Here is a 225,621-nt window from a genome sequence, read left to right as displayed (position 1 = left end):
CGCCGCTTCACCAGGGAGACCCTCCCCAGGAACTCCTGGGACATCAAGAACTACCTCTGGGCCCCCAAGCTCGGCATGTACGGTCTCCAGCGCATCCATCTGCTGGGCAACGTCATGGTGTTGGCGGGCGCCGGGGTCGGCGGCGGCTCCCTCAACTACGCCAACACCCTCTACGTACCGCCGAAGCCGTTCTTCGAGGACCCGCAGTGGCGTGACATCACGGACTGGGAGGAGGAGTTGAAGCCGTACTACGACCAGGCGCAGCGCATGCTCGGCGTACGGCTCAACCCGACGATGACCCCGTCCGACGTCCATCTGAAGGCGGCGGCCCAGCGGATGGGCGTCGGCGACACCTTCCACATGGCCCCGGTCGGCGTCTTCTTCGGGGACGGCAAGGACGCCGACGGGTCGGTGAAGGCGAAGGCCGGCGAGCAGGTCGACGACCCCTACTTCGGGGGCGCGGGTCCGGCCCGCAAGGCCTGTACCGAGTGCGGCGAGTGCATGACCGGCTGCCGCCACGGCGCGAAGAACACCCTCAACGAGAACTACCTCCACCTCGCGGAGAAGGCGGGCGCGGTCGTGCACCCCATGACGACGGTCGTCTCCGTCACGGACGACTCGCAGGGCGGCTACGCCATCGCCACCCTCCCGACCGACCGGAAACGCAAGGGTGAGGGCCGGACGTTCAAGGCCCGCCGGGTCGTCATCGCCGCCGGCACCTACGGCACCCAGACGCTGCTGCACCGCATGAAGGCGGGCGGTCAACTGCCGTACATCTCAAGCAAACTGGGCGAACTGACCCGGACCAACTCCGAGGCGCTGGTCGGCGCGCAGACCGACAACCGGCGCTACCGGAAGGCAACGGGCTCGGCCCAGGCCGACTTCACCCAGGGCGTCGCCATCACCTCGTCCATCCACCCGGACGAGAACACCCACATCGAGCCGGTCCGCTACGGCAAGGGCTCCAACTCGATGGGCGGCCTGTCGATCCTCCAAGTGCCGTACGCGGAGGGCTCGTCGAGGGTCGCGGGCTGGCTGGCGAACGCGGCCCGGCATCCCCTGCTCGTCCTGCGGTCCCTCTCCAACCGCCGCTGGTCGGAGCGGACCATCATCGGCCTGGTCATGCAGTCGCTGGACAACTCCCTGACGACGTACCTGAAGCCGGACGGGGTGGGCAAGGGGCTGCTGACGGCCCGGCAGGGCCATGGCGCCCCCAACCCCAAGCAGATCAGGGCCGCTTCGGAGGCCGCGTCCGCGATCGCGGCGGAGATCAACGGCTTCGCCGGTTCGAACGTCGGCGAGCTGATGGGCACGCCGCTCACGGCCCACTTCCTGGGCGGCTGCCCGATCGGGGCGAGCCCGGAGGACGGGGTCATCGACCCGTACCACCGGCTCTACGGCCACCCCGGCATCTCGGTCGTCGACGGCGCCGCGGTCTCCGCCAACCTGGGCGTGAACCCGTCGCTGACGATCACCGCGCAGGCCGAGCGGGCGATGTCGTACTGGCCCAACAACGGCGAGGCCGACCCGCGTCCGGCACAGGGGGCGGCGTACGAGCGTCTGAAGCCGGTCGAGCCGCAGTCACCGGCGGTCCCGGCGGACGCGTTCGGCGCGCTGCGGCTGCCGTTCCTGGGGATGCCGGCGGTGCCGCCGAAGGCCTGACCCAGACAGCGAGAAGGACCTGCATCCCCCTCCGAACGCAGGTCCTTCTCGTTTTCTTGCAACTGGCTTGAGTCAAGCCCGTTCTGGCAACTGGCTTGTGTTACGCCTGCGCGCCGGTCTTACGACGACGCATCGCGAAGACGGCACCCGCACCGGCGACGATCGCGACACCGCCCACGAGACCGATGGTCGGCAGCGCCGAGCTGGAACCGGTCTCGGCGAGGTTGCCGGTCGGCAGCTCGGAGACGTCGCCCTGCGGCTTCTTCACCGAGTCCTTGGAGCCCTTGTCGCTCTCCTCGGCCTCACCCGGGTTCGGGTTCGCGGAGCCGGCCTTGAGGACCGAGAAGTCGTACTGGGCCCAGCCCTCGGCGATGCAGTCCTGACCGTCGACGTTGTCGAGGTAGGCGCCAGAACCGAAGGAGTAGGCGTCACCGGCCGGGGCCTTGGCGTCGATGCTGACGCGCAGGTTGACCGACTGGCTCTTGCCCGCCTTCAGCTCGTCGACGAAGAAGAAGTAGTCGCCGGCCCACTCGTCGTTGCCGATGCGGTCCCAGGAACCCGTCTCGGGGTTCTTGAACTCCAGGTCGACGTACGGGCTCAGGAACTTCGACTCGTCGAGCTCGTAGTTCTCGACCTCGGCGTAGAAGGCCACGCCGTCGACCGTGGTGCCGGACTCGTTGGTGACGACCAGCTTGAAGTTGTGGAAGCCGTCACCGGCGACGATCTTGCCGGGCAGGCCCTTGATGTCCGCGGAGACCTTGGCGTCCGTGAAGTCCTCGTCGAGGTCCTCGCAGTAGGGGACGTCCGGGTCGGACGGCTCCTCGCTCGGCTCGGCCGACTCGCTGGGCTCGGTGGAGTCGGTGGGCGACGCGGTGTCGGTCGGCGACGTGGTGTCGCTCGGCTCGGTGGTGGCGGTCGGCGACGTGGTGTCGCTCGGCGAGGCGGTGTCGCTCGGGACCTCGGTCGGGGCCGTCGGCGAGGCGGTGTCGGTCGGCGTCTCCGACGGCGTCTCGGTCACGGTGGGGGTCGGCGACGTCTCTTCCGCGAACGCGGCAGGCGCGGACAGCAGCGCGAGCGGGGCTATGACAGCCGTCGCGGCCGCTGCGGCCATGGCACGGCGAAGCTTCATGAAAGACCTCAAGAAGTCCGGTGTGCTGCGACGCGCAGCACGCGAGTGGGGTGGTCGGGCCTCGCGTGTGGGGCGCGGGCTGTGGCCCTTGGTACGCATGGTTTGATCCACGAGGGCTGTGAATGGTTGCACTCGCATTCACAGAATTCTTATGTGGCCTGAGTCACAGCCCGATCCCGCCGGATTTTCCTTGTGAAGGCGCTTTCCGAACCCCTAGAACTGACGATCGTGTCTGACAAGCCCGCCGAGGACTCCTCCTCGACCCCCGAAGTCCCGGACGACGTCTGGGAACAGTTCGCCCGCGCCAACGAACAGGCCGCCCCGAAGGAGCCCTCCGCCCGCGCCCGCATGGTGACGGAACGGCTCCGGCAGCAGGAGGCGCGGGGCGAGCTGCCCGAGGGATGGCGCACGGGGCCCGCCCGGCAGGGCAGGAAGCGCGGCCGCGGCGTGTGGACAGCCCTCGGTGTGCTGCTCGCCGTGGCCGTCGCCGTCGTGGCGATCAAGCCCTCGCTGCTGCCCGGCGACCCCTTCGGCTCCGGCTCCGCCGACGAGGCGACCGAGACCCTGCCCGCGGAGACGGCGGCGCCGACCGGCCCGCCCGCGTCCGCGGCCCCGCGGACCCCGACGCTCGACGACCCGTTCGCCGGTTCGCCCGCCAAGCGCTGGGCCGACGGCGAGGCCGGCATCGTCGTACCGGAGGCGAAGGCGGTCGGCGGGCGGAGCAAGGCCGATGTCACGCGCGCCCTGGAGCTGACCCGGAAGCTGCTGATCGACGCGAACCTGGACCCGGCGACCCTGCGCGGGGAGCGTCCGGAGACGGCGCTCGACCTGCTGGAGCCGCAGCAGAACGTGCCGGGCTTCCTGAAGAAGGCCCTGAGCGAGCCGGACAAGGACCACGATCCGCTGGTGATGTTCAGCCGCTTCGACCCGGACGAGGTCCGGCTCGTCGGCGACGTCGTGAAGACCCGCGGCCGTATGACCTTCAAGGCCGGCGAGGGGGCCGCCGTCGCCGTCCACGCCGACTACACCTTCGTCTACCCGGTGGTCCGCACCGACGGCACGACCGACGTGGCCCGCACCATCGTCCGCCGCGTCCTCGACCTCGAACTCTCCGACCCGGCCAAGTACCGGGTCACACCGGGCAAGATCGGCGTCGTGAAGTACGACCAGGACATCGGGAACTCGGCCTGCGACGTCTACGACGGTTTCCTGCACCCGCACTTCCCGTCGGCCGAGCCCACGGGCGCGGCGCCCACGGGCCCGACGACGGACCCGTACGACCGCAGCCGGGACATCAGCGACGACAAGGGCTGCGGGACGGTGTCCCGGACGTGACCGGTATGTGGTGACTCCGGCCGGGCCGACCGGCATGCGAAGGGCCCCGCGGGACGGAACCGCGGGGCCCTTCTTTCGTCAGCACCGGCGTCAGGGCAGCGCCGGTGCCTGGGGAGCGGCGCCGGGGGGTTGCGCCGCTGGTCCTGTGGTGCTGGGCGCCTGGCGAATGCCCGGGGTCGGCGCCCCGGCGTAACCGGGGCGCGCGGATGGTCTGGACCTCTGGCAGTGCCGAAACGCACAGACAATGTGGGTGTGTACAGGGGGACTTGGGCTTTGTAGGCATCGTGCTGGATCGACCTGGCCTCCGCAACCGTTTGACCCAGCCTTCTGTTCCCGCCGGTCGGCCCCGGGCGTCCCCGGAGCCGGCCGTTCTCTTGGGTGACCGGGCTGCTGTCCCCTGCCGTCCGGTCACTTACCTGGAGCGAGGTCCCACGACGTACGGCAAGATCCGAACGTCTCATCGCTCCAGCGAGCCACGCGTGGTTCTGTCGGGCCCGCCCCTGGCTGGCACGGACACCACCACCAACGAAGCGGTCCGCGATGCGGTCACGCGCCGTACGGGTGAGACGGGGCCCGAACTCAGATGCGACCCCTGCACAGTTCGAGCAGCGTCATCGCGAGGGACGTACCCGGCTTGCCGAGCGCCTCGCTGAAGTGGTTGAGGACATCCATCTCGCGCGCGAGGTGCACGCGCCGTCCGCCGGAGGCGATGCGGGTCTGCTGCACGACGGCGGAGACGGCCGCCCGTTCCTGGATGAGGCCGATGATCCGGTCGTCGATGGCGTCGATGCGCTCGCGGGCGTCGGCGATGACCGCTTCGGGAGTGGTGGTGGTCACGGGGGCTCCTCGTGGTGTCTGTGGTGTCTCTTCGAGGGCTGCCCCGGAGCGGCAAGATCCGGAAGGAAACGACAGGCGCCCCGGACCTTGTCGGCCCGGGGCGCCTGGGAAGTCGCTTGTCAGTAGCTCAAGCAGCACGACCATGGCAGCCGGCGGGCCGGTTGCCATAGGTAAAGAGGAAGGTCGGGTGCGTGAGCATGGCAGCAGTATGCACGCGCGCGGGCACCTGTCCAACCGGGGTCCATCCACCGGACGGGGAGGGGCGGAGGCGCCTGTCGGGAGGGGGCGGGGGCGTCTGTCGGGAGGGGGCGGGGGCGCCTGTCGGGAGGGGGCGGGCTCACCGCTCGGGACGGGGCGCGGCCGCACCCCGTTAGAATCGGTCTCACAGCCCTCGCCCAAACCGCCGGAAGGCACCCCGTGTCATCAGCGACCCCCGCCGCCGCCCCCGACACCGTCCTGGTCGTCGACTTCGGCGCGCAGTACGCCCAGCTCATCGCCCGTCGCGTCCGCGAGGCGCGGGTCTACAGCGAGATCGTGCCGAGCACCATGCCGGTCGAGGAGATGCTCGCCAAGAACCCGGCGGCGATCATCCTCTCCGGCGGCCCCTCGTCGGTCTACGAGGAGGGTGCCCCCCGCCTCGACCGCGCGCTCTTCGAGGCCGGCGTCCCCGTCTTCGGCATGTGCTACGGCTTCCAGCTGATGGCCCAGAGCCTGGGCGGCACGGTGGACAACACCGGCGCCCGTGAGTACGGCCGCACCGACCTGCACGTCTCGAAGTCGTCCTCCACCCTCTTCGAGGGCACCCCGGACGAGCAGCATGTGTGGATGTCGCACGGCGACGCCTGCTCCGCCGCCCCCGAGGGCTTCTCCGTCACGGCCTCCACGGACGTCGTCCCGGTCGCCGCCTTCGAGAACGACGAGAAGAAGCTGTACGGCGTCCAGTACCACCCCGAGGTCATGCACTCCACGCACGGCCAGCAGGTCCTGGAGCACTTCCTCTACCGGGGTGCGGGCCTCAAGCCCGACTGGACCACCGGCAACGTGATCGAGGAGCAGGTCACCGCGATCCGCTCGCTCGTCGGCGACAAGCGCGCCATCTGCGGGCTGTCCGGCGGCGTCGACTCCGCGGTGGCCGCGGCCCTCGTCGCCCGCGCCATCGGCGACCAGCTGACCTGCGTGTACGTCGACCACGGCCTGATGCGCAAGGGCGAGACCGAGCAGGTCGAGAAGGACTTCGTGGCCGCGACCGGCGTGAAGCTGGTCGTCGTCGACGCGGAGGAGCGCTTCCTCACCGCGCTCAAGGGTGTCTCGGACCCCGAGGAGAAGCGGAAGATCATCGGCCGCGAGTTCATCCGGGTCTTCGAGCAGGCCCAGGCGGAGATCATCGCGGACGAGGGTCCGGCGGTGGAGTTCCTCGTGCAGGGCACGCTCTACCCGGACGTGGTCGAGTCCGGTGGCGGCACCGGCACGGCCAACATCAAGTCCCACCACAACGTCGGCGGCCTCCCCGAGGACCTCGAGTTCAAGCTCATCGAGCCGCTGCGCAAGCTGTTCAAGGACGAGGTCCGGATGGTCGGCCAGGAGCTGGGCCTGCCGGACGAGATCGTCCAGCGCCAGCCGTTCCCCGGCCCGGGCCTCGGCATCCGGATCGTCGGCGAGGTGACCAAGGAGCGGCTCGACCTGCTCCGTGACGCCGACGCCATCGCCCGCGAGGAGCTCACGGCCGCCGGCCTCGACCGGGACATCTGGCAGTGCCCGGTGGTCCTGCTCGCGGACGTCCGCTCGGTCGGCGTCCAGGGCGACGGCCGCACCTACGGCCACCCGATCGTCCTGCGTCCGGTCTCCTCCGAGGACGCGATGACGGCCGACTGGTCGCGCCTGCCGTACGAGGTGCTCGCGAAGATCTCCACCCGGATCACCAACGAGGTCGCGGACGTCAACCGAGTCGTCCTCGACGTGACCTCGAAGCCGCCGGGCACGATCGAGTGGGAGTAGGTCTCCCGCTAGGTCTTCCTAGGTCCGTTTGAGAGTCCGCACCGGCTCTCCGGGCTTCCAGACCTGGACGACGAGGTACTTGTCGTCCTCGACGTAGGTCCTGACGACCTCCGTCAGCTCGGTGCGGAAGAGGTGGAACGGCTCCGGCGGTTCCACCTCTTCGCCGTATGCGGCCTTGGTCGCCACATCGACGACCTCGACCGCCCGCCCGCTGATCCGCACATCACCGCCGCCCATCGACTGCCCCTCCCCGGGATTCGCCTGGAGCGCGAAGCGCGGGTCGCGGAGCAGGTCGAGGGCCTTGAGCGAGTCCGGCATCATGCCGAGCCACAGCTCGCCGTTGAGGAACCGCACCTCCAGGCCGCTGGTGCGGGGTGAGCCGTCCTTGCGGAGGGTCGCGAGGGTGTGGTGCGTGAAGGCGCCGAAGCGCTCCTCGACGAGTTGGGCGAGATCGGGTTCGGCGGTGGTGAAGGCGGACCAGTTCGCAGTCATACGACGAGTGTGGCGCCGATACCCGACATCCGCTGTCCGGTATTACGGGGTCTGCGTGCCCTGCGCGGCGTACGGCAGCGGGCGCACGTACCGCTCCCGTCCCGCGTCGTCCCGCACCTGCGTGCAGCCGCCGGCCGTCAGCTGCGCGGCCAGTTTGGCGCGGCGGACCGTGTTGATTCGGAGGGCGCCGTACATGAACGCCGGCATGAGCACGGCGAGCGGCAGGAGGACGGCGTACTTGCCGGTCAGCGGGGCCATCAGCAGGAACAGGGCGGCGGCGCCCCAGCCGATCGTCTTGAGCCGGCGCGGGTCGCCCGCCTCGATCAGGGCGTCGTACTTGATCAGCGCGATGATCAGGTCGACGTCGGCCTGGGCCTCCGGGACCGGCGTGAGCGAGTTCAGGTACATGCCGGGGACCGTGCCACCCGCGCCGACCTGCGGGAACGCGGCGAGGTTCGCGGCGGCGCGCTGCTGGGCCGCCGGGTGGGTGTCGCGGACCAGGTGGACGTGGAGGATCTTGTGGCGGCCGACGAGGCGGACACCGGCGTAGCGGAAGCCGAAGCACTCGGCGACGTAGACCAGCGCCCCGAACAACTTGTGCTCGGCGAAGGGGTGGACCAGCTCGACGTGGTCCTGGGTCGCGAGCTGCCGCATGAGGGAGCTGAGGTGACGTTCGACGAGGCTCAAGGAAGGCTCCGGGATGACTCAAAACTGGTGCTGGAGTGTCGGGAACTTGTCGTTCCGCACACCAGACCGCCGAGCCGCCGGAAGGGTTGCGCACGGCATCGTTACCTCATACGCCTGTTCTCCTGCGCTGACCGACGGTAACTTCCGCCCCGTAAAGCCACCCCAGTGCTGGAGGACCGATGCACGGGACGTATGAACCGGGACCGACCCCGCCGGCCCCCCTGCCCACCGACAGCCTCCGGTTCGCGATGCCGCCGATGCACGACTCGGTCGAGGACGAGCGCCGGCACCGCAAGGAACGGCTGGCGGGCGCGCTGCGGATCTTCGGACGGCAGGGCTTCGAGGACGGCGTCTCCGGCCACATCACCGCACGCGACCCGGAGTTCACCGACTGCTTCTGGGTCAACCCGTTCGGCATGCCCTTCAAGCACGTCACCGTCAGCGACCTGGTCCTCGCCAACACCGACGGGCAGGTCGTCGAGGGCCGCTACCACGTCAACCAGGCCGCCTTCACCGTGCACGCCCAGGTCCACGCCGCCCGGCCCGACGTCGTCGCGGTCGCCCACTGCCACTCCGTGCACGGCCGCGCCCTCTCCGCCCTCGGCGAGCTCCTGGACCCGATCACCCAGGAGAGCTGCGCCTTCTACGAGGACCACGCGGTGTACGACGCCTATTCGGGTGTCGCCGTGGACACCGCCGAGGGCCGCAGGATCGCCGCCGCCCTGGGCTCGGGCAAGGGCCTGGTGCTGCGCAACCACGGCCTGCTGACGGTCGGCGACTCGGTGGACGCGGCGGCCTGGTGGTTCCTGTCCATGGAACGCTCCGCCCAGGTCCAGCTGGCGGCCCGAGCGGCGGGCCGCCCGATCCTGATCGACCACAAGGCGGCGGTCGCGACCAGGGAGCAGTTGGGCGGCGACCTGGTCGCGTGGATCAACTACCAGCCGTTGTGGCAGGACATCAGCCGCAGTGAGCCGGATCTGCTGAGCTAGAAGCCTCTGAGGATCACTGCCTTGGTCATCGCGAACTCCTCGTCCGTCAGCACCCCTTCGCGATGCAGCTCGCCCAGCTCCCGCAGCCTGCGCAGCAGTACGTCGTGATGGTCGGCCTGTGACGGCACCGCTGCCGGGAGCTGTGGGAAGCGGCTGGCCTGGTCGTCGGCCGTGCGGGTGGAGGGGTGCGGGAGGCGGGCGGTGACCGCCGTGGCCACCAGGGCCGTCAGCAGGTCGCGGCGGGCGCTGCCCCACAGGTCCAGGGCGTACGGGTCCTTCTCGGGCGGCAGTTTGGAGAACGCCGTCTCGCGGGTCACGAACCGCAGGAAACCGTCCTCGTAACCGGAGTTGGGCAGCCATTCCACGCCCACCAGGTCGGAGATCGCGATGATCCGCGGGCCGGTCGCCCGCTTCACCCGGTCCGAGGTGTCGGCCCAGTCGATACGGACCTGGAGGCCGTCGAAGGAGACGCTGCCGTCGGAGGAGCGCACGGATACCGGGACCGGCGGCCCCGACAGCAGATACGTCTTCGTCGGGTCCTTGGGGATCTGGTCGAGCAGCAGCGCCCGCCGGATCTCCTCCGCCACGTACTCCGCGACCCCGGCCCGGTCCACGTCCACCACCAGCCGGTACGGGTCCGCCGCGTCCGGCAGCCGCCCCCCGGTCGCCTGCAACAGCGGATCGGCGCCCTCGCGCAACCGCATCCGCAGCCGCCCCCGCTTGCGTTCGGGCTCGAAGACGACACCGGAGACGGCCTCCAGGGGCACGGCGATCTCCCCGTACGTCTGCCGGAACAGCGGTACCGAACGGTGGAGGCCCGGCGTGATCCTGACCGTCGTGCCGTCGAAGGCCCAGGTCCCGTCGCGCTGGATGATCTCGGCCATACAGAAATTCTCGCAGCCAGGTCAACACGGCGACCCCGGCTTCACCCGCCCTGACCAGACCTGCCGGACGCGCCCGTCGTGGCGTAAGGCACAATTCGCTGTCATCGCACGGGAGTTGCAGAGCGGCGGCCGAGACCTCGGCAGGGGCCGCGCATCGTGGAGATCGCGGGGAAGGCGGGCGTCGGGCGTGGCGGTGCAGGAGGCGAGACAGAGCGCGGATGCGGGCGCGCACGGAGGCGGCTGCACCTGCGGCGACTGTCCCCACGGAGCGCGGGAGGGGCATCGGCGGGCGGTCGCCGAATTCCTCATGAAACGGGACGAGTTCGCCGCCGGGCAGGGCCTGCCGGCCGCCGTGGCCCACTCGGCCTCGGCGTCCCGTCAGTGGGTGTCGGAGGAGCTGACCCAGTCCGCGGAACTGGTCGCCGAACGCGGCCGCGCCGAGGGCGAGGCGTGGCTGGCCCGCCTGTGGAGCCGCACCGCGTACACGATGTGGGCGGGCGTGGTCGTTCTCCTGCTCGTCCAGGCGCTCACCGCGATCGGCGCGGGCTGGACCGCCGCCCGCACCGCCGGACTGCTGGCCGCCCTGGTGACCGCCGGTGCCCTGACCACGGCCTCCTGGTTCCATCGCACCCGGGGCGGCGCGCTGGCCCCCGTGATCGGCGAGGACAACCGCCTCTCCACCTCCCGCGCGGTCGCCGTCGCCTGGGTGCTGTTCGTGGCCTACGCCGTCCTCGTGCTGGTCGGCCGACTCGCCGCCGCGTCCGACCCGGCCGAGCGCGACACGCTGCTCTCCGGGCTCGAACTCGCCCGCGCCGCCGGTGTGGTGACCGTCCTCGCCGTGGTCTGCGGGATCGCGGTGCTGGTCCGGCGCGTGGTCGGGCTGCGGGTGCTCGGGCAACGGCTCCAGAAGGTACGTGCCGACCGCCCCAGGGCCGCCGACCTGCTCACCGACGACGCCGGGCGCGGCAGCTTCGCCGACATCCAGTACGTCGTGATCGGCGCGGTGGCGCTGCTGTTCGCCGCGGTACGGCTGGCCCGCCGCCCCGACCAACTCCCCGACCTGCCCTGGGGGCTGGCGGTCGTGGTCCTCATCTCGGCGGCGACCTACCTGGCCGGCAAGTACGCCGAGGGCGGCCGTCCCGTCATCCTCTCCGTCGTCCGCGCCCGCGAGGCCGGCGACCTCGACGCCCCGATCCGCACCGGCGACGACATCGAGATCCGCGGCGCCGGGTTCGTACCACCCGGCGCCCAGGGCGCGGAACGGCTGTCCCGCATGACGGTCCGCGTGGGCACCGTCCATGTCCATGTCCCGCTCGTCCCGGTGACCGGGGGCTTCAGCAACCCCACGGACGCCGTCCTCACCGTCCCCGTCCCCGCGGACGTGGAACCAGGCCGAGTTGAGGTCCAGGTGATCACCGCGGCCGGCGTGGAGACGAACCGGTACGCGATCGATGTGACGGACTGAGCGATGGCGCCCGGCGGAGACGCCGGAGCCGTGCCCCCGACCGGAGTCGCCCGAGCCGTCGCGACCACCGCAGACACCCCGACCATGACGACCATCGACGAGGCCTGAACCATGAGCGAAGCCGTTCTCTCCGTCATACCGACCGACCCGCACTGGCAGCCCGAAGAAGCCGGTGCCCTCCGCGCCCAGGCCCTCGTGACCGAGCTGGTCGGCGGCCTCGCCCCCGACACGGACGTCGAGATCGACGTCGACTGGTACGACCTGCCCTCGGTGGTCGACAGCGCGCAGAACCTGGAGCGGATCGGCTGCCCGCGGTGCCGGGGGGCGATCGACCTCGAGTGGTGGGCGGACCTCATCGAGGACCATGAGGACGGCTTCCCGACCCTCGACGCGACCGTTCCCTGCTGTGGGGCCGACGTCTCGCTGGCCCAGCTGGACTTCCACTGGCCCTGCGGGTTCGCCCGGTTCGAGATCGCCGTCTGGAACCCGGAGACCGACACGCTGAGCGAGGCGCAGCTGAACTCCGTGGCTCGGGCCCTGGGCCACCCGGTACGTCAGATCCGGGCGCACATCTGACCGGCGCCACGACCGGCCTCGGGCAAGGCGCATCCAGGGGGCGGAAACCCGTCGTCCCGGCATTGAGCGGTACCTCCCTTTCGTGCGTATCGTCTTTTGAGGGGTCACAGCACGCTGGGTGAGAGGCGGCTAGGAGCGATGACTCACGGTTTTCGTACGGACACGCACACCCCCTACTTCGACGGCGGCGGCCGAAGCTGGCGCGACACCGCCACTCACTACGCGCTGCTCCCGCTCCGCGTCTTCCTGGGCGTCACCTTCATCTACGCCGGACTGGACAAGCTCACCGACAGCGCCTTCATGAAGGACTCGGGGGCGGGCTCGATCGGCGACCAGATGCGCAACGTCAAGCAGTCGTCGGCGATCCCGGCCATGGTCGACATGGCCCTCAACAACCCCGTCGGCTTCGGCTACGCCATCGCCCTCGGCGAAGTGGCCGTGGGCCTCGGCACCCTCTTCGGCCTCCTGGCCCGCCTCGCCGCCCTGGGCGGAGCCCTGATCTCCCTCAGCCTGTGGCTGACGATGAGCTGGGCCGCGGAGCCCTACTACTACGGCAACGACCTCGCCTACCTGATGGCCTGGCTACCACTGATCCTGGCCGGGGCGCCGTATCTGTCCCTGGACGCCCTGATCAGAAACCGCCGCCGAGAACCGAGCGGGGCCGCGGCTTGGTGACGGGGGTTCCAGCCGTCCGGTGACGGGGGCTTCCAGCCGTCCGGCCTGGGCCTACCCCGGTATCTCCGGCGAAGGCTCCTCCGGGGTGCCCGTGCCGATGGTCGTTCTGCGGCGGCGTCGGAGTGATCGGGTCAGTAGTCCTACCGCGCCTGCCAGGCACAGGCCTGCCGTGACCACGGGGATGATGGCGAACCAGGGGGTTTCCCAGGCGCCGCCCGCGTCTCCGGCGTAGATGATGCCTGCCAGGGTCAGGAAGAAGCCGGCGATCAGTTTGCCTGGGCGGAACTCATGACGCAGCACGGCTCACCTCCGCCTGTCCGACGCCGACCTGGAGGTCGATGTCGAGGGTGCCGGACGGCTTGACGCCCTTGGCCGGGGTCAGGGTGGCCTCCTTGTACTTGCCCGGTTCCACGTCCACGTCCTCCTGGTCGTCCCCGGGCAGCTGGATGTCGCCCACGCCCACGTCGATGTGGACCTGCACGGTCGCGTCCTTCGGCACGATCACCTTCACCTTGCCCACGCCCACCTCGACCTCGGTCGTCACCGTCTGCCCCTTGGCCAGGTCCACCGCGCTCAGATCGAGCGTGCCGACGCCGGTGCCCAGGTTGTACTTCTGCTTGACGTCCGCCACCGCGGCGGGCCGCCAGTTCTCCCGGACCCAGTCCGTGCCGATGTCCTTGGGCACGGCGGCCGCCCCGGCGAGCAGCCCCGCCGTGAGCACCGCCAGGAAGATCGAGCCCGCCCCCGTACGCCCGAGGAACGAACTGACCGCGATACCGAGGCCCAGGACGATCAGCGCGCAGGCCAGACCGGTCTGGAGGCTGGTGCCGAGGGGGTGCTCGTCCCACGTCAGCCCCGTGCCGAGACCGGCCGCGAGCAGGGCGAGCAGGAAGATCCAGCCGCCGATCCAGCGCGGGCCGCGCTGCCTGGACTGCTGCGGGCCGGCCGTGCGTATGTCCGCACCGGCGTGGCCGTAGCCACGGGCCAAGCTGAAGTCGATGGCGTCCGCGATGTCGCGGGGGCGGGAGTCGCCAGGGCCCCACAGATAGCCGGTGCCGCCCTCGTGAGTGCCGTCTTTGACGATGGGCTCGCGCCACCAGGAGGGGTAGGTGACGCTGACCGGCGGGGCCTGGGCCTCCGGCGGGGCGTCGGCGGCGGCCTGGGCGGCCAGCGGGTCGGTGTCGGGGGTGCCGCGCTGCCGCGCCCAGTACCCGGCGCCCGCGAGAAGCAGGGAGACGACGACCGCGAAGGTCAGCACCGTCCCGTTGTTCAGCATCGTCAGGAACACGCCGCAGCCGACCAGCGCGAACAGCACGGCCGCCAGGGCCTGGCCGTCGACTCGACCGGTCAGCAGCTTGCGGACCTCGTTCTCCTCGTCGTCCTCGTACGGCACGAAGAGCCACGCGAAGCCGTAGAAGATGAGGCCGATGCCGCCGGTCGCGGAGAGCACGGCGAGGGTGATCCGGAAGATCACCGGGTCCATGTCGCACTGCCGCCCGAGGCCGGCGCACACGCCCGCGAGCATTTTGTGCCGCCGGTCGCGGCGGAACTTCGGCGGCGGCGCGGCCGTTCCCCCCTCGCCGGGAGGACGGAGCCCGTCCTCGCCAGGAGAACGAACCCCGTCGCGGTCGTCTTCCGGTCCAGCCGCGCCCGGCCGCTCCTCTTCCTTCCGCGCACCCGCCCGCTCGTGCGCACGCGGTTCCTCACCGGCGGCGGTCGCGGAGGGCGCGGCGGACGAGGCGCCCTCGTCGGGCGCCGGGTCCGCGGCGTGCTGGTGATCTGTCATGTGTCCATGGTGACGGGCGAGCTGCCGCGACGGGAGTCGGAACGACCCTGGCCGGACCCTGATATCGCCCCTGACCCGGCGCCGGGGAGACGTTCGAGGGCCGTGCCGTTTCTGCGCGTCTCGAAGATCAGGGGAGTCTAGGGGGCCGACCCTGATGCTCGGGCCGTCGCGCCGTGTGAACATCGATGGCATGCCGGAAGCAGCCGCAGCAGCGCCACTCGTCGAACCGCGGCCGCCGCGCAAGCTCTACCGCAGCAGTGACGGACGCTGGCTGGGGGGTGTGGCGCGGGGGCTCGCCGGGCATCTCGGGCTGCCCGTGATCTGGGTGCGGCTCGTCTTCGTCGGCCTGTTCATGGCGGACGGCCTCGGCGCCCTGCTGTACGCCGCGTTCTGGTTCTTCGTGCCGCTCGGCGTCGGAGGTGTGAGCGGCCAGAAGGCCCCGTCCTTCGTCACCACCGAGACCTCACCCGACGGCCGCCGCCGCCTCGTCGCCCGCAGACCGGACAAGGGCCAGATCGTCGCCCTGCTCCTCATGGTCGTGGTGGCCATGGTCTTCGTGGGCAACGTCAACCTGGGCACGGGCGCGAAGGCCTACCTCTGGCCCGCCGTGCTCGTCGGCGCCGGTGTGGCGCTGGTCTGGCGGCAGGCAGACAACGCCCGCCGGGCCCGCTGGGCCGAGGTCGGCCGCCGCAGGCGGACCCTCAGCCTGCTGCGCGCCGCGGGCGGCGTCCTGCTCGTCACGGCCGGTGTGTCCGGCATCTTCGTCATGCAGGGCTCGGCCGCCCACCTCGGCTCGGTCCTCCAGGCGGCCCTCGCGGTCCTGGTCGGCATCACCCTCCTCGCCGGCCCCTACCTCGTACGCATGACCCAGGACCTCTCCGAGGAGCGCCTGATGCGCATCCGCGCCCAGGAGCGCGCCGAGGTCGCCGCCCATGTCCACGACTCGGTGCTGCACACCCTGACCCTGATCCAGCGCAACGCGGAGAACGCGGGAGAGGTGCGCCGCCTCGCCCGCGCCCAGGAGCGCGACCTGCGCACCTGGCTCTACAAACCCGAGGGCACGGGCAAGGACGAGGCCGACGAACCCGACACCCTCGCCGAGGCGGTACGGCGCAACGCGGCCGAGGTCGAGGACAAGCACGGCGTCCCCCTGGAAGTCGTCATCGTCGGCGACTGCCCCCTCGACGAACGGATCGGCGCACAGATGCAGGCCGCGCGCGAGGCGATGGTGAACGCGGCCAAGTACGGTGGCGAGGGCGGCGCGGTGCAGGTCTACGCCGAGGTCGAGGGAAAGACGGTCTTCGTGTCGGTCCGGGACCGCGGCCCCGGCTTCGACCCCGACTCGATACCCGCCGACCGCATGGGTGTCAGAGAATCGATCATCGGCCGCATGGAGCGCCACGGCGGCACGGCCCGCCTGCGCGCGGTGCCGGGCGGCGGCACGGAGGTCGAGCTGGAGATGGAGAGGGCGGAGAAGACGTCATGAGCGACCCGACCGAGGCGAACGACACAGCGACGGGCGAGCGCCGGGTGCGAGTGGTCCTCGTCGACGACCACCGCATGTTCCGTACGGGCGTCCAGGCCGAGATCGGCCAGACCGAGCAGACCGGCGTGGAGGTCGTCGGCGAGGCGGCCGACGTCGACCAGGCCGTCACGGTCATCACCGCGACCCGCCCCGAGGTGGTCCTCCTGGACGTCCACCTCCCCGGCGGCGGCGGAGTCGAAGTCCTGCGCCGCTGCGCCCCGTTGATGGCGGACGCGGAGCAGCCGGTGCGGTTCCTGGCCTTGTCGGTGTCGGACGCGGCGGAGGACGTGATCGGCGTGATCCGAGGCGGGGCGAGGGGCTACGTCACCAAGACCATCACAGGCACGGACCTGGTCAACTCCATCTTCCGCGTCCAGGACGGCGACGCGGTGTTCTCCCCGAGGCTGGCCGGCTTCGTCCTCGACGCGTTCGCCTCGACGGACGCGCCACCGGTGGACGAGGACCTGGACCGCCTGACGCAGCGCGAGCGCGAGGTACTGCGGCTGATCGCGCGCGGCTACGCGTACAAGGAGATCGCCAAGCAGCTGTTCATCTCCGTGAAGACGGTGGAGTCCCATGTGTCGGCGGTACTGCGGAAGTTGCAGCTGTCGAACCGGCATGAGCTGACGCGGTGGGCTACGGCGCGGCGGCTGGTGTAACCGGATCCAGATTCGGATCCAGATTCGGATCCAGGTTCAGGGCGAACCAGATTGCCTTGCCGAGGCCGTTCGGGCGGGGTTCCGTGCCCCACTCGTCGGCGAGCAGGGTGAGGAGGATCAGGCCGCGCCCCGACTCGTCCTCCGGGGACGGGTTCCGGAACGTCGGCATCGTGTCGCTCGCGTCCGTCACCGATACGTGGAGGCGGCGGGCGTCGTCGTCCAGGGCGCAGCGGATACGGATCTCGCGGCCGGGGGAGACGTGGGCGTGGCGGTAGGCGTTGGTCATCAGCTCGCTGAGCAGTAGTACGGCCGTGTCGGTGATCGCGTCCGGGAGTTTCCAGTCGACGGCCTGCGCACGGAGAAGAGCGCGGGAGCGGCTCACGCTGCGGGGGTGGCGGGGCAGTTGCCACTCGACGGCTTCCTCGGACATGCGCGGTTCTCTTCCTTGCGGGTGCTTCTCCGTCATTTGCCGTGATCAGGCTGGTGGTTGACGCGTAACCTCGGGGAGTGGCGGAGTGTGTACAGAGGGTGCGTGTACACGGGGTGTCGGTGGGAGACGGGGGATGCGCGTGGCTACGTCTCAGCAGGCTCAGCAGAGCTGGCGGTACTGCGGTGGGCAGATCAAGTTGTGGCGGGAGGAGGCCGGGGTAGCGCGGCAGCTGCTGGCTGACGAGGCCGGCTATGACTACGAGTACGTCAAGTCGATGGAGTGCGGTCGACGAAGGCCAACACTGCGGCTGCTGCAAGTCGCCGATCAACTATGCGGAGCTCGCGGGAAGTTGGTCGCCGCACACGAGTTCCTGAAGCCTGAGCCGTTTCCGCAGCGTACGCAGCAGTACGTTCTGGTGGAGGCCGAGGCGATCACACTGCAGTGGTACGAGCCGCTGCTTGTGCCCGGCTTGTTGCAGACCCCGGAGTATGCCCGAGCGCTGATCGGCAGCAACTGTCCGCCTTTGGACGAAGAGACGGTGGAGGAGCGAGTCGCTGCGCGGCTGAAGCGGCAGGAGAAGCTGGGGCGTAAGCCGCTGACGTACTTCAGCTTTGTCATCCATGAGGCGGTGCTGCGTTCCGTCGTCGGTGAGCAGGACGTCATGCGGGGGCAGTGCGCCCATCTGCTGGAGGTGGGGAGTCAGCGGCACTTGTCGATCCAGGTGCTCCCGTTCACAACTGCCCCTACGGCGGCGCTCAGTGGCCCGATGGTGCTCGTGGAGACGGCTGATCACGAGCGCTACGCCTTCGTGGACGGGCAGTCCACCGGGGCTCTCCACTCCGATGGGGACAAGCTCAGTACGCTCACGCAGCGCTATGGCATGATCCGGATGCAGGCGCTTAGCGTGGAGGAGTCTGCGCAGTTCATCAGGAAGGTGGCGGAGGAGCTGTGAGCGCCGAACTGGCTTGGTTCAAGTCCAGCTATAGCGACTCAGAGGGCAGCGCCTGCCTCGAAGTCGCCTACGCCTGGCGCAAGTCCAGCCGCAGCGACTCCCAGGGTGGCGCCTGCCTCGAAGTCGCCCTCCACCCCCACACCACCCACGTCCGAGACTCGAAGCTCGGCCCCCAAGGCCCCCGTTTCGACGTGAACGCCGACGCCTGGGCCGCCTTCGTCGCCTACGCCTCCCGCGAGGTCTGAGCTTCGGGCTTCGGGCGTCGAGATCCGATCTCCTCTTTCAAGGAATGGGCGGAAAGAATCCACCCACCCTCCCGCCCTCCCCGCGCCCAACTCGCCTGCGCACCAGCCGAGATGACTTTTCGTGATCGGCTTGCGACGCGCTGTCGCGAACCTCTAGCGTTCGCGACAACAAACAACCCCGGTCGGGTGCTACCAACACCCGCCGGGGTCTCACCCCAAGATCGAAACAGGCGATCCCGTGGCTTACGAAAACCCTAACGCGGCCCTGCCCGCGCCCGCAGCCCATCCCATGGCCAAGCCCGGCTACGGCAAGCGCTCAGCCCCGGAAGAACAGCAGCCGAAAGCCGATGCCTTCCATCACCTCGCACCCCGCGAGGCCTACCTCGCCAGCCTCATCGACCAGCTCTCCGAGAACGCGGCGATGGATGCCAAAACCCTCGCCAAGGCCCAGCCCCTCTACGGCCAGCAGGCCGTGCGCTCGGCGCTCAACGAACTCGGGCGCGCCGGTCATCTGCGGCGCGTACGGCGTCGTATCCCGCCGAGTGAGGGCGAGACCGGCACGCGGTGGGTGTTCCATACCTTCTGGTCACGTACCGCACGTGACGACGAATGGTGGGCCTGGGCGCTCGAAGGTGACGTGACGCCGCCCGAGGTCGAGACAAAGGCAGTCGTGGACGACGTACCGCCACCGTCCGAGGCCTACGACACCCTCGCCCGCCTCGGCCTCCGCGACCCGCGCCTCGCCCTGTCGGCCGCCGACTGCGCCGCGCTCGAAGAGCTGGCCGGTGAATGGCTGGCCCGGGGCACGTCGCCGGACCAGCTCTCTCAGGTGCTGGTCGCCGGGCTCCCGGACCAGGTGCACTCGCCCCGCGCCTTCCTGCGGCGTCGGCTGGTCGACCGGATGCCGCCCGAGCGTCCTGCCGCCGCGCCTGCGCGAGCCCCCCGCGTCATGATCGAGTGCACCGACTGCGGGGTGCCGGGGCGGGCTGAGGCGTTGCCGGGAGGGCTCTGCCGGGCCTGCGCGGGGCGGGGCGGGGGTGCGGAGCCGATGCCGACCGGGAGGCAGATTCGGGATGTCCGGGCCTGGGTCGAGGAGATTCGGGCCGGTCTGGTCAGAGCGTGAGGGAGCGGCGTTCGCGTCCGGACAATCGTGTCAAGGCCCGACCCAAAGCCGCCGCGGCTGCCGTGCCCGCGCCCAATATCAAGGTCAGCACACTGCCCATGGGCTCGGAGTAGCTGAAATAGCCGAGTGCGACCCCGACGGCCAACAAAGCAACATAGGTCAGCCTGCCTGCCAGGCGTCTCCTCCTGGCATCAGCCCGTGAAGCCGCCAAGAAGCGCTTCTCCAGTGCCCCGAGCACCACTCTGCCTGTGATCGAGTCCTCAACGGCTGCCCGACTCCGTTCGCTGAGAAGTCCTTCGGGTGCATATCCGGACAGCAGCCAGTCCGTGGCGGCCTCGGACAGCCTCTGGCGCAGCCGGAGTGCTGAAGCCGCCTCCTGGATCCATGTGTGGAATCTCGGCCAGCTGTCGACGAGAGCCTGGTGGGCGAGCTGTACCTGAGGTCGACCGGCCTCAACGAGGTATCTGGTGACCAGCAACCGCCGTTGCAGCAGCTGTTCGCACAGATCGGTGGCTCCCGTCGCCGCGATGGTGTCGGTGGGTACCGCTCGCCTCAGCGGCTCGCCGTCGGATCCGATGCTGACCAGGTGCAAGAGGAGTTCGCGGGCCCTGTGGGCGTCGTCCTCCGACAGCGAGAAGAACCATTCCTCCGCGGCAATGGCCAGGCTTCCCTGTACGCCGCCCATGTCCAGGTACCCGTCATGGGTGAGGTAGCCCTCGCTCCTGCGCGTCCACATGTTGTGGAGAGCGGACTGGAGGAGTGGCAAGGCCCCGGGTTCGCCGCCCACGTCGGCGAGCAGGCGGTCGGTGAGGCCCGGTTCCAGCTGGAGCCCCACGGATCGCGCCGGCATCTCCACGGCCTGCCGGAGTTCCTCGGGGCTCATGGGAGTGACGTGTACCCCCTGCTTGATGAAGGAGACCGCGTGCGCCCGAGCCTGGACCAGGAAGTCGGTGCGCAGGACGGTCAGCGGGAGGAACGCCGAATCCCGCGCGCGCATGAGCGTCCGCAACAAGTCGAGGGGGTGACTGCGGCCGACCGGCTCACGCGTGAGGAGTTCTTCGAACTGGTCCAGCACGACGACCACCTTGCGGGAGTTCTCGGGAAGGTCGGCCAGCGAACGCAGCACTGCCTCCAACTCCGTCGCACGGCCGTCCTCGTGGACCCGGACGATCGGCCAGAGCTCACTGCCCGGCAGCGCTCCCGCGCGAAGAGCGGGGAGCACACCTGCGTTCACCAGGCTCGTCTTGCCGCTTCCCGACTCACCGATGACCGTGCACGTTCCGTGGCGGGCCAAGGTGTTCAGGACCTCGGCCACCAGTTCGTCCCGTCCGAAGAACACCGGCGCGTCGGACTCCGAGAAGGGCATGAGCCCGGGATACGGCGCCGGATCGGCATCCTCCGTGAAGGTGCTGCTCGCCTTCGACTGTCTGAGGCCCGCCTGCACGGTCTCCAGCAGCCGGTCCGCGTCCAGCCCGTCTCTGAAGTCGAGGCATGCGTACCCCCGCAGTTCCTCCGGCACCCGGGTGATGCCGGGCAGCAGGACGGGCAGTACACGTGCCTCTACGGCGGCCAGGACGTCCAGTTCGTACAGCTGCCGAAGACTCAGTTCCCCCGGCGGGCTGACCAGGACCAGATTGACCTTGGCCGGTCGGATGCCCGTGTTCCACCGCTGGCCGACCACGGGTTCGGCGACCCTGAGGTTTCCTGGCAGGGTGAGCAGCTCACGGATCTGATCTGCTTCTCTTCGGCCCGTGTGGCTGTGCGACACCGAGACATCCGGCGTCGCGAATCGCGTCGTAGGGTCGTATCGGGTCTCGACCGGCTCTCTGCCGACGGCGTCCGGCGTTGGCCGCAACGCCGCCAGCGGGTTCCGGTCAGGGGCCAGCAGGGCGATCGCGTTGCGCAGGTTGTCGTACGCCTGTACCAGCGCCCTGCGGTCATCCGTCCGCCCCGGATCCGTGATGACCTGCTCGTCGAAGGCGTAGGCGGGCACGTAGGGCACCTGGAGTTCCCAGAAGGTGAGGCCTGCCTCGTCCAGCGCAGGGGGCGTGAATCGACCGAACGTCCGCGCGAAGCGCTCGGTGAAGTCTGCCAGGAGGCCAGGGTCCTGTTGGTCCACCCGGGACGGCACCACCAGAACCTCCAGTGGCCGGTCGCCGCGCACCGCCTTCACCTGAGGGGACAGGAAGTGCCGGACCATCCACGCCGTGCCCTCCATGTTCTGGAGGTTGGGTGCGCACAGGGCGACGACGGCATCGGCCAGTTGGTAGGCGCAGACCCCGCCGAGCTCCGTCACTCCCGTACGGCTGTCGACCAGCACGACGTCGTATCGATCGGCACACGTCCTGCGGAACCACTCGAAGAACAGCTCGCCCGACCAGACGTAGTAGAAGTCCTGCCAGTCGAAGCGGCGCAGTTCGCTGCCGTAGCGGGTGATCTGCTCGTCCGTCTGGCGCAGGCCCGCCGCGAGCAGGTCGAGACGGCCGCCGTCCGAGCGGCGGGGATAGACGTTGCAGATGTAGCGGTCCAGGTCGCGGTAGGCGTCCTCCTCGCCCTCGTCGGCGGACGAAGCGGCCACGGACATCGCGTACTTGAACGCCAGGAGCAGGTCCAGCAGGCCTTCCCGGCCGCGTACTCGCTCGTGCTCGATCGGGAAGAAGTGTTCCAGGCCCGGTGCCTCCAGGTCGAAGTCGACCATCAGGACGCGCATCCCGCTTCTCGCCAGCTGGTCGGCGATGTTGGCCAGGGCCATGGAGCGGCCGACGCCCCCCTTGTAGGAGTAGAACGTGACGATCACGTCGCTCAGCCTTCCGTGACGAGTCGGGCCATGGCGCCGGTGGGGCGGGTGCCGAGTTCCGCTTCCAGGCGCCGGGCCTTGTCGGCGCTCGGCCGGGCGTTGCGGTAGGCGTCCAGGGTCTGGGGGAGGCTGGCGCGGAGCCACCGGTCGAGGTGGCGTCTGCTGGCGACGTTCATCTCGCAGAGGGGGTCGAGCGCGTCGTCGAAGCGGTAGTGGGGGTGGTGGAGGCGTTCGGCCAGCACCTGGCGGATCAACTCGTGCGGAGTGCCCGCGGCCGGGTCGCCGGGGGAGAGGGTGATCAACGAGATCTGGGGGCCTTCGTAGAGCGGGGAAGCGCGGAACGCGTCGTTCAAGTCCGGGTGGAGCAAGGAGAGTTCGTCGGCCACCACCAGGCAGCCATTGCGGGCGATGTCCTGGAAGACGAGCGAGTGGGCGAGGTCGTAGGAGAGCAGGTCGTCGAAGAGATACGGCTGGAGTCTGATCTTTCGGCCGCGCAATCGCAGATCGGGTTCGCTGAGGCCGGACACCGCGCTCTCCAGGACCTGGGCGATGAGCAGGCCCTCGGCGCCGAACGGTTTCCAGTCCACCCGTGTCGTGCCGTACCGGGCACGGATCGACTCCGGGGGGAGACCGAACCCTTCGAGGATCTCCCGCACCTGCCCGGACGCCGTACCGAGCAGGCCGTCCGCTTCTGTGTCGGTCATGGCCACCACCACGACCGGCAGGCCTATCTCGTGGTCGGGGCGCTGGAGTCCGACGGTCTGCAGGAGCGCCGCGTGCACGCGGTTCGGCAGCGTCAGGGTCGCGGACTCGGCGAGTGTCTCGGTGATGCCCCACTGGGCGGCTTCGGTTGCGACCGTGTCGGGGTCCGAGCCCGGTGTGACAATGCCGAGCAGGGGATGTCCTGTGCGGGCGCGCGCCAGGTTCAGGACGCGGCGCGTGCGGTCTGGGTTCTCGGCGAGCACGGTCATCAGGGGCGGGGACAGCAGGAGGCCGACCGTGCGGGCCGCGGTCACGGCACGGTCCAGGGTGAGCATCTCCTGGGGGGTGTTGGTGAGAAGGTCCGTGGAGGACGTGGTGACGTTCCACATCGCCCCCACCGCCGTGGCCAACTGTGCTGCCGCCTCACGGTCCTTGAGCGCGTGCATCAGATGGACGTCGTGGACCAGCTTCCGGGGATGCGGTGGCTCCGCCACAGGTCTGGGCGGGGCGAGGGCGCCCGGTGGCAGTTGCAGGTCGGCCGCCACCGCCGACACCACGTCCGCGGCGAGATCACCGGGGTTGGTGAACCAGCCGATGCCGTGGACCTTCTTCAGCTCGTCGCGCAGGCGTTTGATGCCGGTGGCCGATGGTGTGCCGGGGTCGGTCAGCGCGTCGACATGACCCATGGGCCACGAGGCATCGTCCTCGACCAGGAAGATCAGCCGCTTGCGGCCCGCCTCACCGGCCTTGCGGTACTCCAGCTCGGTGATCGACCGCCCGTCCGGGTTCTGCGGACCGGCCTCGGGGACGTACCCGTAGCGAAAGGCGAAGAGGCCGACGTAGACATCGCAACTCGCCACGTCGGCGAGACACTTCTCCAACGGCCGTTCGTCGAAGGCCGCGTAGTCCTCCATGGCGACGACGTCCAGTGGCAGCCTGCGCAGCCTGGCCAGCACAGCTGCCCGGTACTTCTCCAGGTCGGACACCGTGGACGACAGATAGACCTTCACCCTGCGTACCTCGCTCCTCACGCGGTGGGAACAAGGTACAGGCGCCGAAGCCGGAGGGAGATCCCCTTGGTCACACCACCCGAGTCGCCCCCGCGAACGGCATCTCGTCAATAGGTGCGATCCGTACCGGTGCCGTCGGGTTCGGGGCGTGGATCATCTGGCCGTTGCCGATGTAGATGCCTACGTGGGAGATCGCGGAGTAGAAGAACACCAGGTCCCCCGGCTGGAGTTCGGCGCGGGAGACTCGGCGGCCCGCGTCGATCTGGGCGTAGGTCGTGCGGGGGAGCGAGATGCCCGCGGAGCGGTACGCGGCCTGGGTCAGGCCGGAGCAGTCGAAGGCGTCGGGGCCGGTGGCGCCCCAGACGTAGGGGCTGCCCAGTTTGGAGTAGGCGTAGGAGACGGCTGCGGCCGCGCGGGAGTTGGGGGCCGCCACGTCACCCGTGGTGGGGGTCAGGGTGTCGCGGGCGCCGCCCGTGGACGAGGCCCGGGACGCTCGCTGGACGTCGGACGTCCGGTCCTCCGGCGGGAGTTGGGCCAGCAGGTGGCGTGCCGCGTCCAGCTTTCCCGTGATCGTCTTCTTGTGGCGCTTCAGCTCCGCCTGGCGGGACTTGAGCGACGCCAGTTCGATGTGGGCGGCGCCTCGGAGTTGTTCGATCTCGCGCAGTTGTCTGCGGACGCTCGCCACCGACGCCGCCTGGCGCGTGCCGGCGCGGTCCACGAACTCGGCGCTGTCGAGGTAGTGGTCGGGGTCGGAGGACAGCGCCAGTTGGAGGGACGGGTCCAGGCCGCCCTCCCGGTACTGCGCCGCCGCCATCGAACCCAGCGCGTCCCGCGCCGAGTTGAGCTTGTCCGTCTTGCGTGCCGCCTCGTCGCGCAGCGTCTTCAGCCGTTCCTCGGCCGCGTCCGCCTTCTCCTTCGCGCCGTTGTACTTCTCGGTGGCGACCTCCGCCTCCTGGTACAGCTTGTCCACCTTCGCCTTCACCTGAGCCGGTGTCAGGTTCGGCTCGGCGTGCCCGGTCCCGTCGAAACCCGTCGCGGTCGCCGCGCCCGCGAGGGCGATCGTCGCCGCCGTACGGGCCGTGTTGCCGCCTACCGAGCGCTGCCTGGGCTTGCGGTGCGCTGCCACGTGGACTGCACGTCCTTTCGTACCGTACGAGCTACCGCCCGGTCCTACGGACCTGAGGGCCGCCCCGGGTCGTCACCGGCCGTGCCGACGCCAGGGGGAGCGTCGTACGGCCGCCCGGGGCGGTTACGCGTCCGGCGGCGGCCCGCACAGGGGGAGCGGGCCGCCGCCGGACCTTCTCGGCGGTGGTGATCGACTGCCGCCCCTGGCCCGGGCGGCGGTGGGGAGCCGGTCACCTGGTGGAGGACGCTAAACCTGTGTGTGTCGTGGGGGTAACGGGATGCGCGGAACTGGTCTCAGGGGACCGGTGCGTGTCCGCATCTGAGCGTGATCCCTCTGCTACGCCTTCCGCTTCACGCGGGGTGCTGACCGAACTGTGGATTCCGGGACATTCGGAGGTGGCGGGGTGCTATGGGGCGCATATATGCACCCTCCCGCAGGGACGGGGGAGGCGGGGGTGGTGTGCTGTGGTGGCCGTGGCCCTGATTAGGCTCCGGGCCATGGACGTACTCATCCATCTCTTCGTCGGCCTGCACATCATCGGCATCGCCGCGCTGCTCGGCGGCTTCCTCACGCAGATGAAGGCGATGGGGCAGGGCACCGCCCGCTTCGTCCCCGCGATGCTGCACGGCGCGCTGACCATGCTGGTCACCGGCGCGATCCTGGTCGGCCTCAACCAGGCGGACGACCAGCACGTCGACAACGTCAAGATCGGCGTGAAGCTGGCGCTGCTGGTCGTGATCCTCGGGCTCGTCTACGTCAAGCGGGACGACGAGAAGGTGGAGAAGGGGCTGTTCGGGCTGGTCGGCGCGCTGACCGTGGCCAACATCTTCATCGCGGTGCTGTGGACGTGACCGGCGTTTCGCCGGCTCTGACTCCGGCCCGGGCCGAGGCCACGGCTCCGGCCGCCACCGCCAGCCAGGCCGCCACCGCCAGCCACAGCAGCACCTGACCCGGCGTCCTCAGCCAGGACACGTCGAGCGCGGCGGCCACCGACAGGGTCGCCGCCGACGTCATCCCCATCGGGAACACCGTCGCCCAGCGGCGGACGTCGTAGTGCGGACGCGGCCACCCGAACTCGGCGGCCACCAGGACGACGTACCAGGACAGGTCGAGGATCAGCAGAGCGACGGTCACCGCGCGCAGGACGCCGCGGTCGTCGCCGTTCCACAGGTACAGGCTCGCGCTGTCGGCCGCGATCAGCTTCGACCCCGCCAGCGCCGAGATGGCCATCGCCCCGCCGGCCACCCAGTGGTCCCCGGCGCCCGTCGTCACCTGGCGCAGGTCGAAGCGGGCCAGGGCGAGGCCGTAGAAGACCAGGCCCAGCCAGAACAGCACCAGCGCCGCATGCGCGAGCCACGCCGTCGACACCGCCCCGGCGAGCGTCGCGCCCAGCACGGCCAGGCCCTGTGTGGCGACACAGACCAGGAACACCGCGCCCGGCATCCGCCGCTTCCAGTGCCCCATGACCAGCACGATCAGCACCGGCCACAGCACCGCGGCCAGAGCGAGGAGTGCCTCGGCGAGGCGCTGCCAGCCCAGGGCGGAGAAACGGGTGCCCAGCACCGTGGTCGCCGCGATCGCCGTGAGCGCGCCCGGCGTCTCGGCCTCCGCCACCCAGCGCGACCGCTCCAGCAGCAGTCGTACGGCGAAGTCGGCGGCCAGCGCCACCCAGGCCACGCACGCCAGCACCAGGGCGATGCGGGACATCACCTCGTACCCCGTCAGATGCAGGGCGACCGACACGATGCCGGTCGCCATCACCGCGGAACCGGCGGCGGGCGGGCGCTGCGCCCACCAGATACGGAGGGGGGAGGTATGGGGCGTCTCGGGCATGAAGGTGATGCTAAGGAGCGCGCGGGGGGATGAGAGCGGGGGCACGCGCGCGTGCGTGAAGAAAAGAGCGCGGGCGCGCGGAGGGGGCGGGAGCGGGGCACGCGCGCGTGCGGAGGGGACGGGAGCGGGGCACGCGCGCGTGCGTGCGTGAAGAAGAAGGCGCGGGCCTGTGGGGGCGAAAATGGTGCACGCGCGCGTGCGTGAAGAAAAGAGCGCCGGCGCGGAGCGGCAGCGGCCGCGTCTGAGTAGGTGCGCTCATGACAGGCGAGGGCCGCGGCGGCGAGACTGCGCCCATGTCCTCCAGACGATCACCCCTCCTGGCCGTCCTCGCCGCGGTCGCCATGACCGTGACCGCCTGCGGGAGCCAGCGGGCCGGGGAAGAACACACGGGCGCCGCGCCGACGCCGACGCGTTCGTACCCGCCCCCGCCCAAGTGCGCCCAGGCCGCCGAGACCCCCGCGCCCACCTCCGCGTCCCCTTCGCCGGACGCGACCGGACAGCCGGACGAGGAGCCCGGCGACCAGCCCCCCAACTACGCCGACAACCACGCGTACCGCATGCAGGCCTCCCTCAGCCCGGAGCGCGAGGCGAGTGGGCTGGCCTCGGCCGGGCTGATCCGGAAGGAGCTGGAGAAGGTCCGGGAGGAGGGCGGGGCGGGGGAGTACGGGGCCTACCCCGACGCGCGTGTCGAGGCGGCCCTCCAGCGCCTCGGCTGCGGGCCGGAGCATGGGGTCTTCGTCGGGAACGGGTTCTACGCCGTCTACACCGGCATCGCGTGCGTGTCCGGCCGGGTGACGAAGGACGAGCTGACCGCCGAGGTGCACGGCGTCTACGTCGAGCCCCAGCCCGGGGCGGGGCCCTGCGTGGAGAACCGCGGCGGTCACTGACGCCGGCGCGACGCGTCAGGCCGGGCGCACCACGCTGTGGATCGCCGACTCGCCGTCGTAGTAGATCGACTCCTCGCGGACGTACGCCCCCGGCTTCGGCGCGTGGATCATCATGCCGTTGCCGATGTAGATGCCGACGTGGGTGACGTCGTCGTAGAAGAAGACCAGGTCACCGGGCTGGGCGTTGGCGAGGGAGACGGTGGTGCCGGCGTTCACCTGGTCGTAGGTGGTGCGGGGGAGGGAGATGCCGGCGGCGTTCCAGGCGGCCTGGGTGAGGCCGGAGCAGTCGTAGGAGTCGGGGCCGGTGGCGCCCCAGACGTACGGCTTGCCGATCTGCGCGCGGGCGAAGGCGAGGGCCTTGTCGGCCTTGGTGGCGTACGAGGAGTCGGCGGTCTCGGAGGACGAGGATGAACTGCTCGCCTCCTGCTCCGCCGCCGCGGCCTCCTCCGCCGCCTTCTGCTCCGCGGCCTTCTGCTGCTCGGCCAGCTCCGCGGCCTTGCGGGCGGCCTCCTCCTGCTTCTTCTTCTCGATCGCCGCGAGTCGCGCCTTCTCCTCGGCGGTCAGCTGCGACAGCAGCTCGCGCGCGTCGGAGAGCTTGCGCTGGACGGTCGCTTTGGCGGTCTTCAGGTCGCTCTGCGACTCGGTGAGCGTCTCGAGGCTCTTGGTGGCCTCCTGGCGCTTCTTCATCGTCGCGGACTGGGCGCTGATGTAGTCGTCGACCGCGCCCTTCTGACGGTCCGTCATGCGGCCCATCAGCTGCGTCTGGTCGAAGTAGTCCTGCGGGGTGTCCGCGAGCAGGAAGGTCGCGGTGTCGGGCGCGGAGGCGCCGGTGCGGTACTGGGCCGCGGCGAAGGAACCGAGCTCCTCGCGGGCCTCGTTGAGCTTCTGGGTGCGCTGGGCGACGTCGTCGAGGAGGGTGTCGACCTCCTTGCGCTGCTTGGCGGTCTTCTCCTTGGCCGAGTTGTACTTCTCGGTCGCCGACTCCGCCTGCCGGTAGAGGTCGTCGACCTTCTTCTCGACCTCCTCCAGGCTCGGCTTGTCGTCGGTCGAGGGGGCGGCGGTGGCCGTCTGGGAGAGCAGGGCCACGGAGGTGAGGGCGGCCGTTGCGAGCGCGGGGGTGCGTATGCCTGCTACGCGCGTTCCCGCGGGACGCGGCTTTGCGTGCGACGCCAAGGGAGGCGACTCCTTCCATGTTCCGCCTACCGAGTTAGCTGTCGGGTTCGGGCGGGTGGTTCGGAAGGTGTGCCCTACGGCCGTCCCCCGAAAGGGAGTTGGGCCGATTCACCCCAAGGTCGGTGTGGGTCCCCGGCTCCGGCTGCCATGGCGGCGCACCGGACTCGGCGGAGGCCGCGCGGCCCGGCGACGTTCGCCGGTGGGGGTCGTACGGCCTGTCCGGCACGGTAGCCAACTGGTGTGGCCCCTGTGAAGGTTGATGTCCGATAGGCCCGATACATTTTCGTGACCTTAGGTCAGGACGTGGCCGAGCGTGGCCAATACGGAAGGATCTGCGGCGACTTGTACGTATTTTGGCCGGAGTGACGGCGTCCGCCCGCTTCCGGGGGCTAACTTCCAGCCGAGCCACGGTCGCACACCGTGGGTGGGAGGGATACGGCCATGAAGACCCGTACGTCACTCGTCGTCGCCACCGGCGTCGCACTCGCCGCCACCGCGGGCATCGCCCCCGCCACGGCCTCCGGAGGGCACAGCGGAGGCAAACCCGTCGTCCGCGTCATCGCGACCGGTCTCGACAACCCGCGCCAGCTGTCCTACGACGACGGTCACGTGTACGTCGCCGAGGCCGGCCGGGGTGGCAAGAAATGCATCGGCGAGGGCCCCGAGGGCGAGACCTGCGTCGGGCTGTCCTCGGCCGTCACGAAGATCTACTGGGACGGGAGCGCGTGGCAGCACCACCGGGTCGTCCGCTGCCTCCCCTCGGGCGCCGCGCCCGACGGCGGCTTCGCGACCGGCGTGGACGGCGTCTCGGCCCTCCACGGCGAGCTCTGGGGCATCGAGACCTTCGCCCCGCCGGAGGCCGGCGTCCCGACCACGCCGCCCTGGAACAAGCTCGGCAAGCTGCTGCGCGTGGACCAGGGCAAGGCGAGGATCGCCGCCGATGTGTCCGCCGTCGAGTTCAAGTACAACCCGCACAAGGCGAGCCTGGAATCCAACCCGTACGCCGTCCTCGCCCTCCCTGACGGCCGCAAGATCGTCGCCGACGCGGCCGGGAACGACCTGGTCGTCGTCTCCCCGCAGGGCAAGGCGAAGCCGTTCACCGTCTTCCCGGACCACGACAAGCACGAGGCCGTCCCCACCTCCCTCGCCCTCGGCCCCGACGGCAACCTCTACGTCGGCGAGCTCAACGGCCTCACCGAGAAGCCCACCGCGCGCGTGTGGAAGGTCGACCCCTGGACCGGCAAGATCCTCGGCTGGAAGTCCGGCTTCGGCCCGATCGGCGGGATCGCCTTCAACAGCAGCGGTGACCTGTACGTCAGCCAGCTCTTCCAAGGCGTGGTGACCAAGGTCGCGCACGGGAAACGTACGAACGTGAAGGTGCCGTTCCCGGCGGGCCTCGCCGTCGACCCGTACGACGGCAAGGTCTACGTCTCCGCCTGGTCGGTCGCGGACCGTGACGGCACGGTGATGGAGGGCAAGAGGACACCGGGCGGGCAGGTCTGGAAGATCCTGGGCTTCTGAGAGGGCCGTAATCGGCCCGACTTCTCGGGGCGGCGGCGGGGTGTCAGTGCGGCACCCTAGACTCGGAGAGCGATGACAGGCCTCTTTGACGACAGCTTCCTGGCGAACCTCCAGGCCCCCCAGGGGCATGACGAGGAACCCCCGCCGCCGCCCGAGGACGAGCACGGACCGGAACCCGAACACCTTCCGGACGATCTGTTCGGCGGGAAGTTCGACGTGCCGCCGGACCGGGACGCCTACTACCGCGACGGCGCCCCGCGCCCGGCCCTGGACGCCGCCGCGCTCATCGAGGGGCTCAACGAGAACCAGCGGGCCGCCGTCGTGCACTCCGGCACCCCGCTGCTCATCGTGGCCGGCGCCGGCTCCGGCAAGACGCGCGTGCTCACGCACCGCATCGCCTACCTGCTGGCCGAGCGGAACGTGCACCCGGGGCAGATCCTCGCGATCACCTTCACCAACAAGGCCGCGGGCGAGATGAAGGAGCGCGTCGAGCAGCTCGTCGGCCCGCGCGCGAACGCGATGTGGGTGATGACCTTCCACAGCGCGTGCGTGCGGATTCTGCGGCGGGAGAGCAAGAAGCTCGGCTTCACCTCCTCCTTCTCGATCTACGACGCCGCCGACTCCAAGCGCCTCATGGCCCTGGTCTGCCGTGACCTCGACCTCGACCCCAAGCGCTTCCCGCCCAAGTCCTTCAGCGCCAAGATCAGCAACCTCAAGAACGAGCTGATCGACGAGGAGGACTTCGCCGCCCAGGCCACCGACGGCTTCGAGAAGACCCTCGCCCAGGCCTACGCCATGTACCAGTCGCGGCTGCGCGAGGCCAACGCCCTCGACTTCGACGACCTGATCATGACGACGGTCAACCTGCTCCGGGCGTTCCCCGATGTCGCCGAGCACTACCGCCGCCGCTTCCGGCACGTCCTGGTCGACGAGTACCAGGACACCAACCACGCCCAGTACGCGCTGGTCAGGGAACTGGTCGGGACGGGTGCGCATGACGAGGACGTCCCGCCGAACGAGTTCGACGTCCCGCCCGCCGAGCTCTGTGTCGTCGGTGATGCCGACCAGTCGATCTACGCCTTCCGCGGCGCGACGATCCGCAACATCCTCCAGTTCGAGGAGGACTACCCGAACGCGACGACGATCCTGCTGGAGCAGAACTACCGCTCCACCCAGACGATCCTGTCCGCCGCCAACGCGGTCATCGAGCGCAACGAGTCCCGCCGCCCCAAGAACCTGTGGACCAACGCGGGCGCCGGCGCGCGCATCACCGGCTACGTCGCCGACACCGAGCACGACGAGGCGCAGTTCGTCGCCGAGGAGATAGACCGACTGACGGACGCGGGCGACGCGAAGGCCGGCGATGTCGCCGTCTTCTACCGCACCAACGCCCAGTCCCGAGTCTTCGAGGAGATCTTCATCCGCGTCGGCCTGCCCTACAAGGTCGTCGGCGGCGTCCGCTTCTACGAGCGCAAGGAGGTCCGGGACGTCCTGGCCTACCTCCGTGTCCTCGCCAACCCCGAGGACTCGGTGCCGCTGCGGCGGATCTTGAACGTCCCCAAGCGCGGTATCGGCGAGCGCGCCGAGGCGATGATCGACGCCCTCTCGCAGCGCGAGAAGATCAGCTTCCCGCAGGCGCTCAAGCGCGTCGACGAGGCGTACGGCATGGCCGCGCGGTCGACGAACGCCGTGAAGCGGTTCAACGTGCTGATGGAGGAGCTCCGTACGATCGTCGACTCCGGCGCGGGACCGGCGACCGTCCTGGAGGCGGTGCTCGAACGCACCGGCTATCTCGCCGAGTTGCAGGCCTCCACCGACCCGCAGGACGAGACCCGGATCGAGAACCTCCAGGAACTCGCCGCCGTGGCCCTGGAGTTCGAGCAGGAGACGGAGGAGGGCGAGGAGTCCCCCGGGCTCGCCGCCTTCCTGGAGCGGGTCGCGCTCGTCGCCGACTCCGACCAGATCCCCGACGAGGACGAGGACGGCTCCGGGGTCATCACCCTGATGACTCTCCACACCGCCAAGGGACTTGAGTTCCCGGTCGTCTTCCTCACCGGCATGGAGGACGGCGTCTTCCCGCACATGCGCGCCCTCGGCCAGACCAAGGAGCTGGAGGAGGAGCGGCGCCTGGCGTACGTCGGGATCACGCGCGCGCGGGAACGGCTGTACCTGACGCGCTCATCGCTGCGCAGCGCGTGGGGGCAGCCGTCGTACAACCCGCCCTCGCGCTTCCTGTCGGAGATCCCGGAGCAGCATGTGGAGTGGAAGCGCACGGGGGCGACCGCGGCGCCGGCGGGACCGGTGTCGGGTGTCGCGTCCTCGCTGTCGTCCTCGCGCTCGCGGTCCTCGGCGCGGGGTGCGTCGGGCTTCGCCACGAGTCGTTCGTCGGAGAAGCCGGTTGTCTCGCTGGTCGTTGGTGACCGGGTGACGCATGACCAGTTCGGGCTTGGCACGGTCATGGCGGTGAAGGGTACGGGGGCGAACGCTGAGGCGACGATCGACTTTGGTGAGGCCAAGCCGAAGCGGTTGCTGTTGCGGTATGCGCCGGTGGAGAAGTTGTAGCTCGGCTGCGGGCCGGTGGGGGCTGGTCGCGCAGTTCCCCGCGCCCCTTACGGGGCGCGATGCTTACGTGGGATCCAAGCCGTGGCTCCTCAGCCACGGCAAGGGGTCGATCGCCGAGCCGCCCGCCGGGCGGACCTCGAAGTGCAGGTGCGGGCCGGTGGAGTTGCCGGAGTTGCCGCTGTACGCGATCGGGTCGCCGGCCTTGACCGTCGTACCGGAGGCGACGCGGTAGCTGGAGAGGTGGCAGTACCACGTCTCCGTGCCGTCCTTCGCGGTCACGATCATCATGTTGCCGTAGGCGCTGTTCCACTGCGTACGGACGGTGCCGTCGGTCGCGGCCATCACCGTCGTGCCGTACGAGACCGGGAAGTCGATGCCGGTGTGCACGGACATCCAGTTGACGCCGGCCTGGCCGTAGTAGGCGCTGAGGCCGTGCTGGGCGACCGGGAGGGCGAACTTGGGGCGCAGCCGCTCCTTGCGGGCCGCCTCCTCCGCCGCCTTCTTCTTCTCGGCCGCCTGCTGGGCCTTGAGGTCGATGCGCTCCTGCGTCCGGCTGGCCCGGTCGGCGAAGTCGTCGGCGCCCGCGGAGAGGGACTCGAGCTGGGTGTCCAGCTTGCTGTTCGCGGCCGACGGCTTGACGGACTTCGTCGTCGCGTCGGACGCGGTCGTCGAGGTGTCCTTGCCGTCGCTCATGCTGCCGACGGAGGCGGCGGCGATCCCGGTGACGCCCATGACGCACGCGGAGGGCACGGCGATCTTCATCAGCGCGGAGCGCTTGGCGGGCGTACGGCGGCGGGAACGACCCGCGTTGCGGGCGGCCATGCGGGAGCCCGGGGCGGGGGTGGGGTCTTCCTGGTCGTCGAGGAGCGGGGCGGCGGCGTCGTCCTCGGAGAGGGCGAGCAGTTCACCGGTGGTGCTCAACTCGGTGTCGTGCGAGGCGGGTTCGTCGTAGGCGACCTGCTCGAACAGCGCGGTCGACTGATGGTCGACGGGCTCCTCATGGTCCGGCGCGGCACCCTCGGAGTTCCACTGCGTGGCGTCGTAGGCGCCGGTGTCGAAGGTCTGTGTGCCCCACTGCCAGTGCTGCGTCTGGTCGGCCGCGTTCCCGGACTGGTCGGGCTGGAGCCAGGCGTTCGCATCCCACTGTCCGCTGACATCGGCCGCGCCGACCTGCGGCGGGATCGCGGAGAGCTGCTGATGCTGACCCGTCCAGGCCGTCGTGTCGTAGGCGCCGGTGTCGTAGGCGGCGTGGTGCTGGGCCGCGTACGCGTCGTAGTTCAGGGTCTGGTGACTGTCCGTCGACCAGTGCTGGGCGTCGTACGACCCGGTGTTGTCACCAGGGAGACTGCCGAACAGCGGGTCGGTGTCGAAGTGCGCAGTGGTGGTGTGCGCGCCCGTGTCGTAGCCGTAGCTCGCGAAGTCGCCGTACTGGGCCTCCTGCGTGCCGTACGACGCGTAGTGCGCCGACGAGGCATCGGAAGCCGGAGCCGGGGTGGTCATGGTCCCCGACGTGTACGGGTCGTTCACCAACTTCTCTTTCGCCTCGACAACAGGGGCTGCCAGAGCAGTGCGGTGACTGTACCCGGCGGTACGCGGGCGCGACAATCTTCGGCAGGTTTCGCGCCTGAAGGAAACGGGCATTCGGCCGTGTTTCGGGGGACTGTGGGCGCGAGTTTGGCTTTGTGTTCGAAGATTGTTCGATGTCGGACGGCTGTCCTGCGGCTGTCACGCCACTGTCAGACCCCCGGCCTCGGCCGCGGCCGCGGCTCCCGTCCGCGGCGCGTCGAGCGCCTGGCGTATCCCCGTCGCGACGGCCGGGTGCACCGGGAGGGCGAGATGTCCGATCCCGCTCACCTGGACGTTCTGCGCCATCAGGTCGGGGTGGTCGATGCAGGCGGTCTCCAGCGGGTCCATGAGGTGGTCGAGGTCGCTCCAGAAGCTGACGAAATGCGTACGGCAGCCGGGCGCGGGCCGGGCGAGTTCCGTGAGGACGTCCGAGCCGGGGCGCATCTGGCGCACGATCGGGTGGGCGTCGGCCAGCGGGACCACCCGGGTGCCCGAGTGCGGGGTGCCGAGCGTGACCAGGGTGCGGACATGGCGGTCGCCGCCGAGGCGTTGCACGTAATAGCGCGCGATCAGCCCGCCCAGGCTGTGCCCGACGACGTCGACCCGCTCGCTGCCCGTGCGCTCGCAGATCTCCTCTATGTGCCGGCCGAGCAGCTCGGCCGCGGCGCGGATGTCGCAGGTCAGCGGTGAGTAGTTGAGCGACTCCAGCTGCCGGTGGCCGTGCTGGAGGAGGCTGCGGCGCAGCAGGACGAAGACCGAGCGGTTGTCGATGAAGCCGTGCAGCAGGACGACCGGCGGCTTGGCCTCCGTCGGCAGCTGCGCGGGGCCGTCCCGGGAAGGGAGCGGGGCGGCCGGCGCGCGGCGTTCCTGGAAGACGCCCGAGGGATAGAGCAGGAGGTGGCCGGCGAGGATCGCGATCTCCAGGGCGGTGGCCTTCAGCAGCGCCACGGACAGTCCCGCCAGTCTGCCCGGAAGCAGGCGCTGACAGAGCGGAAGAAGGGGCTCGACTGCCCGGGTGACCTTCATGGCCGACCTCCTGTCGGCACACATGAGGACGCCTCTGTCCCCCGTGTGCCCTCGTGGGATGCCGGGCCGGAGGCGGCCGGCGGGGCATGCGGAGGGCGCGTGGGGTGAGCTCGGCGGATGGCGCGTACCGCGCCGATGACGAGGTGAGACTCCCTGCCGGTGTGGCGACGAGGCTCCCCGCTGTCGTGCCTTACCTGCCCTACGTGCCCTTCGTGCCTCCGTCGGCACGCCGCACCGCCACGGCGCGCGGCCCGCGGCGCGGTGGCACGGCGACCTCGTTGCGGCTCCCGTTGCGCTTGCTCCCGCTGCGGTACGGGGGCCGCAGGGGTCTGCGGTCCGTGTGCCGCATAGATTCGGAACGGTGCGCGGCGAACGTGTCCCACCGTGTGATTTCCCCCTCGGTCCGCACCGCGAAACTGCCGGTTGCGGGATGCTGGAGATAACGTTCGTTCACTTCCTCGCACAATGTGGTGTGAGGAAGCCGAAGGCGCTTCATGGAGGCAGTGATGGGTGTGGCAGCCGGTCCGATCCGCGTGGTGGTGGCGAAGCCGGGGCTCGACGGCCACGATCGCGGGGCGAAGGTGATCGCGCGGGCGCTGCGCGACGCCGGTATGGAGGTCATCTACACCGGCCTCCACCAGACGCCCGAGCAGATCGTCGACACCGCGATCCAGGAGGACGCCGACGCGATCGGCCTGTCCATCCTCTCCGGCGCCCACAACACGCTCTTCGCCGCGGTGATCGACCTGCTCAAGGACCGCGAGGCCGAGGACATCCTGGTCTTCGGCGGCGGCATCATCCCGGAGGCGGACATCGCACCGCTGAAGGAGAAGGGCGTCGCGGAGATCTTCACGCCGGGGGCGACGACGCAGGCGATCGTGGAGTGGGTCAGGGAGAACGTGCGGGAGTCGGCGGGGGCGTAGTCCGTCGGGCGACGGGGATCGGCGCGGCTGAACGACGGTTGCGCCGGGTCCAGGTCGTGGAGCGGCGACGGTTACGCCGCATCCACGGATGGTTACGCCGGCCCCAGCTCGTCGAGCATCGCCGCCCGCAACCGCAGCGTCGTGCCCAGTCGCTGGAAGGCCTCCGCCCAGTAGCCCCCGGCGCCCGGCGAGGCGTTCTCCGTCTCGTCCGGCACCGCCAGCAGGCCGTCCAGCCGGCTCGCCTCCGCCGGGTCGAGGCACCGCTCGGCCAGCCCCATCACGCCGCTGAAACTCCATGGGTAACTCCCCGCGTCCCGCGCGATGTTGAGGGCGTCCACCACAGCCCGCCCGAGCGGCCCGGACCACGGCACCGCGCAGCCGCCGAGCAGCTGAAACGCCTCCGACAGGCCATGCGCGGCGATGAACCCGGCTACCCAGTCGGCCCGTTCGCCCGGCGGCAGCGTCCCGAGCAGTTTGGCGCGCTCGGCCAGGGACACCGCTCCCGGACCACCGGCCTCCGGCGCGGCGGGCGCCCCGAGCAGCGCCCGCGCCCAGTCGGCGTCCCGCTGCCGCACCGCCGCCCGGCACCACGCCGCGTGCAGCTCGGACCGCCAGTCGTCCGTCACCGGCAGCGCCACGATCTCCTCGGGCGTCCGCCCGCCGAGCCGCGCCGACCACGTGCCCAGCGGGGCGGCCTCCATCAACTGGCCGAACCACCATGACCGTTCACCCCGTCCCGCCGGAGCCTTCGATACGACACCGTCCCGCTCCATGCTCGAATCGCACTCGTGCGGCGCCTCGACCACGATCGACGGCACCTCGGTCGTACGGTCCACCGCCACGCACGCCGCCGCCCTGACCGCCATCCGCTTGGCGAGCGCCGAGCCCGGCAGCGCCGAGAGCAACTCGGCCGCCGTCGCCCGGACATTGCGACTGCGATCCGACAGTGCCTGCTCCAGGAACGGCTCGTCGGCCGCGCCCAGCCCCGTCCGCAACGAGTCGAGGAACATCAGCCGGTCCTCGGCCCGCTCCGTCGCCCAGGTCGTCGACAGCAACTCCCGCGCGGCGGCGGGCTCGCGGGCCCGTATCGCGCCGAGCAGGGCGACTCGCTCGGCGAACAGGCCCTCCTGCCACAGCCGCCGCACCCGCTCCGCGTCCTCCGGTTGCGGCAGCGCCGCGTCCCCGCCCGGTGCCGCGCGCAGGGCGAACCGCCAGTCCGGATTCAGCCGCGCCAGCCACACCGCGCGGGGTCCGGCGAACGCCAGCGCTGCCGGCCTCAGGTCCGTACGCCCCCGGGCCGCGTCCAGCAGCGCCGGGAGGAGCTCCGCGGGCGCCGCGAATCCCCGGGTGTTGGCGGCGGCCAGCCACTGTGGCAGCAGCTCCATGAGGTCCGGTGCCGTGCCTCTGCGGCCGCCGCCACCCGTGCCGGGGCGGTCGGCCAGCAGCATCGCCAGCCTGCGGGCCGCGGCGGCGGGCAGCGCGGGGCGCGGGTCCGCGGGCGCCGGGTCGGGGCGCGCCGCCGCCGGCGCGGGGCGCAGCCCGGCCCGCCGCCGTACGGTCTCCGCGGCGGCCGCGTCCAGCAGCGCGACCGGCGCCGCGCGCCCCGGAGCTCCGGTTGCGGGGGGGCGCCGGTCGGTCCCCAGGAGCGCGGTGGTGACGAGGTCCTCCCAGATGACTGGGGTCCCCGATGGGGTCTCCGCTGGGGTGGGCGTCCTGTTCATGCGAGCACCTTCTGTCGACGGGCGCGTGCGGTGGCGTGGGCGTCGCTCCGCGCGTACGTGATGTGGACGTTGTCGTCGTCCTGGTGGGCCTGCCTGCCGATGCGTGTGGCGTGGACGTTGTCGTCGTCGTGCGTGGCGCGGACGGTGAACGTGGCGTGGCCGGTGGTGTACGTGTGCGCTCCCAGGTCGGTCGAGTACGTCGGAGGCGTTGGGTCGGTCGGGTTCGGAAGAGAGGCCGGCGGTGGGGTCAGCACAGGCGGACCGGGTCGCCCGCTCCCTCCGGCCAGGCCGTCAGCGGGGTGAAGCCGCGGTGGCCGCACTCGCCGAAGACCTTGATCGGGGCGCCGCCGGACAGCGCGACCAGGCGCCACAGGCCGGGGCGGGAGCGGGCGGTGGGCGTGAGCGGCAGGGCCGCCTCGCCGTCGGCGTCCGCGAGCTGCCAGCTGTCGGCGTCCGGGGTCGGGACGACCTGGTCCAGGGTCACCGGGACCGAGTCGAGCCACGGGTCGTCGCGGAGTGCCTCGCCGTAGCGGGCGGCGGCCTCGGTCGTCGTCATCCCCGGCGGACGTATGGAGGACGGGACCGGTGGCGCGAACTGTTCGCCCAGGGCCGCGCGCAGCTGTCCGGTGCCCGGGTACGAGGAGAGTTCCGCCTCCAGCGCCAGGCCCACCGGCAGGGCGAGTTCGGGGGCGCGGCCCGCGGCGCCATAAGAGAGGAGCAGGGCGCTGCGGCCGGAGCCGGTGCCGTACAGCCAGATGCGACGGGTCGTCAGGCGGGCGTCCGCCGTGTCGTACTGGGCCAGTACGAGCCACTGGTCCCGCACCGGCGGGCCGTCCGCGGAGGCGGGCAGGCCGATGCGGGAACGGACCGTCGCCGCCAGGCCGTCCGGCAGCTGTTCGCGCCGCAGCCAGCCCTGGTCCAGGAGGTGGAGGAGCGCGCACTCCTCCAGCAGCCGCACCGGCCAGCCGGGTCCGGAGGACGGGATCGCCCCCAACTCCCGCACCCGCGCCGCCAGTCCGGAAGCCTGGGCGTCGACCATGCGGGCCGCCGTCTCCTCCCACAGCCCGTACCCGGTCTGCTCCGCGCCGGCCAGCCCGCCGCGCAGCAGGTCCGCGAGGCGCTGCTCCAGCTCCGTCGCCCCCGCGGTGACCCGCTCGGCCCGGCGCTCCGCCCGCCGCCGCGCTGCCTCCGGATCACCGGAGCCGGACGGTGACGCGCCTCCGGCCTTCTTCTCTTCCGCGCGCTGTCTTCTCCCCTCTATCCACTGCTCCGCCCAGTCCGGCGCCTGCCCCGACGGCACCGAACCGTCCTCGCCCGCCCAGAGCAGCAGCAGCCCGAGCGCGTGCTTGCACGGGAACTTCCGGCTCGGACAACTGCACTTGTACGCGGGCCCGGACACGTCCGCGATGTCCACGACCGTCTGATACGGCTTGCTGCCACTGCCCTTGCACAGCCCCCACACCGTCCCCTCGTCGGAACTCCCCGTCTCGGACCACGGCCCCGCCGCCCCGAGTTTGCTTCCCGCTTTGCGTGACGCGGCGTCAGGCGCCAGTGCCAGCACCTGGTCCGCAGTCCAGCGCACCCCCTGCTGAGTCATGTCTTCGACGGTAGATCCCACCACTGACAATCGGTCCGCCGAGCGCTGCTGTGCGTGAATTTCCGCAGGTCAGAGCGATTGTCAGTGGTGTGGTGCAAGGTGGGTGCCAGATCCGAGAACGGCAGAACCGGCCGAGCCTGGAGGGGGACTTCGCCATGTCTGTGACCGTTGAGCCGATGCCCGTGGAAACAGGGGAGACGACACCTGCGCAGGCGTTGCGACCGCATGCCGAGGACGCCTTCGCCGGCGAACTCGCGGCGCTGGCCGCGCAGGACGACCGCCCGCGCCCGGCCCGCTGGAAGCTGTCGCCGTGGGCGGTGGCGACGTACCTGCTCGGCGGCACCCTGCCCGACGGCACCGTGATCTCCCCGAAGTACGTGGGCCCGCGCCGCATCGTCGAGGTCGCCGTCACCACCCTCGCCACCGACCGCGCCCTGCTCCTGCTCGGCGTGCCCGGCACGGCGAAGACCTGGGTCTCCGAGCACCTCGCCGCCGCGGTCAGCGGCGACTCGACCCTGCTGGTGCAGGGCACGGCCGGCACCCCGGAGGAGGCGATCCGGTACGGCTGGAACTACGCGCAGCTGCTGGCGAACGGCCCGAGCCGTGACGCGCTGGTGCCCAGCCCCGTCATGCGGGCCATGGCGGAGGGGATGACGGCGCGGGTGGAGGAGCTGACCCGTATCCCGGCCGACGTCCAGGACACGCTCATCACGATCCTGTCCGAGAAGACGCTGCCGATACCGGAGCTGGGACAGGAGGTGCAGGCCGTCCGCGGCTTCAACCTCATCGCCACGGCCAACGACCGCGACCGCGGGGTCAACGACCTCTCCAGCGCCCTGCGCCGCCGCTTCAACACGGTGGTGCTGCCGCTGCCGGAGAGCGTCGAGGCCGAGGTCGACATCGTCTCGCGGCGCGTCGACCAGATCGGCCGCTCGCTCGACCTGCCCGCCGTACCGGAGGGGATCGACGAGATCCGCCGTGTGGTGACCGTCTTCCGGGAGCTGCGCGACGGGGTCACGGCCGACGGCCGTACGAAGATCAAGTCGCCCAGCGGCACGCTGTCGACGGCGGAGGCCATCTCCGTAGTCACCAACGGCCTCGCCCTGGCCGCCCACTTCGGCGACGGCGTGCTGCGCGCGGGCGACGTGGCGGCGGGCATCCTCGGCGCCGTCGTCCGCGATCCGGCGGCCGACCGGGTCGTCTGGCAGGAGTACCTGGAGGCGGTCGTGCGCGAGCGCGACGGCTGGACGGACTTCTACCGCGCATGCCGCGAGGTGAGCGCGTGAGCGGGGACGACCTGGGGTGGGGGAAGCCTGGCGGAGGCCAGGGAAGCGGTGGGTCGGGCGGCTCCGGTGGCTCGGGTGGGGGCAAGGGATCGGTGGTTCCCGAGGGGAGGGGATGGAGTGACCGGCATTGACGGGGGCGAGGGCGGGGCGATCGGTGGGGAGCCGTTGCTGCTCGGCGTACGGCATCACGGGCCCGGGTCGGCCCGCGCGGTGCGGGCGGCGCTGGACGCGGCCCGGCCGCGGGTCGTCCTGATCGAGGGTCCGCCCGAGGCCGACGCGCTGATCCCGCTGGCCGCCGACGCGGACATGCGGCCGCCGGTCGCCCTCCTGGCCCACGCGGTGGACGAGCCCGGCCGGTCGGCGTTCTGGCCGCTGGCCGAGTTCTCCCCGGAGTGGGTGGCGATGCGATGGGCGCTGGAGCAAGAAATCCCGGCCCGTTTCATCGACTGGCCGGCGACGCACTCGCTGGTGTGGGGGAGGGATGCGGAGGCCGAAGGAGCTGGCAGTTCTGACGGGACCGAGGACGCCGATCCGATCGACGTCCGGGTCGATCCCCTCGCCGTGCTCGCCGAGACGGCCGGTTACGACGATCCCGAGCGGTGGTGGGAGGACGTCGTCGAGCATCGGGGCGGCGGCACAGGGGACGTGTTCGGGCCGTTCCTCGCGCTGGAAGAGGCGATGGGGGCGCTGCGGGAGACGTACGGGCACGGGGGGCATGACAAGGACCTCGTGCGGGAGGCGTACATGCGGCTCCAAGTGCGGGCGGCCCAGCGTGAGTTCGGGGCGGGCGTGGCCGTCGTGTGCGGGGCGTGGCATGTGCCGGCGCTGCGGCAGAAGGCGTCCGTGGCCGCCGACCGGGCCCTGGTGAAGGGGCTGCCGAAGGTCAAGGCGGACATGACGTGGGTGCCGTGGACGCACCGCAGGCTGTCCCGGGTCAGCGGCTACGGGGCGGGCATCGACTCACCGGGGTGGTACGGGCATCTGTTCGCCGCGCCGGACCGGCCGATCGAGCGGTGGATGACCAAGGTGGCCGGGCTGCTGCGGGCGGAGGACCGGCTCGTCTCCTCGGCGCATGTCATCGAGGCGGTGCGGCTGGCGGAGACGCTCGCGGCGATGCGCGGGCGCCCGCTGGCGGGGCTGAGCGAGACCACTGACGCGGTGCGGGCGGTGATGTGCGAGGGATCGGACGTGCCGCTGTCGCTGGTGCACGACCGGCTCGTGGTCGGGGACGTGCTCGGCGAGGTGCCGCAGGGGGCGCCCGCGGTGCCGTTGCAGCGGGACCTCGACCGGGTACAGCGCAGGCTGCGGCTCAAACCGGAGGCGCTGGAGCGGGAGTTGGAGCTCGATCTGCGCAAGGAGATCGACGCCGGCCGCAGCAGACTGCTGCACCGGCTGCGACTGCTGGGCGTGGCGTGGGGCGAGCCGGTGGCGTCGCGGGGGAGCACGGGCACGTTCCGGGAGACGTGGCGGCTGCGCTGGGAGCCGGAGCTGGCGGTGCGGGTCGCCGAGGCGGGGGTGTGGGGGACGACCGTGCCCGCGGCGGCGACGGCCAGGGCGGAGGCGGACGCCGTCGGCGCGCCGAGCCTCGCCGACGTCACCGCGCTCGCCGAGCGCTGTCTGCTGGCCGAACTCCCGGACGCCCTCCCGGTGGTGATGCAGGTCCTCGCCGACCGCGCGGCCCTGGACACGGACGTCGGCCACCTGGCCCAGGCCCTGCCCGCACTGGTCCGCTCCCTGCGGTACGGCGACGTCCGCGGCACCGACACCCACGCCCTCACGGAGGTCGCCGAGGGCCTCGCCGAGCGCATCTTCGTCGGCCTTCCCCCGGCCTGCGCCGCGCTCGACGCGGACGCGGCCGAGGAGATACGGCGCCATGTGGACGCGGTGCACGGGGCGGTGGGGTTGCTGGGGGACGCGGCCGCGGCGGGAGGGGCGAGCGTCCCTGCGACGGACGGGGCGGAGAGGACCCCGGGTGGTTCGCTGCGGGCCCGCTGGCACTCCGTGCTGCGAGTGTTGTGCGGGCGGGAGAGCGTGCCCGGTGTCATCCGGGGGCGGGCCGTGCGGTTGCTGCTCGACGACGGGGAGTTGGGGCAGGACGAGGCCGCGCGGCTCATGGGGCTCGTGCTGTCGCCCGGGACACCGCCGGCGGATGCGGCGGCCTGGATCGAGGGCTTCGTCGGCGGGGGCGCCGGGGGCGGGATGCTGCTGGTGCACGACGAGCGGCTGCTCGGACTGGTCGACACCTGGCTGACCGGGGTACCGGCGGACGCCTTCACGGACGTGCTGCCGCTGCTGCGCAGGACCTTCTCGGCGTACGAGGCGGGGGTGCGGCGAACGCTCGGCGAACTGGTCCGGCGGGGACCGGGGGAGGGGAGCGGCGGCAGGCAGGCCGGCGGCGGTGCCGGCCTCCCCGGCTTCGCGGCCGACCTCGATGCCGCGCGGGCGGACGCGGTGCTGCCGGTGGTGCGGCTGCTGCTGGGGCTGGACGACGTACCTGGTCATCGGGGCGCCGACGACAACGACCTTGCGGGGGTGGGGAGATGACAACCGAGCGGATGAGTGAGCTGCGTGGGCTGAGTGGGTCGGGGGAGCGGATCGAGGGGGCGGGCGCGGTGACGGACGGGCAGGGGGCGGAGTTGGCGGGTGCGGAGTTGGCGGGTGCGGAGCTTCCGGGAGAGGAGTGGGCGGGGGTGGAACTGCCGGGAGCGGAGACGGCGGTGGCGGCCGTGCGGGTGATGCCGCTGTGGGCGCGGCCCTTGGGGGAGCCGGAAGAGCCGGGGTGGTCCATGGTCGCGCGACGACCGGCGACGGCCCGGTCTCTCGAGGGGGTCGGCGTATGAGCGGCGACGTGCTGGATCCGGCGCAGGAGCGGCTGCGCCGGTGGCGGCTGGTGCTGGGTGGGGATGCCGCGGACGGGACCGGGTGTGCGCTCGGCGGGCGGGACGCCGCGATGGACGGGGCGCTGGCCGCGCTGTACGGGAAGGGGGACCGGCAGGGGCAGCAGCCGGGGCGGGACCGTTCCGCGGGCCTCGGGGCCTCCGCGCCGTCCGTGGCGCGCTGGCTCGGTGACATCCGGACGTACTTCCCGTCCTCGGTCGTCCAGGTGATGCAGCGCGACGCCATCGACCGGCTCGGCCTCGCCACGCTGCTGCTGGAGCCAGAGATGCTGGAGGCGGTGGAGGCCGACGTCCACCTCGTCGGCACGCTGCTCTCGCTCAACAAGGCGATGCCGGAGACGACGAAGGAGACGGCACGGGCGGTCGTGCGCAAGGTCGTCGAGGACCTCGAGAAGCGGCTCGCCACCCGGACCAGGGCCACCCTCACCGGCGCCCTCGACCGCAGCGCCCGCGTCAACCGGCCCCGGCACCAGGACATCGACTGGAACCGCACGATCGCGGCCAACCTCAAGCACTACCTGCCGGAGTACCGGACGATCGTGCCCGAGCGGCTCATCGGCTACGGACGGGCCTCGCAGTCGGTGAAGAAGGAGGTCATCCTCTGCATCGACCAGTCGGGGTCGATGGCGGCGTCGGTCGTGTACGCGTCCGTGTTCGGGGCGGTGCTCGCCTCCATGCGGTCGATCAACACCCGGCTCGTCGTCTTCGACACCGCGGTCGTCGACCTCACCGACCAGCTCGACGACCCGGTCGACGTCCTCTTCGGCACCCAGCTCGGCGGCGGTACGGACATCAACCGGGCGCTCGCGTACTGCCAGTCGCAGATCACCCGGCCCGCGGAGACGGTGGTCGTGCTGATCAGCGATCTGTACGAGGGCGGCATACGCAACGAGATGCTCAAGCGGGTCGCGGCGATGAAGGCGTCGGGCGTGCAGTTCGTGACGCTGCTCGCGCTGTCCGACGAGGGGGCGCCGGCCTACGACAGGGAGCACGCGGCCGCGCTCGCCGCGCTGGGCGCACCGGCCTTCGCCTGTACGCCGGACCTGTTCCCGGAGGTGATGGCGGCGGCGATCGAGAAGCGGCCGATTCCGGTGCCGGAGGGGTGATTTGTCGACCCGGTGACAGCGACTTCGGGCAGCAAAAGGGACATGACTACCCATCGGTAACGGAGGGCTTGCGGAACCTCCGTACTCCCGTGCGAGTATCGACGCCTCTTCAGCGTCGCGTCGACGCGTGGCTCGTCACGCATGACGTGTTCCGCCGCACGGGAGGACCCACCCCCTCTTGACCTCGTCAGCCGCCGCTCTGCCCGGTGCCGCTCTGCGCGTGTTGCGCACGGCGGCCGGGCGGCGTGCGCTGCAAGTGGTCGTGCTGGTGGGCGGGTTGTTCGCGCTCGGGTTCCTCTGCGGGGAACGGGCGAGCGCGGCGGAGGGCGTGCCGACGGTGACGTCCCATGGGGTCGCGTCGGTGGCCCCGGTGACGTCCGTGGTGCCGGTGGACGGCGTCCAGTCGTTGACGCGGGACACGGTGGAACGGTTGGTGACACCGCCGACTGAGGCGGACGCCCACCCGACCGCGCCGCCACCCGAGGCGCAACCGGCCGCACCCGCACCCGATGCCCGCGCGGTCGCACCCGCACCCGAAGCCCACGCGACCGCACCGCCGCTGCCCGATCTCACGGACACCACCGTCGAGGACAAGGTGCTCCGCCCGGTGACCGAGCAGGTCGGCGGGGTCGTGGACGGCAAGGTCGTACAGCCGGTCGAGGACCTCGTGGAGACGGTCACCGAGCAGCTGGCCGAGGCGCAGACGCAGTTGCCGAACCTGCCGGCTTTCCCGGCCGTGCCCGAGTTCCCGGTGCTGCCGGAGGCTCCTGGGCTGCCGGTGGTACCGGTGTTGCCGGGGCAGACGTTGCCGGCGCCGGTCACGGCGACGCCGCAGCCGGGTTCCTCGGCGGACGGTTCGACCGGCGGACAGGACTCCGCCGGCTCCAACAGCTCCGACAAGGCGAGGGCGAGGGCGAGCAGGGTCGGCGGTGACTACGGTCCGTCGTCCCTCGACGGTTCCCCCGTCACGGGTACCGCCCCCAAGGCGGACCGGCATCGTGCCGCGACGTCGGGCGGGTACGTCCCCGCGCATCCGGCGCCCACGGGTGACCAGGGCGGGGCGCTGGCCAACCGGTCCGGCGTGGACAACGGTTCGCCGCGGCACGGCGACGCACACGCCGTGTCCCTGAACGACCGCGCCCCGCTGAGGCTCGTGCCCGGCGGCGTGGTGGGCACCGACGCGGACGGCACCCGGGACAGGCACCGGGACATTCCGGTTTCCCCGGCTTAGGGCGGGCGCTCACCCCTGCCGCCGACGTGTGGCGCGGGGTGGAACAGGTCGCTTCGACCACCCGGGAATCCTCCGCATCTCCAGACGAGACGGACCCCGGACATGTCCCCAGCCGTCCGAAACCGTCCGAGCCCCAAGACCGGCACCGGCACCCCTTGCTTGCCTCCTGGGCTTCGGACCCCCAGTTCCCAAGGACCTGACGTACCCATGAACAAGAACATCCGCCGCTCCATCGTCATAGCCGCCGGCGTCACCGGCGCGTGGGCGCTCGGCTCCACGGCAGCCAGCGCCGACGAGCTGCCCGCCTCCTCCCTCTCCGTGTCGGACACGACGACGGACCTCACGGAGGGCGTCACGGCCGACGTCACGAACACGCTGACCGGCGTGACCGACACGGTCGACGGCGTCGTCTCCGCAGTGACCGACACGGCCACGGAGACGGCCCCCGCCGACACGAAGGTCACGACCCCGGAGACCACCCAGGCGGTCAAGGCAACCGAGGCCGCCAAGACCGCGACCACCTCCAAGGCCACCAAGGCCACCAAGATCAAGGGCGCCGCAGCCATCCAGGGCGCGAAGGCCGCCCGCGCCGCCCGTGCCGCGCAGGCGCAGCTCGACGCGACGGCCCAGGAGAAGGCCGGTGAGACGGTCGCCGCCGCGCGGACCACCGTCTCCGACGCGGGCACCCCGCAGGACGACGTCGACTACCTCTTCGGCCCCCTCGCCGTCTTCGCCCCGGAGCTGGAGCGGGCCCTCGCCGGCGCCCAGACCAAGCTCCAGGGCGTCCAGTCGGCGGCGCGCACGCAGGCGCAGGGCATCGACGGCGTCGTACGGACGAAGGCGCAGCAGGTCGTCGCGACGGCAGGCCGCACCACGTCCACCACGACGGACACGGCGCACGCCACCCTCACCGCCACCGAGGCCCACGCGACCAGCGCCGCAGCCACCGCCCGGAACGCGACCGGCACCGTCACCGCTCTCCCCGCCACCCTGACCCCCGTAGTGGACGAGACCGCCGCCGCGGCCGTCCCCCCGCTGGCCACCGCCGCAGTGCACGGCGCTGCCCCGGTCGTCGACCGGGCGGTGGGCGGGGTGGCGCCCGTGGCCCCCGGTGTCGTGCACGGCGCCACGCCCGTCGTCACCGGCGCGGTCGCGGGCGTCGCCCCGCTCGCCACCGACGCCGTCGCCGGGGTGAGTGGGACCGCCGGTCATGCCGTCGACGCGGTCACCGCGCTCGCGTACGGCGTCGTCGCCGACGTCCAGCCCGTCGCGAACGGCGTCGCCGCCGATGCGCAGGGCCTCGCCACCGGCGCGGTCCAGGGCGTCACCCCGGTCGCCGGCGGTGCCGTCGCCGGTGTCCGGCAGGTCGCCGGTGGCGTTGTCGGCGACGTTCCGCCGTACGCCGGCGGGCTCGTCGGGCAGGTCGGTGCCGATGTCACCGGCAGCGTGCTCCCGCCCGTCGTGGGCACCGCCGTGCGCGGGGTCGTCCCCGTCGCGGAGCAGGCCGTGGTCGACGCGGGGGCGCTGGCGTACGGCGTGACGGCGGACGTGCGGCACACCGTCGCTGAGGTGGCGCCGCTCGCGTACGGCGTGGCCGGGCACGCGGGTGGTCTGGCCGAGGGCGTGAGCCAGGACGTGGCGCCCTTCGCGTACGGCGTCAGCGGTGCCGTCCAGCCGGTCGTCGAGCTCGTCCAGCCGGTCGTGGCGGGCGTCGGCGGCAGTGCCGAGACCTTGGCGTACGGCGTCACCCAGGACGTCGCCCCCTTCGCGTACGGCGTGACGGGGGACGTGCGGGGGACCGTCGACGGGGTCGTGCCCGTCGTCGGGCACACCGTCGACGGCGTGACCCCTCTCGCGGGGAACGCCGTCACCGGCGTCCAGGGGGTCGGCCGGTCCGTCACTCCCGGATACGACGTCTGACCCTCCCCACCCCCACCCGACTCCGCGAGGCAGCACGCCCGGACGGCCGAAAGCCGTCGGTCCGTCCGGCGTGACCCCTCGCGGTCGGAGCCGGGCGGTCCCCATTGGGGTGGGGATCATCGGCTCCGCGCCCCTAAGGGGCTGCTCAGGGGGCCTCACCGGGTCAACCCCAGCCCGGTGAGGCCCTTCCTCATGTCCCTCTCGGTCCCTCACACCTGACACGCCGTGCCAGTGAGGGCGGCATCATGTGACAGGTATCACCGCTCAGGTGTGACGCTCGATTTAGGGGCCCCCTGCAAGCAGCGATAACCTGCGAGACGGACATGCCGCGCGCTCGGACACCGTGTGCGCCTCCCTTGTGACACTCGGCGGACGTCACGTTGCCCATCGCGGCACGCCCACGCATCCAACGAACCGCGAGATCACTGATAGGGACGGAAGCGCGTGGACCTGTTCGAGTACCAGGCGAGGGACCTCTTCGCCAAGCACGATGTACCGGTGCTGGCCGGTGAAGTCATCGACACGCCTGAGGCGGCCCGCGCAGCCACCGAGCGTCTCGGTGGCAAGTCCGTCGTCAAGGCCCAGGTGAAGGTCGGCGGCCGTGGCAAGGCCGGTGGCGTCAAGCTCGCCGCCACCGCCGACGAGGCGGTCGAGCACGCGACCAACATCCTCGGCATGGACATCAAGGGCCACACGGTCCACAAGGTGATGATCGCCGAGACGGCCCCCGAGATCGTGGAGGAGTACTACGTCTCCTTCCTCCTCGACCGTGCCAACCGCACCTTCCTCTCCATCGCCTCCGTCGAGGGCGGCATGGAGATCGAGGAGGTGGCGGCCACCCGTCCGGAGGCCGTCGCCAAGACGCCGATCGACGCCAACGTGGGTGTGACCCCCGAGGTCGCGCGCCAGATCGTCGAGGCCGCGAACTTCCCGGCCGAGGTCGCCGACAAGGTCGAGAACGTCCTGGTCACCCTGTGGAAGACCTTCATCGAGGAGGACGCGCTCCTCGTCGAGGTCAACCCGCTGGCCAAGGTCGCCTCCGGTGACGTCATCGCCCTGGACGGCAAGGTCTCCCTGGACGAGAACGCCGAGTTCCGTCAGCCGGAGCACGAGGCCCTCCAGGACAAGGACGCGGCCAACCCGCTCGAGGCCGCCGCCAAGGAGAAGAACCTCAACTACGTCAAGCTCGACGGCGAGGTCGGCATCATCGGTAACGGTGCCGGTCTGGTCATGTCGACGCTGGACGTCGTCGCGTACGCCGGTGAGAACCACGGTGGCGTGAAGCCGGCCAACTTCCTCGACATCGGTGGTGGCGCCTCCGCCGCCGTCATGGCGAACGGCCTGGAGATCATCCTCGGCGACCCCGACGTCAAGTCGGTCTTCGTCAACGTCTTCGGTGGCATCACCGCCTGTGACGAGGTCGCCAACGGCATCGTCCAGGCGCTCCAGCTGCTCGCGGACAAGGGCGAGGAAGTCACCAAGCCCCTCGTCGTCCGCCTGGACGGCAACAACGCCGAGCTGGGTCGCAAGATCCTCTCCGACGCCAACCACCCGCTGGTCCAGCGCGTGGACACCATGGACGGCGCGGCCGACAAGGCCGCCGAGCTCGCGGCTGCGAAGTAAGGGACGAGGGAACACAGCCATGGCTATCTTCCTCAACAAGGACTCCAAGGTCATCGTCCAGGGCATGACCGGTGCCACGGGCATGAAGCACACCAAGCTCATGCTGGCGGACGGCACGAACATCGTCGGCGGCGTGAACCCCCGCAAGGCGGGTCAGTCGGTCGACATCGACGGCACCGAGATCCCGGTCTTCGGCACGGTCGCCGAGGCGATCGAGAAGACGGGCGCCAACGTGTCCGTCCTCTTCGTACCGCCGGCCTTCGCCAAGGCAGCGGTCGTCGAGGCGATCGACGCCGAGATCCCGCTCGCCGTCGTCATCACCGAGGGCATCGCGGTCCACGACTCGGCGGCGTTCTACGCCTACGCCGTGTCGAAGGGCAACAAGACCCGGATCATCGGCCCGAACTGCCCCGGCCTCATCACGCCGGGCCAGTCGAACGCCGGCATCATCCCGGGCGACATCACCAAGCCGGGCCGCATCGGTCTGGTCTCGAAGTCCGGCACGCTGACGTACCAGATGATGTACGAGCTGCGTGACATCGGCTTCTCCTCCGCCGTCGGCATCGGTGGCGACCCGGTCATCGGTACGACCCACATCGACGCGCTCGCCGCGTTCGAGGCCGACCCCGACACCGACCTGATCGTGATGATCGGTGAGATCGGTGGCGACGCCGAGGAGCGCGCGGCCGCGTTCATCAAGGAGAACGTGACCAAGCCGGTCGTCGGCTACGTCGCGGGCTTCACCGCGCCGGAGGGCAAGACCATGGGTCACGCCGGCGCGATCGTGTCCGGCTCGTCCGGCACGGCTGCCGCGAAGAAGGAGGCCCTCGAGGCCGCGGGCGTCAAGGTCGGCAAGACCCCGACCGAGACGGCGAAGCTGGCGCGCGAGATCCTCGCCGGCTGAGTTTGATCTGACGGTTGGTGGGCCCGTTCCCCTGGGTGGGGTCGGGCCCACCGGCGTTTTCGCTTTGAGCGGGTCAGCGGGTCAGCGGGTCAGCGGGTCAGCGGTGCCAGTCTCACCGGGCCGCTCGTCATCTCGCCCCGCAGCTTCTCCCGCAACTCCACCTCCGCGGCCGACAACGGCCCCTGCGCAACCCTCTCCGGCACCCCCTGGATCTCCGCCCCCGGCGCGATCGGCGGTTCGTAATGCGTCGGTGCCGTGCGTAGCGTCAGCGCCGTCGTGCCGATCAGCGCCACCGTGAACGCGATCGCCGCCCTCGTCCAGAAGCGGGCCCTGCGTTCGCTGCCCGTCCGTACCACCGGCGGCTTCGCCGCGCGCAAGCGCTCCGTGGCGGCGAGTTCGGTCAGGCGGCGGTGGAGTTCGGTGGGGTCGGAGAGGTCCGGCAGGTGCGCGGCGATCGCCTCGCGCGCGTTCATCAGCCGCCCGGCCGCGGCCGGCGTGCTCGCCTCCGTCTCCGCCGCCGTCTCCGGCAGGTCGAGGCCGACACCGTCGTACAGTACGAGTGTGCGGCGCTGCGGTGGCGGCAGGCGCAGGAGTGCGGCCAGCAGGGCGCGGTCGGAGGCGTCGGCGGGCGGGGCCTCCGGGTTGCGGTAGCGGGGGCGGAAGCGGTGCCAGGGGGAGAGGGCGTACTCGTACGCCGTGGCCCGCACCCAGCCCGCAGGATCGCGGTCGACCGCCACCTCCGGCCAGCGCTGCCAGGCGAGTTGGAAGGCCCGCTCGACGGACTCGCGGGCGAGTTCGCGGCGCCCGGTGAGGAGATAGGCCTGCCGTACGAGGGCGGGTGCGCAGAACGCGTACAGGGCGTCGAAGGCCTGAGCGGGCGTCAGAGGGGCCGGGGCGGCTTCCGCGGGTTCGAGCTCCGGCGCGGGTTCGGGTTCGGGCGCGGGTTCGGGCTCGGGGTCCCCGGGTGGTTCTTCGTGGAACTGAGGTGCCGTCACCTCGGTGGGTGGCGGCTCCTCTTGGGTCAACGTGCTCAGCAGCTTCGCGTACGCCTCCCGCTTGCGGCCGCGTGGATTCGTACGGCCGGACTCCCATGCGCGGACCGTCTCCCGGGTGACCCCCACCCGTTCGGCGAGCTGAGCCTGCGTCAGGGACCCGGCCTCGCGCAGGCGTCGGCGTTCCTTGGGCGGGGGGAGCGGGGTTGCAGGGCTCTGGGTCACAGGGGGCCCCTTCGTACGAAAAAGTACATAGTCGTATATTGAGCGACACGGCAGGAGTTCGCCTGTTACGACGAGAAAGCGCGTGTCGTTGGGAGCATGACGGTCGTGATCCAGATGACCGTTCGCCGATCGCCCCTGTCGTCCCTGCTCACCCGGTTGCGTGACCGTTCGCCCGGACTGGCCGCGAGCCTTCTGAGTGGGGTGCTCGCGGCGGGGCTGGGGCTCGGTTCGCTCGCCGTGCTGGTGATGGTGCTGTGGATCAGTTCGCCGTATCCGGACAGCGGGCCGGGTGGTGCGCTGCATGTCGCGGCGGCGCTGTGGCTGCTCGCGCACGGGGCGGAACTGGTCCGCACGGACACGCTGTCCGGGGTGCCGGCGCCGGTGGGGGTGACGCCGTTGCTGCTGCTGGTGCTGCCGGTGTGGCTGGTGCACCGGGCGGCGCGGGACGCGGTCGCCGACGAGGAGGACACGGCCGGGGCGGCGGGGTGGACGGCGTTCGCGGGGGTGGTTCTCGGTTATCTCGGCGTCGGGGCGGGGGCCGCGTTGTATGCGGCGGGCGGGGAGTTGCGGCCTTCGTGGGTGTGGACGGCGGTGTGCGTGCCGGTCGTGGTGACGGTCGCGGCGGGCGCGGGCGTCTGGACGGCGTACGGCCGCCCGCGCGGCCCCGTCGACGGCGTGCTGCTTCTGCTGCCGGCGTCGGTCCGCCGTCTCGTCCTCGGCCCGGATGCCGGGCAGCGGCTCGGGGTGGCGGCGCGGGCGGCCGGTGCCGGGGTGGCTCTGCTGGTGGGTGGGGGTGCGCTGCTGCTGGCGGCGTCCCTGGTCTGGCACGGCGGCGCGGCGCGGCTCTCCTTCCTCCAGTTGACGGAGGGGTGGTCGGGACGGTTCGCCGTACTGCTGCTGTGCGTCGCGCTCGTGCCCAACGCGGCGGTCTGGTCCCTGTCGTACGCCCTCGGCCCCGGCTTCGAACTGGGCGCGGGCCATGTGGTGGGCCCCCTCTCCTCCGCACCGGCGCCACTGCTGCCACCGTTCCCCCTGCTGACGGCGGTGCCGGAGGCGGGCACCGGGACGTGGCTGAACTGGACGGCGGGGGCGGTGCCGGTGGTGGCCGGGGTGACGGTGGGGTGGTTCGTGGCGGGGGCGGCGAGTGGGGGGAGAGGCCGGAGGGGGCGGGCCGACGGGGGTAGGGACAGGGCTGAGGCCTCCGGGGCACGGCAGGTCAGTGGGGTCGGCCGCCTGTCGGGGACGGATGCCGGAACGGCCGGTGCAGTGCACGGCAGGGGTGGTGGTGTGCGGGTGGGGCAGGAGCCTGCGGTCTGGTCGCGGGGTCGGACGGCCGGTACCGCCGGGCTCGCGGCCGCTCTCTGCGCGGCCTCGGTCGCGGTCCTCGCCGCACTCGCGGGCGGACCACTCGGGGTGTCCGCGCTGGCCTGGTTCGGGCCGGTCTGGTGGCTGACGGCAGGGGCGGCACTGCTGTGGACCGCGACGATGGCGATCCCTACGGCACTGGGGCTGCGGGCTTGGCGGTGCCGGGAGCGGAAGGTGCGCCGGGTGCGGGCGGCGACGGCCGCTGAGGCGCGGGGAGAGGAGCCGGGGCCGCAGGGTGGGGCGCGGGGTGAGATGCCCGTTTCGCGTGGTGGGTCGCGGGGGGAGGTGTCGGCGGTCGAGGTGGGGGCCAGGGAGTCGACGGGCTTCGAGGGAGCTAGGGGTGCGCCGGAGGTGGCGGCAGCCCACGCGAGGCGTTGGTTCTCACGGCGGAAGAGCGCCGGTCGGGGCGCAGCCTTGAGGTCCTCCGATCCCGAGATGTCCGTTCCCATGACCTCAGGCCCTGGGACACTCACAGCCGAGGCCTCTGCCCACATGGCCCCCGGCCTCGAGATGGCCGCCCCCAAGCGCTCCGCCAACCGCTGGTTCTCCCGCAAGCCGCGCGCGAGCCGAGCAGCCGCAGCGCCCTCCACGCCGTACGAACTCGACGCCGACGATGCAGCCTTCGAGCCCTACGACTTCCTGCCCGCCGACCCCCGCCCGGCCGCGAATCCGATCGCGAGCCCGACGGCCGGCCCGAGCGCGAGTCCGGCCCCGAGCCCGGCCGCGAGCCAGCCCGCGAACCCGACCCCGACCGCCGTCCCTGCCCCGAACTCGACCGCCACCCCGGACCTGAACCCGTCCACCACCCCCACGCCGCCCACCCCCTGGCACGACGACGCCTCCCGTGAAGCGCGCTGGGCGGTGCTCAGGGAGGTGTCCGACACGGAGTGAGGGTCAGCTTGTGCCCAGGATTCCGCGGAGTTCCTTCGGGAGCAGGTCGCTGCAGGACTGCTTCGCCTGGTTGGTGAGCGCGTCGTTCGTGCAGGTGTAGTAGTCGCTGTAGACGAGCTGCGCCGTGAAGCCCGCGCCGACCAGGACGATCGCCAGGGACGCGGTGACCAGGCCGCTGATCGCCGCCGTGGTCTGGGGTCGGGAGCCCGACGTGTCCGGCGCCGGGGTGTCGGGGTCGGCGGGGCGGGGCTTGGCGCGCAGGGCGCTGACACCCCAGTACACGGCGAGCGCCCCGAGCAGCAGCGCGACGTACGGCCAGCTGAACAGCGCGAAGAAGAATGCCCACATACCGCTCAGCAGCGAGTACCGCGCCCGGCGCTGGGTGGGGTCGGTCGGGTCCCAGCGCATCCCGGTGCCGGAGCCGCCGCCGCTGCCCTGGCCGCCCTCGGGGCCGGAGCTGCCGGGACGGTCGCCGAAGCCGCCGGAGGACCGGCCGGGCTGGCGGTCGCTCCACTGGCTGCCCCACGGGGAGCCGGAGTCGCCGTCGGAGTCACCGCTCGGGCGGCGCGGCTGCCACGGCCGGTCGGGCGTGCCCTCCGGCGGCGGGGCGAAGGGGTTGTCGTCCCCGGAGGAACCTCCCCGCCCGGCGTCCGGCCCCTCGCCGCCCGGCTTGCTGTCGGGCTTGTCGTCCGAGGGTGCGTCGGGCGGGGACGCGGGGCGCTCCCGCAGCAGCACGCCGCGGCGCTCCCCTCCCTGCATCGACTGCGGGGGGAGCGTGAGGAGTCGCAGGCTGCGGTCCGGCATCAAGTGAGCGTCTTCCCCTAGGTGATACGGCTGTCTGGCGTGAGCTGATGTGAGCCTTCACTTCGGAAACGCACCGCACGACGACCACGTTCCCGAGTCGGGCCCTCCCAGACGCTACCTTCCGGCCACGCCCCCGTCCCGTGGGGGCCGCCCGGAGTGCCGGTATCGTTGCTGACGTTCGGCCGCTTCGTAGACTTCCCCGTATCCCGGGGCGCGATGCATTCGTACGAACGTACATACCGAACGTACATACCGCATGTCCCCCGAGAAAGGGCCCCTCGTGGCTAAGCGCCTTGTCGTGCTGGTCTCCGGTTCCGGCACCAACCTCCAGGCGCTCCTCGACGCCATCACGGAGACCGGCGCCGAGGCCTACGGCGCCGAGATCGTGGCCGTCGGAGCCGACCGCGCCGGCATCGAAGGGCTCGCCCGGGCCGAGCGCGCCGGGCTGCCGACCTTCGTCACGCGCGTCAAGGACTTCGAGAGCCGCGAGGAGTGGGACGCCGCGCTCGCCGAGGCCGTCGCCGCGTACGAGCCCGACCTGGTCGTCTCCGCCGGGTTCATGAAGATCGTCGGCAAGGAGTTCCTCGCGCGGTTCGGCGGGCGGTTCGTCAACACCCACCCCGCCCTTCTCCCCAGTTTTCCCGGCGCCCACGGCGTCCGTGACGCGCTCGCGTACGGGGCCAGGGTCACCGGCTGCACCGTCCACTTCGTCGACGACGGCGTCGACACCGGACCGATCATCGCCCAGGGCGTGGTCGAGGTCCGGGACGAGGACGACGAAGACGCTCTGCACGAGCGCATCAAGGAAGTCGAGCGAAGGCTGCTCGTCGAGGTCGTGGGGCGGCTCGCCCGCAACGGCTATCGCATTGAGGGACGAAAGGTAGTTATCCAGTGACCGCCGAGAGCATCGAGAGCGGCAAGCGGGCCATCCGTCGCGCGCTCGTCAGCGTCTACGACAAGACCGGGCTCGAGGAGCTTGCCCGCGGGCTGCACGAGGCCGGCGTCGAACTCGTCTCCACCGGATCCACCGCGGGCCGGATCGCCGCCGCCGGCGTCCCCGTCACCAAGGTCGAGGAGCTCACCGGCTTCCCCGAGTGCCTGGACGGCCGGGTCAAGACCCTGCACCCGCGCGTGCACGCCGGCATCCTCGCCGACCTGCGCCTGGAGGACCACCAGCGGCAGCTGGCCGAGCTGGGCGTCGAGCCGTTCGACCTGGTCGTCGTGAACCTCTACCCGTTCCGCGAGACGGTCGCCTCCGGCGCCTCGCCCGACGAGTGCGTCGAGCAGATCGACATCGGCGGCCCCTCGATGGTCCGCGCGGCGGCGAAGAACCACCCCTCGGTCGCGGTCGTCACCAGCCCCGCGCGGTACGCCGACGTCCTGAGCGCCGTCCAGAACGGCGGGTTCGACCTCACCACCCGCAAGCGGCTCGCCGCCGAGGCCTTCCAGCACACGGCGTCGTACGACGTGGCCGTCGCCTCCTGGTTCGCCTCCTCCTACGCGCCGGTCGACGAGTCACAGTTCCCCGACTTCCTCGGCGCCACCTGGGAGCGCGAGAACACCCTCCGCTACGGCGAGAACCCGCACCAGCCGGCCGCCCTGTACGTGGACGCCTCCGGTGCCGGTCTTGCCAAGGCCGAGCAGCTGCACGGCAAGGAGATGTCGTACAACAACTACACGGACACGGACGCTGCCCGCCGTGCCGCGTACGACCACGACGAGCCGGCCGTCGCGATCATCAAGCACGCCAACCCGTGCGGTATCGCGGTCGGCGCGGACGTCGCCGAGGCGCACCGCAAGGCGCACGCGTGTGACCCGCTGTCGGCGTTCGGCGGCGTGATCGCCGTGAACCGGCCGGTCAGCAAGGAGATGGCCGAGCAGGTCGCGGAGATCTTCACCGAGGTCATCGTGGCGCCGGACTACGAGGAGGGGGCCCTGGAGGCCCTCGCCAAGAAGAAGAACATCCGGGTGCTGAAAGCCGCGGGCGCGCCCGCCAACCCGGTCGAGGTCAAGCCGGTCGACGGCGGTGTGCTCCTCCAGGTCGCCGACCGCCTCCAGGCGGACGGCGACGACCCGGCGAACTGGACGCTGGCCACGGGCGAGGCGCTGTCCCCGGCCGAGCTCGCCGAGCTGGCCTTCGCCTGGAAGGCCTGCCGCGCGGTCAAGTCCAACGCGATCCTCCTCGCCAAGGACGGCGCCTCGGTCGGCGTCGGCATGGGCCAGGTCAACCGCGTCGACTCCGCGAAGCTGGCCGTCGAGCGGGCGGGCGCCGAGCGCGCGCAGGGGTCGTACGCGGCCTCCGACGCGTTCTTCCCCTTCCCGGACGGCCTGGAGATCCTCGTCGAGGCCGGCGTCAAGGCCGTTGTCCAGCCGGGTGGTTCGGTCCGCGACGAGCTGGTGGTCGAGGCGGCGAAGAAGGCCGGCGTGACGATGTACTTCACGGGGACGCGGCACTTCTTCCACTGAGCCGCAACGCGTGTGACGGGGCCCGCCGGTGATCCACCGGCGGGCCCTTGCGTGTCCCCTGTGTGGGGGCCGTAGATGCCGTCCCATTCGCCGGAGTCGTTCGGGAACGCCTTCTTCTGGGCCGCGATGAGCGCTTCGCGTGTCCGGTCGCCGAAGATGCCGTCCGTGTCGAGCCCGGCCGAGTAGCACAGGTTCAGCGCGATCTGGAGCCGGGTGACGCCGCTGCCCGTGTTCCCCTTGGCCAACTGGCAGTTGTAGATGGACCCGCTCCGGACAGCAGTACGGCTGCGGCGGCGATGCCCGCCCTGGCCCGGGGCACACGGAACTTCACGGTGTTTCCTCTCCGTCGGTGGCGATGCGACGTCATGGCACCACGCACCGAAGCCGGCGCCATCCTGAAAAGTTCGAGGTTCCACCGCCCGGCCACGGCGCTGACGATCGGCGTGCGCAAGCCGCGCAGTCCGTTCCGAGGGCATCCGAGCGAGCCCGAGGAAATCCCGGGGAATCCAAGGGGGAAGAACCCGATGAACTTCCGTATGACGCGGGCACGTCTGGCCGCCGCGGGCATGGGCGCCGCCGTCGTCGCCACGCTGACCGTCAGCGCCTCACCGGCCTCCGCCTCGGCGTCCTGGGGGTATGTCCGAGGCGTCGGAGCCGAGTTCAGGAACGACTGGGCCGCCGAGGGCACCGTCTCGGCGTCGTCCTACGCCAGGAGCAACGTCGCCTGCTTCTGGCAGTACATCCTCTGGGCCGAGGGCGCCGACGAGTTGGGTGCCGGATCCGACACCGGTGTCTACGACAAGTCCGACATCGACGGCATCTTCGGGGCCAACACCACCCACGCGACCAAGAACCTCCAGGCGCGCTGGGGGCTGGACGACGACGGCCTGGTCGGCCCGAACACCTTCAGCAAGGCCGACGACAACCTGGTGCTCTACTCGGGCAACACCTCGAACGTGAACAGCGAGGTGATCTTCCACTACGAGGGGGACGCGCACAGCTTCTACGTGAGGCGGGCGCCCACTAGCGGGAACTACGGCTGGTACGAGGGCCAGACGCTGTACCACGCCTCGTACAACACCCGCACCTGCAGCTGAGTGCCGGGCGCGGGAGGCTGACGAGGGCCCGCCGGTCGCGCCGGCGGGCCCTCTGCTGTGCGGCGCGGGTCAGCCGCAAGTGCTGTTGTTCTTGTAGCTCGCGTACTGCCACTGGCCGTTGTGGTAGATGCGGTACTTGCCGTCCGACGTCCGGTAGACGTCGAAGACGAAACGGGAGCCGTGGTAGCGGAGCTTGGACTTGGTCGCCGAGGTCGAGCCGGCGCCACGGAACTCCAGCTCGCCGAGCTTGGTCGACGCGTTCCACTTGTCGTCGGCCGCGCCGAACGTGTTCTTGCCGACGACGCCGTCCTGCGTCAGCCCCCAGGCCTTCTGCAACTGCTTGGTGGCGTACTTGGTGTTGGCGCCGAACCTGCCGTCGATGTCGGCCTGGTCGAACTGCGTGCCGTTGCTCTCCTTGACACCCTCGGCGTAGAGGATGATCTGCCAGAAGCAGGTGGCGTTGGAGTCCGAGTGCGACGACGTCGACAGGGTGCCCTCGTCGCCGAAGTCGTCGTAGAACGACCCGCCGCCGCTCACATAGCCGTTGCCCGCGCTCGCCGAGGCGGGCGAGGCGCTGACGGCCAGCGCTCCGGCGACCGCGCCGGTCACCGCGACGGTGGCCAGCCGGGCTCGTGTCGTACGGAAGTTCATGGTGTGGTTCCTTCCCCGTTGACTGCGGTGCCGAGTGCTCGGCACCGAGTTCTCCGTGCTGTGCTGCGTGGCACGGCGGCGGGGCGGGGGTGGTCCGCCGGTGCCGCCGTGCCACAACGAGCATGTGCCGGACCGCGGGCGAAGCTCCAGCGCGGTCGGCGAAGTGGGGTGATCATGGGATGGGGATGGCCGTGACCTGCGGTGATGCCGGGCCGGCTGAGGTGTGGGCGGGACGCCGGGACGGGCTCTGACATCCTTTGCCTGGGCTTTACGCGAGTGAAGTCCACGTACACACACGGGGGTTGGTCATGTCACGGTGGAGGGACCTGCCGGAGTCGCTCGATCCACGGCTGCGGCACCTGGTCGCGGAACTGCGCGCGCACAAGGACCGCAGCGGTCTGAGCATCGCGGCGCTCGCGCACCGGACCGGGTTCGGGAAGTCGTCCTGGGACCGGTATCTGAACGGCAGGGCGCTGCCGCCGGAAGAGGCCGTCGAGGCGCTCGCCCAGGTCTGCGAGGTGGCGGCGGCGCCGCTGCTGGAGCTGCGGGAGCTGGCGACGACCGGCGCGGCGGAGGCGGAAGCGGAGGCGGGCGTCGAGACCGTACGGCCGATCGGCGCCGCGCCGCGAACCCCCGTGCCCTGGACGGCCATTCTGCTCTCCAGCGTCACCACCTCCCTGGTGATGCTGGCCGGCCTGGTGCTGCTCGCCCCCTGGGAGGACTCCACGCCGTCCGCGCCGGCCGCCACCGCCACGGAGAGGCCGGCCGCCGGTGACGTCCATCCCGAGCTCGGCGTCTACAAGTACAGCTCGGGTACGACGTACGAGTGCGACGTCCGGCGCGACGACGACGGCCTGCTGTACGCGGGATACAGCCGCACCCGCACCGCCCTCCTCGACAAGAACGCCTACCGCTGGGCCGTCGTGGAGGCGCAGTGCCTGCTGGAGCAGCACGGCGCCTCGCCGGGCGTCGTGGACGGCGCCTTCGGCACCAACACCGACCGTGCGGTACGGCAGGTGCAGACCGAGGCGAAGATCGCGGTGGACGGGGTCATCGGACCGGACACCTGGAAGGTGCTGCGCAAGTGAGCGCTGGGGAGCGGCCGTTGCCTCCCGAGTGCGCGAGGCTCGCCGCGACACTCCGCGAACTGCGGTCCGCCACGGGGCTGAGCCTGGCCGCCCTCGCGGCGCGCACGCCGTACAGCAAGTCCTCCTGGGAGCGTTACCTCAACGGCCGGACCCTGTCGCCCCGGCAGGCGGTGGAGCAGCTGTGCGCGCTGGCCGGGGCGCAGCCGGAACGCCCGCTCGCGCTCTGGGAGTTGGCGGAGGCGGCCTGGCGTGGCCGGTCGGAGGTGCGGGACGCTCCCCGGGCCGAGGGGGACAGGTCGGCGGGGGAGGCCGCTGATGAGCAGGGGGTCGCCGAACCGAACGCTCGCTCGCGCGTCGTCCCCTGGCTCCTCGCCGGTCTGGCCGTGTTCGCCGCCGGAACCCTGTTCCTCCAGTCACGCCCCGACGACGACACGGCCCCGGCGGTCGTGCCGCCGGCCTCGACCGCCTCCGAAGCCGGCCCCGGCTGCCACGGCGCCTCCTGCACCGGCAAGGGCGCGGAGAGCCTGGACTGTTCCACGGCCACCCGTGCCCCGGTCGAACTCGGCGAACACCGCTACGGCGACACGCTCGTCAAGGCCCGCTGGTCCCCGTACTGCGACACCGTGTGGGCCAGTCTGGACCGCGGCGTCCTCGGCGACCGGGTGGAGATCGTGGTCCCCGGCGTCCGAGTGCAGCACCGCCGGGTCGAGACCCGCCTGGAGGAGACCTACCGCGTCTCCACGACGATGGCGGCGGCCCGGGAGGACGTACTGGGCCGCGTGCAGGCGTGTCTGGTACGGCGGGACGAGCGGCGGTGCTTCACGCTCACGCCGCCGTAGCCGCCGTACGCCACGCACCGCCGAAACCGGCTCCCCGGCCGCCGCTCGTGCGCCGCTCTGCGGGTGGTGCCCCGGCCGTGCTGAGCGGCGGGGCGAAGAGCGGAACCGTGCGGTGGCGGGGTGCCGTTCCCGCGTGCCGGCCGGGCCTGTGCTCGGCCGCTCGGGGCCGCGCCACACCTGGCTGGTCCAACTCTCATGCAACAGGCCCCACTTGAGCCATGCTGTTGAGGCTGAGCGCAAAAGCCGAGTTCACCGGGGGGAACGAGATGCTCCGCGTCCACTTCGGCGAGGCCGACCTGGCCAGGACCCGGTTGTGCGCCACGTCCGACCCGCTGTGGGACGTCGCCATCAGCCTGCATCGGCTGCAGACCCGGCAAGGCCGCTGGGCCTACGCGGACTGGCACCGGACGACCCGGCGGCGGCTGCGCGAGAAGGGGCTGGAACGGGCCGTACGGAACGTGCTGTTGCCGCTGTACCCGAGGGGCCCCTACTTTCCCGACTTCCTCACACCGTTCCAGGCCTCCGAGGGGCTGGACGCCGGGCTCGAGGCCGTCCTCGCCACGGCGCCGCACCGGGTGCGGGCGGAGATCGGCGTACTGGACCGGGTGGAGGGCGCGCCCCCGTGGGCCGGCCGGCTGGCCGAGCGGGGGGTGCGGGAGGAGTTCGTACGGCTGCTGCGCGCCTATCACGAGGTCGCGGTCGCGCCGTACGAGGACGAGGTGCAGGCCCGTGTCGAGGCCGAGCGGGCGGTGCGGGCGCGGGCGCTCCTGGACGGCGGCGTGGAGGGCATGCTGGCGGGGCTCGGGCCGTGGGCGCGGTGGGAGCGGCCGGTGCTGCACGTCGACTACCATCCCGCGGTCGACCGGGACCTGCGGCTGGAGGGGCGCGGGATGCTGCTCGTCCCGTCGTACTTCAACCTCCAGCGGCCGATCACCTTCGCCGACCCGGGCCTGCCTCCCGTACTGGTCTGTCCACTGATCCACGAACCGCCGGCCGCCGACCTGCCGGACCCGCCTGCGGCCACGTCGGCGGACCCGCCCGCCGCATCGCTGGCCGTCCTCCTCGGCCGGGCCCGTGCCGTCGCCCTGCACGCCGTCGCCCAGGGCGCCACGACCGGCGAGATCGCGCGCGCCGCGGGCGTCTCCGCGTCCTCGGCCAGCCGCCATGCGACGGCCCTGCGGGACGCGGGCCTGATCACCAGCACACGGCACGGCGGTTCCGTGCTGCACACCCTCACGCCCGTGGGGGCGTCCGTGCTGCGGGCGGCGGCCCGGCGGACCGGGGCCGCCTGACGGGGCGGGTCGCGGACGCTCCGAAGCCCGCCCGGGTTGTACGCGTATCGACTGATTGCCCACGCCTTGTAGGTGCGCTTTCATCCCTGCAGAGCCCCGGCACCGGACCGGGGCACCTGCCTTCTGGGGGAACAGATGGCCAGAACCGAGCGCGGTACGGGACGGCGCAGAGCGTTACGCGCGGCGGGCGGCGGCGCCCTTGTCGCGCTGCTGACCGCCGCGACCCTGCCCACGGCCGACGCGGCACCGGCCCCCGCGTCCTCGACGCTGCGGATCAGCGTCGCCGCCGACGGCACCGAGGCCAACGGCCCCTCCAGCCAGCCGGCCATCAGCGCCGACGGCCGCGTCGTCGCGTTCGTCTCGCACGCCACCAACCTCGTACCCGGCGACCCCGACGACGGCGCCGACCTGTTCGTCCGCGACCTGCGCACCGGAACGCTCCAGCGCGTGGCTGCCGACGGCGACATCTACTTCCCGGCGCTCAGCGCCAACGGCCGCTACGTCGCCTACGCGACCCAGAACGGCGCCGAATCCACCGTGTACGTACGGGACTTGAGGACCGGCCGGACGGAACGCGCCGACGTGGGCCTCGACCCCGGGCACACCGGCGGACAGACCCCCGCGCTCTCCGCGGACGGCCGCACCGTGGCGTTCGCCGCGTACGGGACCGATCCCGAGGGCGTCTCCCGGGCCGTCTACGTCCGCGACCTGCGCGCCCACCGCACCGAGCGGATCAGCCCCGACGCCGGTCCCGGCCACAGCTTCCGCGCCCCGTCCCTGAGCGCAGACGGCCGCAAGGTCGCCTACCAGGACATCACCGGCACCCCGCCGCGCGGCGACTACTCGGACCTGTACGTCCACGACCGCCGCACCGGCGGCACGGTCCAGGCCGACACCACCCACGACGGCAGCTCCGCCGACAAGGCCGCCACCGCGCCCCTGCTCAGCGCCGACGGTTTCACCCTCGCCTTCACCTCCGGCGCGTCCAACCTGGTCCCGGGCGCCGACCCGAACAGCAGCTTCAACCCCTTCGTCCGCGACCTGCGCACCGGCACCCTCACGCGCGTCGACGCGACCGTCCCCGGCCCCGAGGGCGTGCTGTCCGCGGACGCCATCTCCGCCGACGGCACCAAGCTGCTGCTCGACGTCTGGGCCGTCCTCACCACCGAGGACGCCGCCCACATCCGCGACCTGCGCACCGGAACCGACGTCCTGGTCACCCCGAACCAGGACGGCGACCCCGGTCACGCCGTGGACGCCCGGATGGACGCCCGCGCGCGGACCGTCGCCTTCTCGGGCTTCGACGACGAGCGGTTCGTACCGGGAGACACGAACGGCGTCCAGGACGTGTTCGTCAGGAAGGTGGGCCCGGTCGCGTCACCACAGTGACGACAACACCCCCCACAGGGACGGCTGGTAGGAGCAACTGCTCACCAGCTTGTGGGAGAGCGGGGCGTAGGTGCCCGCCAGGTTTCCCATCTGGTTCACCCCGGTGCAACCGGTGCGCTGTGCCGTCCGGTTGCGGTCGGCGCCGGCCGGGACGAAGTGGGTGCCGCGGTAGTACGCCACACCGCCGAGCCCCCGGTCGCCCGAGATGTTGTTGAGGACCGAGCGCACGGGAGCGGTCGCCGCCCAGGGACAGGTGTGCGTGCCGGACTGCCAGTCCGGGTCGTCGTCCGTCCACATGCACATCAGGCCGTTGCCGTTGTACTCGCTGAAGAAACACAGGGTGTCCACGGGGCAGCGGTGGTACCGGAAGACCGCCTCGCCGTCGACGCCCACCGGTGCCGACCCGGTGGGCAGGGCCGCGTACACCGGTGTCCCGTCGGGCGAGGTGGCGGACCGGTGCGCCGCCACCGTCGCCGCGCTCAGCCCCGCCGTCGCCAGCGTCACGGTCGCCAGCACGGCGGCGACCAGGGGATGCCGGCGCCAGGCGCGCGGCCCGCGTGAGCGGGGCACCCCGGCGGCCGCCGCCACCCGGCGCAGCAGCGTCTCCGTGCCGATCCGGCCGGCGTGCGTACGGCTCAGACAGGCCTCGACGATCTCCCGCCAGGCGTCCGGCAGTTCGGGCGACAGCCGCAGCTCCGCCACGCCCCGCGCATACCGCGTCGCCGCGTCGCTGCGGGCCTCGGTCGTGCCGCCGGGCAGCGGGTGGGAGCCCGTCAGGACCACATGGGCGAGCACCCCGAACGCCCAGACGTCGGCGGACGGACGGACCCGCGTCCCGCGCTCGTCCACCTCCGGCCAGAGCAGTTCCGGCGGCGTGTAGTCCGGGGTGGCGAAGGCGGGGGCGTAGGCGTGCGTGCCCTCCATCTCCGCGGCCATGCCGAAGTCGGCCAGCCGCACCGAACCGTCCTTCATCAGCAGCACGTTGGCCGGTTTGAGATCCCCGTGCACCCAGCCGGCCCGATGGAGCTGGGCCAGCCCCTCACAGATCTGCGCGAGCAGCGGACCGGGTTCGTCCGGAGCCGGTACGGCGTCCAGGGACCCCTCGGCCCTCTCCAGTACGAGGACGGTGGCGCCGTCGAGTTCGGGGTGCTCGGGGTCGTCGACGACGAGCGTGTCGTACATCCGGATCAGCCGGGGCGACCGCAGGCGTCCCAGGAACTCGACCTCCCGCTCGGCCAGTTCACGCAGGTGACGGAGCTGACGGGGGGTACGGGTGCCGGTGGGCAGGAACTTCAGGGCGGCGCGCCGCGGCAGGTCCGGCTCCGCGGCGCCGACGAGCTTGGCGGCGTACACCGTGGCGAACGCCCCCGACGCGATCGGCTCGCGGACCTCCCAACGGCCCACCCGGTAACCCCACGGGACGGCGACGGCGTGCGGAGCCCCGCTCACCGGCACAGCTCGCTTCCGGCCGGGGCGAGCACGACCAGGTCGTCCTCATGGACCAGGTCGAAACGCAGGGCGAGCGAGACGAGGGTCTCCTTCTTGCCGTTGACGCGCCGGCCCGGTTCGGCCGTCTCCGGGCCCGGCCGCAGCCGCAGCTTGAGGGCGAGGTAGTCGATGTTCCAGTAGACGGCCGACCGGCTGACCGTCGGCCACGCCGGACGCAGCCGCTCCACCAGCTGCTCGACGGCGGGCAGCGGGGCGTGCGGTTCGCCGCGCAGCCGGGGCTCGCACAGGGCGGCCAGGACCGCGAAGTACCGCTTGGTGCGGTCGAGGGTGAACGCCGGTGCGGTCAGAGTTCCCGGCAGCCCCCGGCGGGCGACGCTGCGGACGACGTGGCGCGGGGCCCAGACGTCGAACGTGAGCAGGTCGCCCGCGGCGGGCAGGACGACCCGGGAGAACTCGAAAGGCACCGGTGCGTCGACCCTGCCGGGGGCGACCTTGATGTGCTCGCCGGCGCCTTCCGGGTTCTCGACGACGTACGTCTGGTTCTCGCTGTGGTTGCTCAGCAGCCAGAAGGTGCCCTGCGCGGCGATCTCCCCGGCGACCCGGGGCACGCCCTCGTGTGTGATGGTGAGGCTGTCGGGCGCTTCCTGCCTCCCGAACGTCAGCCGCTCCCCCGAGCCGATCCTGATCTGCCCGTCCGGAAGAGCGCATGCCGGAGGCACGATGATGACGCTGTACATGGACCTGTCCCCTCGCTCAAATCCATGAGGGCCACCCTCCCCCAGTCCAACGTGGGGGAGGGTAAGCGATTTCAGCGGGGGGATGCGAAGGGTGTCCTGAATACGGCGTGCCGTGGCGGGTTCAGCGTGACTTGGTGCGTGCGAGGGCGCCCTGGCGGGCCGTTCGGAAGTCCTTCACCACCGACGCTCCGGTTTCGGGGAGAGCCTTCTCCACCGTCGGCTGGGCGAGGGCGATCCGCGCCGCGAGATCCACCTCGGCCTGGCACTCGGCGTCCACCGCGGCGATCCTCAGCTCTTCCCGACCGGCGGCCCGTACGGCCGCCGTTGCGGACTCGGCGGCATCGAGCTGCTTCTTCACCGCCTTGAGGGGGTCCTCGCGTTCCTGGTACGGGAACCCTTCCTCGCGCATGCATACCGCCCACTTCTTCTCCGCAGCTCTCACGAGGGGGTGGTCGAGCGTGTCCCGCACGATCGAACTGCTCAGGTTCTGGACGGCGTAGAGGCTCCGATCCCAGCCGGCGCCGTACAGGGCCCGGCGCCCGACGGTGGCACAGGCATCGGTCGGGACCGACACCGTCGGCCCGTCCCGCAGCGCGATCTCCTCGCGCGGACCGTCAGGTGATCCCTTGAGAGCCTCCTCCCACGCGCGGCGGTCGGCCTCGGACAGCGCGGAGAGCCGCTGGGCGTTCGGGTCGGTGGATGTTTTGCTCAGTCGGGTCACGGTCAGTCCGTAGCCGTCCTGGGCGGCGCGACTCGGGGTGAGCAGGCCGTACGGGCTTTCCGCGGCCTCGCGTCGTATGTCGCCGACGGGTACTACGGTGTAGCCGAAGCCCCGGTCCGCCATGCACGCCCGTACTTCCGCCTCCTCCGCGCGGTGCAGCGCGGCGGACTCGGCCGCCGTGAAGTGGAGTACGCCGTCCAGAGGCCGGGGAGTGGTCTGTTCGTCCGCCGTGGCCTCCTGGCCGGACGCCGTGGAGCATCCGGCCAGGAGGAGCGCTGCGGCGGTGAGCCACAGCTGTGCGCGCATGGCGTCAGCTGCAGTTGATCCACTTGTTGGACGCGAGGTCGTCGGCGAAGTCGCCGTTCTCGTAGGCGTCCAGGTTGTTGATGACGTAGCCGCGGTGGAGGACGAAGCTGTCGCCCGTGTAGCCCGTCTGGTCGTAGATGCGGACGTCGCAGGAGTTGCCGTTGTTGTAGACCGACTCCGCGTTGTTGAACTTGTTGTACTGCAACAGGTTGCTGTTGTCCCCGAACACCTCACCGGGGTCCCCCACCCCGTTGTCGGAGAGGTAGGCGCACAACGCGCCGGAGCTGCAGTCGCTGTACGCGGCGCTCGCCGGCGTGGCCGTGGCGGCGACACCCAGACCCGCGAGAGCGGCGGCACCGATGGCGGCGGCGATCCTGGTCCTGATCATGTGAGGTCCTCCCGTTGCGTGCGACCGCCTTCACCGGCGGCTCACGCATCACCCTGGTGGTGAAGGTGGGGGAGGGGTACCTGAAAAGTTTCAGGTACCCAGGGTGGTTCCGCGTGGGCACGGTGTGTGGATCAGCCCGATGGAGGGAGCCACCCATGCTCACGCGAGTTCGCGCCAGGACAGCCACCCTGTTCGCCGGCGCGCTGCTGGCCTGTGCCGCAGCCGGTGGGGCACCGGCCCATGCGGCCTGGAACGAGGACTGCTCAGCCGGCGCGCTGTGCGTCTACCCTCAGCGAGGTTTCGCCGGGGAGCCCGTCGAGATCTTTACGTCCCTGCCGCCGGGCTATGTGATCGACGACGTCGGGTCGATCATCAACAACAGCACGTGTGCCGTCCGGATCTACGAGGGCAGTTACAGCGGCGACTATGCGGTGATCCCCGCGAGGTACCGCATCCCCGTCGTCCCGAGCAGCTACCCGGACAAGATCGCCGCCGTCCAGTGGATCGACTGCTCCTGACGCACCGTCCCGGCGGCCACCCGGCCCACACCAGGGCGACGCACCAGGGCCGTGTCCCCCCTCGTACGGGTGGACACGGCCCTTGGGCAGGATGGTGTGCGAGCTGTTCAGTAACGCGGGCGCGCGAACCACGCCGTGCCGCTCGGGACCACCGGTGCCGCCGTGATGATCGCGCCGAACACCACCCACAGCAGCGGGAAGATGACCGCGGAGGCCATGCCCGAGTCGAGGCCGATGAAGAGCAGGAGCAGGCCGACGATGGTGCCGAGCGCGCCGTAGATGACCGTGGTGATGCGGACGCCCTGGCCGCCGCGGCCGAACTTGACGCCGAGCGTGATGGACAGCGCCGCCAGCGCGAGCACGAAGATCGCGATGCCGGCGATGAGGCCGGCCGCCGCGTCGCCGAAGTCGCTGATGTCGCTGAACGGGTCGTCGGAGGACGAGCTCAGGGAGTCCGCGGAGTCCGAGACGTCGTTCACGAACGCGGCGACGTACAGGTAGATCAGACCGAGGACGATCTGCACCGCGGAGATGATGTAGAGGAAGACGCGGGCCGTCACCAGCAGGCCCGGCATCGACTGCGGGACCATGTTGGCGCCCGGGTAGCCGGGGTACGCGGGCTGCTGCGGGTAGCCGTAGGGCTGCTGGGGAGCGGCGTAGCCCTGCTGCGGCGGGATGCCGGGCTGCTGCGGGGCCTGCTGGGGGTAGCCGTAACCGGGAGCGGCCGGCGGCTGCTGGGGCGGGGGCCCGTAGGGGTTGTTCGGATCGCCGAAACTCATGGCGGTGTTTCCTCCGTTTGCCGAATGTGCGGGGACGACGAGCGGCACGCTCGGAGGAAGGTTCAACAGATGCGGTTCGTCCCCCCGGTACAGCCCGCGGCACTGTGCCGACAATCGTTCTTCAGTGGCTGGTTCGTTGTCCAGCCGCATTCCACATGTGTTGTGCAAGTGCAACAGAACCGATCATGGTCGGATAGGGCGGACATCCCCCGGGGACCCGGATTGGAACCGGGAGCCGGTCATCCGCGAGGATGGGGGCATGACCGCCCAGATTCTCGATGGCAAGGCCACCGCAGCCGCGATCAAGTCCGATCTGACCGCCCGCGTGGCGGCGCTGAAGGAGAAGGGCGTCACGCCCGGCCTCGGCACGATCCTCGTCGGGACCGACCCCGGCAGCCAGAAGTACGTCGCCGGCAAGCACCGCGACTGCGCGCAGGTCGGCATCGCCTCCATCCAGCGCGAACTGCCGGAGACGGCCACGCAGGAGGAGATCGAGGCGGTGGTGCGGGAGCTGAACGAGGACCCCGCCTGCACCGGGTACATCGTCCAGCTGCCCCTTCCCAAGGGCATCGACGAGAACCGCATCCTGGAGCTGATGGACCCGGCCAAGGACGCCGACGGTCTGCACCCGATGAACCTCGGCCGCCTGGTCCTGAACGAGCCGGCCCCGCTGCCCTGCACCCCCAACGGCGTCCTCACCCTGCTCCGCCGGTACGGCGTGGAGATCAAGGGCGCCGAGGTCGTGGTCGTCGGCCGCGGTGTCACCATCGGCCGCCCCATGCCGCTGCTGCTCACCCGCCGCAGCGAGAACGCCACCGTGACCCAGTGCCACACCGGCACCCGTGACCTGTCCTCGCACCTCAAGCGCGCGGACATCATCGTCGCCGCGGCCGGTTCCGCCCACCTGATCCGCCCGGAGGACGTGAAGCCGGGCGCCGCCGTCCTCGACGTCGGTGTCTCGCGCAGCGCCGACGGCAAGATCGTGGGCGACGTCCACCCCGGTGTCGCCGAGGTGGCCGGCTGGATCTCCCCGAACCCCGGCGGCGTCGGCCCGATGACCCGGGCCCAGCTGCTGGTCAACGTGGTCGAGGCGGCGGAGCGCAGTGTCGACTGACCGCGAGGAGAACGACATCGAGGTCCGGGACCCGATCAGCGCGCCCGACGCCGAGGGCAGGCCGCGCCGTACGACCCGCCGCTTCCCGCTGTTCACCAAGGACACCGCCCGCCCCGAGGGCGGCGGCCGGGCCGCGCCGGGTGACGCCCCGGCGCCCGCCCGGCAGTGGCCGATCCTCGCCGTGCTGGCCACGGTCGCGGTCGGCCTGCTGGTGATCGCGTCCGACCAGTTCCGTATCGGTTCGCTGCTCGTCGGCGCCGGGCTGCTGGCCGGTGGCGTGCTGCGCTGGCTGCTGCCGGACGTCGGCATGCTCGCGGTCCGCTCCCGGTTCACCGACATCGTCACGTACGGCGTGCTGGGCGCCGCGATCGCCCTGCTGGCGATGATGGCCCAGCCGAACCCGTGGCTGGTCATCCCGTTCCTGAAGGACACACTGCACTTCACGGTCAGCAGCTGATCCGACCGGCGTCACGACGGCGGCCCGTCCTCTCCCCCGAGGAAGGACGGGCCGCCGTCTGCGTCAACCCTGGTGCACGGCGAAGGTCCTGTTCAACGGCTGTCAGCGCGCTGTGCCGCGGAAGTGACCGTTCCGCTACGGTGTCCGGGCCCTGTCACGGCGGGGACGGTGAGCGGAACCGATCACCGGCCGGGTGTCGTCCGACACCGTGGAGGTGAGCGATGGGCGCCTGGCAGTCGCTGCCGGAGGATCTGCCGCCGGAGGTGCGGCACTTCGTGGAGCAGCTGCGGCGGCTGAAGGACGCGACCGGCCTCAGCCTGGCCGCGCTCGGCGCGCGCACCGCGTACAGCAAGTCCTCCTGGCACCGCTATCTCAACGCCGTCCAGCCGCCGCCCCGGCAGGCCGTCACCGCCCTGTGCGGGATCGCCGGGCTCGGCGGCCCGGAGGCCGAGCGCGTCGGCGTCCGCTGGGAACTCGCCGTCCAGGCCTGGCCGCGCCAGGCGACGGCCCCCGAACAGCCCGCGGGCGCCGAGGAGTACGAGGACGATCCCACGCTGCCCTGGTGGGAGGAGCCGCCGCCCGCGCCGTCGAAGGGGCCGCGCGGCGCGAACCGGATGCTGCTGGCCGCCGTACTCCTGCTGCTCGTCCTGGTGCTCGTCGCGGGCGTCGGTGTCGTGGTGCTTGGGTGAGCTTCGTACCGGAGTGGCGCGCGTTACGGGCGATGTGCACCCCATGTGTCGATGTATTGACAAGTTCGCGGATGTGCAACGAAGCCGTTCAATGAGGGGGTTAGCGTGACCGATCGGGACGGTCCGGGACGTCCCGTGGCTGAAGGACTGGACCCCGGCCGGGTCGGCGTGCAACGGTGCATGCCCCCGGCCCCGATGCACCCGTGCGCCCCCACCCCGGGAACTGAGATCCTTGTCGGGCGCATCCCTGTGGGTAGCCAGACGGGGACTCGGCAGAGGGCACCACGCACGGGGAAACGCAGCAAGAGCCAGCACGACCGGGGGGAAAGAGGGGGGAAGCAATGCCTCGTTGGAGGGCCTTGCCGGATGAACTGGATCCGCAGGTCAGGGAGTTCGCCAGCCAGTTGCGGCGGCTCGTGGACCGCAGCGGACTGAGCATCGCGGCGGTGGCCGACCGCACGGGCTACAGCAAGACGTCCTGGGAGCGTTATCTCAACGGCAGACTGCTCGCGCCCAAGGGCGCGATCGTGGCGCTCGCCGAGGTCACCGGCACCAATCCCATCCATCTGACCACGATGTGGGAGCTCGCCGAGCGCGCCTGGAGCCGCTCGGAGATGCGCCACGACATGACCATGGAGGCCATCCGGATCTCCCAGGCGCGCGCCGCGCTCGGGGAGTTCGGGGCGCCGCCCGCGGGTGCCAAGGGCGGCAAGACGGCCCGCAGGAGCGGCAGTGCCACGGCGACGCCGGGGGTGGCCGGGCCCGCGGGCGTGGCACCGACGGTGCCGCCGCAGCCGGCCTCGCCGGAGGTGCGGGACTCCCCGGGAGCGCAGGGCTCGCGCGGTGAGTCGGCGCAGGGGAGCCGGGAGAGCGGCGTCAACTCGTGGGGAGTCGCCGGATACTCCGGGCCCTCGTCGGCGGGCGGACGCGCTCCCGACGGTCCGGCCTGGTCGCCGACCGCGCAGACGCCGTACGGCGAACCCGCGCAGAGCCCGCGTCCGGCCGGCGCGTCCGGCTCCGGCACGCCCGGTCCCGGCCGGCCCGCTCCGGGCGCGCCCCAGGGCAAGCGGCGGCTGACGATGTTCCTCGCGGGTGTCGTCGGCGTGCTCGTCGTCATCGCCGCTGCGTACTTCCTCACCGACGGCGGCGGCGACAAGAAGAACGAGGGCGGCAAGGCCACGCCGAGCCCGACCGCGTCCACGCCCGCGAACCTCCCCGCCGGGGTCAAGTGCAGCGGTGACTCCTGCACGGGCAAGGACGCGGAGAGCATGGGGTGCAGCGGCGACCTGGTGACCACCGCCAAGACCGCCACCGTCGGCACCACCGTCGTGGAGGTGCGCTACAGCAAGACGTGCGGTACCGCGTGGGGCCGTATCACCGGGGCCGCGCAGGGTGACAAGGTCGCCGTGACCGCGGGCAAGGGCAAGCAGCAGACCGGCTCGATCACCACGGCCGGGGACACGATCGCGTACACCCCGATGGTGGCGGTGAAGGACGCGGGCGAGGCGAAGGCCTGCGCGACGCTGGCGGCCGGGACGAAGGGGTGCACCCCCTAGGCGCGCCGCTCGGAATGAATTTCGGGGCCGCAGGCATGGCCGGGCGAATCGTGGGCACGCGAAACGTACCCCCACGGGAGTCCGGCCAAGTCGGTACCCCCATACGGCGGCCGCCTCGTTCCACCTCTCCCGGACGGGCGGCCGTCGCTCCTTTTGCGCGGGGTGTGTTCAGGGTGGTTTTCGAGCCGGCCGCACGGCTTTGTGGGCTGGGCCACAGGGACCCGGACGTCCGGCATCCCGGATGCGCGATAGCCTGACCGGTGGATCTCTCGATGCCAAGAGATCGATCATTTGTACGTCCCGCACCCCGGGGGCAGGGACGCCCCACCGACAGCTGTCATACGGAGAACGCCATGACCCGCACTCCCGTGAACGTCACCGTCACCGGCGCGGCCGGCCAGATCGGTTACGCCCTGCTCTTCCGCATCGCCTCCGGCCAGCTGCTCGGCGCGGACGTGCCGGTCAAGCTCCGCCTCCTGGAGATCACCCCGGCGCTCAAGGCCGCCGAGGGCACCGCCATGGAGCTGGACGACTGCGCCTTCCCGCTCCTTCAGGGCATCGACATCACGGACGACCCGAACGTCGCCTTCGACGGCACCAACGTCGCCCTCCTCGTCGGCGCCCGCCCGCGCACCAAGGGCATGGAGCGCGGTGACCTCCTGGAGGCCAACGGCGGCATCTTCAAGCCGCAGGGCAAGGCCATCAACGACAACGCCGCGGACGACATCAAGGTCCTCGTCGTCGGCAACCCGGCCAACACCAACGCCCTGATCGCCCAGGCCGCCGCCCCGGACGTACCGGCCGAGCGCTTCACCGCGATGACCCGCCTCGACCACAACCGCGCGCTGACCCAGCTCGCGAAGAAGACGGGCTCCACGGTCGCCGACATCAAGCGCCTGACCATCTGGGGCAACCACTCCGCCACCCAGTACCCCGACATCTTCCACGCCACGGTCGGCGGCAAGAACGCCGCCGAGGTCGTGAACGACGAGAAGTGGCTGGCCGAGGACTTCATCCCGACCGTCGCCAAGCGCGGCGCCGCGATCATCGAGGCGCGTGGCGCGTCCTCCGCGGCCTCCGCCGCCAACGCCGCCATCGACCACGTGTACACGTGGGTCAACGGCACGGCCGAGGGTGACTGGACCTCCATGGGTATCCCGTCGGACGGCTCCTACGGCGTCCCGGAGGGCCTGATCTCCTCCTTCCCGGTCACCGCCAAGGACGGGCAGTACGAGATCGTCCAGGGCCTGGACATCAACGAGTTCTCCCGCGCCCGCATCGACGCCTCCGTCGCCGAGCTGGCGGAGGAGCGCGAGGCGGTTCGCGCGCTCGGCCTCATCTGAGCCGGTCTTTCTGGAAGCGGCTTCTGTCACGAGCCTGCACGGGCCCTGTTCCGGTTTCTTCCGGGGCGGGGCCCGCGCCCGTTTTCACCGCTACCGTCAAGAACGTTACCCGCCAAGGTGATTCGGGGGGTTCGCGATGAGCGGCTGGAACGGCAACGGCAACGGCGGTGGCTACAGCTCGGGTTCCGACGAGCACGAGCCCAGCGAGGAGAGAGGCCAGGCGGCCTGGGGCGCGCAGGGGCACAGCGGTGCCCTGCCGCCGTGGGCGTCGGCGGAGACGCAGACGTCGTACACACCGCCGTCGTACACACCGCCGTGGGGCGCGCCCCCGCCGCCGCCACCGATCCAGCCACAGCCGTACGTCCAGCCGCCACCGCCTCCGCCATCGCCCCCTGGGCCGCGCCGGCTGCTGGTGATCCTGACCGCGATGGTCGTGCTGGGCTCGGGCATCGGTGCTGGTGTCTGGTTCCTGACCCGTGACGGTGGGGTGGGCGCCGATGCCACGCCGGGGCCGAACGTGGTCGTCACGACGTCCGCCCCGACGCAGGCGACCCCGTCGGTCAGCACCCTGGAATCGCCTCCCGCGTCCTCCTCCGCATCGCTTCCCGCGTCACCGACCCCCGCCCCCGGCTACCGCCTCGCCGACGACCCCGTCGGCTACTCGATCGTCGTCCCCGAGGGCTGGACCCGCAGACAGAAGCAGGGCGAGAAGGCCCCGGTGGTCTTCTACGACGCCCCGGACGACGGCCGCCAGCTCCAGATCTTCCGGCTGGCCGAGGACAGCCCGGCCGAGTCCCTCCACCAGGCCGAGAACGACCCCGGCTTCGGCTTCGCCCGCCAGCCCGGCTACCAGGCGCTCGAACGCGACGAGGACACCACCTGGTCGGAGCTGACCTACCGCTACGACGACGAGGACAAGGGCGCGCGGCAGGTGATCGACCATCGCTTCGAGGCGGCGGACGGTACGTATTACGCGATCCGCGCGAGTGGGCCGGAGGACGTGGCTGGGGCGTTGGTGCGGGAACCGCTGACCATGGCGCTGGGGTCCTTCTGTCCGGCTGACGTGGACTGTGGCTAGGCGCTTCGGCTGTCGGTCGGCTGCGGCTTGGTTGTGGCTGGTCGCGCCCGCGCCGCGGTAGCGGCAAATTCAATGCAGCCCCGCGCCCCTTTGGGGCGCTTCACCGACCCGCGATATCCAGTGACGACCATCGCCGTCGCCGCGAGTACCAAGACCGCCACCGTGCGCAGTGCCGGGCCCATGCCGTCGGCGAGGTCGGGGTGGTTGGCCAGGATCGTCCCCGTGACCGCCACGCCCAGGGCCGCGCCGAGTTCGCGGGCCGAGGTGCCCAGGCCTGAGGCCAGTCCTGACTGGTGGGGTGGGAGGGATGTGGCCGTGGTGAGGGTGAGGGCCGGCATCGACAGGCCTGTGCCGGCCGAGATCACCAGGAGCCAGCAGGCGTAGACGGGGTAGGGCGTGCCCGCGTTCGCCGTGGACGCGCCCAGCAGGCCGAGGCCGATGAGGGCGAGGCCGCCGCCGATGACCGGGCGGGGGTACGACGCCCAGCGCGCCGCCAGCTTCGGCACCAGCGCCATGCCGACGATCAGCGGCACGATCGCGACGCCGGTGACGGCGGGACCGTACCCCTTCACGCCTTGCAGGTACTGCGAGTTGACGAAGAAGAGGGCGAAGAGGCCGAAGAAGCCGGTCGCCAGGCCCAGGGTGCCCGCGCGCAGCCGGGGGGACGTGACGAAGACGCGCGGGTCGATCAGGGGGCGGCGGGCGCGCCTGGCGTACGCCGTGAAGCCGGCCACCAGCAGGGCGCCCGCGGCGAAGACGCCGAGGATGCGCGGCGAGGCCCAGCCGTAGGTGGGGCCCTCGATGATGCCGAACAGGACCGCCAGCAGGCCCGCGGTGAGGAGCAGGGTGCCCGTCGGGTCGAGGGTGCTGTGCGGGGAGCGGGGCGTGCGCGGGGTGGTGACGGCGACGGCCGTTGCGAGGAGCGCGGCCAGCGGGACCATCGCCGCGAACAGCGCCCGCCAGCTGAGGAACTGGCCGACCAGCCCGCCGCCGAGGTTGCCCAGCATGCCGCCGACGCCGATCGCCAGCGTCCAGGAGGCCATCGCACGGGCCCGCCCCTCGGGGCCCGCGAGATGCAGCAGGATCGACATCGTCGCCGGGGTGATCAGTGCGGCGCCCGTCCCGCACACCGCCCGGCCCGCGATCAGCAGTGCGGGTCCGGGGGCGAGGGCGCTGGTGGCGGCGCCCGCCGCGAACAGGGCGAGACCGGCGAGCAGCGCGCCCTTGCGGCCGTACCGGTCGCCGAGCGCGCCCGCCGGGATGAGCAGGCCCGCGAAGGCGATGACGTAGGCGTCGACGGTCCACAGGATCTCGGTGTGCGAGGGATGCAGGGCGGACGAACTCAGTTGCGGGATGAGGAGGTTGACGGCCGCGACCATGCTCTGGGCGACCAGGACACAGGCGCAGACGGCGAGCAGGGTGGACCGTTTCAGGGCGGGCGAGGGCATGGCGGACATGGCTCCTCCAGGGAGCTCAGTGGTCTTGGTCTGGGATGCCTTCTCACCGTAGGGTCGGGGGTGTCCTGCACTCCAGTGCAAGCTCTGCAAGGGATCGATGCGTGTGACGCAATCCGGGAATCTGGATCTGAATCTGCTGGTCGCGCTCGATGTGCTCCTTGAGGAGCAGAGCGTGGGCGGTGCCGCCCGGCGGCTGCATCTGTCCGAGCCCGCCATGTCCCGCACCCTCGGCCGGATCCGCAAGGCGCTCGGTGATCCCGTGCTGGTGCGGGCCGGGCGGCAGATGGTGCCGACGCCGCGCGCGCTCGCCGTACGGGCCGAGGTGAGCGCGGTGGTGGAGCGGGCGCGGGCGTTGTTCGCGCCGGGGCAGGACACCGATCTGCGCACGGTGGAGCGGACGTTCACCATCCTCGGGCACGACGCGATCGCCGCCTCCCACGGCCCGGCCCTGTTCGCCCGCGCCGCCGCCGAGGCGCCCGGCATCCGCATCCGGTACCTCGGCGAGAGCCATGTCGACGCGCCGTTCCTGCGCGAGGGGACCGCCGACCTGGAGGTCGGGGTGGTGGACCAGACGCAGCCCGAGGTGCATGCGGAGACGCTGCTGGAGGACCGTATGGTCGGCGTCGTACGGGCCGGACATCCGCTGTTGGAAGGGGAGTTGACGGCGGAGCGGTTCGCGACGGAGGTCGACCATCTGATCGTCTCCCGGCGGGGCAAGCTGCACGGTCCGATCGACGTCGCGCTCGCCGAACTCGGCCTGAAACGGCGGGTGGTGGGGTCCGTCGGGGCCTATCCGTCGTCGCTGTTCGTCGTCCGGGACACCGACCTGGTCGGACTGACCACCACCTGGGCGCTGCCCCTCTCGGAGAGCCTGGGCCTGGTCACCTTCGACATCCCGCTGCAACTGCCGCCGCTGCGGCTGGGGTTGGCGTGGCATCCACGGCACGACGCCGATCCGGCGCATGCGTGGCTGCGCGGGACGGTGCGGGAGTTGATGGCCGACTGGGCGGTGAAGCGGACGGAGGCGGGGCTATAGCCGTTTCTCGAACCAGTGGTCGGCGTAGACGTGATCGACGTACGCCGGGATCTCCGTGTACCCGCACGCCCGGTACATCGCCTGCGCCTCGGTGAGCGTGGCGTGCGTGTCGAGGCGCAGGAGCGTGAGGCCGCGGGCGGTGGCCTCGGCCTCCAGCGCTGCGAGCAGCCGGCGGGCCAGGCCCAGGCGGCGGGCGTCCTGGTGCACCCACACATGCCGGAGCTCGCCGACGCCCGGCTCCAGCCGGCGCAGCGCCCCGCAGCCGACCGGGCGGCCCTTCTCGTACGCCACGAAGAACGCGCCCGCCGCACCGGACACCTCCTCCGGGCCGACGAGGTCGGACTTGTCGAAGCCCTCGGGGAAGCGGGCGTCGATGTCGGCGGCGTAGGCGTCCAGGCAGGCGCGGGCGTCCGGGGCGGCGCCGTCGACGAGCGCGACGGTGATGGCCGCGAGGCGCAGCAGACGCTGGGCGGTGGCCATGGCTCCGGTCAGCTCGGCGCGCTGGTCGGCGGTGAGGCCTTCGAGGAGGCCGGAGGCGAGGGCGTTCGCCCGCCGGTTCTGCTCCTTCAGCTCGACCCGCCCGGCGGGCGTCGGTTCGACCATCCGCAGCCGGTTGTCGTCGGGGTGCGCGCTCAGCCGGACCAGGCCCTGCGCCTCCAGGGCCTTCGCCATCCGGCTCAGATAGCCGGCGTCCAGGCCGAGGCGGGTGCGCAGCTCGCGCAGGGAGGCCCCGTCCCCGATCTCGAACAGCAGCCGGGCCTCGCCGAGGGGGCGGTCCTGGCCGAGGTAGTGGTCGTCGAGGGCGCCGATGCGGCGGGTGAAGTAGCGGTTGAACCGGCGGAGGGTGGTGACGTGGTCCGCTGACACTGGGTCCATAGTTCTTTGACTTTAGTCAAAGGTTTTCGGTTTGGGAAGGGTGCCCGGCCGCCGCCAGGAGGCTGCGCCCCAGTGCCTGCGCCGCCTCCCGCAGCTCCCGTGGAGCCACGATCCGGAACGCGACCGGGAGCTCCGTGAGCTGCCGGACGTACCACTCCGGCTCGTCCGTCGTCGCCAGCAGGCGGGTGGTGCGCGCGTCGAGCGGCTCGGCGCTGCCGAGGCTGCGCGGCAGCCACTGGGCGACGAGGTCGGCGGGGGCCTCGACGACGACCTCCACCTCGTACGACCAGCCCTCGGCGAGGTGCGCTTCGAGGGCGTCGAGCGGGTCGAGGTCCTCGGGCGGCGTGAACGTCCCTTCGAGGACGGTCACTTCGGTGACGCGGTCGACGCGCAGGACGCGGCGGGCGTCGGCGGTGCGCGACCAGCACAGCAGGTACCAGCGGCCGTGCCGGACGGCGACGGCCCACGGATCGACCTCCATGGGGCGTACGCCCTTCGCGCCCAGGTCGTAGCCGACGCGGAGCCGGTGCCGGTCGGTGGCGGCCTGGACGAGGACGGCCGTGGTGGCGGGGTCGGGGGCGGTGGCTTCCGGGCCCTTGGTACGCACCCTGCGGACCGCCTCCGCCGGGTGCGCGACCGGCTCCGGCAGCACCCGCACGATCTTGCCGAGCGCCCCGCCCACCGGGCCGGTCGGGTCGGCCGCGTCGTGATGGCCCTCCAGTACCGCCATGACCAGGGCCAGCGCCTCCTCCGACGTGAACATCAGGGGCGGTACGCGCAGGCCGCGGCCGACGCGGTAGCCGCCGTAGGGGCCCCGCGTGGACTCCACCGGGATGCCGGCCTCGCGCAGGATGCCCACGTAGCGGCGGGCGGCACGCTCGGAGACGCCGAGGTGGGCGGCGAGGCGGGTGGCGGTGATGCCGGGGCTGTTCTGGAGGAGTTCGAGGGTGCGGAGGGCGCGGGCGGTGGGGCTGTCGTCGTGAGCCATGGAGGAGGCTGGCCGTTTCGGTCGGGAGTTCAGGGGGCCGGAGCGGGTTCCGGTCGTGGATCGTCCGGAACGGACCGTAGCGTGCTCTGCATGAGCGAGGAGATTCTTCTGGAGCCGCCCGTCGCGGGCAGCGAGGCCGACACCCTGATCGGGTCCCTGGAGCGGCAGCGCAGGACGTTCGCCTGGAAGTGCGAAGGGCTGGACGCGGCCGCGCTGAACACGCGCCTCGCCCCTTCGGCGATCACGCTGGGCGGGCTGCTCAAGCATCTGGCGCTGGTGGAGGCCGACTACTTCACCCTGCGGCTGCTGGGGGAGGACCCGGGCGCGCCCTGGAACACCGTGGACTGGGAGGCGGAGCCCGGCTGGGAGTGGCGCTCGGCCGCGGAGGACACGCCCGAGCAGCTGTACGCGTTGTGGGGGGCCGCGGTGGCCCGGTCCCGGGCCAACGTCCGGAAGGTTCTCGCGGCGGGCGGGCTCGATCAGCTCGCCCATTTCACGAGCCGGAACGGGGACTCGCCGAGCCTGCGCCGCATCCTCGCGGACCTGATCGAGGAGTACGCCCGCCATGTGGGGCAGGCCGATCTGATCCGGGAGTCGATCGACGGGCGGGTGGGGGAGGATCCGCCGGCCGGGTTCAGTTACTGAGGGTCTCGGGGGTTGGTCACACGTTCTGCAGCTCCTCCTGGAGCTTCCCCACGTCCACCGACTCGTCCGCGGAGGGCGTGGCCGTCGGTACCGGCTTGTCGTAGTCGGCGAAGGCCAGCGTCAGGTCGGTGCCGCCGCCGCGCTGCGTGGCCTTCACCAGCCGGTGCGGGGAGTCCGAAGTGACGTACAGGACCGCCTTCTTGCCGTCCTCCGTGCCCTTGAGCGGGATCACCTTCGTCCCGTCGACGGTCGTCTCGTCGCCCTTCGTCAGGGTCGTCGCGTCGTCCTCGTCGCCCGCGACCTCCTTCTGGAAGGAGGTCAGATCGCAGGTGTCGGCCATGCCCTTGAGCATGGCGTCGCTGGTCGAGCCGTGGATGTAGCGGTTCTTGAAGAGCTCGGCCACCGCGTCGCCCTCGCCGCCCGGCACCTGGGCCTTCCAGAAGTCGGCGTCCGGCTTCATCCACACCTCGTCGCCCTGTTTGACGATCTCCACGCTGCCGCCGCGCGCCCCCATCTCCATCGAGCCCACGCAGTTGCCGTCCTGGTCGAGGGCGAGATCCATCGAGGTCGGCTGGGTGGTGCTCGACCGTGTGTCCGTGCTGCGGTCGGTCAGTTTCAGGTGGACGGACTTCGCGTCGAGGAGGTTGTCCTTCGCCTGGTCGGCGAGTTGCCGCGCGGTCAGGTCGTCGCCGTCGTCCGCGGCGACGAGGACTGGCGAGAGGAACAGAACCGCCGCCGCGCATATCAGCGCCTTGCCTGCCATGCGCCACCTCCGTGATGGGCGCCACACTGCGGAGCATCTCCCAGCGTACGATTTGCCCTATTTACCCGCATGTTCAGTGATGCGGAGCACTTTCCGGGCTCGATTGCGCATGCAATTCGGGGTCGAGGGCAGGCGGTGACGGTCCCGCTGAGTGACACCTGTGTGACTCAGGGGATCCGAACAGGAACGGAAGGCAACACCGATCATGGCCGGACAGCAGGCCCAGCAGACGATCCATGCGGGTGGCGAGTGGCGCGCAGCCCTCTCCGGCGCGACCCGCGACATCATCGACCCCGCGGACGCGCAGCCCTTCGCCGTCGTCGCCGAGGGGGACGAGAAGGACACCGACCTGGCCGTCGCCGCCGCCCGGCAGGCCTTCGACCACGGCGACTGGCCGCGCACCCCGGTCGCCGAGCGCGCCGCCCTGCTCTACCGCGTCGCCGACCTCCTCATGCGCGACCGCGAACGGCTCGGCCTGCTGGAGAGCCGCGACGCGGGCAAGACGCTCGAAGAGGGCCGCGTCGACATCGACTGTGTCGCCGACGCCTTCCGCTACTTCGCCGGTCTCGTCGCCGCCGAGTCCGGCGGCCGGGTCGTCGACGCGGGCTCGCCCGACATCCACAGTGTCGTGGTGCACGAGCCGGTGGGGGTCTGCGCCCTCATCACGCCGTGGAACTACCCGCTCCTCCAGGCCAGTTGGAAGATCGCCCCGGCGCTCGCCGCGGGGAACACCTTCGTCGTGAAGCCCAGCGAGATCACCCCGCTGACGACCGTCGCGCTGATCGAGCTGCTGGCCGAGGCCGGTCTCCCGGCCGGGGTCGCCAACATCGTCACCGGGCCCGGCGCCTCGGTCGGCGCCCGGCTCGCCGAGCACCCCGACGTCGACCTTGTCTCCTTCACCGGCGGCCTGGTCAGCGGCACCAAGGTCGCGCAGGCCGCGGCCCCTTCGGTCAAGAAGGTCGCCCTGGAACTCGGTGGCAAGAACCCCAACGTCGTCTTCGCCGACGCCTGCGCCACCGAGGAGGGCTTCGACACCGCCGTCGACCAGGCCCTCAACGCCGCCTTCATCCACAGCGGCCAGGTCTGCTCGGCGGGCGCCCGCCTCATCGTCGAGGAGTCGGTGCGCGAGCGCTTCGTCGCCGAACTCGCCGACCGGGCAAGCCGGATCAGGCTGGGCCGCGGCACCGACGACGGCGTCGAGTGCGGCCCGCTCGTCTCCGAGCAGCAGCGCTCCAAGGTCGAGGCGTACGTCGCCTCGGCGTTGGCGGAGGGCGCGGTGCTGCGGACGGGTGGAAAGCGGCCTTCAGACCTGGGCGAGGGCTACTTCTACGAGCCGACCGTCCTCGACGCCTGCCACCGCGAGATGAAGGTCGTCCGCGAAGAGGTCTTCGGCCCGGTCCTCACCGTCGAGACCTTCCGTACGGAGGACGAGGCGGTGTTCCTCGCCAACGACACCGAGTACGGCCTCGCCGGCGCCGTCTGGACCGCCGACGCGGGACGCGCCCGCCGCGTGGCCGGCCGGCTGCGGCACGGCACCGTCTGGATCAACGACTTCCACCCCTATCTCCCGCAGGCGGAGTGGGGCGGCTTCGGCAAGAGCGGCGTCGGCCGTGAGCTGGGCCCGGCCGGGCTCGCCGAGTACCGCGAGAGCAAGCACGTCTATCAGAACCTCGCGCCGAAGCCCGTTCGCTGGTTCGCCGGTTGACCCCGCCCGCTGGTTCGGCGGCTGAACCCCGCCTGCTGGTGCGGCGGCTGAACACCGCCCGCTGGTTCGCAGGCTGACCCTCGTCCGCTGAGCCCCACCTCCCAGGAGTACCCCCATGCACCACGAACATGAGTACGACTATGTCGTCATAGGCGGCGGCACCGCCGGTTCCGTCATCGCCTCCCGCCTCACCGAGAACCCCGACGTCACCGTCGCCGTCATCGAGGGCGGACCCAGCGACGTCGACCGCGAGGACGTCCTCACCCTGCGCCGCTGGATGGGCCTCCTCGGCGGCGACCTCGACTACGACTACCCGACGGTCGAGCAGCCCCGCGGCAACTCCCACATCCGGCACAGCCGCGCCCGCGTCCTGGGCGGCTGCTCCTCGCACAACACCCTGATCTCCTTCAAGCCGCTGCCGTCCGACTGGGACGAGTGGGAGGCGAACGGCGCCAAGGGGTGGGGCGCGGTGCCGATGGAGGCGTACTACGCGCGGCTCCTCAACAACATCGTCCCCGTCGACGAGAAGGACCGGAACGCCATCGCCCGCGACTTCGTCGACGCGGCACAGAAGGCGACCGGCGTCCCGCGCGTCGAGGGCTTCAACCGGCGGCCCTTCAACGACGGCGTCGGCTTCTTCGACCTCGCCTACCACCCCGAGAACAACAAGCGGTCCTCGGCGTCCGTGGCGTATCTGCACCCAGTGATGGACGAGCGGGAGAACCTCACGATCCTGCTGGAGACCTGGGCCCACCGGCTCGACCTCGACGGCACGCGCGCACGCGGCGTCCATGTCCGCGCCAAGGACGGCGAGGAGTTCGTCGTACGCGCCCGGAACGAGGTGCTGCTGTGCGCGGGCGCCGTCGACTCGCCCCGGCTGCTCCTGCACTCCGGCATCGGCCCCGCCCGGGACCTGGAGGCCCTCGGCATACCCGTCGTGCACGACCTCCCGGGCGTCGGCGAGAACCTCCTCGACCACCCCGAGTCGGTCATCGTCTGGGAGACGAACGGCCCCATCCCGGAGAACTCCGCGATGGACTCCGACGCCGGCCTGTTCGTCCGCCGCGACCCCGAACACCCGGGCCCGGACCTGATGTTCCACTTCTACCAGGTCCCCTTCACCGACAACCCCGAGCGACTGGGCTACGAACGCCCCTCGTACGGCGTCTCGATGACCCCCAACATCCCCAAGCCGAAGAGCCGCGGCCGCCTCTACCTGACCAGCGCCGACCCGTCGGTCAAACCGGCCCTGGACTTCCGCTACTTCACCGACGAGGACGACTACGACGGCCGCACCCTGGTCGACGGCATCCGCATCGCCCGTGAGATCGCGAGGACCGAGCCGCTGGCGGGCTGGCTGAAGCGCGAGGTGTGCCCCGGCCCGGAGGTCACCGGCGACGAGGAGCTGAGCGAGTACGCCCGCAAGGTCGCCCACACCGTGTACCACCCGGCGGGCACCTGCCGTATGGGCGCCGTGGACGACGAACTCGCCGTGGTGGACCCGGAGTTGCGCATCCGCGGCCTGGACGGCATCCGCATCGCCGACGCCTCGGTCTTTCCGACGATGACGGCCGTGAACCCGATGATCGGGGTGCTCATGGTCGGTGAGAAAGCCGTGGACCTGATCGGAGGCGGTGCGTGATGAGTGATGCTGTTGTCTCCGAGACCCCTGTCTTCTCCGTGAACGGGCTCTGGAAGGTGTTCGGTCCCAAGGCCGACCGGATCCCCGCCGATCCCGAACTCACCGCCCTCGACCCCGCCGGCCTCCGTGCCCGCACCGGCTGCACCGCCGCCGTCCGGGACGTCTCCTTCGACGTCCGCAAGGGCGAGGTCTTCGTGGTGATGGGTCTGTCCGGGTCCGGCAAGTCCACGCTGGTGCGCTGTCTGACCCGGCTCATCGAGCCGACGGCCGGCACCATCGCCATCGACGGGGAGGACGTCCGCGCCATGGACAAGTCCCGGCTGCGCGAACTGCGCCGCCACCGCGCCGCGATGGTCTTCCAGCACTTCGGCCTCCTCCCGCACCGCACGGTCCTCGACAACGTCGCCTACGGCCTGGAGATCCAGGGCGTGGGGAAGGCGGAACGCCGGGCGCGCGCGGCGGAGGTCGTGGCCAAGGTCGGCCTGGAGGGCATGGAACAGCGCAGGCCGAGCCAGCTGTCCGGCGGTCAACGCCAACGCGTTGGCCTGGCACGGGCGTTGGCGGTGGACCCGGAGGTCCTCCTCTTCGACGAGCCCTTCAGCGCGCTCGACCCGCTGATCCGCCGGGACATGCAGGAGGAGGTCGTCCGCCTGCACCGGGAGGAGGGCCGCACGATGGTCTTCATCACGCACGACCTGAGCGAGGCCCTGAAGCTGGGCGACCGCATCGCCCTGATGCGCGACGGCAAGGTGGTCCAACTGGGCACCCCGGAGGAGATCGTGGGCTCCCCGGCCGACGACTACGTCCGCGAGTTCGTCCGCGACGTACCGCGCGAGCAGGTCCTGACGGTACGGACGGCGATGCGGACTCCTTCCGACGGGGACGCGGTCACCGGCCCGGCGGTCGCGCCGGACGCCACGGTCTCGGAGGCGATCGAGGCGGTGGCCCGCGCGGGCGAGCCGGCACGGGTCGTGGACGAGGGACGGTGCGTCGGGGTGGTGGACGCGGACGGGCTGCTCGGGGTGGTGGCCGGGACGGCCAAGGAGGCGGTCTGATGGCTGCGATCACTGCCTTCTCCCCGCGTACCGTGCCCGCTGTCCTCAGACACCGTGCCGTGCACAAGCTCGCGTTGCTCGTCCTGGCCGCCGCCGTCCTCGTACCGCTGGCGACCGCCCGCTGGACCGGCGGCGCATGGCCGGAGGCCCTGACCGTCGACCTCACCAGCCCCCTCACCAAGGCCAGCACCTGGATCGTCGACAACCGCGACACCCACCCCCTCTTCCTCTACTTCTTCGGCCACGTCAGCAACGCGATCGTGCTCTCCGTAAGGGCCGTCTACCTGGTGCTGCTCGCGGCCGGCTGGGCCGGCGTGACAGCCCTGAGCGCCCTGGTGGCCTGGCGGGTCGCCGGTCTCCGTCTCGCTCTCGGCACGGTCGCCGCGTTCCTCACCTGCGGCCTCCTCGGCATGTGGGTGCCGACCATGCAGACCCTCGCCCTGATGGTCGTGGCCGTCGCCGCGTCCGTCGTCGTGGGTGCGCTGCTCGGGCTGGCCGGCGGACTCTCCGACCGCCTGAACAAGGCCCTGCGCCCGGTCCTCGACACCATGCAGGTCCTCCCGGCGTACGCCTACCTCCTGCCCGTCGTCCTGGTCTTCGGCATGGGCGTCCCCGCCGCCGTCCTCGCCACGGTCGTCTACGCCGCCCCGCCCATGGCCCGCCTCACCGCGCTCGGCCTGCGCGGCGCCGACCACGAGGTGCTGGAGGCGGTGCGGTCCCTCGGCGCGACCGCCCGCCAGCGCCTGCTCACCGCCCGCATCCCGCTGGCCCGCAAGGAACTCCTCCTCGGCCTCAACCAGACGATCATGATGGCCCTGTCGATGGCGGTCATCGCGTCGGTCATCGGCGCCGGCGGCCTCGGCGACCGCGTCTACCAGGCGCTCGCCTCGGTCGACGTCGGCGCGGCCCTCGCGGCCGGCATCCCGATCGTGCTGCTGGCCGTCGTACTGGACCGGGTGACGGGAGCGGCGGGCAGCGGCTCGACGTCGTCCTCGGAGACGCGCCGCAGCGGATGGCCGTACGCCCTCGTCGCCGCCCTCGCGATCGCCGTCGCCGCGCGTCTCATGGGCCGCCTCGACTGGCCGGACGCCTGGACCGTGGGGATCGCCGAGCCCGTCAACCGCGCCGTCGACTGGATGACCGACCACCTCTACTCCGGCGTCCCCGTCATCGGCGGCACCGCCGACTGGGCCGCCCACTTCACCACCTGGGTCCTCAACCCGCTTCGGGACGGACTGACCTGGCTGCCCTGGTGGTCCGTGCTGCTCGTGGTCGCCGCCCTGGCCTGGCTGATCGGCACCTGGCAGACCGCGCTCACCGCGGTCCTCTCCATGGCCGCGATCGGCGTCCTCGGCGTGTGGACGCCGGCGCTCGACACCCTCTCCCAGGTGCTGGCCGCCGTCGCCGTCACCCTCGTCATCGGCTTCGCGACCGGCATCGCCGCGGCTCGCAGCGACCGCCTCGAACGGGCCCTGCGTCCCGTCCTGGACGTCTTCCAGACGATGCCGCAGTTCGTCTATCTCATCCCGGTCGTCGCCCTGTTCGGCGTCGGCCGCGCCCCCGCCGTCGCCGCGGCCGTCGTCTACGCGCTGCCCGCCGTCGTCCGCATCACCACCCAGGGCCTGCGCCAGGTCGACCCGGCGGCGATGGAGTCCTCCAGCTCTCTCGGCGCCACCAGCTGGCAGCAGCTGCGCCAGGTCCAACTCCCGCTCGCCCGCCCCGCGTTGCTGCTCGCCGTCAACCAGGGCGTGGTCCTGGTCCTCGCCGTCGTCATCATCGGCGGCCTGGTCGGCGGTGGCGCCCTCGGCTACGACGTCGTCTTCGGCCTCGCCCAGGGCGACCTCGCGACCGGTCTGGTGGCCGGTGCCGCGATCGTCTGCCTCGGCCTGATGCTCGACCGGGTGACCCAGCCGACGGAACGCCGTACGAAGAAGGGAGCGTGACATGCGCGTACGTACGACCGCTGCCGTGGCCTCACTGGTGCTCCTGACCGGCTGCGGCGCCGCCGACATGACCAAGCAGGCCTCGCCGTTCGCCAACGCCCAGGGCGCGAAGACCGTGACCCTCTCCGTCCAGTCCTGGGTCGGCGCCCAGGCCAACGTGGCCGTCGCCCAGTACCTCCTGGAGCACGAGCTCGGCTACCGCGTCGACACCGTGCAGGTCGACGAGGTCCCCGCCTGGGACGCGCTCAGCCAGGGGCGGGTCGACGCGATCCTGGAGGACTGGGGCCACCCCGAGCAGGAACAGCGCTACGTCGACGACAAGAAGACCATCACGCGCGGCGGCGAACTCGGCGTGACCGGCCACATCGGCTGGTACGTCCCCACGTACTTCGCCGAACAGCACCCGGACGTCACCAGCTGGAAGAACCTCGACAAGTACGCCGACCTCATGCGCACCGCGGAGAGCGGCGGCAAGGGCCAGCTCATGGACGGCTCCCCGTCGTACGTCACCAACGACAAGGCGCTGGTGACGAACCTGGACCTGGACTACCAGGTCGTCTTCGCCGGCTCCGAGGCCGCGCAGATCACCCAGATCAAGCAGTTCGCCAAGGAGAAGAAGCCCTTCCTCACCTACTGGTACGCGCCGCAGTGGCTCTTCAAGAAGGTCCCCATGACCGAGGTGAAGCTCCCCGCCTACAGGGAGGGCTGCGACGCCGACCCCGCGAAGGTCGCCTGTGCCTATCCGCACACCCCGCTGGAGAAGTACCTCAACTCCGACTTCGCCCGCTCCGGCGGGAAGGCCGCGGCCTTCCTGAAGAAGTTCCGGTGGACGACCGAGGACCAGAACGAGGTCTCCCTGATGATCGCCGACCAGAAACTGACGCCGGAGCAGGCGGCGAAGAAGTGGGTCGAGGGTCATGAGTCGACGTGGCGGACGTGGCTCTCCTGACGCTGGGGCATCCCAGGTCCTCGGTCAGCCCATCTCCTGGATCAGCTCATGGAGGATCGCGGCCGCCCGCCGCTGCAACCACGGCCCGAACGTCACGCGCGTGGCCCCGAGTTCGCCGAGTTCGGCGGGCGAGGGGCCCGTGCCGACCTGCGCGATCATGTTCACCGGCCCGTGGATACCGGACCGCAGCAGCGGCAGCACGTCCGCCGGGGCGGTGATCGGGTACACGCAGTCGGCGCCCGCGGCCGTGTACAACGCGGCCCGCTCGATGGCCTGTTCGGGATCGCCGTCCCCGTGCAGGAAGGTGTCGATACGGGCGTTGACGAAGAGGTCGCCCCCGGCCGCGTACCGCACCTCGGCGAGCCACTCGGCATGCTGGTGCGGGTCCTTGAGGACACCCCCGTTGGAGTCCTCAAGGTTGCAGCCCACGGCACCCGCCTCCAGCAGCCGCTCCACCAGCTCCTTGGGAGCCAGCCCGTACCCGCCCTCGACGTCCGCCGACACCGGTACGTCCACGGCCCGGGTGATCCGCGCGACCGCCGCGAACATCTCGTCGGCCGGGGTCTGCCCGTCCTCGTGGCCCAGCGAGGCGGCGACCCCCGCGCTGGGCGTCGCGAGCGCCGGGTAGCCGGCCTCGGCGAACACCCGGGCGCTGGCGGCGTCCCAGGGCCCCGGCAGGACGAGCGGATCGTCCGCGGCCTGGCGCCGATGGAGCCGATGGAAGATCTCGACCTTGCTCATGACGGGTAACCCTCCGACGCTCATGGTGTGTAACCCCCCGGCGGGATGCGGCGGCTCACCATCACCCGGTTCCAGTTGTTGATGGCGACGACCAGCCCGATCAGATGGGCGAGTTCCGTGTCGTCGAAGTGCTTGGCGGCCGTCTCGTACACCTCGTCCGGCACGAACCCTCCCCCAGAGCCGACAGCCTGGGAGGTGCCCCCAGTCAGCACGGTCATCGCCTCCGTCAGCGCCAGCGCCGCCCGCTCCCGCTCGTCGTAGACCCCCTCGGCCTCCTCCCAGGCGGCCAGCAGATCCAGCTGCCGCTCCGGCACCCCGTGTTCGCGGGCGATCCGCAGATGCATGTCGAGGCAGAACGCGCAGTGATTGAGCTGGGAGGCCCGGATCACGACGAGCTCGGCGAGCGCGGGGTCCCCGAGGCCTCTCTTCGCGGCGGCGCTGAGCGTGGACATGGCCTGCGCGACCGACTTGTCCAACAGCCGCGTACGCGCCGTCACTTGTGCCCCGGCTGGTAGTGCCCGGGCACGAGCCGGCAGGTCACCCCGAACCGGTTCCACGCGTTGATCACCGTGATCGCCGCGATCAGCTGCGCCAGCTCGGCGTCCTCGAAGTGCGCCGCCGCCCGCTCATACACCGCGTCCGGCACGAACCCGTCGGTCAGCACGGTCACCGCCTCCGTCAGCGCCAGCGCCGCCAGCTCCCGCTCGGTGTAGAAGTGCTCCGACTCCTCCCAGGCGCTGAGCTGCACGATCCGCTCCACGCTCTCGCCCGCCGCCAGCGCGTCCTTGCTGTGCATGTCGACGCAGAGCGCGCAGTGGTTGATCTGCGAGGCGCGGACCTTCACCAGCTCCAGCAGCTTCGGGTCGAGGCCCTTCCGGGCGGCGGCGTCGAGCCGGATCATCGCCTTGAAGACCTCGGGCGCCTGCTCCGCCCAGGCGAGGCGCGGGGTGTGCTCGGGGGCGTAACCCACGGTGGCGTGGCCGGTGTGGTCGGTGGGTGTCCTGTCGTCGGTGTGCGTCGTCATGTCCTCGACCCTAGATTCGAGGCAGCCCACCGGTATGGTCCATTCCCATGGCGAAATCCTGGGCCACTTTGGGCGTCGACCTTCATCTGGAACCCTCCGGTCCCCATCTGCGCCGGGGCCTGACCGACGCCCTGCGCGAGGCGGTCCGCACCGGCCGCCTGGCGCCGGGCACCCGGCTGCCCTCCTCCCGCAGCCTCGCCACCGACCTGGGCATCGCCCGCAACACGGTCGCGGACGCCTACGCCGACCTCGTCGCCGAAGGCTGGCTCACCGCCCGGCAGGGCTCCGGCACGAGAGTCGCGGAGGGCACGGTGACGGCCCCGCCCTCGCCCACGGGCAGCCCGGGCCCCCGCGCACCGCACCGGCCCACCCACGACTTCCGCCCCGGCACCCCTGATCTGGCCGCCTTCCCCCGCGCCGAGTGGCTCAAGGCCGCCCGCCGCGCCCTCCTCGCCGCCCCGCACCACGCCCTCGGCTACGGCGACCCCCGCGGCCGCGCCGAACTGCGCACCGCCCTCGCCGGCTACCTCGCCCGCGCCCGCGGCGTCCGCGCCGACCCCGACCGCATCCTGGTGTGCTCGGGCATCGCCCACGGCCTGCGCCTGCTCGGCACGGTCCTGCGGGCCCGCGGCGTCCACACCGTCGCCGTGGAGTCGTACGGCCTGGACGCGCACTGGAACCAGCTCACGCAAGCCGGCCTGCGCACCCCGCCCCTGCCCTACGACGACCGGGGCACCGACCCGGCGGACCTCGGCGACGCGGGCGCGGTGCTGCTCACCTCCGCCCACCAGTTCCCGATGGGCCTCCCGCTCCACCGGGACCGCCGCACCGCGGTGGTCGACTGGGCACGCCGCACCGGCGGCCTGATCCTGGAGGACGACTACGACGGCGAGTTCCGCTACGACCGCCAGCCCGTCGGCGCCCTCCAGGGCCTGGACCCCGACCGCGTCGTCTACCTCGGCACCGCGAGCAAGGCCCTGGCCCCCGGCCTCCGTCTGGCCTGGATGGTGCTGCCCCCGTCCCTGGCGGCGGAGACCGCGGCGGCCAAGGGCAAGGTGGACACCTCCAGCGCCCTGGACCAGCTGACCCTGGCGGAGTTCCTCACCTCCGGCGCCTACGACCGCCACGTCCGCGCCTCCCGCCTCCGCTACCGCCGCCGCCGGGACGCCCTGCTCGCCGCCCTCACCGCCCAGGCCCCCGACGTCCACATCACCGGCATCGCCGCCGGCCTGCACGCCGTCCTCCGCCTCCCGCCCGGCACCGAACAATCCGTCGTCCAGTCCGCCGCCTGGCAGGGCGTCGCCCTCCACGGCCTCACCTACTTCCGCCACCCCGACGCCCTCCCCGACGGCCTGGACGCGGTGGTCGTCGGCTACGGCACCCCGTCGGACAGCGGGTGGACGGGGGCGCTGGAGGCGTTGTGCAGGGCCATGCCGTAGGCCCCTGCCCGCCTGTCGACCTGGAGGCGCAGTCCCCGGGCCGGTCACCCAGACGCCGCACTCACCGCGGCCTCACCTGATGTGGAGGCGCAGTCCCCAGGCCAGTCACCCAGACGCCGCCGCACCCACCGCGGCCTCATCGCCGGAGGCAGGCGCCTCCCCGAACCGGGCCAACCCCAGCGCGCCGACCACCGCCACCAGGAACCCCAGCACCGCGAGCCACCCCAGCCCCTCCCTCGTACGGTCCCCGAGCCACACCACCCCGACCAGCGCGGGCCCGACCGTCTCCCCGATCACCATCGCCGCGGTCGCCGTCGTCACCGATCCCCGTTGCAGCGCCGACGTCAGACAGAGGAACGCGGCGCCCCCGCCGATGAGCAGCGCATACGTCGCCGGATGCGTGAGCAGCGATGACGGGGCGAGCGAGTCGATCAACCGCACCGCCACCTCGACCACCCCGAACCCGAACCCCGCCCCCAGCCCGAGCACCGGCCCACGCCAACGCCCGGACAGCCGCCCACCCGCGAGCCCGAGCAGCAGCACCCCCACGGCCACCCCGAGCATCACCCACTTCAAGGCCGCCGGCCCGCCCAGATCCCCCTCCGTCCCGGACGCCACCCCCAGCATCGCCAGCCCGGCACACACCACCCGCACCGCCGCCCACTCCACCCCGCTCAACCGCACCCGCAGCAACCGCGCCGCGACCACGGCCGTCACCGCGAGGCTCGACGCGAGCGCCGCTCCGACCGCGTAGATCGGAACCGACCGCAGCGCCACGATCTGCAGCACGAACCCCAGCCCGTCCAGCGCCAGTCCCGCCACATACCGCCACTGCCGCACCGCCCGCAGCAGCAGCGCCGCCTCCCCACCCCCACCGGCGCCGGCCGCCCGTGCGGCGACCGCCTGCAACACCGTCGCCGTACCGAAACAGACCGCCGCACCGAGCGCACACACCATCCCAAAGAGCACAAAGCGACTGTAGGGGAGGGGTGAAGACGGACGGGGTGGCTGCACGGGCACTCTCACCGATCTCTAGGCTGACCGCCGGACAACGGCCCGACGAACCACGGGGAGACAGGGAACATGGCGGAAACTCGGCGACGGCTGCGCTCCAGCACCGTCGTGCTCGGCGGCATGGGAGTCGTCGCGGCGGCACTCACCTCCTGCGGCTCCGCCCCCGACCGCCGCTGCGTCGACCGCGACAGCTACACCTACGAGGGCTACAAGGTCGTCGCCGACAAGAACTGCAACACCGGCAGCTCCGGCTCCTCCTCGGCCAAGGGCGGCAAGAAGAAGTCCGGCACCGGCAAGAGCGCCGACGCCGCCTGGTACTACGACGCCGACGTCAGCAACGGCCGCGCCGACTACGGCACCTTCAGCAAGAGCGAGGCCGTCGACCGCGGCGGCTTCGGCTGCTCCGGCGGCAGCGGCGGCGGCTGAGCGCGGACGCACGGACAGGCCACGGAGAGACGCCATGGAACGCCGCATCATCGAGCCCCGCCCCGGCTGGCAGCAGACCGTCGAGGAACAGGGTCTGATCTACCCGCTCACCCGCTACCCCGACGACTCCCTGCGCCCCTACTGGGACGAGAGCGCCTATTACGCCTTCTCCCTGGAGGAGGTCGAGGCCCTCGAGGACGTGGTCGAGGAGCTCCACCGCATGTGCCTGGCGGCGGCGGAGCACATCGTCACCGCGAACCGCTTCGCCGACCTCGGCATCACCGACCCGCGTGTCACCGACGCGGTCGCCGAGGCCTGGCGCCGCCGCGCCGAACTCCCCTCCGTCTACGGCCGCTTCGACCTCCGCTACGACGGCACCGGCCCGGCCAAGCTGCTGGAGTACAACGCCGACACCCCCACCTCCCTCGTCGAGGCCGCCTCCCCGCAGTGGTTCTGGATGGAGGAGCGCTTCCCCGGCGCCGACCAGTGGAACTCCCTGCACGAACGCCTCGTCGCCGCCTGGAAGAAGCAGGCCGCGCTGCTCCCGCCGGGCAGCCCGCTGTACTTCGCGTACTCCTCCGACGACGAGCTCGGCGAGGACCTGATGACGGTCGCCTACCTCCAGGAGACCGCCGAACAGGCCGGCCTCGACACCGCCTGGATCTCCATGGAGGAGATCGGCTGGGACCGCCTCTCCGGCCGCTTCGTCGACCAGCAACTCCGCTTCATCCGCAGCTGCTTCAAGCTCTACCCATGGGAGTGGCTGACCACCGACCGCTTCGCCGACCACGTCCTCGACACCCTCGACAACGGCGGCGGCACCGGCACCACCCTGTGGATCGAGCCCGCCTGGAAGATGCTCCTGAGCAACAAGGCACTTCTGGCCATTCTCTGGGAGCTCTACCCCGGCCATCCGAACCTCCTCCCCGCCTACCTCGACGGGCCGAGGGAGCTGGCGACAACGACCGGCTACGTGGCCAAACCACTGCTCGGCCGCGAGGGCGCCGGCGTCACCGTCCACGCCCCGGACACCACGAGCACCGCCCCTGTCCTGCGCGAAGAGGCCTGCTGCTACCAGGAGTTGGCGCCCCTGCCCGACTTCGACGGCAACCGCGTCGTCCTGGGCGCCTGGGTCGTCGAGGACGAGTCGGCGGGCCTCGGCATCCGCGAGTCGGCCGGACTGGTGACCGACGAATACGCGCGCTTTCTGCCGCACGTGATCCTCTGACGCGACACAATGATCGGCCCACGACCAACGAAGAGGGGCGATCGGTGGGCGACACGGCCACGATGGAGAGCGGATACGTCTTCAACCCGTCCTGGGAGCGGGAGCACGGGCGGCTGCTCGCACTGGAGGAGATCTACGACAGCCAGAGCCGCCACCGCCTGACCGAGCTGGGAGTCGCCGACGGCTGGCACTGCCTCGAAGTGGGCTGCGGTGCCGGCAGCATCGCGCGCTGGCTGGCCAAGCAGGTCGGCGCCGCCGGGCGCGTGCTCGCCACCGACCTCGACACCCGCTTCGCCAACGCCCACGGCCTGTCCAACCTGGAGATCCGCACCCACGACCTCCGCACGGACGACCTCCCCGACGCCTCCTTCGACCTCGTCCACGCGCGCGCCGTGATCGAGCACCTCCCCGACCGCGACGAGGCGCTGCGCCGGCTGGCCGCGGCCACCCGTCCCGGCGGCTGGGTGGTCGTCGAGGACTTCGACATCGACGGCCCGATGTACCCGGCCGCCGCCCGCTACTACCCGCCCGGCTACACCGCGCTGGCCGAACGCCTCGGCCGCGCCCTCCGCGCCGCCTTCGGCGCCGCCGGCGTCGACACCGGCATGGGCCGCCGGCTGCCCCAGGCGCTGACGGACGCCGGTTTGACCGAGGTCGGCGCCCAGGTCCACGCCCCGGTCCTCACCGGAGGCGACGCGGCCTTCCTCCCCCTCACCCTCCGCTCACTGCGCCCCCGCCTCCTGGCCACCGGCGAGATGACCGACATGGACATCGAGGACGTCATCACTCTGACGAAGAGTCACGGCACCACCTACATCCCCAACTTCATGGTGATCGCCTGGGGCCGAAAGCCGGTCTGACCGCCTAGCGGACCACCGCGTCCAGCTGGGCCAACCCCCAGTCCAGATCGTCCTCACTGATCACCAGCGGCGGGGCGATGCGGATCGTCGGCCCGTGCGTGTCCTTGACGAGCACGCCCCGGTGCATCAGCTTCTCGGAGATCTCCCGGCCCGTTCCGTGGGCGGGGGCGATGTCCACGCCCGCCCACAGGCCGTGGCCGCGTACCGCTGTCGCACGGCCGGAGGCGGTCAACTTCCGTAGTTCGCGGTGGAGACGGGCGCCCAGCTCGGTGGCGCGTGCCTGGTACTCGCCCGTGCGCAGCATGGCGATCACCTCCAGGGCGACCGCACAGGCCAAGGGGTTGCCGCCGAACGTCGAACCGTGTTCACCGGGCCGGAAGACCCCCAGGATCTCCGCGCTCGACACCACCGCCGACACCGGTACGACCCCGCCGCCCAGTGCCTTGCCGAGGACGTACACGTCCGGGACCACGTTCTCGTGCTCGCAGGCGAACGTCCGCCCGGTCCGGCCCAGGCCCGACTGGATCTCGTCCGCGACGAACAGCACGTTCCGCTCGCGCGTCAGCTCCCGGACCGCCGGGAGGTAGCCGGCCGGTGGGACCAGGACCCCCGCCTCGCCCTGGATCGGCTCCAGCAGCACGGCCACCGTGTTCTCCGTGACCGCCGCACGCATCGCCGTCAGATCACCGAACGGCACGATCTCGAAGCCGGGAGTGTACGGACCGTAGTCCGCCCGCGCCTCGGGGTCGGTGGAGAAGCTGATCAGCGTGGTGGTGCGGCCGTGGAAGTTGTTCCCCGCCACCACGATCTTCGCCATCTCCGCAGGCACGCCCTTGACCCGGTACCCCCACTTCCGCGCGGTCTTCACCGCCGTCTCCACCGCCTCCGCGCCGGTGTTCATCGGCAGCACCATCTCCATCCCGCACAGCTCGGCGAGCTCGGAGCAGAACGCGGCGAACCGGTCGTGATGGAAGGCCCGGCTCGTCAGTGTCACCCGCTCCAGCTGCGCTTTCGCCGCATCGACGAGCCGGCGGTTGCGATGGCCGAAGTTGAGCGCCGAATAACCGGCCAGCAGATCCAGATACCGCCTCCCCTCCACATCCGTCAGCCACGCCCCGTCCGCCGTGGCCACGACCACGGGCAGCGGGTGATAGGTGTGCGCGGTGTGGGCTTCGGCCGACGCGATGAGCTTCTCCGTGGCGTTCACGGGCACTCCCAGGGGTGAGGGCGGCCCCCCTTCCTATCGTCGCTCGCATGGTGGACGCGGCACCTCCGTCGTACGACGCGCCCGGTAGGCTGACCGGCAGGCCGTGACTGGCGCGCTGGGATGGGACGGACCATCGGGGAGCGGCCTGTGAATGACCGAGTGCCGTGCGCCTGGGCCGAACCGTGAATCGTGACCGCAACCCGCCACGCCATCCGGAGGCCGACGACATGTCAGAGCAGCAGCCCCTGTCCAGCGAGTCCACCGCCTTTCGCGCCGCCCTCGACGTGATCCGCGCCGTCGAGCCGCGCGTCGCCGACGCCATCGGCCAGGAGGTTCACGACCAGCGCGAGATGCTCAAGCTGATCGCCTCCGAGAACTACGCCTCCCCGGCCACCCTCCTGGCCATGGGCAACTGGTTCAGCGACAAGTACGCCGAGGGCACCATCGGCCGCCGCTTCTACGCCGGCTGTCGCAACGTCGACACCGTCGAGTCCCTCGCCGCCGAGCACGCCAAGGAACTCTTCGGCGCCCGCCACGCCTACGTCCAGCCGCACTCCGGCATCGACGCCAACCTCGTCGCCTTCTGGTCCGTCCTCGCCGACCGCGTCGAGGCCCCGTTCCTGGAGAAGACCGGCGCCCGCCAGGTCAACGACCTCACCGACGCCGACTGGGCCGAACTCCGCCAGGCCTTCGGCAACCAGCGCATGCTCGGCATGTCCCTGGACGCCGGCGGCCACCTCACCCACGGCTTCCGCCCCAACATCTCCGGCAAGATGTTCGACCAGCGCTCCTACGGCACCGACCCGGCGACCGGCCTGATCGACTACGAGGCGCTGCGCGCGTCTGCCCGTGACTTCAAGCCGCTCATCATCGTCGCCGGCTACTCCGCCTACCCGCGGCTGGTGAACTTCCGCATCATGCGCGAGATCGCCGACGAGGTCGGGGCGACCCTGATGGTGGACATGGCGCACTTCGCCGGTCTCGTCGCGGGCAAGGTGCTGACCGGCGACTTCGACCCGGTCCCGCACGCCCAGATCGTCACCACCACCACCCACAAGTCGCTGCGTGGCCCGCGCGGCGGCATGGTCCTGTGCGACGACTCCCTCAAGGACCAGGTCGACCGCGGCTGCCCGATGGTCCTCGGCGGCCCGCTCCCGCACGTCATGGCCGCGAAGGCGGTGGCGCTGGCGGAGGCCCGGCAGCCCGCCTTCCAGGACTACGCCCAGCGCATCGTCGACAACTCCCGGGCCCTCGCGGAAGGCCTGATGCGCCGCGGCGCGACCCTGGTGACCGGCGGCACCGACAACCACCTCAACCTGATCGACGTCGCCACCTCCTACGGCCTCACCGGCCGCCAGGCCGAGGCCGCGCTCCTCGACTCCGGCATCGTCACCAACCGCAACGCGATCCCCGCCGACCCCAACGGCGCCTGGTACACCTCCGGCATCCGCATCGGCACCCCCGCCCTGACCACCCGCGGCCTGGGCACCGCCGAGATGGACGAGGTCGCCGGCCTCATCGACCGCGTCCTCACCACCACCGAGCCGGGCACCACCAAGTCGGGCGCGCCGTCCAAGGCCGCGCACGTCCTGGACGCCAAGGTCGCCGACGAGATCTCGCACCGCGCGACCGACCTGGTGGCGGGCTTCCCGCTGTACCCGGAGATCGACCTGGGCTGACAAACGCCCTGTTGAGTTGTCAAGGAACGGCGACTCACGAAGATCGTCGATCGACTGGCGGTCGATCAGAGGTCGATCACAGATCGATGAGCTCCTGACGTGGTTCCTCCCGCGGCGGTCCGGCCTTCTGCCGGGCCGCCGCGCGGCGTATCAGCAGCGTCCCGCCGACCCCGGCCGCGACGCCTGGCAGCGCCCACCACCAGTCGGTGGGGTCAGCCGGCCCCGACGGTCGCGCAGAGGCCGCGGCGAGCGTCGGCTCCGGGCTCTGCGTCGCTCCCGCGTCCGTGCCGTACGTGTCCCAGGGCGGCGGGTACTCCACGGCGGAGTCCCCGTCGGAAGCCTTGCCCATCACGCCGAGGTCCTTGAGCAGGTCGCGGAGCACCTCGGGCTGCTGGGCGCGGTGCCAGGTGCCGTTCGTCGACGCGTCCAGGTTCGCCGCCGTATGGATCCAGACCGCCTCCGAGTCCGTCGCCGGGTAGACCCGGTCGACGCGCCACGGTGACACGTCGTGCACCATCCAGGTCACGTTGATCTGCGGGCCGGCGATCAGGTCGGCCTCGGGCGGCTTGCCCGCCGAGCCCGCGCCCGGTTCTCCCAGCAGCCGCTCCAGCGTGCCGTACTCCCGGTCGGAGTAGTACAGCGATGCCGTCTCCGCGCTCTCCGGCGAGACGATCAGCACGCTGGTCGGCCCGCCGGCCGCCGCCGATCCCGCGCTCCCGAGCGTGAGCCCGAGAGCCGCCGCCGACACCCCTGCCACCGCCGTCAGCCGACGACAGCCACCCCTCCCACCGCTTGCCTGCCTGTGCATCCCGAGCCCCCAACCTGCCGATGCGAACGGCCCGCCCCGGTCCCCGCGAGCCGTGTGTCACTTCTGGTACACCGCTCGGCCCGCCGGGGTTCCCACCCCGCCCGCACTAATCCGAGGAAGCCCCCGAGGACTCCGCGACCGGGCTCGTCGCCGACTTCGCGATCTCCACCGCCCGGGCCTGCGACGCCACACCCTCCAGCCGCAGCGTCACCTCGGCCGACCTCACCGGACGGCTCCACAGCAAGGTCGGCCCGGCGGTGCGCGCCTGACGGGTGTAGCGCTTCCCGTCCGCGTCCAGCAGCCAGAAACTCAGCAGGTGGGGACGGGGAAACCACAGCGCGGTGTCCTGCGAACCGGCGACCGGGGAACCGCCCAGCGAGATCCACTCCGGCTGCTCACGCACCGTCTTCGCGAAGGTCAGGTCCAGCCCCGCCGCGAACTCGTCCACCCGGACCGTCTTCCCGCGCTCGCGCCAGCAGAGACTGATCACGAACCGTCCCTGCGGCCCACCCGCCACCGCCATCGCGTCCGGGGCACCGAGCGCGTCCGGCACCAGCGGCTCGAACCCGGCCCGCCGCACGGCCTGCGCCCACGACACGGACCGACCGCAGCCGGGCACCTCGGCCCCCGGCGAGGGCGCCGCCGACGGGTCGTAGCGCACCTCGACCCCGCCGAAGTCGAACCAGTCGTAGACCGCGGCCCGCACGGGCGGGGTGAGCGCGAGCACCGTCAGCAGACCGCACAGCGTCGCGGTCAGCGAACGCCACCGCACTCGCGTCCAGCGCCGCACGGCCCGCAGCCGCTCCCGCGGGCGCCGGGGCTCGGGCACCGGGGGCGGCAACCGCTCGGCCAGTATCTGGCCCAGCACCCGCTCGACCATCGTCTCGGAGCCCAGGGAACCCTCCGCCCCGTCGGCGGCGTCCAGCGACCGCCCGAGCGCCCGCAGCTCCTCCGGCAGCCGGGAGGCATCGACCGCATGGCCGTCGTCCCGCCGACGCCCCCGCGATCCCGGGCCCCGCTCCCCGCCACGGCCGCGCGGCCCCCGGCCACCGGCGCCCCCGGGGCCACGGCCGCCCTCACCGTCGTAGCCCTTCCGTCCCTCACTCACGCTCATCACCCCCTTCCCCGAGGTCGGCGTCCGGCAGCAGTCGGCCCAGTTTCCGCAGCGCGCGGTTGAGCCGGGATTTCACCGTCCCCCGGGGCCAGCCCAGGGCCTGGGCCGTCTCCGATTCGTCCATGTCCAGCAGATAGCGGTACGTGACGACCAGACGGTGCTCCTCGCTCAGCTTCTCCAGGGCGGACTGGAGCGCGGCGCGGCGCTCTGTCTCCAGGGCCGCGACCGCCGGGTCCGCCGATTCCGGTATCAGCGGCTCCGCCTCCACGAACGCCGCCTCCCGGCCCGCGAGCGTGCGCTGCCGGGCCGCCGTCCGCACTGTGTTCCTCGTCTCATTGGCGACGATCGACAGCAGCCACGGCCGGAACGACGCGCCGTCCTTGAACCTGCCCAGCGCGCAGTACGCCTTGACGAAGGCCTGCTGCACCACGTCCTCCGCGTCCGCACCCGCCCCGAGTGCCGCGGCCGCCCGGAGCGCGATGCCCGTATGGGCGCGCACCAGCTCCGCATACGCCTCCGGCTCCCCGGCGCGTACGCGTGCGATCACCGCGGCCTCATCGACGATGCGGCCCCCCTCCCGCGTTCTCACGTCTTTGTTACACCGCAGGAGACGGATCGGTTCCCATCTGTTTCCGACCAGTTCCGGATCGGACCCCGACACCTGAGAGAATGGTGAGCATGGCCTCTGATCGCCCGCCCGTCGCCCACCACCACCCTCAGGGGAATGGCTCCGCCATGCAGAGTTGTCCGCGAGTGCTCTCCGGAATCCAGCCCACCGCAGGCTCGTTCCACCTCGGCAACTACCTCGGCGCCGTCCGCCAGTGGGTGGCCCTGCAGGAGTCCCACGACGCGTTCTACATGGTCGTCGACCTGCACGCGATCACGCTCCCGCAGGACCCGGCGGACCTGCGCGCCAACACCCGCCTGGCCGCCGCCCAGCTCCTCGCGGCCGGCCTCGACCCGGAGCGCTGCACGCTCTTCGTCCAGAGCCATGTCCCCGAGCACGCGCAGCTCGCCTGGGTCTTCAACTGCCTCACCGGCTTCGGCGAGGCCTCCCGCATGACCCAGTTCAAGGACAAGTCCGCCAAGCAGGGCGCCGACCGCGCCAGCGTCGGCCTCTTCACGTACCCGATCCTCCAGGTCGCGGACATCCTGCTGTACCAGGCCAACGAGGTCCCCGTCGGCGAGGACCAGCGCCAGCACATCGAGCTCACCCGTGACCTCGCCACGCGCTTCAACGGCCGCTTCGGCGACACCTTCACGCTTCCGAAGCCGTACATCCTCAAGGAGACGGCGAAGATCTACGACCTTCAGGACCCGTCGATCAAGATGAGCAAGTCGGCGTCCACGCCGAAGGGCCTCATCAACCTCCTCGACGACCCGAAGACCACCGCCAAGAAGGTCAAGAGCGCCGTCACCGACACCGACACCGTCATCCGCTACGACGCCGAGAACAAGCCGGGCGTCAGCAACCTGCTCACGATCTACTCGACCCTCACGGGCACGGGAATCGCGGAACTGGAGCAGAAGTACGACGGCAAGGGCTACGGTGCGCTCAAGACGGACCTCGCCGAGGTCATGGTCGAGTTCGTGACGCCGTTCCGGGAGCGCACCCAGCAGTATCTGGACGACCCGGAGACGCTGGACTCGATCCTGGCCAAGGGTGCGGAGAAGGCGCGTGCCGTCGCGGCGGAGACGCTGGCCCAGGCCTACGACCGGGTCGGCTTCCTGCCCGCCAAGCACTGAGCCGAGCACGCACGCGTACCACCGCACAGGCACCGCACAGACGTACCACTGGACAGAGCGCTGCACATCACTACGGTTGCGCCTGCCCACAACACAGGCGTGGCCGTACAGTCGATAGCCGGACGGCCGGGACGAACCCGACAAGGGGGAGACCCCAGACACCCGAGAGGGAAGACAGGAGACGACGTGGGGACCGTAACGATCGGCGTGTCGATCGCGGTCCCGGAGCCTCACGGCAGCCAGCTCCAGCAGCTGCGCGCGGGCTTCGGCGACGCCGCGGCTCACGGCATCCCCACGCATGTCACCCTGCTGCCCCCGACGGAGGTCGAGGACGGCGCGCTGCCCGCCATCGAGGCGCACCTCACCGAGGTCGCCGCCTCCGGCCGCGCGTTCCCGATGCGCCTGTCCGGCACCGGCACGTTCCGGCCGCTGTCACCGGTGGTGTTCGTCCAGGTCGCCGAGGGCGCCGAGGCCTGCACCTGGCTCCAGAAGCAGGTCCGCGACGCCTCCGGCCCGGTGGCCCGCGAACTCCAGTTCCCGTACCACCCGCACGTCACGGTCGCCCATGGCATCGACGAAGCGGCCATGGACCGCGCGTACGAGGAACTCGCCGACTACGAGGCCCGCTGGCCGTGCACCGGCTTCGCCCTCTACGAGCAGGGCGCCGACGGCGTGTGGCGCAAGCTGCGCGAGTACGCCTTCGGCGGCGCTGCCGTGGTGCCGCCCCAGGGCTCTTCCGCCGCCGTGGAACAGGGCTCGACCGCCCACTGACCGGGCCACGAGGGCACGACGGGGGAGGGCGGCGACAGTGGGTCCGGCACGGCTCAGAGCCGAAGATCCCGTCTCCATAGGCGACTTCAAGATCCTCGGACGGCTGGGCGCGGGCGGTTTCGGCACCGTCTACCTGGGGCTCACCCCGGGCGGCCGGAAGGTCGCCGTCAAGACCGTGCACCGGCACGTCGCCGACAGCGAGGGGTTCCGGGCCCGCTTCCGCCGCGAGGTCGAGGCGCTGCGCCGAGCCGGCGGCTTCTTCACCGCCCCGCTCGTCGACGCCGACCCGACCGCGGAACTGCCCTGGCTGGCCACGGAGTACGTCCCCGGCCCCGACCTCGCCACGGTCGTCACGCGCGGCGGCCCGCTGGCCCCCGAGGCGCTGTGGCGGCTCGGCGCGGGGCTCTGCGAGGCGCTCGCCACGCTGCACGGCGCCGGGCTGGTGCACCGCGACCTCAAGCCGTCCAACGTCCTCCTCGTCCCGGACGGCCCGCGCGTCATCGACTTCGGCATCGCCTCCCTCGCCGACGCCACCCGCCTCACGGTCACCCACGAGGCCGCCGGCACACCCGGCTACGTCGCCCCCGAGCAGCTGCGCGGCATGCGCGGCGTCGGCCCCGCGGCGGACGTCTTCGCCCTGACCTGCCTGCTGCTGTACGCGGGCACAGGGCGGACCCCGTTCCGCAGCCGTACGTTCGTCGAGTACATCGCCCACGTCCTGCACGAGCCGCCGGACCTCACCGGCGTCCACGGACCGCTGGCCGAGCTGGCTCACGGAGGGCTCGCCCTCGACCCCGGCGAACGGCTCGACCTGCCCGCCCTCGCCGCCCTGTGCGCCCGCCACGCGCGCGTGGACGACGTCCACGGCTTCGCCGACCTCCTGGTGCCCGCCGCGCGGGACCTGCTGACGCACGCGAGCGCGGAGGCGGCGACCGAGCGGGCGTACGGCGTCCCCGCCACGAAGCCGCAGACGGACGGCGCGGAACTCCCCGAACGGCCGCACACGCGCGCGGCGGACGCCCGCCCCTGGGTCTGGACGGCCCCCGGCCTCGGCGAGGGCGAGTACGTCGCCTTCCAGGGGCCCGCACTCGACCGGGACGCCGGCATCGTCTGCCTCGCGGGCGGCGGGACCATCCACGGCTTCGACGCGGCCACAGGGGCGCAGCGCTGGTCCGTCCAGGCGGGCTTCGAACTCCGGGCGGGACCGGTGCCGGCCCACGGCGTGTTCGTGTTCGCCGACGACCAGGGGCGCGCGTACGGCCACCGCGCGCGGGACGGTGTGCGCCTGTGGGAGCGCGACCCCGACGGCGAGGCGGGCCGGCCGGTCACGGACATCAGGCTCCTGGTCACCGACACGCCGGAGCAGCTGGTCGTGCTGCGGGTCGGCAGGCGCGCCGGGGAACCGGAGAGCGACTACACCTGGGACGACATCGCCCTCCTGCGCCCCGACACCGGTATGGCCGTCACGACGAAGCCGCGGCACGGAGATTCCTCCCCGCGCCGCGACGACGCCAACTGGGTCGTCGGGGACCGGCTGTTCATCGCGGGCTACGAGCGGCTCGCCTCCGTCGGCTTCGGCGCGGACGAAGGCTCGTCATGGACCGAGAAGGCCCACGCGGCCGTCTCCATAGGCGAACGGACGTACACCTGGCGCTCGTTCGGCGGCCTGGTCTGCCGCGACGGCGCGACGGGCACCGCCCTGTGGCGCAGCAGAAAGCCGCGCGGGCCGAGCCTGAGCGCGCTCGTAGGCACCCCGGACGGCGAGACGGTGCTCGTCGTCACCGGCCGCGGCATCTGGGCCCACGCCGCACGCACGGGCCGACTGCGTTGGACCACGCCCGTCGCGGACGTCGGCCGCCGGCCCCGGGTGGACCGGGCCGGCGTCACCGCCGGGGTCGTCTGGTCGGCCTTCGGCAGCGTGCTGCTCGGCCACGACCTGGCCGACGGCCGCCCGTTGTGGCGGCTGACGTCGGAGGAGCCGTATCTGACCATGGCGGTCGAACCGCACGGCGGCCTGCTCCACGTGCACGACGGCCGGCGGCTGCGCGGCATCCGGCCCGCCGACGGCGGCGACGCCTGGTCCGTGGCGTCCCACGAGCACTCGGCCCTGGGCGACTTCCTGCCCCACTGGACGGCCGGCGACCTGCTCTACGTCCGCGAGGAGAGCGGCGTACGCGCCTACGACGTCCTGCGCGACGCCTAGAGCGGCAACCGCCGGAACGCCTCGCGCGGTACGTGCCGCAGGGCCGACATCACCCACCGGAGCACCCCGGGCACCCACACCGTCTCCGAACGCCGCCTGAGCCCCAGTTCCACGGCCGTCGCGACCTCCTCGGGCGTCGTCGCGAGCGGCGCCTCCGGCAGGCCGGCGGTCATCTTCGTACGGACGAACCCGGGGCGTACGACCATGACGTGGACGCCGGTGCCGTGCAGGGCGTCGCCCAGGCCCTGGGCGAAGGCGTCGAGGCCCGCCTTGCTGGAGCCGTAGATGAAGTTGGAGCGGCGCGCGCGTTCACCGGCGACCGAGGAGAGGACCACCAGGGAGCCGTGGCCCTGCGCCTGCAACGCGCGCGCGGAGACCAGCCCGGCCGACACCGCGCCGGTGTAGTTGGTCTGCGCGACCCGCACCGCGTCGAGCGGTTCGCGCTCGTCGTGGGCCTGGTCGCCGAGGACCCCGAAGGCGAGCAGCACCATGTCGATGTCGCCCTCGGCGAAGACCTTGCCGAGCACGGTTTCGTGGGACTCGGGAGCGAGCGCGTCGAAGGCGACGGTGCGCACGTCGGCCCCCTGGGCGCGCAGGTCGGCCGCGGACTGCTCCAGCGCGGACGAGGGGCGTCCCGCCAGCCATACCGTGCGGGTGCGGCGGGCGACGAGTCGGCGGGCGGTGGCCAGCGCGATCTCTGACGTCCCGCCGAGGACGAGCAGGGACTGGGGGAGACCGAAGGCGTCCTTCACGGCAAGCAGCTCCTATGGGTCGAGCCAGAGGCTCCGGGGATCGGGGCTCTAGAGGTCGAGGCGGCGGGACAGGTCGGAGACGAAGGCCCCGCGCGGGTCCAACTCGGCGCGCAGGGCACGGAAGTCGTCGAGGCGCGGGTACATCGCGGCGAGCAGTTCGGGGCGCAGCCGGGAGTCCTTGGCGAGGTAGACGCGCCCACCCGCCTCGACGATTTCCTCGTCCAGTTCGTCGAGGAGGGCGCCGAGGCCGGTCAGCCCCGCCGGGATGTCCAGGGCCAGGGTCCAGCCGGGCTGCGGGAAGGAGAGCCAGCCCGGGTCGGCGTCGCCGAACCGCTTGAGGACGGCGAGGAAGGACGGGCAGCGGCGCTCCGAGAGGCGGCGCACGATCCGGCGCAGGGTGTCCTCCCGGCCGTACGGGACGACGAACTGGTACTGCACGAAGCCGCCGCGGCCGTAGACGCGGTTCCAGTGCGGGACCCCGTCCAGGGGGTGGAAGAACGTCGAGAGCTTCTGCAGTTGGCCGGTACGCGCGCGGGGGGCCTTGCGGTACCAGAGTTCGTTGAACCAGCCCACGGTACGGCGGTTCAGCAGCCCCTCCGGGAGGACGGCGGGCGGGGCCGGGAGCTGGGCGGGCCGGAACGCCAGCGGGTCCCTCCGCGCGCGCGTGCCCAGCGCGTCGAGGGGCGCGTGCTCGCCGCGCGTGAGCACCGCGCGGCCGGTCGCGGCGCCGCGGGCCAGCAGGTCGATCCACGCGACCGAGTAGCGGTAGTGGTCGTCGGTGGCGGTCAGCCGGGCCATCAGGTCGTCGAGGTCACGCGCGCGTTCGGTGTCGACGGACATCAGCGAGGTCTGCACCGGCTGCAGCTGGACCGTCGCGGTCAGGATCACGCCGGTCAGGCCCAGGCCGCCGGTGGTCGCGTCGAACAGGGGCGTGCCGCGGCTCACCGTGCGGATCTCGCCGTCGGCGGTGAGGAGTTCGAAGGACAGCAGGTGCCGGGAGAAGGAGCCGGAGACGTGGTGGTTCTTGCCGTGGATGTCGGCGCCGATCGCGCCGCCGACCGTGACGTGACGCGTGCCGGGGGTGACCGGGACGAACCAGCCGAGCGGCAGCAGGACCCGCATCAGCCGGTGCAGGGAGACGCCCGCGTCGCACAGCACGATGCCGCTGCCGGCGTCGATGACATGGACGCGGTCCAGGGCCGTCATGTCGAGGACCGCCCCGCCCGCGTTCTGCGCCGCGTCGCCGTACGCCCGTCCCAGGCCCCTGGGGATGCCGCCGCGGGCCCCGCAGCCCCGGACGGCCGCCACGGCCTCCTCGTACGTCCGTGGGCGGATCAGACGGGCCGCGGTGGGCGCCGTACGGCCCCATCCCGTGACGGAAACGGTCTCGGCAGACATGTCGGCGACCGTATCGCCCTTAAGGAGGCGATTTGTTTTCAAACATCCCTGGACATTCACCCTCTCCCCGAAATGGGTGATTAATGGGATGTCGCTCAATATTGCCGGAGCTCGGGCCGTGTCGGCGTGAACAGTGAGTCCACATGGACCCATTCGACGATCCGGGCGGCCTCGACGACACCAGTGTCCTCGCCGTGCGCCAGGGCATGGACCGCCGAATCCTTTCGGCGTTCCGGGCGTACGGCGCGGACCCTCGCGTCGGCGCCGCCGCGCGCGCCCTGTCCTGGACCGGCGAGCACGGGGCGCTGTGGCTCGCGGCGGGCCTCGCGGGAGCCGCCGTGGACGGCGCGCGGCGCGGCGCCTGGTTGCGCGGGACGGCGCTCACCGCGGGAGCGCACGCCGTCAGCATGGGCGTGAAAAGGGTGGTGCGACGTCCGCGCCCGGCGCACGTCGAACCCCTCGTGCCCACCGTAGGCCGCTACTCCTTCCCGAGCTCGCACGCGACCTCCGCCGCGGCGGCCGCGGTCGCGTTCGGGGCGCTGGGGGCGTGCGGGGTGGGTGGGTGGCGCGCTTCGGCTATCGCGCGCCCCGACGACCTCGCGCGCGCCACGGACCTCGCGCGCGCCACCGCCCTCACGCCGGTCACCCACGCGGCGCGCGCTCCCCGCCTCACGCCCGCCACCCACGCCGCCGCGCGCGCCACCCGCCTTCTCCCACCCCTCGCCGTCGCCATGTGCCTCTCGCGCCTCGTCGTCGGCGTCCACTACCCCTCGGACGTCGCGGCGGGCGCGGCCCTGGGGGCGCTCACGGCGCGTTTCGGAGCGCGCTGGATGCGAGGGGGCGCGCATGACTGAGATCGCGCCGCACCCCAACAACGGGCGCCCCGGCGGCGCATGTCCCGACGACGGCGCACACCCCAACGATGGCGCGCACCCTGACGTCGGCGTACACCCCAACGACGGCGCACGATCCGACAGCGCGCACCCCACCGCGGCCGCGCACCCCCACACCCCCACGCACCCCCACACCTCCGCGCACCCCCACACCCCCGCCCTCCTCGGCCAACGCACGCCCCCACGACACCCCGCATCACCCCACACCCACCCCCACCCCCGCCCCCACTCCGTCCTCCACGGCCTCCTCAAGACCGCCCGCCCCAAGCAGTGGGTCAAGAACCTCCTCGTCGTCGCAGCCCCCGCGGCCGCAGGTCAGCTCTTCACCCGGCACGCGCTCACCCAACTCGCCCTGGTCTTCGCGCTGTTCACGGCGTGCGCCGCCGCCGTCTACCTGATCAACGACGCCCGCGACGCCGACGCAGACCGAGCCCACCCCACCAAGCGCCACCGCCCGGTCGCCGCCGGACAGGTCCCCGTGTCCGTGGCATACGGCGTCGGAGGCGTCTTGGCCGTCCTGGCGCTCGCCCTCGCCGGCTGGCTCACCCCGCCGCTCGTCCCGGCCCTGCTCACCGCCTACGTCGGCATGCAACTGGCCTACTGCGTCAGCCTCAAGCACGTCCTGGTCGTCGACCTCATCGTCGTCGCGACCGGGTTCCTGATGCGGGCGATGGTCGGCGGGCTGGCCCTCGGGATTCCGCTGTCACGCTGGTTCCTGATCACGACCGGCTTCGGGGCGCTGTTCATGGTGGCGGCCAAGCGCTACTCCGAGGCCGTGCAGATGGAGGGCGCGGCGGGCGCCACGCGCGCGTTGCTCACCGAGTACACGACCGGTTATCTGCGCTTCGTCTGGCAGCTCGCGGCCGGGGTCGCCGTCCTCGGGTACTGCCTGTGGGCCTTGGAGGGCGGCGGCACGCATGCCGCGCCCACGGCCACCGGCACAGCCACCGGTCTGCTGCCCTGGCGCCAGCTGTCCGTGGTGGCGTTCATCCTCGCGGTCCTGCGGTACGCCGTCTTCGCCGACCGCGGCATCGCGGGGGAGCCCGAGGAGGTCGTCCTCGGCGACCGCGCCCTCGCCCTCATCGGCCTGGTGTGGCTGGGGATGTACGGGCTGGCGGTGGCCCATTGGTAGACCACCCGGCTCGCCGGGACCGGCATGGCGTTCGCCACTGTCCTGCGCTTTGGGGGTACTCGTACATGGGTCTTCAGGACCCGGGGCATACCTGGGTCACCGAGCACAGAGGCGGACATGGACTGGCTGAAGAAGCTCCCCGTAGTCGGGCCAGCGTTCGTCCGGCTGATGGCCACGCACGCGTGGCGGTCGTACGAGCGGCTGGACCGGGTGAAGTGGACGCGGCTGGCCGCGGCGATGACGTTCATCAGCTTCATCGCGCTGTTCCCGCTGCTGACCGTGGCCGCCGCGATCGCCGCCGCGACCCTCAGCAAGTCGCAGCAGGACGAGCTGCAGAACAAGATCGCCGACCAGGTGCCCGGTATCTCCGACCAGCTGAACATCGACGGCCTGGTCGAGAACGCCGGCACCATCGGTCTCATCGCCGGCGCCGTGCTGCTGTTCACGGGCATCGGCTGGGTCGGCTCGATGCGTGAGTGCCTGCGCGCGGTGTGGGAGCTGCCCGACGAGGAGGTGAACCCGTTCTTGAGCAAGGCCAAGGACACCGGCATCCTCGTCGGCCTCGGCGGCGCGCTCCTGGTGACGATCGCCGCGTCCGCCGTCGGCTCCGCCATGGTCGGCTGGATCAGCGACCAGATCGGCATCGACCGCGCGGGCTGGGGCGCTGTCCTGCTGCGGATCGCCGCGTTCCTGATCGCCGTGCTCGCCGACTTCCTGCTTCTGCTGTACGTCCTCACCCTGTTGCCCGGCGTCGAACCGACGCGCCGCCGGCTGCTGGTGGCGGCGCTGATCGGCGCGGTCGGGTTCGAGCTGCTGAAGCTGCTGCTGAGCGGCTACATGCAGGGCGTGGCCGCGAAGAGCATGTACGGCGCCTTCGGCGTCCCCGTCGCCCTGCTGCTGTGGATCAACTTCACCTCGAAACTCGTCCTGTTCTGCGCCGCCTGGACGGCGACGCAGAGCAAGGAGGACGAACTGCCCGAGGTCAGCGACGACGACGTACGAGATCCGGCAGCGGCCACCGGCGGTTGACCAGGTACGCGCCCGCCGCCAGCAGCACCAGCACTCCGCCGGTGATGGCGAGGGCGATGCCCATGCCGCCGGAGCCGGAGGCCGCCGTGGCGCTCGCCACCGGCTTGGCGGAGGACCCGCCGCCACCGACCGCGCCGCCCGCCTCGCCGGAGGCCGTGGCACCCGGCTGGGCGCTCGGCTGCGCGGCGCTCTTCGGCGGGACCAACTCGCCCACCGGCTCCACCTTGCCCGCGGCCTTGAAGCCCCAGTCGAAGAGTTTCGCGGTCTCCTTGTAGACCTCGTTGTGCTCGTTCTTCTCGGGGTTCATGACGGTGACGAGCAGCACCTTTCCGCCCCGCTCGGCGACGCCGGTGAAGGTGGCGCCCGCGTTGGTGGTGTTGCCGTTCTTGACGCCGGCGATGCCCTGGTAGACGTCTATGTCGGAGTCGCCGGACAGCAGCCGGTTGGTGTTCTGGATCTCGAAGGACCCGCGGACCTTCTTGCCCTTCTTGTTCTTCTTCGTCTCGCCCGGGAACTTCGCGGTGACCGTCGAGCAGTACTCGCGGAAGTCCTTCTTCTGCAGCCCGGAGCGGGCGAACAGCGTCAGGTCGTACGCGCTTGACACCTGGCCCTCGGCGTCGTAGCCGTCCGGGCTGACCACGTGGGTGTCGAGGGCCTGGAGCTCCTCGGCGTGCTCGTTCATCTGAGCGACCGTGTTCTTCACGCCGTCGTTCATCGCGGACAGCACGTGCACGGCGTCGTTGCCGGAGCGCAGGAAGACACCGAGCCACAGGTCGTGGACGGTGTACGTCTCGCCCTCCTTTATGCCGACCATGCTGGAGCCGGCGCCCACGCCGGCGAGGTCGGAGGGGACGACCTTGTGCTCGGTGGTGCTGGGGAACTTCGGCAGGACGGTGTCGGCGAACAGCATCTTGAGGGTGCTCGCCGGGGCCAGCCGCCAGTGCGCGTTGTGCGCGGCGAGCACCTCGCCGGACTCGGCGTCGGAGACGATCCACGACCGCGCGGTGAGGTCCTTTGGCAGCACCGGCACCCCGCTCGCCAGGTTGACCTGGGTGCCGGCCTGACCGAGCCGGGCGCCGCCGACCGTCGACATGTTCGCGGGCGGGGTGGCCGAGGGAGACGTCGAGGGGCTGGGGGCGGCGAGCACGGGGCCTGCGGTCAGCGCGAGGGACGTCAGGGTGGCGGAAGCGACCAGCAGCGATCGCCTGATGGTCTTCTTGGGTGCGGACACGGTCGGAAACGTACATGCCACCGCCCGTGAAGTCCCACCGCCCTCCCCACCCCGGGCGAGGAACCAGACACCCGGCGGAGATACTGGACGTATGAAGCTCAGCCGCCCCGTCTCCTGGTTCCTGCTCGCCTTCGGGGTGTGGAGCTGGGTCATCTGGATCACTTTCGTCAAGAATCTCGTCAAGGACGGCAGCGGGCTCGCGTTCGACGACGCGGGCGACCCGACCGCGTACTTCTGGGTGCACCTGCTGCTCGCCGTCGTTTCCTTCGTATTGGGGACGGTCGTCGGGCTCATCGGGTTGCGCGGGGTGCGCGCATTGCGCCAGACGTCATAGCGGGCCGGTCGCCCGCACACGACAACAAAGGGATACGACTTCGTGGTCATCGTCTTCGCCGTGCTCGCCCTGGCCGTCCTGGTGACCGCCAACTGGTACCTGTGGCGCCGCCTGTTCCGCGACACGACGAGCGGCCCGGGGTGGGGCCGGCGGGCCGGCGTGGTGGTCGTCGCCGGTGGCTGGCTGCTGGCGATCGGCGCCCTCGTGGGCGAGCGCACCGGAGCGCCCTTCTGGCTCCAGCAGACGCTCGCGTGGCCGGGTTTCCTGTGGCTCGCGCTGTCGATCTACCTGCTGCTGGGCGTGGTGGCGGGTGAGGCCGTACGACCGCTGCTGCGCCGCTTCCTGGAGCGACGGGACCGGCGCAGGGCACCCGTCGCGGCAGTCGTCGTACCCCAGCCGGAACCCGTACCCGCGGGAGCGGGCCCCGAAGAACCGGCCGAGCCGGCCTCTCCGCGTCTCCTCGCCGCTCCCTCCCGACGCCTGTTCGTCTCCCGCGTGGTCGGCGGAGCGGCCGCCGCGGCGGCGGTCGGGACCGTCGGCTACGGCACGTACGGCGTGCTGCGCGGGCCGCGGGTGAAGCGGGTCACCGTGCCGCTGGCCAAACTGCCGCGCGCGGCGCACGGGTTCAGGATCGCGGTGGTCAGCGACATCCACCTCGGCCCCGTGTTGGGCCGCGGTTTCGCGCAGAAGGTCGTCGACACCGTCAACTCCACGCAGCCCGACCTGATCGCGGTCGTCGGCGACCTGGTGGACGGCAGCGTGCAGGACCTCGGCCCGGCCGCCGCCCCGCTGTCGCGGCTGAAGGCGCCGGCCTACTTCGTCACCGGCAACCACGAGTACTTCTCCGGCGCCGAGCAGTGGGTCGAGGAGGTGCGCCGGCTCGGACTGCTCCCCTTGGAGAACGCCCGTACGGAGCTGCGTCATTTCGATCTCGCGGGCGTGAACGACATCGCCGGGGAGAGCGAGGGCCAGGGCCCCGACTTCGGCAAGGCGCTCGGCGACCGTGACACCACGCGCGCGTGCGTGCTCCTCGCCCACCAGCCCGTGCAGATCCACGACGCCGTCGAGCACGGTGTCGACCTCCAGCTCTCCGGCCACACCCACGGCGGCCAGCTCTGGCCCGGCAACCTCGTCGCCGAAGCCGCCAACCCGACCGTCGCGGGCCTGGAACGCTACGGCGACACCCAGCTCTACGTCAGCCGCGGCGCGGGCGCCTGGGGGCCGCCCACGCGCGTGGGCGCGCCCTCGGACATCACGGTGGTGGAGCTGGCGTCACGACAGGCGTAGAGCCGTTTCCACGGCCGGTCTGAAACCTTTCGCGGCAGACTCTGTGCGAGCCCTGTGAAACTCTTCGGTAACGCCTTGCGGCAATGACTTTCTCAACTCTCAAGATCCCTCTTCCCCCGGGGAAACCCGTGTGATTAGGTGAGCCGCGCCGCTAGGGGAGTGGCATATGCGCTTGGGGGCCGTCAGGGGCCCGGGGAAGGAAACCGATGCGATCGGTTCGCATACGGATTCTCGCGACGCTGCTCGTTCTGGCGGCCGTGGGAGTGGGCGGCTGGCAGCTGATGCCGTCGCAGGAGGACACGGACAAGACCATCAAGGTCGGTACGACGGACGTCGTCACGTCCCTCGACCCGGCCGGCGCCTATGACGCCGGGTCCTGGGCCCTGTTCAGCAACGTCTTCCAGTCACTGCTGACCTTCGAGTCGGGCGGCGCCAAACCCGTGCCCGACGCGGCGAAGAGCTGTGACTTCGTGGGCGGCGACCTCAAGACGTACCGCTGCGAGCTGCGCGACGGCCTCGAGTTCCCGAGCGGGCGCGCGATGACCGCCGAGGACGTGAAGTACTCGTTCGACCGGGTCAAGAAGATCAAGTCGGACGTCGGCCCGGTCTCCCTGCTCGACACCCTCAAGTCGGTGACGGCCGAGGGTCTGACGGTCACCTTCCACCTCGCCTCCCCGGACGCCACCTTCCCGTTCAAGGTCGCCACCGGAGCCGGTTCGATCGTCGACCGCACCAAGTACCCCGCGGACGGCCTGCGCACCGACAACGGCGTGGACGGCACCGGCCCGTACGAGCTCAAGTCGTACACGAAGGACAAGAAGGTCGCCCTCGCGCCCAGCAGCCGCTACAAGGGCGCGGTGAAGGACTCCGGGCGCCCGGTCGAACTGCTCTACTACAAGGACGCCGACGCGCTGAACGTGGCGTGGAAGGCCCGGCAGATCGACGTCGCCACCCGCCAGCTGCCGCCCAAGGTGCTCGCCGCGCTGAATCCCAGCGACCCCACGATGCGCGTCTCCGAGGCCGACAGCTCCGAGGTCCGCAACCTCTACCTCAACACCCGCTCCTCCTCGCCGCTGCACGACACCAAGGTCCGGCGGGCGATGGCCTGGATGATCGACCGCGAGCGGCTGGCCGCCACGATCTACGAGGGGACCGTCGACCCCCTCTACTCGCTGATCCCGGCGGGCATCACCGGCCACACCACCGCGTTCTTCGACGCCTACGCCAAGCAGAGCACCGCCAAGGCCAAGGCCCTGCTCACCGAGGCCGGGGTCTCGACGCCGGTGAAGTTCACCTACGGGTACGCCACCGGCCGCGGCGCTGCCGACAAGGAGGCCGCGGAGCTCAAGAGGCAGCTGGAGGCGGGCGGGCTGTTCAAGGTGACGCTCAAGCCGTACGAGTGGACCGCCTTCCAGAAGGCGTGGGCCACCGGCAAGCTCGACGCGTACGCGGTCGGCTGGGTCGCCGACTTCCCCGACCCGGACACCTACGGCGGACCGCTCGTCGGCACCGACGGCACCATGAACACCGGCTACAGCAGCGCCGAGGTCGACCGGCTGATTCAGGCCAGCCAGCAATACGCCGACCGCGCCGACGCCGCGGAGGACTTCCGGTCGATGCAGGACGCCATCGCGCGCGATGTGCCGGTCATCCCGCTCTGGCAGGCCAAGGAATACGTCGTGAGCAGCGAGGACGTCGGCGGTGGCCAGTACCTTTCGGACGGCACCGGTGTCTTCCGGCTCTGGCGTCTCAACTGGATCTGACGCGAACCGGCGGCATTGACATTCGCCCGAGTGACGCGGGGCGGGCGCCCGACGCAGCACCATGTGACGGAGGTGTGCGTGGGGTGAGGAGCAAACGTGTTGAGACGCAACTCCTTCCGGCTGCCCCGGCATCCGGCTTCCGTCGGTCTGGCGCGGCGCCGGGTACGGGACCACCTGGCCGACTGGGGGCACGGCCATGACGACCCGGCCCTGGCGGACGCGGTACTGCTGGTGTCCGAGCTGGCCACCAACGTCGTACGCCACGGGCCGCTCCTGGAGCGCGAGTTCGAGGTCGCGGTGACGGCCCTCGCCGACGGCTCCTGCCTCATAGAGGTCTCCGACGAGGGCCAACTGGAGCCGCGGCTGCGGCTGGTGGGGGAGTGGGAGGAGTCCGGGCGCGGGCTGCACCTGGTGGAGAACGTCGCCGCCGCGTGGGGGGTGTGGAGCCGGGGACGGCACGGCAAGACGGTGTGGGCGCTGGTGCTGGCCAACGCGTAGGCGTACGACGGGACTTGCGCCCTTCTGGCAGGGCGCTCACGTCCGCGCCGGCCCGCGCGTGAAGAGCACGCGGGGCGCCTACGTCCGTGACGGCAGCATCACCGTCACCGCCAGCCCCTCGCCGGGCGCCGTCTGCACCGACACCCGGCCCCCGTGCGCCTGCACGACCCCCTGCACGATCGCCAGGCCGAGCCCGCTGCCCGCGCCCCCGCCCGCCCGGAAGAACCGGTCGAAGACACGCGCGGCGTCCTCCTCGGCGAGGCCCGGGCCGTCGTCCGCGACACACAGCCGTACGGCCCCGTAGGCCCGCTCCACCCCGAGCCGCACCGGCACATCGGCGGGCGTGTGGGTGCGGACGTTGCCCACCAGGTTGCCCAGGACCTGTCTGAGCCCCGCCTCGTCGGCGTGCACCAGCAGCGCCCCGTCGGCGTCGACGCTGATCGGCCGCCCCGGCTGCTGCACCCGCAGATCCTCCGCCGCGTCCCGCACCAGCCGCGTCAGGTCGACGTTGCGGAAGCGCAGCTCGGGCTGCTGGTCGAGGCGGGCCAGCGTGAGCAGTTCGTCCACCAGGCGGCCCATCCGGTCGGCCTCGGCCATCACCCGCCCCCAGGCGCGTTTGCGCTCGTCGGGGTCCTGGAGCATCCCTTTGTCGTACAGCTGGAGATAGCCCCGTATCGCGGACAGCGGCGTGCGCAGTTCGTGCGAGGCGTCGGCGACGAAGCGGCGCAGCTGGCCGGCGCTCCGCTCGCGCGTGCGGTACGCCGACTCCACCTGGTGGAGCATGGAGTTGAGGGCGGTGCGCAGCTGCTCGACCTCCAGGGTGGCCTCCCGGCTGGAGGGGACGCGCCGGGTCAGGTCGCCCTCGGCGATCGCCGACGACGTCTCCACCATGTCCTCCAGCGGCCGCATCCGGCGCCGCACGCTGAACATGGTCAGACAGGCCAGCAGCGCCAGCAGCAGGCTGCCGATGGCGAGGTCGAGCCGGACGGCCTTGCCGACGCCCTTGTGGACGGCCTCGGTGGAGGTGGCGAGCAGGATGTACGTGCCGTCGGTGAGCCGGGTCGCGGTCGCGCGATAGGCGTCGCCGCGCACCTCGATGTCGTGCGGCTCGGGGTCGGCGGCCAGCGCGCGCGGGTCGTCCACCGCGTCCGCGAGGTCCTTCTGGAGGTCGCTCGGGGTGAGGTCGCCCATCGAGATCGTGTCACCGCGCGTGTCGACGACGCTCAGGATCTGGTCCGGCCGCGCCTCCCCGTCGTCCTGGAGCAGGAACCGCTCCCGGACGATCGCCAGCGCGCTCAGGTCGTCGATCATCTGCATCGTCAGCCGCGAACTGCTCAGCGTCTCTCGGGACTTGGCGAGCTCGGAGTCGATCTGGTCCAGCAGGTAGTACCGCATGCCCATCACGCTCACCGCGGTCGCCGCGACGATGCCGAGGGCGAGCAGCGCCACGTTCGCCAGCGTCAGCTGGGCGCGCAGCGAGTGGATGCCGCGTTTGCAGCCCAGCTTGCGGAGCCTCATGCCAGCCCGTACCCGACGCCGCGCCGCGTGGTGATCACCGGCGGTCCCAGGGCGTCCAGCTTGCGCCGCAGATAGCTGATGTAGGTCTCCACGACGGTCGACTCGGGCGGGGTGTGCTCGTACTGCCAGACATGGCGCAGGAGTTGCTCCTTGGGGACGATCCGGCCGCCGTTGCGCACCAGGAAGCGCAGCAGCGCGTACTCGGTGGGGGTGAGCTCGACCGAGCGGCCCGCGCGGTGCACCGAGTACGTCGTCTCGTCCAGCTCCAGGTCGCCGTAGCGCAGCAGGGGGCGCTGCGGCAGCACGTCGGCGGGGCGGGTGCGGCGCAGGACGGCGGTGATCCGGGCGACGACCTCGTCGATGTTGAACGGCTTGGTGATGTAGTCGTCGCCGAAGCCGAGGGCGCCGACGACCTCGGCGGGTGAGTCCCGGGCGGTGAGGAAGACCAGCGCCAGGTCCGGCCGCTCGGCGCGCAGTTGCTTGCCGAGGGCGCGGCCGTCGCCGTCGGGCAGCATCACGTCGAGCAGCGCCGCGTCGGGCCGGGTGCGCTCGGCGAGCGCGAGGGCCTCGCGGACGCTGCCCGCGACCATCACCTCGAACCGGTGGTAGCGCAGCGCGATGGCGAGGACGTCCGCGATGCTCTCCTCGTCCTCCACGACCAGCACGGTGCCTGGAGCCGTCGTCATGCCCCCAGTATCGGCGGCCCCACTGACAGCCGGGTGGGTTCGGTGCTTTGGAGTTCCTTGAGAGTCGGTGGGCTGCGGTGTCTCCCCGCGTGCGGCGCCGCCAGTCTTGTTGCCCAGGACCTGGGGGACCGACCGACAACCGACTGGGGAGTGTTGAGCGTGGCGGCATTGGCACGGTGGTGCTATCGGCACCGGCTGGTGGTCCTGTTCTTGTGGGTGGGGGCGTTGTTCGGGCTCGGGGCGGCCGGTTCGGCCGCGGGAACCGACTACGCGAACGTCTTCTCCCTGCCGGACACGGACTCCAAGACCGCGTACGACCTGATGACGAAGGCCTTCCCGCAGAGCGCGGGCGACACCGACACCGTGGTGTGGAAGGTCGAGGAGGGGTCGGTGCGGGACGAGTCCGTACGGTCCCGGATCGAGCCCGCGCTGAAGGACATCGCGGCGATGAAGGGCGTCGGTGAGGTCAGCGACCCCTACGCGGCACAGGGCGCCGCGCAGATCAGCGAGGACGGGCGGATCGCGTACGCCCAGGTCACCTTCGCCGAGCAGGCGAACGCGGTGCCCAAGGAGCTGATCGAGGACGTCGTCGACACCGCGCAGGCCGCCGAACGGGACGGCCTTCAGGTGGAGTTGGGCGGTCAGGCGATCGCCCGCACCCAGGAGCCCCCGCAGGGCACCGCCGAGCTCGTCGGCATCGTCGCCGCCGCGATCGTGCTGTTCCTGGCCTTCGGCTCGCTCTTCGCGATGCTGCTGCCCCTCGTCGTGGCCATCGCCGCCCTCGGCACCGGCCTGATGGCGACCTCGCTGCTCAGCCATGTCACCGACGTGCCCGAAGTCGCCCCGCTGCTCGGCTCGTTGATCGGCCTCGGCGTCGGCATCGACTACGCCCTGTTCATCGTCACCCGGCACCGCCGCGGCATCCTGCGCGGCATGAAGCCGGAGGACGCGGCCGTCACCGCCCTCAACACCTCGGGCCGTGCGGTGCTGTTCGCGGGCGGCACCGTCTGCATCGCGCTCGCGGGCATGCTGGTGATGAACATGCGCTTCCTGGACGGCGTGGTCATCGCGACCTCCCTGACCGTCGTCCTGAGCGTCCTGGCCGCGACCACCCTGCTGCCCGCCCTGCTCGGCATGCTCGGCATGCGGGTCCTCAGCCGCAGGCAGCGGCGCCGCCTCGCCGCGAACGGCCCCGAGTCGGCGGAGGCGAGCGGGCTCGCGGCGCGCTGGTCGTCGTACGTCGAGAAGCGCCCGCGCACGATCGCGGCGGGGGCCCTCGTGGTCATGCTGATCCTCGCGCTGCCCGTGCTGTCGATCCGGCTCGGCGCCACCGACCAGGGCAACCACCAGGAGTCGCAGACCACCCGGCAGGCGTACGACCTGCTCGCCGAGGGCTTCGGGCCCGGCTTCAACGGCCCGCTCCAGGTGGTCGTCGAGAAGGGCGACGCCCAAGCGCTCGCGACGACCATCGAGTCCACCGAGGGCGTGGCCCAGGTCGCCGCCGCCCCGCCCACCAACGGCATCTCCGTCATCCAGGTCGTCCCGACGACGTCCCCGCAGTCGGAGAAGACCGACCAGCTCATCGACCGGCTGCGCGACGACGTGATCCCCGCCTCCGGCGCCGAGGCCCATGTGGGCGGCGTGACCGCGGTGTTCAAGGACTTCGCGGCCGTCACCGGCGACCGGCTGCCCTACTTCGTCGCCACCATCATCGGCCTCGGCTTCCTGCTCCTGCTGGTCGCCTTCCGCTCACTGGTGGTGCCGCTCACGGCGGCCCTGATGAACCTCGTCGCGGCGGCCGCGTCCTTCGGTGTCCTGGTGGCGATCTTCCAGTGGGGCTGGGGCACGGAACTCATCGGCATCGGCAAGGAGGGCCCGATCACGGCGTTCCTGCCGGTCATCATGCTGTCCCTGCTGTTCGGCCTCTCCATGGACTACCAGGTGTTCCTGGTGAGCCGGATGCACGAGGAGTGGGTCCACACGCGCGACAACGCGCGCGCGGTGCGCGTCGGACTCGCCGAGACCAGCAGGGTCATCAACTGCGCCGCCCTGATCATGATCTGCGTGTTCTCCGCGTTCGTCCTCAGCGGCGACATGGAGGGTGCCATGGCGGGCATCGGCCTCGCCGCCGCCGTCGCCCTGGACGCGTTCATCCTGCGCACGGCACTCGTGCCGGCCGCGATGCACCTGCTCGGCAAGTCCAACTGGTGGCTGCCGGAGGGGCTGGAGAAGCGGCTGCCGCACCTGGCGGTGGAGCCCAAGGAGGACGAGCCCGCCCCGGTCGCCGCGGAGGCGGACGGCCCGGCCTCCGCCGTCCACGGCTTCGTCCGCGACGAGGACGGCGAGCCCGTCGAGGGCGCGTCGGTCACGCTCCTCTCGCGCGGCGGACGCCAGCTGGACCGCGTGGTGTCGCTGGCCGACGGCTCCTACATCGTGTCGGTCCCGGCGCCGGGCACGTATCTCCTGGCGGCGACGGCGGCTTCGTACGGCTCACGCGCGGGGCACGTCGTCGTCGGCGAGGGGCCGCTGGTGTACGACGTGGAGCTGGCCGAGGGCGAGGTCGACGCCGTCAACTGAGCCGGCCTACTCGGGCCTCCTGCCGGGGGCGGGCATCATCTTCGTCATCCCCGGCAGGAAGTCCGTGAACAGCTCGTGCACCTCCCGCACGAGCGGCCGCAGCACCCGGAACCGGGCCAGCGCCACCCCGCGCGCGGTGAGCCGCGCCCCGCGCTCGGCGAGCCGGTAGCTCCGCTCCCGCCCCGGCGTCCGGTCGAAGATCCAGTACAGCACCAGCCCCATCTGGGACAGCCACATCAGCTCGGGCAGCACGTCCCGCAGCTCCTCCGGCACCTTCGTCTTTGTCCCGGCCAGCACCTGGCGGTGGACGGAGATCGCCTCCACGCGCGCGTGCTCCGACTCCTCGGAGAACGGGCTGAGCGGGCTGTCGGGGTCGGCGGCGTTCTTGAAGAACTGCACCGCGAACTCGTGGTACGGCGTGGCGATGTCCAGCCACGCCCGCAGCACGCCCGCGAGCCGCGCCTCCAGATCGGTCTCCCGCGCCAGGACCTCCCGGACCGCCACCTGGTGCTCGGCGGCGATCCGGTCGTAGAAGCCCTGGATCAGGTGCTCCTTGCCCTCGAAGTAGTAGTACGCGTTGCCGACGGAGACCCCGGCCTCCTTGGCGATGGCCCGCATGGTCGTCTTGTCGTAGCCGCGCTCCTGGAACAGCCGCATGGCGGTCTCCAGGATGAGGGCACGGGTCTGCTCGGACTTGCTGGACGGCGAGCCGCCGTCGTCTTCTACGTTCTTCGCGGGCACGGTACGAGAGCCTAAAGGCACCCGTGTCACGACCTGCGACCGAGCTCCGGACGCTTGGTGTAGTCCGTGAACCCCAGGACATTGCCCCAGGGGTCGGCGACCTCGACGGTCCAGCCGGTGGCCACGGAGAACGGCTCGTCCAGCAGCGCGATGCCGGCGCCGCGCAGCGTGCGCGCGGCCACGCGCGCGTCCGGCACCTCCAGCCACACCCGCGGCGACGGCCACGGCGGCGGACGGTGCCCCACCGCCTCCTCCTGCCGGAGCAGAATCCCGGGCGTCTCACCGCCGACCTTGAGCAGCGCGATCCCGGCCTCGTCGAGCCGGAACCCCACCGTGAACCCCGCGCGTTCATAGAACCCGACGGCCTCGCCGAGATCGCCGACGGGCAGCAGCACGTTGTCGAAACCGAGCAGTTCGTACGACTCGTCATCTGACATGCGATCAGATTAGGTGCGGGGATGACGGTTGCCGGGCGGACCGCCCACGAGGTCACTCATTGGGCCGAGAAAGCACGCGCCGCGTCGGTACGCTGAGCCCTCGCCAGAGCCGTACGACGGAGGGGACGGGGATGGTTCCGGGAGCAGAGGCCTTCTTCGGCGAGGTGCGGACGGCGTTCGCGGGGGCCGCGCGAAGACTGGCGCTGGAGGGTCCGTCGGAGCAGACCGCGGACCGGCATCTCGCGGTGGTGACGTACACCGGCGCCGACGTGCGCTACAAGGCCGTCCTCGGGCTGTGGGCGGGCGACGTCGAGATCCACGTCTGCCGGGACGCCGAGGCCACCGAGTGCAAGGTCGGCGTCGAGAAGCTGGCGCGGGCCGCGGGGGTCGGGGGCGCGGCCTCGTTCGGCGCCCGCAGCATGCGCCAGCTGCGGAAGTCCCTGAGCAGCCAGGTCCGTTACGTCGAACTCGTCCATCCGCTGGTCACCGTCGAGCTGATGCGGGCGGCCGGGGCGCGGGAGTGGAGCCGGCCGCTGGTGCGGTGAGCCATCGGCGGGGACGGCGTTGTCAGTGGTGGGCCGTACTGTCGGCGGCATGGGATTCGTGACGTTCGTCGACGAGACGACAAGCGGGGGCCGCAGTGACGGCTGGGGGCTGGAGATCACCGAGGAGCGGCTCAGCGTGCGGGAGTTGATCCGCCGCCGGGTCTTCCAGGAGGTCGCCGAGTACAACGCGCGCACCCCCGAGGTCTTCCAGGGCCTGGTGCAGCCCGAGGACACCGAGCGCGTGCTCAACGGCTACGCGCTGCGCACGCCCCGCCGCATAGACCCGGAGAAGCAGTCGGCCCTGGCGCTGAAGGCGTTCGCGGGCAACGGCTTCCTGGTGCTCGTCGGCGACCGTCAGGTGACCGAGCTCGACGAGGAGATCGAGCTGGGCCTGTCGACCGAGGTCACGTTCCTCAAGCTCGTGGCCCTGGTGGGTGGCTGATGGCCGGGTCGACCGAGGGACGCGCCGAGCTCATCCAGGACGTCCTCGCACTCCTCGCGGCCGAGGACGCCGAGCGTCTCGTGCCGAGGCTGCTGGAGCTCGCCGAACTCGTCGGAGGCCCGTGGGGCGGGCCCGAACAGGCGGTCCTCAAGGCGCTGCGCATCGTCGAGCCCCCGTTCCGGCCCGCGCTGGTGCACCGCCTGGCCCAGCGCTACTTCGAGCCGGCCCAGGGCGCGGACGGCCGCCGGCACATCATGCACATGATGGCCAACCTGCGGGACCGGACGACGGACGACGACCATCCGCGCGACCTGCGGCCCGCCCTGATCGCGGTGCTGTCCGAACAGGAGGCGCATCACGACACGACCCAACTCCTCCGGCTCACCGAGCTGGAGCGCGCCGACGGCCATGAACTCCCGGGCGACTTCATCGCGTTGCTCCGCCGCACGCGACTGACGACGTGGCACGGGAAGGACAGACTGGGCCCCTTGGTGGCCACGCTCACCCACCCCGTGGTGAACCCGGGAGAGGCCTGGTCCGACCAGGCCCTCGCCGACCTGGCGGAACGCGACGAGAGCTGGGCGCGCCTCGTCGCCCACGCGACCACGGCCACCGCCGCCCGCCCCTCCGCCCCGTGGGAGAAGACCGGGCGGGCGCTCGTCGAGGCCGTCGGCGCGGAGCCTGTGCGGGAGCGCCTGACGGACTGGCTGCGCCTCGTGGGCCGCCCCCGCACCCGCCCCCTCCTCGCGCCGTCGTACGGCACGGACCCCAACGTCACCTTCGACCCCTACAACGCCGACGCGCTGCGCGGACTGACCTGGCTCCTCTCCTTCCTGCCGCCGCACCCCGAGACCGCCCGCACCCTGGGCGCCCTCGTCGAGACCTCGCTCAAGAAGGTCTCCGGTCTGGGCCCGGTCAACCCCAAGGTCGCCAACGCCGGTGTCACCGCCCTCGCCCGCATCGACAGCGAGCCGGCCCTCGCCGAACTGGCCCGCCTGGCCACCCGGGTCACCTACAAGGGCACGCTCAAGCTGCTCAACACCTCACTCGACGCGCGCGCCGAGGCCATGGGGCTCAGCCGCGAGGAGATCGAGGAACTGGCCGTCCCCGCCTACGGGTTGACGGAGGTGGGCGGCGCCGAGCACCACCTCGGAGAGAGCACGGCGCGCATCGAGGTCAGCGGCACCAAGACGACGCTGAGCTGGCGCAACGCCACCGGAAAGGCCGTGAAGAGCGTCCCCGCCGACGTCCGCCGCGACCACCCCGACGAGCTCAAGGAGCTCAAGGCGGCCGTCAAGGACATCGACAAGATGCTCTCGGCCCAGAGCGACCGCCTGGACCGCCAGTTCGTGGCCCGCCGCACCTGGACGTACGCCGCCTGGCGCGAGCGCTACCTCGACCACCCGTTGGTCGGCACGCTGGCCCGCCGCCTCCTGTGGACCATCGACGGCACCACGGCCGGCTACGCCGACGGCGCCCTGCGCACCCTCACCGACACCCCGGTGAACGGCGGCACCGAGGTCACGCTCTGGCACCCCGTCGACCACGAACCCGCCGAGATCGTCGCCTGGCGCGACTGGCTGGAGCGGCACGGCATCACCCAGCCGTTCAAGCAGGCCCACAGAGAGGTGTACCTGCTGACGGACGCGGAACGCACGACGGGCACCTACTCCAACCGCTTCGCCGCGCACTACCTCCGCCAGCACCAGTTCCACGCCCTCGCGGCGGTCCGGGGCTGGCGCAACAAGCTGCGCCTGAGCGTGGACGACGAGGCGCCGCCCGCCACCCGTGAACTGCCCGCGTGGGGCCTGCGCGCCGAGTACTGGATCCAGGGCGACGGCGGCGAGAACCACGACGACCTCACGGACTCCGGCAGCTTTCTGCGCCTGCGCACCGACCAGGTCCGCTTCTACCCGATCGACGCGGCGGAGAACTCCGCGCACTGCTGCGGCGGCGAGTACCGCATGCGGCCGCAGGGTGGGGTGGCCCTGGCCGACCCGCTGCCACTGACCGACATCCCGCCCCTGGTCCTCTCCGAAGTCCTGCGCGACGTGGACCTGTTCGTCGGCGTCGCGAGCGTCGGCAACGACCCGACCTGGCAGGACGGCGGTCCCGGCGGCCGCTTCCAGGAGTACTGGACGTCGTACGGCTTCGGCGAACTGGGCGCGAGCGCCGAGACCCGGCGGGCCCTGCTGGAGCGCCTGATCCCCCGCCTGGCGATAGCCGACCGCTGCACGCTGGACGGCCGCTTCCTCCAGGTCAAGGGCGACCGCCACACCTACAAGATCCACCTGGGCTCGGGCAACATCCTCCGCACCCCTAACGACCAATACCTGTGCATCGTCCCGAAGTCCAACCCCGCCGCCCCGCAGGCCGGTTACCTCCCCTACGAGGGCGACCGGATGCTCGCGGTGATCCTCAGCAAGGCGATGATGCTGGCGGCGGACACGAAGATCACGGACCGGACGATCCTGAGCCAGCTGTAGTCAGTACGGGTCGACGCCCTCCCTGACGAGCTCCAGCGCCACGGCGGCACGCGGTTGCGCGAGTTCGGCGGCGAGGCGGGCGGTCCGCTCGCTGTCGGCGTGTACCGCGGCCGGCAGGGGCGGGAGGCGCAGCAACAGGGCGCGGCGCAGATGGGTGGGCGGGTGCGTGGCGTCGACGCTGTGGCCGCGGCGGGCGCTGACGCGGCGGCGGCGTTCGTGCTCGGACTCCGGGACCGAACGCAGATGGGCGGCCAGCGCCTCCCACAGCCCCTCCGCGTCCTCCGCGGTGAGCCGCCGCGAGCCGCGCAGCCGGCGTGCGTTGACCTCCCGGTACAGGGTCGTGTCGATCGACTCCAGCACCAGGAGCCGGTCCATCGTCCCGACCGCGGCCTCGGTGGAGGCGACCTGGGCCGCCGCCGTGTCGGCGAGGTACTCGCTGCGCTGGGAGGCGCGCGTGGTCAGGAGGTCGAGGAGCAGCACCACACCCGTGATCAGCCAACGGGGCAGGAGGTAGAACAGGTTGACGAAGTACTCGGGGACGGTCGGGTTGGTGATCGGGGACAGGTAGTAGCGCCAGGTGGTCAGCGAGCTGTAGGCAGTGCCCACGACCATGCCGTGCCGGGTGTCCCTGTGGGTGAAGTGGCCGAGCTCGTGGCCCAGAAGGGCGATCCGCTCCTGCGGGGACAGGACCTCCCACAGGGGCAGCCCCAGGGTGAGAACCCGGCGGCGGACCCCGAGGTGCGTGACGCTCGCGTTGGACTGCGCGTCGAGGACGATGACGTCCACGCTCCGGGTGCCCAGGGCCGCCGCGACCTCGTCGACCAGGGCGTAGAGCTCGGGCGCGGCGCTCCTGGAGACGACGTGGGCGCCTGAGGGCAGCCGGTTCAACCGCGGGCGGAGCGTCACCGCCAGCCCCAGCAGGAACAGCCCGGGCACCATGCCGAAGCCGCCCCAGCCGTCGATCAGCAACCACAGCCCGCCCACCAGCAGGGCCAGGGTCACCCCGTGCACCAGAAGGGCTATGGCGTACGCCAGCACACCGGCGGCCGACTGCCGTGGCCGCTCGCGCTCCGGGCGTTCGGCCTCGACGGCGAGGTCCTCCAGCAGCCGTTCACCGTACTGCCGGGCCATGGTGCGCCGCCGCCGCTCCAGCCGCCCCTGCTTCTCCTCGACCGGCCCCTGCGGATCGACGTTCCAGTCGCAGGCCGCGCACCACACGGTGAACCGGCGATCCCCACGGATCTCCACCCCGCACTGCGGGCATGGCTGGACGACCTGCTCCTCGACGGCACGCATCGGCGCACCCTCCCCCTCCTGGCAGCCCCTCCCCAGAAGCTGCTGTGTACATGGCGGAGGCAGTTGATCACAGCCGGGCGGGCGCGGCCAACCCGTACGCCGAGGACACCGTCCTCAGCCTCCGCAGCCACCCACCCGACGCGTGCTCACGGCGATGTCGTCGAGCCGGAGGTCGTACGAGGACGGGCTGGGATCGGCCTGGTACAGCTGCCAGCCCAGCTTGAGCTTGTCGAAGGTCGGAAAGGTGAACGGGTCGGCGCTGCCGCCGTGTTGACCGGTCGACACGGTCAGGTCGGGCTGCTCGACGCCGTCGAAGTAGACGGTGACGCGGTTGTCGGTGGCATCCAGGTGGAACTCCACGCACTGCCAGGTGCCGGCCGTGGCCGGGGCGGAGGTCTTCCAGGAGGTCCAGTCGCCGGTGGGGCCGAGGTCGGAGCCGACGCCCCAGAAGTTGCCGTGGTCGGTGGGGGCGTACTGGCCGCCGAGGGGGCGGACGAGGGTGGGGGAGTCGGACCCGGCCGCTTCGGCGATCGTCCAGTGCGCCCAGTCGGGGGCGCTGGGAAAGGCGTCCACCCTCAGCCGCAGCCGGGCCCAGTAGCTGTTGCCGGGGGCGGTCAGATCCGGGAAGACGAGGAAGGCGCGCCCGTTGCCCTCGGTATGGATACGGAGCTCACGACCCCGGCCGGCGGAACTGGGGACGACGGTGAGGCTGCCGTCGGCGGTGTCGGCGCTCCAGCCGTGGCCCTTCGTCACCGGCCCGAGGGGGAGACGGTCGAAGGTCTCGCGGGCGAGGGGGCCGTGCGCGGCGGGGGCCGCCGAGGAAGAGGCGGGGATCGCGAGCAGTACGGCCGCTGTCGCGGAGAGGGCGGCGGCGGCCTTCTTCAGGAGTGCCATGGTGGCAGTTTGCTACTTGAGGCTCACAACTCACAGCAGTACCACGGGAGTTGTCCGGCGTGAGCCCCTTGCTGTCCTGATCGGGTTCCGGCCCGCCCTCGGCTCCACTTGACACCGCGCTCCATACTGAACAGCGCTCAAGGGGAGTTCGGGGAGGAGCGGGCTGCGTGCGACGGGTGCTGGCGGTGCACTTCGTGCCGTGCGCGCTGTTCGTCGCAGGGGTGCTCGCGCTGATGCGGGCGGGGAGCTTCGCCGGGCGGAGCGACTGGGGCGCCGTGTGGCCGGAACGGCCGGAGGACATGGCCGGAGTCACGGCGACGGTCTTGGTGTGTGCGTCTCTCCTCGGCCTGCTGCTGCGTCCGTTCCAGGTGCGGGCGGTTCGTGTGCTGGAGGGCTACTGGGATCGGTGGCTTTTCACAGCGGGCCTGGCCGCGGTGCTGGCCCGGTTGCAGCGGCGGCGGTGGCGGGCCCTGCGGGAGCAGACCGAGCGCACGGTCCGCGGTGAGACCGCACGCCGCGTACAGGCGGACGCCCGCCGCAGACTTGCCGCGCGTCCACCGCTCGAGGTGCAGCTCCCCACGGCACTGGGCAACGCGCTGCGCGCCGGCGAACTGAGCGCCGGCGAACGCTACGGCCTGACCACGCTGACTTCCTGGCCACGCCTGTATCTCCAGGTCTCGGACCGCATGGCGGACATCCTGGGCTCCGCCCGCAACAGCCTCGACACCGCCGTCAACCTCTGCTGGGCCTTCCTGGCGCTCACCGCCGCCGGGGGCGCGGCCCTGTACGACGAACCGTTCCTCTGGTGGTGGTGCGGCACCACCACAGCGCTGGCCGCGGTGGCTTACAAGGGCGCGATAACGGCGGCGCAGGCGTACTCCGGCTTGATGCACGTGGCGTACGACCTGCACCGCTTCGACCTTCTGACGGCACTGCACCACCGACTGCCCCCGGACCCCGACTCGGAGGAGGAGACCTTCTACCGGCTCTCACAACTGTTCGCGGGCGCGGGGGAGGAGGATGTGCTGTACGACCATGGTCAGGGAGCGGCGGAGGGGGACGACGCCGGCTGAGGATCAGGGTGCGGAGTTCCCGGGCGCCGGAGGAGTCCACCAGCGCGCCAGCCGGCCCACCCAGATGTTCACTTCATCCGGGGTCCGGCAGTGCGCGAGGAACCATGAAGGCCAGCCGTCGTAGCGGCAGGGCCGCTCCCCTCCATTTGCCTTCATGGGCCCGTGCCGGAAGCGGTTCTTGCTCGGGTCCAAGTGCTTGAGGAGCAGTTCGGGATGGCCCGCCTGAGCGAGGTCGTAGGCCTTCTGAAGCGTGGGTTTGCGGCACACCAAGGGAATGGCGCCCCCGGTCGCCTGCGGGGGGATCTCCCGGCCGCAGTCCGGACAGAGCATCCCGAGCGGGACTTCGCCGGGCAGTACGAGCTGTACGGCATCGTGCGTCATGCTTCCTCCCTCAGTTCTGCGTCTTCTGGCGAAGCTTCCAGAGCACCCAGACCGTGTCCGCGGCCGTACCGACGAGCACGACGGCCGCGGCCGCCCATCGCCAAGACGCCTGCATGCCGCACTCCGGTGGAGCGAGAGATGCCGCGACGCCCACGCCGAGCAGCGCGGTGCCGACGTTGTAGACCTCGGCGGCGCGCCGCTGTCCCTTCCGCCACTCTCTGTCCGCAGCCCGGAACTCCTGATGCATGCGTGCTTCGGGGACAGCGTCGGGGCGTGTTCCCTCGTAGTGGTCCTTCAGTTCCTCGAAGCTGTAGAGGTGGCCGCGTGCCTCGTAGGCGAGTTGCATGCTGAAGATCAACGTCATGGCCGTGATCACCAGGAGCACGAGTGTCGCCCCCGGCCAGCGGAACTCGTCGTCGGCGCCGGCGACCACCCCGGCCAGCGAGAGGGCCGCGGCCGTCAGCAGCGGAGCGGCCACGAAGTGGGCCTCTTTGGACGCCGCGCCGTAGCCCAGCTTGGGGGCGTAGGTGTCCTCGTCTTCTGGATCCGGTCCTTGTCCCGCCACAAGGTCCCCCGTTGCCCCGTGTTCCGGCCAGCCCGCCCTCCGCCGCAGTGTGCTCCCGGAACCCCCGCTTCAGTAGCAGCGGAAACATGCCAAAAACGCCAGAGGGCCCTGTTTCCGAAGTGACGGAAACAGGGCCCTGAGGTAGGACTTCGAAGATCAGAACCGGCGCGTGATCAGGGCCTTCTTCACCTCGGCGATCGCCTTCGTGACCTCGATGCCGCGCGGGCAGGCGTCCGTGCAGTTGAACGTGGTGCGGCAGCGCCAGACGCCGTCGCGGTCGTTCAGGATCTCCAGGCGCTGTTCGCCCGCCTCGTCACGGCTGTCGAAGATGAAGCGGTGGGCGTTGACGATGGCCGCCGGGCCGAAGTACTGGCCGTCGTTCCAGAAGACCGGGCACGAGGACGTGCAGGCCGCGCAGAGGATGCACTTCGTCGTGTCGTCGAAGCGCTCGCGGTCCTCGGCCGTCTGGAGACGCTCGCGCGTCGGCTCGTTCGTCTCCTTCGTGATGAGGAAGGGCATCACGTCGCGGTACGCCTGGAAGAACGGCTCCATGTCGACGACCAGGTCCTTCAGGACCGTCAGACCCTTGATCGGCTCGACCGTGATCGGCTTCTCGGGGTTGATGTCCTTGATGAGGGTCTTGCAGGCAAGACGGTTCTTGCCGTTGATCCTCATCGCGTCCGAGCCGCAGATGCCGTGGGCGCAGGAGCGGCGGAACGTCAGCGTGCCGTCCAGGTCCCACTTGATCTTGTGGAGGCCGTCGAGGACGCGCTCCTTGGGGTCGATCTCCAGCTGGAAGTCTTCCCAGGTCGCCTCGGCCGAGACCTCCGGGTTGAAGCGGCGGACCCGGAAGGTGACGGTGATGTAGGGAGAGGCCGCGGACTCCGCCTCGACCTTGTCCAGAACAGGGGTAGCCATCAGTACTTACGCTCCATCGGCTGGTAGCGGGTCTGGACGACCGGCTTGTAGTCGAGACGGATGGACTCGGTGCCGTCGTCGCCGACCTCGCGGTACGCCATGGTGTGGCGCATGAAGTTGACGTCGTCGCGGTTGGGGTAGTCCTCGCGGTAGTGACCGCCGCGGGACTCCTTGCGGGCGAGGGCCGACACCGCCATGACCTCGGCGAGGTCCAGCAGGTTGCCCAGCTCGATCGCCTCCAGCAGGTCCGTGTTGAAGCGACGGCCCTTGTCCTGGATCGCGACGTTCTTGTAGCGCTCGCGCAGCTCCGCGATCTTCTCGACCGCCGTCTTGATCGTCTGCTCGGTGCGGAACACCATGACGTTGGCGTCCATGGTCTCCTGCAGCTCGCGCCGGATGACCGACACGCGCTCCGTGCCCGTCGAGTTGCGCAGCCGCTCGACCTGCTCGACCACGAACTCGGCCGGGTTCTCCGGCAGCTCGACGAAGTCGGCCGTGTGGCTGTACTCGGCGGCGGCGATGCCCGCACGGCGGCCGAACACGTTGATGTCCAGGAGCGAGTTGGTGCCGAGACGGTTCGCGCCGTGCACCGACACGCACGCCACCTCGCCGGCCGCGTACAGGCCCGGGACCACCGTGGTGTTGTCCGCCAGGACCTCACCCTCGACGTTGGTCGGGATGCCGCCCATGGCGTAGTGCGCGGTGGGCTGGATCGGGATCGGGTCCGTGTACGGCTCGATGCCCAGGTAGGTGCGCGCGAACTCGGTGATGTCCGGGAGCTTGGCGTCCAGCTGCTCCGGCGGGAGGTGCGTGAGGTCCAGGTAGACGTGGTCGCCCTCGGGGCCGCAACCCCGGCCCTCGCGGATCTCCGTGTAGATGGAGCGGGACACGACGTCACGGGACGCGAGGTCCTTCATGACCGGCGCGTACTTCTCCATGAAGCGCTCGCCGTCCTTGTTGCGGAGGATGCCGCCCTCACCACGGGCGCCCTCCGTCAGCAGGATGCCCATGCGCCAGATGCCGGTCGGGTGGAACTGGAAGAACTCCATGTCCTCCAGCGGCAGTCCACGGCGGTACACCGCGGCCTGGCCGTCACCGGTCAGCGTGTGCGCGTTCGACGTCACCTTGAAGAACTTGCCGGTGCCGCCGGAGGCGTAGATCACGGCCTTCGCCTGGAAGACGTGGATCTCGCCGGTCGCCAGCTCGTACGCCACCACACCGGCCGACTTCTTGACGCCGTCGACCTCGGTGATCAGCTGGTCGAGGACGTAGAACTCGTTGTAGAACTCCACGCCCTCCTTCACGCAGTTCTGGTACAGCGTCTGGAGGATCATGTGGCCGGTGCGGTCGGCCGCGTAGCAGGACCGGCGGACCGGGGCCTCACCGTGGTTGCGGGAGTGACCGCCGAAACGGCGCTGGTCGATCGTCCCGTTGGGCGTCCGGTTGAACGGCAGGCCCATCTTCTCCAGGTCGAGGACGGCGTCGATGGCCTCCTTCGCCAGGATCTCGGCGGCGTCCTGGTCGACCAGGTAGTCACCGCCCTTGACCGTGTCGAAGGTGTGCCACTCCCAGTTGTCCTCCTCCACGTTGGCCAGCGCGGCGGCCATGCCGCCCTGCGCGGCGCCCGTGTGGGAGCGGGTGGGGTACAGCTTGGTCAGCACGGCGGTGCGGCTGCGCTTCGTCGACTCGATGGCGGCGCGCATACCGGCGCCACCGGCGCCGACGATGACGGTGTCGTACTTGTGGATCTTCATGAGTGGTTGCCTCAGCCCCGTGCCTAGCGGATGTTCGGGTCGAAGGTGAAGATCACCAGCGTGCCCAGCAGGATGGTGAACACCGTGGCGGTGTAGAGCAGGCCCTTGAGCCACAGCCGGGTGTTCGCGCGCTCCGCGTAGTCGTTGATGACCGTGCGCAGGCCGTTGGCGCCGTGCAGCATCGCGAGCCACAGCATCAACAGGTCCCAGACCTGCCAGAACGGCGAGGCCCAGCGGCCCGCGACGAACGCGAAGCCGATCTTCGACACGCCGCCGTCCAGCACGAGCTGGATCAGCAGGTGGCCGATGACGAGGACGACGAGGACGACGCCGGACAGGCGCATGAAGAGCCAGGCCGCCATCTCGAAGTTGCCCCGCGTGGACTTCGGGGTCTTCTTGGTGCGCTTGCGCGGCGCCTCGATGAGGGGGGCCGGGTTGTCGACGCTGTAGACGTCGGCGCCCTCGACGGGGCCGATGCCCGAGGCGTCAGCGGTCTTCTCGGTGATGGACATACGCGTCAGCTCCCGAACAGTTCACGAGCGGCGTGGCCGAGGACGGGGTAGATCGCCCCGATCATCAGCACGACCCACAGGCCGACGACGGACCACAGCATCTGCTTCTGGTAGCGGGGGCCCTTCGACCAGAAGTCGACGGCGATGACACGCAGGCCGTTGAGCGCGTGGAAGAGGATGGCGGCGACGAGGCCGTACTCCAGCACGGCGACGATCGGCGTCTTGTACGTGGCTACGACCCTGTCGTAGTCCTCAGGGGAGACACGGACGAGAGCGGTGTCCAGCACGTGAACGAACAGGAAGAAGAAGATGAGGACGCCGGTGACTCGGTGAGCCACCCAGGACCACATTCCTTCCCGGCCGCGGTACAGCGTTCCAGCCGGCACGGAAGTCCCTCCGGGAGCGGGGATTGGGGCCGCGCCGGCTTGTGCTGTCGGTCGGGCCCGGCCGGGTACGGTCCACCGGCCCCCAGCATCGTAGCGACGGTTGCCTGCAGGGCTTACGTCGGGCCTACCGGTGTGATCAAAGTGGCATGCGTATGGGTGAGCTTTGCGGCTAATGGGGTGGGGTGTGCTGTTGTGTGCCGGGTGCGGAGCCGTCGTGGCTGGTCGCGCAGTTCCCCGCGCCCCTGAGTACCTCCACCAAGCGCTCCCTTGCCAGGCGCCGGAGTTCCTCTGCTGCCACCACCCGTTCTTCCTCCGGGTCGTTCGTCAATCGTGACCTGATGGCTGCGAGTACGTGGTCCAGGGCCTCGCCCGTGGACAGGCCCTCCAGGCAGATCACGAACGCATGCCCGAACTTCGCCTCGTATGCCGCGTGTGCGGCGTCAAGTGCCATATGGGCGATGTCGTACGTCTCGTCCGGCAATGCCGTCAACGTCTCGCCCGCCAGCGCCTCCGACAGGTCCGCCGGGGTCAGGTCGTACGCCGCCTCATCCGATGCGGCGAGCAGGGCGGGGGCGTCCGGGTAGGGGCGGTGGGCGGTGACGCGGTCGGCCCAGCGGAGGCTGCGGAGGCAGGTGAGGAGGAGCTTGCGGGCCTCGTCGGCGGGGGCGATGTTGAAGGCGTCCAGGACTGTGGGCAGCGCCGGTATGGCGACTCGGCCGGGAAGATGTGTGGGCGTCACGTGTGTTTCGGCAGGGGATGCTGGGAGAGGTGTGACGTCACGCTATCGAGAGTGGACGTGACGTGTCCGACGGATGCCCGAATTTCACTCGCACGGGAGAGTTTCGGAACGTGTGGTGGACAGTTGCGCCCGCCCGGACGCCCTAGGTTGGGTTCGTGAGTCAGCACAGGCGTCGGGCGTCGGCACAGAAGGCGCGGCAGGTGAGGACACGGGTCGTGATCGTGACGGCGGTGGCCGTGACGGTCGCTGCCGGGGTAGGGCTCGGCCTGTGGGCCTCGGGGGACGGGGATCACAGCGGGCCCACGGGGGCGGCGGCGCGGCAGCCCTCCGAACGAGGGGCGTCGGCTTCCGCCAGTGCCTCGTCGCCGGCGCCCACGCCCAGTCCCACCCGTAGTTATCCCCTCTCCCGGGCCCCGCGCACGATTCCCGCCGTGGCCTCGCACACTCCGGAGCGTGGGCCGGGCTGGCGTCCGCGCAGTGGTGAGCGGGTCGTCGTGAGCGACGGAGAACTCGCCGACGAGGGGCGGCTGGTCGCCAGTGAGCTGGGGCTGACGTACGCGGGGGAGAAGACCGACTCGCGGGACGGGGATCTGCGGCTCGTGCTGAACGACGACGCCGGGGGCGACCCGGAGTCGTACACCATGACCGTGCGCGGCGGGCGGGTCACCATCGGCGGGCCCGCCGACGCCGGGGTGTTCTACGGGACCCGGACGCTCAAGCAGGAGGTGCGCGGCGGGGGTACGGCGCCCGAGGGGGTCGTCAAGGACGCGCCCGCCAAGCCGGTGCGCGGGTTCATGCTGGACATCGCGCGCAAGCACTACACCGCGGGGTGGATCGAGGACCGGGTGCGGGAGCTCGGGGATCTCAAGTTCAACGAGCTGGGGCTGCACTTCTCCGACGACCAGGGCTTCCGGCTCGAGTCGCGGTCGCATCCCGAGGTGGTGTCGGACCAGCATCTGACCCGGGCCGAGACCGAGCGGATCATCGACCTCGCCGCCGAGCGGCACATCACGATCGTCCCCGAGATCGACTCGCCCGGACATCTCGGCGCCGTCATCGCCGCGCACCCCAGCCTGCAACTCCTCAACGCCTCGGGCGTCGCGGCGCGGGGCGCGGTCGACATCTCGCAGGACGAGGCCGCGACGATCGTCGACGAGTTGCTGGACGAGTACGCCGAGCTCTTCCCCGGCGACCGCTGGAACCTCGGCGGCGACGAGTACCGGGCGCTGATGGCCTCGAACCCGGAGGCGTCGTACCCCCAGCTCGCCACCGCCGCGCGCGAGGCCTACGGCACCGGCGGCACCGTCGCCGACCTCACCACCGGCTGGCTCAACGACCGCGCCGACACGGTCCGCAAGCACGGCAAGACGATGCGCGTCTGGAACGACGGGTTCTTCACCGGTACGTCCGTGCAGCCGGCCAAGGATCTCCAGGTGGCCTACTGGACGGGCAAGGAGATCGGGGCGCGGCAGCCGGTCGAGTACCTGAGCGCGGGGCGCGACCTCATCAACTACAACGACCTGTTCCTCTACTACGTCCTCGGGCAGCCCAACCAGTTCTACTACCCGACGGGACAGCGCATCTACGAGCAGTGGACGCCACGGGTGGTGCGGGGCACGCAGGCGGTCGACGCCAAGTACGACGACCAGATCCTGGGCGGTTCCTTCGCGGTGTGGGGCGACTATCCGAACGCCCAGACCCAGGACCAGGTCGCGGCCGGCATCCGGCTGCCGCTGCGGGCGGTCGTACAGAAGCTGTGGGACGCGGACAAGCCGTCGCTGACCTGGGCGGAGTTCAAGTCGCTGGCGGACCGGCTGGGTTGAGGCGACGGAGGTCAGGGGCTGCCACTGAGGGGTGGACTTACGCGGCTTGCGAACGTATGTTCCCCACTCGTGATCGACAATCGCCATGACCACTTCATCGCCCCGGCCGCCTGGCTGCAATCGCCGATCGGGCTCGGACGGGCCGCCGTCGCGGGGCTCGGCGTGGTCATCGCCACCGACCTGTTCGCCCTCGGGGCGGGCTTCTTCCTGTACGACGTGATCGGCGACCTGGCCGGCGGCGCCCGCCTCGACGGGCGGGCCGACCTCGCGGACCGCCTCTACTCCGGGGCCGGCATCGCGCAGACCGTCGCGCTGCTCACGACCGCCGTCCTCTTCCTGTGCTGGTTCCACCGGGTGCGTGTCAACGCCGAGGTCTTCGACCCGTACGGGCACGACAAGAAGCGCGGCTGGGCGGTCTGGGGCTGGATCGTCCCGTTCGTCAACCTCTGGTTCCCGCGCCGGATCACGCTGGACATCTGGAACGCCAGCAGCCCCTGGAGCGCGCCCCGGCCGCACGGGCTGGTCAACACCTGGTGGACGTTCTGGACCATCTCGCTGCTCTCCGGCCGGGCCGCGTCCACGGCGTACCGCAAGGCCGAGAGTGCCGACGAGATCCGTGACGCCGTGGGGCAGTTGATGTTCTCGGACGCCGTCGACGTCGTGGCCGCCGCGCTCGCCGTCGTCGTCGTGCTGCGGCTGAACCGGATGCAGTACGAGAAGGCCCTCGCAGGCCCCGGCGCAGGCACCGGCCCCGGCCCCGGTCCGGCCCCCGCGTCCGCCTGAGTCGCGGCGGATTGCCCCATACGGCTGCGAACTGCCGTACGACTGTGGTGTATTCGGCCCGAGCCGCAGCCGAGAGCCGGGGGGAGCCGGAAATGGGCTACTGGGGGTATTTCGTCGTGGGCCGCAGCGAGCGGCCGCTCAAGGAACTGGACGCGCTGGCCGGGGCCGCCGGCGGGCTGAGCCTCAGGGATGAGGCGGTCGGCGGGTGGCAGGTGTGGGAGTACCCGAGCGGGGACGGGGACGTCGGCAGCATGAACGCGCTGGCCCGGGAGACCGGGGCGCCCGCACTGTTCGGGTACGTGATGGACAGCGACTGCGTGGTCGTCGAGGCGGCCGGGCCGGAGAGCGGGGCCTGGACGACCTGTCTGGCCCGCACGGCCATGGCCGGGTACATCGGCGCCGGTCAGGAGGGCCTCGCGCTGGAGGACTACTTCCTGGAACCGCCCGACGCCGCCGAACGGGCCGTCGCCTGGGCCGAGGAGGCGGGGCGGACCGCGGACCCCGAGGGGCTCCTCGAAGTGCTCACCGCCGAACCCGATCCGCTGGCTGAAAACCTGTTCTTCCGGCTGCTCGACCGGCTGTCCGTCGTGCCCCTGTGACACTCCCGGGCCGTCGCACGCAGTAAGGGGAAGTGCGGGCTCCGTTAGGGAGTTCCGCAGGAGAAGAGGTGTCACCGGGCTCCGGACGGCTCGACGGCACCCCCTCAGGGAGGCGTGGATGAGTCTGGTGGAGCTGATCGCTCAGGCCAACGAGCGCGGACTGGCCGCCAGCGGGTTGGCTTGTTTGGATCGGTGCGTACCGCTGCTGGGCGGCGACGACGAGGTCCTGCGCCCCCTCTGGGCGAGCCTCGCCGACACCGGCGACTGGGAGACGGGACTGAAGGCGGCGCGCGACCGACTCGCCGGGTCCGCCGACGCCGTCGAGGACGAGGCCGCCGCCCTCGCCCGCCGGATGCTCGACGCCGCTCCGGCCGCGCGGGACGCCGACGGGGTGCGGGGGTGGGCTGACGCCTGCTCCGTCGCCTCGTTGCAGATCCACCGGCTGCTCGATCCGGGGTCGGACGACGCGCCGCTCGACGCCTGCCGCGAGGGCCGTACGGAGGGTGTGCCGCCGCTCGTCGCCGCCGAACTGCGGCGCCAGGTCACCGTCCTGGAGGTGCTCGCCGGACACGGCACGGCCGGGCTGCGCCGGGCCCTGGAGGTGTCCGTCGAGGGGCGGCGCGTACTGCGCGCGGTGGTGTCCCGCCGGGCCCGCGGCACGCGCTGACCGGACCGCCCGATCTCTCTCACGTCACCAGCCACTTCACCACCGCGTCGCCGTAGTGCGCCGTCTGTCCGTAGAACGCGGTGAGGTCGCGGTGGGCCGCCGCGAAGACGCCGTGCACCTCCGGTTCGGTGTCCGTGCCGCCGTACGACGGCAGCAGCAGGTCGCGCGCGTCCAGCCACAGGTCGTCGAAGTCCGCCTCGGCGAGATAGGAGGCGACCCGGCCCGTCTGCGCGGCGGTGAGCAGCAGGAACGGCGGGAGGGTGGGGTCGGGGTGCGGGATGGGGCGGCCGCCGAGCACCACGTGGGTGCGCGGGCCCTCCTCGCCGTGCGTGCCGGCGTAAAGGAGTTCGTTGTCGAGGTAGCCCTTGTCCAGCACCTCTTCGCGATGCCGGCCGATCCGCTCGCGTACGGCGTTCCAGTCGTCCTCGAAGAGCTTCTCCAGCCAGGCCGGGCTGTTGCGCAGGGCCGCGGGCGGTACGGCGCGGAAGTGGAAGTACATGCTCATCAGTGACTGGAGCGCACGGGAACCGTGAAGCGTCACTCACGCCCGGAACACACATGTGAGAGGTGTCCGGATCCGGGTGACGAACGACACTCCCGGAACGCTCTTGAGGGTGTGACGACACAGTACGAAACCAGGCCCTCGGCTGCGACGAAGCCCGTGCGGTGGGCAGCGGACGCGGTGGCGACGATGCGCGAGGGCGCGCGGGTGCGGCTCGACTACTCGGCACAGAGTCTGTGGCGGGTCGACCGGATGATCGACGACCTGCGCCGCGAGGACACTCCGTACGCCGCCGTCGACGCGGTGCTGCGCGGATTCGGTGCGTACGCCGGTGAGGTGATCGTGCGTCAGGCCGGTGCCGAGTGGTGGGCGAGCGGCGGCGACCACTGGATACGCACGCCCGACGGGCGGTTGTGGGACCCGATCGACGAGGCGCGGCGGTGTTTCGCGGGGCACGGCTCGCTGCGGCTGCTGTGCCGGGACGCGACGAGGCCGGGCCACCAAGGTCATCAGGGGCGGTAAAAACGCCGTAATAAGAGACGCTCGCGTTCCCAAATGGCCGGGGCGGGAGCACGATGGAGCCATGGCCGACAACCGCCGTTGGTGGGCGCTCGTCGTCATCGCGCTCGCCCAGCTGATGGTCGTGCTGGACATGACCATCGTCAACATCGCCCTGCCGTCCGCCCAGGCCGACCTGAACATGTCGGACGGGAACCGGCAGTGGGTGATCACCGCCTACACCCTCGCCTTCGGTGGACTGCTGCTGCTCGGTGGCCGCGTCGCCGACCTCGTGGGACGCCGTACGACGTTCATGGTGGGGCTGCTCGGGTTCGCGGCCGCGTCCGCGCTCGGCGGGGCCGCGACGGGGTCCGGGATGCTCTTCGGCGCGCGTGCCCTGCAAGGCGTGTTCGCCGCGCTGCTCGCGCCCTCTGCGCTGTCGCTGCTCGCGACGACGTTCACCGACCCCAAGGACCGCGGGAAGGCCTTCGGGGTGTTCGGGGCGATCGTCGGGGCGGGCGCCGCGATCGGGCTGCTCGCGGGCGGGGTGCTCACCGAGTACCTCGACTGGCGCTGGTGCCTCTACGTCAACGTGCCCATCGCGCTGGTCGCGTTCGCGGGCGCGTGGACGCTGCTCGCGCCCGGGGAACGCCATCCCGACGCCCGCCTCGACGTGCCGGGCGCGCTGCTCGGCTCGGCGGGGATGCTGTCGCTGGTGTACGGCTTCTCCGAGGCGGAGTCGCGCGGTTGGGGCGACGGGCTGGTGCTGACGCTGCTGATCGGCGGGGTCGTGCTGCTCGCCGCGTTCGGGGTGTGGCAGACGCGGGCGCGGGTGCCGTTGCTGCCGATGTCCGTCGTCCGCGACCGGCAGCGGGTCGGCGCCTTCCTGACCGTACTGCTCGTCACCATCGGCATGTTCGGCGTCTTCCTGTTCCTGACGTACTACATGCAGGGCGTCCTCGGGTACTCGCCGCTGAAGACCGGCGTCGCGTATCTGCCCATCACCGCCGGGATGATCGTCGGGTCCACGCAGATCGCGGCGCGGCTGCTGAACCGGGTGCCGCCGCGGACGCTGATGGTGCCGGGGCTGCTCGTGGCCGCGGGGGCGCTCGCGCTGATCGCCCAGGTCGGGGTGGAGCCCGCGTACGCCTCCCACATCCTGCCCGGGATGCTGATGCTCGGCCTCGGCATGGGCACGGCGATGATGACGTCGGTGTCGCTGGCGACGGGGAGTGTGGCGCCCCGGGACTCGGGGGCGGCGTCGGCGACCTTCAACACCGCCCAGCAGGTGGGCGGTTCGATCGGTACGGCGCTGCTCAACACGATCGCCGCGAGTGTGACGGCGCGTTATCTGACCGCGCACGCCGGGCCCGGGGTGAACCGGCGGGAGCTGGCGGCGCGGGCGTCGGTGCACGGGTTCAACGTGGCCACGTGGTGGGCGATGGGCGCGTTGCTGCTGGCCGCGGTGGTGGCGGGCGTGGTGGTGAACGCGGACCGCGCGCCGACACCGGAGGGGGCCGCGGGGAAGGCGCCGGAGCCGGTGGATGCGCGGGGGTGAGGGGGGTTCGGCACCGCCGGGGTGCGGCGTTGTGGCTGAGCGCCGTTGCGGCGGATCTAGAGGGGCGACCTGGAAACGTGCGAGCCCTGAAAACGTACGAAGCCTGAAAGCACGCCAACAAGGAAGAACGGCCGGGGTCCCCCGCAGTGGTGGGGGCCCCGGCCGTGGCTGTGGGCCTGGGTGTGCGTGCCCGGGCGTACCAGCCCTTCCGGCTGTTACGGCGTCAGCGTCTGGCCCAGTCTCGCGTCTGTCGGCGTTGCCAGCGTCGTCTTGCTGTAGATCGCCGCCTCCGACCAGCCGAGGCCCGTGCTGTTGCTCGGGAGGTGGAGGAGGATGCCGTCTCCGCCGTCCTCGTTGTCCGCGCCGAAGGTGAGGTCGGCGCGGCCGTAGCCGGAGAGGTCGGACAGCAAGACCGCGGAGCCGAAGCGGTCGTCGGTCTCCGTGGAGCCGGGGATGCCGGACGTGTCCTGGGAGATTCCGATCGAGCCGGTGCCGGTCAGGCCTGCCGAACCGCCCTTCACCAGGATCGCGTTGCCCGCGTTCGTGCGGTTGACGCCGTCGCGGACCAGGTCCTCGCCCGGTGCGCCCGCGAGCGCGTCCGCGTACCCGTCGGCGTTGTAGTCGCCGACCGAGACGGAGCTGCCGAACGCGTCGCCGGACTCGTTGCCGCCGGGGACGCCGGAGGTGTCCTGGTGGATCGTCGTCATGCCGGTCGTCGTGAAGCCCGTGGACGTGCCCGGCACCATCGTGATCTGTCCGCCGGACTTGCCGCCGGACTCGGAGGCCACCGGCTGGCCGATGACGATGTCGTCGTAGCCGTTGCCGTTGACGTCACCGGCCGCGATGGACCGGCCGCCCTTGACCGAGATGACGCCGACCTTGGTCAGTCCCGTCGCCGAGCCCGCGAAGCGGACGACACGGCCGATCCCGCCGGTGTCACGGTAGTTGAGGGCGACGTCCGCGTAGCCGTCCCGGTTGAAGTCGCCGGTCGCGGCGTCCAGGTAGGCCACGGAACCGGTGGCGGTGGTGAGGGTGCCGTACGTCGTCTTGCCGCCGGTGAGACGGACGTTGTAGTTGCCGCCCTTGCCGGAGCCCGCCGCGAACACGTCCGCCTTGCCGTCGCCGTTGAAGTCGCCCACGGTCACGGTCGACCCGAGCTTCGCGCCCGCCGCCGTGACGCCCGAAGTCGTGTACGAGAAGCCGGTGTTGAGCGCCGGGCCGTACATCACCGTGACCTGGCCGCGGTCGGCGTTGCCGCTGGTGTCGTCCTCGCCCGGCGCGCCGATCGCGAGGTCGGCGAACCCGTCGCCGTTCACGTCGCCCCACGCGGTCGACGTACCGAAGGCGTCACCGGACTCGGAGGAGCCGGGGACCCCGGGGCTGGACTGGGTGAGCGTCACCTTCGCCGCCGTCACCGGCCCGTTGACGCTGCCCGGCACGACCTTCACCGCGTTCGCCTTCGGCACGCCCGCGACCAGGTCGGTCACGCCGTCCCGGTTGTAGTCGGAGGTGGCGAGGGCGTGCGAGATGCCCGGCGTCTTCGCGAGCGCCGCGATCCGGGACAGCTTGGAGTAGAGGTTGGCGCCGGGGCAGGCGGTGGCGTTGGTGTCCCGGTGGCCGAAGACGCGCGGCAGGGTGATCGAGCTGCCCTTGGCGACCTTGTTGCCGTCGACGCCCGCGTCACTGCCGGAGACCAGGGTGACCTTGCCGGTCGGGTCGATGCCGTACATCCCGAACTTCCACGCCACGATCCGCGCGATGGAGTCCAGCGCGGCCTTGCTGGGCTTGGCCGACTCGTAGTTGCCGATGTACGAGATGCCGACCGTGTTGGTGTTGAACCCGATGTCGTGCGCGCCGATCACCGGCAGGTCCATGCCGCCGCTGCGGCCCTCGAAGATCTGGCCGCACTTGTCGACGACGAAGTTGTAGCCGATGTCGTAGTAGCCGCGCGCGAAGTGCTCCTGCTGGATGGAGCGCATCCGGGCCCGGGACTCCGCGCAGGACAGGGTGTTGTCGCTGTCCATGCCGGTGTGGTGGATGACGGCGGCCTTGATCTCGGCGCCGTAGCCGGGCGTGCCGTCGTAGTCCGTCGACGCGCCCCACTCCGCCTGCGTGATGATCGGCGGCTTCACGACCGTGGAGGGCCGCGGGGCCGGGACGGTGGAGGTGGGGGAGGGGGAGGGGGACGCGGTGACGGTCTGCGTCGGAGAGGGCGACGCCGCACCGGTCGGTGACGCCGAGGCCGACTCGGAAGCCGAAGCCGAAGCCGACGCCGAAGTCGAAGGTGACACGGACTCGCTCGGCGAGGCCTCCGGTGTCGTCGTCTCGGCCACGAACGCAGCCGGTTCCACCCCGCTGCCCTTCGGATCCGTCCCCGGGTCCAGCAGCTTGACGTCCATCCCGGCCGGCTGCCCGGCCGCCGCCGTGCCGTCCGCGTTCACGACCCGCACCTCGACGCCGTCCGAGTCACCGGTCCACAGCGACTCCGTACCGCCGCGCAGCGCGGCCCGCTCGCCCTCGGCGCCGTCGGCCTGGCTGGGGTCGACGGTCAGCTTCTGCCAGCCGGACCACTTGCCGGTCTCCAGGTCCCGGGTGCGCACCTCGGGCGTGCCCTTGGCCTTGGCTTCGGCGTCGTCCCAGGTCACCAGCAGCGCGCTGAAGCGGTCCGTGTCCCGCTTGGCGAGGCTCTTGCGGCCGGCGCCGCCGCTCTGGAGCTTCAGCGTGTGGATGGCGGCCTTGCGGGCCGCGGCCCTGCCGTCCGACTGCGCGCCCTGGTCCGCCATCGCGTACGTCACGATGCCCGCGCCGCTCAGCACGACGGCCCCGGCCGTCAGCCAGGCCCGTCTCTTGAGACTGAGCGGTCTGTACGCACGGCTCCTGCGAGGACTCAACTACCCCACCCCTGTGAAATGAACTCTGTCGTATCGCCTGCCACTTGGGCGGCCCATACACACAGCGCGCAGCTCTGGCCAAACGTCACCGGCCCGGATGGTTGTACGGCGACGGTGGTTTTCCTGTGTGGGAATCGCCACGTGCGGGACCCGTGATGTTCGCGGGACGGCATCCGCTGGAACAGCGGGAGAGCCGAGCGAATGGGGTGGGGGCTCATGGGGAAGCAGGCCGGGAGCGTGGCGTGTGCGGCCGCGATGAGGGGGCGGGCCGCGGAGTTCGTCACGGGGATCACCGCCCGCAGCCGGCTGCCGCTGGACTACTCGGTGGCCAGCCTGCGGGTCGTCGACTTCCTGATCGACGGACTGCGCAAGGGCGGCGCCGACCAGGACCGGGTCCGTGAACCGCTGACGGGCCTGGGTGCCTACGTCGGTGAGGTGCTGGTGCGCCGGGCGGGCGCGGTGTGGGTCGACCTCGACGACACGCAGCGCGCGTACTTCGGCCAGGAGGTCGGCGTCCGGATGCCCGACGGCCGGGTCTGGAACCCGCTCGGCAAGGTCCTCAACCGCTTCGGGTCGAGCGCCCCGGAGGACTCCCTCCAGACCTTCTATCTGACCCTGCACGGCCGGGCCCGGCGCACCGCGGCCTGACGACGGCAGGGCCGAGGACCAGGCCGTGGGCGCGGTGGACCGGGGAAGCCCGCCGTGCCCGCGGCCCTCCCGGGGCGGGCGGGCAGTGACACTTCCGTGCGGCCCGGCGCTGATGAGCGTGAAGGACTAAGCAGCCCGCTTAGCGCAAGGGCGACCGCACCCGCGGTGCGACATCGCCGCGAACCAGCATGAACGAGGACAGTTCTTGGGTCGAGGAGGCGAACCCCGCCGCGTGCAGACGTACGACGTCGAGCTCGGCGCGGCAGTCGCGCGGGCCCAGGACGGCGACGAGGCCGCCTTCGCGGTCGCGTACCGGATCGTGCAGCCCGGACTGCTCGGCTACCTCCGCGGCATCGTCGGCGACGACGCCGAGGACGTGGCCTCCGACGCCTGGCTGGAGATCGCCCGCGATCTCGGCCGGTTCAAGGGCGACGGCGCGGGCTTCCGCGGCTGGTCGGCGACGATCGCCCGGCACCGGGCCCTGGACCACCTGCGGCGCCAGAAGGTACGGCCCCGGTCGGCCACGCTCGAACAGGACGTCCTGGAGCTGCCCGGCCCGCACAGCACCCACGACCAGGCGCTGGAGTCGCTCTCCACCGAGTACGCCCTGGCGCTGGTGCGCGGGCTGCCGCGGGACCAGGCGGAGGCCGTGCTGCTGCGGGTGGTCGTCGGGCTCGACGGCCCCGCCGCCGCCCGCGTCCTCGGCAAGCGCCCCGGCGCCGTGCGCACCGCCGCGTACCGGGGCCTCAAGCGCCTCGCCCAGCAGCTGGGCGTCGAGAGTGTGACGGATGACGACCCTCGCACGCTGGGGGAGTCGAAGTGAACGACGACGGGCCGGACAGAGACAGGAACGGACATGGGTGAAAGGCAGAACGGCGGGGGCCACGGCCGTCGGCGTGTGCACCCAGGCGCCGGCGTCCCCGGCCATCAGGGCAACGACGGCACCGGCGGAACGGCCGGTACGCGCGGCGCAGACGGCACCAACGGAACGGCCGGTACGCGCGGCACCGGCGGCACCGACGGCCTGGAGCAGCTCCTCGCCGACGCCATGCGAGGCCACCCCGGCGGCGGTGAGGGCGAGCAGCTGGCCGTCGCCGCGTTCCGGGCCGCCCGGGACGGCGGCGCGCACCGCGCCCGCACCCGCCGCCGCGACGACTGGCGGCCCCGGGAGCAGCGGAGGCTCGGCCGCTCGCTGAAGACCACTCTCTCCGTGCTCGTGGCGAGCCTCACCATCGGCGGCGTCGCGTTCGCCGCGATCGGCACCTCCGGCTCCTCCGCCGACGACACCGCCGACCGGGCCCGGGAACGGCAGCCGCACAGCGCCGCCTCCGAGCAGGCGGGCACCACCCCGGGCACGGCCGGCTCCGCACCCGCGGACCGCCCGGTCACCGCCCAGGACACCGAGGCGCACTGCCGCGCCTACGAGAAGGTCCAGGGCCGTGGCAACGCGCTGGACTCGGCGGCCTGGCAGCGGCTGATCGAGGCGGCGGGCGGCGAGGAGAAGGTCGCGGCGTACTGCGTACGGCAGTTGGCGCAGGCCCAGCGGAACAAGCAGGACGCCTCGCAGGACGACCCGCAGGGCAAGGCACCGGACAAGGGCAACGCGGCGACGGCCGCGCCCACCACGGGCGCCCCGGGCAACAGCGAGAAGCAGCCCGAGAAGGCCACGGGCAAGAAGAAGCAGTGATCCCGGCGGAAGCCGATACGCGGAGCCGGCGACGCCGCTCCGCCCCGCGTCATGCGGGGCCGCACGCGGAGACGGCCGGGGCCGCCACCCCCCACAGGAGAGGCCCCGGCCGTCGCGCGGCACGGGCCGCGCGGCGGCCCGTACTTCCTACAGCGCCATGAGTGCGTTTTCTGTCACACCCGGGCCGCCACCGGCTTCCACCCACCCCGTCACGAGGTAGTTGCATCTTGTACGGACATGGACGAGCAGCGGTTTCAGGTCGTAACGTGCCTTTCGCGCCTAGGGCCTGTCCGGCGGATCAGGCCGGCTGCGAGAAGCGGTGCCGTCCGGGCAAGCCGAGCGGGGTCTGGTGCGTGCAGCTGCAAGGCGGAGGAGGGAGTCGACGCGGAGCGTCGGCGAGTGACGACAACGCGGCAGATGTGCGTGCCAGGGCCCGCGACGCCGGGATGATCCGCCGGACAGGCCCTAGCGGGAGGCGAGGAACCACCGCAATCGCAGGCGGCCCCGGGGGGCCGCGACCATCGACCGAGGAACCATGCGTGCTGGGGGATGACGCGGAGCTGACCGCCGCGGTGCTTGCGGCACAGGACGGGGACGAGACCGCGTTCCGGACTGTGTACCGCGCCGTGCACCCGCGGCTGCTCGGATACGTCCGGACGCTGGTCGGCGATCCGGATGCCGAGGACGTCGCCTCCGAGGCGTGGCTCCAGATCGCCCGGGACCTGGAGCGGTTCGAGGGGGACGCCGACCGGTTCCGCGGCTGGGCCGCCCGGATCGCCCGCAACCGCGCCCTGGACCACATACGCATGCGCGGCCGCCGTCCGGCCATCGGCGGCGACGAAACGGAACTGACCGGGAAGGCCGCCGAGTCCGACACCGCGGGCGAGGCCATGGAGGCCCTGGCCACCGACACCACCCTCTCCCTCATCGCCCGGCTGCCCCAGGACCAGGCCGAGGCCGTCGTGCTGCGCGTGGTGGTGGGCCTGGACGCCAAGACCGCGGCGGAGACGCTGGGCAAGCGGCCGGGAGCCGTCCGCACGGCCGCGCACCGCGGGCTGAAGAAGCTCGCCGAACTCCTCGGCGCCGATCCGGAATCGGCCGGCGGGCTCGACGCCCTGCCGCCCCAGCGAGAACCGCGCAACCGTGCGGTGACGTCCGCGAGTGTGACGCATACGCGTCCGCGGACGCAGAAGGACATGTGATGGCCGACAAGCAGTACGAGTGGCTGAACCAAGAGCTGGCGGAGCGGCTGCTGCGCGGTGAGTCACTGGACAACGCTGTCGAGCCCACCGCCCGCGACGAGGCCGAGCGACTCGCCAAGACCCTGGGCGCGCTGTCCGTGGACCCGCCGCCGAGCACCACCGAACTCCCCGGCGAGGAAGCCGCCCTGGCCGCGTTCCGCAAGGCGCACGCCGACCGCGGCACGGGCACGGCGCGCACGGAGCACGGCGCCACCGCCGCCACGCACGCCGACGTCGGCCTCGTCCGCATCGCCGGACGGGGGCACGGACCCGCGGCCCCGCCCGGCCCCCGCCGCGGCCGCCGCCCCGTCCGTCTCGCGCTCGCCGCCGCGCTGGCCTTCGGCATGGCCGGCGGAGTGGCCGCCGCGGCCGGTGCCGGGCTGCTGCCGACCCCGTTCGGCGACGGCGAACCCGGCCCCAACGCCTCCGTCTCGGCCGCCGTGACCTCGGACCGCCCGCTCGTCTCGCCGTCACCCGACGGCACCGGCGAGGCCGAGCCGACGCCCGACGGCTCCAGCGCCGGCGCCGCGGACGAGGGCGCCGGCCGCGACACCGCCCGCGACGGTGCGAGCAGCTCGCCCGGCACGGGCAAGGGCGGCAAGGACGGCAAGCCCGGCTCCTGGTGGAGCGCGGCGCCCTCGGCCTGCCGTGACCTGCGCGACGGCAAGGAACTGTCCGCCGATCGCCGCCGTGCCCTGGAAGGCCTGGCGGGCGGTTCGACGCGGGTGTGGAAGTTCTGCCAGGGCGTCCTGGACAGCTCCTCCGGCACCCGTGCCGACACCCGCTCCGACGCCCAGCCCGGTGAGGACGGGGACGGCGGCAAGGGCAAGGGCGACGACCGGGACGACAACGGCAACGGCGGCGGCCAGGGCAACGGCAAGGGCGACGACGACGGCCACCACAGAGGCTCCGGAGGCGGTGACCACGGCGGCGGCAACCGCCACGACCCCGACGGCGGCGCCTCCACGCCGGAACCGGACACGACCGCCCCGCTGCTGCCGAAGAAGGCGGCGGCCTCCCGGCAGCCGGCGCCGAGTCCGTCGTACTCGACCCTCTGAGACCTTCCGAGGCGGGGCGCGCGGAACTTTTTCCCGGGGGGTGTGACGTTTTCGGGCCCTGCGGCGCAGTACTGAGTGAGCCGACTGGTCATCGGCCGTCGCACAGAGCCGGGGTTCCCCCCGTACCCACGGCTCGTGCAATTGGCGCGGGCGGGACACGTTCCCCCGGTCCCGCCCGCGCCCCACACTTCCTCCCCGCGGGTCACCAGTGCACGACGACCTTGTCGCCGTTCCTGACCTCGTCGAAGAGCTCGGAGATCGCCGCCTCGTCGCGGACGTTGACGCAGCCGTGCGAGGCGCCCGCGTAGCCGCGGGCCGCGAAGTCCGTCGAGTAGTGCACGGCCTGGCCGCCGCTGAAGAACATCGCGTACGGCATCGGCGAGTGGTACAGCGTCGAGTAGTGGTCGCGGGACTTCCAGTAGACGTGGAAGACGCCTTCCCGGGTGGGGGTGTACTCGGACCCGAACCGCACCGGCAGCGTCTTGAGCGTCCTGCCGTCCACCATCCAGCGCAACGTACGGCTGGACTTGCTGATGCACAGCACCCGCCCGGTCATGCAGCGCGCGTCCGGCGCGTCGGCGGGCTGCCCGCCCATCAGATACAGCTCCCACTTGCCCGGCTCGCGCGTCATCTTCAGCAGCCGCTGCCAGGTGACGGAGTCGGTCTCGCCGGTCTTCGGCAGCCCGCGTTTGCCCTGGAAGCCCTTGACGGCGTCCACGGTCGCGTCGTCGTACGTCCCCGTCGGCCCCTCGAAGATCCAGGCGACCTGGCGCAGCCGGGCCTGGAGCTCACGGATGTCCCGTCCGGTGTCGCCACGGGACCAGAGGACCTTGGCGGGCGTGGCGGAGGGGGTGGTGGGGGTGGTGGTGGCGCGCGGCGTCGGCGAGGCGCTGTGGGGCACCTCGATACGCACCGGCGACCGGTTCTTCCCGTCGCCCTCCGACGCCTGCACGGTGCAGCCGCCCACGACGGCCACGACCACCAGTGCGGCGGCCACTCTCCTCATGTCCTCGATACGCATCGCGCCCCCCGTCGTCTCACGCTGCCACTGAAGATGTTTCCCGCGGATGACTCGTCGCGAACGGCGCGGCATTGTGGGGACCAGTACCCCAGTGACGGGAGGCGGCACACCATGGCGCGCGAGTCGGAGTCGGGACTGCCCATCGAACCGGTGTACGGGCCGCGGTCCCTGGAAGGCTGGGACCCGGCGGAGAAGCTGGGCGAACCGGGCGCCTACCCGTACACCCGGGGCGTGTACCCGTCCATGTACACGGGCCGCCCCTGGACCATGCGCCAGTACGCCGGCTTCGGCACGGCCACCGAGTCCAACGCCCGCTACCGGCAGCTCATCGCCCACGGCACCACCGGCCTCTCCGTCGCCTTCGACCTCCCCACCCAGATGGGCCACGACTCCGACGCCCCCCTCGCGCACGGCGAGGTAGGCAAGGTGGGCGTCGCGATCGACTCGGTCGACGACATGCGGGTGCTGTTCGACGGGATCCCCCTGGACCAGGTCTCCACGTCGATGACGATCAACGCTCCGGCTGCGCTGCTCCTGCTCCTCTACCAACTGGTCGCCGAGGAACAGGGCGTACCGGCCGACCGGCTCACGGGCACGATCCAGAACGACGTCCTGAAGGAGTACATCGCGCGCGGAACGTACATCTTCCCGCCGAAGCCCTCCCTCCGGCTGACCGCCGACATCTTCAAGTACTGCCGGGCCGAGATCCCGCGGTGGAACACCATCTCGATCTCCGGCTACCACATGGCCGAGGCGGGCGCGTCCCCCGCGCAGGAGATCGCGTTCACGCTCGCGGACGGCATCGAGTACGTGCGCACGGCGGTCGCGGCAGGGATGGACGTCGACGACTTCGCGCCCCGCCTCTCCTTCTTCTTCGTGGCGCGTACGACGATCCTGGAGGAGGTCGCCAAGTTCCGTGCCGCCAGGCGCATCTGGGCCCGCGTGATGCGCGACGAGTTCGGCGCCCGCGATCCCAAGTCGCAGATGCTGCGCTTCCACACCCAGACGGCCGGCGTCCAACTCACCGCCCAGCAGCCGGAGGTGAACCTGGTCCGGGTCGGAGTCCAGGCCCTGGCCGCGGTGTTGGGCGGCACCCAGTCCCTGCACACCAACTCCTTCGACGAGGCGATCGCCCTCCCCACGGACAAGAGCGCGCGGCTCGCGCTGCGGACCCAGCAGGTGCTCGCCCACGAGACGGACGTGACCGCCACCGTGGACCCCTTCGCCGGCTCGTACGTCGTGGAGAAGATGACGGACGACGTGGAGGCGGCGGCGCTGGATCTGATGCGCCGGGTGGAAGACCTCGGCGGCGCGGTCGCGGCCATCGAGCACGGTTTCCAGAAGGACGAGATCGAGCGCAACGCCTACCGGATCGCCCAGGAGACCGACGCGGGCGAACGGATCGTCGTCGGCGTGAACCGCTTCCAGCTCGACGAGGAGGAGCCGTACGAGCCGCTGCGGGTCGATCCCGCGATCGAGGCCCAGCAGGCGGAACGGCTGGCACGGCTGCGCGCGGAACGGGACGCGGCGGCGGTGACCTCAGCCCTCGACGCCCTCAGGAAGGCGGCCGAGGGGGAGGACAACGTCCTGTACCCGATGAAGGAGGCGCTGCGGGCGCGGGCGACGGTCGGGGAGGTGTGCGGTGCCCTGCGGGAGGTGTGGGGGACCTACGTTCCGTCGCATTCGTTCTAGCGTGCGAGACTCCTTCGCATGCTCGGTGTCATAGACCTCCCCACCTATCTGGCAGGACTCGTCCTGATCGTCCTGCTGCCCGGTCCCAACTCGCTGTACGTCCTGTCCGTCGCCGCCCGGCGCGGGGTGCGCGCCGGGTACACCGCCGCGGCCGGCGTGTGGTGCGGGGACACCGTGCTGATGACGCTGTCGGCGGCGGGGGTGGCGTCTCTGCTCCAGGCCAACGCCGTGCTGTTCGGGATCGTGAAGTACGCGGGCGCCGGGTATCTGACGTGGCTGGCGGTGGGGATGCTGCGGGCCGCGTGGGGGATGTGGCGGTCGAGGAAGGACACGGCGTCCGAGGAGGCGGCCGAGGGCGGTTCCTATGAGCGGCCTTACCGCCGGGCCCTCGTCATCAGCCTCTTCAACCCCAAGGCGATCCTGTTCTTCGTCGCCTTCTTCGTGCAGTTCGTCGATCCCGGGTACGCGTATCCGGCGCTGTCGTTCGTGGTGCTGGGCGCGTTCGCGCAGGCCGCGAGCTTCCTGTACCTCACCGCGCTGATCTTCAGTGGGACGCGGTTGGCGGATGCGTTCCGGAGGCGGAAGCGGTTGTCGGCGGGGGCGACATCGGCTGCGGGGGCGTTGTTTCTCGGGTTTGCGGTGAAGTTGTCGTTGGCGAGCGCTTGAGGCTGCGGGTGCTTCGTGGCTGGTCGCGCAGTTCCCCGCGCCCCTAAAGAAGGCCGACTGCCCGCATGAACGCCTTCAAGGTGCTCGGCGTTGCGCCCGCCCAACCCACGTAGCCGTCCGGCCGCACCAAGAACAGGCCCCTCCCGTACGACGCCTGTGCCGCTCCTCGTACGACCTTGATCGTGCCCGGAACCTCGGGCGTCTCCGCCCCCACCGCCACCAGGGTCCAGTGCGGGCCCCGGAACGTGTCGAACAGTCGTACGCCACCCAGCATGCCGTCAGGTGCGCGGTCGCCCGCCCGCACCGGACCCGGCAGTGTGCCCGTCTCCTCCGTCAGGGACGAGCCCCGATAACCCAGGCCCAGCTGGCGCGTCGCGTCGCCCCGCCGTGTCTCCCCCCGGTGGACGCTCGTCGTCAGGCCCAGCATCTGGGCGGCGATGGGGCGGCGCTCCTCCTCGTAGGTGTCGAGGAGGGAGTCCGTCGCGGTCCCCGCCAGCACCGCGCCCAGCTTCCAGCCCAGGTTGTAGGCGTCCTGGACGCTGGTGTTGAGGCCCTGGCCGCCGGCCGGTGAATGGATGTGGGCCGCGTCCCCGGCGAGGAAGACGCGGCCGGAGCGGAAGTGGTCGGCGAGGGCCTGGCGGGGGCGGAAGTCGGAGGCCCAGCGGAGTTCGGTCACGGCGTCCGGGGTGAGATGGGAGCGGTCGGCGACCACCTTGCGGACGCCTTCGAGGGAGACGTCCACGGCCGTGCCCTCCGGGAACTGGGCCACCACCTGGAAGTCCTCGGTCCCGGCCAGCGGGCAGATCGCCAGGAAGCCGTCGCCGTCCCCGCGCGGCGGGAACACATGCCAGTACTCGCGGTCGAGGCCGGTCAGCCGTACGTCCGCCACCAGCATCGGGTTCGGGTCGACGGTCTCGCCGGTCATGGCGATGCCGAGGGCCCGGCGGACGGCCGAGCGACCGCCGTCGGCGGCGACGACGTACCGGGCGCGGAGGTCAGGGCCGTCCGCGAAGTGCACGGTCACGCCGTCCTCGTCCTGGGTGAGACCGGTGACCTCCCGGCCGAAGGCGACCTCGCCGCCCAGCTCCGCCAGCCGCGCCGCGAGGATCTCCTGCGTCCGCCACTGCGGCACCATCCACGGCTCGTTGTAGGGGGAGTCCTCGGTCGGCTCGGCCGGTTCGAACATCTGGTGCTCGCCGACCTGCTTGCCGTCCTGCCAGATCATCCCGACCGGGTAGGTGCCGCCCGCCGCGTGGATCGCGGCCCGGACGCCGAGGTCGTCGAAGACCTCCATCGTGCGCGGCTGGATGCCCTTGCCGCGCGAGCCGGGGAACAGGGCGTCGGCCTTCTCCACCACCAGCGCTTCCACCCCGCGCCGGGCGAGGTCGATACCGAGGGCGAGGCCGGTCGGACCGGCTCCGACAATCAGAACATCCATCGCTTATCTCCTTAACGCTGTTAAGTGCTGTCGATGACAAGACTGCCCTTAACGCTGTTAAGGTGTCAAGCGTGAGTACGGAACGCCGCGCGCCCCTCGACCGCAAGCGGGTCGCCGAGACCGCCCTGAAGCTCCTGAACGAGCTGGGCCTGGACGGTCTGACCCTGCGTGCCATCGCCAAGGAACTCGACGTCAAGGCGCCCGCCCTGTACTGGCACTTCAAGGACAAGCAGGCGCTGCTGGACGAGATGGCGACGGAGATGTACCGCCGTATGGTCGCCGGGACCGCGCTGGATCCCGGCGACACCTGGCAGGAGCGGTTGCTGAAGTCCAACCGCGGACTACGGACCGCGCTGCTCGGCTACCGCGACGGCGCCAAGGTCTTCAGCGGCTCACGCTTCACGAGCCTCGTGCACGTGGAGGCGATGGAGGACAACCTGCGCCTGTTCACGTCGGCCGGCTTCACCCTCGCCCAGGCGGTCCGCGCGTCCCAGACGACCTACCTCTACACCCTCGGCTTCGTCACCGAGGAACAGGGCGTGGAGCCCTTGCCGGGCGACCGAAGAGAGGGCTTCGACATAGAGGAACGGGCGCGTCTGATGGCCGACTTCCCATTGTCGGCAGCGGCGGGGAAAGAAATCTTCGCGGACTACGAGAGGCACTTCGAAGAGGGCCTGGCTTTGATCATCAACGGGATCGCAAACGCCCTGAAGGGGCGCGGGGAACTGCGCGATCAACCCCCACACACCCGCAGCTAACGACGAACCCTCAAAGCCTTCCGCGCCGCCCGCGTAACAATCGGCGGCAACAGATCCACCACAACCGGCCGCACACGTGACCGCCGCCGCTCCGGAGCCACCTCCACCACCGGCGGCGCCACATAATGCCGCGACCTGGGAAAATCAACCACCCGCATCCCTTTGGCCCGCGCCCGCACCAACCGCTGCCCCGCCGCCTCCTGCACACTCAGCCCACAGTCCGACCGCCCCCGAAGCATCTCCAGCAGCTCCTCCTGCACGACCCCCGGGTCACCCCAGGTCCCGTACAGCTTCTGCGTACTGAGGCAGACGACCCGCAGCCCCCGGCTCAGCACCGCCTCCCACACCGCCACCGACACCCCCGGCGTGTGCTCGGAGCGGAAGTCGTCGAGGACGACGATCCCGTCCGGCAGCAGCAACTCCCGCGCCGCACCGATGTCGTCGCGGACGTGCTCGTACAGGTGCGAGGCGTCGATGTGGACGAAACGGCAGGTCTTCGGGGCGACCTCGGAGGAGATGACGGAGCTGGGCGCCTCGATGACGCGGGGCAGCTCGTCGTGGAAGGAGAGGTAGTTGCGCTCGAAGGACTGCCGGGTGAGGGACGCGTACGACTTCGCGGTCTCGGCCTTGTTCGCCCCGTCCGGCGCCTCCCCGCCGAACAGGTCGCAGACGGTGAACTCCTCGCCCTCACCCAGATGCCGGCCGAGCAGGATCGCGCTCTTGCCCATGTAGGCGCCGAGTTCCAGCAGGTCGCCCTGGACGCCCTGCCGCCGCTGGCGGTCGAGGAACCAGGTGAACAGCATCTGGTCGAGCGGCGGGAACCAGCCGGGTACGTCGCTGAGTTCACCGGGGTACGTGTACGTCTGCTGTGCGTTGGCCATGAGACATTCCTGCTCGCCCAGGATCGGACGAACTGACCCTCAGCGGAACGTCAGATGAACAACCTCACCGAGCCTAGGCCAGAGCCGAACGCAGCTTCGGGGTGAGCGGCTTCTCCACGTACCGGTTCAGCAGCCAGGCCAGCAGCAGCATCGATACGACCGTGAGGGCGAAGGTCTCCGCCGACGGCAGGCCGAGGCTGATGTGCAGGGCGTGGATCACCACCCAGCCGAGGTGCTCGTGGACCAGGTAGAAGGGGTACGTCAGCGCTCCGGCCACCGTCAGCCAGCGCCAGTTCGCCCAGTTGAGCCAGCCCAGCGCGATCGCCGCGACCGCGAGGAAGCCGAGCGCGACCACGAGGACGATCCCGGCGGAGGAGCGGTGCGCGAACGCGTTCGGGTCGCCGGCGTTCCACAGGCCGCGCACCGCGTAGTGCTGGCCGATGAGGAAGCTGACGCCGACGATGCCCCACGCGTACACGTCCCGCCGGTCGCGGTGGACGAGGTAGAGGCCGACTCCGCCGATGAAGAAGGGGGCGTACTCGGGCATCAGCACCACGTCGAGGAGCGGCTGGTGCGCGGCCTGCGCGATCGCCGCCGCCAGCGTCCAGCCCGCGCAGAACAGGATCACCCGGCGGCGTGAGGCGCCCGGCAGGACCACGCACAGGGCGAACAGGGCGTAGAAGCGGACCTCCGCCCACAGCGTCCAGCACACGCCCAGCACCCGGTCGACGCCGAGCGGGTACTGGAGCATCGTCATGTTCACCAGCACATCGCTCGGCGACAGCGCCTTGTAGGCCACCACCGGCAGCGCGAACACCGCCGTCACCAGCAGCACCGCCGCCCAGTACGCCGGCAGCAGCCGGGACGCGCGGGACGCGAAGAACGACTTCAGGGGCCTGCCCCAGCCGCTCATGCAGATCACGAATCCGCTGATCACGAAAAAGACCTGGACACCGAGACAGCCGTACGAGAAATACTGGTGCAGCGTCGGGAACTGGTCTTTCGGGGAACTTCCCCAGGCCGCCGTGACATCGCCGCCCCGGCCGCCGTAGTGGTAGGCCGCCACCATCAGCGCGGCCACCAGGCGCAGTCCGTCCAGGGCCCGCAGCCGGGTCTCGCGGGGTGCCGTCCGGTCCGGCCGCCGGGGTGTCTCGGTCACCTCGCGGACGGTCAACGTGGTCACGGATATCCCCTCGACAGCTGTTCCTACGGGTGTACACAGGGACATTAGTCCGAATCACAGGGATGTCTTGTCCGGCGAGCCAACGATTAGCCGCCCGGTCCCGGTGAGTTCACCTGAATGTCGTTTTGGCTTCCTAAATTCCCTCAGAATCCCCCCACACAAGCGGTAAAGCCCAAGAACTCGTCTGAGCTTTGGTAAGAAGACAAAACAGGAGTGCCATGACGACGGTCCAGAAGAGACGTGCACGTGCGCGTGGAGGGGAGCTGGACGACTGCCTGCGCGCCTGCGCGGTGCACAGCGGAAAGGTCGTCGGCAGCATCGACCGGCGCCGGGTCGAACTCGCCGAGCAGCTGCGCAAACTGCTCGTGGTGTGGGGCACGACCGCCACGTCCGCCGCCGCGCCCGCCCCGGTCGGCGGCGCCACCGCCCTGCTCAAGCGGGCCGTCAAGGGCGCCGCCACCCCCGCGAACGGCATCCCCAACGAACTCCTCGACGCCCTCCTCGCCGTCGCCAACAAGGCCCTGGAGTGCGGCTACGACGACGAGTTGAACCTCGCCCTCGTCATCTCCGACACCGTCCTCGCCCAGCGCAAGAACTCCCGCGCCGGCTGGCGCCTGCGCGCCCGGCTCCTGGAGACGCTCGGCGAGGAGACCGAGGCCGTCGAGGCGTACGACAAGTACCTCGCCCTCACCGACGACGACGGCTTCGGCGTCCGCGCCCGGATCGCGGGGCTGCGGGTCGCCGCCGAGAAGGAGCGCGAGCTGCTCGCGCTGCTGCGGCGGCAGAACCCGCGCGCCGAGGAGTTCACCCGGCGCGCCGCCACCGACGTCTGGGCCGAGGGCCTCGCCGCGCAGGCCGTGGGCGACTGGACCGAGGCCGAGCCGCGCCTCGTGGGAGCGCTCCTCACCCTGGCCGCCGAGGACGCCCCGGTCGCCGACCGGCAGGAACTCCTCAGCCAGTACCTGGACTTGAGGATGACGCAGGAGACGGACCTCCCCGCGCTCACCGAGGCCCTCGCCCTCTACGCCGAGCAGCGCCGCAACCGCATGCGCGGCCCCGTCGCCGACCCCACCATCGGCGGCGTGCAGTGGATCAGCCTCGGCGAGTTCCGCAACCGCATCGCCGGAAAGTCGATCTGCCTGATCGCCAACTCCGGGCGCGTCGGCGCCAGTTCGATGGGCGCAGAGATCGACGCGTACGACCTCGTCGTCCGCTTCAACTCGTACAAGATCGACCCGAGGCACACCGGCAGCCGTACCGACATCCACGCCACCATCCACAAGCACGGCTTCAACTGGGACCAACGGGTCGACACCCGGCTGGTGTTCGGCGGGATCTCCGGCGACTGGAAGTACTCGCTGCGCAACCGGCTCGTGCCCGGCGCCCAGACCTTCCTCGGTGACGAGTCGCTGCGCTGGCCCGTGCGCAACATCGGCAAGCTCTCCGCCGACGTCTGGTCCGGCATCCCGACCACCGGCTTCAACATGCTGTACCTGCTGGACTTCCTGGACGTCAGCCCGACCCTCGACCTGATCGGCTTCGACTTCTACGAGAGCGGCGCCTACCGCGTCCAGGAGGCCATGAAGCTCGCGATCACGTCCGTGCACGAATACACCAGCGAGAAGGCATGGGTCATGCAGCGGGCCCAGAGCGTGACCGACATGAGGATCTCCCTGCGATGACCACGAACACCCTGACCGCGGCGCCCGTCACCGACGCGGCGGCCCTCACCGGCAAGCGCCGCATCGCCTTCGCGTCGTACGTCGACGAGAACTACCTGCCCGGCTTCCTGAACCTCCTCAGGAGCCTCGCGCTGTCCAACCCGAGCGTGTGCGAGGACTTCGTCGTCCTCTACGACGACCTGCGCCCCGGCTCGATAGCCAAGATCCGCGCCCTGCACCCGCGGATCGTCCTCAAGCGCGTCAACGACACCCACTACGACTCGTACAAGAAGGGCGACCAGGACAACTACCTGGTCCGCAAGGCCTACTTCATCCTCGATGTGTTCCGCATCCGGGAGTACGACACCGTCATCACCCTCGACACCGACATGGTGGTGCTGGGCGATCTGCGGGAACTCCTGGAGCTGCGCGAGGGGTTGGCGGCCGTCCCGCAGTTCTTCTACGGGCAGCACAAGCTCAACTCGGGGCTCCTGGTCATCCAGCGCGAGTACCTGAGCGACGAGTTCTGCGCCAAGCTCGACAAGTGCGGGCGCTCCGGCGACTACGAGCTCGACAAGCACGACCAGGGCATCCTCAACGCCGTCCTCGACGGCGACTTCGTCCGCCTCGACCCGCGCTACAACTTCGTCAAGCGGCGGCTCTCGGGTGACCTGCCCGTCCCGGACGACACCGCGATCCTGCACTTCACCGGCCGCCACAAGCCGTGGCAGGGCGGCGAGGCCGGGTACAGCCAGGCGGAGGACCGCTGGCGCGAGTACGAGCTGTCCGACGCCGACTTCCAGGCGGCCTACCTGGACTCCAGCGGCGGCCTCCACCACGACCTGGTCGTCCACTTCGGCACCCCGCACGTCCGGCGCACCGGCGATGTCGAGGTGGCCCGCAAGGTCGCCGCCGCGCACATCGCGGGCGGTGACTACCAGGACGCCGTCGACATCCTGAGCAGTGTCCGCATCCCGCTGGACGAGGCCTGGCCGCACGAGGTCCTCGGGCACGCCCTGATGAGCGTCTCCCGCTACGAGGAGGCCAAGGCCCAGCTGCTGCTGGCCACCGCCGCCCCCAACCGGGCCGCCACCGCCTACGCCCGGCTCGCCCAGATGGCGTGGGTGCACGGCGACAACACGGAGGCGCTGCGGTACGCCACCGCCGGCATCACCGTCGACCCGACGCACCGGTCGAGCCGGCTGTGGGCCCAGCGGGCCGCCGCCGTGCCCTCGCAGGAGCGCGGCAGCGCCGAGGACCAACTCGCCCACGTCGCCTTCTACATGGACCGGCAGGGTAACGCGGGCGACAAGCTGCTCCCGGAGACGGTCCGGCTGGCCTTCGGTCCGGACACGACCTCCCGCCGCTGGCACTCCGTCCACGCCCACCGGCTGTTCGACGAGGCGGCGCTGGAGCGCGTCAACGCCCGCCGCGGCCTGGTCATCGGCGGTGGCGGCCTGTTCATCCCGGACACCATGCCGAACGGCAACAGCGCCTGGCAGTGGAACGTCCCGGACGCGCTGCTCAACCGCATCGACGTCCCGATCGCGGTCTTCGCCGTCGGCTTCAACGCCTTCGACGGCCAGTCGTACCGCGCCAACCGCTTCCGCGAGTCACTGCTCCAACTCGTGGAGCGCGCCGCCTTCTTCGGCCTGCGCAACCACGGCTCGATCGAGAAGGTCCGTGCGATGCTGCCGGCGCACCTGCACGACAAGGTCCGCTTCCAGCCCTGCCCGACCACGGTCATGCGCCAGCTGGTCGCCGGGTGGCAGGACCCGGCTCGCCGCGACGACACGATCCTGATCAACGCCGCCTACGACCGCGCGGGCCTCCGCTTCGGCCACGACTACGCCTATTTCCTCGCCCAAATGGCGCAGGCGGTACGGGACTTGGGGGCGCTCGGCGAGGTGAAGTGCGTGGCGCACTCGCTCGACGACGAGAAGATCGCCTTCGACCTGCGCCGCGAGCACGGCATCTCGATGCCCGTCATCCCGATGTACGACTTCGAGAACGACGAGATCCGCGACCTGTACGCCCGCACCAAGCTGGTCATCGGCATGCGCGGCCACGCCGGCATGATCCCGTTCGGTGTCGGCACGCCGATCATCAGCCTGATCTCGCACCCGAAGATGGCGTACTTCCTGCGGGACATCGAGCGCCCGGAGTGGGGCGTCTCGGTCCACGACCGCCACCTCGCCGCGCGGCTCGTGGAACGCGCGAAGGACCTCCTCGCCGACCACGCCAAGACGGTCGCCGACGTCCACGGCCGCCAGCAGGAACTGTGGAAGGTCACGGAGGCGAACGCGGCGGACCTCCGGGTGATCCTGGGCTCGTGATCCCGGCGAGCTGAGAGACCGCGGGCCCCCACGGCACAGGGGGCCCGCACCTCACTCGTCCGGGAGGTTTCGAGTACGAGGTCGATGGCCTCCCGGGCCGTCTCCACCCGCCCCACCACGTCCTGCCGGGTCGGGCCCATCACGAAGTACGTGCCCCCGTACTCGGACAGCACGAAGCGGGCGTCCCAGGTCCACGGGTACTCGGTCGTGCGGCTGAAGTGCAGCTCGCCCATCCCGATCCACGGGTACCGGCGCCGCAGCCGGGGCTCCGCGTGGGCGAGGTCCAGCAACTCGTCCCGTACCCGCCCGTCGGCCCGCGCCTTCTCCCAGCCCGCCGCCACCGCCGCATCCCTGTCCATGGGCCCATCATCAGCGGCCGACGGTCCTGCGCACCAGCTTGTCCAGGAAGGACGGCTCCTTGGCGTACGCCTTCTTCAGCTGCTCGAAGTGATCCGCCCGGGTGCGGCTCAGATACTCGTCCGACTGGAGCGGCTTGGCGAGGGACCAGGCGCGCCGGTGCTGGCCGTCGTAGTGGGCGACGTACGCCTTCGACAGCTCCAGGACGGACTTGAAGGGGATGCCGTCGGTGTGGTCGCGGTCGATCCTGTCCTGGACGGCGGAGATGAGCGCGAGCTTCTCGTCGACCGTGTAGTCGTCCTCGGTGATCCGCTTGAGGACGTCCGCCGGGATCGGCTTCGTCACCTCGAAGGCGAGCGTGGAGCGGATCGGCGGCCCGGCGATCTCGATGTACGGCAGCAGCGCGCCGGTGCTGTGGTGCAGCCACGGCAGCCGGGGACCGGCGAAGTCCTGGTGCAGGACGACCGTGCCGACCTGCATCCGGCTCAGGAACCGCTCCGAGACGCAGCGGAAGACCCGGGCCGTCTTGGCGATGTCGATGTGCAGGAACTCCACCGGGGTGGTGTCCTCGGGGTCCGAGGTCTGCCAGAGGTCACCGGCGTGGATCTCCAGGAAGGGCAGGAAGGGGCCGAGGCGGCGCTTGAAGTCGTCCAGGAAGGAGTTGTCGTCGGCCGGCTTGTGACCGGAGTCGAAGAACTTCTCCGAGGCGAACGTGCCCTTGCCGACGCGGAAGAAGTCGTACGCGTGCAGCCGGCCCTTCCGCGTGTCGAACACGGGGCTCTCGCTCAGCCCGAGCGCGAGGGCGTACGTCGATCCGCCGCCCCCGGAGCCGAGTTCGACGATCTGCCCCTGGCCGGTGAGGTGATGGCGCCCCACCAGGTACAGGAATTCCAGCTCCCAGGTGCTGCACTGGGTGTAGGGCAGGTTCTCCGGCAGCTCGACGCTGTCGAAGAGGGAGTAGAGCCGGCCGAGCTTCGTCATGAGGGCCTCACGGGATTCGGAGAGCGGTGCCCGTGATCCTAGGGACCTCGAACACCGCTTCACCATTGAATCAACGGAGTAACTCGATGATTGGGCTGTATTTCCACGCCCTTTTCGGGCAGTTCATGTCTGATTCGCTCAGCGCTTCACGGCCTTCTTCAGCGCCCTGGCCTGACGGACGACCCTGCGTGCCGTCGAGTTGTGCGGCAGGAACGCCAGGCGCTCCGGAATGCCGCCGGGGAGGCCCAGGGAGGTGAGGCGCTTTTTCTTGAAGTAGCGCTGGGTGCGGGGGCGCAGATGCTTGGTGAGGTACTTCTCCGCCGTCGCGCGCCGGGTCGGGTAGATGCGGTCCTGCTGGGTGAAGCCGACCGTGGCGATCAGGTCGGTCAACTCCTCGGCGGGCAGCGGTTCTTCGCCCGGCCGCTGCTCCAGGTCCGGCAGCACCGCGTCGGCCAGTACCACCGGGACGCGGTTGCTGTTCTGGTACGGGGTCAGCCGGTCCAGCAGCGTTTCGGTGCCGATGCGGGCGACCGGGAGGTCGTAGAACTCGGCGGCCGTGAACAGGGCCGTGGAGAAGCAGCCGACGACCAGTCCGGGGCGGGCCTTCTCGAACAGCACCTCGGCGAGGACGGGGGTGTCGAGGACGGTGAGGTCGACGCCCAGCTTCTCCGCCTCGGTCTCCAGGGCGCGGCTGAAGCGGGCCGGTGCGGTGGGGTGCGGCTTGAACACGACGGACCGGTGCCCGCGTTCGACCGCGCCGCGCAACATCCGCACGTGCAGGTTCTCCTCCTGGTCCGCGGAGAGGATGTTCAGCGCGGACAGGTACTGGCCGAGCAGCAGCGCCGAGTTGTCGGGCAGCACCGGCAAGTCCTCGACGGTGTCGGCGAGTTCACGGAGCACCTTCAGGAAGGCACCGGACGGCACGACCTGCGCGGGCACGTCGAACTCGGTGAGCAGCAAAGGCGTGAGGCCCGGCACCAGGTCCAGGTGGAGCAGGCGGCGGACGCGTGTGCCGACCAGCGGGTCGAGCTTGTTGCGGGTGGGGCCGTAGCTCATCAGGCCGTCCGCGTAGACGTGCACGGGGGCGCCGGTGAACAGCTGGGCCACGGTCAGCGCCGGGGTGACCTGGATGGATTCCAGGACCAGCTCCACCCGGTCGTCCCCGAGGCCCCACAGCAGCCGCAGATAGCGCTCGAAGAGCGGGATGTCGTCGGCGCGCGGGGTCCAGGCGCCGGGGTGGAAGGGGTGGATGGCCTCGTTCCAGGACAGCACCGCGTCGAAGTGGGCCCGCAGCGGCTCGAAGCCGGGCATCCGGTCGAGCGGGAGCGTGGTCTCCGGGGTCGCCGAGTTGTTGAACACCAGCAGCACCCGGCGCTCGGCCTCGTCGAAGAGGTCGGAGTCGACGGCGGCAGCGAGCGTGGCCGCCCCGTACAGCGTGGAGGCGCAGAAGATCTGGGTCGTGGGCATCTCAGGCAGCCGCCTTCGCTGTGCTGACCCTGCGCCGCAGCCGCCGCAGCTTGGAGGAGCGGCGCAGGTCCATCGTGTCGAGTACGTCGCCGAGCATGTCCTGCGGCATCCGCTTTATCGCCGCCGCACTGCGCGTCCGCAGCTCCTTGGCGACGGCCGGCTCCCACTTGGACTCGTCGGAGAGATGGTGGGCGATGATCGCGCAGTACGTCCGCACGGCCTTCGGCAGCAGCCGGTCGGCGTCCGGGTCCTGGGCGGTCTCCTCGATGACCTGGTCGAAGGCGCGGATGAAGTCCAGCTGACGGGCGTCGCCGATCTGGGTGAGCGAGGAGGCCACCCCGCGCCGGTAGAACACGCCCAGCAGGCTCACCACGGCGAACGACTCGGCCTCGCGGTGCAGCTTCCAGATCCAGGGCCGGTCCTCGGCGGTCCGCAGCCCGTCCGTGAAGTGCAGCAGCCCCTTGTCGAGGAGCCGGCGGTGATAGGCACCCGCCCACGCGAACGCGTAGTCCACGGACGTCGTCCGGTCGGCGGGCAGGATCGCCTCGCGCGGGTTCAGCACCTCCCCGCGCAGCCCGACCGGGGCGCGGTGCACGGACCGGGCGCGGGCGGTCGCCTGCACATGGTCGGTCCGTACGAAGTCGCAGCCCAGCCCCTCGATGGCGGCCACCAGCTCGGCGAAGTAGCCCGGCGCGAGCCAGTCGTCGCCGTCCAGGAAGGTCAGGTACTCGCCGGTCGCCGCGTCGAGGCCGGTGTTGCGGGCGGTGGCGAGACCCCCGTTCGTCTCATGGCGGATATATCTCACCCGCGCGACATCCGAAAGCGACTCGGCCGCCCGTTCGAGAATGGCGGGCGTTTCATCCTTGGATTTGTCGTCGACAAGGATGAACTCGAAGTCGCTCCGGGCGTTGAGCCGCAGACTTCTGAGGGTGTCCGGGGCGTATTGCTGCACGTTGTAGAAAGGCACGATCACGGAGAGCTTTGGCACCCGAGAAACGCTAGAAGCCCGTCCGGCAGGGCAACTTGACGACGGTGGTACGGAGGGTGAACTCGATGTGTCGGAATGGTGCATCCCATGTACTTCCGGGGCTTTGGCGGGCCAGTTCGGTTCTCGGTGGGCTGTTGTTAACTTTTCGTTGATTCGCGGTTGGGCCATACCTAGGAATTGCTTCCTAGCGTCTTCGACGTGCCAGCAAGTACGCCAGCAACTACAACGACGCCGCTGCGAATCGCGGTCCTCGCGGACTCCGACACCCGCTGGAAATGGGGTGCGCTGACCGCCCATCGCATCGCACCCCGTGACGACGCGCAAGAGGCCCTCAGCCTGAGCGGCTTCCTGCTGCGCGGCCGCGCCACACCCACCCCGCGCCAGCTCGCGGAGGTCGGGGTCGAGGCCGAGTCGCTGCGCGAGGTGACGTCGGTGGAGTTCCTGCGGGCGATGGCCGAGGAGCCGTACGACATCGTCGTGCTCGCCCTCGTGGGCGGCGGCGTGCAGGCGATGCTGCACGGGTTGAAGCGGGTGTGGGAGGGGCGTACCGATCGCCCCGTCGTCGTCACCGGCTATGTCGGCGTCGTCTACGAGAAGCTCGCGGACGGACTGCTGCTGCGGCACGGCGCGGACCTGGTCCTCGCCAACTCCCGCCAGGACGCGGAGCGTTTCCGGTCCGTGTACGAGGGGGTCGGCGCCGACGCCTCGGCGGTGACGGAGGTGGCGCTGCCGTTCCTCGGCGGTGCCGCCTACGAAGGTGAACACGACCCGTACACCGTGGTGTTCGCCGTACAGCCGTCCGTGCCGGACAGCCGCAAGGACCGTACGTATCTGCTCAACCGGCTGATCAAGCATGCCCGGTTGCACCCCGAGCGCGAGGTGCTGCTGAAGCTGCGCTCCAAGCCGGGGGAGCACACCACGCACATCGAGGAGCAGCCGTACCAGAAGCTGGTCCAGCGGCTGGCTCCGCCGGCCAACTTCCGTCTGGTGTACGGGAACATGGGCGAGGTTCTGGACCGTACGGATCTGCTGGTGACCATCAGCTCGACGGCGGCGCTGGAGTCCCTGCACCGGCGTATCCCGACGGTGGTGCTGACCGACCTGGGCGTGCGCGAGGTGTTGGGCAACCATCACTTCGTGGGCTCGGGGTGCCTTGCCTCCTGGGACCAGCTGGATGACGGGTACCGGCCGGTGGCCGACGCGGAGTGGGTGGCCCGGCAGGGGGTGGCGGCGGACGGGTCCTACGCCACGGCCTTCGACGCGGCGCGGGAGCGGATCGCCAAGCTGCTGGCCGGTGCGCTGCCGCCGCTGACGCCGTACTACACGCCGGCGACCGCGCCCGGGTATCTGCCCGGGATTCTGGCTCGTCATCACCTTGGCCCCGACGGCAGTCCGCTGCCGGGCGCTCCCGCTGCGGACAAGGAGCCGGGACCGGTTCGGCAGATCGTGCGGCGGGCTGCGCGTGGTGCCTACCGGCACGGGGTGCAGCGGGTGGCTCCTGTCATTCGGCGGATGGGGGAGCTGTGAGCGCCATCGAGAGTGCCGCCGCGGGCCGTCCGGCGGGTGCTGCGCCGTCTCGGCTGGTCGCGCAGTTCCCCGCGCCCCTTGAAGGCGGCTCCGCCGCCTCATTTCAGTCCCCTGCGCTAGGAGTGCAACCCATGTCCGACTCGCCGGTGGTGCGTCGTGTGCTCGCCGTCATCCCTGCCCGCGGGGGCTCCAAAGGGGTGCCCGCGAAGAACCTCGCCCCCGTCGGCGGTGTGCCGCTCGTGGCGCGGGCCGTGCGGGAGTGTCGGGCCACCCGGCTCGTGACGGATGTCGTCGTCTCCACCGATGACCAGGCCATCGCCGCCGCGGCCCGTGAGGCCGGTGCCGAGGTCGTGTTGCGGCCCGCCGCCATCGCCGGGGACACGGCGACCTCCGAGGCGGCCGTGCTGCACGCCATGGACACGCACGAGGCGCTGCACGGCGCGGCCGTCGACGTGGTGATGCTCGTGCAGTGCACCAGCCCCTTCATCGTCCGTGAGGACGTCGAGGCGGTCGCCGCGGCGGTCGTGGAGGAGGGTGCGGACACCGCCGTGACCGTCGCGCCCTTCCACGGGTTCATCTGGCGCGATGAGGTCAACTCCGTGGAGGGCAACGGCGGTTACGGCGTCAATCACGACAAGGCCTACCGCCCCCGCCGCCAGGACCGCCCCCAGGACCTGCTGGAGACCGGCGCCGCCTACGCGATGGACGCGGCCGGCTTCCGTAAGCACCAGCACCGCTTCTTCGGTCGCACCGAGCTCGTACGGACCGACCCCGCACGGGTGTTGGAGATCGACGACCCGCACGACCTCGCGCGGGCACGGGCGTTGGCGCCCCTGTTCGACGCGGACCGCCCCGGCGCCCTGCCGTCCTTCGCGGACGTCGACGCGGTCGTACTGGACTTCGACGGCACCCAGACGGACGACAGGGTGCTGATCGACGCCGATGGAAAGGAGTTCGTCTCCGTGCACCGCGGGGACGGACTGGGCATCGCCGCGCTCCGCAAGAGCGGCCTGAAGATGCTCATCCTCTCCACGGAGCAGAACCCGGTCGTCGCCGCCCGCGCACGGAAGCTGAAGATCCCCGTGCTGCACGGCATCGACCGGAAGGACCTCGCCCTCAAGCAGTGGTGCGAGGAGCAGGGCATCGCGCCCGAGCGCGTGCTCTACGTCGGCAACGACGTCAACGACCTCCCGTGCTTCGCCCTCGTGGGCTGGCCCGTGGCGGTCGCGAGCGCCCACGACGTGGTACGCGGCGCCGCCCGTGCGGTCACCACCCTCCCCGGTGGCGACGGCGCGATCCGAGAGATCGCCAGCTGGATCCTCGGCCCCTCTCTCGACTCCCTCGACAAGTAAGGAACGTCTGTAGCCATGTCTGCCAACTCCCGTCTCCGCACCTTCGGTACCGAGCGCATCGCCGGTCCCGGCCAGCCCGTCTACATCTGCGGCGAGATCGGTATCAACCACAACGGCGAGCTGGAGAACGCCTTCAAGCTCATCGACGTGGCCGCCGAGGCCGGCTGTGACGCCGTGAAGTTCCAGAAGCGCACCCCCGAGATCTGCACCCCGCGCGACCAGTGGGACATCGAGCGCGACACCCCCTGGGGCCGCATGACCTACATCGACTACCGCCACCGCGTGGAGTTCGGCGAGGACGAGTACCGCCAGATCGACGAGTACTGCAAGGAGAAGGGCATCGCCTGGTTCGCCTCCCCGTGGGACACCGAGGCCGTCGCCTTCCTGGAGAAGTTCGACGTCCCGGCCCACAAGGTGGCCTCCGCGTCCCTCACCGACGACGAGCTGCTCCGCGCCCTCCGCGCCACCGGCCGCACGATCATCCTCTCCTCCGGCATGTCGACGCCGAAGCAGATCCGCCACGCCGTCGAGGTCCTGGGCAGCGACAACATCCTTCTCTGCCACGCCACTTCGACCTACCCGGCCAAGGCCGAGGAGCTCAACCTGCGCGTGATCAACACGCTCCAGGAGGAGTACCCCAACGTCCCGATCGGCTACTCCGGCCACGAGACGGGCCTCCAGACCACGCTGGCCGCGGTCGCCCTCGGCGCCACCTTCGTCGAGCGTCACATCACCCTCGACCGCGCGATGTGGGGCTCCGACCAGGCCGCCTCCGTCGAGCCGCAGGGCCTCCAGCGCCTCGTCCGCGACATCCGCACCATCGAGGCCTCCCTCGGCGACGGCGTCAAGAAGGTCTACGACTCCGAGCTCGGCCCGATGAAGAAGCTGCGCCGCGTCACCGGTGTCGTGGCCGAGGCGGAGATCGCCGCGGCGGCGGGCGAGCCGGTCGGGGTCTGAAACCGAGTCTGGTCCATTGAGTCGCTTAGGGGACGGTAGTACGCCGATGAGCCGCCGCGCCGGATCCGCCGGCACCTCCACTCTCGCGTTCGTCGAGAGCCCGGTACAGCTGCTGAACGTGCTGGAGTGGGCGCATACGCAGGGAGTGTCCGGCACGGCGCCCGGCGCGGCCTCCGGCGCGGGGCTCACCCTCGTCGTCCTGTCCCCGACCGACCCGATGACCCGGGGCCAGCTGCGCCGCATGGCGGAGCTGGCCCGCGAAGAAGGGCACGAGGTCCGCTGGGAGGAGGCCCGGGGCGGCCCCGCGGCCCCCTTCCAGACGATCGGCGGCCTCGCGGGCATGCTCCGCAGGGCCGGCCGGGTCGTGCTGGGCGACCCGTTCTCGCGCTACGTCCAACTGCTGCTGACGATCACCCGGGCCGACGAGCTGGTGGTGGTCGACGACGGCACGGCCACGATGGAGTTCGTGGCCCAACTGGCCCGCGGCGAACGCCTGGTGCGCTGGCACCGCAAGGGCGGCCGCCCGGGCCCCCGCGACCTGGTCTTCGCGCCGGTGTCGTCGGCGGCCCGCAAACGCCTGACGCCGAAGGACGGGCGGGGTGTGGAGATCTTCTCCTCCATGCCGATGGAGGAGACGCCGGAGGGGGTGACGGTGGTCGCCAACACCTTCGCCTGGACCCGCTCCCGCTTCGGCCCGCCCCGCATCACCAAGGGCGCCGACATGGTCGGTACGTCGCTGGTGGAGACGGGGGTGGTGGACGGGGACGCGTATCTGGAGGCGGTGAAGCTGCTGTCCAAGACGCACGGCACCACCCGCTACTTCGCCCACCGCCGCGAGAGCGCGGAGAAGCTGCACCGGCTGGCGGTGGAGACGGGCCTCGAGGTGGTCCGTCCCGACCTCCCCCTGGAGCTGATCGCCCGCAGGGGCCCGATCGGCCGTACGATCCTCAGCTTCCCGTCGACGGTCGTCCACACCCTGCCGCTCGCGCTCGCCGGCACGGAGGTCAAGGTCGCGGTCTGCGACATCGACCCGGCGTGGCTGACGGAGAACGCGTCACCGCGGGCGCAGGGGTTCCTGTCCGGGGTGACGGGAACGGCGAGGGACGTGACGAGACTGTCGGCGGTGGCGGCGGTCTGACGCCTGCGTCCGCAGGTCACCCGTCCTTACGGGCGAGGACGTACGCCTTCCGGTACTTCTCCTGCCCCTGGGGCTCGCGCACGGTACGGCTGTGCAGCTGAAGCCCGGCGGCGGTGAGCAGCTCGACGACGTCCTCCGGCCTGCGCCAGTAGTAGTCGAGCGAGATGGCATGCCCGAACCGCTCGTCGAGGTGCAGGTGATCGCTCTCCTCGTCGTACTGGAAGGCGAGCAGCAGGTACCCGCCGGGCGCGAGGACGCGCCGGAACTCCCGGAAGACGTCGGGGAGTTGCTGGTCCGGCACATGGATGATCGAGTACAGCGCGGCGATCCCGCCGAGCGTGCCGTCCGGCAGGTCGAGGGCGGTCATGGACCCGAGATGGAACCGGAGTTCGGGATAGGTCTGCCGGGCCCTCGCCACCATCCGCGGCGAGACATCGATCCCGAACACGGGCACCCCGAGCGCGTGCAGCCGCGCGGTGACGACCCCCGGCCCGCTCCCCACATCAGCGACCGGCTCCCGCCCGCGTTCCTTCACCAGCTCCGCGAACCCACCGATCAAGGCCCGGTCAAAGGTATGGATCCCGGCCCAGTCCGCACACTGCTCGGCGTAGTCCTCGGCGATCGTGTCGTACGCGGCACTGGTGGCCCGTATGAAATCGGGGATCTCGGCAGTCATGGGGGGCACCCTAGCGAGGGGGTGCGACACCGGGGTGAAGATGATGGGGCCTGTTCGAGAAGTACGTGGTGAGAGGGGGGACGGCCCTGATGGACGACTTCAGCGAGCTGCGCTCCCGCGGTCAGGGATACCTGGAAGTGGACCTGCCAGGCGGCACGTACCCCTACCTGACCTTGAGTTTCCGAGCCGATCACGCGGTGGTCCACCTCTTCACCGACGACGAGACCGTGTCCCTGCTCGTCGGGGACGGCAGCGTGCCGCGGGACGAGACGGTCGAGGTCCCGATCATGGACGAACTGGCGATCTTCACGGGCCACTTCGTCATGGCCGTCGACCACGCGTGGGGTGTCGCGCAGAGCTTCGTCCGGACGGGGTCGTTCACCGGGCTGGGGGAGTGGGTGGAGCTGTGACCTAGGGCCCGCTCCTCCTCCGCCGTCCAGGTGAACGCCCCCGGCACTCACCCCACCTCCGTCACCCCGCGTGGCGGAAACGTCGCGTGGCGGTGATGATTCCGGGACCGGAACAAGCGTCTCAGCGGAGGCAGGGTGGATTCCCGGCGTGGTGCGGTCCCGACAGGTGAACAAGGGCGACGGGGCGGCGTCGCGACGTGGTATCCCAGGAGGAGTGGGTGAGTGACGGATGTGGCCGGAAAGCCTTCGATCAAGGCAGTCGCAGGTCAGCCGCCGGTCAGCCAGGGGTCACTCTCCGTGGATCGATGTCGATCGACGCGGATCGCCAAGATCCGTCCGGCCGGAAAGCCGGCGAGTTTACCCATCCAAGCCGATACGTATGCGCCCAGCGGCCAGATTTTCTTCCCCTAACGGGTTGAACTTTTGTTGATCGAGGGTCAGTTGGCCACCCGGGCGTCCTACCCTTCAGAGGGTGAAGCAATTGATGTCCCAAGAGTCCGAGGCCGAACCAGTCGGGGAAGCCGTGCTTCCCGGCACGCTGCCCGAGAGCCTGCGTGCCGAACTCGTCGCGTTCCGACGCGACTTGCACATGCACCCCGAGCTCGGCAACCAGGAGTTCCGCACGACCGCGGCCATCAAGGCGCGGCTCGAGAAGGCCGGGCTGCACCCCCGGGTCCTCCCCGTAGGCACCGGGCTCATCTGTGACATCGGTGAGTGGGACGGCCGCAAGCCGATGCTCGCGCTGCGTGCCGACATCGACGCCCTGCCCATTCCGGACACGAAGAGTGAGTGCGCGTACCGCTCCACCGTGCCCGACCGGGCGCACGCGTGCGGACACGACGTGCACACGACGGTGGTGCTCGGCGCCGGACTCGTCCTCGCCGACCTGCACCGGCAGGGCCGGCTGCCCCGCCCCGTCCGGCTGCTCTTCCAGCCCGCCGAGGAGGTTCTCCCCGGCGGCGCCGCCGACGCCATCGAGTGCGGTGTGCTGGACGGAGTCGGGAAGATCATCGCCGTGCACTGCGACCCGAGGGTCGACGCCGGGCGGATCGGCCTGCGCACCGGCCCCATCACCTCCGCCTGCGACCGGCTGGAGGTCTCCCTGGACGGCCCCGGCGGCCACACCGCCCGGCCGCACCTCACCACCGACCTTGTCACCGCCGCCGCCCGCGTCGTCGTCGACGTACCGGCCCTGGTCGCCCGGCGCGTGGACAGCCGTAGCGGACTGGCCATGACCTGGGGACGCATCGAATCCGGCCACGCGCCGAACGTCATCCCGCAGCACGCCGAGCTGTCCGGAACCGTGCGCTGCCTGGACCTGGACGCCTGGCGGCAGGCGCCCGACATCGTCGTCGCCGCGATCGACGAGATCGCCAATCTGCACCGCGCCAAGTCCGAGATCAACTACGTGCGCGGTGTCCCGCCCGTCGTCAATGACCCGGACGTGACCGAGCTGCTGCGGGACGCCATGACCGCGCGACGCGGGGCGCAGTCCGTCGAGGGCACCGAGCAGAGCCTCGGCGGCGAGGACTTCTCCTGGTACCTGGAGCATGTGCCGGGCGCCATGGCCCGCCTCGGTGTCCGCACCCCCGGTGAGCGGACCGTGCGCGACCTCCACCAGGGCGACTTCGACGCCGACGAGTCGGCCATCACCGTGGGCGTGGAGATGTTCACCGCGGCCGCGCTGCTGGACGCGGTTTCCTGAGAGCGCCTCACGGGGCAGCCGGGAAGATCTTGTGAAGGGGCACCACCATTGGTGCCCCTTCGTCCCCTTGTGTCACCCGTGCGTAACCGGGTTCTCGCGAACGTAACCCGATGTCGGCACGGTTCGATAACGGCCACGAGAAACCCCGTTCCCCTCCCCTTCTACGCGCGTTACTGTGCGCCGAAATCGCCACCGTTGGCGGCACATTGGGGATGCGGGGCCGTTCGACGGTGCCGTGGGGATGAAGGGGTGCTTGCTGTGCGTCGGATATCTCGGAGGACCAGGTTCTCCCAAGCAGTGGTGGCCGTCTCGGTCATCGCCCTCGCGGCCGTCGGGTGCGGTGAGTCCAGCACCAAGGCCGACAGTGACAAGGCGTCCACCTCGGCGGACGGCAAGTACTCGGGCAAGGGCATCGGGCTCGCGTACGACATCGGCGGCAAGGGCGACCAGTCCTTCAACGACGCCGCCTACGCCGGCTTCGAGCAGGCCAACAAGGAACTCAAGATGGGCGGCACGGACATCGAGCCGCAGGACGGCGAGTCCGAGGCCGACAAGGTGCAGCGCCTGGAGCAGCTCGCCAAGTCCGGCTACAACCCCGTGATCGGCGTCGGCTACATCTACGCGACCGCCATCAACGAGGTCGCCAAGAAGTACCCGAACACGACCTTCGGCATCATCGACGACGAGACGGTCAAGGCCAACAACGTCGCCGACATGGTCTTCTCCGAGGAGCAGGCCTCCTACCTCGCGGGTGTCGCCGCCGCCAAGGCCTCCAAGGCCAAGCACGTCGGCTTCATCGGCGGTGTGGACATCCCGCTGATCCACAAGTTCGGTGCGGGCTTCAAGCAGGGCGTCCAGTCCGTCGACCCGAAGATCAAGATCGAGTCGCAGTACCTGACCGAGACCCCGGCCGAGGGCGGCTTCTCCAGCCCCGACAAGGGTAAGGAGGCGGCCAGCGGCCAGATCGAGAAGGGCGCCGACGTCATCTACCACGCCGCCGGCCTCTCCGGTCAGGGCGTGATCTCCGAGGCCGCCGCCAAGAAGGTGTGGGCCATCGGCGTCGACTCCGACCAGTACAACCAGGACGCGCTGAAGGCGTACAAGGACTACATCCTCGGCTCGGCCCTGAAGAACGTCGGCGGCGCGGTCTACAACCTCGCCAAGTCCGTCTACGAGGGCAAGCCCCTCACCGGCGTCCAGCGCGGCGACCTGAAGTCCGGCGGCGTCGGCTTCGCCGACTCCAACCCGAAGTACAAGGCCATGACGGACGTCGTCGCCGCGGTCGACAAGGCCAAGCAGGACATCATCGACGGCAAGGTCACGGTCAAGACGACTGACTGAGCCCCTTCAGGACCCTCGGATACGCCCGCCCGGGCGCCGTTGCAGCTCATACGCCCCTTGCCTCCCGCAAGGGGCGTACTGCTGTCCGTAGTCTGTGTTGCATCTGTGGCCACAGCTCGATAACGGACCGGACAGAAGGGGTTTTCCGTCTGGTCTACGCGCGTTACGCTGCGGCGGAACCAGCGCCTGGTTTGGGCGCTTGCACAAAGGAGTCTCGTTCCATGCGCCGGGTGTCCCGTATCACGGTTGCAGGCGTTGCAACCGCAGCCCTCGCCCTGACCGCGTCCGCGTGCGGCAGCTCGTCCAGCGAGTCGTCGAACAGCGACAGCAAGAACCTGGGCCTCGCCCTGGCGTACGACGTCGGCGGCAAGGGCGACCAGTCCTTCAACGACGCCGCGACCGCCGGCATGGAGAAGGCCGACAAGGAGTTCGGTTACAAGTCCACCGCCGTCGAGCCGCAGGACGGCGAGTCCGAGGCGGACAAGGTCCAGCGCCTGGAGACCCTGGCCAAGCAGGGCTACAACCCGGTCATCGGCGTCGGCTACGCCTACGCGCCCGCCGTCAAGGCGGCCGCGCAGAAGTACCCGAAGACCACCTTCGGCATCGTCGACGACGAGCAGACCAAGGCCGACAACGTCGCGGACCTCGTCTTCTCCGAGGAGCAGGCCTCCTACCTGGCCGGCGTCGCCGCCGCCAAGACCACCAAGTCCAACGTGGTCGGCTTCATCGGCGGTGTGGACGTGCCGCTGATCCACAAGTTCGAGGCCGGCTTCAAGCAGGGCGTCGCGGACACCAAGAAGGGTGTCACGGTCAAGTCGCAGTACCTGACCGAGACCGCCGCCGAGGGGGGCTTCTCCAGCCCGGACAAGGGTGAGGCCGCCGCCGAGGGCCAGATCGACGACAAGGCGGACGTCGTCTACGCCGCCGCCGGTCTGTCCGGCCAGGGCGTCATCAAGGCCGCCAACGCCAACAAGGTGTGGGCGATCGGCGTCGACTCCGACCAGTACAAGCAGGACGCGCTGAAGGCGTACAAGGACTCGATCCTGACCTCCGCCATGAAGAACGTCGAGGGCGCGGTCTACGACCTGGCCAAGTCGGTCAAGGACGGCAAGCCGGAGACCGGTGTCATCCGCGGCAGCCTGTCCAACGGCGGCGTGAGCCTGTCGAACTCCAACCCGGTCTTCGCGGACAACAAGGACACCCAGGCCGCGATCGAGAAGGCCACCGCGGGCATCAAGGACGGCTCCATCAAGGTGAAGACCTCCTGACCTCACCCGGTCACAGGCCTTGGCCAAATAAGCGCTGTAATGGCAGCGTTACGGCCACGGAACGGGGTGCGGAGACGATGCTCTTCGCGCCCCGTTCGCGCGGCAGAATGCTCGGAACGGATCGTTGGCCGAAAATGAACGATCAGGTCCGGGCACTATTTAAAGCAGGGGCGCTACGCGCGTAGAGTGGCCCCTTCCACAAGGAGAGTGCGCCATCGACGCGACCAGCAGCCCTCCGCTCACCGATCACTCGACGATCGCGGTCGAGCTGGCGGGGATCACCAAGCGGTTCCCGGGTGTCGTCGCCAACCACGACATCCACCTGACGGTACGCAAGGGCACCGTCCACGCCCTCGTCGGCGAGAACGGCGCCGGCAAGTCGACCCTGATGAAGATCCTCTACGGCATGCAGAAGCCGGACGAGGGCACCATCGCGGTCGCCGGCGCGCAGGTGACGTTCGGCAGCCCCGCCGACGCCATCGCCCGCGGCATCGGCATGGTCCACCAGCACTTCATGCTCGCCGACAACCTCACCGTCCTGGAGAACGTGGTCCTGGGCAGCGAGAAGCTGTACGGCATCGGCGGCGGCGCCCGTAAGAAGATCAAGGAGATCTCCGACCGCTACGGGCTCAACGTGCGCCCCGACGTCCTCGTCGAGGACCTCGGTGTCGCCGAGCGCCAGCGCGTGGAGATCCTCAAGGTCCTCTACCGCGGCGCCAGCACCCTCATCCTCGACGAGCCCACCGCCGTCCTCGTGCCGCAGGAGGTCGACGCGCTCTTCGACAACCTGCGCGAGCTCAAGTCCGAGGGCCTGTCGGTCATCTTCATCTCCCACAAGCTGGGCGAGGTGCTGTCCGTCGCCGACGACATCACCGTCATCCGGCGCGGTACGACCGTGGGCACGGCCGTCCCCTCCGAGACCACCCCGCGTCAGCTCGCCGAGATGATGGTCGGCAGCGAGCTGCCCACCCCGGAGACCGCCGAGTCGACCGTCACCGACCGGGCCGTCATCGAGGTGAAAGGCCTCACCGTCTACGCCAGCGGCGGCGCCTCCCTGGGCGTCGAGGCCGAACCGGCCGGCGGCGTCGGCCTGGCCGCCGAGGGCGGCGAGGTCAAGAAGGTCCTCGACGACGTCACCTTCACCATCCACGCCGGCGAGGTCATGGGCATCGCCGGTGTCGAGGGCAACGGCCAGACCGAGCTCATCGACGCGCTGATCGGCACCAAGAACGCCGACTCCGGCACCATCGCCTTCCTCGGCGAGGACATCACCCCCTGGCCCACCCGCAAGCGCCGCGAGTCCGGCGTCGGCTACATCCCCGAGGACCGCCACCGCCAGGGCCTGCTCCTGGAGGCCCCGCTCTGGGAGAACCGCATCCTCGGCCATGTCACCGAGGCCCCCAACGCCAAGGGCGTCTGGCTGAACCCCAAGGGCGCCCAGGCCGACACCCGCCGGATCGTCGAGGAGTACGACGTCCGCACCCCCGGCATCGACGTCACTGCCGCCTCCCTGTCCGGCGGCAACCAGCAGAAGCTGATCGTCGGCCGCGAGATGAGCCACAGCCCCAAGTTCCTGATCGCCGCTCACCCCACGCGCGGTGTGGACGTCGGCGCGCAGGCCCAGATCTGGGACCGCATCCGCGAGGCCCGCCGCGAGGGCCTGGCGGTGCTGCTGATCTCCGCCGACCTGGACGAGCTCATCGGCCTGTCGGACACCCTGCGGGTGATCTACGACGGCAAGCTCGTCGCCGACGCCAACCCGGCGACGATCACCCCGGAGGAGCTCGGCTCCGCGATGACCGGTGCCGCGACCGGACACCTTGAGCACGTAGAAAACGGCGAGGAAGCAGCCGCCGAATCCGCCCCGGAGGACGAGGCCCGATGAAGAAGTTCGACAAGGAGCGCCTGCTCCTCGCCGTGGCCGGTCCGGCCCTGGCGCTCGTCGCGGCGATCCTGCTGACCTCGGTCGTGCTGATCGCCTCCGGCAAGAGCCCGATCGAGCCCTACCGGCTGATGATCGAGCAGGCCGGCTACTCCGACGTCCAGGTCCTGATCATCAACCAGGCGTCGATGTACTACATCGCCGCCCTCGCGGTCGCCCTCGGCTTCCGCATGAACCTCTTCAACATCGGCGTCGACGGCCAGTACCGCCTCGGCGCCATGATGACCGCCGTCGTCGGCGCCCACGTCGCCCTGCCGGCCGCCCTCCAGGTGCCGCTGCTGCTCCTGGTCGGCGCGCTCACCGGCGCCATGTGGGCCGGTATCGCGGGCGTCCTGAAGGTCACCCGGGGCGTCAGCGAAGTCGTCGCGACGATCATGCTGAACTCGATCGCCACCAGCGTCATCGGCTACCTCACCCTCACCGACAACTGGGGCGTCCCGCTCGGCGACAACGTCACGACCGGTGTGATGAAGGAGTCCGGCTGGGTCCCCGGCATCGACCTCGGCTCCGATGTCGGCGAGATCTACGGCCTGGTCTTCCTCGCCGCCGCCATGGGCCTCGGCTACTGGTTCGTCCTCAACCGCACCCGCTTCGGCTTCGACCTGCGCGCCACCGGCGCCTCCGAGACCGCCGCCGCGGCCTCCGGCGTCAACGCCAAGCGCATGGTCCTCACCGCGATGCTGATCTCCGGCGCCGTCGCCGGCATCTCCGGCCTGCCGCTGCTCCTCGGCGACGCCCACACGTACAGCCTCAGCTTCCCGGCCGGTCTCGGCTTCACCGCGATCGGCATCGCCCTGCTGGGCCGCAACAACCCCGGCGGCATCGCGCTCGCCGCCCTGCTGTGGGCCTTCCTCGACAAGGCGTCCCCCGCGCTCGACTACGCGGTCCCGGAGCCGTACGAGAAGGAGATCGCCACGATCATGCAGGGCCTGATCGTGTTCGCGGTCGTCATCTCCTACGAGGTCGTCCGCACCTGGGGCCTGCGCCGGCAGCAGAAGCGCGTCGGTGAGGAACTCGCCGCGGCCGCCGCCCAGAACACCAAGAAGGAGGTGGCGGTCTGATGAGCACCGCGACCATCGCCAAGGCGCCGGCGAAGCAGCCCGGCAAGGGCGGCCGCCGCATGTCGCTGCCCGTCCTCCTCCTGATCATCTCGGGCGTGCTGATCCTGACCTCGGCCGTCCGACTGATCACCGACGCGGACGGCATCACGTCCACCGGCCAGATGTCCACCGCCCTGCGCGCGGCCGTCCCGATCGGCCTCGCCGGCCTCGGCGGTCTGTGGGCCGAGCGGGCGGGCGTCGTCAACATCGGCCTCGAGGGCATGATGATCCTCGGCACCTGGTTCGGCGCCTGGGCCGGCTACCAGTGGGGCCCGTGGACCGGCGTCGTCGTCGGCATCATCGGCGGCGCGCTCGGCGCCGTACTGCACGCCATCGCCACGGTCACCTTCAACGTCAACCACATCGTCTCCGGTGTGGCCCTGAACATCCTGGCCCTCGGCACCACCCGCTATCTGTCGAAGTTCACCTTCGAGGACGCCCCGCAGGGCTCCTCCAAGCAGTCCCCGCCGATCGACTCGCTCGGCACCTTCGACGTGCCCGGACTGTCCAGCTGGCTGGAGACCCTCAACCAGAAGCACTGGTTCCTGATCTCCGACATCGCCGGCCTCGTCGGCGGTCTGATCACCGACCTGTCGCCGCTCACCGTCGTCGCCGTCGCCCTCGTACCCGCCACCTGGTACGTGCTGTGGCGCACCTCGTTCGGTCTGCGGCTGCGCTCCTGCGGCGAGAACCCGATCGCGGCCGAGTCCCTCGGTGTCAACGTCTACAAGTACAAGTACATCGCCGTGATCATCTCCGGCGGCTTCGCCGGCCTCGGCGGTGCCTTCCTGTCGATCGTGTCGTCCAACGTGTACCTCGACGGCCAGACGGCCGGCCGCGGTTACATCGGTCTCGCCGCGATGATCTTCGGCAACTGGATGCCGGGCGGACTCGCCCTCGGCGCGGGCCTGTTCGGCTACACCGACAGCCTCAAGTTGCGCGGCGGCACCACCAACGTCCACGCGCTCCTCCTGCTGATCGCGATCCTGCTGGTGGCCGGCGCCATCTACCTGATCTGGAAGAAGAAGTACGTCCCCGCCGCCATCACCGCCGTGATCTCGGCCCTGATGTTCGTCTGGTACGCCACCACGAACGAGGTCCCGAACCAGGTCGTGACCGCCAGCCCGTACGTCATCACCCTCCTCGTCCTTTCGCTGTCCGCACAGCGCCTGAGGATGCCGAAGGCGGACGGACTGCCGTACCGGAAGGGCCAAGGCAAGTGACCGTCTCCGCCGACTTCGACTGGGAGCCCCTGAGGGAGCTGGCCCGCGAGGCGATGAGCCACGCGTACGCCCCCTACTCGGGCTACCCGGTCGGCGTCGCGGCCCTCGTCGACGACGGCCGCACGGTCTCCGGCTGCAACGTCGAGAACGCCAGCTACGGCCTCGGCCTGTGCGCCGAGTGCGGGCTGGTCTCGGAGCTCCAGCGCACCGGGGGCGGCCGCCTGACGCACTTCACCTGCGTCGACGGCCGGGGCGAGGTCCTCGTCCCCTGCGGCCGCTGCCGACAACTGCTGTACGAGTTCGGCGGCCCCGACCTGCTGCTGGAGACACCGGCGGGCATCCTGCCGCTCTCGGAGATGCTGCCTCAGGCCTTCGGCCCGGACCATCTCACCTCGAAGTAACTCCCGTGCGGCCCCTCTGGATCGGAATCGGTCAGGGGGGCCGCGCACTTCCTGGAACCATCGGAAGGAAGCCCCACATGGCCATGGACGCCATCTCCGTCATCCGCACCAAGCGGGACCGTGGCGAGCTCAGCGACGAGCAGATCGACTGGGTCATCGACGCGTACACCCGCGGCGAGGTCGCCGACTACCAGATGGCCGCGCTGAACATGGCCATCCTCCTCAACGGCATGAACCGCCGCGAGATCTCCCGCTGGACCGCCGCGATGATCGCGTCCGGCGAGCGCATGGACTTCTCGTCGCTGTCCCTGCCGACGGCGGACAAGCACTCCACGGGCGGCGTCGGCGACAAGATCACGCTCCCGCTGGCCCCCCTGGTGGCGGCGTGCGGCGCGGCCGTGCCCCAGCTCTCTGGCCGCGGCCTCGGTCACACCGGCGGCACCCTGGACAAGCTGGAGTCGATCCCGGGCTGGCGCGCGCTGCTCTCCAACGAGGAGATGCTGCACGTCCTGGACACGACGGGTGCGGTGATCTGCGCCGCCGGCGACGGTCTCGCCCCCGCCGACAAGAAGCTGTACGCCCTGCGGGACGTCACCGGCACGGTCGAGGCCATCCCGCTGATCGCCTCCTCGATCATGTCGAAGAAGATCGCGGAGGGTACGGGTTCGCTGGTCCTGGACGTGAAGGTGGGTTCGGGTGCCTTCATGAAGACCATCGAGGACGCGCGTGAGCTGGCGTCGACGATGGTCGGCCTGGGCACCGACCACGGCGTGAAGACGGTCGCGCTCCTCACGGACATGTCGACGCCGCTCGGCCTGACCGCGGGCAACGCCCTCGAGGTCCGCGAGTCGGTGGAGGTCCTGGCGGGCGGCGGCCCGGCGGACGTCGTCGAGCTGACGATCGCCCTGGCGCGCGAGATGCTGGACGCGGCCGGCGTCCGCGACGCCGACCCGGCGAAGGCGCTCGCCGACGGCTCCGCGATGGACGTCTGGCGCCGGATGATCGCGGCCCAGGGCGGCGACCCGGACGCCGAACTGCCCGTGGCCAAGGAGCAGCACGTCATCAAGGCGGGCGCCGCCGGCGTCCTGACCCGCCTCGACGCGTACGACATCGGCGTCGCCGCCTGGCGCCTCGGCGCGGGCCGCGCCCGCAAGGAGGACCCAGTGCAGGCGGGCGCGGGCATCGAGATGCACGCCAAGCCCGGCGACACGATCACCGAGGGCCAGCCCCTCCTGACCCTCCACACGGACACCCCGGAACGCTTCGAGTACGCCCTGGAGGCGATCGAGGGTTCGTACGACATCGCGGCCACGGGTACGGACTTCACGGCTTCGCCGGTGGTGCTGGAACGTATTGCCTGACCTGGCGTTTCCTCGTTCGGGTGAACGGGATCGGTGTTTCGGCGCCGGTCCCGTTCGGCATAGGGCTGCAGGGTCGAGATCATCGAGGGGCTCATCACGGTGACGCCGTACTCGGCCCAGGCCCACCACCTCACCGTCGAGCCCCTGCAACGACGGCTCTACGAGGTGATCCCGGAGGCCTGGGGCGTCTACCAGCGACTGACCCTGGCCGTGCCGTCCCGGCTCGGGCTCTACGTCCCCGACCTCGCTGTGGTGCCCGAACGGGCGTTGCGTGGGGCGGACGACACCCTCGTGCCCGCCGGTAAGGCTCACCTCGTGGTGGAGGTCACCTCGACGGCGACCGCCGACAACGACCGCATCCATAAAGCCAGGGGCTACGCCGAGGCAGGCATCCCGCTCTATCTGCTCATCGACGCTGTGGCGCCAGGTGGCCCCACGGTCACCTTGTACGGCGAACCCGGGCGAGGTGTCTACCGACTCCTCAGCGCAGGCAAGTTCGGCAGCCACCTCGTAGTGCCCCAGCCCTTCGACCTCACCCTCGACACCAGTGAGTTCCCCGAGCGCTGAGTCAGCCCAGCAACGCCGCCACCACCACCAGCACCGGCACCGACAACACCGTCGACACCAGGATCGAGTCCCGCGCCAGCCGCTCTCCGACCCCGTACTGGGACGCGTACGTGTACAGGTTCTGCGCGGCGGGGAGGGCCGACGTGACCACCACGTCGAGGAGTTGATGCCCGCGCAGGCCGAAGACTCCCGCCGCCAGCGCCCAGGCGAGGGCCGGCTGGCCGAACGACTTCAGGGCGACCGACAGCAGGACCGGGACGCGATCGGGGCCCTTGCCCGGCATCGTGGAGCCGCACAGGGAGATGCCGAAGGCGAGCAGGACCGCCGGGACGGACATGCCGCCGATGAGGGTCAGCGGGTCCATCACCGGACTCGGGACATGCACACCGGTCGCCGCCGCCAGCACGCCCGCGAGCGACCCCACGGCGATCGGGTTGCGCAGCGGCGTCAGCAGCCGTCGCCACAGCGGGCCCTTGTCACCGTCACCGGACAGGTCCAGGACCGTCACCGCGACCGGCGAGACGAGGACCAGCTGGAACAGCAGCACCGGAGCCACCAGCGAGGCATCCCCGAGGACGTACACCGCGATCGGGATGCCCAGGTTCCCGGAGTTGACGTAGCTGGAGCAGAGCGCGCCGATCGTCGTACGACCCACACCCCAGCCCCGTACGACGCCCACCGCGACGAAGACGCCCGCCGCCGCTGCCGTGCTGAGCGCGGTCACCAGCAGGCGGCTGGAGAAGACCACCGACAGGTCGGCCTTCGCCAGGGTGGTGAACAGCAGGGCGGGGGAGGCGACATGGAAGGCCAGCTTGGTCAGCACCTCACGGCCCTGGTCGCCCAAGTAGCCGCGCAGGCCGATGACATAGCCGACGCCGATCACGACCGCGATCACGGCGAAGCCCGTCAGCACTCCCTGCACGGAGCCTCCTCAAAGGTGAGAAGGGCGTGCGAGATCAGGGGCGGTGCCGATATGTGGGGCATGCACCTAACCCTCCGGGGCAGAAGGGCCGCAGGTCAATGTGATCCCGGTCGGCGGACACGGCCACGACGGCCCGGCGGCGCCGACCGGGAGGCCGACCTGGGGGACGCCCTCGCGATGAGTTCCGCCCTTCCGCCCGGTCTACCGCTCGTGGACGCTGCCATGACACCCGCCGTACTCGTGCTCGCCCGCCCCGCCACCCGGGACGAGGTGGCGGGGCTGTGCGACGACGTGCGGGCGCTGCTGGAGGCCACCGGGGCGGGGGTCGTGATCTGTGACGTCGGCGGTCTGGGGCCGCCGGGGCTCGGCGTCGTGGACCTGCTCGCGCGGCTCCAGCTCACCGCCCGGCGGGCCGGGGGACGGATCAGACTGCGCGATCCCGACCCGGCCCTACACGCCCTTCTCGACCTGGTCGGACTCCGCTTCGAGAGCGTCGAGATGGAGGGGGAGGCCGAACAGCGGGAACCACCGCTGGGTGTCGAGGAAGAAGTGGAACCCGGTGAGCCGGCCGTCTGAGATCTCCAGCACCTGCACCGCCCAGGGGGTCCAGCCGCCCTCCTCGGGGTCCGGCTTGTACTGCGCGAAGCCCGGCAGACCGTTGACCTGCACCGGCACCAGCCGCGAGCCCTCGCAGGCCGAGCCGAGCGTCGTCATGAAGCCGGTGATGTCGTCGTGGCCCGTCAGCCACAGGTCGAACGGCGGCATCGTCATGATGGCGTCCTCGTGCAGCAACGCCGTCAGGGCCGTCATGTCGTAGCCCTCGAAGGCCGCCACATAGCGGTCCAGGAGCTTCTGCTGCTCCGCGTCCAGAGGGTCGGAGACGGCGGCTTCCGCGCCCTGCTTGCCGTCGCTCTCGGCGAGGGTCGCGCGGGCCCGCTGGAGGGCGCTGTTCACCGACGCGACGGTGGTGCCGAGCAGCTCGGCGACCTCGCTGGCCTTCCATGCCAGGACCTCGCGCAGGATCAGCACCGCCCGCTGCTTCGGCGGGAGTTGCTGCAGGGCGGCCATGAAGGCGAGCCGGACGGATTCCTTGGCCACGGCCGCCTCCGCGGGGTCCTCGACGGTGGGCAGGATGCGGGCGTCCGGCATCGGCTCCAGCCAGGTATGGTCCGGGCGGGGGGAGAGGGCGGCCTGGGCGAGGGGGGTGGACTCGGTGAGGTCCATGGGTCGGGCGCGTTTGTTGCCCGCGGACAGCATGTCCAGGCAGACGTTCGTCGCGATGCGGTACAGCCATGAGCGCAGACTCGACCGGCCCTCGAACTTCTCGTAGCTCCGCCAGGCCCGGACCATCGTGTCCTGCACCGCGTCCTCGGCCTCGAAGGAGGAACCGAGCATGCGATAGCAGTACCCGGTCAGCTCGACCCGGTGTTTCTCCAGCCTGACGTCGAGGTCCGCCGTAGTCGTGTCCGTCATCGTCGTCCACCCACCCCTGTGGCCGTTCTGTGTCGCGCCTTTGCGCCCAGCACGTTCGAAGCTATCGCAGGCCACTGACAATGGCGTGCGGAGTGAGCAAACGTGCAGGTCAGGACTTTCTTTCGCCCCCGCCGCCCCTACCCGTCCCATCCCTGGGGGCTGCGCCCCCAGACCCCCGCTTCGGCCCTGAACGGGCCTCGTCCTCAAACGCCGGACGGGCTGGTAGATCAGCCCTCCGGCGTTTGAGGAGCGGGGGTCCAGGGGGCAGCGCCCCCTGGGAGCGGGGTCGAAGGGGCGGCAGCCCCTGGAGGATGGGACGGGTAGGGGCGGCGGGGGCGAGAAAAGCCATCCCCCTGGCCGACCGACCTCGACCAGGGGGAAGACAGGGGGAGCGGGACGTGCGGCTCAGGCAGTCAGGAGCCGCTGCTGAACCCGAGCCGCACGCGTTCCGAGGAGGGTGATCGTCACGACACCCAGTACCGCCAGCAGTCCGACCCCCACCGTTCCGGCCCAGCCGCCCGCGTGGAAGGCGAGCGCGCCGACCGTGCTGCCCGCGCTGGAGCCGATGTAGTACGCCGACTGGTACAGCGCGGACGCCTGGGCGCGGCCCTCCGTCGCCGTCTTGCTCACCGCCGACGACGCCACCGCGTGCCCCGCGAAGAAGCCGCCCGTGATCAGCACCAGCCCCAGCAGGACCAGCACGAGGGAGTCGGCGAGGGACAGGACCAGGCCCGCCGTGGTGGTCGCGCCGGCCGCGTACAGCGCACCTCGACGCCCCAGACGCCCCACCAGCCGACCGGCCGTCGACGCCGACACCGTGCCCACCAGGTAGATCAGGAAGATCGACCCGATGACACCCTGCGGAAGCCCGAACGGCGCCTCCGTCAGCCGGTAGCCGATCACCGTGTACACGCCGCCGAAGACGGTCATGAACAGCGCGCCGATCGCGTAGAGCCGCCGCAGCAGCGGGTTGGCCAGGTGGTCCCGGACCGTCCCCACCAGCACCCGAGGCCGCAGCGACCCCGCGACGAAGTGCTTCGGCGCCGGCAGCAGCAGCCGGAACGCCACCGCGCACCCGACCGCGATCACGCCGATCACCCCGAGGGCGACCCGCCAGCCCCACTCCTGAGCCACCCAGCCGGTGATGACCCGGCCACTCATCCCGCCGACACTGTTGCCCGCGACGAACAGTCCGATGGCCGTGATCAGCGCCTTGGGCCGGACCTCCTCCGCCAGATACGCGGTGGCCGAGGCCGGCAGCCCCGCCAGCGCCGCACCCTGCACCGCCCGCAGCGCGACCAGCGCCGGCAGCGAGGGCGCGAGGGGGACGAGGAGTCCGACGGTCACCGCCACGGCCAGCGAGGCCGTCATGACCGTACGCCGTCCGAACCGCTCGGACAGCGCGCTCATGGGAAGCACGAACAGCGCCAGTCCACCCGTCGCCGCCGCGACCGTCCAGCTCGCGTCGCTCGCCGCCACCCCGAACTCGTCGGAGATCAGCGGCAGAAGGGCCTGCGTGGAATAGAGGAGAGCGAAGGTCGCGACACCGGCGAGGAAGAGGGCGAAGCTCATCCGGCGGTAACCGGGGTCGCCCGGGGACATACGGGAGTCGACGACAGGAACGACGGGGTCGGCGCCCACGCGGGTGGTGGACGCCTCGGTACTGGCAGGCATGACTCGAAGCTACGACCACCTGCGTTGATGCGTCCAATGCATGAACTCGCCATAATCGTTCCCATGGTGCATCAACCCAGCTCACAGCCCCGCCTGTCACCGTCCAGTGACACAGAAGACACGTCGGAGATGTCGATGCTGCTGGCCCCGCGGCTCGCCTACTTCGCCGGCGTCGCCCGCACCGAGCACGTCACCCGGGCTGCCCTGGAGATGAACGTCCCCCAGTCCACGCTCTCCCGCGCGATGGTCCGCCTCGAACAGGACCTGGGCGTCGACCTGTTCGCCCGCATCGGCCGCACGGTCTCCCTCACCCCGTCAGGGCGTGCCTTCCTCACCCACATCGAACGCGCCCTCGCCGAGATCGACCGCGCCGCCGAGGAGGTACGCGCCGACGCCGACCCGGCCACCGGCAAGGTTGCCTTCGGTTTCCTCCACACCATGGGCTCCGAGACCGTCCCCGGCCTGATCCGTGCCTTCCGCGCCGACCATCCCCGCGTCCGCTTCAGCCTCGTCCAGAACTACGGCGAGGCGATGATCGAACGCCTGCGTGCGGGCGAACTCGACCTCTGCCTCACCTCCCCGGTCCCCGACGCCCCCGACCTCGTAGCCCGCCGCCTCGACGAGCAGAAGCTGCGCCTCGTAGTCCCGGCCGACCACCCTCTCGCCTCCCGCAAGCGCATCCGCCTCGCCGAGGCCGCCGACGAGACCTTCGTGACCCTGGAACCGGGCTACGGCCTGCGCAGAATCACTGACGACCTGTGCAAGGAGGCAGGCTTCCGCCCGAGGGTGGCCTTCGAGGGCGAGGAAGCGGAAACGCTGAGGGGGTTGGTGGCGGCGGGCTTGGGGGTGGCGCTATTGCCTCCTCCGGCCGTGGCGCGCCCGGGGGTTGCCGAACTGACGGTCACAGCCCCGAGGGCGGCACGGGAAATCGGCGTCGCGTGGCTCGACGGCCACCCGGACACTCCGCCAGTGGCAGCCTTCAAGAAGTTCCTCCTCTCAAGAAGGGGGAATCTGCTGCCCGCCTAGGGGCGCGGGGAACTGCGCGACCAGCCACGACGCACCCGCAGCCGCCGAACTGCCGCCACCCCTATGGCCCTACCGCCGCAAACTCCGCCCGAACCCAGAAGCCAACGGCATCCGCAACCCCAACGGCGGCGGAGCAGCCAACGCATCCTCCACCGGCCGCGACAACGGCCTCCCGAACAACGCCCCCATCACGAAGTCCTCGGCCAGCGCCAGCACTTCCTCCCGGTACTGCCGCAACCCGTGCCCGTCGGCGTGCACTTCGAACCGGCACACATCCCGGTTCGCCTTCTTCGCCCGCGCCGCGAGGCGGAACGACAACTCCGGGTCGGTACGTTCGTCATGCGTGCCGTGCACGACCAGCACCCGCCGCCCCGCGAGCTGCTTCACCGGTTCGGGTGGCGCCGCCACGTCCTCCTCCGGCAGCCAAGGGGCCAGCGCCACCACGGAGTTGACGGCCTCGTGCCCGCCCGCGTGGAGCGCCGCCCGCCCGCCCATGCCGACTCCGGCGAGGCACACGGAGACGTCGCCGTACCGTCGTACGACCTCGTCCGCGGCCCATGCCGCGTCGCGCGCGAGGTGGGCCTCCGAGCCGTTCCAGCCGCGATAGCGGTAGTGGACGACGTGCGTGGCCAGCCCGTCCGCGCGGCCCGCGCGGGCCAGTCGGCGGCCGAGGCCGCGGACGGCGGCGTTGGCCATCATGGGCGACGGTCTGCGTTCGGAGACCTCCTCGCCGGAGGGGAGCAGCAGCACCACGCCGCTCACCGCCGTCGGTTCCGGCCCCGGTGCCCGCCCCAGCCGGGCCGTGCGAACCGGCGTCGATTGCTGTGCCATGACAGAACAGTGTCAGAAGCAACGGTGTACGCCACCTGTCGGGGCGGTCACCGTTACGTATCGGCGGTGTTGTACAGCGCGCGATCTACGCGCGTAGGAGTTAGAGTGCGGAAATGACGAGCCAGACTGACCGGATGGGGAAGACCCCGAGCTCGGACCAGATCCGCCGGGCGCCCAAGGTTCTGCTGCACGATCACCTCGACGGCGGGCTGCGTCCCGGCACGATCGTCGAGCTCGCCCGGGAGACCGGGTACACCCAACTCCCCGAGCACGACGCCGACAAGCTCGGCATCTGGTTCCGCGAGGCCGCCGACTCCGGTTCGCTGGAACGGTACTTGGAGACCTTCTCGCACACCGTCGGCGTGATGCAGACCCGGGACGCGCTGGTGCGGGTCGCCGCCGAGTGCGCCGAGGACCTCGCCGCGGACGGGGTCGTCTACGCCGAGGTGCGGTACGCGCCGGAGCAGCACCTGGAGAAGGGGCTGACCCTCGAAGAGGTCGTCGAGGCCGTCAACGAGGGTTTCCGGGAAGGCGAGCGGCGGGCCCGCGAGGACGGGTACCGCATCCGCGTGGGCGCCCTCCTCACCGCCATGCGGCATGCCGCCCGTGCCCTGGAGATCGCCGAACTCGCCAACCGTTACCGCGACTTGGGCGTCGTCGGCTTCGACATCGCGGGTGCGGAGGCCGGGTTCCCGCCCACCCGGCATCTCGACGCCTTCGAGTACCTCAAGCGGGAGAACAACCACTTCACCATCCATGCCGGGGAGGCCTTCGGGCTGCCGTCGATCTGGCAGGCGTTGCAGTGGTGCGGCGCCGACCGGCTCGGGCACGGGGTGCGGATCATCGACGACATCGAGGTGCAGGACGACGGGAGCGTCAAGCTCGGCCGGCTCGCCTCCTACGTCCGCGACAAGCGCGTCCCGCTGGAGCTGTGCCCCAGCTCCAACCTCCAGACCGGCGCCGCCGCCTCCTATGCGGAGCACCCGATCGGGCTGCTGCGGCGGCTGCATTTCCGGGCCACGGTGAACACCGACAACCGGCTGATGTCCGGCACGAGCATGAGCCGGGAATTCGAGCATCTGGTCGGAGCATTCGGCTACACGCTCGACGACATGCAGTGGTTCTCCGTCAATGCGATGAAATCAGCGTTCATTCCTTTCGATGAACGACTGGCGATGATCAATGACGTCATCAAGCCCGGATATGCCGAGCTGAAGTCCGAATGGCTGTTCCAGCAGACCGCCTCCACCAGCGGTTCTGTCGGGGAAGAGGGCTGATCGGGGGCCGAAACGCGATTCGGAATGCGGACGGGTATTCACAATCCGTCCGCATTTCGATGTTTGCGGCGGGTGGCCTGGCATGTTTACGGTCGTGGACCGCTCACACCCACCGTCATCTCATTTCGAGGACGCAATTTCATGAAGCAGTCTGCTGCCAAGACCCTCGGTGTCGCCGCCCTCGGTGCCGCCTTCGCCGCCGCCGGCGCGGGCGCCGCGAACGCCGCCCCGGCCGTTCCGGACGCCTCCCAGGCGCTGGACACCGTCACCAAGACGCTCCCGGCGGAGAACGTCTCCCAGGCGCTGCCCGGTGCCGGTGAGGCCCTGTCGCAGGCGCAGCCGGCGGTCGCCGCGGGCCTGTCCGCCGTGCAGCCTGCCGCCCAGAAGGTGCTCGCCGACGGCCCGACCGCCCCGGTCGCCGGCCTCCTCGGTGGTCTGCCGGTGGGTCAGACCGGTCTGCCCACGCACGGCCTGCCGGTGAACGGGCTCCCGCTGGGCTGAGCGGCGCCCTCGAACGCCCCGATGGGGCGCACCCCTTGATCCGGGTGCGCCCCATCGGCGTTTCTGCGAGCGGGAGTTACCAGGCGGCCTGCGTCTTGCCGGCCTTGCCCTCGGACGGGAACAGGATCCACAGGGCGATGTAGAGCAGGAACTGCGGGCCGGGCAGGAGGCACGAGAGCAGGAAGATCACCCGCATCGTGGTCGCGGAGGTGCCGAAGCGCCGAGCCAGCGCGGCGCACACTCCGCCGATCATCCGGCCGTGGGTGGGGCGGGCAAGGCGGTTCATCATCTGCTCCTTCGTGAGCGTCGCGGAGGCTTCTCCACCGGCTTGTCCGGTCGCCTCATCTGCCATCAACGCTACGGAGACGAAGGGGGCAAAGCGTCGCTCTACGGTGCGATCCCGACCCTGGGAAACGTCGGGGTCCGACCCTGAGCCGCTTCCTCCTGGGGGACGGCGGTCCGGGCGCGGCGCAGCCGGGAGCGGGCCGCGGGGACGACGGCGGCATGGGCGAGGACCACGCCGGCCGTGTTCAGGAGCAGGGAGTCCACGTCCGGGACCCGGCCGGGCACGCCGGTCTGGAGCAGCAGGATGCCCAGGGAGACCAGGGCGCCCGCGGCGGCCGTACGGACCAGGGAGCCCAGCGTCGAGGTCCACAGCCTGCCGTGGACCGTGGGCAGCAGCACACCGAGCGGAGCCAGCAGGGCGAGGCCCTCGGCGATCCGCCGGGCCGCCTCGGGCCAACCCAGGGCCAGGTCGGCCCGGATGCCGGCGAACGGCGTCAGATTGGGCGGCATCACCCAGGGGACGTCCAGGGGACGCAGCGTGAACCAGGCGACGAACGCGAGGTGTGCGACGAGGAGGACACCTCCTGCCGCACGGACACGGATCGCGGCGTTGCCGCCGATGAAGCCTTGACGCTGCACGCCCCCCTAGACGCCACCCCCGGCTCGATCGGTTCCGGAATCCCCCCACGCGCCTGCGTGAGGCGTGCGCCACAGGGGTACGGCAGCCGCCGGTCGCCCGTCCCTCAGCCGCCCGTGACCTCCGAAGACGGCGGCTTCTCGGTGTTCGGGGCGGCCCGGACGTCGTCCGTGCACTCGTAGCTGCGCAGGGGGGCCTTGTCCGGGCCGCCGAGGATGACCGAGCCGTCGCCCTCGGCCGCCGCCGAGTCGGAGAACGTGCAGACGATCTGGGCGAGAGCCGAATCTGTGAGCGCGTCCGGCGGGAAGCTCAGCCTCAGGGTGTCGTCGGGGTCGTCGGGGCGCGGCCCGCTCACCGTCATGCCGTCGCGGACCGTGGTGGTGTACCCGGCCTCCTGCTCACCGGACGACGGGGCCGCCGCGAGCTGGTTGAGCAGTTCCTGCGCGACCTGGACCCGGCGCCGCGAGTCCGTCGTACCGTCCTCGACGCTCACCGTCCGGTCGACGGCCACCAGCGACGAACCGCACAGCAGGAACACCTGCACCGGCAGCCCGCGCGAGGACTGCGTCGAGATGTCCGGCGAGGAGGCGGAGCAGGCCACCCGGGACGGCGCGGGACCGAAGTCGGTCGGCACCTCGGTGGCCCGGATGCCGCACCCGGTGAGCACCGCGGCCAGCAGGGGCAGCGCCACCGGCAGCGCAAGGAGGCGTCGTACGCGCACGAGGTCGCGTACGGCCCCGAGGTCTCGTACCGTCATGAGCTCTTCTTCTCCTCGCCCTCCTGCGCCAGCTCCGACGCGTCCCTGGGCAGCCGGAGCGTGAACACCGCGCCGCCCTCGGGGGAGTTGGCGGCGGTGATCTCGCCGCCGTGGATGTGGGCGTTCTCCAGGGCGATGGAGAGGCCGAGTCCGCTGCCCTCGGAGCGGGGGCGGGAGGCGCTCGCCTTGTAGAAGCGGTCGAAGACGTGCGGCAGGACGTCCTCGGGGATGCCGGGCCCGTGGTCGCGCACCTCGATGACGACCGAGTCGTCCGCGGTGCGCACCGCGACCCGCACCGGCGAGCCGCCGTGCTTGAGGGCGTTGCCGATCAGGTTCGCCAGGATCACGTCCAGGCGGCGCGGGTCGAGACGGGCGTGGATGCCGCGCTCGGCGTCCAGGTCCACCGCGTCCAGCCAGGCCCGCGCGTCGATGCAGGCGGTGATCTGGTCGGCGACGTCGACGTCGTCGAGGACCAGGCGGGCGGTGCCCGCGTCGAAGCGGGTGACCTCCATGAGGTTCTCGACGAGGTCGTTGAGGCGGCGCGTCTCGCTGACGACGAGCCGTACGGCGGGCTCGATCATCGGGTCCATCGAACCCGACTCCGCCTCCAGCTCCTCCTCCAGGATCTCCGTCACCGCGGTGATCGCGGTGAGCGGCGTGCGCAGTTCATGGCTCATGTCCGCCACGAACCGCCGGGACGCCTCGTCCCGCGCGGCCATGTCGTCGACACGCTTCTCCAGCGCCTCGGCCGCGTCGTTGAACGTCCGTGACAGATCGGCGAGTTCGTCGGTCCCGGACACCCGGAGCCGAGTGTCCAGCTTGCCCTCGCCCAGCCGGCGGGCGGCGACCCCGAGCCGGTGCACCGGCTTCAGCACGGTCGTCGCGGCGGCCTGCGCCAGCAGCGCCGAGCCGATCAGGGCGAGACCGGTCGCGATCCCGAGCGACCAGGCAAGGGAGTTGAGGTCCTTCGCCTCCGGCTCCAGGGACTTCAGCATGTACCCGGTGGTGCCGCCGTTGATGACCTTCGTACCGGCCACCAGATACGGGGTGCCGTCCTCCACCACGCGCTGCCAGTACAGGTGGTACGCGTACTTGTTGTTGGAGTCGACCTTCTGTTCCTCGCCCACCGCCGTGCGCAGCGACTTGGGCACGTCCTCGAGCGAGAAGCCGTTCAGGGCACCGGAGTTGGCGGAGATGTCCGTGCCGCCGGAGTCCTGCGCGACGAGCAGCACGCTGAAGCGCTGGCTGCTGGTCGCCATCTCCCGGGCGGTGCGCTGGAGTTCGTACTGCTCGGGGTGGGCCCGCAGCAGGCCCGCGCGGTTCTGCATCTCCTGCTGGAAGTCCCGCAGCACCGCGTCCTGGGTGCGGGTGAGCACCGCCTCGCGGTTGAGCCAGTACGCGATACCGGACGCCGACACGGCGGCGGTGAGCGCGACGAGACCGAAGACGACGACGAGCCGCAGCCGCAGACTGGTGAAACGCAGCCGCGACAGATGTCCCTTGCGAGCCGCGGCCCAGCCGCGGACCCCCCCTTGCGCTTGGGTCACTGAGGCGTGTCCAGCCGGTAGCCGACACCACGGACCGTACGGATCAGCGTCGGGGAGGACGGCACGTCCTCGACCTTGGCGCGCAGCCGCTGCACACAGGCGTCGACGAGCCGCGAGTCACCGAGGTAGTCGTGCTCCCAGACCAGGCGCAGGAGTTGCTGCCGGGACAGCGCCTGCCCGGGCCGCCGGCTCAGCTCCAGCAGGAGCCGCAGCTCGGTCGGCGTGAGCTGGAGATCCTCGCCGTTCTTGGTGACGGTCATGGCGGCCCGGTCGATGACCAGACTGCCGAAGGTCGCCGCGTCGTTCGCCTCGCGCTCGCCGCGCCGCAGCACGGCACGGATACGGGCGTCGAGCACCCGCCCCTGCACGGGTTTGACGACGTAGTCGTCGGCACCGGACTCGAGGCCCACGACGACGTCGATGTCGTCGCTGCGCGCGGTCAGCAGAATGATCGGCAACTGGTCCGTGCGCCGGATGCGCCGGCACACCTCGAACCCGTCGATGCCGGGCAGCATGACATCCAGCACGATCAGGTCCGGCCGCTGCTCACGCAGCAGCTTCAGGCCGTCCTCGCCGGTGGCAGCGGTGGCAACCCGGTGACCCTGGCGCGTCAGAGACAGCTCCAGGGCCGTACGGATGGCGTCGTCGTCCTCGATCAGCAACAGGGAAGGCACGGGGCTCATTCTGGCCCATGGTGGGGTGGGGTTTCGACACCTGTACGGGTACGTGCACATACCGCTGCTCTCGGTGATCGGCCTGTGCGATTCCTGGGACAAGCCCCTGTGACAGGTCTGTGACAGTCGGCGGACACGGCCATGAAGGTGCGAGGGCAAGCTTTTCGGCACAGGCAAGGAAGCGGCAACGAACTCCACCGCCTGAGCAAGCCGAACACCGGAAGTCCACGACGGGGGGCGCGAGATGAACACGCTGCACAGCAACAGCACCAGCGCAGTGATCACGCGCCTGCACGACGTGAACGGGGGCCGGGGTTCCGAGAAGTCCGGTGCCGTGAGCGGGCGGGGGTGCGCTCGCGGCACCGGGCGTCAGCACACCGCGTACATGACGGTGGTTGACGGTTTCACGGGGGAAACGCACGGGGGAGCAGCGTACGGGGAGGGCTCGGGGGAGCGCCGCTCGCTGTCGGAGGCGGAGTTCACCGCCTACGTCCAGGAGCGCCGCGCCTCCCTGTACGCAACCGCCTACCACCTCACCGGGGACCGCTTCGAGGCCGAGGACCTGCTGCAGAGCGCGCTGTTCTCGACGTACAAGGCCTGGGACCGGATCAGTGACAAGGCCGCGGTCGGGGGCTACCTCCGCCGCACCATGACGAACCTGCACATCAGCGCGTGGCGCCGCCGCAAGCTGAACGAGTACCCGACCGAGGAACTGCCGGAGACGCCCGGCGACACGGACGCGATGCGCGGCACCGAACTGCGCGCGGTCCTGTGGCAGGCGCTGGCCCGGCTGCCCGAACTCCAGCGGACGATGCTGGTCCTTCGTTACTACGAGGGCCGCACCGACCCGGAGATCGCGGAGATCCTCGACATCAGTGTCGGCACGGTCAAGTCGAGCATCTGGCGGTCGCTCCGCCGGCTGCGCGAGGACGAGGTCCTCAGCCACGGCCGTGACGAGGAGAACGCCTTCGGGGAGCTTGTCGCCTGAGGGTTGGGGGGAGCGCGGCACCGCTACGGGGGAGCGGTAACGGTGGTGCCGTGCACGGGGGAGCAGTACCGGGGGGTTTCACGGGGGAAACACCACGGGGGAAAGCGGGGGGAGCTCCACCAACGGGGGAAGTATCGGTGGAGCACCGAGAAGCGGGGCTGGAGGGCCGGGGGGTCCGTCCAGCCCCGTTTTGGTGTGTCCGGTCGCCGTCAGCGGTGGACGGCCATCGGAGCCGCGTCGGCCGGGGTGTCCCCCACGGCGACACTCTCGGCCGGGTCCACGCCCTCGATGGCGTACGCGCCCGTCCGGCGCTCGGCGGAGCCGTTGTCCACGCCGTCCCCGGTGTCGTCGCAGGCCTCGACCGTGGCCGTGCCCAGCCGCTCGCCGACCGTGATGGTCCTACGACGACGGAGGCCCCGAAGTCGTTCAGCCCGCCTGTGTCGAAGCCGCCGGGCGGCGTCCCGCCGCTGCCGCTGCCAGGCGGCCCAGTGCCTCGTCCTTGTCGCAGGCGTGGGCGCCCAGTGCCGTCTGGCGGGCGATGATCGTGCGCTCCAGGCGCATCAGGCGCCAGCCGCGGCGCAGCAGGAACGGCACCGACTTGCGGCCCTCCTTGAGGTCGCGCAGGAAGCGCCGGCGGAACGTCTGCACGGGACCGCGGCTCAGACACAGCGCGTCGGCGAGGACGCCGATCTCCCGGCAGCGCGTGACGATCTCGGCGGCGAAGATGCCCTCCGCGATGAACAGCGGGGTCCGCCCGATGTCGACGGTCTCCTTGCCGGTGATGGCGCTGAGCGAGATGTCGTACTGCGGGACGTCCGTACGGCCCGTGCGGCACAGCTCGGTGAGCGCGGCGACCGCCGCGTCCGCGTCCCACGACTCGGGGTGGTCCCAGTCGATGTCGGAACTCCCCGCCACCAGCGGCAGCGTCGGGTCGTCGCCTTCCTTGTAGAAGTCGTCGAGGCGCAGCACGGGGAGGCCGGAGCGGGCCGCGAGAAGGGACTTGCCGGAGCCGGAGGGGCCGCAGAGCAGCACGACGCGCGTCGGTATGGACGAAGGGGAACTCACGGGACACCAGTGTGAGGCATTCACCTGCTGTTCAACGACCCCGCGGGTCGGCTTTGAAGCGCGCGTCACACGTCAACTACCCTTCGTGTCGACCTGATTACCCTGTGCAAGTCGAAGGTGGCAGCAGCAATGGCCCGACACGCGTCCTCCTCCACCCCCACCGCCCAGCGCGCCCTGGCCGCCCTCGCGACCGCGGGCGTGGCCCTGGGCGCAGGCGCCGCGTCGGCCGCCGCGGACACCCAGCCGGTCGTCGACGAGCTGGTGCACACCCGCCCCACCTCCCTGGGCCAGATCGACCCGCAGGCCGGCCTCCAGGGCATCGCCGGCACGGTCGGCTACGTCACCGGCCCGGTCGCCGGCCTCAAGCCCAACCCCCTCGCGGGCACGGGCGTCGACCCGCTGGACAACGGCCTCGGCACCCAGGTCGCCGACTTCCAGCCCATGACCTCGCAGATGCTCACGGCACCGGTGGCGCAGGCCCAGTCCATCGGGAGCATGCCGGTGGTCGGACAGGTCACGAGCCTGCTCGGCAACGGCTGAGACCACCCGTGGGCGCAGCGGAGAGCCGCGTCTCCCCCGGACGGAGGGGAGGCGCGGCTCTCCGGTCTCAGCGGCCCGTCAGTACGACTCGGTAGCCCGTCAGTACGACGAGCCCGACGCGCCCAGCGAACCCGTCGGGTGCCAGACCGTCTTCGTCTCCAGGAACGCCGTCATGCGGTCGATGCCCGGAGTCGCCGCCCAGTCGTCCACAGGCTGTGGACGGAGGACGCGCTTCAGGTTGTCCGCCGCCGCGATCTCCAGCTCCTTCGCCAGGCCATCGATCTCGCCCGCGCCGGCGAGATCGATCGCGTTGACGTCCTGGTGCGCGGCCAGCGGCGTCGCGATCTCCGCCGTACGGCCGGACAGGACGTTGACGACACCACCGGGCAGGTCGGACGTGGCCAGCACCTCGCCCAGGGACAGGGCGGGCAGCGGGGACTTCTCGCTCGCGATCACGATCGCCGTGTTGCCGGTCGCGATCACCGGCGCGACGACCGAGATCAGGCCCAGGAACGACGACTCCTGCGGGGCCAGGACCACGACGACACCGGCCGGTTCGGGCGACGACAAGTTGAAGTACGGGCCCGCCACCGGGTTCGCGCCGCCGATCACCTGGGCGATCTTGTCCGTCCAGCCCGCGTACCAGACCCAGCGGTCGATCGCCGCGTCGACCTGGTCGGCGGCCTTGGACTTCGACAGGCCCTCGGCGTCGGCCACTTCGCGCACGAACTGCGCCTTGCGGCCCTCCAGCATCTCGGCGATCCGGTAGAGGATCTGGCCGCGGTTGTAGGCCGTGGCACCCGCCCAGCCGCCGAACGCCTTGCGGGCGGCGACGACCGCGTCACGGGCGTCCTTGCGGGACGAAAGCGGTGCGTTCGCCAGCCAGTTGCCCTTCGAGTCCGTCACCTCGTACACCCGGCCGCTCTCGGAACGCGGGAACTTCCCGCCGACGTACAGCTTGTAGGTCTTGAACACACTGAGTCGCTCAGACATCGAGGTACGCCTCCAGGCCGTGCCGACCGCCCTCGCGGCCGAAGCCCGACTCCTTGTAGCCGCCGAACGGCGAGGTCGGGTCGAACTTGTTGAACGTGTTGGACCAGATGACGCCCGCGCGGAGCTTGTTCGCGACGGCGAGGATGCGCGAGCCCTTCTCCGTCCAGATGCCCGCCGACAGGCCGTACTGGCTGTTGTTGGCCTTGGCGACGGCCTCGTCCGGCGTGCGGAAGGTCAGTACCGACAGCACCGGGCCGAAGATCTCGTCCCGCGCGATGGTGTGCGCCTGGGTGACGTTCGTGAAGAGCGTCGGGGCGAACCAGTAGCCGGAGGAGGGGAGTTCACACGCCGGCGACCAGCGCTCGGCGCCCTCCGCCTCGCCCTGCTCGACGAGGGTGGTGATCCGGGCGAGCTGCTCCTCGGAGTTGATCGCGCCGATGTCGGTGTTCTTGTCCAGGGGGTCGCCGAGGCGCAGCGTGGACAGTCGGCGCTTCAGGGAGTCCATCAACTCGTCCTGGATCGACTCCTGCACGAGGAGCCGGCTGCCCGCGCAGCACACCTGGCCCTGGTTGAAGAAGATGCCGTTGACGATGCCTTCGACGGCCTGGTCGATCGGGGCGTCGTCGAAGACGATGTTGGCGCCCTTGCCGCCCAGTTCGAGGGTGAGCTTCTTGCGCGTGCCCGCGACGGTCCGCGCGATCTGCTTGCCGACGGCCGTCGAGCCCGTGAACGCCACCTTGTTGACGTCCGGGTGCGCGATCAGCGCGGCGCCGGTGTCGCCGTATCCGGGAAGGATGTTGACGACGCCCTTGGGGAGACCGGCCTGGCGGCAGATGTCCGCGAAGAAGAGAGCGCTCAACGGCGTGGTCTCCGCCGGCTTCAGGACGACCGTGTTGCCCGTCGCCAGCGCCGGGGCGATCTTCCACGCCAGCATGAGGAGGGGGAAGTTCCACGGGATGACCTGCCCCGCCACGCCCAGCGGGCGCGGGTTCGCGCCGAAGCCCGCGTGGTCGAGCTTGTCGGCCCAGCCGGCGTAGTAGAAGAAGTGCGCGGCGACCAGGGGGAGGTCGGCGTCGCGGGTCTCCTTGATGGGCTTGCCGTTGTCCAGGGTCTCCAGGACGGCCAGTTCGCGGCTGCGCTCCTGGATGATCCGGGCGATGCGGAACAGGTACTTGGCGCGCTCGGAGCCCGGCAGCGCGGACCACTTCTCGAAGGCCTTGCGGGCCGCCTGCACCGCGCGGTCGACGTCCGCCTCGCCCGCCTGGGCGATCTCGGACAGGACCTCCTCGGTGGACGGCGAGACCGTCTTGAAGACCTTGCCGTCGGCGGCTTCCGTGAACTCGCCGTCGATGAACAGGCCGTAGGAGGGCGCGATGTCGACGACGGAGCGGGACTCGGGCGCCGGGGCGTACTCGAATGCAGATGCCATGTGGATCAGTCCACCGTCACGTAGTCGGGGCCGGAGTAGCGGCCGGTGGCCAGCTTCTGACGCTGCATCAGCAGGTCGTTCAGGAGCGAGGAGGCGCCGAAGCGGAACCAGTGGTTGTCCAGCCAGTCCTCGCCCACGGTCTCGTTGACCAGGACCAGGAACTTGATCGCGTCCTTCGTCGTCCTGATGCCGCCGGCCGGCTTCACGCCGATCTGGACGCCGGTCTGCGCACGGAAGTCCCGTACGGCCTCCAGCATCAACAGGGTGTTGGCGGGAGTGGCGTTGACGGCGACCTTGCCGGTGGACGTCTTGATGAAGTCCGCGCCCGCCAGCATGCCGAGCCAGCTCGCCCGCCGGATGTTGTCGTACGTCGACAGCTCGCCGGTCTCGAAGATGACCTTGAGGCGGGCCGACGTCCCGCAGGCCTCCTTCACGGCGACGATCTCGTCGTACACCTTCATGTAGTCGCCCGCGAGGAACGCCCCGCGGTCGATGACCATGTCGATCTCGTCCGCACCGGCGGCGACGGCGTCGCGCACGTCGGCCAGCTTCACGGAGAGGGCGGCGCGGCCCGCCGGGAAGGCGGTGGCGACCGAGGCGACCTTCACGGTCGAGCCCGCGACGGCCTCCTTGGCGGCGGCCACCATGTCGGGATAGACGCAGACGGCCGCGGTCGCGGGAGTCGTCCGGTCGGTCGGGTCGGGGTGGACCGCCTTGGCGCCGAGCGCCCGGACCTTGCCCGGGGTGTCCGCGCCTTCCAGCGTCGTCAGGTCGACCATCGAGATGGCGAGGTCGATGGCGTACGCCTTCGCGGTGGTCTTGATGGAACGGGTGCCGAGGGAGGCGGCGCGCGCCTCCAGGCCGACCGCGTCGACGCCGGGCAGCCCGTGGAGGAAGCGACGCAGCGTGCTGTCGGACGCGGTCACGTCCGTAAGAGCGTGTGCGGGAGATGCAGTGGTGGGCATGGTCACCACACGAGCATATCTACGCGCGTAGCGGCTGTACACCCCCGGATGCTCATCTCGTCGGCCGCCACCGCGTACGAGCGCCGCCGCCCCGTCGGGCAGAATCGGCCCCATGACGACCAAGGACCGGATCTACCGCTCACCCGCGGCCATCGCCGGAGGCGTGCTGCTGCTCGCCATCGCCATCTGGCTCGGCATCGACGCCCTGGTCCAGGGCTCGGGCCGGGTCCCCTGGCTGGCGCTCGCCGCGATGATCCTGGTGATCCCACTGGTCGTCGCCTTCACCCTGCGCCCGGCCGTCTTCGCGGGCCAGGACCGGCTGCGCGTGCGCAACCCGTTCCGCGTGATCGTGCTGCCCTGGAGCCAGGTCGCCGCGTTCCGCTCCAGCTACTCCAACGAGGTCGTCGCCGCCGCCGGCACCAAGTACCAGCTCTGGGCCATCCCGGTGTCCCTGCGCGCCCGCAAGAAGGCGGCCCGGCGCACCGCCCGCGCCGAGTCCGGCGGACGCGGCGGCGGACGCACCCGGGGCATGGGCGGCCTCGGCTTCCCGGGCGCCGGCTCCACCGCTGCCGCGGCCGACGCCGCCGACGGCCCGCTGCGCGCCGAAACGGACAAGGTCATGGACGAGCTGCGCGAGCTGTGGGAGGCGCGGGAGAAGGCGGAGAGCGCGCAGGGCGAGGTGTCGGTGCGCTGGGCGTACGAGGTGCTGGCCCCGGCACTGGCGGGCGCGGTCCTGCTGGCGATCCTGCTCGCCACCGGCTGACCCACGCGATTCACAGCTCGCGGGGCCATGATCTGCCCCGTGCCTCGGCCGTACCGGACCCGAGGACCGCAACCACCGGCGTGGTCCGAGTGTCTGGAAGACGATGAGTACGAATCCTGCGCGGCCGTTGCCGCTGCCCGCCTCCGCGACACCGGACGGCTGTCCGTCCTGGGGCGGAGAGCAGACCCGGCGCTGGACCGACGCGCTGCCCCCGCGCCGGGTGCCGGTGCCGCGGCGGACCGAGACCGTGATGGCGGTGGTGGTCCTCGGGCTGGGCGCCGCACTGCTGGCGGTCGCCGTCACGGACGGGGACGTGCCGCCCCTGCTCGCCGCGTTCCTCGCGCTCCAGCCGGTGTGGCTGGTGGCCCGCCCCGAGGTCGTACGGTTCACCGCGCCGACGGCGGTCTTCATGGTCGTGGCACTGGAGCCGTCCTGGCTGTTCCTCCTGGCCTGCCCCGTCCTCGCGGGGCTCTGCGCACAGACCGCCGAGGTGCGGCTCGCCGCCCGGAAGCGGCAGCGCGAGGCGGCCCTCGCGGCGGCCGGGGGCGTCACCGCGCCGGTGCCGTACGCCGAGCAGCCGGTGACGCGCGGGAAGGGGCTGGCCTGGTTCGGCTCCGCCGTGACGGTGGCCGGGGTCGTGCTGAGCGCCACCTCCGGGGTCTGGGACGACGTCGTCGACCGTGAGGGGGCCGCGACCTGTGGCCTCTACCTGACCGGGCTGGGCCTGACCGTGCTGCTCTCCGCCGCGCTGGGCCGGCGCCGGGCCGTCGCGCTGCGCCGGGAGCCGGCGCCGGTGCTGCGGGTGCTGGTGCGGGAGAACACGGACGTCGACACGGAGGTCTTCGCCGCCGACGACGTGGGCGCGCTGCGGCCGCTGTTCACGGTCTCGACGCTGGAGATGGACGAGGCCGAGGACAGCGGTCCCGACACCGAGGACGAGGACGACGACGAACTCGACGAGGAGGAGCTGAACGCCCTCCTCGACCGGCTCGACGACGACGCTCCCGGGCCGCTGCGGGAGGCCGTCCTGTACGGCGCTCCCTACGACGGCGCCGAGGTCGTCGTCCTCGCCGCCGACGCGGACCCCGACGAGCCGCCCGTCGTCGAGTACTCGACCGGCCCTGTACGCCCCGTTTCCGAGCGGGCCGTACGCCGTGCGGTCCGCAAGGACAAGCGGGAGGTGGTGGCGCACGTGCTGCCCGAGCCGGGTGCCGTACGGCGCTGGCGGGCCGGGTGGCCCGACTGGCTCAGCGCCACGGCCGTCGTGCTGTGGGCCGGACAGTGGGCGTGGAGCGAGACCGGGGTGTGGCGCTGGGTCCTCGGCGCCGCCCTCGCGCTCTGCGGGGGCTGGCTGCTGACGTACTGCGTCGGCTGGCGCATCACCGCGGACAGCGCCGGGCTGTGGTTCAACGGGGTCCGGCGCACCCAGCACATCGCCTGGGACCACATCCGGGTCGTCCGCTGCAAGGGCAACGAGCTGAAGATCGACAGCCGCCGCGCCACCTTCGCGGAGTGGTCGGCGTTCACGCTGCGCTGGCGCTGGCTGGAACGCAAGCTCGGCCTCGTCCACCCCTACGAGCGGGCCGCCGCCGAGATCACCGCGATGTGGAAGGACCCTGAGGTCCGGCCGACGGGCGGGATCGACGCGCGGGAGCGGGAGCGGCGGCTGTGGCCCGTGACGCTGGCGCTGGTCCTCGCCTGGACTGCGGCCCTCTACTTCATGCCGTAGCCGGCCTACGGCGCGCTCGGCCACACCAGCACCATGTACGCCCCCCAGTACGCCGACCCCAGCACGGCCGCCGTCAGCGCCGCCGCGCGGTAATGGGCTGGGACGCGGAGGAGCCGTACGGCCAGGGGGAGCAGGAGCGGGAAGGCCGGGAGGAGGAAGCGGGCGCGCGGGAAGTACACGCCGCCGCTGGTCAGGACGATCGTCAGCAGCACGCCGGTGAACAGGAGCAGGGGGAGCGGCTGGCGGTCCCTGAGGGACAGGGCGAACAACGCCGTCGACGCCAGCAGCGTCACCGTCACCAGGACCAGGAACAGCTCGGGCGTCGAGTCGTACGCCAGCAGCTCCCGGAACCGGCGCAGGGTCTCGCGGCCGCCGTCCACGTCGTTGTGCCACAGCCGCTGTACGGCGAAATAGCCGTCCCAGCGGCCCAGCCGCAGCCCCACCCAGCCGACGTACCCGCACCAGCCGAGCGGGGCCAGGAGGGCGGCCGTGAGGGCGCGTACGGAGAAGCCGCGGCGCAGGGCGAGCAGGCAGGTCAGCGAGACCGCGGCGGCGACCGCGACGCCGGTCGGGCGGGTCAGACCGGCGAGGACCGCGAGCCAGGCCGCCGTGAGCGGGCGGTCGGCGAGGAGGGCGTACAGCGCCCAGGCGGCGCACGCCGTGAACAGGGACTCCGTGTAGCCCATCCACTGCACGAGGCCCACCGGGAGGGCCGCCCAGAGGGTGGTGAGCAGGATGCCGGCGCGGCGGCCGTGCAGGCGGTCGCCGACCGCGAAGATCCCCCAGGACGCGGCGAGCGAGGCGAGTACGGCGATCAGCAGACCGACGGTGGCCCGGCTGCCCGGGGTGACGGCCGCGACCGCCTTCACCAGCACCGGGTAGAGCGGGAAGAAGGCCAGGTTGTTCGCGTCGTACGCGGTGCCCAGCTCGTGCGCGTAGCCGTGGTCGGCGATGCCCAGGTACCACTTCGCGTCCCATTGCGTCGCCAGGATCGGCCAGACGCCGTGGCCCTGCCGGTGCGCCCAGAACGCGAGGAACAGCAGGCCGAGGAGGCGTACGGCCACGTAGGCGAGGAGGGCGGGGGCGGCCCGGCGCAGGGTGGGCGCGAGGAGACGGGCCGGGGGCCCGGTGTCGGGTCGCCGGCTGCCCGGGATGCTGGGGGCGGTCGAGGACACGGGGCGGCTCCGGGGCTCGGGGGACGGTTGTCCGTCCACCGTTTCCCGGGCGGGGGAGCCGGTGCGGGGTGCGGGCGCGAAATCACCCGTTGGGGCGTCCCTCGTGGTCCGGGGCGCCCCTGGGCGTCGTGGTGGGTCAGATGCCGGCCGCCGCCGACAGGTCCCGCTTGACCGTCTCCAGTACGTCCGTCGCCTTGGCGCGGGCCGCCGGGAGGTCGGCGTGCGTCGCGACCGGGACGACGACCTCCAGGTAGCACTTCAGCTTCGGCTCGGTGCCGCTGGGGCGGACGATGACACGGGCGCCGTCGAGCGTGTAGCGCAGGCCGTCGGTGGGCGGGAGCTTGTCCGTGCCCTGGGTGAGGTCCTCGGCCTTGGTGATGGCGAGTCCGGCGAGCTCGCTGGGCGGCTGCTCGCGCAGCTGCCGCATGGCGTCGGCGATGACCGACAGATCCTCGACACGCACCGACAGCTGGTCGGTGGCGTGCAGGCCGTGCTCGACGGCGAGGTCGTCGAGGAGGTCGAGGAGGGTGCGGCCCTGCTCCTTGAGCTGCGAGGCCAGTTCCGTGATGAGCAGGGCGGCGGTGATGCCGTCCTTGTCGCGTACGCCGTCCGGGTCCACGCAGTAGCCGAGGGCCTCCTCGTAGCCGTACCGCAGACCGTCCACGCGGGCGATCCACTTGAAGCCGGTGAGGGTCTCCTCGTACGGCAGACCCGCCTTCTCCGCGATCCGGCCGAGGAGCGAGGAGGAGACGATCGACTCGGCGAACGTGCCCTGGGCTCCGCGGTTCACCAGGTGCGCGGCGAGCAGGGCGCCGACCTCGTCGCCGCGCAGCATCCGCCAGTCGCCGTTCTCCTTGACGGCCACGGCACACCGGTCGGCGTCCGGGTCGTTGGCGATGATCAGGTCCGGGTCCGTCGCACGGGCCTTCGCGAAGGCGAGGTCCATCGCGCCGGGCTCCTCCGGGTTGGGGAAGGCGACGGTCGGGAAGTCCGGGTCCGGGTCGGCCTGCTCGGCGACGAGCTCCGGGGCCGGGAAGCCGGCCCGGGCGAACGCCGCGAGGAGGACGTCCTTGCCGACGCCGTGCATCGCCGTGTAGACGGTGCGGGCGGTGCGGGGGGAGTCCGCGGCCAGTACGGCGTCCGTGCGGGCCAGGTAGGCGTCGAGGACGGCGTCGTCGAGGGTCTCCCAGCCGGCGTCCGGGCGGGGGACGTCGTTCAGGCTCGCGATGGCGTCGATCTCCGCCGCGATCTCCGCGTCGGCGGGCGGAACGATCTGGGAGCCGTCGCCGAGGTAAACCTTGTAGCCGTTGTCGCGGGGCGGGTTGTGGCTGGCGGTGACCTCCACGCCGGCGACCGCGCCGAGGTGCCTTATGGCGTACGCCAGGACGGGGGTCGGGAGGGGGCGGGGGAGGACGGCAGCGCGGAGTCCGGCGCCGGTCATCACCGCGGCGGTGTCGCGGGCGAAGTCCGCGGACTTGTGGCGGGCGTCGTAGCCGATGACGACGAGGCCGTCGGTGCGGCCGTTGTTCTTGAGGTACGCCGCCAAGCCGGCCGCGGCTCGGATGACCACGGCGCGGTTCATGCGCATCGGGCCTGCGCCGAGTTCGCCTCGCAGGCCCGCGGTGCCGAACTGGAGGGTGCCGCTGAAACGGGCGGTGAGCTCGGTGACGTCCCCGGCCTCGATGAGCTTGCCGAGGTCGTCACGGGTGTCGGCGTCGGGGTCCTCGGCGAGCCATGTCTTGGCCTGGGTGATGAGGTCGTCGTGCACCGGGGGTCAGCCTCTCGTCGTCGTGCGTGTGCGGGTGCGTGGGGGTTCGCGGCCCTGGGGGCTCCGCCCCCAGACCCCCGGCCTATGCCCACCCACCCCCCGTTTACTGTCGGCCAAGAGGTGGACCTTTCGACCCACCGAGTCGGGTGGTGGGTGGGCGAGGGCCGGGGGTCCAGGGGGCGGAGCCCCCTGGGCGGGCGGCTCGGGGTGCCGGGTGCCCTACAGGCGGCCCAGTACCTGGGCCAGGAGGGCGCCCATCTGCGTTGCCGAATCCCGGCCCGCCTGGAGGACCTCCTCGTGGTTGAGGGGCTCGCCCGTCATGCCGGCGGCGAGGTTGGTGACCAGGGAGATGCCGAGCACCTCCGCGCCGGCCTCACGCGCCGCGATCGCTTCCAGCACCGTCGACATGCCGACCAGGTCCGCGCCGATGACCCGGGCCATACGGATCTCCGCCGGGGTCTCGTAGTGCGGGCCGGGGAACTGCGCGTACACGCCCTCCTCCAGCGTCGGGTCGATCTCCTTGCACAGGGCGCGCAGCCGAGGGGAGTACAGGTCCGTCAGGTCGACGAAGTTCGCGCCGACGATCGGGGACGTCGCCGTGAGGTTGATGTGGTCGCTGATCAAGACCGGCTGGCCGGGGCGCATGCCCTCGCGGAGGCCGCCGCAGCCGTTGGTGAGGACGATCGTCTTGCAGCCCGCCGCCACCGCCGTACGGACGCCGTGCGCGACCGCCGCCACGCCGCGGCCCTCGTAGTAGTGCGTGCGGCCCAGGAAGACCAGAGCGCGCTTCTCGCCGATCTTGTACGAGCGGATCTTGCCGCCGTGGCCCTCGACCGCCGGCGGCGGGAACCCGGGCAGCTCGGTGACCTGGAACTCGGCGTCGGGAGCGCCGAGGGCGTCCACGGCCGGCGCCCAGCCGGAGCCCATCACGAGGGCGACGTCGTGGGTCTCGGCGCCGGTCAGTTCGCGCAGGCGCGCGGCGGCGGCGTCGGCGGCGGCGTGCGGGTCGCCCTGGATGTCGTCCGGAAGAAGAGATGCGTTCACGCGGATGAGCGTAGCCGGTTCCGGCCTACGCGCGTAGATGACAGAGCGAACGGGATGGCGATCGTTGTCTTGTCGTTTCCAACGAAGGGCGTGACTCCGGTTACCGCGCGGGTCAGCAGGGACGCTTGCGCAGTTCCATCACGTAGTCGTGCGGCGCGCCCGCCGACTCCGCCGCGTCCGCGATCTCGCCGAGGTACCGGGCCGAGGGCAGGCCGCCCTCGTAGGCGTCGAGGACGTACACCCAGGCCGATTCCTCGGTGTCGAGGGTGTGCACCCGTACCCGCATCCGGCGGTAGATGCCGAGACCGACGCCCTCCCAGCGGTCCATGGACTCCTCGTCCGGCGGGGCGATGTCGTACAGCGCGACGAAGACCTGGGAGAGGGGGTCCTCGACGAGGGTGGCGAGGGCGCCTTCCCAGCCCATCTGCTCGCCGCCGAAGGTGAGCCGCCAGCCGTTCAGCCAGCCCGTGGCGCGCAGCGGCGAGTGCGGTGCGCGGCGCGTCATCAGCCGGGCGTCGAGATTGCCGGCGTAGGCGGCGTAGAGCGACATGCAGGAGAGGGTACGGCAGGCGCATCCGGCGTCACTCCCGTAACAGTGGCGTCTCGGGCGGGGCCCCGGGCAGTAGCACCTTGAAGCGTGCGGGACAATGGAGTACGTGACTCGGATCGTGATCATCGGTGGCGGACCCGGCGGATACGAAGCGGCGCTGGTAGCGGCGCAGCTCGGCGCGGAGGTGACCGTCGTCGACTGCGACGGTCTGGGCGGAGCGTCGGTGCTGACCGACTGCGTGCCGTCGAAGACCCTTATCGCTACGGCCGAGGTGATGACCACCTTCGACTCGTCGTACGAAGAGCTCGGCATCATCGTGGCCGACGACACCCCGCCCCTGGAGCAGGCCGCCCGGGTCGTGGGCGTGGACCTCGGCAAGGTGAACCGGCGTGTGAAGCGGCTCGCGCTCGCCCAGTCCCACGACATCACCGCCTCCGTGACGCGCGCCGGTGCCCGGGTCATGCGCGGTCGCGGCCGCCTGGAGGGCATGCAGGCCCTCGACGGCTCCCGCAAGGTCGTCGTCAGCACCGCCGACGGCAGCGAGGAGACCCTCGTCGCCGACGCCGTCCTCATCGCGACCGGTGGCCACCCCCGCGAGGTGCCCGACGCGCTGCCCGACGGCGAGCGCATCTTCAACTGGACGCAGGTGTACGACCTCACCGAGCTGCCGGAAGAGCTCATCGTGGTCGGTTCCGGTGTGACGGGCGCCGAGTTCGCCGGTGCCTATCAGGCGCTGGGGTCGAAGGTCACGCTCGTGTCGTCGCGTGACCGCGTGCTGCCGGGTGAGGACCCGGACGCCGCCGCCGTCCTCGAGGACGTCTTCCGCCGCCGTGGCATGAACGTCATGGCCCGCTCCCGCGCCGCCGCCGCCAAGCGGGTCGGCGACCGCGTCGAGGTCACCCTCTCCGACGGCCGGGTCATCACCGGCACCCACTGCCTCATGGCCGTCGGCGCCATCCCCAACAGTGCGGGCCTCGGCCTGGAGGAGGCCGGCGTCAAGCTGCGCGACTCCGGGCACATCTGGACCGACAAGGTGTCCCGCACGACCGCCCCCGGCGTGTACGCCGCCGGTGACGTGACCGGCGTCTTCGCCCTCGCGTCCGTCGCCGCCATGCAGGGCCGTATCGCCATGTACCACTTCCTGGGCGACGCGGTGGCCCCGCTGAACCTCAAGACCGTCTCCTCCAACGTCTTCACCGACCCCGAGATCGCGACCGTCGGCTACACGCAGGCCGACGTCGACGGGGGCAAGATCGACGCACGGGTCGTCAAGCTGCCTCTGCTGCGCAACCCGCGCGCGAAGATGCAGGGCATCCGCGACGGCTTCGTCAAGATCTTCTGCCGTCCCGGCACCGGCATCGTGGTCGGCGGTGTGGTCGTCGCGCCGCGCGCCTCGGAACTGATCCATCCGATCTCGATCGCCGTCGACAACAACCTGACCGTCGAACAGATCGCGAACGCGTTCACCGTGTATCCCTCCCTTTCGGGGTCGATCGCGGAGGTGGCGCGGCAGCTCCACACCCGGAAGGAAACCGGCGAGGCCTGACGGCCGAAACCGACTCCCCGCTGGTCACAGGGAGTTGTCGACCATTCGTGCGGCATAGTCGGGGCGATTAGGCCCTATACCACTTCCGGCTCTGCCGTGCGAACAACTTCGTTTATTCGGCGCATACTGCTGAAAGCAGACGGTCGTCCGCGTTACTGTCAGTTTCGTGTTCGCTGCAGAACGTCGCCAATTGATCCTCGAAATGGTGCGAGCGAACGGGGCCGTGTCGCTCCGTGAGCTCGCCCGCGTCGTCCAGACCTCCGAAGTGACCGTACGGCGGGACGTGCGCGCACTGGAGGCAGAAGGACTCCTCGACCGCCGACATGGCGGTGCGGTATTGCCGGGCGGGTTCACGCGGGAGTCCGGCTTTCCGCAGAAGTCACATCTCGCGACCGCCGAGAAGACGGCCATCGCCGACCTCGCCGCGAACTTCGTCGAAGAAGGCGAAGCCATCGTGGTCGGGGCGGGTACGACGACACAGGAGCTGGCCCGCCGGCTCGCTCGCGTACCCGGGCTGACCGTCGTCACCAACTCCCTTTTGGTGGCACAGGCGTTGGCCCATGCCAACCGGGTGGAGGTCGTGATGACCGGCGGCACTCTGCGCGGCTCCAACTACGCGCTGGTGGGCTCCGGCGCCGAGCAGTCCCTCCAGGGGCTGCGGGTCTCGCGGGCCTTCCTGTCCGGCAGCGGTCTCACCGCCGAGCGCGGGCTGTCCACGTCCAACATGCTGTCGGCGTCCGTCGACCGGGCGTTGGTGCAGGCCGCGGCGGAGGTCGTCGTGCTCGCCGATCACACCAAGCTCGGTACGGACACGATGTTCCAGACTGTGCCGACCGATGTGATCACGCGGCTGGTGACGGATGAGCCGCCGGCGCATGACGATCGTGCCGGTACGGAGTTGCAGGCGCTGGCTGATCAGGGGGTGCAGATCGCTGTCGCGGGGGCGTCGGGAAACTCCGGGGGCTCGGGTGCGGCGGGGGGTGATTCCGTCCCCCCGCGCCAGGCGCGCCGTGACGTTGCTCTGCCGGGGCCTCGGCGGGGGCAGGTTCCGGGGGCCGGGTTGAGGACGTTGACGTCTGATGCCGGACCGGAACAGCAGCGGGCGCGCGTTGCTGACTTGCGGCGGCGATAGGTTCGCCTCTTCGCCGTAGGGGTTCGAGTAATTGCGCGAGTGCAGGTCGTATGTGGCTGGTCGCGCAGTTCCCCGCGCCCCTAAGTAAGTCCCCGCAGCGTTAGTTGCAACAGTCTGTCGGCCAAGTCCTCGTCCCCCGGGCTCTCCTCCGCCGCCAGTGCGATCGCATGGGTCAGTTGGAGGAGGTCGGTGATGGCCACGTCCTTCCTTACCGCGCCCGCCTCTTGTGCTCTCGTCAGGAGCGCGCCGCCCGCCTCCCTGATCGGGTCGCTGCATCTTGCCAGGGCCGATGTGTCGTCGGATGTCACCGACATCAACTGTCGTGCCAGGCCCCGGTATTCGCCCGCGTGCGTGACGATCTCGCGCAGCCATGTCACCAGGGCCGCGCAGGGGTTGGGGTCGGACAGGAGTTCGTGGGAGCGGGCCAGCAGGTCCGCCACCGCGTCCTCGAAGACCGCGCTCAGCAGGGCGTTGCGGTTGGGGAAGTGGCGGTACAGGGTGCCGATGCCCACGCCGGCGCGTCTCGCCACGTCCTCCAGGGACGCCTCCGCGCCATGGGTGGCGAAGGCGGTGCGGGCCTCGGTGAGGAGGCGTTCGTAGTTGCGGCGGGCGTCGGCGCGCATGGGGCGGGCCGGTGCGGGGGGTGCCGGGGCCGGGGTTTCCCTGTTCCCCGCGGTCTCTCGTGAGATCGCGCTCACCATGGCTCCCACCTGCTCTCTCGCACGCCCCCGTTATGCCTCCAGGATGCCATCGGAGACGGCCGACCGGGCTTGCCGGGGGGCGCGCAGGCCGTACCTTCTTCTCGGGGGTGTCCTTCTCGGGGCTTCCCCGGACATCTCAGGACTTCTCATGGCGAGAGCAGCGCCGGGAGAGTGCGTATGGAGATCGCCGGTGTGGACGCGCGGCGGGTGCTCGGGATCGTGAGCGAGCTGGAAGACGCCGGGTCGGAGCGGGAGTTGCGGGAGCGGGCCCTGGGGGCGCTGATGGAGTTGATCCCGGCCGACGCGGGGCAGGCGTACCGGCTCTCCGTCGACGGTGCCGGGGTGTCCGCGCTGTCCGTGCCCGAGGACTCCTTCCACGCCGACCCGATGGTGATCTACGACCATCCCCTGGACCACCCGCTCACCGACATCATGCTGGAGACGCCCACCGCGCAGGCCTGGCGGGTCAGCGATGTCGCCGGGGACCGGCAGTGGCAGCGCACCCACTGCTACAACCTGGACTTCCGGCCCTTCGGGCTGCGCCGGCACCTGGTGGCGACGGCCGGGGCGGGTGGGGGCGCGGTCGAGGGGTACGCGCTGGTGAGGTCCGGCGCCGACTTCAGCGAACGGGAGCGCGATCTGCTCGGTTTCGCGCAGCTCCAACTCGCGGGGGTGGAGCAGCGGTTGGGTGAGCGGCAGCGGCTGCTCGCGCTCTCCGCCGCCGCCCTGGCCCTCGCTGCGAGCCATGGGTGGGGGGTGGCCGTGCTCGGCGAGGACGGCCGGGCGCAGCCGCTGAACGCCCTCGCCGCCGAGCTCCTGGCCGTCGTACGGGACGATCCCCTGCTGGGCCGGGAGCAGCCGTTCACCGTCCGGGACGTGGAGGTGCGGCCCGTGCCGTCTGCCGCCCCCGGACTGCCCGTCCTGTTCCTGCTCCGCGACCTCGCCCGGGGGCGGACCCTCGCCCGGGTCTTCGGGGTGACCGAGCAGGAGTACCGGACGCTGCGCCACCTCCACGACGGCCGTACGGCGACGGAGACGGCCCGGCGGATGGGGCTGTCGCCGACCACCGTGCGCGGCTACATCGCCTCCCTGCACCGGAAGCTGGAGGCCGGGCACACGGCGGCGCTGCTGCGGCGGGGGCGGGAGCTCGGGTTGCTTATCGACTGAGGTCAGGGGCCGCAACCCTCAGAATTGACGGATGGTCATCGGCCGGGTGCCCTCGCTTCACTGGCTTGAGGCGCTCCGCACCACGCGACCTCAGGGGGACCCTCATGGCCACTACGTCGTCACACCCACCCACCACCACCGAGCCGGCGCCCGCCGGGACCGCGCGGCGGCTCGCGGGGCTCGCGGCCGTGCTGGGACCGCTGCTGCTCGGGGCGGCGTTCCTGATCAGCCCGTACGACACCAACGCCGACGCCGACGAGATCGCCCGGGTCATCGCCGCCCACCAGGGCGCCACGGAGGCGTCCGTGTGGCTGTGGACGGTCGGGACCGTCGTCCTCGCCCCGGGGCTGATCGCCGTCGGACTGCTGGCCACCGCGCGGTCCGCCAAGCTCGGCCTGTGGGGCTCGGTCCTCTTCGGCACCGGGCTGCTCGCGATCACCGCGACCCCGTCGCTCGACGCCGTCGCCCTCGGCGCGCTCGACAAGGGCGTCGACGTCGACACCCTGGCGAAGGTCGCGAAGGGCACCAACGACCTGCTCGTGGTGGGCGTGCCGATCCTCTACTTCATCGCCGCCCACGTCATCGGCGCCATCCTGCTGGGCGTCGCCCTGCTGCGCAGCCGGACCGTGCCGGTCTGGGCCGCCTGGCTGCTGATCCTGGCCATGCCGTTCAACGTCGCCGGCTACGCGAGCGGCATCGATCCGGTGACCGTCCTGTCGTTCGTGATGCTCGCCGTGCCCTTCGGCTACGCGGCCCTCGCCTTCGTACGGCACGGCACCGGATGGGTCCGCAGCAACCCGTAGACCATCACCTCGGGGGAAAAAACGGAGCGCCCGGCGGACTGACTGCTCCAGTCCGCCGGGCGCCCCGGGATGTCGTACGGGACCTGCTCAGTCCTTGATCTCGCAGATCGCCGCGCCGGACGTGATCGACGCGCCGACGTCCGCGGACAGGCCCTTGATGGTGCCGGACTTGTGCGCGTTGAGGGGCTGCTCCATCTTCATGGCTTCCAGGACGACGACCAGGTCGCCCTCCTTGACCTCCTGGCCCTCCTCGACCGCGATCTTGACGATCGTGCCCTGCATCGGGGAGGCGAGGGTGTCGCCGGAGGCGACGGGGCCGGACTTCTTGGCCGCGCGGCGCTTGGGCTTGGCGCCCGCCGCGAGGCCGGTGCGGGCCAGCGACATGCCGAGCGAGACCGGGAGGGAGACCTCCAGGCGCTTGCCGCCGACCTCGACGACGACCGTCTCGCGGCCCGGCTCCTCGTCCGTCTCCGCGTCGGCGGGGGCGGCGAAGGGCTTGATCTCGTTGACGAACTCGGTCTCGATCCAGCGGGTGTGGACCGTGAACGGGTCGGCGGAGCCGGTGAGTTCGGGGGCGAACGCCGGGTCCTTGACGACCGCGCGGTGGAACGGGATGGCCGTCGCCATGCCCTCGACCTGGAACTCCTCCAGGGCGCGAGCCGCGCGCTGGAGCGCCTGCTCACGGGTGGCGCCGGTGACGATCAGCTTGGCCAGCAGGGAGTCCCAGGCCGGGCCGATCACGCTGCCCGACTCCACGCCCGCGTCCAGGCGGACGCCCGGGCCGGTCGGCGGGGCGAAGGTGGTGACGGTGCCGGGGGCCGGGAGGAAGTTGCGGCCCGGGTCCTCGCCGTTGATACGGAACTCGAAGGAGTGACCGCGCAGCTCCGGGTCGCCGTAGCCGAGCTCCTCGCCGTCGGCGATGCGGAACATCTCGCGCACCAGGTCGATGCCGGCGACCTCCTCGGTGACCGGGTGCTCCACCTGGAGACGGGTGTTGACCTCCAGGAAGGAGATCGTGCCGTCCATGCCGACCAGGAACTCGACGGTGCCGGCGCCGACGTAGCCGGCCTCCTTGAGGATCGCCTTCGACGACGAGTACAGCTCGGCTACCTGGGCGTCGGAGAGGAACGGCGCCGGGGCCTCCTCGACCAGCTTCTGGTGGCGGCGCTGGAGCGAGCAGTCACGGGTGGAGACGACGACCACGTTGCCGTGGGTGTCGGCCAGGCACTGGGTCTCCACGTGCCGCGGCTTGTCCAGGTAGCGCTCGACGAAGCACTCGCCCCGGCCGAACGCGGCCACGGCCTCACGGACCGCCGACTCGTACAGCTCCGGAACCTCTTCCAGGGTCCGGGCGACCTTCAGACCACGGCCACCGCCACCGAAGGCGGCCTTGATGGCGATCGGCAGGCCGTGCTCCTCGGCGAAGGCCACGACCTCCTCCGCACCGCTCACCGGGTCGGGGGTGCCGGCGACCAGCGGCGCGCCGGCACGCTGGGCGATGTGCCGGGCGGCGACCTTGTCACCGAGGTCGCGGATGGCCTGCGGCGGCGGGCCGATCCAGATCAGGCCCGCGTCCAGGACCGCCTGCGCGAAGTCGGCGTTCTCGGACAGGAACCCGTAGCCCGGGTGGATGGCGTCCGCGCCCGACTCGCGCGCCGCGTTCAGGACCTTCTCGATGTCCAGGTAGCTCGTGCCGGGGGTGTCACCACCCAGGGCGAACGCCTCATCCGCGGCGCGGACATGCAGAGCGTCCCGGTCCGGGTCGGCGTATACGGCCACGCTCGCGATACCGGCATCCCGGCAGGCCCGGGCCACGCGGACAGCGATTTCGCCACGGTTGGCGATGAGCACCTTGCGCACGATTGAGGCTCCCTCCTTGAAACAAGCCGAGTTTAGGGACTGCCGACACGGCAGTTCGACCCGTCCCCAATGGTGAGCTTGCCCACACGGAGCGTGATTCGAGGCTCGCTCGACCCGCGAAATCCCTTGTCACGCTTCGGTACGCAGGACTCCTCCGGAAAACCCTAGCCCGCCCTTGTGGTCAAGGTCTCTGTCACCACGTGCTGCGGGCCACTCCGTTTCTTTGTGGAGTCCCTACGAATGGCCCAATGATTCTTTGCCGTTCGCAGAACCCTTGTCCCCGGGTTTACCCGTTAGTAGCGTTCGCCGTGTATCGAACGTACTTGGGGTAACCAGGGCTCGGCTTGAGAGTGGGTGGGGACCGGTGGTGCGCAGGCCGGTGGCGTGGATCGTGGCGATCGTCCTCTTCGTGGAGGCGTTCGGGATCGCGGCGGTCAACTGGTTCCTCGGGGTGGTCGTCGACCGTCAGGACATGTCCCTGGCCGGCCTCGACCCCGACATGATGTCGACGTCCTCGAAGATCGGCGGCATCGTCTTCGGCCTCTACTTCGCCTTCTGTGGCCTGGTGGCGCTGCTGGTCGCCCTGCGCGACCGCGCCCCGGCCGGCTTCGGCCGCATCCTGCTGATCAGCGCGGCCGTGGTGCACGCCCTGCTGGGCGCGTTCGCGTGGGGCCTGCTGGGCCCGGCCGAGTTCGGCTTCATGGTGGTCGTACTGGCGCTGATAGTGCTGCTCCTGATGACGTACGACAGTCCTCAGGAGCCCGCCGACGCCGCCCCCGGCGACCAGGGGGACGGCGGCCCGGCCAAGGAGGGCAACGGCCCGGTCACTTCTCCGCCGGCGCCCACAACTCCGTGATCCCGACGCCCAGTTCGGCCAGCAGCTTCCGTACGAGGGGCAGGCTGATGCCGATCACGTTGCCGTGGTCGCCGTCGATGCCGTCGATGAACGGCGCGCTGCGGCCGTCGAGGGTGAACGCCCCGGCGACGTAGAGGGGTTCGCCGGAGGCGACGTACGCGGCGATCTCCTCGTCGGTCGGCTCGCCGAAGCGGACGACGGTCGAGGCGACGGCCGAGGCGTACCGGCCGGAGACGGTGTCGTAGACGCAGTGGCCGGTCTGGAGCGTGCCCGCGCGTCCGCGCATCGCCTTCCAGCGGGCGGTGGCCTCCTCGGCGTCCGCGGGCTTGCCGAGCGCCTCGCCGTCGAGGTCGAGCACGGAGTCGCAGCCGATCACGATCGCGCCCTTGACCTCGGGTTTCGCCGACACCACGGAGGCCTTCGCCTCGGCGAGCGCGAGCGCCAGGTCGGCGGGCGTGGGGGCGGTGACGGCGTCCTCGTCGACGCCGCTCACGATCACCTCGGGGGCCAGTCCGGCCTGCCGCAGCAGATTCAGCCGGGCGGGGGACTGGGAGGCGAGGACGAGTCGGCGGCGCGGCTGATCAGTCATGCGGTCAGGGTATCGGCGCCCGTCACTTCGTGCCGAGCACGATCATCGCCAGCACCATGGCCAACGCCAGGAACAGGCCCAGCCGTCGCAACATCTCCTGCATGTCGCGCAGTTCCTTGGGCGGTTCGTTCTCGGGGTCGGACCAGAGCATGCGTCCAGCGTGCGGCGGCGGGGTGGGGCGGCGCCTGAGTACGCGTACTCAACTTCACCAAAAGGGTCTGCGGTTCCGTTAGTGTGGCTCTTGTTAAAGGAACTTTGGTCCCGTTTGGAAGGTCGTGCTGCCATGTTCACCACCGTCTGGGCCGCCTCGCCCCAGCTGCCGAGCGAGGGCTTCACCCCCAACTGGTCGAGGGAGGGCTTCTGGCGCCAGTCCCTGCGGCAGGCCGTCCGGCTGACCGGGGGCGGGGAGCGGGTGCGGATACGGCTGTCGAACGCGTACGGCACCTCGCCCGTGCGGGTCGCCGGGGCGGCCGTGGAGGGGCGGCGGCTGGGCTTCGGGGGCGAGGGCGGAGTGGAGATCCCGGCGCGCGGAGAGGTCGTCAGCGACGCCGTCCAACTCGCCGTCGCGGCGGGGGAGTCGGTGGCGGTCACGCTGTACTTCGAGGCGGCGACCGGGCCGGCGACGTTCCACGCGCAGGCGTTCGCGCCGAGTTGGCGGGGCGAGGGGGATCTGCTGGACAGTGCCGGGGGCTTTGATGCCGTGAGCGAGTCCTGGTACTTCCTGAGCGCCGTGGAGGTCGACGCCGGTCGGAGCGACGGGGTGGTGCTGTTCGGGGACTCCCTCACGGACGGGTTCGGGTCGACGGTGGGCGCCGACCGGCGGTGGTCGGACGCGCTGGCCCGGCTGACCGGGCGGCCCGTGCTCAACGCCGGGATCGGCGGGAACCTGCTGCTCAACGATTCCGCGTGGTACGGGGAGAGGGGGGTGCGGCGGTTCGGGCGCGATGTCCTCGGGCCGGCCGGGGTGGACACGGTTGTCGTGCTGCTGGGGCTGAACGACATCGGGTTCAGTGAGACGGATGAGCAGCCTACGTACAAGCCGGCGCCGGTGGTGGAGGCGGATGAACTGATCGCCGGGTATCGGGAGTTGATACGGCAGGCACGGGGGCTGAGGGTCGTCGGGGGCACCTTGTTGCCGTTCGGAGGCTCGGACCACTGGGGGGAGCATGCGGCGAAGGTGAGTCACGAGGTGAACGAGTGGATCAGGGGTGCGGGGGAGTTTGACGCGGTGGTGGATCTGCAACGGGTGATGGCCGATCCGGGGGATCCGGATCGGCTGTGTGGGGCGTACGACTTCGGCGATCATCTGCACCCCAATGACGAGGGGTACGAGGTGATGGCCGAAGCCGTTGTGCGCCGTCTTTAGCTGCGGGTTCGCTGTGGCTGGTCGCGCAGTTCCCCGCGCCCCTGGGTAGGTTGCGGCTAGCTTGGCCAGTAAGTGCGGGCCCATGTACTCGGCCCGGGCTGCGGCAAGCGGCGTGTTGCGATGCGGGACGGGTCCGACCACCCGTCCCGCGGCTGGGGGGCGCCGGGCGGTGTTTCCGCTGCCGCCGCGGCGCGGGCTCGGACCACCGCCAGGGCGGCGGCGAGCTCCTCGGGGGTGGGGTTGCCCCGTACGACCTTGATCGTCATGGCGACTCCTAGAGGGGGATGTTGCCGTGCTTCTTCGGGGGCAGGGACTCCCGCTTGGTGCGCAGCTGGCGCAGGCCGCGGACGATGTGGCGGCGGGTGTCGGACGGCATGACGACGGAGTCGATGTAGCCGCGCTCGGCCGCGATGTAGGGGTTGAGGAGGGTGTCCTCGTACTCCCGGATCAGCCGGGCGCGCACCGCTTCGAGGTCCTCGCCGTTCGCCTCCGCCTCCGCGATCGTGCGGCGGTGCAGGATGTTGACCGCGCCCTGGGCGCCCATGACGGCGATCTGGGCGGTGGGCCAGGCGAGGTTGATGTCCGCGCCGAGGTGCTTGGAGCCCATGACGTCGTAGGCGCCGCCGAACGCCTTGCGGGTGATGACGGTGATCAGCGGGACCGTTGCCTCGGCGTAGGCGTAGATCAGCTTGGCGCCGCGGCGGATGATGCCGTCGTGCTCCTGGTCGACGCCGGGCAGGAAGCCGGGGACGTCGACGAAGGTGATCACGGGGATGTTGAAGGCGTCGCAGGTCCGCACGAAGCGCGCGGCCTTCTCGCTGGCCTGGATGTCGAGGCAGCCGGCGAACTGCATCGGCTGGTTGGCGACGATGCCGACCGGGTGGCCCTCGACCCGGCCGTAGCCGGTGAGGATGTTCGGGGCGAACAGCGGCTGGGTCTCGAAGAACTCGGCGTCGTCCAGGACGTGTTCGATCACCGTGTGCATGTCGTACGGCTGGTTCGCGCTGTCCGGGACGAGCGTGTCCAGCTCCAGGTCCTCGGCGGTGACGGCGAGGTCCGCCTCCTCCGGGTAGACCGGCGGCTCGGAGAGGTTGTTGGACGGCAGGTACGACAGCAGCTGCTTGACGTACTCGACGGCGTCCTTCTCGTCGCCGGCCATGTGGTGGGCCACGCCCGAGACGGAGTTGTGGGTGCGGGCGCCGCCCAGCTCCTCGAAGCCGACGTCCTCGCCGGTGACGGTCTTGATGACGTCGGGACCCGTGATGAACATGTGCGAGGTCTGGTCGACCATGACGGTGAAGTCCGTGATCGCCGGGGAGTACACCGCGCCGCCCGCGCAGGGGCCGACGACCAGCGAGATCTGCGGGATGACACCGCTCGCGTGGGTGTTGCGGCGGAAGATCTCGCCGTATGCGCCCAGCGAGGCGACGCCCTCCTGGATGCGGGCGCCGCCGGAGTCGTTGATGCCGATGACCGGGCAGCCGGTCTTCAGCGCGAAGTCCATGACCTTGACGATCTTCTGGCCGTAGACCTCGCCGAGGGCGCCGCCGAAGACGGTGAAGTCCTGGGAGAACACGGCGACCGGGCGGCCGTCGACGGTGCCGTACCCGGTGACGACGCCGTCCCCGTACGGGCGGTTGTTCTCCAGCCCGAAATTGGTGGACCGGTGCCGGGCGAACTCGTCGAGCTCGACGAACGACCCCTCGTCGAGCAGCAGCTCGATCCGCTCACGGGCCGTCAACTTGCCCTTGGCGTGCTGCTTCTCCACGGCGCGTGCGGAGCCGGCGTGCGTCGCCTCGTCGATGCGGCGCTGGAGGTCCGCGAGCTTGCCCGCGGTGGTGTGGATGTCGATCTCTTCCGGCTCGGACATCGGGTCGCGGCTCCCTGCCTGCTCAAAAGGGGGGACGGTTACTCATCCGTAGAGTAGTAGCGGGCCTACCAATCAGCAGTGCGGCGTAGGACACACCTAGGGTGGCTTGCATGACGCCGCGAGATGCTTCAGACGACAGCCGCTGGTCCAACCTCGACCGGCCGCCGCTCAACGGGGCCGCGCTGCGGCGCGCGCTGGTGCGCGACGGCGGGCTGTACTGCGATGTGGAGGTCGTCCAGCGCACCGGGTCGACCAACAACGATCTGGCGGGCCTGGCGGTCAAGGGGGACGCCGAGGAGGGCGCGGTCCTCGTCGCCGAGGAGCAGACGGCGGGCCGTGGGCGTCTCGACCGTCAGTGGACGGCGCCGGCCCGCTCCGGGCTGTTCTTCTCCGTCCTGCTGAAGCCGACCGGGGTACCGGTGGCCCGCTGGGGCTGGCTGCCGCTGCTGACCGGGGTCGCCGTCGCGACGGGGCTGTCGCGGGCGGCGGGGGTGGATACGGCACTCAAGTGGCCCAACGACCTGCTGGTGACCGTGGGGGGCGAGGAGCGCAAGGCCGGGGGGATCTTGGCGGAGCGGGCCGGCGAGGACGGCGTGGTGATCGGGGTCGGCATCAACGTCACCCTGCGTGAGGACGAGCTGCCGGTGCCGACGGCCGGTTCGCTGGCGCTGGCGGGGGCGGTCACGACCGACCGGGACCCGTTGCTGCGGGCGGTGCTGCGGTCGCTGGAGGAGTGGTACGGGCGGTGGCAGCGGGCCGGGGGTGATCCGGCGGTCAGCGGGCTCCAGGAGACGTATGCGGCGGGGTGCGCGACGCTGGGGAGGGTGGTCCGGGCCGAGCTGCCGGGCGACCGCTCGATCACGGGTGAGGCGGTGGCGGTGGACGGCGACGGCCGCTTGGTGATCGCGACGGAGGAGGGCGTACAGGAACCGGTGGGAGCCGGAGACATCGTGCACTTGAAGCTTGCGTGAGCTGTACGTACCCAGGGGCGCGGGGAACTGCGCGACCAGCCACAACGGTCCCGCAGCTGACCCTCGTCATCAGCCACCCACGGTCTCCCGGCTCCACCTAGCGGAGCGAGGACGTGAGCTACCGCACACCTGCCGTAAAGTGAAGGCCGGTCGATACCTGACCGTGGCAGATCGGAAGGGCAGCAGGCGTGACCGTCGACGACAGGGGTTCCGGCGAGGACACCAACGCCGCCGACCCCGGAGGGGCCCCGCACCCGCTCGCCGTGCGTCTCGAAGCGCTGATCCTCGGAGCCGAGCGGCGCTACACGCCCTTTCAGGCGGCCCGTACCGCCGGTGTCTCCATGGAGCTGGCCACCCGCTTCTGGCGGGCCATGGGCTTCGCCGACGTCGGACAGGCCAAGGCCTTCACCGAGGCCGACGTCCTCGCCCTGCGGCGCCTCGCCGGTCTCGTCGAGGCCGGGCTGCTCAGCGAGGCGATGGCCGTGCAGGTGGCCCGGTCCACCGGACAGACCACCGCCCGCCTCGCCGAGTGGCAGATCGACTCGTTCCTGGAGGGGCTGACCGAGCCGCCCGAGCCCGGCATGACCCGTACCGAGGTGACGTACCCGATCATCGAGCTGCTCCTGCCCGAGCTGGAGGAGTTCCTCGTCTACGTCTGGCGCCGCCAGCTCGCCGCCTCCGCGGGCCGTGTCGTGCAGGCCGCCGACGACGAGGAGATGGTCGACCGGCGCCTCGCCGTCGGCTTCGCCGACCTCGTCGGGTTCACGCGCCTCACCCGGCGCATGGAGGAGGAGGAGCTCGGCGAGCTCGTCGAGGCCTTCGAGACCACCGCCGCCGACCTCGTCGCCGCGCACGGCGGGCGCCTCATCAAGACCCTCGGCGACGAGGTGCTCTACGCCGCCGACGACGCGGGCGTCGCCGCGGAGATCGCGCTGCGCCTCATCGAGACCATGGCGAACGACGAGACCATGCCCGAGCTGCGCGTCGGCATCGCGTTCGGCACGGTCACCACTCGTATGGGCGATGTCTTCGGCACGACCGTCAATCTGGCCTCCCGGCTGACCTCCATAGCTCCCCGCGACGCCGTCCTCGTCGACAGCGACTTCGCCCAGGAACTGATCCGCACCGGCGAGGCGCCCGCGTCCGAGGCGGAGGCCGCGGAGGCTGTCGCGGCGGCGGAGAAGGAGGGCGAGGAGCCGCCGACGTATCGCTTCGCGCTTCAGCCGATGTGGCAGCGGCCGGTGCGAGGGCTTGGGGTTGTGGAGCCTTGGTTGCTTACTCGGCGGGGTGAGACGACCGCCTGAGGACGTGCCGGGTGGGGTCGTTCGGCGAGTGCGGGTGGGTGGGGGCTGGTCGCGCAGTTCCCCGCGCCCCTTGGGGCGTTTATCGGCCCAGCGGGCCTACGCACAGGCCGATCACCGGGACGCATACTCCGCCGCCACCAGGCTGGTTCGGCGTCGGCGTCGGTGGCGCCGGTGCCGGCGTCGGTGTGCTCGTGTTCTGACTCGGTGCCGGGGACGGCGTTCGCGTCGGTGTTGGTGTCGGCTGTGGGGCTGCTGTCGTCGGGTTCGGGGCGTCCGGGATCGTCGTAGGGCCCGGGGTGCTCATGGAACCCGGTGGCGTCGATGGCAGCGGTACGAGGCTCACCGTGGACGTCGGTGTGGCGCTTGCCCCGCCCATCGGGGCGGTCGCCGACGGGCTCACCTTGGGTACCGCCCCCACCGTCGCGGCTGCGTTGGTCGCGCGGTCCGTGCCGGAACCGGCGTGTGGGTCGTCGAGGCGGGGTTCGGCCTCCGCGGTGCCGAGGCCGCCGCCCAGGCCCCCCTCGGGAGCCATCCGTACGAGGCTCAGCGCACCGGCCGCCACAGCCAGTCCGCCGACGGCGAGGAGGACCTTGCGGGGCCGCGGGCGACGGTGCCGGCCGCGGGAACCGAAGAAGCGCTGCGGTACACCGTCGATGGCCTCGGCGGCCGTGGCCTGCGTGTCCGTCAACGTCGTCATGGCGACCCCTCCCCGATGCGCTCGCGCCCCCTGTGCGCCGTGGCGGAGCGCACGCTATGCGCTCCTGTGGGCGATGGGGGCGGAGTTGGGCGGGATGTCACTCGAACGGGGTGTCGGGGGGCGACCAGGGAACCGGTGCCCCGCGCCCGCCCGCCCTTTCGTCCCCGGGGTCGGGCTGCGATGATCGGGCCCGGTGAAGTCTGTTAACCCACGTTAACTGGAGGGTGTCATGAGCGAGGAACGGTACGGGGAGTTCGTGCTGGTCCGGCGGCACGGGCACGTCGCGGAACTCGCCCTGGACCGGCCCAAGGCCATGAACGCCGTGTCGACGGAGATGGCCCGCTCGGTCGCCGCCGCCTGCACCGCGCTGGGCGAGGACAAGGATGTACGGGCGGTCGTGGTGACCTCGACCCACGAGCGGGCGTTCTGCGTCGGCGCCGACCTGAAGGAGCGGAACTCCTTCACGGACGCCGATCTGGTCCGGCAGCGCCCCGTCGCGCGCGGCGCCTACACCGGCGTACTGGAACTACCCGTACCGACCATCGCCGCCGTCCACGGCTTCGCACTGGGCGGCGGCTTCGAGCTGGCCCTGTCATGCGACCTGATCGTGGCCGACAGCACGGCGGTGGTGGGCCTGCCGGAGGTGTCGGTCGGCGTGATCCCGGGCGGCGGCGGAACACAGCTCCTGCCGAGGCGGGTGGGTGCGGCCCGGGCGGCCGAGCTGATCTTCACGGCGAGGCGGGTGGAGGCGGCAGAGGCAAGGGAGTTGGGCCTGGTGGATGTGTTGGTGGAGGAGGGAAGGGACCGGGAGGAGGCCCTCGCGATGGGCACCAGGATCGCCGCCAATTCACCGGTGGGATTGAGGGCGGCGAAGAGGGCCTTGCGGCTCGGACACGGCCTCGACTTGAGGGCGGGCCTGGAGGTGGAGGACGCGGCCTGGCGCTCGGTGGCCTTCTCAGGCGATAGGGCGGAAGGCGTAGCGGCCTTCAATGAGAAGCGGAAACCTGAATGGCCGGGCGAGTAGGAGGCTTTTAGGGGCGCGGGGAACTGCGCGCCAAGCCCCCACCCACCCGCACTCCGCCGTCCCGCCCCAGCCACCCCCTACCTGCCCGGCTCATTCCAACACCGCTTATCACCCAAAACCTCCCTAACCTGGAGCAATGGCGGAGGACACGCGGCTCAAGGCAGTCGTCGCGCTGGCGCAAGGCATGGCCGCGGCCCACGGCTCACGCGAGGCCTGGCGCGCGGCAGCGACCGGCGCCTGCCGCGCCCTGAGCGGCAGCTTCGCTGCCCTGTCGGTGTGGGAGCGCGAGCTGGGAAGGCTGCGTGTGCTCGTCAACGTGGGGGACCGCGCCCCGGACGAGGACGAGTTCCCCGACGCCGAGGCGTACCCCGTGCATCAGTTCCCTGAGATCACCGAGTTCCTGCACGAGCGCTGGGCGGGCGGCGGTGAGCCCAACGCGTGGGTGGAGACCGCCGAGGGGCCCGCCGCGGGGCGCCGGCCCGGGTACGTGCATCAGCGTGTCGCCGCCCTCCGCAGGAGAGGCCGCGGGTGTTGTGTCGTCGCGCCGATCGTGCTGAATGGCCGTGCCTGGGGCGAGCTGTACGTCGCCCGCGCGGCCGGTGACCCCGTCTTCGACCGGGGCGACGCCGACTTCGCCACCGTGCTGGCCGCCGTGGTCGCCGCCGGGATCGCGCAGGCCGAGCGGCTGGAGGAGGCGCGGCGGCTGGCGTTCACGGACGCCCTCACCGGGCTCGCCAACCGCCGTGCCGTGGACGTACGGCTCGACGAGGCCGTCGAGCGGCACAAGCGGGAGGGTGTCGTCGTCAGCCTCGTCGTGTGCGACCTCAACGGGCTCAAGCGGGTCAACGACACCCTCGGGCACGCCGTCGGCGACCGGCTCCTGGAGCGGTTCGGTTCCGTGCTGTCGCTGTGCGGGGCGATGCTGCCGGGGGCGCTGGCCGCGCGGCTCGGGGGTGACGAGTTCTGTCTGCTCGCGGTCGGGCCGGCCGCCGACGAGGTCGTCAAGGCGGCCGACGAACTCTGCCGCCGGGCCGCGGAGTTGGAGCTGGGGGAGGGGGTGGCCTGCGGGGTCGCCTCCACCGAGGACCCCATCGGGCCGGTGCGGTCCGCCCGGAGGCTCTTCCGGCTGGCCGACGCGGCCCAGTACCGCGCCAAGGCCGAGCGCGCCGCCAAGCCGGTCGTCGCGGGGCGGGAAGGGCCGGACGATCCCGTCGTACGGCTCGCGGACGAGCCCTCGGGGGAGCGGGAGGCGCACGGGGAGCGGCGTCGGTTCCGCGGGCGCCGACTGTGACGTACGCACGAGTAAGGGGCGAACCCCGCCCCCACTCGTGACATCCCCGTCTTCACTGCGTACGCTCCTGAATATGGATATGCACACTGTGGTGGTGGGGACGTCCGGGGTGACCGCGTCCGACGTTCTCGCCGTGGCGCGCGACGGCGCCCGGGTCGAGCTCTCCGCGGAGGCGGTCGCGGCCCTCGCCGCCGCCCGCGAGATCGTGGACGCGCTGGCCGCCAAGCCCGACCCGGTCTACGGCGTCAGCACCGGCTTCGGCGCCCTGGCGACCCGGCACATCAGCACCGAGCTCCGCGCGCAGTTGCAGCGCAACATCGTCCGTTCGCACGCCGCCGGCATGGGGCCGCGCGTCGAGCGGGAGGTCGTACGGGCCCTGATGTTCCTGCGGCTGAAGACCGTCTGCTCGGGGCACACCGGTGTGCGGCCCGAGGTCGCGCAGACCATGGCCGACGTGCTGAACGCGGGGATCACCCCGGTCGTGCACGAGTACGGCTCCCTCGGCTGCTCCGGCGACCTCGCGCCGCTCTCCCACTGCGCCCTGACGCTGATGGGCGAGGGGGACGCGGAAGGCCCCGACGGGGTCGTGCGGCCCGCCGGTGAGCTGCTCGCCGAGCACGGCATCGCGGCCGTCGAACTGCGCGAGAAGGAGGGGCTCGCGCTCCTCAACGGCACCGACGGCATGCTCGGCATGCTGGTCATGGCCCTCGCCGACCTCGACACGCTCTACAAGTCGGCCGACATCACCGCCGCACTGTCCCTGGAGGGCCTCCTCGGGACGGACAAGGTCCTCGCGCCCGAGCTGCACGCCATCCGCCCGCACCCGGGGCAGGCCGCCAGCGCCGCCAACATGCTCGCCGTACTGAAGGACTCGCAGCTCACCGGGCACCACCAGGACGACGCCCCGCGCGTCCAGGACGCCTACTCCGTGCGCTGCGCGCCGCAGGTCGCCGGTGCCGGGCGCGACACCATGGCGCACGCGCGGCTCGTCGCCGAGCGGGAGCTGGCCTCCGCCGTCGACAACCCCGTCGTCCTGCCCGACGGGCGCGTGGAGTCCAACGGCAACTTCCATGGCGCGCCGGTGGCTTACGTCCTCGACTTCCTCGCCATCGCCGCCGCCGACCTCGCGTCCATCGCGGAGCGGCGTACCGACCGGCTCCTCGACAAGAACCGGTCGCACGGGCTGCCGCCGTTCCTCGCCGACGACGCCGGTGTCGACTCCGGGCTGATGATCGCCCAGTACACGCAGGCCGCGCTGGTCAGCGAGATGAAGCGGCTGGCCGTACCGGCGTCCGCGGACTCCATCCCGTCCTCCGCCATGCAGGAGGACCACGTCTCCATGGGCTGGTCGGCCGCGCGCAAGCTGCGTACCGCCGTCGACAACCTCACCCGGGTCGTCGCCGTCGAGCTGTACGCCGCCACACGCGCCGTCGAGCTGCGTGAGGGGCTGACCCCGGGGCCGGCCTCGCGGGCCGTCATCGAGGCCGTGCGGAAGGCCGGAGTGCAGGGCCCGGGGCCCGACCGTTTCCTGGCGCCGGATCTGGCCGCGGCGGACGCGTTCGTGCGCAGCGGGCAGTTGGTCGCGGCGGCGGAGTCGGTGACCGGGCCGTTGCAGTAGACACGAAAGAGGGGCCCCGTCTTACGACGGGGCCCCGACTGCTGTGGTGCTTACTTCAGCTTCGCGACCTGGGCCGTGACGACCTCGGCCGGGATCTCGGTCTTGCCGCCCTTGCCGAGCGCGGCGAGGTTGACCGAGTAGAACGTGGCGACGGTGTTGCCCTTGCGGACCACCTCGGTGAGGAACGTGGCCGTGCCCTCGCCGTCCATGTCGACGTCCTCGGCGAACGCCAGCGACTCGTCACCGGCGCCGGAGGCCTTCGCCGTGGCGACCTTGGTGACCTTGGAGCTCTCGCCCTCGGCCTTGAGGCCGTAGCCGCCGGAGCAGGCCGTCACACCGTCGGAGACGGCCTTCATGGCCTTCTCGGCGCCGTCACCGTCGTAGGAGGACAGGCCGACGAACGTGATGCTGACGTCGAAGGCGTTCTCGATGTCGGCCTCGCTGAGGTCCGACGGGTCCTTGGAGGCCGCCGAGGTCTCCGCGGTGAGGGTGTTGCTGGCGTTCGCGTCCGTGTCGCCGGGGGCCAGCGCGGCCGTGGCCCAGGCCAGCGGGTCGCAGGCCGCCTTGTCGGTCTTCACGTCGCTCTTGGACTTGGGGAGGGTGTCGTCGCCCGACTCGGCCTCGTAGCCCTTGATGTCGCCCTTGGCGAGCAGCAGCTTCTCCAGCTCGGCGGAGGTCAGTGCCTTCGCGGCCGGCGCCGACGAGGCGGCGGCGGACTCCTTGGCGTCGGTGCCCTTGGCGTCGTCCGAACCGTTGTCGGAGCAGCCGGTGATGAGGGCGAGCGACAGCGCGCTCACTGCGAGCGTGGCGCCTATACGGGCCCCCGATGATCTCTTCATGAGCGGACTATGAGGTTTTGGTCAAACGTCCGTCAAGTCGATTCAAAAACCGTGACGTTCCCGACGTACCGAGTAAGTGACGAACCCGGCACCGAGCGCGAGGAAAGCCGTACCGCCGACCACGTACGGGGTCGTGTCGAAGCTTCCGGTGTCGGCGAGACGGGTGCCCTCGTCGGTGGTCTGCGTGGTGACGGTGGTCACCCTGGCCTGCTGCGTGACCTGCGATCTCGCCGGTTCCTCCTGGGTCGCGCCCGCGGACGGGACGAACCACAGGGCACACAGCAGCGTGCCCGCGGCGGTGGCGGTCAGCAACGGACGGCGAGCGGATGACACGGAATATCGATCCCCTTGTGGCGCTGGCGAATTGGCCGTGTGGGCCGATGTTAGTGAAAGGCGCGGGTCACGGGAAAGTCACGGGAGAAAAGGGCCGTACTCTCCGGAGCATGAGCACTGAAGAGACTTCACGGTTTGTGCGGCTTCGGGTGGAATTGGTGGTGGAGATCGATCACGAGGACGCCGTCACCAAGGCCGCGTTGGAGCGGATCGCCGACGACCCCGAGATGCCGGCCGACGAGCAGGCGCACGCCGAGAGCGCTGTGACGGAAGACACCGCGGAGGCCCTCGCCTATCTCGTCGACCCGTTCGACCTGGTCAGCGAGGTGCCCGGGGTCGAGCTGGTGCAGGCCTCCTGGTCCAGCGAGCGGATCGACTACGACCCGGATTCGCCGGAGTGGGACCTCGACGAGGATGATGAGGACGCGGAGGACGACGAAGAGGCGGCCGGCTGAGCGCTCTTGGGGAATTTGTGACCCCGGGTGGCAACCGCCGTCCGGGGTTTCGTCGTCTCAGGGGGCGCACGGACCGAGCTGCGCACCACCCGTCACGGCGGACGTGGTGTGCCCCACACGTTCCGAGAATGTGGAACGGGACGAACCGGTCGTAGCGTTTAGGTTTCATTGACGGGACTCTCGGGTTCGACGGGGACTCTCGGCTCTTTGGGGAATCGGCAACGATGGAGAAGCGTGTGATGACGGTCAGTAAGCGGCGCAGGGGCCTGGCGGTCGCGTCCGCACTGCTCGGCGGAGTGCTGGTGCTCTCGGCCTGTTCCGGTGGCGACGACGACGCCTCCGGCAGCGGCAGCAACGACACCTCCCAGGCCAAGGCCGACGAGGCCGCGGCCAAGAAGACGTCCGAGGCCGACATCAAGATCACGCCCAAGGACGGCTCCGAGAACGCCTCCATCAACAACTCCGCGGCCGTCACCGTGAGCAAGGGCACGCTCACGGACGTCGAGATGACCACCGCCGACGGCACCGCCGTCAGCGGCGAGATATCCGCGGACAAGACCAGCTGGAAGCCCAGCGCCCAGCTGGAGCGGTCGACCACCTACAAGGTGAACGCGGAGGCGAAGGACTCCGAGGGCCGCGTCGCCCACGAGAACGCCTCCTTCACCACGGTCTCCCCGTCCAACAGCTTCCTCGGCTACTTCACGCCGGACGACGGCGCCACGGTCGGCGTCGGCATGCCGGTGTCGATCAACTTCGACAAGGCGATCACCAACAAGGCGGCCGTCCAGAAGGGCATCACCGTCTCCTCCTCCAGCGGCCAGGAGGTCGTCGGGCACTGGTTCAACGCCAACCGCCTCGACTTCCGCCCCGAGGACTACTGGACCGAGAACTCCACCGTCACGCTGAAGCTCGCGCTCGACGGTGTCGAGGGTGCGGACGGTGTCTACGGCGTCCAGCAGAAGACGGTCACCTTCAAGATCGGCCGCAACCAGATCAGTTACGTCGACGCGAAGACCAAGCAGATGAAGGTCACGCAGGACGGCAAGACGATCAAGACGATCCCGATCTCCGCGGGCTCTCCCGAGAACAAGACGTACGAGGGCATCATGGTGATGTCGGAGAAGTTCAAGGAGACGCGCATGAACGGCGCGACCGTGGGCTTCACCGACAACGACGGCAAGGGCGAGTACGACATCAAGGACGTGCCGCACGCCATCCGCCTCACCAACTCCGGCACCTTCGTGCACGGCAACTACTGGGGCGCGAAGTCCATCTTCGGCAGCGTCAACACCAGCCACGGCTGCGTGGGCCTCTCCGACACCAAGGGTGCCAACGACAAGGGCTCGGCCGGCTACTGGTTCTACAACAACTCGATCATCGGCGACGTCGTGATCGTCCAGAACACCGGCGACAAGACGGTGGCCCCGGACAACGGCCTCAACGGCTGGAACCTGAGCTGGGCGGACTGGAAGGCGGGTTCGGCGGTCTGAGCCGACCCTGACATCAACTGCCTGAGGGCGGTCACCCGATGGGGTGACCGCCCTCAACTTATGCCTC

Annotated in this window: 208 protein-coding genes, 3 pseudogenes and 2 riboswitches (1 of these 213 cut by a window edge); of the genes and pseudogenes, 118 read left to right on the top strand and 93 right to left on the bottom strand. The window is 71.2% G+C overall.

The annotated features are described in order from the left end of the window. Positions 1 to 1,662: the 3' portion of a GMC oxidoreductase gene (locus tag IQ210_RS25950; RefSeq protein ID WP_194081510.1), read on the top strand. The gene continues 117 nt to the left of window position 1, outside the view; the window shows 1,662 of its 1,779 coding nt (coding positions 118–1,779); the start codon falls outside the window, past its left edge; the stop codon is at positions 1,660 to 1,662. A gap of 100 nt (positions 1,663 to 1,762) precedes the next feature. Here IQ210_RS25950 and IQ210_RS25945 read toward each other — a convergent pair whose 3' ends face one another. Next, on the bottom strand, positions 1,763 to 2,791 hold the full coding sequence (locus IQ210_RS25945) for an LAETG motif-containing sortase-dependent surface protein (RefSeq protein ID WP_194081509.1): 1,029 nt from the start codon (positions 2,789 to 2,791) through the stop codon (positions 1,763 to 1,765). A gap of 228 nt (positions 2,792 to 3,019) precedes the next feature. Between IQ210_RS25945 and IQ210_RS25940 the strand changes: the two genes are divergently transcribed. Beyond that, positions 3,020 to 4,126 carry a hypothetical protein gene (locus IQ210_RS25940; RefSeq protein ID WP_194081508.1) on the top strand — a complete coding sequence of 369 codons (1,107 nt, stop codon included), beginning with the start codon at positions 3,020 to 3,022 and terminating at the stop codon, positions 4,124 to 4,126. Positions 4,127 to 4,705: 579 nt separating this feature from the next. Here the strand turns inward: IQ210_RS25940 and IQ210_RS25935 are convergent. Then, the gene (locus tag IQ210_RS25935) at positions 4,706 to 4,963 is read right to left on the bottom strand and encodes a chorismate mutase (RefSeq protein ID WP_256785706.1); all 258 of its coding nucleotides are present in this window, start codon (positions 4,961 to 4,963) and stop codon (positions 4,706 to 4,708) included. Between the two features lie 417 nt (positions 4,964 to 5,380). On the opposite strand from IQ210_RS25935, the gene guaA reads away from it, so the two are divergent. Continuing rightward, positions 5,381 to 6,958 carry a glutamine-hydrolyzing GMP synthase gene (gene guaA, locus IQ210_RS25930; RefSeq protein WP_194081507.1) on the top strand — a complete coding sequence of 526 codons (1,578 nt, stop codon included), beginning with the start codon at positions 5,381 to 5,383 and terminating at the stop codon, positions 6,956 to 6,958. An 18-nt stretch (positions 6,959 to 6,976) separates the two neighbouring features. On the opposite strand, the gene IQ210_RS25925 is transcribed toward guaA, so the two are convergent. Next, positions 6,977 to 7,450 carry a pyridoxamine 5'-phosphate oxidase family protein gene (locus tag IQ210_RS25925; protein WP_194081506.1) on the bottom strand — a complete coding sequence of 158 codons (474 nt, stop codon included), beginning with the start codon at positions 7,448 to 7,450 and terminating at the stop codon, positions 6,977 to 6,979. A 42-nt stretch (positions 7,451 to 7,492) separates the two neighbouring features. After that, entirely contained in the window at positions 7,493 to 8,137 is a 645-nt protein-coding gene (locus IQ210_RS25920) for a hypothetical protein (RefSeq protein ID WP_194081505.1), read from the bottom strand. Between the two features lie 179 nt (positions 8,138 to 8,316). Here IQ210_RS25920 and IQ210_RS25915 point away from each other — a divergent pair, with 179 nt between their 5' ends. Beyond that, the gene (locus IQ210_RS25915; protein ID WP_194081504.1) at positions 8,317 to 9,126 is read left to right on the top strand and encodes a class II aldolase/adducin family protein; all 810 of its coding nucleotides are present in this window, start codon (positions 8,317 to 8,319) and stop codon (positions 9,124 to 9,126) included. On the opposite strand, the gene IQ210_RS25910 is transcribed toward IQ210_RS25915, so the two are convergent. Then, complete coding sequence (locus tag IQ210_RS25910; protein ID WP_194081503.1) at positions 9,123 to 10,010, bottom strand: DUF4429 domain-containing protein; 888 nt, start codon at positions 10,008 to 10,010, stop codon at positions 9,123 to 9,125. The genes IQ210_RS25915 and IQ210_RS25910 overlap by 4 nt on opposite strands. Before the next feature lie 187 nt (positions 10,011 to 10,197). On the opposite strand from IQ210_RS25910, the gene IQ210_RS25905 reads away from it, so the two are divergent. The 3 genes from IQ210_RS25905 to IQ210_RS25895 all read left to right on the top strand — a co-directional run bounded on the left by IQ210_RS25905 (position 10,198) and on the right by IQ210_RS25895 (position 12,726). Then, entirely contained in the window at positions 10,198 to 11,475 is a 1,278-nt protein-coding gene (locus IQ210_RS25905; RefSeq protein ID WP_194081502.1) for a hypothetical protein, read from the top strand. Between the two features lie 111 nt (positions 11,476 to 11,586). Continuing rightward, on the top strand, positions 11,587 to 12,051 hold the full coding sequence (locus IQ210_RS25900; RefSeq protein ID WP_194081501.1) for a hypothetical protein: 465 nt from the start codon (positions 11,587 to 11,589) through the stop codon (positions 12,049 to 12,051). A 138-nt stretch (positions 12,052 to 12,189) separates the two neighbouring features. Continuing rightward, positions 12,190 to 12,726 (top strand): DoxX family protein, encoded by a 537-nt coding sequence (locus IQ210_RS25895; RefSeq protein ID WP_194081500.1) that lies wholly within the window; start codon positions 12,190 to 12,192, stop codon positions 12,724 to 12,726. A 51-nt stretch (positions 12,727 to 12,777) separates the two neighbouring features. Here the strand turns inward: IQ210_RS25895 and IQ210_RS25890 are convergent, their stop codons facing one another. Together IQ210_RS25890 and IQ210_RS25885 are read right to left on the bottom strand one after the other, a co-directional pair. Beyond that, on the bottom strand, positions 12,778 to 13,026 hold the full coding sequence (locus tag IQ210_RS25890) for a hypothetical protein (protein ID WP_194081499.1): 249 nt from the start codon (positions 13,024 to 13,026) through the stop codon (positions 12,778 to 12,780). Further along, on the bottom strand, positions 13,013 to 14,512 hold the full coding sequence (locus tag IQ210_RS25885; protein WP_194081498.1) for a PspC domain-containing protein: 1,500 nt from the start codon (positions 14,510 to 14,512) through the stop codon (positions 13,013 to 13,015). Before IQ210_RS25885 ends, IQ210_RS25890 begins: the two co-directional genes overlap by 14 nt. 154 nt (positions 14,513 to 14,666) lie before the next feature. Here IQ210_RS25885 and IQ210_RS25880 point away from each other — a divergent pair, with 154 nt between their 5' ends. Continuing rightward, positions 14,667 to 15,998, top strand: a complete 1,332-nt coding sequence (locus IQ210_RS25880; RefSeq protein ID WP_194081497.1) for an ATP-binding protein — start codon at positions 14,667 to 14,669, stop codon at positions 15,996 to 15,998. Beyond that, positions 15,995 to 16,696 carry a LuxR C-terminal-related transcriptional regulator gene (locus tag IQ210_RS25875; RefSeq protein WP_194081496.1) on the top strand — a complete coding sequence of 234 codons (702 nt, stop codon included), beginning with the start codon at positions 15,995 to 15,997 and terminating at the stop codon, positions 16,694 to 16,696. Before IQ210_RS25880 ends, IQ210_RS25875 begins: the two co-directional genes overlap by 4 nt. Here the strand turns inward: IQ210_RS25875 and IQ210_RS25870 are convergent. Continuing rightward, positions 16,674 to 17,126 (bottom strand): ATP-binding protein, encoded by a 453-nt coding sequence (locus tag IQ210_RS25870; protein WP_194081495.1) that lies wholly within the window; start codon positions 17,124 to 17,126, stop codon positions 16,674 to 16,676. The genes IQ210_RS25875 and IQ210_RS25870 overlap by 23 nt on opposite strands. 133 nt (positions 17,127 to 17,259) lie before the next feature. Between IQ210_RS25870 and IQ210_RS25865 the strand changes: the two genes are divergently transcribed. From IQ210_RS25865 to IQ210_RS25855, 3 genes are all read left to right on the top strand, one after another. After that, complete coding sequence (locus IQ210_RS25865; protein ID WP_194081494.1) at positions 17,260 to 18,078, top strand: helix-turn-helix domain-containing protein; 819 nt, start codon at positions 17,260 to 17,262, stop codon at positions 18,076 to 18,078. Then, positions 18,075 to 18,323: a DUF397 domain-containing protein gene (locus IQ210_RS25860; RefSeq protein ID WP_194081493.1), complete on the top strand. Its 249-nt coding sequence runs from the start codon at positions 18,075 to 18,077 to the stop codon at positions 18,321 to 18,323. The genes IQ210_RS25865 and IQ210_RS25860 overlap by 4 nt, the downstream gene beginning before the upstream one ends. Before the next feature lie 238 nt (positions 18,324 to 18,561). Next, a complete protein-coding gene (locus IQ210_RS25855) occupies positions 18,562 to 19,446 on the top strand; it encodes a hypothetical protein (protein ID WP_194081492.1) in 885 nt (294 codons plus the stop codon). On the opposite strand, the gene IQ210_RS25850 is transcribed toward IQ210_RS25855, so the two are convergent. The 3 genes from IQ210_RS25850 to IQ210_RS47945 are packed head-to-tail and all read right to left on the bottom strand — an operon-like array spanning position 19,436 to position 25,081. Next, positions 19,436 to 22,243: an nSTAND1 domain-containing NTPase gene (locus tag IQ210_RS25850; protein ID WP_194081491.1), complete on the bottom strand. Its 2,808-nt coding sequence runs from the start codon at positions 22,241 to 22,243 to the stop codon at positions 19,436 to 19,438. The genes IQ210_RS25855 and IQ210_RS25850 overlap by 11 nt on opposite strands. Before the next feature lie 5 nt (positions 22,244 to 22,248). Next, the gene (locus tag IQ210_RS25845) at positions 22,249 to 23,976 is read right to left on the bottom strand and encodes a DUF4062 domain-containing protein (RefSeq protein WP_322656729.1); all 1,728 of its coding nucleotides are present in this window, start codon (positions 23,974 to 23,976) and stop codon (positions 22,249 to 22,251) included. Positions 23,977 to 24,025: 49 nt separating this feature from the next. Further along, entirely contained in the window at positions 24,026 to 25,081 is a 1,056-nt protein-coding gene (locus IQ210_RS47945; protein WP_194081489.1) for a C40 family peptidase, read from the bottom strand. Between the two features lie 497 nt (positions 25,082 to 25,578). On the opposite strand from IQ210_RS47945, the gene IQ210_RS25835 reads away from it, so the two are divergent. Further along, positions 25,579 to 25,932, top strand: a complete 354-nt coding sequence (locus IQ210_RS25835; RefSeq protein ID WP_194081488.1) for a hypothetical protein — start codon at positions 25,579 to 25,581, stop codon at positions 25,930 to 25,932. On the opposite strand, the gene IQ210_RS25830 is transcribed toward IQ210_RS25835, so the two are convergent. After that, complete coding sequence (locus IQ210_RS25830; protein ID WP_194081487.1) at positions 25,910 to 26,914, bottom strand: tellurite resistance/C4-dicarboxylate transporter family protein; 1,005 nt, start codon at positions 26,912 to 26,914, stop codon at positions 25,910 to 25,912. The two genes, IQ210_RS25835 and IQ210_RS25830, sit on opposite strands and share 23 nt — an antisense overlap. 293 nt (positions 26,915 to 27,207) lie before the next feature. Between IQ210_RS25830 and IQ210_RS47315 the strand changes: the two genes are divergently transcribed. Then, positions 27,208 to 27,801: a hypothetical protein gene (locus IQ210_RS47315; protein ID WP_228048314.1), complete on the top strand. Its 594-nt coding sequence runs from the start codon at positions 27,208 to 27,210 to the stop codon at positions 27,799 to 27,801. A gap of 15 nt (positions 27,802 to 27,816) precedes the next feature. On the opposite strand, the gene IQ210_RS25820 is transcribed toward IQ210_RS47315, so the two are convergent. Continuing rightward, the gene (locus IQ210_RS25820; RefSeq protein WP_194081486.1) at positions 27,817 to 28,974 is read right to left on the bottom strand and encodes a C40 family peptidase; all 1,158 of its coding nucleotides are present in this window, start codon (positions 28,972 to 28,974) and stop codon (positions 27,817 to 27,819) included. A gap of 8 nt (positions 28,975 to 28,982) precedes the next feature. Continuing rightward, a riboswitch (cyclic di-AMP (ydaO/yuaA leader) is annotated at positions 28,983 to 29,154 on the bottom strand. A gap of 261 nt (positions 29,155 to 29,415) precedes the next feature. Here IQ210_RS25820 and IQ210_RS25815 point away from each other — a divergent pair. Both IQ210_RS25815 and pcrA read left to right on the top strand, forming a co-directional pair. After that, the gene (locus IQ210_RS25815; RefSeq protein WP_194081485.1) at positions 29,416 to 30,495 is read left to right on the top strand and encodes a ScyD/ScyE family protein; all 1,080 of its coding nucleotides are present in this window, start codon (positions 29,416 to 29,418) and stop codon (positions 30,493 to 30,495) included. Positions 30,496 to 30,567: 72 nt separating this feature from the next. Continuing rightward, positions 30,568 to 33,057, top strand: a complete 2,490-nt coding sequence (gene pcrA, locus IQ210_RS25810) for a DNA helicase PcrA (RefSeq protein WP_194081484.1) — start codon at positions 30,568 to 30,570, stop codon at positions 33,055 to 33,057. Positions 33,058 to 33,120: 63 nt separating this feature from the next. On the opposite strand, the gene IQ210_RS25805 is transcribed toward pcrA, so the two are convergent. Both IQ210_RS25805 and IQ210_RS25800 read right to left on the bottom strand, forming a co-directional pair. Then, positions 33,121 to 34,557, bottom strand: a complete 1,437-nt coding sequence (locus IQ210_RS25805) for a M23 family metallopeptidase (protein WP_228048374.1) — start codon at positions 34,555 to 34,557, stop codon at positions 33,121 to 33,123. A 225-nt stretch (positions 34,558 to 34,782) separates the two neighbouring features. Further along, positions 34,783 to 35,649 carry an esterase/lipase family protein gene (locus IQ210_RS25800; protein WP_194081482.1) on the bottom strand — a complete coding sequence of 289 codons (867 nt, stop codon included), beginning with the start codon at positions 35,647 to 35,649 and terminating at the stop codon, positions 34,783 to 34,785. Between the two features lie 506 nt (positions 35,650 to 36,155). On the opposite strand from IQ210_RS25800, the gene IQ210_RS25795 reads away from it, so the two are divergent. Next, the gene (locus IQ210_RS25795) at positions 36,156 to 36,572 is read left to right on the top strand and encodes a cobalamin B12-binding domain-containing protein (protein ID WP_194081481.1); all 417 of its coding nucleotides are present in this window, start codon (positions 36,156 to 36,158) and stop codon (positions 36,570 to 36,572) included. A 92-nt stretch (positions 36,573 to 36,664) separates the two neighbouring features. On the opposite strand, the gene IQ210_RS25790 is transcribed toward IQ210_RS25795, so the two are convergent. From IQ210_RS25790 to IQ210_RS25780, 3 genes are read right to left on the bottom strand one after another with little or no spacing between them, the layout of a single operon-like run. Next, positions 36,665 to 38,293 (bottom strand): DUF5691 domain-containing protein, encoded by a 1,629-nt coding sequence (locus IQ210_RS25790; RefSeq protein ID WP_194081480.1) that lies wholly within the window; start codon positions 38,291 to 38,293, stop codon positions 36,665 to 36,667. Then, positions 38,290 to 38,547: a hypothetical protein gene (locus IQ210_RS25785; protein WP_194081479.1), complete on the bottom strand. Its 258-nt coding sequence runs from the start codon at positions 38,545 to 38,547 to the stop codon at positions 38,290 to 38,292. Before IQ210_RS25785 ends, IQ210_RS25790 begins: the two co-directional genes overlap by 4 nt. Next, positions 38,541 to 39,890 carry an SWIM zinc finger family protein gene (locus tag IQ210_RS25780; RefSeq protein ID WP_194081478.1) on the bottom strand — a complete coding sequence of 450 codons (1,350 nt, stop codon included), beginning with the start codon at positions 39,888 to 39,890 and terminating at the stop codon, positions 38,541 to 38,543. The genes IQ210_RS25785 and IQ210_RS25780 overlap by 7 nt, the downstream gene beginning before the upstream one ends. Before the next feature lie 155 nt (positions 39,891 to 40,045). Here IQ210_RS25780 and IQ210_RS25775 point away from each other — a divergent pair, with 155 nt between their 5' ends. From IQ210_RS25775 to sucD, 8 genes are all read left to right on the top strand, one after another. Continuing rightward, positions 40,046 to 41,176 carry an ATP-binding protein gene (locus tag IQ210_RS25775; protein ID WP_194081477.1) on the top strand — a complete coding sequence of 377 codons (1,131 nt, stop codon included), beginning with the start codon at positions 40,046 to 40,048 and terminating at the stop codon, positions 41,174 to 41,176. 117 nt (positions 41,177 to 41,293) lie between these two features. Further along, positions 41,294 to 43,720: a DUF5682 family protein gene (locus IQ210_RS25770; protein ID WP_322656723.1), complete on the top strand. Its 2,427-nt coding sequence runs from the start codon at positions 41,294 to 41,296 to the stop codon at positions 43,718 to 43,720. A gap of 11 nt (positions 43,721 to 43,731) precedes the next feature. Further along, positions 43,732 to 44,016, top strand: a complete 285-nt coding sequence (locus IQ210_RS25765; RefSeq protein ID WP_194081476.1) for a hypothetical protein — start codon at positions 43,732 to 43,734, stop codon at positions 44,014 to 44,016. After that, positions 44,013 to 45,179: a VWA domain-containing protein gene (locus tag IQ210_RS25760; RefSeq protein ID WP_194081475.1), complete on the top strand. Its 1,167-nt coding sequence runs from the start codon at positions 44,013 to 44,015 to the stop codon at positions 45,177 to 45,179. The genes IQ210_RS25765 and IQ210_RS25760 overlap by 4 nt, the downstream gene beginning before the upstream one ends. Before the next feature lie 178 nt (positions 45,180 to 45,357). Continuing rightward, a complete protein-coding gene (locus IQ210_RS25755; RefSeq protein ID WP_194081474.1) occupies positions 45,358 to 46,410 on the top strand; it encodes a hypothetical protein in 1,053 nt (350 codons plus the stop codon). Between the two features lie 207 nt (positions 46,411 to 46,617). Beyond that, positions 46,618 to 48,330, top strand: coding sequence for a hypothetical protein (locus IQ210_RS25750; protein WP_194081473.1), 1,713 nt, complete (start codon positions 46,618 to 46,620; stop codon positions 48,328 to 48,330). Between the two features lie 444 nt (positions 48,331 to 48,774). Then, the gene (gene sucC, locus IQ210_RS25745; protein ID WP_194081472.1) at positions 48,775 to 49,953 is read left to right on the top strand and encodes an ADP-forming succinate--CoA ligase subunit beta; all 1,179 of its coding nucleotides are present in this window, start codon (positions 48,775 to 48,777) and stop codon (positions 49,951 to 49,953) included. Positions 49,954 to 49,972: 19 nt separating this feature from the next. Continuing rightward, positions 49,973 to 50,857, top strand: a complete 885-nt coding sequence (sucD, locus tag IQ210_RS25740) for a succinate--CoA ligase subunit alpha (protein ID WP_194081471.1) — start codon at positions 49,973 to 49,975, stop codon at positions 50,855 to 50,857. An 89-nt stretch (positions 50,858 to 50,946) separates the two neighbouring features. On the opposite strand, the gene IQ210_RS25735 is transcribed toward sucD, so the two are convergent. Next, positions 50,947 to 52,074, bottom strand: a complete 1,128-nt coding sequence (locus tag IQ210_RS25735; RefSeq protein WP_194081470.1) for a helix-turn-helix domain-containing protein — start codon at positions 52,072 to 52,074, stop codon at positions 50,947 to 50,949. A gap of 96 nt (positions 52,075 to 52,170) precedes the next feature. Here IQ210_RS25735 and IQ210_RS47310 point away from each other — a divergent pair, with 96 nt between their 5' ends. Then, positions 52,171 to 54,330, top strand: a complete 2,160-nt coding sequence (locus tag IQ210_RS47310) for a cell division protein PerM (RefSeq protein WP_228048313.1) — start codon at positions 52,171 to 52,173, stop codon at positions 54,328 to 54,330. A gap of 3 nt (positions 54,331 to 54,333) precedes the next feature. On the opposite strand, the gene IQ210_RS25725 is transcribed toward IQ210_RS47310, so the two are convergent. Continuing rightward, positions 54,334 to 55,134 carry a hypothetical protein gene (locus IQ210_RS25725; RefSeq protein ID WP_194081469.1) on the bottom strand — a complete coding sequence of 267 codons (801 nt, stop codon included), beginning with the start codon at positions 55,132 to 55,134 and terminating at the stop codon, positions 54,334 to 54,336. 256 nt (positions 55,135 to 55,390) lie between these two features. Here IQ210_RS25725 and purN point away from each other — a divergent pair, with 256 nt between their 5' ends. Continuing rightward, positions 55,391 to 56,029 (top strand): phosphoribosylglycinamide formyltransferase, encoded by a 639-nt coding sequence (gene purN / locus IQ210_RS25720; RefSeq protein WP_194081468.1) that lies wholly within the window; start codon positions 55,391 to 55,393, stop codon positions 56,027 to 56,029. Further along, positions 56,026 to 57,600: a bifunctional phosphoribosylaminoimidazolecarboxamide formyltransferase/IMP cyclohydrolase gene (gene purH, locus IQ210_RS25715; RefSeq protein ID WP_194081467.1), complete on the top strand. Its 1,575-nt coding sequence runs from the start codon at positions 56,026 to 56,028 to the stop codon at positions 57,598 to 57,600. Before purN ends, purH begins: the two co-directional genes overlap by 4 nt. Before the next feature lie 92 nt (positions 57,601 to 57,692). Here purH and IQ210_RS48510 read toward each other — a convergent pair. Then, positions 57,693 to 58,076 (bottom strand): annotated as a pseudogene (locus IQ210_RS48510) (peptidoglycan-binding domain-containing protein); the annotation flags it as partial. Between the two features lie 60 nt (positions 58,077 to 58,136). On the opposite strand from IQ210_RS48510, the gene IQ210_RS25705 reads away from it, so the two are divergent. Next, positions 58,137 to 58,697 (top strand): peptidoglycan-binding domain-containing protein, encoded by a 561-nt coding sequence (locus tag IQ210_RS25705; protein WP_194081466.1) that lies wholly within the window; start codon positions 58,137 to 58,139, stop codon positions 58,695 to 58,697. Between the two features lie 69 nt (positions 58,698 to 58,766). Here the strand turns inward: IQ210_RS25705 and IQ210_RS25700 are convergent, their stop codons facing one another. Next, positions 58,767 to 59,348: a peptidoglycan-binding domain-containing protein gene (locus IQ210_RS25700; protein WP_194081465.1), complete on the bottom strand. Its 582-nt coding sequence runs from the start codon at positions 59,346 to 59,348 to the stop codon at positions 58,767 to 58,769. A 308-nt stretch (positions 59,349 to 59,656) separates the two neighbouring features. Here IQ210_RS25700 and IQ210_RS25695 point away from each other — a divergent pair, with 308 nt between their 5' ends. The 4 genes from IQ210_RS25695 (at position 59,657) to IQ210_RS25680 (ending at position 63,956) form a co-directional block, all read left to right on the top strand. Next, positions 59,657 to 60,436 (top strand): helix-turn-helix domain-containing protein, encoded by a 780-nt coding sequence (locus tag IQ210_RS25695; RefSeq protein ID WP_194081464.1) that lies wholly within the window; start codon positions 59,657 to 59,659, stop codon positions 60,434 to 60,436. Further along, entirely contained in the window at positions 60,433 to 61,275 is an 843-nt protein-coding gene (locus tag IQ210_RS25690) for a helix-turn-helix domain-containing protein (protein ID WP_194081463.1), read from the top strand. Before IQ210_RS25695 ends, IQ210_RS25690 begins: the two co-directional genes overlap by 4 nt. Positions 61,276 to 61,541: 266 nt before the next feature. After that, positions 61,542 to 62,567 carry a helix-turn-helix domain-containing protein gene (locus IQ210_RS25685; RefSeq protein WP_194081590.1) on the top strand — a complete coding sequence of 342 codons (1,026 nt, stop codon included), beginning with the start codon at positions 61,542 to 61,544 and terminating at the stop codon, positions 62,565 to 62,567. A 135-nt stretch (positions 62,568 to 62,702) separates the two neighbouring features. Then, complete coding sequence (locus IQ210_RS25680) at positions 62,703 to 63,956, top strand: TolB-like translocation protein (RefSeq protein ID WP_194081462.1); 1,254 nt, start codon at positions 62,703 to 62,705, stop codon at positions 63,954 to 63,956. Here IQ210_RS25680 and IQ210_RS25675 read toward each other — a convergent pair. The 4 genes from IQ210_RS25675 to IQ210_RS25660 all read right to left on the bottom strand — a co-directional run bounded on the left by IQ210_RS25675 (position 63,945) and on the right by IQ210_RS25660 (position 67,557). After that, entirely contained in the window at positions 63,945 to 65,405 is a 1,461-nt protein-coding gene (locus IQ210_RS25675) for a serine/threonine-protein kinase (RefSeq protein WP_194081461.1), read from the bottom strand. The genes IQ210_RS25680 and IQ210_RS25675 overlap by 12 nt on opposite strands. Next, positions 65,402 to 66,142, bottom strand: a complete 741-nt coding sequence (locus IQ210_RS25670) for an FHA domain-containing protein (RefSeq protein WP_194081460.1) — start codon at positions 66,140 to 66,142, stop codon at positions 65,402 to 65,404. The genes IQ210_RS25675 and IQ210_RS25670 overlap by 4 nt, the downstream gene beginning before the upstream one ends. Before the next feature lie 121 nt (positions 66,143 to 66,263). Beyond that, the gene (locus IQ210_RS25665; RefSeq protein ID WP_194081459.1) at positions 66,264 to 67,169 is read right to left on the bottom strand and encodes a hypothetical protein; all 906 of its coding nucleotides are present in this window, start codon (positions 67,167 to 67,169) and stop codon (positions 66,264 to 66,266) included. A 4-nt stretch (positions 67,170 to 67,173) separates the two neighbouring features. Next, positions 67,174 to 67,557, bottom strand: a complete 384-nt coding sequence (locus IQ210_RS25660; RefSeq protein ID WP_194081458.1) for a peptidase inhibitor family I36 protein — start codon at positions 67,555 to 67,557, stop codon at positions 67,174 to 67,176. Positions 67,558 to 67,712: 155 nt separating this feature from the next. Here IQ210_RS25660 and IQ210_RS25655 point away from each other — a divergent pair, with 155 nt between their 5' ends. Then, positions 67,713 to 68,075: a peptidase inhibitor family I36 protein gene (locus IQ210_RS25655; protein ID WP_194081457.1), complete on the top strand. Its 363-nt coding sequence runs from the start codon at positions 67,713 to 67,715 to the stop codon at positions 68,073 to 68,075. Between the two features lie 107 nt (positions 68,076 to 68,182). Here IQ210_RS25655 and IQ210_RS25650 read toward each other — a convergent pair whose 3' ends face one another. Continuing rightward, on the bottom strand, positions 68,183 to 68,854 hold the full coding sequence (locus IQ210_RS25650) for a hypothetical protein (protein WP_194081456.1): 672 nt from the start codon (positions 68,852 to 68,854) through the stop codon (positions 68,183 to 68,185). A 259-nt stretch (positions 68,855 to 69,113) separates the two neighbouring features. Here IQ210_RS25650 and IQ210_RS25645 point away from each other — a divergent pair, with 259 nt between their 5' ends. The 6 genes from IQ210_RS25645 to IQ210_RS25620 all read left to right on the top strand — a co-directional run bounded on the left by IQ210_RS25645 (position 69,114) and on the right by IQ210_RS25620 (position 75,091). Then, on the top strand, positions 69,114 to 69,968 hold the full coding sequence (locus IQ210_RS25645; protein WP_109497987.1) for a bifunctional methylenetetrahydrofolate dehydrogenase/methenyltetrahydrofolate cyclohydrolase: 855 nt from the start codon (positions 69,114 to 69,116) through the stop codon (positions 69,966 to 69,968). After that, positions 69,958 to 70,425 carry a DUF3017 domain-containing protein gene (locus IQ210_RS25640; RefSeq protein WP_194081455.1) on the top strand — a complete coding sequence of 156 codons (468 nt, stop codon included), beginning with the start codon at positions 69,958 to 69,960 and terminating at the stop codon, positions 70,423 to 70,425. Before IQ210_RS25645 ends, IQ210_RS25640 begins: the two co-directional genes overlap by 11 nt. 221 nt (positions 70,426 to 70,646) lie before the next feature. After that, positions 70,647 to 71,114, top strand: a complete 468-nt coding sequence (locus tag IQ210_RS25635) for a helix-turn-helix domain-containing protein (RefSeq protein WP_194081454.1) — start codon at positions 70,647 to 70,649, stop codon at positions 71,112 to 71,114. A gap of 359 nt (positions 71,115 to 71,473) precedes the next feature. Further along, positions 71,474 to 72,670 carry a helix-turn-helix domain-containing protein gene (locus tag IQ210_RS25630; RefSeq protein WP_407699725.1) on the top strand — a complete coding sequence of 399 codons (1,197 nt, stop codon included), beginning with the start codon at positions 71,474 to 71,476 and terminating at the stop codon, positions 72,668 to 72,670. 353 nt (positions 72,671 to 73,023) lie between these two features. Further along, positions 73,024 to 74,013 (top strand): malate dehydrogenase, encoded by a 990-nt coding sequence (locus IQ210_RS25625; RefSeq protein ID WP_194081452.1) that lies wholly within the window; start codon positions 73,024 to 73,026, stop codon positions 74,011 to 74,013. 136 nt (positions 74,014 to 74,149) lie between these two features. After that, entirely contained in the window at positions 74,150 to 75,091 is a 942-nt protein-coding gene (locus IQ210_RS25620; RefSeq protein WP_194081451.1) for a hypothetical protein, read from the top strand. Here the strand turns inward: IQ210_RS25620 and IQ210_RS25615 are convergent. Then, on the bottom strand, positions 75,088 to 76,539 hold the full coding sequence (locus IQ210_RS25615; RefSeq protein ID WP_194081589.1) for an MFS transporter: 1,452 nt from the start codon (positions 76,537 to 76,539) through the stop codon (positions 75,088 to 75,090). The genes IQ210_RS25620 and IQ210_RS25615 overlap by 4 nt on opposite strands. 106 nt (positions 76,540 to 76,645) lie before the next feature. Here IQ210_RS25615 and IQ210_RS25610 point away from each other — a divergent pair, with 106 nt between their 5' ends. Continuing rightward, on the top strand, positions 76,646 to 77,584 hold the full coding sequence (locus IQ210_RS25610; RefSeq protein ID WP_194081450.1) for a LysR family transcriptional regulator: 939 nt from the start codon (positions 76,646 to 76,648) through the stop codon (positions 77,582 to 77,584). Here IQ210_RS25610 and IQ210_RS25605 read toward each other — a convergent pair. Together IQ210_RS25605 and IQ210_RS25600 are read right to left on the bottom strand one after the other, a co-directional pair. Next, positions 77,579 to 78,460, bottom strand: a complete 882-nt coding sequence (locus IQ210_RS25605) for a GNAT family N-acetyltransferase (RefSeq protein WP_194081449.1) — start codon at positions 78,458 to 78,460, stop codon at positions 77,579 to 77,581. The two genes, IQ210_RS25610 and IQ210_RS25605, sit on opposite strands and share 6 nt — an antisense overlap. A gap of 16 nt (positions 78,461 to 78,476) precedes the next feature. Next, the gene (locus IQ210_RS25600) at positions 78,477 to 79,448 is read right to left on the bottom strand and encodes a helix-turn-helix transcriptional regulator (protein WP_194081448.1); all 972 of its coding nucleotides are present in this window, start codon (positions 79,446 to 79,448) and stop codon (positions 78,477 to 78,479) included. Between the two features lie 90 nt (positions 79,449 to 79,538). Here IQ210_RS25600 and IQ210_RS25595 point away from each other — a divergent pair, with 90 nt between their 5' ends. Next, entirely contained in the window at positions 79,539 to 80,093 is a 555-nt protein-coding gene (locus IQ210_RS25595) for a DinB family protein (protein WP_194081447.1), read from the top strand. Between the two features lie 16 nt (positions 80,094 to 80,109). Here the strand turns inward: IQ210_RS25595 and IQ210_RS25590 are convergent, their stop codons facing one another. Then, on the bottom strand, positions 80,110 to 80,856 hold the full coding sequence (locus tag IQ210_RS25590; RefSeq protein ID WP_194081446.1) for a LolA-like protein: 747 nt from the start codon (positions 80,854 to 80,856) through the stop codon (positions 80,110 to 80,112). 205 nt (positions 80,857 to 81,061) lie between these two features. Here IQ210_RS25590 and IQ210_RS25585 point away from each other — a divergent pair, with 205 nt between their 5' ends. The 5 genes from IQ210_RS25585 to IQ210_RS25565 all read left to right on the top strand — a co-directional run bounded on the left by IQ210_RS25585 (position 81,062) and on the right by IQ210_RS25565 (position 88,150). Next, positions 81,062 to 82,561 (top strand): aldehyde dehydrogenase family protein, encoded by a 1,500-nt coding sequence (locus IQ210_RS25585; RefSeq protein WP_194081445.1) that lies wholly within the window; start codon positions 81,062 to 81,064, stop codon positions 82,559 to 82,561. Between the two features lie 115 nt (positions 82,562 to 82,676). After that, positions 82,677 to 84,203, top strand: a complete 1,527-nt coding sequence (locus IQ210_RS25580) for a GMC family oxidoreductase (RefSeq protein ID WP_194081444.1) — start codon at positions 82,677 to 82,679, stop codon at positions 84,201 to 84,203. Then, positions 84,203 to 85,258 (top strand): quaternary amine ABC transporter ATP-binding protein, encoded by a 1,056-nt coding sequence (locus IQ210_RS25575; protein ID WP_194081443.1) that lies wholly within the window; start codon positions 84,203 to 84,205, stop codon positions 85,256 to 85,258. Before IQ210_RS25580 ends, IQ210_RS25575 begins: the two co-directional genes overlap by 1 nt. After that, positions 85,258 to 87,201, top strand: coding sequence for an ABC transporter permease (locus IQ210_RS25570; RefSeq protein WP_194081442.1), 1,944 nt, complete (start codon positions 85,258 to 85,260; stop codon positions 87,199 to 87,201). The genes IQ210_RS25575 and IQ210_RS25570 overlap by 1 nt, the downstream gene beginning before the upstream one ends. A 1-nt stretch (position 87,202) precedes the next feature. Next, a complete protein-coding gene (locus IQ210_RS25565) occupies positions 87,203 to 88,150 on the top strand; it encodes an ABC transporter substrate-binding protein (protein ID WP_194081441.1) in 948 nt (315 codons plus the stop codon). 24 nt (positions 88,151 to 88,174) lie between these two features. On the opposite strand, the gene IQ210_RS25560 is transcribed toward IQ210_RS25565, so the two are convergent. The 3 genes from IQ210_RS25560 to IQ210_RS25550 are packed head-to-tail and all read right to left on the bottom strand — an operon-like array spanning position 88,175 to position 89,915. Continuing rightward, entirely contained in the window at positions 88,175 to 88,891 is a 717-nt protein-coding gene (locus tag IQ210_RS25560; protein ID WP_194081440.1) for an isocitrate lyase/PEP mutase family protein, read from the bottom strand. 20 nt (positions 88,892 to 88,911) lie between these two features. Beyond that, positions 88,912 to 89,388, bottom strand: a complete 477-nt coding sequence (locus tag IQ210_RS25555) for a carboxymuconolactone decarboxylase family protein (RefSeq protein ID WP_194081439.1) — start codon at positions 89,386 to 89,388, stop codon at positions 88,912 to 88,914. Next, positions 89,385 to 89,915 carry a carboxymuconolactone decarboxylase family protein gene (locus tag IQ210_RS25550; RefSeq protein WP_194081438.1) on the bottom strand — a complete coding sequence of 177 codons (531 nt, stop codon included), beginning with the start codon at positions 89,913 to 89,915 and terminating at the stop codon, positions 89,385 to 89,387. Before IQ210_RS25550 ends, IQ210_RS25555 begins: the two co-directional genes overlap by 4 nt. 47 nt (positions 89,916 to 89,962) lie before the next feature. On the opposite strand from IQ210_RS25550, the gene pdxR reads away from it, so the two are divergent. Next, positions 89,963 to 91,354, top strand: a complete 1,392-nt coding sequence (gene pdxR, locus IQ210_RS25545; protein WP_194081437.1) for a MocR-like pyridoxine biosynthesis transcription factor PdxR — start codon at positions 89,963 to 89,965, stop codon at positions 91,352 to 91,354. A gap of 105 nt (positions 91,355 to 91,459) precedes the next feature. On the opposite strand, the gene IQ210_RS25540 is transcribed toward pdxR, so the two are convergent. After that, entirely contained in the window at positions 91,460 to 92,311 is an 852-nt protein-coding gene (locus IQ210_RS25540) for a DMT family protein (RefSeq protein ID WP_194081588.1), read from the bottom strand. Between the two features lie 126 nt (positions 92,312 to 92,437). Between IQ210_RS25540 and IQ210_RS25535 the strand changes: the two genes are divergently transcribed. From IQ210_RS25535 to IQ210_RS25525, 3 genes are read left to right on the top strand one after another with little or no spacing between them, the layout of a single operon-like run. Continuing rightward, positions 92,438 to 92,794, top strand: coding sequence for a hypothetical protein (locus IQ210_RS25535; RefSeq protein WP_194081436.1), 357 nt, complete (start codon positions 92,438 to 92,440; stop codon positions 92,792 to 92,794). Positions 92,795 to 92,828: 34 nt separating this feature from the next. Beyond that, the gene (locus IQ210_RS25530) at positions 92,829 to 94,022 is read left to right on the top strand and encodes a glutathionylspermidine synthase family protein (RefSeq protein WP_194081435.1); all 1,194 of its coding nucleotides are present in this window, start codon (positions 92,829 to 92,831) and stop codon (positions 94,020 to 94,022) included. Between the two features lie 44 nt (positions 94,023 to 94,066). Further along, positions 94,067 to 94,882, top strand: coding sequence for a methyltransferase domain-containing protein (locus tag IQ210_RS25525; protein WP_194081434.1), 816 nt, complete (start codon positions 94,067 to 94,069; stop codon positions 94,880 to 94,882). A 4-nt stretch (positions 94,883 to 94,886) separates the two neighbouring features. On the opposite strand, the gene rocD is transcribed toward IQ210_RS25525, so the two are convergent. Next, positions 94,887 to 96,089 (bottom strand): ornithine--oxo-acid transaminase, encoded by a 1,203-nt coding sequence (gene rocD, locus IQ210_RS25520; RefSeq protein WP_194081433.1) that lies wholly within the window; start codon positions 96,087 to 96,089, stop codon positions 94,887 to 94,889. A gap of 93 nt (positions 96,090 to 96,182) precedes the next feature. Next, a riboswitch (ZMP/ZTP riboswitch) is annotated at positions 96,183 to 96,272 on the top strand. A gap of 44 nt (positions 96,273 to 96,316) precedes the next feature. On the opposite strand from rocD, the gene IQ210_RS25515 reads away from it, so the two are divergent. Continuing rightward, entirely contained in the window at positions 96,317 to 97,768 is a 1,452-nt protein-coding gene (locus tag IQ210_RS25515) for a glycine hydroxymethyltransferase (RefSeq protein ID WP_194081432.1), read from the top strand. A gap of 76 nt (positions 97,769 to 97,844) precedes the next feature. Here the strand turns inward: IQ210_RS25515 and IQ210_RS25510 are convergent, their stop codons facing one another. From IQ210_RS25510 to IQ210_RS25500, 3 genes are all read right to left on the bottom strand, one after another. Next, positions 97,845 to 98,525: a hypothetical protein gene (locus IQ210_RS25510; protein ID WP_256786025.1), complete on the bottom strand. Its 681-nt coding sequence runs from the start codon at positions 98,523 to 98,525 to the stop codon at positions 97,845 to 97,847. Positions 98,526 to 98,682: 157 nt separating this feature from the next. After that, positions 98,683 to 99,690, bottom strand: coding sequence for a hypothetical protein (locus tag IQ210_RS25505; protein WP_228048312.1), 1,008 nt, complete (start codon positions 99,688 to 99,690; stop codon positions 98,683 to 98,685). Continuing rightward, positions 99,677 to 100,237, bottom strand: coding sequence for an RNA polymerase sigma factor (locus tag IQ210_RS25500; RefSeq protein ID WP_256786023.1), 561 nt, complete (start codon positions 100,235 to 100,237; stop codon positions 99,677 to 99,679). The genes IQ210_RS25505 and IQ210_RS25500 overlap by 14 nt, the downstream gene beginning before the upstream one ends. 188 nt (positions 100,238 to 100,425) lie before the next feature. Here IQ210_RS25500 and trpS point away from each other — a divergent pair, with 188 nt between their 5' ends. The 3 genes from trpS (at position 100,426) to IQ210_RS25485 (ending at position 104,410) form a co-directional block, all read left to right on the top strand. Beyond that, positions 100,426 to 101,436 carry a tryptophan--tRNA ligase gene (gene trpS / locus IQ210_RS25495; protein WP_194081585.1) on the top strand — a complete coding sequence of 337 codons (1,011 nt, stop codon included), beginning with the start codon at positions 100,426 to 100,428 and terminating at the stop codon, positions 101,434 to 101,436. 186 nt (positions 101,437 to 101,622) lie between these two features. Continuing rightward, a complete protein-coding gene (locus IQ210_RS25490) occupies positions 101,623 to 102,207 on the top strand; it encodes a 2'-5' RNA ligase family protein (protein ID WP_194081430.1) in 585 nt (194 codons plus the stop codon). A 37-nt stretch (positions 102,208 to 102,244) separates the two neighbouring features. Continuing rightward, entirely contained in the window at positions 102,245 to 104,410 is a 2,166-nt protein-coding gene (locus IQ210_RS25485; protein ID WP_194081429.1) for a protein kinase domain-containing protein, read from the top strand. Here the strand turns inward: IQ210_RS25485 and IQ210_RS25480 are convergent. Together IQ210_RS25480 and IQ210_RS25475 are read right to left on the bottom strand one after the other, a co-directional pair. Then, positions 104,407 to 105,162, bottom strand: coding sequence for a decaprenylphospho-beta-D-erythro-pentofuranosid-2-ulose 2-reductase (locus tag IQ210_RS25480; RefSeq protein WP_194081428.1), 756 nt, complete (start codon positions 105,160 to 105,162; stop codon positions 104,407 to 104,409). The genes IQ210_RS25485 and IQ210_RS25480 overlap by 4 nt on opposite strands. A 48-nt stretch (positions 105,163 to 105,210) precedes the next feature. Next, entirely contained in the window at positions 105,211 to 106,560 is a 1,350-nt protein-coding gene (locus tag IQ210_RS25475; RefSeq protein ID WP_194081427.1) for an FAD-binding oxidoreductase, read from the bottom strand. A 143-nt stretch (positions 106,561 to 106,703) separates the two neighbouring features. On the opposite strand from IQ210_RS25475, the gene IQ210_RS25470 reads away from it, so the two are divergent. From IQ210_RS25470 to IQ210_RS25460, 3 genes are all read left to right on the top strand, one after another. Then, on the top strand, positions 106,704 to 107,414 hold the full coding sequence (locus IQ210_RS25470) for a phosphatase PAP2 family protein (protein WP_228048311.1): 711 nt from the start codon (positions 106,704 to 106,706) through the stop codon (positions 107,412 to 107,414). Then, positions 107,407 to 108,585, top strand: coding sequence for a decaprenyl-phosphate phosphoribosyltransferase (locus IQ210_RS25465; protein ID WP_228048310.1), 1,179 nt, complete (start codon positions 107,407 to 107,409; stop codon positions 108,583 to 108,585). Before IQ210_RS25470 ends, IQ210_RS25465 begins: the two co-directional genes overlap by 8 nt. A 117-nt stretch (positions 108,586 to 108,702) precedes the next feature. Next, positions 108,703 to 109,614, top strand: coding sequence for a YihY/virulence factor BrkB family protein (locus IQ210_RS25460; protein ID WP_194081426.1), 912 nt, complete (start codon positions 108,703 to 108,705; stop codon positions 109,612 to 109,614). Here the strand turns inward: IQ210_RS25460 and IQ210_RS25455 are convergent. Next, entirely contained in the window at positions 109,568 to 110,845 is a 1,278-nt protein-coding gene (locus IQ210_RS25455) for a D-alanyl-D-alanine carboxypeptidase family protein (protein WP_407699724.1), read from the bottom strand. The two genes, IQ210_RS25460 and IQ210_RS25455, sit on opposite strands and share 47 nt — an antisense overlap. A gap of 91 nt (positions 110,846 to 110,936) precedes the next feature. Between IQ210_RS25455 and IQ210_RS25450 the strand changes: the two genes are divergently transcribed. The 4 genes from IQ210_RS25450 (at position 110,937) to IQ210_RS25435 (ending at position 114,727) form a co-directional block, all read left to right on the top strand. Further along, positions 110,937 to 111,179, top strand: a complete 243-nt coding sequence (locus tag IQ210_RS25450) for an SCO4848 family membrane protein (protein ID WP_194081424.1) — start codon at positions 110,937 to 110,939, stop codon at positions 111,177 to 111,179. A gap of 42 nt (positions 111,180 to 111,221) precedes the next feature. Then, positions 111,222 to 112,466: a metallophosphoesterase gene (locus tag IQ210_RS25445; RefSeq protein ID WP_194081423.1), complete on the top strand. Its 1,245-nt coding sequence runs from the start codon at positions 111,222 to 111,224 to the stop codon at positions 112,464 to 112,466. Positions 112,467 to 112,672: 206 nt separating this feature from the next. Next, the gene (locus tag IQ210_RS25440) at positions 112,673 to 114,229 is read left to right on the top strand and encodes an ABC transporter substrate-binding protein (RefSeq protein WP_194081422.1); all 1,557 of its coding nucleotides are present in this window, start codon (positions 112,673 to 112,675) and stop codon (positions 114,227 to 114,229) included. A 96-nt stretch (positions 114,230 to 114,325) separates the two neighbouring features. Then, the gene (locus IQ210_RS25435) at positions 114,326 to 114,727 is read left to right on the top strand and encodes an ATP-binding protein (protein ID WP_194081421.1); all 402 of its coding nucleotides are present in this window, start codon (positions 114,326 to 114,328) and stop codon (positions 114,725 to 114,727) included. A 78-nt stretch (positions 114,728 to 114,805) separates the two neighbouring features. Here IQ210_RS25435 and IQ210_RS25430 read toward each other — a convergent pair whose 3' ends face one another. Further along, positions 114,806 to 116,245: a sensor histidine kinase gene (locus tag IQ210_RS25430; protein WP_194081420.1), complete on the bottom strand. Its 1,440-nt coding sequence runs from the start codon at positions 116,243 to 116,245 to the stop codon at positions 114,806 to 114,808. Then, on the bottom strand, positions 116,242 to 116,931 hold the full coding sequence (locus IQ210_RS25425) for a response regulator transcription factor (protein WP_194081419.1): 690 nt from the start codon (positions 116,929 to 116,931) through the stop codon (positions 116,242 to 116,244). The genes IQ210_RS25430 and IQ210_RS25425 overlap by 4 nt, the downstream gene beginning before the upstream one ends. A 168-nt stretch (positions 116,932 to 117,099) precedes the next feature. Between IQ210_RS25425 and IQ210_RS25420 the strand changes: the two genes are divergently transcribed. Further along, the gene (locus IQ210_RS25420) at positions 117,100 to 119,508 is read left to right on the top strand and encodes an MMPL family transporter (RefSeq protein ID WP_194081583.1); all 2,409 of its coding nucleotides are present in this window, start codon (positions 117,100 to 117,102) and stop codon (positions 119,506 to 119,508) included. A gap of 6 nt (positions 119,509 to 119,514) precedes the next feature. On the opposite strand, the gene IQ210_RS25415 is transcribed toward IQ210_RS25420, so the two are convergent. Both IQ210_RS25415 and IQ210_RS25410 read right to left on the bottom strand, forming a co-directional pair. Beyond that, positions 119,515 to 120,249, bottom strand: a complete 735-nt coding sequence (locus IQ210_RS25415; RefSeq protein WP_194081418.1) for a TetR/AcrR family transcriptional regulator — start codon at positions 120,247 to 120,249, stop codon at positions 119,515 to 119,517. Between the two features lie 26 nt (positions 120,250 to 120,275). Then, positions 120,276 to 120,686 (bottom strand): VOC family protein, encoded by a 411-nt coding sequence (locus IQ210_RS25410; protein WP_194081417.1) that lies wholly within the window; start codon positions 120,684 to 120,686, stop codon positions 120,276 to 120,278. 131 nt (positions 120,687 to 120,817) lie between these two features. Between IQ210_RS25410 and IQ210_RS25405 the strand changes: the two genes are divergently transcribed. Genes IQ210_RS25405 through IQ210_RS25395 form a run of 3 tightly spaced genes read left to right on the top strand, consistent with a single transcriptional unit; the run spans position 120,818 to position 124,159 of the window. Further along, positions 120,818 to 121,231, top strand: a complete 414-nt coding sequence (locus IQ210_RS25405) for a hypothetical protein (protein ID WP_194081416.1) — start codon at positions 120,818 to 120,820, stop codon at positions 121,229 to 121,231. 49 nt (positions 121,232 to 121,280) lie between these two features. After that, complete coding sequence (locus IQ210_RS25400; RefSeq protein ID WP_194081415.1) at positions 121,281 to 121,673, top strand: hypothetical protein; 393 nt, start codon at positions 121,281 to 121,283, stop codon at positions 121,671 to 121,673. Further along, positions 121,673 to 124,159, top strand: a complete 2,487-nt coding sequence (locus IQ210_RS25395) for a DUF4132 domain-containing protein (RefSeq protein ID WP_194081414.1) — start codon at positions 121,673 to 121,675, stop codon at positions 124,157 to 124,159. Before IQ210_RS25400 ends, IQ210_RS25395 begins: the two co-directional genes overlap by 1 nt. On the opposite strand, the gene IQ210_RS25390 is transcribed toward IQ210_RS25395, so the two are convergent. Next, positions 124,160 to 125,455 carry a M48 family metallopeptidase gene (locus IQ210_RS25390; RefSeq protein WP_194081413.1) on the bottom strand — a complete coding sequence of 432 codons (1,296 nt, stop codon included), beginning with the start codon at positions 125,453 to 125,455 and terminating at the stop codon, positions 124,160 to 124,162. A gap of 114 nt (positions 125,456 to 125,569) precedes the next feature. Beyond that, positions 125,570 to 126,349 (bottom strand): LamG domain-containing protein, encoded by a 780-nt coding sequence (locus IQ210_RS25385; protein ID WP_194081412.1) that lies wholly within the window; start codon positions 126,347 to 126,349, stop codon positions 125,570 to 125,572. 167 nt (positions 126,350 to 126,516) lie between these two features. Here IQ210_RS25385 and IQ210_RS25380 point away from each other — a divergent pair, with 167 nt between their 5' ends. Next, positions 126,517 to 127,422: a hypothetical protein gene (locus IQ210_RS25380; RefSeq protein ID WP_194081411.1), complete on the top strand. Its 906-nt coding sequence runs from the start codon at positions 126,517 to 126,519 to the stop codon at positions 127,420 to 127,422. A 3-nt stretch (positions 127,423 to 127,425) separates the two neighbouring features. Here the strand turns inward: IQ210_RS25380 and IQ210_RS25375 are convergent, their stop codons facing one another. From IQ210_RS25375 to IQ210_RS25345, 7 genes are all read right to left on the bottom strand, one after another. Further along, a complete protein-coding gene (locus IQ210_RS25375) occupies positions 127,426 to 127,803 on the bottom strand; it encodes a hypothetical protein (protein ID WP_194081410.1) in 378 nt (125 codons plus the stop codon). Positions 127,804 to 127,813: 10 nt separating this feature from the next. Then, positions 127,814 to 128,368 carry a hypothetical protein gene (locus tag IQ210_RS25370; protein WP_228048309.1) on the bottom strand — a complete coding sequence of 185 codons (555 nt, stop codon included), beginning with the start codon at positions 128,366 to 128,368 and terminating at the stop codon, positions 127,814 to 127,816. 156 nt (positions 128,369 to 128,524) lie between these two features. Then, positions 128,525 to 129,286, bottom strand: coding sequence for a succinate dehydrogenase iron-sulfur subunit (locus IQ210_RS25365; protein ID WP_109498027.1), 762 nt, complete (start codon positions 129,284 to 129,286; stop codon positions 128,525 to 128,527). Further along, on the bottom strand, positions 129,286 to 131,040 hold the full coding sequence (gene sdhA, locus IQ210_RS25360) for a succinate dehydrogenase flavoprotein subunit (protein ID WP_194081409.1): 1,755 nt from the start codon (positions 131,038 to 131,040) through the stop codon (positions 129,286 to 129,288). The genes IQ210_RS25365 and sdhA overlap by 1 nt, the downstream gene beginning before the upstream one ends. Before the next feature lie 23 nt (positions 131,041 to 131,063). Then, positions 131,064 to 131,552 carry a succinate dehydrogenase hydrophobic membrane anchor subunit gene (locus IQ210_RS25355; RefSeq protein ID WP_097268110.1) on the bottom strand — a complete coding sequence of 163 codons (489 nt, stop codon included), beginning with the start codon at positions 131,550 to 131,552 and terminating at the stop codon, positions 131,064 to 131,066. Between the two features lie 5 nt (positions 131,553 to 131,557). Then, complete coding sequence (gene sdhC, locus IQ210_RS25350; protein ID WP_079311791.1) at positions 131,558 to 131,938, bottom strand: succinate dehydrogenase, cytochrome b556 subunit; 381 nt, start codon at positions 131,936 to 131,938, stop codon at positions 131,558 to 131,560. 169 nt (positions 131,939 to 132,107) lie between these two features. Further along, positions 132,108 to 132,677: a 2-oxo-4-hydroxy-4-carboxy-5-ureidoimidazoline decarboxylase gene (locus tag IQ210_RS25345; RefSeq protein ID WP_194081408.1), complete on the bottom strand. Its 570-nt coding sequence runs from the start codon at positions 132,675 to 132,677 to the stop codon at positions 132,108 to 132,110. A gap of 200 nt (positions 132,678 to 132,877) precedes the next feature. Between IQ210_RS25345 and IQ210_RS25340 the strand changes: the two genes are divergently transcribed. The 4 genes from IQ210_RS25340 to IQ210_RS25325 all read left to right on the top strand — a co-directional run bounded on the left by IQ210_RS25340 (position 132,878) and on the right by IQ210_RS25325 (position 136,549). After that, the gene (locus tag IQ210_RS25340; RefSeq protein WP_407699726.1) at positions 132,878 to 134,500 is read left to right on the top strand and encodes a beta-N-acetylhexosaminidase; all 1,623 of its coding nucleotides are present in this window, start codon (positions 132,878 to 132,880) and stop codon (positions 134,498 to 134,500) included. 69 nt (positions 134,501 to 134,569) lie between these two features. Next, positions 134,570 to 135,283: a DUF4328 domain-containing protein gene (locus IQ210_RS25335; RefSeq protein WP_194081407.1), complete on the top strand. Its 714-nt coding sequence runs from the start codon at positions 134,570 to 134,572 to the stop codon at positions 135,281 to 135,283. Positions 135,284 to 135,375: 92 nt separating this feature from the next. Further along, positions 135,376 to 135,882 (top strand): hypothetical protein, encoded by a 507-nt coding sequence (locus IQ210_RS25330; protein ID WP_194081406.1) that lies wholly within the window; start codon positions 135,376 to 135,378, stop codon positions 135,880 to 135,882. 118 nt (positions 135,883 to 136,000) lie between these two features. Then, entirely contained in the window at positions 136,001 to 136,549 is a 549-nt protein-coding gene (locus IQ210_RS25325) for a hypothetical protein (protein ID WP_194081405.1), read from the top strand. Positions 136,550 to 136,568: 19 nt separating this feature from the next. Here the strand turns inward: IQ210_RS25325 and IQ210_RS25320 are convergent, their stop codons facing one another. Beyond that, positions 136,569 to 137,054 carry a DUF1877 family protein gene (locus tag IQ210_RS25320; RefSeq protein WP_194081404.1) on the bottom strand — a complete coding sequence of 162 codons (486 nt, stop codon included), beginning with the start codon at positions 137,052 to 137,054 and terminating at the stop codon, positions 136,569 to 136,571. 111 nt (positions 137,055 to 137,165) lie between these two features. On the opposite strand from IQ210_RS25320, the gene IQ210_RS25315 reads away from it, so the two are divergent. Next, the gene (locus IQ210_RS25315; RefSeq protein WP_194081403.1) at positions 137,166 to 137,573 is read left to right on the top strand and encodes a hypothetical protein; all 408 of its coding nucleotides are present in this window, start codon (positions 137,166 to 137,168) and stop codon (positions 137,571 to 137,573) included. A 61-nt stretch (positions 137,574 to 137,634) separates the two neighbouring features. Beyond that, on the top strand, positions 137,635 to 139,107 hold the full coding sequence (locus IQ210_RS25310; RefSeq protein WP_194081402.1) for a DHA2 family efflux MFS transporter permease subunit: 1,473 nt from the start codon (positions 137,635 to 137,637) through the stop codon (positions 139,105 to 139,107). A 215-nt stretch (positions 139,108 to 139,322) separates the two neighbouring features. Here the strand turns inward: IQ210_RS25310 and IQ210_RS25305 are convergent, their stop codons facing one another. Then, positions 139,323 to 141,998, bottom strand: coding sequence for an FG-GAP-like repeat-containing protein (locus IQ210_RS25305; RefSeq protein ID WP_228048308.1), 2,676 nt, complete (start codon positions 141,996 to 141,998; stop codon positions 139,323 to 139,325). Positions 141,999 to 142,214: 216 nt separating this feature from the next. On the opposite strand from IQ210_RS25305, the gene IQ210_RS25300 reads away from it, so the two are divergent. The 5 genes from IQ210_RS25300 to IQ210_RS25280 all read left to right on the top strand — a co-directional run bounded on the left by IQ210_RS25300 (position 142,215) and on the right by IQ210_RS25280 (position 146,632). After that, positions 142,215 to 142,646: a hypothetical protein gene (locus IQ210_RS25300; RefSeq protein ID WP_194081401.1), complete on the top strand. Its 432-nt coding sequence runs from the start codon at positions 142,215 to 142,217 to the stop codon at positions 142,644 to 142,646. Positions 142,647 to 142,851: 205 nt separating this feature from the next. Then, on the top strand, positions 142,852 to 143,469 hold the full coding sequence (locus tag IQ210_RS25295; protein WP_194081400.1) for an RNA polymerase sigma factor: 618 nt from the start codon (positions 142,852 to 142,854) through the stop codon (positions 143,467 to 143,469). Between the two features lie 33 nt (positions 143,470 to 143,502). Then, a complete protein-coding gene (locus IQ210_RS25290; protein ID WP_194081399.1) occupies positions 143,503 to 144,333 on the top strand; it encodes a hypothetical protein in 831 nt (276 codons plus the stop codon). Positions 144,334 to 144,872: 539 nt separating this feature from the next. Continuing rightward, the gene (locus tag IQ210_RS25285) at positions 144,873 to 145,535 is read left to right on the top strand and encodes an RNA polymerase sigma factor (RefSeq protein ID WP_194081398.1); all 663 of its coding nucleotides are present in this window, start codon (positions 144,873 to 144,875) and stop codon (positions 145,533 to 145,535) included. Beyond that, complete coding sequence (locus tag IQ210_RS25280) at positions 145,535 to 146,632, top strand: hypothetical protein (protein ID WP_194081397.1); 1,098 nt, start codon at positions 145,535 to 145,537, stop codon at positions 146,630 to 146,632. The genes IQ210_RS25285 and IQ210_RS25280 overlap by 1 nt, the downstream gene beginning before the upstream one ends. Before the next feature lie 202 nt (positions 146,633 to 146,834). Here the strand turns inward: IQ210_RS25280 and IQ210_RS25275 are convergent, their stop codons facing one another. Continuing rightward, positions 146,835 to 147,653 carry a L,D-transpeptidase family protein gene (locus tag IQ210_RS25275; RefSeq protein ID WP_228048307.1) on the bottom strand — a complete coding sequence of 273 codons (819 nt, stop codon included), beginning with the start codon at positions 147,651 to 147,653 and terminating at the stop codon, positions 146,835 to 146,837. A 111-nt stretch (positions 147,654 to 147,764) separates the two neighbouring features. On the opposite strand from IQ210_RS25275, the gene IQ210_RS25270 reads away from it, so the two are divergent. Continuing rightward, a complete protein-coding gene (locus tag IQ210_RS25270; protein ID WP_194081396.1) occupies positions 147,765 to 149,345 on the top strand; it encodes an acyl-CoA mutase large subunit family protein in 1,581 nt (526 codons plus the stop codon). Between the two features lie 18 nt (positions 149,346 to 149,363). Further along, positions 149,364 to 150,011, top strand: a complete 648-nt coding sequence (gene leuE / locus IQ210_RS25265) for a leucine efflux protein LeuE (protein WP_194081395.1) — start codon at positions 149,364 to 149,366, stop codon at positions 150,009 to 150,011. 43 nt (positions 150,012 to 150,054) lie between these two features. Here leuE and IQ210_RS25260 read toward each other — a convergent pair whose 3' ends face one another. Beyond that, the gene (locus tag IQ210_RS25260) at positions 150,055 to 151,449 is read right to left on the bottom strand and encodes an FAD-dependent oxidoreductase (protein WP_194081394.1); all 1,395 of its coding nucleotides are present in this window, start codon (positions 151,447 to 151,449) and stop codon (positions 150,055 to 150,057) included. Between the two features lie 71 nt (positions 151,450 to 151,520). Between IQ210_RS25260 and IQ210_RS25255 the strand changes: the two genes are divergently transcribed. After that, on the top strand, positions 151,521 to 152,207 hold the full coding sequence (locus IQ210_RS25255) for a TetR/AcrR family transcriptional regulator (RefSeq protein ID WP_194081393.1): 687 nt from the start codon (positions 151,521 to 151,523) through the stop codon (positions 152,205 to 152,207). Here the strand turns inward: IQ210_RS25255 and IQ210_RS25250 are convergent. Beyond that, a complete protein-coding gene (locus IQ210_RS25250) occupies positions 152,204 to 153,088 on the bottom strand; it encodes a class I SAM-dependent methyltransferase (RefSeq protein ID WP_194081392.1) in 885 nt (294 codons plus the stop codon). The two genes, IQ210_RS25255 and IQ210_RS25250, sit on opposite strands and share 4 nt — an antisense overlap. Positions 153,089 to 153,161: 73 nt before the next feature. Further along, a complete protein-coding gene (locus IQ210_RS25245; protein ID WP_407699723.1) occupies positions 153,162 to 154,271 on the bottom strand; it encodes an acyltransferase family protein in 1,110 nt (369 codons plus the stop codon). 218 nt (positions 154,272 to 154,489) lie between these two features. Between IQ210_RS25245 and IQ210_RS25240 the strand changes: the two genes are divergently transcribed. Both IQ210_RS25240 and IQ210_RS25235 read left to right on the top strand, forming a co-directional pair. Next, positions 154,490 to 155,953, top strand: a complete 1,464-nt coding sequence (locus IQ210_RS25240) for a glycosyltransferase family 29 protein (protein WP_194081390.1) — start codon at positions 154,490 to 154,492, stop codon at positions 155,951 to 155,953. After that, positions 155,950 to 158,268: a glycosyltransferase gene (locus IQ210_RS25235; protein WP_194081389.1), complete on the top strand. Its 2,319-nt coding sequence runs from the start codon at positions 155,950 to 155,952 to the stop codon at positions 158,266 to 158,268. Before IQ210_RS25240 ends, IQ210_RS25235 begins: the two co-directional genes overlap by 4 nt. An 80-nt stretch (positions 158,269 to 158,348) precedes the next feature. On the opposite strand, the pseudogene IQ210_RS48505 reads toward IQ210_RS25235, so the two are convergent. From IQ210_RS48505 to IQ210_RS25220, 4 genes and pseudogenes are all read right to left on the bottom strand, one after another. Continuing rightward, positions 158,349 to 158,627, bottom strand: a pseudogene (locus IQ210_RS48505) (DUF6193 family natural product biosynthesis protein); the annotation flags it as partial. A 10-nt stretch (positions 158,628 to 158,637) separates the two neighbouring features. Next, positions 158,638 to 159,606, bottom strand: a complete 969-nt coding sequence (locus IQ210_RS25230; RefSeq protein ID WP_194081388.1) for a hypothetical protein — start codon at positions 159,604 to 159,606, stop codon at positions 158,638 to 158,640. A 138-nt stretch (positions 159,607 to 159,744) separates the two neighbouring features. Further along, positions 159,745 to 161,073 carry an alpha-2,8-polysialyltransferase family protein gene (locus IQ210_RS25225; RefSeq protein ID WP_194081387.1) on the bottom strand — a complete coding sequence of 443 codons (1,329 nt, stop codon included), beginning with the start codon at positions 161,071 to 161,073 and terminating at the stop codon, positions 159,745 to 159,747. 1 nt (position 161,074) lies between these two features. Further along, positions 161,075 to 162,061 (bottom strand): glycosyltransferase family 2 protein, encoded by a 987-nt coding sequence (locus IQ210_RS25220; protein WP_194081386.1) that lies wholly within the window; start codon positions 162,059 to 162,061, stop codon positions 161,075 to 161,077. Between the two features lie 198 nt (positions 162,062 to 162,259). Between IQ210_RS25220 and IQ210_RS25215 the strand changes: the two genes are divergently transcribed. The 4 genes from IQ210_RS25215 to IQ210_RS25200 all read left to right on the top strand — a co-directional run bounded on the left by IQ210_RS25215 (position 162,260) and on the right by IQ210_RS25200 (position 167,035). After that, entirely contained in the window at positions 162,260 to 163,588 is a 1,329-nt protein-coding gene (locus IQ210_RS25215; RefSeq protein ID WP_194081385.1) for a DUF6716 putative glycosyltransferase, read from the top strand. A 131-nt stretch (positions 163,589 to 163,719) separates the two neighbouring features. Then, positions 163,720 to 164,940, top strand: coding sequence for an N-acylneuraminate cytidylyltransferase (locus IQ210_RS25210; RefSeq protein ID WP_194081384.1), 1,221 nt, complete (start codon positions 163,720 to 163,722; stop codon positions 164,938 to 164,940). 15 nt (positions 164,941 to 164,955) lie between these two features. Continuing rightward, the gene (locus IQ210_RS25205; protein WP_194081383.1) at positions 164,956 to 165,897 is read left to right on the top strand and encodes an N-acetylneuraminate synthase family protein; all 942 of its coding nucleotides are present in this window, start codon (positions 164,956 to 164,958) and stop codon (positions 165,895 to 165,897) included. A 46-nt stretch (positions 165,898 to 165,943) separates the two neighbouring features. Further along, positions 165,944 to 167,035 (top strand): globin family protein, encoded by a 1,092-nt coding sequence (locus tag IQ210_RS25200; protein ID WP_194081382.1) that lies wholly within the window; start codon positions 165,944 to 165,946, stop codon positions 167,033 to 167,035. A gap of 16 nt (positions 167,036 to 167,051) precedes the next feature. On the opposite strand, the gene IQ210_RS25195 is transcribed toward IQ210_RS25200, so the two are convergent. Further along, positions 167,052 to 167,711: a class I SAM-dependent methyltransferase gene (locus tag IQ210_RS25195; protein WP_194081381.1), complete on the bottom strand. Its 660-nt coding sequence runs from the start codon at positions 167,709 to 167,711 to the stop codon at positions 167,052 to 167,054. An 89-nt stretch (positions 167,712 to 167,800) separates the two neighbouring features. Here IQ210_RS25195 and IQ210_RS25190 point away from each other — a divergent pair, with 89 nt between their 5' ends. The 10 genes from IQ210_RS25190 to IQ210_RS25145 all read left to right on the top strand — a co-directional run bounded on the left by IQ210_RS25190 (position 167,801) and on the right by IQ210_RS25145 (position 179,029). Further along, on the top strand, positions 167,801 to 168,121 hold the full coding sequence (locus IQ210_RS25190; protein WP_194081380.1) for a hypothetical protein: 321 nt from the start codon (positions 167,801 to 167,803) through the stop codon (positions 168,119 to 168,121). A gap of 484 nt (positions 168,122 to 168,605) precedes the next feature. Beyond that, positions 168,606 to 169,826: a M20 family metallopeptidase gene (locus tag IQ210_RS25185; RefSeq protein WP_194081379.1), complete on the top strand. Its 1,221-nt coding sequence runs from the start codon at positions 168,606 to 168,608 to the stop codon at positions 169,824 to 169,826. 300 nt (positions 169,827 to 170,126) lie between these two features. Further along, complete coding sequence (locus tag IQ210_RS25180; protein ID WP_256784107.1) at positions 170,127 to 171,167, top strand: BMP family lipoprotein; 1,041 nt, start codon at positions 170,127 to 170,129, stop codon at positions 171,165 to 171,167. A 221-nt stretch (positions 171,168 to 171,388) separates the two neighbouring features. Further along, positions 171,389 to 172,435 (top strand): BMP family lipoprotein, encoded by a 1,047-nt coding sequence (locus tag IQ210_RS25175; protein WP_194081378.1) that lies wholly within the window; start codon positions 171,389 to 171,391, stop codon positions 172,433 to 172,435. Positions 172,436 to 172,649: 214 nt separating this feature from the next. Then, on the top strand, positions 172,650 to 174,320 hold the full coding sequence (locus IQ210_RS25170) for an ABC transporter ATP-binding protein (protein ID WP_194081577.1): 1,671 nt from the start codon (positions 172,650 to 172,652) through the stop codon (positions 174,318 to 174,320). Next, a complete protein-coding gene (locus IQ210_RS25165; RefSeq protein WP_194081377.1) occupies positions 174,317 to 175,438 on the top strand; it encodes an ABC transporter permease in 1,122 nt (373 codons plus the stop codon). Before IQ210_RS25170 ends, IQ210_RS25165 begins: the two co-directional genes overlap by 4 nt. Next, positions 175,438 to 176,700, top strand: a complete 1,263-nt coding sequence (locus tag IQ210_RS25160; RefSeq protein ID WP_194081376.1) for an ABC transporter permease — start codon at positions 175,438 to 175,440, stop codon at positions 176,698 to 176,700. The genes IQ210_RS25165 and IQ210_RS25160 overlap by 1 nt, the downstream gene beginning before the upstream one ends. Next, complete coding sequence (locus tag IQ210_RS25155) at positions 176,697 to 177,101, top strand: cytidine deaminase (protein WP_194081375.1); 405 nt, start codon at positions 176,697 to 176,699, stop codon at positions 177,099 to 177,101. The genes IQ210_RS25160 and IQ210_RS25155 overlap by 4 nt, the downstream gene beginning before the upstream one ends. A gap of 77 nt (positions 177,102 to 177,178) precedes the next feature. Next, on the top strand, positions 177,179 to 178,462 hold the full coding sequence (locus IQ210_RS25150) for a thymidine phosphorylase (RefSeq protein WP_194081374.1): 1,284 nt from the start codon (positions 177,179 to 177,181) through the stop codon (positions 178,460 to 178,462). Positions 178,463 to 178,540: 78 nt separating this feature from the next. Further along, entirely contained in the window at positions 178,541 to 179,029 is a 489-nt protein-coding gene (locus IQ210_RS25145; protein ID WP_194081576.1) for a Uma2 family endonuclease, read from the top strand. 1 nt (position 179,030) lies between these two features. On the opposite strand, the gene IQ210_RS25140 is transcribed toward IQ210_RS25145, so the two are convergent. Next, a complete protein-coding gene (locus tag IQ210_RS25140; RefSeq protein WP_194081373.1) occupies positions 179,031 to 179,951 on the bottom strand; it encodes an AEC family transporter in 921 nt (306 codons plus the stop codon). A gap of 51 nt (positions 179,952 to 180,002) precedes the next feature. Here IQ210_RS25140 and IQ210_RS48265 point away from each other — a divergent pair. Further along, a pseudogene (locus IQ210_RS48265) lies at positions 180,003 to 180,371 on the top strand (hypothetical protein); the annotation flags it as partial. A gap of 30 nt (positions 180,372 to 180,401) precedes the next feature. On the opposite strand, the gene IQ210_RS25130 reads toward IQ210_RS48265, so the two are convergent. Continuing rightward, a complete protein-coding gene (locus tag IQ210_RS25130) occupies positions 180,402 to 181,424 on the bottom strand; it encodes a sigma-70 family RNA polymerase sigma factor (protein WP_194081372.1) in 1,023 nt (340 codons plus the stop codon). 405 nt (positions 181,425 to 181,829) lie between these two features. Beyond that, positions 181,830 to 183,098: an MFS transporter gene (locus tag IQ210_RS25125; RefSeq protein WP_194081371.1), complete on the bottom strand. Its 1,269-nt coding sequence runs from the start codon at positions 183,096 to 183,098 to the stop codon at positions 181,830 to 181,832. A gap of 63 nt (positions 183,099 to 183,161) precedes the next feature. Here IQ210_RS25125 and IQ210_RS25120 point away from each other — a divergent pair, with 63 nt between their 5' ends. Continuing rightward, positions 183,162 to 184,124: a LysR family transcriptional regulator gene (locus IQ210_RS25120; protein WP_194081370.1), complete on the top strand. Its 963-nt coding sequence runs from the start codon at positions 183,162 to 183,164 to the stop codon at positions 184,122 to 184,124. Positions 184,125 to 184,193: 69 nt separating this feature from the next. On the opposite strand, the gene IQ210_RS25115 is transcribed toward IQ210_RS25120, so the two are convergent. Further along, a complete protein-coding gene (locus IQ210_RS25115) occupies positions 184,194 to 184,955 on the bottom strand; it encodes a prolyl oligopeptidase family serine peptidase (protein ID WP_194081369.1) in 762 nt (253 codons plus the stop codon). Between the two features lie 113 nt (positions 184,956 to 185,068). On the opposite strand from IQ210_RS25115, the gene IQ210_RS25110 reads away from it, so the two are divergent. Both IQ210_RS25110 and IQ210_RS25105 read left to right on the top strand, forming a co-directional pair. Then, positions 185,069 to 186,232: an adenosine deaminase gene (locus IQ210_RS25110; protein WP_194081368.1), complete on the top strand. Its 1,164-nt coding sequence runs from the start codon at positions 185,069 to 185,071 to the stop codon at positions 186,230 to 186,232. A 141-nt stretch (positions 186,233 to 186,373) separates the two neighbouring features. Then, positions 186,374 to 186,733 carry an ATP-binding protein gene (locus IQ210_RS25105; RefSeq protein ID WP_194081367.1) on the top strand — a complete coding sequence of 120 codons (360 nt, stop codon included), beginning with the start codon at positions 186,374 to 186,376 and terminating at the stop codon, positions 186,731 to 186,733. 76 nt (positions 186,734 to 186,809) lie between these two features. Here the strand turns inward: IQ210_RS25105 and IQ210_RS25100 are convergent, their stop codons facing one another. The 5 genes from IQ210_RS25100 to afsQ1 form a co-directional block, all read right to left on the bottom strand. Continuing rightward, positions 186,810 to 187,019: a PspC domain-containing protein gene (locus IQ210_RS25100; RefSeq protein ID WP_194081366.1), complete on the bottom strand. Its 210-nt coding sequence runs from the start codon at positions 187,017 to 187,019 to the stop codon at positions 186,810 to 186,812. 101 nt (positions 187,020 to 187,120) lie between these two features. Then, the gene (locus IQ210_RS25095; protein ID WP_194081365.1) at positions 187,121 to 187,657 is read right to left on the bottom strand and encodes a VanZ family protein; all 537 of its coding nucleotides are present in this window, start codon (positions 187,655 to 187,657) and stop codon (positions 187,121 to 187,123) included. Positions 187,658 to 187,761: 104 nt separating this feature from the next. Then, complete coding sequence (locus IQ210_RS25090; protein ID WP_228048306.1) at positions 187,762 to 188,412, bottom strand: hypothetical protein; 651 nt, start codon at positions 188,410 to 188,412, stop codon at positions 187,762 to 187,764. Next, entirely contained in the window at positions 188,409 to 189,959 is a 1,551-nt protein-coding gene (locus tag IQ210_RS25085; RefSeq protein ID WP_194081364.1) for a sensor histidine kinase, read from the bottom strand. The genes IQ210_RS25090 and IQ210_RS25085 overlap by 4 nt, the downstream gene beginning before the upstream one ends. Beyond that, complete coding sequence (gene afsQ1, locus IQ210_RS25080) at positions 189,956 to 190,633, bottom strand: two-component system response regulator AfsQ1 (RefSeq protein WP_013001223.1); 678 nt, start codon at positions 190,631 to 190,633, stop codon at positions 189,956 to 189,958. The genes IQ210_RS25085 and afsQ1 overlap by 4 nt, the downstream gene beginning before the upstream one ends. A 244-nt stretch (positions 190,634 to 190,877) precedes the next feature. Between afsQ1 and IQ210_RS25075 the strand changes: the two genes are divergently transcribed. Next, positions 190,878 to 191,621, top strand: a complete 744-nt coding sequence (locus IQ210_RS25075; protein ID WP_194081363.1) for a SigE family RNA polymerase sigma factor — start codon at positions 190,878 to 190,880, stop codon at positions 191,619 to 191,621. A 209-nt stretch (positions 191,622 to 191,830) separates the two neighbouring features. On the opposite strand, the gene IQ210_RS47300 is transcribed toward IQ210_RS25075, so the two are convergent. Beyond that, entirely contained in the window at positions 191,831 to 192,016 is a 186-nt protein-coding gene (locus tag IQ210_RS47300; protein WP_322656762.1) for a DUF6281 family protein, read from the bottom strand. 31 nt (positions 192,017 to 192,047) lie between these two features. Then, entirely contained in the window at positions 192,048 to 192,755 is a 708-nt protein-coding gene (locus IQ210_RS25070; RefSeq protein WP_407699722.1) for a uridine kinase family protein, read from the bottom strand. Between the two features lie 60 nt (positions 192,756 to 192,815). Here IQ210_RS25070 and IQ210_RS25065 point away from each other — a divergent pair, with 60 nt between their 5' ends. Beyond that, a complete protein-coding gene (locus tag IQ210_RS25065; RefSeq protein ID WP_194081361.1) occupies positions 192,816 to 193,226 on the top strand; it encodes a hypothetical protein in 411 nt (136 codons plus the stop codon). Positions 193,227 to 193,325: 99 nt separating this feature from the next. Here the strand turns inward: IQ210_RS25065 and IQ210_RS25060 are convergent, their stop codons facing one another. Genes IQ210_RS25060 through deoC form a run of 3 tightly spaced genes read right to left on the bottom strand, consistent with a single transcriptional unit; the run spans position 193,326 to position 196,619 of the window. Then, positions 193,326 to 194,219: an aldehyde dehydrogenase family protein gene (locus IQ210_RS25060; RefSeq protein ID WP_194081360.1), complete on the bottom strand. Its 894-nt coding sequence runs from the start codon at positions 194,217 to 194,219 to the stop codon at positions 193,326 to 193,328. Continuing rightward, the gene (locus IQ210_RS25055) at positions 194,212 to 195,648 is read right to left on the bottom strand and encodes an aldehyde dehydrogenase family protein (protein WP_194081359.1); all 1,437 of its coding nucleotides are present in this window, start codon (positions 195,646 to 195,648) and stop codon (positions 194,212 to 194,214) included. Before IQ210_RS25055 ends, IQ210_RS25060 begins: the two co-directional genes overlap by 8 nt. Positions 195,649 to 195,653: 5 nt before the next feature. Next, positions 195,654 to 196,619, bottom strand: coding sequence for a deoxyribose-phosphate aldolase (gene deoC, locus IQ210_RS25050; protein ID WP_407699721.1), 966 nt, complete (start codon positions 196,617 to 196,619; stop codon positions 195,654 to 195,656). Positions 196,620 to 196,725: 106 nt separating this feature from the next. Here deoC and IQ210_RS25045 point away from each other — a divergent pair, with 106 nt between their 5' ends. Further along, positions 196,726 to 197,376 (top strand): PH domain-containing protein, encoded by a 651-nt coding sequence (locus IQ210_RS25045; RefSeq protein ID WP_194081358.1) that lies wholly within the window; start codon positions 196,726 to 196,728, stop codon positions 197,374 to 197,376. 103 nt (positions 197,377 to 197,479) lie between these two features. After that, entirely contained in the window at positions 197,480 to 199,105 is a 1,626-nt protein-coding gene (locus IQ210_RS25040) for a hypothetical protein (RefSeq protein ID WP_194081357.1), read from the top strand. A gap of 5 nt (positions 199,106 to 199,110) precedes the next feature. Here the strand turns inward: IQ210_RS25040 and IQ210_RS25035 are convergent, their stop codons facing one another. The 4 genes from IQ210_RS25035 to IQ210_RS25020 all read right to left on the bottom strand — a co-directional run bounded on the left by IQ210_RS25035 (position 199,111) and on the right by IQ210_RS25020 (position 203,642). Then, entirely contained in the window at positions 199,111 to 200,280 is a 1,170-nt protein-coding gene (locus tag IQ210_RS25035; protein ID WP_407699720.1) for a hypothetical protein, read from the bottom strand. A 136-nt stretch (positions 200,281 to 200,416) separates the two neighbouring features. After that, positions 200,417 to 202,048 carry a phospho-sugar mutase gene (locus tag IQ210_RS25030; RefSeq protein WP_194081356.1) on the bottom strand — a complete coding sequence of 544 codons (1,632 nt, stop codon included), beginning with the start codon at positions 202,046 to 202,048 and terminating at the stop codon, positions 200,417 to 200,419. 219 nt (positions 202,049 to 202,267) lie between these two features. Continuing rightward, positions 202,268 to 203,092 carry a purine-nucleoside phosphorylase gene (locus IQ210_RS25025; RefSeq protein WP_194081355.1) on the bottom strand — a complete coding sequence of 275 codons (825 nt, stop codon included), beginning with the start codon at positions 203,090 to 203,092 and terminating at the stop codon, positions 202,268 to 202,270. 112 nt (positions 203,093 to 203,204) lie between these two features. Then, complete coding sequence (locus IQ210_RS25020; RefSeq protein WP_194081354.1) at positions 203,205 to 203,642, bottom strand: gamma-glutamylcyclotransferase; 438 nt, start codon at positions 203,640 to 203,642, stop codon at positions 203,205 to 203,207. Positions 203,643 to 203,739: 97 nt separating this feature from the next. Here IQ210_RS25020 and IQ210_RS25015 point away from each other — a divergent pair, with 97 nt between their 5' ends. Together IQ210_RS25015 and IQ210_RS25010 are read left to right on the top strand one after the other, a co-directional pair. After that, positions 203,740 to 205,188, top strand: a complete 1,449-nt coding sequence (locus IQ210_RS25015) for an NAD(P)H-quinone dehydrogenase (protein WP_194081353.1) — start codon at positions 203,740 to 203,742, stop codon at positions 205,186 to 205,188. A gap of 166 nt (positions 205,189 to 205,354) precedes the next feature. Further along, complete coding sequence (locus IQ210_RS25010; protein ID WP_194081352.1) at positions 205,355 to 206,320, top strand: DeoR/GlpR family DNA-binding transcription regulator; 966 nt, start codon at positions 205,355 to 205,357, stop codon at positions 206,318 to 206,320. An 80-nt stretch (positions 206,321 to 206,400) separates the two neighbouring features. Here IQ210_RS25010 and IQ210_RS25005 read toward each other — a convergent pair whose 3' ends face one another. Further along, the gene (locus IQ210_RS25005; RefSeq protein WP_194081572.1) at positions 206,401 to 206,943 is read right to left on the bottom strand and encodes a TetR/AcrR family transcriptional regulator; all 543 of its coding nucleotides are present in this window, start codon (positions 206,941 to 206,943) and stop codon (positions 206,401 to 206,403) included. A gap of 255 nt (positions 206,944 to 207,198) precedes the next feature. On the opposite strand from IQ210_RS25005, the gene IQ210_RS25000 reads away from it, so the two are divergent. Beyond that, the gene (locus tag IQ210_RS25000) at positions 207,199 to 208,188 is read left to right on the top strand and encodes a helix-turn-helix transcriptional regulator (protein WP_194081351.1); all 990 of its coding nucleotides are present in this window, start codon (positions 207,199 to 207,201) and stop codon (positions 208,186 to 208,188) included. 104 nt (positions 208,189 to 208,292) lie between these two features. Beyond that, a complete protein-coding gene (locus tag IQ210_RS24995) occupies positions 208,293 to 208,991 on the top strand; it encodes a hypothetical protein (protein WP_194081350.1) in 699 nt (232 codons plus the stop codon). Positions 208,992 to 209,078: 87 nt separating this feature from the next. Here IQ210_RS24995 and IQ210_RS24990 read toward each other — a convergent pair whose 3' ends face one another. Beyond that, positions 209,079 to 210,851 carry an acetyl/propionyl/methylcrotonyl-CoA carboxylase subunit alpha gene (locus tag IQ210_RS24990; protein WP_194081349.1) on the bottom strand — a complete coding sequence of 591 codons (1,773 nt, stop codon included), beginning with the start codon at positions 210,849 to 210,851 and terminating at the stop codon, positions 209,079 to 209,081. A gap of 364 nt (positions 210,852 to 211,215) precedes the next feature. Between IQ210_RS24990 and IQ210_RS24985 the strand changes: the two genes are divergently transcribed. After that, entirely contained in the window at positions 211,216 to 211,707 is a 492-nt protein-coding gene (locus IQ210_RS24985) for a hypothetical protein (RefSeq protein ID WP_194081348.1), read from the top strand. Here the strand turns inward: IQ210_RS24985 and IQ210_RS24980 are convergent. Together IQ210_RS24980 and mmpB are read right to left on the bottom strand one after the other, a co-directional pair. Beyond that, a complete protein-coding gene (locus tag IQ210_RS24980) occupies positions 211,676 to 212,296 on the bottom strand; it encodes a Maf family protein (protein ID WP_194081347.1) in 621 nt (206 codons plus the stop codon). The genes IQ210_RS24985 and IQ210_RS24980 overlap by 32 nt on opposite strands. 22 nt (positions 212,297 to 212,318) lie before the next feature. Then, positions 212,319 to 212,447, bottom strand: coding sequence for a morphogenic membrane protein MmpB (gene mmpB / locus IQ210_RS47940; RefSeq protein ID WP_256784129.1), 129 nt, complete (start codon positions 212,445 to 212,447; stop codon positions 212,319 to 212,321). Between the two features lie 132 nt (positions 212,448 to 212,579). On the opposite strand from mmpB, the gene IQ210_RS24975 reads away from it, so the two are divergent. Then, the gene (locus IQ210_RS24975) at positions 212,580 to 213,662 is read left to right on the top strand and encodes an SGNH/GDSL hydrolase family protein (RefSeq protein ID WP_194081346.1); all 1,083 of its coding nucleotides are present in this window, start codon (positions 212,580 to 212,582) and stop codon (positions 213,660 to 213,662) included. A 56-nt stretch (positions 213,663 to 213,718) separates the two neighbouring features. Here the strand turns inward: IQ210_RS24975 and IQ210_RS24970 are convergent, their stop codons facing one another. Both IQ210_RS24970 and IQ210_RS24965 read right to left on the bottom strand, forming a co-directional pair. Then, positions 213,719 to 213,928 (bottom strand): acyl-CoA carboxylase subunit epsilon, encoded by a 210-nt coding sequence (locus IQ210_RS24970; protein ID WP_194081345.1) that lies wholly within the window; start codon positions 213,926 to 213,928, stop codon positions 213,719 to 213,721. 8 nt (positions 213,929 to 213,936) lie between these two features. Then, complete coding sequence (locus IQ210_RS24965) at positions 213,937 to 215,532, bottom strand: acyl-CoA carboxylase subunit beta (protein ID WP_194081344.1); 1,596 nt, start codon at positions 215,530 to 215,532, stop codon at positions 213,937 to 213,939. Positions 215,533 to 215,642: 110 nt separating this feature from the next. Between IQ210_RS24965 and IQ210_RS24960 the strand changes: the two genes are divergently transcribed. Together IQ210_RS24960 and IQ210_RS24955 are read left to right on the top strand one after the other, a co-directional pair. Further along, a complete protein-coding gene (locus IQ210_RS24960) occupies positions 215,643 to 216,503 on the top strand; it encodes a biotin--[acetyl-CoA-carboxylase] ligase (RefSeq protein ID WP_194081343.1) in 861 nt (286 codons plus the stop codon). Positions 216,504 to 216,691: 188 nt separating this feature from the next. Next, the gene (locus IQ210_RS24955) at positions 216,692 to 217,807 is read left to right on the top strand and encodes an adenylate/guanylate cyclase domain-containing protein (protein ID WP_194081342.1); all 1,116 of its coding nucleotides are present in this window, start codon (positions 216,692 to 216,694) and stop codon (positions 217,805 to 217,807) included. Between the two features lie 79 nt (positions 217,808 to 217,886). Here IQ210_RS24955 and IQ210_RS24950 read toward each other — a convergent pair whose 3' ends face one another. After that, the gene (locus IQ210_RS24950; RefSeq protein WP_228048305.1) at positions 217,887 to 218,504 is read right to left on the bottom strand and encodes a hypothetical protein; all 618 of its coding nucleotides are present in this window, start codon (positions 218,502 to 218,504) and stop codon (positions 217,887 to 217,889) included. A gap of 229 nt (positions 218,505 to 218,733) precedes the next feature. Here IQ210_RS24950 and IQ210_RS24945 point away from each other — a divergent pair, with 229 nt between their 5' ends. The 3 genes from IQ210_RS24945 to hutH all read left to right on the top strand — a co-directional run bounded on the left by IQ210_RS24945 (position 218,734) and on the right by hutH (position 222,437). Continuing rightward, entirely contained in the window at positions 218,734 to 219,528 is a 795-nt protein-coding gene (locus IQ210_RS24945; RefSeq protein ID WP_194081341.1) for an enoyl-CoA hydratase/isomerase family protein, read from the top strand. A gap of 136 nt (positions 219,529 to 219,664) precedes the next feature. Continuing rightward, positions 219,665 to 220,819, top strand: a complete 1,155-nt coding sequence (locus tag IQ210_RS24940; protein WP_194081340.1) for a GGDEF domain-containing protein — start codon at positions 219,665 to 219,667, stop codon at positions 220,817 to 220,819. A gap of 79 nt (positions 220,820 to 220,898) precedes the next feature. Next, on the top strand, positions 220,899 to 222,437 hold the full coding sequence (gene hutH / locus IQ210_RS24935) for a histidine ammonia-lyase (RefSeq protein WP_194081570.1): 1,539 nt from the start codon (positions 220,899 to 220,901) through the stop codon (positions 222,435 to 222,437). Positions 222,438 to 222,487: 50 nt separating this feature from the next. Here hutH and IQ210_RS24930 read toward each other — a convergent pair whose 3' ends face one another. Together IQ210_RS24930 and IQ210_RS24925 are read right to left on the bottom strand one after the other, a co-directional pair. Next, positions 222,488 to 223,276, bottom strand: coding sequence for a hypothetical protein (locus tag IQ210_RS24930; RefSeq protein ID WP_194081339.1), 789 nt, complete (start codon positions 223,274 to 223,276; stop codon positions 222,488 to 222,490). A gap of 42 nt (positions 223,277 to 223,318) precedes the next feature. Then, positions 223,319 to 223,609 (bottom strand): hypothetical protein, encoded by a 291-nt coding sequence (locus IQ210_RS24925; protein WP_194081338.1) that lies wholly within the window; start codon positions 223,607 to 223,609, stop codon positions 223,319 to 223,321. A 110-nt stretch (positions 223,610 to 223,719) separates the two neighbouring features. Between IQ210_RS24925 and IQ210_RS24920 the strand changes: the two genes are divergently transcribed. Both IQ210_RS24920 and IQ210_RS24915 read left to right on the top strand, forming a co-directional pair. Beyond that, positions 223,720 to 224,064, top strand: a complete 345-nt coding sequence (locus tag IQ210_RS24920; RefSeq protein ID WP_194081337.1) for a hypothetical protein — start codon at positions 223,720 to 223,722, stop codon at positions 224,062 to 224,064. Positions 224,065 to 224,288: 224 nt separating this feature from the next. After that, positions 224,289 to 225,554 (top strand): L,D-transpeptidase, encoded by a 1,266-nt coding sequence (locus tag IQ210_RS24915; protein ID WP_194081336.1) that lies wholly within the window; start codon positions 224,289 to 224,291, stop codon positions 225,552 to 225,554. Positions 225,555 to 225,621: the final 67 nt, after the last annotated feature.

This window comes from Streptomyces justiciae (assembly GCF_015163075.1).
Taxonomy (GTDB): domain Bacteria; phylum Actinomycetota; class Actinomycetes; order Streptomycetales; family Streptomycetaceae; genus Streptomyces; species Streptomyces justiciae.
Note: the sequence above shows the minus strand (reverse complement) of the source record. Positions and strands in the feature narration are given on the sequence as shown.

Coding starts and splice junctions, on each gene's coding strand:
- IQ210_RS25945 (WP_194081509.1), bottom strand. CDS start 2,791: ATGAAGCTTCGCCGTGCCATGGCCGCAGCGGCCGCGACGGCTGTCATA.
- IQ210_RS25925 (WP_194081506.1), bottom strand. CDS start 7,450: ATGACTGCGAACTGGTCCGCCTTCACCACCGCCGAACCCGATCTCGCC.
- IQ210_RS25915 (WP_194081504.1), top strand. CDS start 8,317: ATGCACGGGACGTATGAACCGGGACCGACCCCGCCGGCCCCCCTGCCC.
- IQ210_RS25910 (WP_194081503.1), bottom strand. CDS start 10,010: ATGGCCGAGATCATCCAGCGCGACGGGACCTGGGCCTTCGACGGCACG.
- IQ210_RS25900 (WP_194081501.1), top strand. CDS start 11,587: ATGAGCGAAGCCGTTCTCTCCGTCATACCGACCGACCCGCACTGGCAG.
- IQ210_RS25895 (WP_194081500.1), top strand. CDS start 12,190: ATGACTCACGGTTTTCGTACGGACACGCACACCCCCTACTTCGACGGC.
- IQ210_RS25885 (WP_194081498.1), bottom strand. CDS start 14,512: ATGACAGATCACCAGCACGCCGCGGACCCGGCGCCCGACGAGGGCGCC.
- IQ210_RS25880 (WP_194081497.1), top strand. CDS start 14,667: ATGCTCGGGCCGTCGCGCCGTGTGAACATCGATGGCATGCCGGAAGCA.
- IQ210_RS25875 (WP_194081496.1), top strand. CDS start 15,995: ATGAGCGACCCGACCGAGGCGAACGACACAGCGACGGGCGAGCGCCGG.
- IQ210_RS25870 (WP_194081495.1), bottom strand. CDS start 17,126: ATGTCCGAGGAAGCCGTCGAGTGGCAACTGCCCCGCCACCCCCGCAGC.
- IQ210_RS25865 (WP_194081494.1), top strand. CDS start 17,260: ATGCGCGTGGCTACGTCTCAGCAGGCTCAGCAGAGCTGGCGGTACTGC.
- IQ210_RS25835 (WP_194081488.1), top strand. CDS start 25,579: ATGGACGTACTCATCCATCTCTTCGTCGGCCTGCACATCATCGGCATC.
- IQ210_RS25830 (WP_194081487.1), bottom strand. CDS start 26,914: ATGCCCGAGACGCCCCATACCTCCCCCCTCCGTATCTGGTGGGCGCAG.
- IQ210_RS47315 (WP_228048314.1), top strand. CDS start 27,208: ATGTCCTCCAGACGATCACCCCTCCTGGCCGTCCTCGCCGCGGTCGCC.
- IQ210_RS25815 (WP_194081485.1), top strand. CDS start 29,416: ATGAAGACCCGTACGTCACTCGTCGTCGCCACCGGCGTCGCACTCGCC.
- pcrA (WP_194081484.1), top strand. CDS start 30,568: ATGACAGGCCTCTTTGACGACAGCTTCCTGGCGAACCTCCAGGCCCCC.
- IQ210_RS25805 (WP_228048374.1), bottom strand. CDS start 34,557: ATGACCACCCCGGCTCCGGCTTCCGATGCCTCGTCGGCGCACTACGCG.
- IQ210_RS25800 (WP_194081482.1), bottom strand. CDS start 35,649: ATGAAGGTCACCCGGGCAGTCGAGCCCCTTCTTCCGCTCTGTCAGCGC.
- IQ210_RS25795 (WP_194081481.1), top strand. CDS start 36,156: ATGGGTGTGGCAGCCGGTCCGATCCGCGTGGTGGTGGCGAAGCCGGGG.
- IQ210_RS25790 (WP_194081480.1), bottom strand. CDS start 38,293: ATGAACAGGACGCCCACCCCAGCGGAGACCCCATCGGGGACCCCAGTC.
- IQ210_RS25780 (WP_194081478.1), bottom strand. CDS start 39,890: ATGACTCAGCAGGGGGTGCGCTGGACTGCGGACCAGGTGCTGGCACTG.
- IQ210_RS25775 (WP_194081477.1), top strand. CDS start 40,046: ATGTCTGTGACCGTTGAGCCGATGCCCGTGGAAACAGGGGAGACGACA.
- IQ210_RS25765 (WP_194081476.1), top strand. CDS start 43,732: ATGAGTGAGCTGCGTGGGCTGAGTGGGTCGGGGGAGCGGATCGAGGGG.
- IQ210_RS25760 (WP_194081475.1), top strand. CDS start 44,013: ATGAGCGGCGACGTGCTGGATCCGGCGCAGGAGCGGCTGCGCCGGTGG.
- IQ210_RS25750 (WP_194081473.1), top strand. CDS start 46,618: ATGAACAAGAACATCCGCCGCTCCATCGTCATAGCCGCCGGCGTCACC.
- sucD (WP_194081471.1), top strand. CDS start 49,973: ATGGCTATCTTCCTCAACAAGGACTCCAAGGTCATCGTCCAGGGCATG.
- IQ210_RS47310 (WP_228048313.1), top strand. CDS start 52,171: ATGACGGTCGTGATCCAGATGACCGTTCGCCGATCGCCCCTGTCGTCC.
- IQ210_RS25725 (WP_194081469.1), bottom strand. CDS start 55,134: ATGCCGGACCGCAGCCTGCGACTCCTCACGCTCCCCCCGCAGTCGATG.
- purN (WP_194081468.1), top strand. CDS start 55,391: ATGTCCCCCGAGAAAGGGCCCCTCGTGGCTAAGCGCCTTGTCGTGCTG.
- IQ210_RS25705 (WP_194081466.1), top strand. CDS start 58,137: ATGACGCGGGCACGTCTGGCCGCCGCGGGCATGGGCGCCGCCGTCGTC.
- IQ210_RS25700 (WP_194081465.1), bottom strand. CDS start 59,348: ATGAACTTCCGTACGACACGAGCCCGGCTGGCCACCGTCGCGGTGACC.
- IQ210_RS25695 (WP_194081464.1), top strand. CDS start 59,657: ATGTCACGGTGGAGGGACCTGCCGGAGTCGCTCGATCCACGGCTGCGG.
- IQ210_RS25685 (WP_194081590.1), top strand. CDS start 61,542: ATGCTCCGCGTCCACTTCGGCGAGGCCGACCTGGCCAGGACCCGGTTG.
- IQ210_RS25680 (WP_194081462.1), top strand. CDS start 62,703: ATGGCCAGAACCGAGCGCGGTACGGGACGGCGCAGAGCGTTACGCGCG.
- IQ210_RS25670 (WP_194081460.1), bottom strand. CDS start 66,142: ATGTACAGCGTCATCATCGTGCCTCCGGCATGCGCTCTTCCGGACGGG.
- IQ210_RS25665 (WP_194081459.1), bottom strand. CDS start 67,169: ATGCGCGCACAGCTGTGGCTCACCGCCGCAGCGCTCCTCCTGGCCGGA.
- IQ210_RS25660 (WP_194081458.1), bottom strand. CDS start 67,557: ATGATCAGGACCAGGATCGCCGCCGCCATCGGTGCCGCCGCTCTCGCG.
- IQ210_RS25655 (WP_194081457.1), top strand. CDS start 67,713: ATGCTCACGCGAGTTCGCGCCAGGACAGCCACCCTGTTCGCCGGCGCG.
- IQ210_RS25650 (WP_194081456.1), bottom strand. CDS start 68,854: ATGAGTTTCGGCGATCCGAACAACCCCTACGGGCCCCCGCCCCAGCAG.
- IQ210_RS25645 (WP_109497987.1), top strand. CDS start 69,114: ATGACCGCCCAGATTCTCGATGGCAAGGCCACCGCAGCCGCGATCAAG.
- IQ210_RS25635 (WP_194081454.1), top strand. CDS start 70,647: ATGGGCGCCTGGCAGTCGCTGCCGGAGGATCTGCCGCCGGAGGTGCGG.
- IQ210_RS25625 (WP_194081452.1), top strand. CDS start 73,024: ATGACCCGCACTCCCGTGAACGTCACCGTCACCGGCGCGGCCGGCCAG.
- IQ210_RS25620 (WP_194081451.1), top strand. CDS start 74,150: ATGAGCGGCTGGAACGGCAACGGCAACGGCGGTGGCTACAGCTCGGGT.
- IQ210_RS25615 (WP_194081589.1), bottom strand. CDS start 76,539: ATGCCCTCGCCCGCCCTGAAACGGTCCACCCTGCTCGCCGTCTGCGCC.
- IQ210_RS25610 (WP_194081450.1), top strand. CDS start 76,646: ATGCGTGTGACGCAATCCGGGAATCTGGATCTGAATCTGCTGGTCGCG.
- IQ210_RS25605 (WP_194081449.1), bottom strand. CDS start 78,460: ATGGACCCAGTGTCAGCGGACCACGTCACCACCCTCCGCCGGTTCAAC.
- IQ210_RS25600 (WP_194081448.1), bottom strand. CDS start 79,448: ATGGCTCACGACGACAGCCCCACCGCCCGCGCCCTCCGCACCCTCGAA.
- IQ210_RS25595 (WP_194081447.1), top strand. CDS start 79,539: ATGAGCGAGGAGATTCTTCTGGAGCCGCCCGTCGCGGGCAGCGAGGCC.
- IQ210_RS25590 (WP_194081446.1), bottom strand. CDS start 80,856: ATGGCAGGCAAGGCGCTGATATGCGCGGCGGCGGTTCTGTTCCTCTCG.
- IQ210_RS25585 (WP_194081445.1), top strand. CDS start 81,062: ATGGCCGGACAGCAGGCCCAGCAGACGATCCATGCGGGTGGCGAGTGG.
- IQ210_RS25580 (WP_194081444.1), top strand. CDS start 82,677: ATGCACCACGAACATGAGTACGACTATGTCGTCATAGGCGGCGGCACC.
- IQ210_RS25575 (WP_194081443.1), top strand. CDS start 84,203: ATGAGTGATGCTGTTGTCTCCGAGACCCCTGTCTTCTCCGTGAACGGG.
- IQ210_RS25570 (WP_194081442.1), top strand. CDS start 85,258: ATGGCTGCGATCACTGCCTTCTCCCCGCGTACCGTGCCCGCTGTCCTC.
- IQ210_RS25565 (WP_194081441.1), top strand. CDS start 87,203: ATGCGCGTACGTACGACCGCTGCCGTGGCCTCACTGGTGCTCCTGACC.
- IQ210_RS25560 (WP_194081440.1), bottom strand. CDS start 88,891: ATGAGCAAGGTCGAGATCTTCCATCGGCTCCATCGGCGCCAGGCCGCG.
- IQ210_RS25550 (WP_194081438.1), bottom strand. CDS start 89,915: ATGACGACGCACACCGACGACAGGACACCCACCGACCACACCGGCCAC.
- pdxR (WP_194081437.1), top strand. CDS start 89,963: ATGGCGAAATCCTGGGCCACTTTGGGCGTCGACCTTCATCTGGAACCC.
- IQ210_RS25540 (WP_194081588.1), bottom strand. CDS start 92,311: ATGGTGTGTGCGCTCGGTGCGGCGGTCTGTTTCGGTACGGCGACGGTG.
- IQ210_RS25535 (WP_194081436.1), top strand. CDS start 92,438: ATGGCGGAAACTCGGCGACGGCTGCGCTCCAGCACCGTCGTGCTCGGC.
- IQ210_RS25530 (WP_194081435.1), top strand. CDS start 92,829: ATGGAACGCCGCATCATCGAGCCCCGCCCCGGCTGGCAGCAGACCGTC.
- IQ210_RS25515 (WP_194081432.1), top strand. CDS start 96,317: ATGTCAGAGCAGCAGCCCCTGTCCAGCGAGTCCACCGCCTTTCGCGCC.
- IQ210_RS25505 (WP_228048312.1), bottom strand. CDS start 99,690: ATGAGCGTGAGTGAGGGACGGAAGGGCTACGACGGTGAGGGCGGCCGT.
- trpS (WP_194081585.1), top strand. CDS start 100,426: ATGCAGAGTTGTCCGCGAGTGCTCTCCGGAATCCAGCCCACCGCAGGC.
- IQ210_RS25475 (WP_194081427.1), bottom strand. CDS start 106,560: ATGTCTGCCGAGACCGTTTCCGTCACGGGATGGGGCCGTACGGCGCCC.
- IQ210_RS25470 (WP_228048311.1), top strand. CDS start 106,704: ATGGACCCATTCGACGATCCGGGCGGCCTCGACGACACCAGTGTCCTC.
- IQ210_RS25465 (WP_228048310.1), top strand. CDS start 107,407: ATGACTGAGATCGCGCCGCACCCCAACAACGGGCGCCCCGGCGGCGCA.
- IQ210_RS25460 (WP_194081426.1), top strand. CDS start 108,703: ATGGACTGGCTGAAGAAGCTCCCCGTAGTCGGGCCAGCGTTCGTCCGG.
- IQ210_RS25450 (WP_194081424.1), top strand. CDS start 110,937: ATGAAGCTCAGCCGCCCCGTCTCCTGGTTCCTGCTCGCCTTCGGGGTG.
- IQ210_RS25440 (WP_194081422.1), top strand. CDS start 112,673: ATGCGATCGGTTCGCATACGGATTCTCGCGACGCTGCTCGTTCTGGCG.
- IQ210_RS25430 (WP_194081420.1), bottom strand. CDS start 116,245: ATGAGGCTCCGCAAGCTGGGCTGCAAACGCGGCATCCACTCGCTGCGC.
- IQ210_RS25425 (WP_194081419.1), bottom strand. CDS start 116,931: ATGACGACGGCTCCAGGCACCGTGCTGGTCGTGGAGGACGAGGAGAGC.
- IQ210_RS25410 (WP_194081417.1), bottom strand. CDS start 120,686: ATGTCAGATGACGAGTCGTACGAACTGCTCGGTTTCGACAACGTGCTG.
- IQ210_RS25405 (WP_194081416.1), top strand. CDS start 120,818: ATGGTTCCGGGAGCAGAGGCCTTCTTCGGCGAGGTGCGGACGGCGTTC.
- IQ210_RS25400 (WP_194081415.1), top strand. CDS start 121,281: ATGGGATTCGTGACGTTCGTCGACGAGACGACAAGCGGGGGCCGCAGT.
- IQ210_RS25395 (WP_194081414.1), top strand. CDS start 121,673: ATGGCCGGGTCGACCGAGGGACGCGCCGAGCTCATCCAGGACGTCCTC.
- IQ210_RS25390 (WP_194081413.1), bottom strand. CDS start 125,455: ATGCGTGCCGTCGAGGAGCAGGTCGTCCAGCCATGCCCGCAGTGCGGG.
- IQ210_RS25385 (WP_194081412.1), bottom strand. CDS start 126,349: ATGGCACTCCTGAAGAAGGCCGCCGCCGCCCTCTCCGCGACAGCGGCC.
- IQ210_RS25375 (WP_194081410.1), bottom strand. CDS start 127,803: ATGACGCACGATGCCGTACAGCTCGTACTGCCCGGCGAAGTCCCGCTC.
- IQ210_RS25365 (WP_109498027.1), bottom strand. CDS start 129,286: ATGGCTACCCCTGTTCTGGACAAGGTCGAGGCGGAGTCCGCGGCCTCT.
- sdhA (WP_194081409.1), bottom strand. CDS start 131,040: ATGAAGATCCACAAGTACGACACCGTCATCGTCGGCGCCGGTGGCGCC.
- IQ210_RS25355 (WP_097268110.1), bottom strand. CDS start 131,552: ATGTCCATCACCGAGAAGACCGCTGACGCCTCGGGCATCGGCCCCGTC.
- IQ210_RS25330 (WP_194081406.1), top strand. CDS start 135,376: ATGGGCTACTGGGGGTATTTCGTCGTGGGCCGCAGCGAGCGGCCGCTC.
- IQ210_RS25325 (WP_194081405.1), top strand. CDS start 136,001: ATGAGTCTGGTGGAGCTGATCGCTCAGGCCAACGAGCGCGGACTGGCC.
- IQ210_RS25320 (WP_194081404.1), bottom strand. CDS start 137,054: ATGAGCATGTACTTCCACTTCCGCGCCGTACCGCCCGCGGCCCTGCGC.
- IQ210_RS25310 (WP_194081402.1), top strand. CDS start 137,635: ATGGCCGACAACCGCCGTTGGTGGGCGCTCGTCGTCATCGCGCTCGCC.
- IQ210_RS25300 (WP_194081401.1), top strand. CDS start 142,215: ATGGGGAAGCAGGCCGGGAGCGTGGCGTGTGCGGCCGCGATGAGGGGG.
- IQ210_RS25290 (WP_194081399.1), top strand. CDS start 143,503: ATGGGTGAAAGGCAGAACGGCGGGGGCCACGGCCGTCGGCGTGTGCAC.
- IQ210_RS25280 (WP_194081397.1), top strand. CDS start 145,535: ATGGCCGACAAGCAGTACGAGTGGCTGAACCAAGAGCTGGCGGAGCGG.
- IQ210_RS25275 (WP_228048307.1), bottom strand. CDS start 147,653: ATGCGTATCGAGGACATGAGGAGAGTGGCCGCCGCACTGGTGGTCGTG.
- IQ210_RS25270 (WP_194081396.1), top strand. CDS start 147,765: ATGGCGCGCGAGTCGGAGTCGGGACTGCCCATCGAACCGGTGTACGGG.
- leuE (WP_194081395.1), top strand. CDS start 149,364: ATGCTCGGTGTCATAGACCTCCCCACCTATCTGGCAGGACTCGTCCTG.
- IQ210_RS25260 (WP_194081394.1), bottom strand. CDS start 151,449: ATGGATGTTCTGATTGTCGGAGCCGGTCCGACCGGCCTCGCCCTCGGT.
- IQ210_RS25250 (WP_194081392.1), bottom strand. CDS start 153,088: ATGGCCAACGCACAGCAGACGTACACGTACCCCGGTGAACTCAGCGAC.
- IQ210_RS25240 (WP_194081390.1), top strand. CDS start 154,490: ATGACGACGGTCCAGAAGAGACGTGCACGTGCGCGTGGAGGGGAGCTG.
- IQ210_RS25235 (WP_194081389.1), top strand. CDS start 155,950: ATGACCACGAACACCCTGACCGCGGCGCCCGTCACCGACGCGGCGGCC.
- IQ210_RS25230 (WP_194081388.1), bottom strand. CDS start 159,606: ATGACGAAGCTCGGCCGGCTCTACTCCCTCTTCGACAGCGTCGAGCTG.
- IQ210_RS25225 (WP_194081387.1), bottom strand. CDS start 161,073: ATGCCCACGACCCAGATCTTCTGCGCCTCCACGCTGTACGGGGCGGCC.
- IQ210_RS25210 (WP_194081384.1), top strand. CDS start 163,720: ATGTCCGACTCGCCGGTGGTGCGTCGTGTGCTCGCCGTCATCCCTGCC.
- IQ210_RS25205 (WP_194081383.1), top strand. CDS start 164,956: ATGTCTGCCAACTCCCGTCTCCGCACCTTCGGTACCGAGCGCATCGCC.
- IQ210_RS25200 (WP_194081382.1), top strand. CDS start 165,944: ATGAGCCGCCGCGCCGGATCCGCCGGCACCTCCACTCTCGCGTTCGTC.
- IQ210_RS25195 (WP_194081381.1), bottom strand. CDS start 167,711: ATGACTGCCGAGATCCCCGATTTCATACGGGCCACCAGTGCCGCGTAC.
- IQ210_RS25190 (WP_194081380.1), top strand. CDS start 167,801: ATGGACGACTTCAGCGAGCTGCGCTCCCGCGGTCAGGGATACCTGGAA.
- IQ210_RS25185 (WP_194081379.1), top strand. CDS start 168,606: ATGTCCCAAGAGTCCGAGGCCGAACCAGTCGGGGAAGCCGTGCTTCCC.
- IQ210_RS25175 (WP_194081378.1), top strand. CDS start 171,389: ATGCGCCGGGTGTCCCGTATCACGGTTGCAGGCGTTGCAACCGCAGCC.
- IQ210_RS25165 (WP_194081377.1), top strand. CDS start 174,317: ATGAAGAAGTTCGACAAGGAGCGCCTGCTCCTCGCCGTGGCCGGTCCG.
- IQ210_RS25160 (WP_194081376.1), top strand. CDS start 175,438: ATGAGCACCGCGACCATCGCCAAGGCGCCGGCGAAGCAGCCCGGCAAG.
- IQ210_RS25150 (WP_194081374.1), top strand. CDS start 177,179: ATGGCCATGGACGCCATCTCCGTCATCCGCACCAAGCGGGACCGTGGC.
- IQ210_RS25130 (WP_194081372.1), bottom strand. CDS start 181,424: ATGACGGACACGACTACGGCGGACCTCGACGTCAGGCTGGAGAAACAC.
- IQ210_RS25125 (WP_194081371.1), bottom strand. CDS start 183,098: ATGCCTGCCAGTACCGAGGCGTCCACCACCCGCGTGGGCGCCGACCCC.
- IQ210_RS25120 (WP_194081370.1), top strand. CDS start 183,162: ATGGTGCATCAACCCAGCTCACAGCCCCGCCTGTCACCGTCCAGTGAC.
- IQ210_RS25115 (WP_194081369.1), bottom strand. CDS start 184,955: ATGGCACAGCAATCGACGCCGGTTCGCACGGCCCGGCTGGGGCGGGCA.
- IQ210_RS25110 (WP_194081368.1), top strand. CDS start 185,069: ATGACGAGCCAGACTGACCGGATGGGGAAGACCCCGAGCTCGGACCAG.
- IQ210_RS25105 (WP_194081367.1), top strand. CDS start 186,374: ATGAAGCAGTCTGCTGCCAAGACCCTCGGTGTCGCCGCCCTCGGTGCC.
- IQ210_RS25100 (WP_194081366.1), bottom strand. CDS start 187,019: ATGAACCGCCTTGCCCGCCCCACCCACGGCCGGATGATCGGCGGAGTG.
- IQ210_RS25090 (WP_228048306.1), bottom strand. CDS start 188,412: ATGACGGTACGAGACCTCGGGGCCGTACGCGACCTCGTGCGCGTACGA.
- IQ210_RS25075 (WP_194081363.1), top strand. CDS start 190,878: ATGAACACGCTGCACAGCAACAGCACCAGCGCAGTGATCACGCGCCTG.
- IQ210_RS25065 (WP_194081361.1), top strand. CDS start 192,816: ATGGCCCGACACGCGTCCTCCTCCACCCCCACCGCCCAGCGCGCCCTG.
- IQ210_RS25060 (WP_194081360.1), bottom strand. CDS start 194,219: ATGTCTGAGCGACTCAGTGTGTTCAAGACCTACAAGCTGTACGTCGGC.
- IQ210_RS25055 (WP_194081359.1), bottom strand. CDS start 195,648: ATGGCATCTGCATTCGAGTACGCCCCGGCGCCCGAGTCCCGCTCCGTC.
- IQ210_RS25045 (WP_194081358.1), top strand. CDS start 196,726: ATGACGACCAAGGACCGGATCTACCGCTCACCCGCGGCCATCGCCGGA.
- IQ210_RS25040 (WP_194081357.1), top strand. CDS start 197,480: ATGAGTACGAATCCTGCGCGGCCGTTGCCGCTGCCCGCCTCCGCGACA.
- IQ210_RS25020 (WP_194081354.1), bottom strand. CDS start 203,642: ATGTCGCTCTACGCCGCCTACGCCGGCAATCTCGACGCCCGGCTGATG.
- IQ210_RS25015 (WP_194081353.1), top strand. CDS start 203,740: ATGGAGTACGTGACTCGGATCGTGATCATCGGTGGCGGACCCGGCGGA.
- IQ210_RS25005 (WP_194081572.1), bottom strand. CDS start 206,943: ATGCGCGCCGACGCCCGCCGCAACTACGAACGCCTCCTCACCGAGGCC.
- IQ210_RS25000 (WP_194081351.1), top strand. CDS start 207,199: ATGGAGATCGCCGGTGTGGACGCGCGGCGGGTGCTCGGGATCGTGAGC.
- IQ210_RS24995 (WP_194081350.1), top strand. CDS start 208,293: ATGGCCACTACGTCGTCACACCCACCCACCACCACCGAGCCGGCGCCC.
- IQ210_RS24980 (WP_194081347.1), bottom strand. CDS start 212,296: ATGACTGATCAGCCGCGCCGCCGACTCGTCCTCGCCTCCCAGTCCCCC.
- mmpB (WP_256784129.1), bottom strand. CDS start 212,447: ATGCTCTGGTCCGACCCCGAGAACGAACCGCCCAAGGAACTGCGCGAC.
- IQ210_RS24975 (WP_194081346.1), top strand. CDS start 212,580: ATGTTCACCACCGTCTGGGCCGCCTCGCCCCAGCTGCCGAGCGAGGGC.
- IQ210_RS24970 (WP_194081345.1), bottom strand. CDS start 213,928: ATGACGATCAAGGTCGTACGGGGCAACCCCACCCCCGAGGAGCTCGCC.
- IQ210_RS24965 (WP_194081344.1), bottom strand. CDS start 215,532: ATGTCCGAGCCGGAAGAGATCGACATCCACACCACCGCGGGCAAGCTC.
- IQ210_RS24960 (WP_194081343.1), top strand. CDS start 215,643: ATGACGCCGCGAGATGCTTCAGACGACAGCCGCTGGTCCAACCTCGAC.
- IQ210_RS24950 (WP_228048305.1), bottom strand. CDS start 218,504: ATGACGACGTTGACGGACACGCAGGCCACGGCCGCCGAGGCCATCGAC.
- IQ210_RS24945 (WP_194081341.1), top strand. CDS start 218,734: ATGAGCGAGGAACGGTACGGGGAGTTCGTGCTGGTCCGGCGGCACGGG.
- IQ210_RS24940 (WP_194081340.1), top strand. CDS start 219,665: ATGGCGGAGGACACGCGGCTCAAGGCAGTCGTCGCGCTGGCGCAAGGC.
- hutH (WP_194081570.1), top strand. CDS start 220,899: ATGCACACTGTGGTGGTGGGGACGTCCGGGGTGACCGCGTCCGACGTT.
- IQ210_RS24930 (WP_194081339.1), bottom strand. CDS start 223,276: ATGAAGAGATCATCGGGGGCCCGTATAGGCGCCACGCTCGCAGTGAGC.
- IQ210_RS24920 (WP_194081337.1), top strand. CDS start 223,720: ATGAGCACTGAAGAGACTTCACGGTTTGTGCGGCTTCGGGTGGAATTG.
- IQ210_RS24915 (WP_194081336.1), top strand. CDS start 224,289: ATGGAGAAGCGTGTGATGACGGTCAGTAAGCGGCGCAGGGGCCTGGCG.